Annotated in this window: 206 protein-coding genes, 2 tRNA genes, 2 pseudogenes and 1 riboswitch (1 of these 211 running past the window's edge); of the genes and pseudogenes, 106 read left to right on the top strand and 104 right to left on the bottom strand. The window is 74.5% G+C overall.

What is annotated here, in order from left to right:
* Positions 1–18, bottom strand: partial view of a zinc-binding dehydrogenase gene (locus ABD160_RS08680; RefSeq protein ID WP_344020235.1) — the start only. 948 nt of this gene lie to the left of the window's left edge; 18 of the gene's 966 nt are visible here — the first part of the coding sequence; its start codon is at positions 16–18; its stop codon lies off the left edge, out of view.
* Positions 19–62: 44 nt separating this feature from the next.
* On the opposite strand from ABD160_RS08680, the gene ABD160_RS08675 reads away from it, so the two are divergent.
* Positions 63–269, top strand: a complete 207-nt coding sequence (locus tag ABD160_RS08675) for a hypothetical protein (RefSeq protein WP_344020233.1) — start codon at positions 63–65, stop codon at positions 267–269.
* On the opposite strand, the gene ABD160_RS08670 is transcribed toward ABD160_RS08675, so the two are convergent.
* From ABD160_RS08670 to ABD160_RS08660, 3 genes are all read right to left on the bottom strand, one after another.
* A complete protein-coding gene (locus tag ABD160_RS08670) occupies positions 241–1092 on the bottom strand; it encodes an NAD-dependent protein deacetylase (protein ID WP_344020231.1) in 852 nt (283 codons plus the stop codon). The genes ABD160_RS08675 and ABD160_RS08670 overlap by 29 nt on opposite strands.
* A 28-nt stretch (positions 1093–1120) precedes the next feature.
* Positions 1121–1894, bottom strand: a complete 774-nt coding sequence (locus ABD160_RS08665; protein ID WP_344020900.1) for an enoyl-CoA hydratase-related protein — start codon at positions 1892–1894, stop codon at positions 1121–1123.
* A gap of 82 nt (positions 1895–1976) precedes the next feature.
* Positions 1977–2231 (bottom strand): hypothetical protein, encoded by a 255-nt coding sequence (locus ABD160_RS08660; protein WP_344020229.1) that lies wholly within the window; start codon positions 2229–2231, stop codon positions 1977–1979.
* Positions 2232–2677: 446 nt separating this feature from the next.
* Between ABD160_RS08660 and ABD160_RS08655 the strand changes: the two genes are divergently transcribed.
* The gene (locus ABD160_RS08655; protein WP_344020227.1) at positions 2678–4693 is read left to right on the top strand and encodes an FAD/NAD(P)-binding protein; all 2016 of its coding nucleotides are present in this window, start codon (positions 2678–2680) and stop codon (positions 4691–4693) included.
* A 36-nt stretch (positions 4694–4729) separates the two neighbouring features.
* Here the strand turns inward: ABD160_RS08655 and ABD160_RS08650 are convergent, their stop codons facing one another.
* The 10 genes from ABD160_RS08650 to ABD160_RS08605 all read right to left on the bottom strand — a co-directional run bounded on the left by ABD160_RS08650 (position 4730) and on the right by ABD160_RS08605 (position 12775).
* Positions 4730–5833: a YeiH family protein gene (locus ABD160_RS08650; protein WP_344020225.1), complete on the bottom strand. Its 1104-nt coding sequence runs from the start codon at positions 5831–5833 to the stop codon at positions 4730–4732.
* Entirely contained in the window at positions 5830–6021 is a 192-nt protein-coding gene (locus tag ABD160_RS08645; RefSeq protein ID WP_344020223.1) for a hypothetical protein, read from the bottom strand. Before ABD160_RS08645 ends, ABD160_RS08650 begins: the two co-directional genes overlap by 4 nt.
* Before the next feature lie 82 nt (positions 6022–6103).
* Positions 6104–6244, bottom strand: a complete 141-nt coding sequence (locus ABD160_RS08640; protein WP_344020221.1) for a hypothetical protein — start codon at positions 6242–6244, stop codon at positions 6104–6106.
* An 87-nt stretch (positions 6245–6331) separates the two neighbouring features.
* Positions 6332–7234: a sulfite exporter TauE/SafE family protein gene (locus tag ABD160_RS08635; protein WP_344020219.1), complete on the bottom strand. Its 903-nt coding sequence runs from the start codon at positions 7232–7234 to the stop codon at positions 6332–6334.
* Between the two features lie 105 nt (positions 7235–7339).
* On the bottom strand, positions 7340–7465 hold the full coding sequence (locus tag ABD160_RS08630) for a hypothetical protein (protein ID WP_344020217.1): 126 nt from the start codon (positions 7463–7465) through the stop codon (positions 7340–7342).
* Positions 7466–7904: 439 nt separating this feature from the next.
* Complete coding sequence (locus ABD160_RS08625) at positions 7905–9257, bottom strand: sulfate adenylyltransferase subunit 1 (RefSeq protein WP_344020215.1); 1353 nt, start codon at positions 9255–9257, stop codon at positions 7905–7907.
* The gene (gene cysD, locus ABD160_RS08620; protein ID WP_344020213.1) at positions 9257–10177 is read right to left on the bottom strand and encodes a sulfate adenylyltransferase subunit CysD; all 921 of its coding nucleotides are present in this window, start codon (positions 10175–10177) and stop codon (positions 9257–9259) included. The genes ABD160_RS08625 and cysD overlap by 1 nt, the downstream gene beginning before the upstream one ends.
* Positions 10178–10195: 18 nt before the next feature.
* Positions 10196–10900, bottom strand: coding sequence for a phosphoadenylyl-sulfate reductase (locus ABD160_RS08615; protein WP_344020211.1), 705 nt, complete (start codon positions 10898–10900; stop codon positions 10196–10198).
* On the bottom strand, positions 10897–11091 hold the full coding sequence (locus tag ABD160_RS08610) for an Insertion element protein (protein WP_344020209.1): 195 nt from the start codon (positions 11089–11091) through the stop codon (positions 10897–10899). Before ABD160_RS08610 ends, ABD160_RS08615 begins: the two co-directional genes overlap by 4 nt.
* Before the next feature lie 16 nt (positions 11092–11107).
* Positions 11108–12775 (bottom strand): nitrite/sulfite reductase, encoded by a 1668-nt coding sequence (locus tag ABD160_RS08605; protein ID WP_344020207.1) that lies wholly within the window; start codon positions 12773–12775, stop codon positions 11108–11110.
* A gap of 365 nt (positions 12776–13140) precedes the next feature.
* Here ABD160_RS08605 and ABD160_RS08600 point away from each other — a divergent pair, with 365 nt between their 5' ends.
* The 16 genes from ABD160_RS08600 (at position 13141) to ABD160_RS08525 (ending at position 28371) form a co-directional block, all read left to right on the top strand.
* Entirely contained in the window at positions 13141–14265 is a 1125-nt protein-coding gene (locus tag ABD160_RS08600) for a hypothetical protein (protein ID WP_344020205.1), read from the top strand.
* 43 nt (positions 14266–14308) lie between these two features.
* Positions 14309–15511: a radical SAM family heme chaperone HemW gene (gene hemW, locus ABD160_RS08595; protein ID WP_425563592.1), complete on the top strand. Its 1203-nt coding sequence runs from the start codon at positions 14309–14311 to the stop codon at positions 15509–15511.
* A 51-nt stretch (positions 15512–15562) separates the two neighbouring features.
* A complete protein-coding gene (gene hrcA, locus ABD160_RS08590; protein WP_344020202.1) occupies positions 15563–16582 on the top strand; it encodes a heat-inducible transcriptional repressor HrcA in 1020 nt (339 codons plus the stop codon).
* A gap of 53 nt (positions 16583–16635) precedes the next feature.
* Positions 16636–17808, top strand: a complete 1173-nt coding sequence (gene dnaJ / locus ABD160_RS08585; RefSeq protein ID WP_344020200.1) for a molecular chaperone DnaJ — start codon at positions 16636–16638, stop codon at positions 17806–17808.
* Positions 17809–17909: 101 nt separating this feature from the next.
* Positions 17910–18320, top strand: a complete 411-nt coding sequence (locus ABD160_RS08580) for a hypothetical protein (protein WP_344020198.1) — start codon at positions 17910–17912, stop codon at positions 18318–18320.
* A complete protein-coding gene (locus tag ABD160_RS08575; RefSeq protein ID WP_344020196.1) occupies positions 18317–19081 on the top strand; it encodes a 16S rRNA (uracil(1498)-N(3))-methyltransferase in 765 nt (254 codons plus the stop codon). The genes ABD160_RS08580 and ABD160_RS08575 overlap by 4 nt, the downstream gene beginning before the upstream one ends.
* Positions 19082–19280: 199 nt before the next feature.
* Positions 19281–20192 carry an alpha/beta hydrolase gene (locus tag ABD160_RS08570; protein ID WP_344020194.1) on the top strand — a complete coding sequence of 304 codons (912 nt, stop codon included), beginning with the start codon at positions 19281–19283 and terminating at the stop codon, positions 20190–20192.
* A 124-nt stretch (positions 20193–20316) separates the two neighbouring features.
* Positions 20317–21393: a PhoH family protein gene (locus ABD160_RS08565; protein ID WP_344020898.1), complete on the top strand. Its 1077-nt coding sequence runs from the start codon at positions 20317–20319 to the stop codon at positions 21391–21393.
* 68 nt (positions 21394–21461) lie between these two features.
* Complete coding sequence (ybeY, locus tag ABD160_RS08560) at positions 21462–22007, top strand: rRNA maturation RNase YbeY (protein WP_344020192.1); 546 nt, start codon at positions 21462–21464, stop codon at positions 22005–22007.
* A 40-nt stretch (positions 22008–22047) separates the two neighbouring features.
* Positions 22048–23469 carry a hemolysin family protein gene (locus tag ABD160_RS08555; RefSeq protein ID WP_344020190.1) on the top strand — a complete coding sequence of 474 codons (1422 nt, stop codon included), beginning with the start codon at positions 22048–22050 and terminating at the stop codon, positions 23467–23469.
* A 79-nt stretch (positions 23470–23548) separates the two neighbouring features.
* On the top strand, positions 23549–24829 hold the full coding sequence (gene lhgO / locus ABD160_RS08550) for an L-2-hydroxyglutarate oxidase (protein ID WP_344020188.1): 1281 nt from the start codon (positions 23549–23551) through the stop codon (positions 24827–24829).
* Positions 24826–25731 carry a GTPase Era gene (gene era, locus ABD160_RS08545; protein WP_344020186.1) on the top strand — a complete coding sequence of 302 codons (906 nt, stop codon included), beginning with the start codon at positions 24826–24828 and terminating at the stop codon, positions 25729–25731. The genes lhgO and era overlap by 4 nt, the downstream gene beginning before the upstream one ends.
* Before the next feature lie 46 nt (positions 25732–25777).
* Positions 25778–26659, top strand: coding sequence for a DNA repair protein RecO (recO, locus tag ABD160_RS08540; RefSeq protein ID WP_344020184.1), 882 nt, complete (start codon positions 25778–25780; stop codon positions 26657–26659).
* A gap of 88 nt (positions 26660–26747) precedes the next feature.
* Positions 26748–27143: a hypothetical protein gene (locus tag ABD160_RS08535; protein WP_344020183.1), complete on the top strand. Its 396-nt coding sequence runs from the start codon at positions 26748–26750 to the stop codon at positions 27141–27143.
* 32 nt (positions 27144–27175) lie between these two features.
* Positions 27176–27973 carry an isoprenyl transferase gene (locus tag ABD160_RS08530; RefSeq protein ID WP_344020181.1) on the top strand — a complete coding sequence of 266 codons (798 nt, stop codon included), beginning with the start codon at positions 27176–27178 and terminating at the stop codon, positions 27971–27973.
* Positions 27970–28371 carry a hypothetical protein gene (locus tag ABD160_RS08525; RefSeq protein WP_344020179.1) on the top strand — a complete coding sequence of 134 codons (402 nt, stop codon included), beginning with the start codon at positions 27970–27972 and terminating at the stop codon, positions 28369–28371. Before ABD160_RS08530 ends, ABD160_RS08525 begins: the two co-directional genes overlap by 4 nt.
* A gap of 42 nt (positions 28372–28413) precedes the next feature.
* Here the strand turns inward: ABD160_RS08525 and ABD160_RS08520 are convergent, their stop codons facing one another.
* Together ABD160_RS08520 and ABD160_RS08515 are read right to left on the bottom strand one after the other, a co-directional pair.
* A complete protein-coding gene (locus tag ABD160_RS08520) occupies positions 28414–28749 on the bottom strand; it encodes a DUF2795 domain-containing protein (RefSeq protein WP_344020177.1) in 336 nt (111 codons plus the stop codon).
* Between the two features lie 80 nt (positions 28750–28829).
* Positions 28830–29513, bottom strand: coding sequence for a hypothetical protein (locus ABD160_RS08515; RefSeq protein WP_344020176.1), 684 nt, complete (start codon positions 29511–29513; stop codon positions 28830–28832).
* Between the two features lie 143 nt (positions 29514–29656).
* Positions 29657–29770: riboswitch (SAM riboswitch) on the top strand.
* A 50-nt stretch (positions 29771–29820) separates the two neighbouring features.
* On the opposite strand from ABD160_RS08515, the gene ABD160_RS08510 reads away from it, so the two are divergent.
* The 3 genes from ABD160_RS08510 (at position 29821) to ABD160_RS08500 (ending at position 32088) form a co-directional block, all read left to right on the top strand.
* The gene (locus ABD160_RS08510; protein WP_344020174.1) at positions 29821–31176 is read left to right on the top strand and encodes an aminotransferase class V-fold PLP-dependent enzyme; all 1356 of its coding nucleotides are present in this window, start codon (positions 29821–29823) and stop codon (positions 31174–31176) included.
* Positions 31177–31285: 109 nt separating this feature from the next.
* A complete protein-coding gene (locus ABD160_RS08505; protein ID WP_344020172.1) occupies positions 31286–31750 on the top strand; it encodes a hypothetical protein in 465 nt (154 codons plus the stop codon).
* A gap of 5 nt (positions 31751–31755) precedes the next feature.
* Positions 31756–32088 (top strand): transcriptional regulator, encoded by a 333-nt coding sequence (locus ABD160_RS08500; RefSeq protein ID WP_344020170.1) that lies wholly within the window; start codon positions 31756–31758, stop codon positions 32086–32088.
* A gap of 32 nt (positions 32089–32120) precedes the next feature.
* Here ABD160_RS08500 and ABD160_RS08495 read toward each other — a convergent pair whose 3' ends face one another.
* From ABD160_RS08495 to ABD160_RS08485, 3 genes are read right to left on the bottom strand one after another with little or no spacing between them, the layout of a single operon-like run.
* Positions 32121–33017 (bottom strand): carbohydrate deacetylase, encoded by an 897-nt coding sequence (locus ABD160_RS08495; RefSeq protein WP_344020168.1) that lies wholly within the window; start codon positions 33015–33017, stop codon positions 32121–32123.
* A gap of 10 nt (positions 33018–33027) precedes the next feature.
* Complete coding sequence (locus tag ABD160_RS08490) at positions 33028–33465, bottom strand: Fur family transcriptional regulator (protein WP_344020896.1); 438 nt, start codon at positions 33463–33465, stop codon at positions 33028–33030.
* A gap of 23 nt (positions 33466–33488) precedes the next feature.
* Positions 33489–33863, bottom strand: a complete 375-nt coding sequence (locus ABD160_RS08485; protein WP_344020166.1) for an ArsR/SmtB family transcription factor — start codon at positions 33861–33863, stop codon at positions 33489–33491.
* Between the two features lie 103 nt (positions 33864–33966).
* Between ABD160_RS08485 and ABD160_RS08480 the strand changes: the two genes are divergently transcribed.
* A complete protein-coding gene (locus ABD160_RS08480; protein WP_344020164.1) occupies positions 33967–34296 on the top strand; it encodes an antibiotic biosynthesis monooxygenase in 330 nt (109 codons plus the stop codon).
* Positions 34297–34399: 103 nt separating this feature from the next.
* A complete protein-coding gene (locus ABD160_RS08475; RefSeq protein WP_344020162.1) occupies positions 34400–35806 on the top strand; it encodes a glycine--tRNA ligase in 1407 nt (468 codons plus the stop codon).
* 71 nt (positions 35807–35877) lie between these two features.
* Here the strand turns inward: ABD160_RS08475 and ABD160_RS08470 are convergent, their stop codons facing one another.
* Together ABD160_RS08470 and ABD160_RS08465 are read right to left on the bottom strand one after the other, a co-directional pair.
* The gene (locus ABD160_RS08470; RefSeq protein WP_344020159.1) at positions 35878–36867 is read right to left on the bottom strand and encodes a hemolysin family protein; all 990 of its coding nucleotides are present in this window, start codon (positions 36865–36867) and stop codon (positions 35878–35880) included.
* Positions 36864–38276: a hemolysin family protein gene (locus tag ABD160_RS08465; RefSeq protein WP_344020157.1), complete on the bottom strand. Its 1413-nt coding sequence runs from the start codon at positions 38274–38276 to the stop codon at positions 36864–36866. The genes ABD160_RS08470 and ABD160_RS08465 overlap by 4 nt, the downstream gene beginning before the upstream one ends.
* Before the next feature lie 364 nt (positions 38277–38640).
* Between ABD160_RS08465 and ABD160_RS08460 the strand changes: the two genes are divergently transcribed.
* The 3 genes from ABD160_RS08460 to ABD160_RS08450 all read left to right on the top strand — a co-directional run bounded on the left by ABD160_RS08460 (position 38641) and on the right by ABD160_RS08450 (position 41865).
* Positions 38641–39681: an XdhC family protein gene (locus ABD160_RS08460; RefSeq protein WP_344020155.1), complete on the top strand. Its 1041-nt coding sequence runs from the start codon at positions 38641–38643 to the stop codon at positions 39679–39681.
* A 104-nt stretch (positions 39682–39785) separates the two neighbouring features.
* Complete coding sequence (locus tag ABD160_RS08455) at positions 39786–40403, top strand: YdcF family protein (RefSeq protein ID WP_344020894.1); 618 nt, start codon at positions 39786–39788, stop codon at positions 40401–40403.
* A 166-nt stretch (positions 40404–40569) separates the two neighbouring features.
* Entirely contained in the window at positions 40570–41865 is a 1296-nt protein-coding gene (locus ABD160_RS08450) for a deoxyguanosinetriphosphate triphosphohydrolase (RefSeq protein ID WP_425563596.1), read from the top strand.
* A gap of 57 nt (positions 41866–41922) precedes the next feature.
* Here ABD160_RS08450 and ABD160_RS08445 read toward each other — a convergent pair whose 3' ends face one another.
* Positions 41923–43179, bottom strand: coding sequence for a metal-dependent hydrolase family protein (locus ABD160_RS08445; protein ID WP_344020151.1), 1257 nt, complete (start codon positions 43177–43179; stop codon positions 41923–41925).
* A gap of 77 nt (positions 43180–43256) precedes the next feature.
* Between ABD160_RS08445 and ABD160_RS08440 the strand changes: the two genes are divergently transcribed.
* Positions 43257–44285, top strand: a complete 1029-nt coding sequence (locus ABD160_RS08440; protein WP_344020149.1) for a MurR/RpiR family transcriptional regulator — start codon at positions 43257–43259, stop codon at positions 44283–44285.
* Positions 44286–44329: 44 nt separating this feature from the next.
* The gene (locus ABD160_RS08435; protein WP_344020147.1) at positions 44330–45739 is read left to right on the top strand and encodes a sodium:solute symporter family protein; all 1410 of its coding nucleotides are present in this window, start codon (positions 44330–44332) and stop codon (positions 45737–45739) included.
* A gap of 10 nt (positions 45740–45749) precedes the next feature.
* On the opposite strand, the gene ABD160_RS08430 is transcribed toward ABD160_RS08435, so the two are convergent.
* The gene (locus tag ABD160_RS08430; RefSeq protein WP_344020145.1) at positions 45750–46466 is read right to left on the bottom strand and encodes a YwaF family protein; all 717 of its coding nucleotides are present in this window, start codon (positions 46464–46466) and stop codon (positions 45750–45752) included.
* 47 nt (positions 46467–46513) lie between these two features.
* On the bottom strand, positions 46514–47449 hold the full coding sequence (locus ABD160_RS08425) for an HNH endonuclease family protein (RefSeq protein ID WP_344020143.1): 936 nt from the start codon (positions 47447–47449) through the stop codon (positions 46514–46516).
* A gap of 314 nt (positions 47450–47763) precedes the next feature.
* On the opposite strand from ABD160_RS08425, the gene ABD160_RS08420 reads away from it, so the two are divergent.
* Positions 47764–48354 carry a carboxymuconolactone decarboxylase family protein gene (locus tag ABD160_RS08420; RefSeq protein WP_344020141.1) on the top strand — a complete coding sequence of 197 codons (591 nt, stop codon included), beginning with the start codon at positions 47764–47766 and terminating at the stop codon, positions 48352–48354.
* Here ABD160_RS08420 and sigJ read toward each other — a convergent pair.
* The 3 genes from sigJ to ABD160_RS08405 all read right to left on the bottom strand — a co-directional run bounded on the left by sigJ (position 48321) and on the right by ABD160_RS08405 (position 50564).
* Entirely contained in the window at positions 48321–49577 is a 1257-nt protein-coding gene (sigJ, locus tag ABD160_RS08415) for an RNA polymerase sigma factor SigJ (RefSeq protein ID WP_344020139.1), read from the bottom strand. The two genes, ABD160_RS08420 and sigJ, sit on opposite strands and share 34 nt — an antisense overlap.
* A gap of 25 nt (positions 49578–49602) precedes the next feature.
* On the bottom strand, positions 49603–50049 hold the full coding sequence (locus ABD160_RS08410) for an Hsp20/alpha crystallin family protein (protein WP_344020137.1): 447 nt from the start codon (positions 50047–50049) through the stop codon (positions 49603–49605).
* A gap of 143 nt (positions 50050–50192) precedes the next feature.
* On the bottom strand, positions 50193–50564 hold the full coding sequence (locus tag ABD160_RS08405) for a helix-turn-helix domain-containing protein (protein ID WP_344020135.1): 372 nt from the start codon (positions 50562–50564) through the stop codon (positions 50193–50195).
* Between the two features lie 111 nt (positions 50565–50675).
* Between ABD160_RS08405 and ABD160_RS08400 the strand changes: the two genes are divergently transcribed.
* The 5 genes from ABD160_RS08400 (at position 50676) to ABD160_RS08380 (ending at position 55172) form a co-directional block, all read left to right on the top strand.
* The gene (locus ABD160_RS08400; protein WP_344020133.1) at positions 50676–50939 is read left to right on the top strand and encodes a hypothetical protein; all 264 of its coding nucleotides are present in this window, start codon (positions 50676–50678) and stop codon (positions 50937–50939) included.
* Positions 50940–51064: 125 nt separating this feature from the next.
* On the top strand, positions 51065–52003 hold the full coding sequence (locus ABD160_RS08395; protein WP_344020131.1) for a DMT family transporter: 939 nt from the start codon (positions 51065–51067) through the stop codon (positions 52001–52003).
* A gap of 24 nt (positions 52004–52027) precedes the next feature.
* Positions 52028–53893: a DNA primase gene (dnaG, locus tag ABD160_RS08390; protein WP_344020129.1), complete on the top strand. Its 1866-nt coding sequence runs from the start codon at positions 52028–52030 to the stop codon at positions 53891–53893.
* Entirely contained in the window at positions 53890–54405 is a 516-nt protein-coding gene (locus tag ABD160_RS08385) for a hypothetical protein (protein WP_344020127.1), read from the top strand. The genes dnaG and ABD160_RS08385 overlap by 4 nt, the downstream gene beginning before the upstream one ends.
* Entirely contained in the window at positions 54402–55172 is a 771-nt protein-coding gene (locus ABD160_RS08380; RefSeq protein ID WP_344020126.1) for a trans-aconitate 2-methyltransferase, read from the top strand. Before ABD160_RS08385 ends, ABD160_RS08380 begins: the two co-directional genes overlap by 4 nt.
* A 20-nt stretch (positions 55173–55192) precedes the next feature.
* Here the strand turns inward: ABD160_RS08380 and ABD160_RS08375 are convergent, their stop codons facing one another.
* Positions 55193–55393, bottom strand: a complete 201-nt coding sequence (locus ABD160_RS08375; protein ID WP_344020124.1) for a hypothetical protein — start codon at positions 55391–55393, stop codon at positions 55193–55195.
* A gap of 174 nt (positions 55394–55567) precedes the next feature.
* On the opposite strand from ABD160_RS08375, the gene ABD160_RS08370 reads away from it, so the two are divergent.
* Positions 55568–55639 (top strand) — tRNA-Asn (locus tag ABD160_RS08370).
* Between the two features lie 142 nt (positions 55640–55781).
* Here the strand turns inward: ABD160_RS08370 and ABD160_RS08365 are convergent.
* A complete protein-coding gene (locus tag ABD160_RS08365; protein ID WP_344020122.1) occupies positions 55782–56042 on the bottom strand; it encodes a hypothetical protein in 261 nt (86 codons plus the stop codon).
* 36 nt (positions 56043–56078) lie between these two features.
* On the bottom strand, positions 56079–56306 hold the full coding sequence (locus tag ABD160_RS08360; RefSeq protein ID WP_344020120.1) for a hypothetical protein: 228 nt from the start codon (positions 56304–56306) through the stop codon (positions 56079–56081).
* 374 nt (positions 56307–56680) lie between these two features.
* On the opposite strand from ABD160_RS08360, the gene ABD160_RS08355 reads away from it, so the two are divergent.
* Complete coding sequence (locus tag ABD160_RS08355) at positions 56681–56830, top strand: LPXTG cell wall anchor domain-containing protein (protein ID WP_344020118.1); 150 nt, start codon at positions 56681–56683, stop codon at positions 56828–56830.
* Positions 56831–57095: 265 nt separating this feature from the next.
* On the opposite strand, the gene ABD160_RS08350 is transcribed toward ABD160_RS08355, so the two are convergent.
* From ABD160_RS08350 to ABD160_RS08330, 5 genes are all read right to left on the bottom strand, one after another.
* Positions 57096–57698, bottom strand: coding sequence for an NAD(P)H-dependent oxidoreductase (locus ABD160_RS08350; RefSeq protein ID WP_344020116.1), 603 nt, complete (start codon positions 57696–57698; stop codon positions 57096–57098).
* Between the two features lie 885 nt (positions 57699–58583).
* Positions 58584–59030 carry a hypothetical protein gene (locus tag ABD160_RS08345; RefSeq protein WP_344020114.1) on the bottom strand — a complete coding sequence of 149 codons (447 nt, stop codon included), beginning with the start codon at positions 59028–59030 and terminating at the stop codon, positions 58584–58586.
* Positions 59031–59340: 310 nt separating this feature from the next.
* Positions 59341–60015 (bottom strand): SRPBCC domain-containing protein, encoded by a 675-nt coding sequence (locus ABD160_RS08340; RefSeq protein ID WP_344020113.1) that lies wholly within the window; start codon positions 60013–60015, stop codon positions 59341–59343.
* Positions 60012–60413 carry an ArsR/SmtB family transcription factor gene (locus ABD160_RS08335; RefSeq protein ID WP_344020112.1) on the bottom strand — a complete coding sequence of 134 codons (402 nt, stop codon included), beginning with the start codon at positions 60411–60413 and terminating at the stop codon, positions 60012–60014. The genes ABD160_RS08340 and ABD160_RS08335 overlap by 4 nt, the downstream gene beginning before the upstream one ends.
* Positions 60414–60503: 90 nt before the next feature.
* Positions 60504–61484, bottom strand: a complete 981-nt coding sequence (locus ABD160_RS08330; RefSeq protein ID WP_344020110.1) for an AraC-like ligand-binding domain-containing protein — start codon at positions 61482–61484, stop codon at positions 60504–60506.
* Positions 61485–61612: 128 nt separating this feature from the next.
* On the opposite strand from ABD160_RS08330, the gene ABD160_RS08325 reads away from it, so the two are divergent.
* From ABD160_RS08325 to ABD160_RS08315, 3 genes are all read left to right on the top strand, one after another.
* Positions 61613–62473 (top strand): alpha/beta hydrolase, encoded by an 861-nt coding sequence (locus ABD160_RS08325; protein WP_344020108.1) that lies wholly within the window; start codon positions 61613–61615, stop codon positions 62471–62473.
* A gap of 84 nt (positions 62474–62557) precedes the next feature.
* Positions 62558–63136: a dienelactone hydrolase family protein gene (locus tag ABD160_RS08320; RefSeq protein WP_344020105.1), complete on the top strand. Its 579-nt coding sequence runs from the start codon at positions 62558–62560 to the stop codon at positions 63134–63136.
* A 135-nt stretch (positions 63137–63271) separates the two neighbouring features.
* Entirely contained in the window at positions 63272–64567 is a 1296-nt protein-coding gene (locus ABD160_RS08315) for a P-loop ATPase, Sll1717 family (RefSeq protein ID WP_344020103.1), read from the top strand.
* Between the two features lie 11 nt (positions 64568–64578).
* On the opposite strand, the gene ABD160_RS08310 is transcribed toward ABD160_RS08315, so the two are convergent.
* The 4 genes from ABD160_RS08310 to ABD160_RS08295 form a co-directional block, all read right to left on the bottom strand.
* Entirely contained in the window at positions 64579–64797 is a 219-nt protein-coding gene (locus tag ABD160_RS08310; RefSeq protein ID WP_344020101.1) for a helix-hairpin-helix domain-containing protein, read from the bottom strand.
* A 127-nt stretch (positions 64798–64924) separates the two neighbouring features.
* Positions 64925–66343, bottom strand: a complete 1419-nt coding sequence (locus ABD160_RS08305) for an aldehyde dehydrogenase family protein (protein WP_344020099.1) — start codon at positions 66341–66343, stop codon at positions 64925–64927.
* On the bottom strand, positions 66340–67884 hold the full coding sequence (locus ABD160_RS08300; RefSeq protein ID WP_344020097.1) for a GMC family oxidoreductase: 1545 nt from the start codon (positions 67882–67884) through the stop codon (positions 66340–66342). Before ABD160_RS08300 ends, ABD160_RS08305 begins: the two co-directional genes overlap by 4 nt.
* A 176-nt stretch (positions 67885–68060) precedes the next feature.
* Positions 68061–68639 carry an AAA family ATPase gene (locus tag ABD160_RS08295; RefSeq protein ID WP_344020095.1) on the bottom strand — a complete coding sequence of 193 codons (579 nt, stop codon included), beginning with the start codon at positions 68637–68639 and terminating at the stop codon, positions 68061–68063.
* A gap of 146 nt (positions 68640–68785) precedes the next feature.
* Between ABD160_RS08295 and ABD160_RS08290 the strand changes: the two genes are divergently transcribed.
* From ABD160_RS08290 to ABD160_RS08255, 8 genes are all read left to right on the top strand, one after another.
* Positions 68786–70000, top strand: a complete 1215-nt coding sequence (locus ABD160_RS08290) for an MFS transporter (protein ID WP_344020093.1) — start codon at positions 68786–68788, stop codon at positions 69998–70000.
* A gap of 18 nt (positions 70001–70018) precedes the next feature.
* Positions 70019–70981 (top strand): arsenic resistance protein, encoded by a 963-nt coding sequence (locus ABD160_RS08285; protein WP_344020091.1) that lies wholly within the window; start codon positions 70019–70021, stop codon positions 70979–70981.
* A 121-nt stretch (positions 70982–71102) separates the two neighbouring features.
* Positions 71103–72344: a cytochrome P450 family protein gene (locus ABD160_RS08280; RefSeq protein ID WP_344020089.1), complete on the top strand. Its 1242-nt coding sequence runs from the start codon at positions 71103–71105 to the stop codon at positions 72342–72344.
* 31 nt (positions 72345–72375) lie between these two features.
* Entirely contained in the window at positions 72376–73644 is a 1269-nt protein-coding gene (locus tag ABD160_RS08275) for an alpha-hydroxy-acid oxidizing protein (RefSeq protein WP_344020087.1), read from the top strand.
* 134 nt (positions 73645–73778) lie between these two features.
* On the top strand, positions 73779–74945 hold the full coding sequence (locus tag ABD160_RS08270; protein WP_344020085.1) for an LLM class flavin-dependent oxidoreductase: 1167 nt from the start codon (positions 73779–73781) through the stop codon (positions 74943–74945).
* Between the two features lie 97 nt (positions 74946–75042).
* The gene (locus ABD160_RS08265) at positions 75043–76710 is read left to right on the top strand and encodes a sigma-54-dependent Fis family transcriptional regulator (protein ID WP_344020083.1); all 1668 of its coding nucleotides are present in this window, start codon (positions 75043–75045) and stop codon (positions 76708–76710) included.
* A gap of 8 nt (positions 76711–76718) precedes the next feature.
* Positions 76719–77024 carry a hypothetical protein gene (locus ABD160_RS08260; protein WP_344020081.1) on the top strand — a complete coding sequence of 102 codons (306 nt, stop codon included), beginning with the start codon at positions 76719–76721 and terminating at the stop codon, positions 77022–77024.
* Positions 77025–77163: 139 nt separating this feature from the next.
* Positions 77164–77367: a cold-shock protein gene (locus ABD160_RS08255; protein WP_344020079.1), complete on the top strand. Its 204-nt coding sequence runs from the start codon at positions 77164–77166 to the stop codon at positions 77365–77367.
* A gap of 75 nt (positions 77368–77442) precedes the next feature.
* Here ABD160_RS08255 and ABD160_RS08250 read toward each other — a convergent pair whose 3' ends face one another.
* The 3 genes from ABD160_RS08250 to ABD160_RS08240 all read right to left on the bottom strand — a co-directional run bounded on the left by ABD160_RS08250 (position 77443) and on the right by ABD160_RS08240 (position 80159).
* Positions 77443–78087, bottom strand: a complete 645-nt coding sequence (locus ABD160_RS08250; RefSeq protein WP_344020077.1) for a TetR/AcrR family transcriptional regulator — start codon at positions 78085–78087, stop codon at positions 77443–77445.
* A 160-nt stretch (positions 78088–78247) separates the two neighbouring features.
* Positions 78248–79849, bottom strand: a complete 1602-nt coding sequence (locus ABD160_RS08245) for an alpha/beta hydrolase (protein ID WP_344020075.1) — start codon at positions 79847–79849, stop codon at positions 78248–78250.
* Positions 79850–79853: 4 nt separating this feature from the next.
* Entirely contained in the window at positions 79854–80159 is a 306-nt protein-coding gene (locus tag ABD160_RS08240) for a hypothetical protein (protein ID WP_344020073.1), read from the bottom strand.
* Positions 80160–80372: 213 nt separating this feature from the next.
* Between ABD160_RS08240 and ABD160_RS08235 the strand changes: the two genes are divergently transcribed.
* The gene (locus tag ABD160_RS08235; protein ID WP_344020071.1) at positions 80373–80819 is read left to right on the top strand and encodes an SRPBCC family protein; all 447 of its coding nucleotides are present in this window, start codon (positions 80373–80375) and stop codon (positions 80817–80819) included.
* Here ABD160_RS08235 and ABD160_RS08230 read toward each other — a convergent pair.
* Positions 80816–81577: an IclR family transcriptional regulator gene (locus ABD160_RS08230; protein WP_344020069.1), complete on the bottom strand. Its 762-nt coding sequence runs from the start codon at positions 81575–81577 to the stop codon at positions 80816–80818. The two genes, ABD160_RS08235 and ABD160_RS08230, sit on opposite strands and share 4 nt — an antisense overlap.
* 141 nt (positions 81578–81718) lie before the next feature.
* Between ABD160_RS08230 and ABD160_RS08225 the strand changes: the two genes are divergently transcribed.
* Both ABD160_RS08225 and ABD160_RS08220 read left to right on the top strand, forming a co-directional pair.
* On the top strand, positions 81719–83206 hold the full coding sequence (locus ABD160_RS08225) for an aldehyde dehydrogenase family protein (RefSeq protein WP_344020067.1): 1488 nt from the start codon (positions 81719–81721) through the stop codon (positions 83204–83206).
* Positions 83203–84750 carry a GMC family oxidoreductase gene (locus ABD160_RS08220; RefSeq protein WP_344020065.1) on the top strand — a complete coding sequence of 516 codons (1548 nt, stop codon included), beginning with the start codon at positions 83203–83205 and terminating at the stop codon, positions 84748–84750. Before ABD160_RS08225 ends, ABD160_RS08220 begins: the two co-directional genes overlap by 4 nt.
* Positions 84751–84756: 6 nt before the next feature.
* Here the strand turns inward: ABD160_RS08220 and ABD160_RS08215 are convergent, their stop codons facing one another.
* Positions 84757–87225, bottom strand: coding sequence for a glycoside hydrolase family 3 C-terminal domain-containing protein (locus ABD160_RS08215; protein WP_344020063.1), 2469 nt, complete (start codon positions 87223–87225; stop codon positions 84757–84759).
* Between the two features lie 56 nt (positions 87226–87281).
* On the opposite strand from ABD160_RS08215, the gene ABD160_RS08210 reads away from it, so the two are divergent.
* Positions 87282–87866 (top strand): TetR/AcrR family transcriptional regulator, encoded by a 585-nt coding sequence (locus tag ABD160_RS08210; RefSeq protein WP_344020061.1) that lies wholly within the window; start codon positions 87282–87284, stop codon positions 87864–87866.
* Between the two features lie 3 nt (positions 87867–87869).
* On the opposite strand, the gene ABD160_RS08205 is transcribed toward ABD160_RS08210, so the two are convergent.
* Both ABD160_RS08205 and ABD160_RS08200 read right to left on the bottom strand, forming a co-directional pair.
* A complete protein-coding gene (locus ABD160_RS08205) occupies positions 87870–88634 on the bottom strand; it encodes a helical backbone metal receptor (RefSeq protein WP_344020059.1) in 765 nt (254 codons plus the stop codon).
* Between the two features lie 56 nt (positions 88635–88690).
* Positions 88691–89596, bottom strand: coding sequence for a LysR family transcriptional regulator (locus tag ABD160_RS08200; protein ID WP_344020057.1), 906 nt, complete (start codon positions 89594–89596; stop codon positions 88691–88693).
* Between the two features lie 68 nt (positions 89597–89664).
* On the opposite strand from ABD160_RS08200, the gene ABD160_RS08195 reads away from it, so the two are divergent.
* Both ABD160_RS08195 and ABD160_RS08190 read left to right on the top strand, forming a co-directional pair.
* Positions 89665–90951: an MFS transporter gene (locus tag ABD160_RS08195; protein ID WP_344020055.1), complete on the top strand. Its 1287-nt coding sequence runs from the start codon at positions 89665–89667 to the stop codon at positions 90949–90951.
* A gap of 5 nt (positions 90952–90956) precedes the next feature.
* A complete protein-coding gene (locus ABD160_RS08190) occupies positions 90957–92189 on the top strand; it encodes an alpha/beta fold hydrolase (protein ID WP_344020053.1) in 1233 nt (410 codons plus the stop codon).
* Between the two features lie 48 nt (positions 92190–92237).
* On the opposite strand, the gene ABD160_RS08185 is transcribed toward ABD160_RS08190, so the two are convergent.
* From ABD160_RS08185 to ABD160_RS08165, 5 genes are all read right to left on the bottom strand, one after another.
* The gene (locus tag ABD160_RS08185) at positions 92238–93317 is read right to left on the bottom strand and encodes a serine/threonine-protein kinase (RefSeq protein WP_344020051.1); all 1080 of its coding nucleotides are present in this window, start codon (positions 93315–93317) and stop codon (positions 92238–92240) included.
* Positions 93314–93898 carry a hypothetical protein gene (locus ABD160_RS08180; RefSeq protein ID WP_344020050.1) on the bottom strand — a complete coding sequence of 195 codons (585 nt, stop codon included), beginning with the start codon at positions 93896–93898 and terminating at the stop codon, positions 93314–93316. Before ABD160_RS08180 ends, ABD160_RS08185 begins: the two co-directional genes overlap by 4 nt.
* 513 nt (positions 93899–94411) lie before the next feature.
* A complete protein-coding gene (locus ABD160_RS08175; protein ID WP_344020048.1) occupies positions 94412–95809 on the bottom strand; it encodes an MFS transporter in 1398 nt (465 codons plus the stop codon).
* Between the two features lie 137 nt (positions 95810–95946).
* Positions 95947–99213, bottom strand: a complete 3267-nt coding sequence (gene icmF, locus ABD160_RS08170; protein WP_344020046.1) for a fused isobutyryl-CoA mutase/GTPase IcmF — start codon at positions 99211–99213, stop codon at positions 95947–95949.
* A 190-nt stretch (positions 99214–99403) separates the two neighbouring features.
* Positions 99404–99838 carry a DUF1700 domain-containing protein gene (locus tag ABD160_RS08165; protein ID WP_344020044.1) on the bottom strand — a complete coding sequence of 145 codons (435 nt, stop codon included), beginning with the start codon at positions 99836–99838 and terminating at the stop codon, positions 99404–99406.
* Between ABD160_RS08165 and ABD160_RS08160 the strand changes: the two genes are divergently transcribed.
* Positions 99837–100706: a maleylpyruvate isomerase family mycothiol-dependent enzyme gene (locus ABD160_RS08160; protein ID WP_344020042.1), complete on the top strand. Its 870-nt coding sequence runs from the start codon at positions 99837–99839 to the stop codon at positions 100704–100706. The genes ABD160_RS08165 and ABD160_RS08160 overlap by 2 nt on opposite strands.
* Before the next feature lie 16 nt (positions 100707–100722).
* Here the strand turns inward: ABD160_RS08160 and ABD160_RS08155 are convergent, their stop codons facing one another.
* A complete protein-coding gene (locus ABD160_RS08155; protein ID WP_344020040.1) occupies positions 100723–102444 on the bottom strand; it encodes an alkaline phosphatase D family protein in 1722 nt (573 codons plus the stop codon).
* The gene (locus ABD160_RS08150) at positions 102441–103439 is read right to left on the bottom strand and encodes an ROK family protein (RefSeq protein ID WP_344020038.1); all 999 of its coding nucleotides are present in this window, start codon (positions 103437–103439) and stop codon (positions 102441–102443) included. Before ABD160_RS08150 ends, ABD160_RS08155 begins: the two co-directional genes overlap by 4 nt.
* A 112-nt stretch (positions 103440–103551) precedes the next feature.
* Here ABD160_RS08150 and ABD160_RS08145 point away from each other — a divergent pair, with 112 nt between their 5' ends.
* A complete protein-coding gene (locus tag ABD160_RS08145; protein ID WP_344020036.1) occupies positions 103552–104655 on the top strand; it encodes a DoxX family protein in 1104 nt (367 codons plus the stop codon).
* A gap of 69 nt (positions 104656–104724) precedes the next feature.
* Here the strand turns inward: ABD160_RS08145 and ABD160_RS08140 are convergent, their stop codons facing one another.
* Entirely contained in the window at positions 104725–105885 is a 1161-nt protein-coding gene (locus ABD160_RS08140; RefSeq protein ID WP_344020034.1) for a hypothetical protein, read from the bottom strand.
* A gap of 129 nt (positions 105886–106014) precedes the next feature.
* Here ABD160_RS08140 and ABD160_RS08135 point away from each other — a divergent pair.
* The 4 genes and pseudogenes from ABD160_RS08135 (at position 106015) to ABD160_RS08120 (ending at position 109249) form a co-directional block, all read left to right on the top strand.
* A pseudogene (locus ABD160_RS08135) lies at positions 106015–107207 on the top strand (Tm-1-like ATP-binding domain-containing protein).
* Positions 107204–108037, top strand: a complete 834-nt coding sequence (locus ABD160_RS08130; protein ID WP_344020032.1) for a phosphoenolpyruvate hydrolase family protein — start codon at positions 107204–107206, stop codon at positions 108035–108037. The pseudogene ABD160_RS08135 and the gene ABD160_RS08130 overlap by 4 nt, the downstream one beginning before the upstream one ends.
* Entirely contained in the window at positions 108037–108792 is a 756-nt protein-coding gene (locus ABD160_RS08125) for a hypothetical protein (RefSeq protein WP_344020030.1), read from the top strand. The genes ABD160_RS08130 and ABD160_RS08125 overlap by 1 nt, the downstream gene beginning before the upstream one ends.
* A 22-nt stretch (positions 108793–108814) precedes the next feature.
* Positions 108815–109249: an SRPBCC family protein gene (locus ABD160_RS08120; protein ID WP_344020028.1), complete on the top strand. Its 435-nt coding sequence runs from the start codon at positions 108815–108817 to the stop codon at positions 109247–109249.
* Positions 109250–109992: 743 nt separating this feature from the next.
* Here the strand turns inward: ABD160_RS08120 and ABD160_RS08115 are convergent.
* Both ABD160_RS08115 and ABD160_RS08110 read right to left on the bottom strand, forming a co-directional pair.
* Positions 109993–111015 (bottom strand): alanine racemase, encoded by a 1023-nt coding sequence (locus tag ABD160_RS08115; RefSeq protein WP_344020026.1) that lies wholly within the window; start codon positions 111013–111015, stop codon positions 109993–109995.
* The gene (locus ABD160_RS08110) at positions 110997–112295 is read right to left on the bottom strand and encodes a D-arabinono-1,4-lactone oxidase (protein ID WP_344020025.1); all 1299 of its coding nucleotides are present in this window, start codon (positions 112293–112295) and stop codon (positions 110997–110999) included. The genes ABD160_RS08115 and ABD160_RS08110 overlap by 19 nt, the downstream gene beginning before the upstream one ends.
* 148 nt (positions 112296–112443) lie before the next feature.
* On the opposite strand from ABD160_RS08110, the gene ABD160_RS08105 reads away from it, so the two are divergent.
* Both ABD160_RS08105 and ABD160_RS08100 read left to right on the top strand, forming a co-directional pair.
* The gene (locus ABD160_RS08105; RefSeq protein WP_344020024.1) at positions 112444–113637 is read left to right on the top strand and encodes an acyl-CoA dehydrogenase family protein; all 1194 of its coding nucleotides are present in this window, start codon (positions 112444–112446) and stop codon (positions 113635–113637) included.
* Between the two features lie 88 nt (positions 113638–113725).
* The gene (locus ABD160_RS08100) at positions 113726–114754 is read left to right on the top strand and encodes a 5-methyltetrahydropteroyltriglutamate--homocysteine methyltransferase (protein ID WP_344020023.1); all 1029 of its coding nucleotides are present in this window, start codon (positions 113726–113728) and stop codon (positions 114752–114754) included.
* A 7-nt stretch (positions 114755–114761) separates the two neighbouring features.
* On the opposite strand, the gene ABD160_RS08095 is transcribed toward ABD160_RS08100, so the two are convergent.
* Positions 114762–114986: a DUF2795 domain-containing protein gene (locus ABD160_RS08095; RefSeq protein ID WP_344020021.1), complete on the bottom strand. Its 225-nt coding sequence runs from the start codon at positions 114984–114986 to the stop codon at positions 114762–114764.
* Between the two features lie 272 nt (positions 114987–115258).
* Here ABD160_RS08095 and ABD160_RS08090 point away from each other — a divergent pair, with 272 nt between their 5' ends.
* Entirely contained in the window at positions 115259–115795 is a 537-nt protein-coding gene (locus tag ABD160_RS08090; protein ID WP_344020019.1) for a metal-dependent hydrolase, read from the top strand.
* Positions 115796–115801: 6 nt separating this feature from the next.
* Here the strand turns inward: ABD160_RS08090 and ABD160_RS08085 are convergent, their stop codons facing one another.
* Positions 115802–115999 carry a DUF4177 domain-containing protein gene (locus ABD160_RS08085; RefSeq protein WP_344020017.1) on the bottom strand — a complete coding sequence of 66 codons (198 nt, stop codon included), beginning with the start codon at positions 115997–115999 and terminating at the stop codon, positions 115802–115804.
* Positions 116000–116058: 59 nt separating this feature from the next.
* Positions 116059–116925 carry an LLM class flavin-dependent oxidoreductase gene (locus ABD160_RS08080; protein ID WP_344020015.1) on the bottom strand — a complete coding sequence of 289 codons (867 nt, stop codon included), beginning with the start codon at positions 116923–116925 and terminating at the stop codon, positions 116059–116061.
* A gap of 260 nt (positions 116926–117185) precedes the next feature.
* On the opposite strand from ABD160_RS08080, the gene ABD160_RS08075 reads away from it, so the two are divergent.
* Entirely contained in the window at positions 117186–118940 is a 1755-nt protein-coding gene (locus ABD160_RS08075) for a BCCT family transporter (protein WP_344020013.1), read from the top strand.
* Between the two features lie 52 nt (positions 118941–118992).
* Positions 118993–119067: transfer RNA gene (locus ABD160_RS08070), tRNA-Ile, on the top strand.
* A gap of 93 nt (positions 119068–119160) precedes the next feature.
* Here ABD160_RS08070 and ABD160_RS08065 read toward each other — a convergent pair.
* Together ABD160_RS08065 and ABD160_RS08060 are read right to left on the bottom strand one after the other, a co-directional pair.
* Entirely contained in the window at positions 119161–119790 is a 630-nt protein-coding gene (locus ABD160_RS08065; protein WP_344020011.1) for a hypothetical protein, read from the bottom strand.
* 403 nt (positions 119791–120193) lie between these two features.
* Positions 120194–120904, bottom strand: a complete 711-nt coding sequence (locus ABD160_RS08060; protein WP_344020009.1) for a RibD family protein — start codon at positions 120902–120904, stop codon at positions 120194–120196.
* Positions 120905–121046: 142 nt separating this feature from the next.
* On the opposite strand from ABD160_RS08060, the gene ABD160_RS08055 reads away from it, so the two are divergent.
* Positions 121047–121892: an endonuclease/exonuclease/phosphatase family protein gene (locus ABD160_RS08055; RefSeq protein ID WP_344020007.1), complete on the top strand. Its 846-nt coding sequence runs from the start codon at positions 121047–121049 to the stop codon at positions 121890–121892.
* A 314-nt stretch (positions 121893–122206) separates the two neighbouring features.
* Positions 122207–123049 (top strand): annotated as a pseudogene (locus ABD160_RS08050) (lysylphosphatidylglycerol synthase domain-containing protein); the annotation flags it as partial.
* A 90-nt stretch (positions 123050–123139) separates the two neighbouring features.
* On the opposite strand, the gene ABD160_RS08045 reads toward ABD160_RS08050, so the two are convergent.
* Positions 123140–123850, bottom strand: coding sequence for a creatininase family protein (locus tag ABD160_RS08045; protein ID WP_344020892.1), 711 nt, complete (start codon positions 123848–123850; stop codon positions 123140–123142).
* Between ABD160_RS08045 and ABD160_RS08040 the strand changes: the two genes are divergently transcribed.
* A complete protein-coding gene (locus ABD160_RS08040; RefSeq protein WP_344020889.1) occupies positions 123752–124531 on the top strand; it encodes a GTP cyclohydrolase II in 780 nt (259 codons plus the stop codon). The two genes, ABD160_RS08045 and ABD160_RS08040, sit on opposite strands and share 99 nt — an antisense overlap.
* A 26-nt stretch (positions 124532–124557) precedes the next feature.
* Entirely contained in the window at positions 124558–125211 is a 654-nt protein-coding gene (locus ABD160_RS08035; RefSeq protein WP_344020005.1) for a TetR/AcrR family transcriptional regulator, read from the top strand.
* On the opposite strand, the gene ABD160_RS08030 is transcribed toward ABD160_RS08035, so the two are convergent.
* Together ABD160_RS08030 and ABD160_RS08025 are read right to left on the bottom strand one after the other, a co-directional pair.
* On the bottom strand, positions 125172–125579 hold the full coding sequence (locus ABD160_RS08030) for a RidA family protein (RefSeq protein WP_344020003.1): 408 nt from the start codon (positions 125577–125579) through the stop codon (positions 125172–125174). The two genes, ABD160_RS08035 and ABD160_RS08030, sit on opposite strands and share 40 nt — an antisense overlap.
* A gap of 82 nt (positions 125580–125661) precedes the next feature.
* A complete protein-coding gene (locus ABD160_RS08025) occupies positions 125662–126294 on the bottom strand; it encodes an Atu4866 domain-containing protein (RefSeq protein WP_344020001.1) in 633 nt (210 codons plus the stop codon).
* A gap of 356 nt (positions 126295–126650) precedes the next feature.
* Between ABD160_RS08025 and ABD160_RS08020 the strand changes: the two genes are divergently transcribed.
* The gene (locus tag ABD160_RS08020) at positions 126651–127553 is read left to right on the top strand and encodes a glycosyltransferase family 2 protein (RefSeq protein WP_344019999.1); all 903 of its coding nucleotides are present in this window, start codon (positions 126651–126653) and stop codon (positions 127551–127553) included.
* Between the two features lie 46 nt (positions 127554–127599).
* Complete coding sequence (locus ABD160_RS08015; protein ID WP_344019997.1) at positions 127600–128502, top strand: CPBP family intramembrane glutamic endopeptidase; 903 nt, start codon at positions 127600–127602, stop codon at positions 128500–128502.
* Positions 128503–128513: 11 nt separating this feature from the next.
* Here ABD160_RS08015 and ABD160_RS08010 read toward each other — a convergent pair whose 3' ends face one another.
* Positions 128514–129386, bottom strand: a complete 873-nt coding sequence (locus ABD160_RS08010) for an NAD(P)-dependent oxidoreductase (RefSeq protein ID WP_344019995.1) — start codon at positions 129384–129386, stop codon at positions 128514–128516.
* The gene (locus ABD160_RS08005; protein ID WP_344019993.1) at positions 129383–130267 is read right to left on the bottom strand and encodes an NAD(P)-dependent oxidoreductase; all 885 of its coding nucleotides are present in this window, start codon (positions 130265–130267) and stop codon (positions 129383–129385) included. Before ABD160_RS08005 ends, ABD160_RS08010 begins: the two co-directional genes overlap by 4 nt.
* 118 nt (positions 130268–130385) lie before the next feature.
* Between ABD160_RS08005 and ABD160_RS08000 the strand changes: the two genes are divergently transcribed.
* Together ABD160_RS08000 and ABD160_RS07995 are read left to right on the top strand one after the other, a co-directional pair.
* The gene (locus ABD160_RS08000) at positions 130386–130766 is read left to right on the top strand and encodes a winged helix-turn-helix transcriptional regulator (protein ID WP_344019991.1); all 381 of its coding nucleotides are present in this window, start codon (positions 130386–130388) and stop codon (positions 130764–130766) included.
* 51 nt (positions 130767–130817) lie between these two features.
* Positions 130818–131714, top strand: coding sequence for an LLM class flavin-dependent oxidoreductase (locus ABD160_RS07995; RefSeq protein WP_344019989.1), 897 nt, complete (start codon positions 130818–130820; stop codon positions 131712–131714).
* Between the two features lie 111 nt (positions 131715–131825).
* Here ABD160_RS07995 and ABD160_RS07990 read toward each other — a convergent pair whose 3' ends face one another.
* Genes ABD160_RS07990 through ABD160_RS07980 form a run of 3 tightly spaced genes read right to left on the bottom strand, consistent with a single transcriptional unit; the run spans position 131826 to position 134391 of the window.
* Positions 131826–132422: a histidine phosphatase family protein gene (locus tag ABD160_RS07990; protein ID WP_344019987.1), complete on the bottom strand. Its 597-nt coding sequence runs from the start codon at positions 132420–132422 to the stop codon at positions 131826–131828.
* Positions 132419–133777 carry a PEP/pyruvate-binding domain-containing protein gene (locus ABD160_RS07985; protein ID WP_344019985.1) on the bottom strand — a complete coding sequence of 453 codons (1359 nt, stop codon included), beginning with the start codon at positions 133775–133777 and terminating at the stop codon, positions 132419–132421. The genes ABD160_RS07990 and ABD160_RS07985 overlap by 4 nt, the downstream gene beginning before the upstream one ends.
* Positions 133774–134391, bottom strand: a complete 618-nt coding sequence (locus tag ABD160_RS07980) for a transcriptional regulator (RefSeq protein WP_344019983.1) — start codon at positions 134389–134391, stop codon at positions 133774–133776. The genes ABD160_RS07985 and ABD160_RS07980 overlap by 4 nt, the downstream gene beginning before the upstream one ends.
* 87 nt (positions 134392–134478) lie before the next feature.
* Here ABD160_RS07980 and ABD160_RS07975 point away from each other — a divergent pair, with 87 nt between their 5' ends.
* Entirely contained in the window at positions 134479–135570 is a 1092-nt protein-coding gene (locus tag ABD160_RS07975; RefSeq protein WP_344019981.1) for a TetR family transcriptional regulator, read from the top strand.
* Positions 135571–135579: 9 nt separating this feature from the next.
* Here the strand turns inward: ABD160_RS07975 and ABD160_RS07970 are convergent, their stop codons facing one another.
* The 9 genes from ABD160_RS07970 to ABD160_RS07930 all read right to left on the bottom strand — a co-directional run bounded on the left by ABD160_RS07970 (position 135580) and on the right by ABD160_RS07930 (position 144545).
* Positions 135580–135867, bottom strand: coding sequence for a muconolactone Delta-isomerase family protein (locus tag ABD160_RS07970; RefSeq protein ID WP_344019979.1), 288 nt, complete (start codon positions 135865–135867; stop codon positions 135580–135582).
* A 60-nt stretch (positions 135868–135927) separates the two neighbouring features.
* Entirely contained in the window at positions 135928–137031 is a 1104-nt protein-coding gene (locus ABD160_RS07965) for a mandelate racemase/muconate lactonizing enzyme family protein (RefSeq protein ID WP_344019977.1), read from the bottom strand.
* Positions 137028–137855: a cytidyltransferase gene (locus tag ABD160_RS07960; RefSeq protein WP_344019975.1), complete on the bottom strand. Its 828-nt coding sequence runs from the start codon at positions 137853–137855 to the stop codon at positions 137028–137030. Before ABD160_RS07960 ends, ABD160_RS07965 begins: the two co-directional genes overlap by 4 nt.
* Before the next feature lie 148 nt (positions 137856–138003).
* A complete protein-coding gene (locus ABD160_RS07955; RefSeq protein ID WP_344019973.1) occupies positions 138004–138786 on the bottom strand; it encodes an SDR family NAD(P)-dependent oxidoreductase in 783 nt (260 codons plus the stop codon).
* Between the two features lie 64 nt (positions 138787–138850).
* Positions 138851–139714, bottom strand: coding sequence for a dioxygenase family protein (locus tag ABD160_RS07950; protein WP_344019972.1), 864 nt, complete (start codon positions 139712–139714; stop codon positions 138851–138853).
* Positions 139715–139751: 37 nt separating this feature from the next.
* On the bottom strand, positions 139752–141332 hold the full coding sequence (locus tag ABD160_RS07945; protein ID WP_344019970.1) for a 4-hydroxyphenylacetate 3-hydroxylase family protein: 1581 nt from the start codon (positions 141330–141332) through the stop codon (positions 139752–139754).
* On the bottom strand, positions 141329–141931 hold the full coding sequence (locus tag ABD160_RS07940; RefSeq protein WP_344019968.1) for a flavin reductase family protein: 603 nt from the start codon (positions 141929–141931) through the stop codon (positions 141329–141331). The genes ABD160_RS07945 and ABD160_RS07940 overlap by 4 nt, the downstream gene beginning before the upstream one ends.
* 35 nt (positions 141932–141966) lie before the next feature.
* Positions 141967–142887, bottom strand: a complete 921-nt coding sequence (locus ABD160_RS07935) for an alpha/beta hydrolase (RefSeq protein WP_344019966.1) — start codon at positions 142885–142887, stop codon at positions 141967–141969.
* 14 nt (positions 142888–142901) lie between these two features.
* Positions 142902–144545, bottom strand: a complete 1644-nt coding sequence (locus ABD160_RS07930; protein WP_344019964.1) for a flavin-containing monooxygenase — start codon at positions 144543–144545, stop codon at positions 142902–142904.
* A 249-nt stretch (positions 144546–144794) separates the two neighbouring features.
* Between ABD160_RS07930 and ABD160_RS07925 the strand changes: the two genes are divergently transcribed.
* From ABD160_RS07925 to ABD160_RS07865, 13 genes are all read left to right on the top strand, one after another.
* Positions 144795–147164, top strand: a complete 2370-nt coding sequence (locus ABD160_RS07925) for a LuxR C-terminal-related transcriptional regulator (protein ID WP_344019962.1) — start codon at positions 144795–144797, stop codon at positions 147162–147164.
* A 113-nt stretch (positions 147165–147277) separates the two neighbouring features.
* Complete coding sequence (locus tag ABD160_RS07920) at positions 147278–148075, top strand: glucose 1-dehydrogenase (protein ID WP_344019960.1); 798 nt, start codon at positions 147278–147280, stop codon at positions 148073–148075.
* Positions 148076–148198: 123 nt separating this feature from the next.
* Positions 148199–150790, top strand: coding sequence for a rifamycin-inactivating phosphotransferase (gene rph / locus ABD160_RS07915; protein ID WP_344019958.1), 2592 nt, complete (start codon positions 148199–148201; stop codon positions 150788–150790).
* Positions 150791–150902: 112 nt separating this feature from the next.
* The gene (locus tag ABD160_RS07910; RefSeq protein ID WP_344019956.1) at positions 150903–151895 is read left to right on the top strand and encodes an ABC transporter substrate-binding protein; all 993 of its coding nucleotides are present in this window, start codon (positions 150903–150905) and stop codon (positions 151893–151895) included.
* Between the two features lie 426 nt (positions 151896–152321).
* Positions 152322–153737 (top strand): lysine N(6)-hydroxylase/L-ornithine N(5)-oxygenase family protein, encoded by a 1416-nt coding sequence (locus tag ABD160_RS07905; protein ID WP_344019954.1) that lies wholly within the window; start codon positions 152322–152324, stop codon positions 153735–153737.
* Positions 153738–153774: 37 nt separating this feature from the next.
* Positions 153775–153984: an MbtH family protein gene (locus ABD160_RS07900; protein WP_344019951.1), complete on the top strand. Its 210-nt coding sequence runs from the start codon at positions 153775–153777 to the stop codon at positions 153982–153984.
* A gap of 39 nt (positions 153985–154023) precedes the next feature.
* Positions 154024–154461 (top strand): aspartate 1-decarboxylase, encoded by a 438-nt coding sequence (gene panD, locus ABD160_RS07895; RefSeq protein WP_344019949.1) that lies wholly within the window; start codon positions 154024–154026, stop codon positions 154459–154461.
* Positions 154462–154529: 68 nt separating this feature from the next.
* On the top strand, positions 154530–157970 hold the full coding sequence (locus ABD160_RS07890; protein ID WP_344019947.1) for a non-ribosomal peptide synthetase: 3441 nt from the start codon (positions 154530–154532) through the stop codon (positions 157968–157970).
* A 53-nt stretch (positions 157971–158023) separates the two neighbouring features.
* On the top strand, positions 158024–172153 hold the full coding sequence (locus ABD160_RS07885) for an amino acid adenylation domain-containing protein (RefSeq protein ID WP_344019945.1): 14130 nt from the start codon (positions 158024–158026) through the stop codon (positions 172151–172153).
* Positions 172153–173493, top strand: a complete 1341-nt coding sequence (locus ABD160_RS07880) for an MFS transporter (protein ID WP_344019943.1) — start codon at positions 172153–172155, stop codon at positions 173491–173493. Before ABD160_RS07885 ends, ABD160_RS07880 begins: the two co-directional genes overlap by 1 nt.
* Positions 173490–174176 (top strand): formyltransferase family protein, encoded by a 687-nt coding sequence (locus tag ABD160_RS07875; protein ID WP_344019941.1) that lies wholly within the window; start codon positions 173490–173492, stop codon positions 174174–174176. The genes ABD160_RS07880 and ABD160_RS07875 overlap by 4 nt, the downstream gene beginning before the upstream one ends.
* A gap of 75 nt (positions 174177–174251) precedes the next feature.
* A complete protein-coding gene (locus ABD160_RS07870) occupies positions 174252–175592 on the top strand; it encodes a salicylate synthase (RefSeq protein ID WP_344019939.1) in 1341 nt (446 codons plus the stop codon).
* Positions 175589–177307, top strand: a complete 1719-nt coding sequence (locus ABD160_RS07865) for a (2,3-dihydroxybenzoyl)adenylate synthase (protein WP_344019937.1) — start codon at positions 175589–175591, stop codon at positions 177305–177307. Before ABD160_RS07870 ends, ABD160_RS07865 begins: the two co-directional genes overlap by 4 nt.
* Here ABD160_RS07865 and ABD160_RS07860 read toward each other — a convergent pair.
* From ABD160_RS07860 to ABD160_RS07835, 6 genes are all read right to left on the bottom strand, one after another.
* The gene (locus ABD160_RS07860; RefSeq protein ID WP_344019935.1) at positions 177219–178211 is read right to left on the bottom strand and encodes an ABC transporter substrate-binding protein; all 993 of its coding nucleotides are present in this window, start codon (positions 178209–178211) and stop codon (positions 177219–177221) included. The two genes, ABD160_RS07865 and ABD160_RS07860, sit on opposite strands and share 89 nt — an antisense overlap.
* A gap of 137 nt (positions 178212–178348) precedes the next feature.
* Complete coding sequence (locus tag ABD160_RS07855) at positions 178349–179182, bottom strand: siderophore-interacting protein (protein WP_344019933.1); 834 nt, start codon at positions 179180–179182, stop codon at positions 178349–178351.
* Entirely contained in the window at positions 179179–180045 is an 867-nt protein-coding gene (locus tag ABD160_RS07850) for an ABC transporter ATP-binding protein (RefSeq protein WP_344019931.1), read from the bottom strand. The genes ABD160_RS07855 and ABD160_RS07850 overlap by 4 nt, the downstream gene beginning before the upstream one ends.
* Before the next feature lie 20 nt (positions 180046–180065).
* The gene (locus tag ABD160_RS07845; protein WP_344019929.1) at positions 180066–181181 is read right to left on the bottom strand and encodes a FecCD family ABC transporter permease; all 1116 of its coding nucleotides are present in this window, start codon (positions 181179–181181) and stop codon (positions 180066–180068) included.
* Positions 181178–182260, bottom strand: coding sequence for a FecCD family ABC transporter permease (locus tag ABD160_RS07840; protein WP_344019927.1), 1083 nt, complete (start codon positions 182258–182260; stop codon positions 181178–181180). Before ABD160_RS07840 ends, ABD160_RS07845 begins: the two co-directional genes overlap by 4 nt.
* A gap of 6 nt (positions 182261–182266) precedes the next feature.
* The gene (locus ABD160_RS07835; protein WP_344019925.1) at positions 182267–183316 is read right to left on the bottom strand and encodes an ABC transporter substrate-binding protein; all 1050 of its coding nucleotides are present in this window, start codon (positions 183314–183316) and stop codon (positions 182267–182269) included.
* A 209-nt stretch (positions 183317–183525) separates the two neighbouring features.
* Here ABD160_RS07835 and ABD160_RS07830 point away from each other — a divergent pair, with 209 nt between their 5' ends.
* A complete protein-coding gene (locus ABD160_RS07830) occupies positions 183526–184293 on the top strand; it encodes an AraC family transcriptional regulator (protein WP_344019923.1) in 768 nt (255 codons plus the stop codon).
* A gap of 34 nt (positions 184294–184327) precedes the next feature.
* Here the strand turns inward: ABD160_RS07830 and ABD160_RS07825 are convergent, their stop codons facing one another.
* On the bottom strand, positions 184328–184888 hold the full coding sequence (locus ABD160_RS07825) for an HD domain-containing protein (protein ID WP_344019921.1): 561 nt from the start codon (positions 184886–184888) through the stop codon (positions 184328–184330).
* A gap of 15 nt (positions 184889–184903) precedes the next feature.
* Entirely contained in the window at positions 184904–186022 is a 1119-nt protein-coding gene (locus ABD160_RS07820; RefSeq protein ID WP_344019919.1) for a helix-turn-helix domain-containing protein, read from the bottom strand.
* Between the two features lie 632 nt (positions 186023–186654).
* Between ABD160_RS07820 and ABD160_RS07815 the strand changes: the two genes are divergently transcribed.
* Positions 186655–187983 (top strand): MFS transporter, encoded by a 1329-nt coding sequence (locus tag ABD160_RS07815; protein ID WP_344019917.1) that lies wholly within the window; start codon positions 186655–186657, stop codon positions 187981–187983.
* Positions 187984–187989: 6 nt separating this feature from the next.
* Here the strand turns inward: ABD160_RS07815 and ABD160_RS07810 are convergent, their stop codons facing one another.
* Genes ABD160_RS07810 through ABD160_RS07795 form a run of 4 tightly spaced genes read right to left on the bottom strand, consistent with a single transcriptional unit; the run spans position 187990 to position 193821 of the window.
* The gene (locus tag ABD160_RS07810; protein ID WP_344019915.1) at positions 187990–189357 is read right to left on the bottom strand and encodes an MFS transporter; all 1368 of its coding nucleotides are present in this window, start codon (positions 189355–189357) and stop codon (positions 187990–187992) included.
* A gap of 43 nt (positions 189358–189400) precedes the next feature.
* Positions 189401–190384, bottom strand: coding sequence for a zinc-binding dehydrogenase (locus ABD160_RS07805; protein WP_344019913.1), 984 nt, complete (start codon positions 190382–190384; stop codon positions 189401–189403).
* 19 nt (positions 190385–190403) lie between these two features.
* A complete protein-coding gene (locus ABD160_RS07800; RefSeq protein WP_344020887.1) occupies positions 190404–191573 on the bottom strand; it encodes an acyl-CoA dehydrogenase family protein in 1170 nt (389 codons plus the stop codon).
* Positions 191574–191583: 10 nt separating this feature from the next.
* Complete coding sequence (locus ABD160_RS07795) at positions 191584–193821, bottom strand: thiamine pyrophosphate-dependent enzyme (protein ID WP_344019911.1); 2238 nt, start codon at positions 193819–193821, stop codon at positions 191584–191586.
* A gap of 144 nt (positions 193822–193965) precedes the next feature.
* Here ABD160_RS07795 and ABD160_RS07790 point away from each other — a divergent pair, with 144 nt between their 5' ends.
* Positions 193966–194862 (top strand): LysR family transcriptional regulator, encoded by an 897-nt coding sequence (locus ABD160_RS07790; protein ID WP_344019909.1) that lies wholly within the window; start codon positions 193966–193968, stop codon positions 194860–194862.
* A 6-nt stretch (positions 194863–194868) separates the two neighbouring features.
* Here the strand turns inward: ABD160_RS07790 and ABD160_RS07785 are convergent, their stop codons facing one another.
* Complete coding sequence (locus ABD160_RS07785; RefSeq protein ID WP_344019906.1) at positions 194869–196806, bottom strand: sigma-54-dependent Fis family transcriptional regulator; 1938 nt, start codon at positions 196804–196806, stop codon at positions 194869–194871.
* A gap of 141 nt (positions 196807–196947) precedes the next feature.
* On the opposite strand from ABD160_RS07785, the gene ABD160_RS07780 reads away from it, so the two are divergent.
* Both ABD160_RS07780 and ABD160_RS07775 read left to right on the top strand, forming a co-directional pair.
* The gene (locus ABD160_RS07780; RefSeq protein ID WP_344019904.1) at positions 196948–198462 is read left to right on the top strand and encodes a flavin-containing monooxygenase; all 1515 of its coding nucleotides are present in this window, start codon (positions 196948–196950) and stop codon (positions 198460–198462) included.
* A gap of 49 nt (positions 198463–198511) precedes the next feature.
* Entirely contained in the window at positions 198512–199324 is an 813-nt protein-coding gene (locus ABD160_RS07775) for an alpha/beta fold hydrolase (protein ID WP_344019902.1), read from the top strand.
* Between the two features lie 6 nt (positions 199325–199330).
* On the opposite strand, the gene ABD160_RS07770 is transcribed toward ABD160_RS07775, so the two are convergent.
* Positions 199331–200233 (bottom strand): alpha/beta hydrolase, encoded by a 903-nt coding sequence (locus tag ABD160_RS07770; protein ID WP_344019900.1) that lies wholly within the window; start codon positions 200231–200233, stop codon positions 199331–199333.
* 200 nt (positions 200234–200433) lie between these two features.
* Here ABD160_RS07770 and ABD160_RS07765 point away from each other — a divergent pair, with 200 nt between their 5' ends.
* Both ABD160_RS07765 and ABD160_RS07760 read left to right on the top strand, forming a co-directional pair.
* Entirely contained in the window at positions 200434–201408 is a 975-nt protein-coding gene (locus ABD160_RS07765; protein WP_344019898.1) for a helix-turn-helix domain-containing protein, read from the top strand.
* A gap of 94 nt (positions 201409–201502) precedes the next feature.
* Positions 201503–202483, top strand: a complete 981-nt coding sequence (locus ABD160_RS07760; RefSeq protein ID WP_344019896.1) for a helix-turn-helix domain-containing protein — start codon at positions 201503–201505, stop codon at positions 202481–202483.
* Between the two features lie 42 nt (positions 202484–202525).
* Here the strand turns inward: ABD160_RS07760 and ABD160_RS07755 are convergent, their stop codons facing one another.
* Positions 202526–204280 (bottom strand): peroxidase family protein, encoded by a 1755-nt coding sequence (locus tag ABD160_RS07755; protein WP_344019894.1) that lies wholly within the window; start codon positions 204278–204280, stop codon positions 202526–202528.
* Between the two features lie 194 nt (positions 204281–204474).
* Between ABD160_RS07755 and ABD160_RS07750 the strand changes: the two genes are divergently transcribed.
* The gene (locus ABD160_RS07750; protein WP_344019892.1) at positions 204475–205551 is read left to right on the top strand and encodes a DUF2235 domain-containing protein; all 1077 of its coding nucleotides are present in this window, start codon (positions 204475–204477) and stop codon (positions 205549–205551) included.
* Between the two features lie 7 nt (positions 205552–205558).
* Here the strand turns inward: ABD160_RS07750 and ABD160_RS07745 are convergent, their stop codons facing one another.
* Entirely contained in the window at positions 205559–206338 is a 780-nt protein-coding gene (locus tag ABD160_RS07745) for an SDR family NAD(P)-dependent oxidoreductase (RefSeq protein WP_344019890.1), read from the bottom strand.
* 142 nt (positions 206339–206480) lie between these two features.
* Between ABD160_RS07745 and ABD160_RS07740 the strand changes: the two genes are divergently transcribed.
* Positions 206481–207278: an enoyl-CoA hydratase/isomerase family protein gene (locus tag ABD160_RS07740; protein ID WP_344019888.1), complete on the top strand. Its 798-nt coding sequence runs from the start codon at positions 206481–206483 to the stop codon at positions 207276–207278.
* Between the two features lie 79 nt (positions 207279–207357).
* On the opposite strand, the gene ABD160_RS07735 is transcribed toward ABD160_RS07740, so the two are convergent.
* Together ABD160_RS07735 and ABD160_RS07730 are read right to left on the bottom strand one after the other, a co-directional pair.
* Complete coding sequence (locus ABD160_RS07735; protein ID WP_425563591.1) at positions 207358–208140, bottom strand: 2-keto-4-pentenoate hydratase; 783 nt, start codon at positions 208138–208140, stop codon at positions 207358–207360.
* Complete coding sequence (locus tag ABD160_RS07730; protein ID WP_344019886.1) at positions 208137–208631, bottom strand: hypothetical protein; 495 nt, start codon at positions 208629–208631, stop codon at positions 208137–208139. Before ABD160_RS07730 ends, ABD160_RS07735 begins: the two co-directional genes overlap by 4 nt.
* 153 nt (positions 208632–208784) lie before the next feature.
* Here ABD160_RS07730 and ABD160_RS07725 point away from each other — a divergent pair, with 153 nt between their 5' ends.
* The 6 genes from ABD160_RS07725 to ABD160_RS07700 are packed head-to-tail and all read left to right on the top strand — an operon-like array spanning position 208785 to position 215342.
* Complete coding sequence (locus ABD160_RS07725) at positions 208785–210245, top strand: aldehyde dehydrogenase (protein ID WP_344019884.1); 1461 nt, start codon at positions 208785–208787, stop codon at positions 210243–210245.
* Positions 210242–210670: a RidA family protein gene (locus tag ABD160_RS07720; RefSeq protein WP_344019882.1), complete on the top strand. Its 429-nt coding sequence runs from the start codon at positions 210242–210244 to the stop codon at positions 210668–210670. Before ABD160_RS07725 ends, ABD160_RS07720 begins: the two co-directional genes overlap by 4 nt.
* The gene (locus ABD160_RS07715; RefSeq protein WP_344019880.1) at positions 210636–212225 is read left to right on the top strand and encodes an amidohydrolase; all 1590 of its coding nucleotides are present in this window, start codon (positions 210636–210638) and stop codon (positions 212223–212225) included. Before ABD160_RS07720 ends, ABD160_RS07715 begins: the two co-directional genes overlap by 35 nt.
* 14 nt (positions 212226–212239) lie before the next feature.
* Complete coding sequence (locus ABD160_RS07710; protein ID WP_344019878.1) at positions 212240–212761, top strand: 3-hydroxyanthranilate 3,4-dioxygenase; 522 nt, start codon at positions 212240–212242, stop codon at positions 212759–212761.
* Positions 212758–214317, top strand: coding sequence for a class I adenylate-forming enzyme family protein (locus ABD160_RS07705; RefSeq protein ID WP_344019876.1), 1560 nt, complete (start codon positions 212758–212760; stop codon positions 214315–214317). The genes ABD160_RS07710 and ABD160_RS07705 overlap by 4 nt, the downstream gene beginning before the upstream one ends.
* A complete protein-coding gene (locus tag ABD160_RS07700; RefSeq protein WP_344019874.1) occupies positions 214314–215342 on the top strand; it encodes an amidohydrolase family protein in 1029 nt (342 codons plus the stop codon). Before ABD160_RS07705 ends, ABD160_RS07700 begins: the two co-directional genes overlap by 4 nt.
* Here ABD160_RS07700 and ABD160_RS07695 read toward each other — a convergent pair.
* From ABD160_RS07695 to ABD160_RS07680, 4 genes are all read right to left on the bottom strand, one after another.
* On the bottom strand, positions 215308–216258 hold the full coding sequence (locus ABD160_RS07695; protein WP_344019872.1) for an IclR family transcriptional regulator: 951 nt from the start codon (positions 216256–216258) through the stop codon (positions 215308–215310). The genes ABD160_RS07700 and ABD160_RS07695 overlap by 35 nt on opposite strands.
* Entirely contained in the window at positions 216255–217595 is a 1341-nt protein-coding gene (locus tag ABD160_RS07690) for an MFS transporter (protein WP_344019870.1), read from the bottom strand. Before ABD160_RS07690 ends, ABD160_RS07695 begins: the two co-directional genes overlap by 4 nt.
* A gap of 176 nt (positions 217596–217771) precedes the next feature.
* Positions 217772–218770, bottom strand: a complete 999-nt coding sequence (locus tag ABD160_RS07685; protein ID WP_344019868.1) for an NADPH:quinone oxidoreductase family protein — start codon at positions 218768–218770, stop codon at positions 217772–217774.
* Entirely contained in the window at positions 218767–220182 is a 1416-nt protein-coding gene (locus ABD160_RS07680; RefSeq protein WP_344019866.1) for a CaiB/BaiF CoA transferase family protein, read from the bottom strand. Before ABD160_RS07680 ends, ABD160_RS07685 begins: the two co-directional genes overlap by 4 nt.
* Before the next feature lie 126 nt (positions 220183–220308).
* Between ABD160_RS07680 and ABD160_RS07675 the strand changes: the two genes are divergently transcribed.
* The 4 genes from ABD160_RS07675 to ABD160_RS07660 all read left to right on the top strand — a co-directional run bounded on the left by ABD160_RS07675 (position 220309) and on the right by ABD160_RS07660 (position 223996).
* Positions 220309–221193 carry an alpha/beta fold hydrolase gene (locus ABD160_RS07675; RefSeq protein WP_344019864.1) on the top strand — a complete coding sequence of 295 codons (885 nt, stop codon included), beginning with the start codon at positions 220309–220311 and terminating at the stop codon, positions 221191–221193.
* A complete protein-coding gene (locus ABD160_RS07670; RefSeq protein ID WP_344019862.1) occupies positions 221190–222008 on the top strand; it encodes an alpha/beta fold hydrolase in 819 nt (272 codons plus the stop codon). The genes ABD160_RS07675 and ABD160_RS07670 overlap by 4 nt, the downstream gene beginning before the upstream one ends.
* 126 nt (positions 222009–222134) lie before the next feature.
* A complete protein-coding gene (locus ABD160_RS07665) occupies positions 222135–223790 on the top strand; it encodes an MFS transporter (RefSeq protein WP_344019860.1) in 1656 nt (551 codons plus the stop codon).
* 5 nt (positions 223791–223795) lie between these two features.
* Complete coding sequence (locus ABD160_RS07660) at positions 223796–223996, top strand: tautomerase family protein (RefSeq protein ID WP_344019858.1); 201 nt, start codon at positions 223796–223798, stop codon at positions 223994–223996.
* Between the two features lie 42 nt (positions 223997–224038).
* Here the strand turns inward: ABD160_RS07660 and ABD160_RS07655 are convergent, their stop codons facing one another.
* From ABD160_RS07655 to ABD160_RS07640, 4 genes are read right to left on the bottom strand one after another with little or no spacing between them, the layout of a single operon-like run.
* Entirely contained in the window at positions 224039–224833 is a 795-nt protein-coding gene (locus ABD160_RS07655; RefSeq protein ID WP_344019856.1) for an ABC transporter permease, read from the bottom strand.
* Complete coding sequence (locus ABD160_RS07650; RefSeq protein WP_344019854.1) at positions 224830–225768, bottom strand: ABC transporter permease; 939 nt, start codon at positions 225766–225768, stop codon at positions 224830–224832. The genes ABD160_RS07655 and ABD160_RS07650 overlap by 4 nt, the downstream gene beginning before the upstream one ends.
* A gap of 4 nt (positions 225769–225772) precedes the next feature.
* Positions 225773–227155: a hypothetical protein gene (locus ABD160_RS07645; protein ID WP_344019852.1), complete on the bottom strand. Its 1383-nt coding sequence runs from the start codon at positions 227153–227155 to the stop codon at positions 225773–225775.
* Entirely contained in the window at positions 227152–228732 is a 1581-nt protein-coding gene (locus tag ABD160_RS07640; protein WP_344019850.1) for an ABC transporter substrate-binding protein, read from the bottom strand. Before ABD160_RS07640 ends, ABD160_RS07645 begins: the two co-directional genes overlap by 4 nt.
* A 148-nt stretch (positions 228733–228880) precedes the next feature.
* Here ABD160_RS07640 and ABD160_RS07635 point away from each other — a divergent pair, with 148 nt between their 5' ends.
* Positions 228881–229588, top strand: coding sequence for an IclR family transcriptional regulator (locus tag ABD160_RS07635; RefSeq protein WP_344019848.1), 708 nt, complete (start codon positions 228881–228883; stop codon positions 229586–229588).
* Positions 229589–229667: the final 79 nt, after the last annotated feature.

Below are 229667 nucleotides of genomic sequence, written 5' to 3'. Positions count from 1 at the left end.
GGCGTACACAGCGAACATGGGCCCGAACCTAGCCGCTGCGCGGCCGTACTACCGTGTGGAGTGTGCGCACGATCATCGACGCCTGGGACGCCTTCGAGCTGTGGCTGACCCAGCTCCCGTTCCTCTTCCAGGTCGTGTTCGTGACCGTCGTGGTGCTGCCGCTGTGCGCGGGCGTGGCGATCGGGCTGGACCGGGTCACCGAGCGGTTCGACCGGGCGCCCGACGGCCGGGACCGGGGGATCAGAGCGGACGCGCGGCGAGCGCGGTGAGGGTCTCCGAGCAGCCGGCGTCCACCCGGACGGTGGCGAGCTCGTCGCCCCGGGTCGCCCCCCGGTTGACGATCACCACCGGGACCCCGGCCTTCCACGCCGCCCGGACGAACCGCAGGCCCGACATGACCTGCAGCGACGACCCGGCGACCAGCAGCGCACCGTCGTCGGGGGTCAGCGCGCCGACCGCGGCGTAGCAGCGGGCCACCCGGTCGCGCGGGACGTTCTCGCCGAAGAAGACCACGTGCGGCTTGAGCGTGCCGCCGCAGGCGGCGCACGGCACGATCCGGAACCCCTCGGTGATCTCGACGGCGGCGTCGCCGTCCGGGGCCGTCTCGACCTCGGCGCTGTGCGCCTCGGTGAATCCCGGGTTCGACGCCGTCAACCGGGCCTGGAGCTCCTCGCGCGGGCTGGTCCGGCGGCAGTCCAGGCACACCACCTCGTCGATCCGGCCGTGCAGGTCGATCACCCCGCGGTGCCCGGCGGCGTCGTGCAGGCCGTCGACGTTCTGGGTGATCAGCCGCTCGACCAGGCCGGCCGCCCCGAGCGCGGCGAGCGCGACGTGCCCGGGGTTCGGCTCGGCCCGGCGCATCCGCGCCCAGCCGACGTGGCTGCGTGCCCAGTAGCGGCGCTGCGCGGGCACCCCGGAGACGAACTCGGAGTACGTCATCGGGTTGCGTGGCCGCGAGCCCGGCCCGCGGTAGTCCGGGATCCCGGAGTCGGTGGACAGCCCGGCACCGGTCAGGGCGACCAGCCGGCGTCCGGCCAGGAGTTCGGCCACCGTGTCCGGGTCGGTGCTGATCCCGGGTGCCGGAGCGGTCATGCCCACCAGGGTAGGCCGGTCCGCCCGGTCAGTCCTGCGGAACCCAGGCCGGCCTGCGCTTCTCCCCGAACGCCCTGATCCCCTCCTGGCCCTCGTCCGAGGCGAAGTAGGACGCCGACAGGGTGTTCATCGCGGCGAAGTCCTCCGCCATCGTGGCCGGCCGTTCGCGGCGGAGCATCGCCTTGGTCCCGGCCAGCGCGCCGGGGGCGCCCAGCCGGAACATCCCGGTGTAGCGGGCGACCTCGTCATCGAGCTGCTCGGCCGGCACCGCGCTGTTGATCAGACCGATCGCGGCGGCCCGCCGGGCGTCGAACGTCTCGCCGGTCAGGAACAGCTCGTGCGCGGCCCGGGCGGCCAGCCGGGGCAGCACGGTCACCGAGATGACCGCCGGGACGACGCCGATCCGGACCTCGGAGAACGCGAAGGTGACCGGCTCGGCGGCCACCGCCACGTCGCAGGCGGCGACGATCCCGACCCCGCCCGCCCTGGCCGGTCCGGCGAGCCGGGCGACGACCGGGGTGGGGGAGTCCCACAGCGTGGACAGGATCCGCGGGACCTCGGTGACACCCTGCTGCTGCGCGTCGGCGCCCTTCGACTCCTTGAGGTCCATCCCGGCGCAGAACACCGTGCCGGTGTGGGTCAGCACGATCGCCCGCACCCCGGCGTCGGCGATCGCGGTGTCGAGGTGGGCGAGCAGCTCGCGGCGCAGCTGGGCGGAGAGCGCGTTGCGGTTGTGCGGCGAGTCGAGCGTGATCGTCGCGACGCCTGCGGTCACGTCGAGATGGACGAGCTCGGCCGGCACGGCTGCATCGGGCACAGGGGTTTCGGACACGGTCGAACCCTAGACAACCGCCGGCCCGGGACGCGCGGCTCGGGCCGGCGGCTCAGTGCCCCGGTTGCCGGGGCACCGTCCGGAGCACCGCGAGCTGCTGGTCGAGCTCGGCGGCGATGAGTTCGGCGTGCAGCGAGGCACAGCCGCCGTCGTGCGCGGCGAGCGCCCGGTGCCTGCGGACCAGGTCGTCGAGGGAGTCCAGCAGCCGGTCGACGGCACTGCGTTCGGCGGCGGGCGCCGGGATCGGGTGCCCGCCGCCCGTCGGTGTGCCGCCCGGGGTCTCCGGGCGGATCAGCTCTGCGGTCATGCGACGTTCTCCGTTGAACGTGTCGGGGTCGGGTGTGGCATCGGGTCGATGCATCCGGCTCGATTCAGTGGGTCGATCTCCGTTGTACCCGCGTCCGCCGTCTTTGACGACGTGTAGAACACGGGTGCGACGCAGGACACGGTGGCCGGGGGTGATTCGTCGGTGACCGGTCGTGATCGTCTCTGCGGCGGAGAGTGATCGTGCGCCGGGCGGGTGAGTGGATCCGCCGGTCGTGGGCACCCGCCGTCACCGTCCCGGCCGGTGGCCGGCCGGGGTGCCGGGCCGGGTGCGACGATCCGGTGGGTGGCCCGGCGCGGGGTGGTCGGCCTACCGTGGACCCGTGGACGTCCCCCTGGTCAAGCGCAGGCACGTCGATCTGTGCCGGCTGCGCACGGCGCTGTGAGACCCGGCCCCGCCGCCCGGTCCCACTCTCCCCAGGAGCGTCGATGTCCACCAACCACACCGTGTCCGGCAGCACGAGGTCCGGCAGCACCGGCGCCCGGAGCTCCGCCGCGCGCCCGGCTCCGCGCGCTCCCGCCGTGGTCATCGTGGGAGCCGGCCCGCGCGGCGTCGGTGTGCTGGAACGCATGGTCGCCGGTGCGCCCGGCATGCACGCCGACGTCCTGGCCGGCCCCGGCCTCGACGTGCACCTGGTCGACCCGTACCCGGCCGGCGCCGGGCGGATCTGGCGGCACGCCCAGTCCCCGCTGCTGGCGATGAACTCGATGGCCGCCGACGTCACCATGTGGACCGACGACTCGGTGGTCTGCGAGGGCCCGGTCGCGCCCGGGCCGTCGTTCTGGGAGTGGGCCCGGGAGCTGCGCGAGCACGGCGACCCGCAGGCCGAGCTCGGTCCCGAGGGTGCCGCCGAGCTGGCGACGGTGACGGCGTCGACCTTCCCCACCCGGCGGCTGCAGAGCCACTACCTCGGCGCCGTGCTGCGCGAGGTGCTCGACCGGGCGCCCGCCGGGATGCGCGTGCACGTGCACCGCACGACGGCGGAGTCGGTCACCGAGGACGGCGCCGACCAGGTGGTCCGGCTGGCGTCCGGGGCGACGCTGCGGGCCGACGCCGTCGTGCTGGCCTCCGGGCACCTCGACGCCGCCCCGACCCCGGCCGAGCGCGAGCTGCAGGCGCGCGCCCGCGATCTCGGCCTGCGCTACCTGCCGCCGGAGCAGACCTCCGACTCGGACCTGTCGGTGATCGGGCCGGGGGAGCCGGTGCTCGCCCGCGGGCTGGGGCTGGCGTTCGTCGACCTGGTGGTGCTGCTGTTCGAGGGCCGCGGCGGGCGGTTCGTCCCGGACGACGACGGCGGGCCCGGCCGGCTGCGGTACGTCCCGTCCGGCCGCGAGCCGGTGCTCGTCGCCGGCTCCCCGCGCGGCGCCACCTACCACTCGAAGACGCACTACCAGCTGCGCGGCGGCCGCCCGCCGCTGCCGCGGTTCCTCCCGCCGGAGGTCACCGACCGGCTGGTCGCCGGGGGCGGTCCGGTCGACTTCCGCGAGCAGGTCTGGCCGCTGATGGCCAAGGAGATCGGCTGGGGCTGGTACCACGAGCTGTTCCACGGCCATCCCGACCGGGTCCGCACCGGCTGGGCGGACTTCGCGGCGCGCTTCGCCGCGGCGCCGCACGACTCGGCGGAGGAGGCGGAGCTGATCGCCGCCACCGTCCCGGACCCGCTCGACCGGCTCGACCTGACCGCGCTCGACCGGCCGCTGGAGGGCCTGCACGCCCCCGATCTGGAGTCGCTGCAGGCGGCGGTCCGGGAGCGGATCGCGGAGGACCTGCGCCAGCACGTCGACGAGCGGCACACCCCGCACCTCGGCGCGTTCGTGGCGATGCTGTCGGTCTTCGGCGAGACCACCCGGCTGGCCGGTTCCGGCGTGCTCTCGCCGCGCTCGCGGGCCCGGGACCTGCCGTGGTGGCAGAGCTTCTTCAACTCCGTCGCCTCCGGCCCGCCCGGCTTCCGGGTCCGCGAGATGCTCGCGCTCTCCCGCGGCGGGCACCTGAAGTTCCTGGGTGCCGGGATGGAGGTGACCGCCGACCGGGACGGCTTCCACGCCACCAGCGCGACGCTCGCCGGCGCCGATCCGGTCACCGCGCAGGTGCTGGTGGACGCGCGGCTGCCCGACCCGAGCCTGTCCCGCACCGCCGATCCGCTGCTCCGCGGGCTGCTGGAGCGCGGCGAGGCCGTCGAGGAGATCCTCCACGACGACGACGGCAGCCCGTTGCGCAACACCGGGCTGCTGTCCGTGCGTCCCGCCGACGGCGCGCTGTACACCGCGGACGGCGGGGTGCACGAGCGGCGCTTCGCGGTCGGCCCGCACACCACGGTGAAGGTCGCCGGGGCGTTCACCCGGCCCGGGATGAACGCGCAGAGCCTGCGCTACAACGACGCCGTCGCCCGGGCCGTGCTGGGCGCGCTGCCCGGCCGCAGCGCGGACGCCAGCTCGGCCGCCTGAGCCGGGGCCGCACCGGGTGCGGCCCCGGCCCCGCGGTCAGACCGTGACCCCGGAGAACAGCAGCACCGCCAGCCCGAGGCCGACGGCCAGGTTGACGCCGGTCGCGGCGGCGAACACCCCGACCGGACGCCAGCCGGCGTCGCGCAGCGGCGCCACCCGGAACTCCAGCCCGATCGAGACGAACGCGAGGATCAGGAACGTCGTCCGGAAGGCGTTGACGTCGCTGATCAGCGGCCGGGCCGCGTCCGAGCCGACCACGCCGATGAAGACCGTCGCGATGATCGACGCGGCCAGGAAGCCGAGCACGAACTTCGGGAACCGCTCCCAGAAGTCCCGCACGCCCGGCCGGGCCGATCCGGTCCGCTCGACCTTCAGCGCGAAGTAGGCGGTCAGCGCGACCGCGACCACCCCGAGCAGCGCGTTCTGCGTGGTCTTGACGATCGTGGCGATCTGCAGCGCCTCCTCACCGACGATCGCACCGGCCGCGCTGACCGCGGCCGTGGTGTCGATGTTGCCGCCGATCCAGGCGCCGCCGACGGCGGGGGAGAGCCCGAGGGCGCTCACCGCGGCCGGCAGCAGGAAGATCGACGGCAGCGCGAACAGGATCACCAGGCTGGCGGTGTAGGCGAGCTGTTCCTTCTTCGCCTGCACCGCGCCCGCGGCGGCGATCGCCGCGCTCACCCCGCAGATCGACACGGCCGAGGCGAGCAGTGCCCGCAGCTTGTCGTCCACCCCGAGCTTGCCGCCCAGCCACCAGGTGAAGCCGAACACGGCGGTGATCAGCACCAGCGCCTGCAGCACCGCCGGGCCGGCGGCCCGCACGATCACCGAGAAGTCGATCGAAGCGCCGAGCAGCACCAGGCCGGTCTTGATGAAGAACTCGGTGCGGAACCCGCCGGAGAGCCGCTCGCGCAGCCCGGTGACGGTGAGCAGCACGTTGCCGAGCAGGCCGAGCAGGATCGCGTACACCGGGTACTCGACGGCCTCGGCGATCTCGGCCCATGCGGTGTCCGCGGCGGCGTCCGGGACGGCCTGCTCCAGGAACCGGACGAGAGCCCCGATCGCGACGACGACGGCGACGCCGCCGAGCGCCCAGGCCGTCGTCGAACGGGGGCCGGTGGTGGTCTGCTGATCGGTCACGGGACCAGCCACCCGGGCCAGAGTCCGCTGAGGATCAGGGCGAGCAGCAGCAGGCCGACGACGGTCGCCGCCCAGTCCTCGTTGAGGGCGAGCCGCCGCTGCGCGGGGACGTCACCGCCCGCGGAGGCCGTGGGACCGGCGGAGTCGGTGGGATCGGTGGGATCGGTGGGGTGTCCGGGGGCGCTCACGGGCGGCCTCCGGTGACGGTTCGGGTCACGACGGGTTCCTTCGACGACGGACGGTCCGGGACGCGGCGGGACCGCGCCGCGCTCAGCGGCGCAGGTCCGGACCGGGACAGAACTCGTCGAAGGCGGCCGGCCGGCGGGACGGCCAGAACTGCTCGAGATGCGGCACGAGGTGCCGGGTGAGGGCCGGGTGCGCCGCGCAGCTGCGGGAGGCGGAACCGGTCACCCGACGATCGTGATCCGGCGGAACGATCCGGGCAAGAGGCGTCCGCGGGGCGGGACGAGTGTCCGGACAGCGGGCCCGCCTGCCGGCTCAGGTGCCGGCGCCCACCGGCTCCTGCTCGGCCTCCTCGGCGCGGGTGCGGCGCAGCCGGGCGACCGCCACCGAGATCGCGGCGACCCACAGCGCCACGACCGTCACGTACACGGCGACGGTCGTGGCGGTGCCCGCGTCGAAGGTCCGCAGCACGACCCGCGCGTTGGTGAGGATGATGATGCCGCCGACCGCGGTGCCCAGCACCGGCGCGGGGATCTTGGTGACCAGCCAGGCGGCCAGCGGGGCGGCGAGCACGCCGCCGATCAGCAGTCCGCCGATGGTGGCCGGATCGAGCACCTCGTGCCCCAGCCCGATCAGGAAGCCGACGCTGGCGGCGGCGGCCACCAGGAACTCCGAGGTGTCGACGGACCCGACGACGGTGCGCGGCGCGGTCCGGCCCGCGCCCAGCAGCGCCGGGGTGGCGACCGGGCCCCAGCCGCCGCCACCGGAGGCGTCGACGAAGCCGGCGACCACGCCGAGCGGGGACAGGAAGCGCGCCCCGTGCGGGGAGCGGCGGGCCGCGGACACCCGCGGCGGCCGGATCGAGAAGCGCAGCAGGATGTAGACGCCGAGCGCGAGCAGGATCCCGGCCATGTACGGCGCGGCGCTCTCGGTGGACAGCGCCGACAGCGCCGTCGCGCCGAGGAACGCGCCGACCGCGCCGGGCACGCCCAGCTTGAGCACGAGCTTCCAGTCGACGTTGCCGAACCGCCAGTGCGCGGCGCCGGAGGCGAGCGTGGTGCCCACCTCGGCGAGGTGCACCGACGCGCTCGCGGTGGCCGGGTTGATCCCGGCGACCAGCAGCAGCGAGGTCGAGGTGACGCCGTAGGCCATGCCGAGGGCGCCGTCGACGAGCTGGGCGGCGAAGCCGACGATCGCGAAGACGATGAGCGTGCGCACGATGGGTCCTTCTGGTGGGGGCGGTTCGGGGGCGCGCGGGGACACCGCGGGCCGTGCCGGGGGCAGGGCACGGTCCCGGCCGGGCGCGGGGGCGCTACGGGCCGGTCAGCAGGGACGACAGGACTCGTCGAAGGCGTCCGTGCGGCGCGAGGGCCAGAACCGCTCGAGATCGACCGGCCGGACGCGCGCGACGACGGCTCGGGCGGTGCCCGGGGCGGTGTCGTGGCGCATCGTTCCATGGTGAATCGGCCGGTCGGTGCGGACAAGCCGGCGTCCGGCCGCTGGGAGCGCGGCAAAGGTGTCCGGACACCCTGGTGGGAGCGGAGGAACGTGCGCCGCGTCGGCCGGACCAGCCGGGCCGGCCGGACGGAGCAGGCGGCACCGGACGGACCGGGCCCGACGGGGCCGAGCCGGTCCGGCCGGCCGGGTGCCGGGCGTGCGCTGCGCCGCCGTCCGGAATGCGACCGGCCCGGTCACGCGGTGCTGCGTGACCGGGCCGGTGCGTCGGACGATGCGTCGGTCGGTCTGCCGGTCGGTGTGCCGGTCAGTCTGTCGGTCGGTCGGTGTGCCGGTCGGTGTGTCGCCGCGCGCCGGGTGGCTCCGGTGTCCGGGCTCCCGGTGTCCCGGGCTCCCGGTGCCCCGGCTCCCGGTGTCCCGGGCTCCCGGTGTCTCAGCCCCCGGCGCCCGGCACGGCGGCGAGCGGATCGCCGACCAGCCCGGCGGCCAGCGTGTTCCCGGTCGGCGGGTCGATCAGCAGGAACCCGCCGGTGGTCCGGACCCGGGCGTAGGCGTCGACCGGCAGCGGATCGGCGACCCGCAGCGACACCCGCCCGATGTCGTTGATCTCCAGCCGGTCCGGGGCGTCGGTGTAGGTGACCGCCTCGGTGTCCAGCCGCGCGGCCAGCGCACCGACGATCACCGGGGTGGTCCGGGTGCCGTGCTTGAGCAGCAGCCGGGCGCCGGGCGTCAGCGGCTTCTCGGCGAGCCAGCACAGCGTCGCGTCCAGCTCGGTGGTGACCTCGGGCGGATCGGCCGCGGCGGCGATCATCGCGCCGCGCGGCGCGTCGATGTCGTCGGCGAGCAGCACGGTGACCGACAGTCCGGCGCCGGCCACGGCCAGCGGGCCGTCCGCGGTGCGCACCTCGGAGACCGTCGTCCGGTGCCCCTCCGGCAGGACGACGACCTCGTCGCCGGGCCGCACGGTGCCGGACGCCACCTGCCCGGCGTAGCCGCGGTAGTCGTGCAGGTCCCCGAGCGAGGCGTCGGCGGAGCGGGCCTCGGCACCGTTGCGGGGCCGGATCACGTACTGCACCGGGAGCCGGAACGGGGCGTCGGCCGCCGCGCTCCCGCCCACCCCGCCGACCGGGACGTCCTCCAGGTGCTCGAGCAGGGTCGGACCGGTGTACCAGGGGGTGCGCCCGCTGCGGGTGGCGACGTTGTCCCCGACCAGCGCGGACAGCGGGATCACCTGGACGGCCGCGTCGTCGAACCCGAGCGAGCGGGTGAGCTCGGTGAACTCGCGCTCGATGTCGGCGATCTTGGCCTCGTCGTAGTCGATCAGGTCGATCTTGTTGATGGCCAGCACGAGCCGCGGCACCCGCAGCAGCGACAGCACCGCGGCGTGCCGCCGGGTCTGCGGGACGACGCCGTTGCGGGCGTCGACCAGCAGCACCGCGAGCTCCGCGGTGGAGGCGCCGGTGACGGTGTTGCGGGTGTACTGGACGTGGCCCGGGGTGTCGGCGAGCACGAACTCGCGGGTCGGGGTGCCGAAGTAGCGGTAGGCGACGTCGATCGTGATGCCCTGCTCGCGCTCCGCCCGCAGGCCGTCGACCAGCAGCGACAGGTCCGGCGTCGTCAGTCCCTTGTCGACCGAGGCGCGCTCGACGGCCTCGATCTGGTCGGCCAGCACCGACTTCGTGTCGTAGAGCAGCCGGCCGACCAGGGTGGACTTGCCGTCGTCCACGGAGCCGGCGGTGGCGAACCGCAGCAGGTCGCGCGGCTGTGCCGAGTCTGTGCCGGCCATCAGAAGTAGCCCTCCTTCTTGCGGTCCTCCATGGCGGCCTCGGAGAGCCGGTCGTCGGCCCGGGTGGCGCCCCGTTCGGTGAGCCGGGACGCGGTCACCTCGGCGATCACCTCGTCCAGCGTGGACGCGGTCGACTCGACCGCGCCGGTGCACGACCCGTCGCCGACGGTCCGGTAGCGGACCGTGCGGGTCTCCAGGGTCTCGCCGGCGCGCGGCCCGCCCCACGGGCCCTCGGCCAGCCACATGCCGTCCCGGCGGAACACCGGCCGGGAGTGCGCGAAGTAGATCGGCGGCAGCTCGATCCCCTCGCGGCGGATGTAGCGCCACACGTCGAGCTCGGTCCAGTTCGAGATCGGGAAGACCCGGACGTGCTCGCCGGGCGCGTGCCGGCCATTGTAGAGGTTCCACAGCTCGGGCCGCTGCTTGCGCGGGTCCCAGCGGCCGAACGCGTCGCGCAGCGACATGATGCGTTCCTTGGCCCTGGCCCGCTCCTCGTCCCGGCGGCCGCCGCCGAACACGGCGTCGAAGCGGTGCTCGGCGATGGCGTCCAGCAGCGGCTGGGTCTGCAGCGGGTTGCGGGTGCCGTCGGCCCGCTCCACCAGCCGCCCGTCGGCGAGGTAGTCCTCGACCCGCGCGACCTCCAGCCGCAGGCCCAGCGTCGCGGCGATGCGGTCCCGGAACTCGATGACCTCGGGATAGTTGTGGCCGGTGTCGACGTGCAGCAGCGGGAACGGCACCGGGGCCGGGGCGAACGCCTTCACCGCCAGGTGCACCAGCAGGGTCGAGTCCTTGCCGCCGGAGAACAGGATCACCGGCCGGTCGAACTCGCCGGCCACCTCGCGGAAGACGTGGATCGCCTCCGACTCGAGCGCGTCCAGCGCGTCCAGCTTCGGGCTCGTGACAGCGGTGGTCACACCCATCTCCCTCGTGAGTCCGTGTCAGCCATGCAGGCCGCACTCGGTCTTGGCCCGGCCCGACCAGCGGCCGGAGCGGGGATCGGAGCCCGGGGCGGGCTTCGCGGTGCACGGTGCACAGCCGATGCTCGGGTAGCCGGCGTCGACCAGCGGGTTCACCAGGATCCCGTGGGCGGCGATGTAGGCGTCCATGTCCGCGTCGCTCCACGCCGCGATCGGGTTGATCTTGACGAGGCCGAACCTGTCGTCGTAGGTGATCAGCGGGGTGGCCGCCCGGGTCGGCGCCTCCACCCGGCGCACCCCGGTGACCCAGGCGTCGTACCCGGACAGCGTGCGCTGCAGCGGCACCACCTTGCGCAGCGCGCAGCAGCGGTCCGGCTCGCGGGCGAACAGGTCGCGGCCGTACTCGGCGTCCTGCTCGGCCACCGACTGCTCGGCGGCCGCGTTGACGATCGTCAGCTCCGGGTAGACGGCGTCGACCGCGTCCCGGGTGCCGATCGTCTCGGCGAAGTGGTAGCCGGTCTCCAGGAACAGGACCTCCACGTCGGGCTTCGCCCGGTGGGCCAGGTCGACCAGCACCGCGTCCTGCATGTTGGACGCGACGATCAGCCGGTCGCCGAACGTCTCCGCCGCCCAGCCGAGCAGCTGCTCGGCCGTCGCGTCCGGGCCCAGCTCGGCCGCGCCGCGCTCGGCGGTCGCGCGCAGGTCGGTCTCCAGGGCAACACTCATGATCGATCCGCTCCAGATGTCTCCGGGACGCCGATGCCGACGAAGGTCACGACGAACGTGCGCAGGCAGCCGGCGCACCACCACGCGGCGTTCAGGCTCGCTCCGCCTGCGCTGTTCTGGCTGCGCTCGGCCGGCCGGAGGTCCTCCTCCCCGCAGTACGGGCAGTAGAACGGTGCGGCTCGCTGGCTCATTCCGTGCCTCCCGCGCTCACTTGAGGTCCGCCTCGTCGGCCCGCAGCACCCACTGCGCGAACCGCTCGTCGTCCGCGCGCTGGGCGGCGAAGTTCCGGACGATGCGCTCGACGTAGTCGCCCAGCTCGGCGCTGGTGACCTTGAGCCCGCGCAGCTTGCGGCCGAAGCCGGCGTCCAGGACGAGCCCGCCGCCGAGGTGTACCTGGAAGCCCTCGACCTGGTTGCCGTCGGCGTCGGTGACGATCTGGCCCTTCAGGCCGATGTCGGCGACCTGCGTGCGGGCGCAGGCGTTCGGGCAGCCGTTGAGGTGCAGGCTGATCGGGACGTCCGGCACCACGTCGGCCAGCCGCTTCTCCAGGTCCTCGACCAGCCGGATCGCCCGCTCCTTGGTCTCCACGATCGCGAGCTTGCAGAACTCGATGCCGGTGCAGGCCATCGTCGACCGGCGCCAGGTGGAGGGCCGGGCCGGCAGGCCGAGCCGGTTGAGGTCCTCGATCAGCCCGTCCAGCCGGTCGTCGGCGACGTCCAGCACGACGATCTTCTGGTACGGCGTGAACCGGATCCGGTCCGAGCCGGCCCGCTCGGCGGCCTCGGCGACGGCGATCAGCGTCGTGCCGGACACCCGGCCGGACGGCGGTGCGACGCCGACGTAGTTGCGCCCGTCCTTCTGCTTGTGCACGCCGACGTGGTCGATCGGCCGCTCCGGGACCTCGGGCGCCGGGCCGTCGAGCAGCGGCCGCTCCAGGTACTCGTCCTGCAGCACCTGACGGAACTTCTCCGCGCCCCAGTCCGCGATCAGGAACTTGATCCGGGCGCGGTGCCGCAGCCTGCGGTAGCCGTAGTCCCGGAACAGCTGCACGACGCCGTGCCACACGTCGGGCACCTCGTCGAGCGGGACCCACGTCCCGAGCCGCTGCGCGATCTTCGGGTTGGTGGACAGGCCGCCGCCGACCCACAGATCGAAGCCGGGGCCGTGCTCCGGGTGCTCGACGCCGACGAACGAGATGTCGTTGACCTCGTGCGCCACGTCCTGCTGCCAGGAGATCGCCGACTTGAACTTGCGCGGCAGGTTGGACAGCTCCCGGTCACCGATGAACCGGCGGACGATCTCGTCGATCGCCGGGGTCGGGTCGAGCACCTCCGCGGCGGACACCCCGGCGACCGGGGAGCCGAGCACCACCCGCGGGCAGTCACCGCAGGCCTCGGTGGTCTGCATGCCCAGGCCCTCGAGCTTCGTCCAGATCGCCGGGACGTCCTCGACCCGGATCCAGTGGTACTGGATGTTCTCGCGATCGGTGACGTCGGCGGTGTCCCGGCCGTAGTCCCGGGACACCTCGCCGAGCGCGCGCAGCTGCGCGGCCGAGACGGCGCCGCCGTCGAGCCGGACCCGCATCATGAAGTAGGAGTCGTCGAGCTCCTCGGGCTCCAGCGCCGCGGTGCGGCCGCCGTCGATCCCGGGACGACGCTGGGTGTACAGCCCCCACCAGCGGAAACGCCCGCGCAGGTCGGCCGGGTCGATCGAGTCGAAACCGCGCTTGGCGTAGATGTTCTCGATCCGGGACCGGACGTTGAGCGGATTGTCGTCGCGCTTGCTCCGCTCGTTCGGGTTGAGCGGTTCGCGGTGGCCGAGCTTCCACTGGCCCTGGCCGCGCGCGCGGCCGGGAGCGGTCTTCGAGGGCGCCATGTGGTGGGTGCTCCGGGTGTCGGTGGCGCGGGCACACCCCGGCCCGGGACGGACGCGGAGCGGCCCGGGGTGGGAATACGGGGCCGTCAGGAGGGACGGCGACAGAGCGCGCTGCGTGTCCGGTTCAGGTCCACGTGGCGACGGGCCACGAGGCGGAGACGGAGCGCGTGCACGTTGTCCAGCCTCTCATGGTGTCCGGACGGGAGCCAAAGGGCAGTTCGCATAGTGGGACGGGGCTCACCGGGTTGCCCGCCCCCGATGATTCACCGCGGAACCCGGTCTGTCGATCCGCCCGGGCTTCGCACCTGCGAACGGGGACGGCCGATCCGCCGTGCGACGCCCCTCCGGCAGCCGACGATCCCGTCATGAGCACCCCCGATCCGCCCGCGGTGCCCGAGGGCACCTCCGCCGACGAGCCGCTCCGGCCGCGGCCCTCCGCCGTGTACCTGCCCCCGGTCGTGGCCGGTGGCGCGGCCGTGCTGCTGCTCGTGCCGACGGCGGCGGCCGGAGCCGGACGGCCCGGGGACGGGCTGACCGGCCTGCTCGTCGCGGCCGCGATCGTGGTGGGCGTGCTCGGGCTCGGCGCGGCCCTGGCCGTGCGCTCCGCGCTGCGCGCGCGGGGCAGGCGACTGCACATCGGGGCCGGCGGCATCGTCGCCCACGGCTGGCCGGATCCGGTCCGGCTGACCCCGGCGCAGGTGCTGGGGGCCGGGGTGCGGGAGGTCCGCCGGTGGAACGGGGGCACGCACCGGTACCTGCACGCCGGTCACGTGCTCGAGATCGACGTGCCGGCCGGGCGGCTGCAGCTGGGCCTCGCCGGGTTCGACGCCCGGGCCGTGCGGGACCGGCTGCGCCGGTGCCGGGTGCCGTCCGGTGAGATCGGGACCGGCCCGCTCGACCGGGCCGGGGCGGCGTACGGGTCCGGCTGGACCGCCCGCCCGGCCGCCGGGCCGGAGCCCGTGCCGGGCACCTTCGGGCCGGCGTGGGGAGCGGTGCTGCGGGGTGCCGCCCGGGCCGTGGCCGCGGCCGCGATCGTCGTGGTCTGCGCCGCCGGCATCGTGCTCGACCTGCGCGGCCGTACCGAACTCGGTCTCGTCGGATGGGTGCTGTTCTGCTCGGTCGGCGGCATCTGCCTGCTGGGCATGGTCGGGACGGCCGCCGGGCTGGCCCGGATCCGGCGGCACAGCCGGGTGAGGTTCACCGGCGAGGGGATCGAGCTCGTCGTCCCGACCGAGCGGGACCGGCCGGTGCGCCTCCCGTGGTCCGCCGTCTCCGGGCTGGAGCTCGACGTCGTCGGTCACCGGCGCCCGGGCGCGGAGTGGCTCCTGCCGGCGCGGCTGCTGGTGACGCTGCGGCACCGCCCGGACGACGACGTGCTGCTGGAGCTGCTCGAGACCGGACCCGGCCGGGTGTCCTACCCGGTGCACGGCTTCGACCTGGGTGCCCTCGAGGCCGCGGTGCGGCGGGCCCGCCGGGGGACCGTGCGCTGAGTGCGCTGAGTGCGCTGTGGCGGGGGTGGCACACTCGGAAGGCGTGCCACCCCCCTTCGGGATCTACGTCCACGTGCCGTTCTGCGCGACCCGCTGCGGCTACTGCGACTTCAACACCTACACCGCCTCCGAGCTGGCCGGTGACGCGTCCTCGCCGGACGGCTGGCTCGACGCCGCCCGCCGGGAGATCGCGCTGGCCGCGCGCACGGTCGGCGACCGGACCGTCGAGACCGTGTTCGTCGGCGGTGGCACGCCGTCACTGATCGGCGCCGGGCGGCTGTCCGCGGTGCTCGACGCCGTCCGGTCGGAGTTCCGGACCGCACCGGGCTGGGAGGTCACCACCGAGTCCAACCCGGAGTCGACCTCGCCCGGGTTCTTCGCCGGCATCCGCGACGGCGGCTACACCCGGGTCTCGCTCGGCATGCAGTCCGCCGCCCGGCACGTGCTCGCCGTGCTCGACCGCACGCACACCCCCGGCCGCGCCGTCGCCGCCGCCCGGGAGGCCAGGGCGGCCGGGTTCGGCCACGTCAACCTGGACCTGATCTACGCCACCCCCGGCGAGACCGACGACGACCTCCGGCGCTCCGCCGACGCCGTCCTGGAGGCGGGCGCCGACCACGTCTCGGCCTACGCGCTGATCGTGGAGGACGGGACCGCGCTGCACCGCCGGGTCCGCCGCGGTGAGCTGCCCGCACCGGACGACGACGTCGCGGCCACCCGCTACGAGCTGCTCGACGCGCGACTGCGGGCGGCCGGCCTGGACTGGTACGAGGTGTCGAACTGGTCGCTGCCGGGGGCCGCCTGCCGGCACAACCTCGGCTACTGGCGCGACGGCGACTGGTGGGGCGTCGGGCCCGGCGCGCACTCGCACCTGGCCGGGGTGCGCTGGTGGAACGTCAAGCACCCGGCGCGCTGGGCCGCCCGGCTCGCCGCGGGTGAGTCGCCCGAGGGCGGCCGGGAGCACCTCACCGCCGCCGAGCGCTACACCGAGCGGGTCATGCTGCGGCTGCGGCTGGCCGAGGGGATGGCCCTGGACCTGCTCGATCCGGCGGGCCGGGCCGCCGCCGCCCGGGCGGCGGGCGATGGCCTGCTGGAACCCCTCGCGCACGCGGCGGGCCGGGCGGTGCTGACCGATCGGGGCCGGCTGCTGGCCGACCGGGTGGTGACCGATCTGCTGCTGGCCCCGGAGCGGGACGCCGGTCACGCCGCGGCGACGGCCCGGCCCGCACCGCCCGTCGGCGCATAGAATGGACGGGACAGCCGAAGGGGACCCACCGCCCGGGGAGGTGCGCGGGACATGAATGCCGACGAGCGGCGGTTCGCGGTACTGCGGGCCATCGTCGCCGACTACGTCTCCACCCACGAGCCCGTGGGATCGAAGGCGCTCGTCGACCGGCACAACCTCGGGGTGTCCAGCGCGACCGTGCGCAACGACATGGCCGTCCTCGAGGAGGAGGGGCTGATCGCCCAGCCGCACACCAGTGCCGGGCGGATCCCGACCGACAAGGGCTATCGGCAGTTCGTCGACCGGATCTCGCAGGTCAAGCCGCTGTCCGCGGCCGAGCGGCGGGCCGTGCAGTCGTTCCTGGAGGGGGCGGTCGATCTCGACGACGTGCTCCGTCGCAGCGTCCGGCTGCTCGCCCAGCTGACCCGGCAGGTCGCCGTCGTGCAGTACCCGACGCTGACCCGCTCCACCGTCCGCCATCTCGAGGTGGTCCAGCTGACCCCGGCCCGGCTGATGCTGGTGCTGATCACCGACTCCGGCCGGGTCGACCAGCGGGTGGTCGATCTCGGTGACGTCCTCGACGACGCCGACGTGTCCCGGCTGCGGGAGATGCTCGGCAACGCGCTGAACGGGCGGAAGCTCTCCGAGGCGTCCGCCGCGGTCGCCGAGCTCCCCGAGACCGGCCCGGACGACCTGCGGATGTCGCTGACCCAGGTCGCGACGGTGCTGATCGAGACGCTCGTCGAGCACCCGGAGGAGCGGATGGTGCTCGGTGGCACGGCCAACCTCACCCGCAGCCACGGTGACTTCCCCGGCTCGCTGCGCCAGGTGCTGGAGGCGCTGGAGGAGCAGGTCGTCGTGATGCGGCTGCTCGCGGCCTCCCAGGAGTCCGGGCTGGTCACGGTCCGGATCGGCGAGGAGAACGAGGCCGAGGACCTGCGGACCGCGTCGGTGGTCACCGTCGGGTACGGCTCGGGGACACCGCTGGGCGGGATGGGCGTCGTCGGACCGACCCGGATGGACTACCCGGGCACGATCTCGGCGGTGCATGCGGTCGCCCGCTACGTGGGTGAGATCCTGACCGGGCGGTAATCGGCGGACCTCCCCGCCGCCAGTGAACGAAGGACCTAGAGGAAAAGAGCCAGGTGGCACGCGACTACTACGGGATCCTGGGCGTCGAGCAGGGCGCCGACGCCGCGGAGATCAAGCGGGCGTACCGCAGACTCGCCAGGGAACTGCACCCGGACGTCAATCCCGACGCTGCGGCGCAGGAGCGTTTCCGTGAGGTCAGCGCGGCCTACGAGGTGCTGACCGATCCGGAGAAGCGGCGGATCGTCGACCTCGGCGGGGACCCGCTGGACCCGCGCGGCGGTGGCGGCGGTGCCGGTGGTGGCGATCCGTTCGCCGGCTTCGGCGGGTTCAGCGACATCATGGACGCCTTCTTCGGCGGCACCGCGGCCGGTGGCCGCGGCCGGGGCCCGCGCAGCCGGGTGCAGCCCGGCGCGGACGCGCTGATCCGGATGGAGCTGACCCTGGAGGAGTGCGCCGCGGGCGTGCAGCGCGATCTCACCGTGGACACCGCGGTGATGTGCACCCAGTGCCAGGGATCCGGCTGCGCCGAGGGCACCCACCCGACCGCCTGCGACACCTGCGGCGGTTCCGGGGAGATCCAGAGCGTGCAGCGGTCGTTCCTCGGCCAGGTCGTCACCGCCCGCCCCTGCCCCACCTGCCGCGGGTTCGGTGAGGTCATCCCGGAGCCGTGCCGGCAGTGCGCCGGCGACGGCCGGGTCCGGTCCCGGCGCATCGTCGCGGTGAAGATCCCGGCCGGCGTCGCCGAGGGGATGCGGGTGCGGCTGGCCGGCCAGGGCGAGGTCGGCGCGGGCGGCGGGCCCGCCGGCGACCTGTACGTCGAGGTCGAGGAGGCCCCGCACGAGATCTTCACCCGGGACGGCTCGGACCTGCACTGCACGCTGCCGCTCCCGATGACCGCCGCCGCGCTCGGGACGACGCTGCCGCTGACCCTGCTCGACGGCAGCGTGGAGGAGATCGGGATCGAGGCGGGGACCCAGCACGGCGCGGTCCGGACGCTGCGCGGCAAGGGCATGCCCCGGCTGCGCTCCACCGGCCGGGTGGACGGCTACGGCGATCTCCTCGTGCACATCGAGGTGGCGGTGCCGACCAGGCTGGACAAGGAGCAGACCGAGCTGCTGCGCGAGCTGGCGCGGCTGCGCGGCGAGGAGCAGCCCGATCTGGTCGGCGGCGCGCGCAACGGGCACGGCCTGTTCTCCCGGCTGCGCGACACCTGGGGCGGGCGATGAGACGCCCCGCCGTGGGCGTCCGTGCCGACGTCCGCGGCTGCCGGTTCCCGATCTTCGCGAACCGCCGCGGTGGGACCGGTCCGGCTGTCATGGTGGGCGGCGTGACCCGATCCGAGATCGCCGCGCTGACCCGCCGTGTCGACTCCCAGGACGAGACCCTCCGTGCCGTCGCCGACACCGTCGTGGACGTCCGCGACATCGTCGACGGGCACACCGGCACCCTGGCCGAGCACACGCGGCTGCACGAACAGCACACCGCGACGCTGGCGGAGCACACCGCGACGCTGGCCGAGCACACCGCGACGCTGGCCGAGCACACCGCGACGCTGGCCGAGCACACCCGGCTGCACGAGCAGCACGCGGCGACGCTGGCGGAGCACACCGCGACGCTGGCCGAGCACACCCGGCTGCACGAGCAGCACGCGGCGACGCTGGCCGAGCACACCGCGACGCTGGCCGAGCACACCGGGATGCTCCGCGAGATCCTGCGCCGCCTCCCACCGCCGTCGTGACGACGGCGCCGCTCTTCCTGGTCGACGGCATCGACGCCCCGGCCGGCGCCGAGACGGTCCTCGACGGCCCGGAGGGCAGGCACGCCGCGACGGTCCGGCGGCTCCGGCCCGGCGAGGCGCTGATGCTCTCCGACGGCCGGGGCGCCGTCGCGCACGCCGAGGCGGTCGCCCCGGTCGGCCGTGACGCGCTGGCGGTCCGCCTGCTCGACGTGGTGCACGTTCCCCGGCCGGCGGTCCGCGTCGTCGTCGCGCAGGCACTGGTCAAGGGCGACCGTGGTGAGCTGGCGGTGGAGACCGCGACCGAGGCGGGCGCCGACGGGTTCCTGCCCTGGAAGGCGGCCCGCTGCGTGGCCCGGTGGGACGACGGCCCGCGCGGCGCGAAGGCCCTGGAACGCTGGCGCAGCACGGTCCGCGAGGCCGCGAAGCAGGCCCGCCGGCCCTGGCAGCCCGAGGTGGGCGAGCCGGTCAGCACCCGGCAGCTCGCGCAGCGGGTCGCCGGGGCGGATCTCGCGCTGGTGCTGCACGAGTCCGCCCGGGCCGGCCTGGCCGACGTCGAGCTGCCGCGGTCCGGTGAGGTGCTGCTGGCGGTCGGCCCGGAGGGTGGGGTGGACGAGCACGAGCTCGCCGCGCTGACCGGGGCCGGTGCGGTCCCGGTCCGGATGGGCCCCGAGGTCCTGCGCGCCTCGACCGCCGCCTGCGTGGCACTCGGTGCGATCGCGGTCCGGACCGGGCGCTGGGACGCCGCCGATCCGGGCGGCTGAGCGCCGGCGCGGCCCTGTTCGGCAGCAGGTGGCCGATGATGGTCGGCACGGGCCACGTCCCGGTCCACCGGACGGGCGCAGATGCACCGCCGGCGGGCCGAGACGGGAGGCCGCCGTCCGGTCCGCGCCCTGCATTCGGACGGTCCCGTTCCGGTCGATCTGCTCGTCGTCGTCCCGTTCACGTGCGATGATCCGCCGCGTGCGTGATCCACACCACTCCCCGCGGATCGACCGCCGCACCTTCGGGGTGCTCCTGGGCGGTCTCGCCGCGACGCCGCTGATCGGTGCCTGCGGCGGCGGGGACGACGTCCCCGCCGAGCCGGAGGCCACCGCGACCGCCGCCCCGCCCGAGCCGCAGCGGATCGCCTACGGCGGCCATCCCGACCAGTTCGGCGAGCTCACGGTGCCGGAGGACCGGCCGCTGCCGCGGGCGATCGTCGTCGTCGTGCACGGCGGGTTCTGGCGGGCCGGCAGCGATCTCGGGCTGATGCGCCCGGTGGCGGCCGCGCTGGTCGCGGCCGGGTTCGCCACCTGGAACGTCGAGTACCGCCGGGTCGACGCGGGCGGTGGCTGGACGGCCACCTTCGACGACGTCGCGATGGCCGCCGACCACCTGTCCACCCTGCGCAGCACCCGGTTCGACCTCCGCAAGGTCTACGCGCTCGGGCATTCCGCGGGCGGGCACCTGGCGGCCTGGCTGGCCGCCCGGCCGGGCCAGCAGCCCGGTGACCCGGGTGCCGATCCGGTGGTGCGGATGGCCGGCGTCGTCCCGCTGGCCGGTGTGCTCGACCTGGCCGCGGCCGCCTCCCTGGGCGACAGCGCGGTGGACGCGCTGGTCGGCGGCACCCCACGCTCGGCGCCGGAGCGGTACGCGATCGCGAGCCCCATCCGCAGGGTGCCGCTGGGGGTGCCGTCGGTGTGCGTGCACGGCACCGCCGACGAGACCGTCCCGATCGCGCAGAGCGAGGCGTTCGTCGCCGAGGCGACCGCGGCGGGCGACTCCGCGGAGCTGGTCCGGGTCGAGGGCGCCGACCACGTGCAGCTCATCGATCCCGCGCATCCGGGCTGGGCCGCGGCGCTGGGTGCACTGGAGGGGCTCGTCGACGGGTGAGCCGGAATGGGCGGGTGCCGGGCGGCGTTGCGCGGGTACCATTCCGGCAACCGACCGCGCGAGACAGAGGCAGGCGATCACACCCTTGACCGGCACCGACCCCGGCTCCATCCCCCGGACCGACCTGCGGTCCGACGCGGCACCGGGCGGGACCGTCCGGTCGAAGATCTCCGTACCGGACACCGCGCTGCTCTCGCTGCTCGGCTCGCGCGACGAGAGCCTCCGTACCGCGGAGGACGAGCTGGCCGCCGACGTCCACGTCCGCGGCAACGAGCTGACCCTCTCCGGCGATCCCGGCGACGTCGCGTTCGCCGAGCGGGTCTTCACCGAGCTGATCACCCTCGCCGGGCGTGGCCAGCTGGTGGGGGCGGACACGGTGCGGCGCACCGTGGCGATGCTCGCCGACGCCGACGCCGCCGAGGGCGGCCGGCTGGGCGAGTCCCCGGCGGAGGTGCTGAGCCTGGACATCCTGTCCCGGCGCGGCAAGACGATCCGCCCGAAGACGCTGAACCAGAAGCGCTACGTCGACGCGATCGACGCGCACACCGTCGTGTTCGGGATCGGCCCGGCCGGTACCGGCAAGACCTACCTGGCGATGGCGAAGGCCGTGCAGGCGCTGCAGGCCAAGCAGGTCAACCGGATCATCCTGACCCGGCCGGCGGTCGAGGCGGGGGAGCGGCTCGGCTACCTGCCGGGCACCCTGTTCGAGAAGATCGACCCGTACCTGCGGCCGCTCTACGACGCGCTGCACGACATGATCGACCCGGAGTCGATCCCCAAGCTGATGGCCGCCGGGACGATCGAGGTCGCGCCGCTGGCGTACATGCGGGGGCGCACGCTCAACGACGCGTTCATCATCCTGGACGAGGCGCAGAACACCACGCCCGAGCAGATGAAGATGTTCCTCACCCGGCTCGGCTTCGGCTCGAAGATCGTGGTGACCGGTGACATCACCCAGGTCGACCTGCCCGGCAACGCCCGCTCCGGGCTCGCCGTGGTGCAGGACATCCTGGAGGGTATCGAGGACGTGCACTTCTCCTACCTCGACAGCGCCGACGTCGTCCGGCACCGGCTGGTGTCCGACATCGTCGACGCCTACGCCCGGTTCGACGCGGTGTCCGAGCGCCGCGCGGCGGTGAACGCCGGGAACGGGGCGCCGCGCAACGGTCCGCCGACCCGGCACGGCGGGCGCCGCCGATAGTGTCGGACCACCCGTCTACGCTGGCCGGGAACCAGACGGACGAGACGGGTGGGGACGGGGCGACACGGGTGAGCATCGAGGTCGTCAACGAGTCCGGGATCGCGATCGACGAGGCACAGATCGTGTCGGTCGCCCGGTACGCGTTGGACGCGATGAAGGTGAACCCGGCCGCCGAGCTGGCGGTCACCGCGGTCGGCCTGGACACGATGGAGGAGCTCCACGTCCGCTGGATGGAGGAGCCCGGCCCCACCGACGTGATGGCCTTCCCGATGGACTCGCTCGCCGAGGACGGCCGGCGCCCCGATGCGCCGGATCTCGGCCCCGCCCTGCTCGGCGACGTCGTGCTGTGCCCGGCGTTCGCCAGGGACCAGGCCCGCAAGGCGGGCCACACCCTGGCCGACGAGCTGCACCTGCTGACCGTGCACGGCATCCTGCACCTGCTCGGCTACGACCATCTCGAACCGGAGGACGAGCGCGAGATGTTCGCGCTGCAGAACCGGCTGCTGGTCCGCTGGCGTGACGACCGGGCCCAGCTGCGGGCCCGGGAGGCCCAGCGCCGCAGCGACGACCGGCTGCTCGGCGCCGCCGGTTTCGAGGAGGAAACGGGCCGGTGACCGTACCGTCCGACCCTGATCACGCGGCTCCGGAGGACCAGTGACCACCGTCTGGCTGATCGTCGCCACACTTCTTCTCGTTCTGCTGGCCGGGGTGTTCGCGGCCGCCGACTCGGCCCTGATGTCGATCTCGCGGGCCCGGGTCGAGGCGGTCGTGCGCAGCGGCCGGGCCGGCGGCAACGCGCTGTCGGCGGTCGTCGCGGACCGGCCGCGGCACGTCAACCTGCTGATGCTGTTGCGGGTGACCTGCGAGACCGTCGCCGTCATCCTGCTCGCGGTCGCGCTCGCGCCGCTGTTCTCCGCGCCGTGGATCGGCCTCCTGCTGACCGGGGTGATCATGGTGATCGCGAGCTACGTGCTGGTCGGGGTGGGCCCGCGCACGCTCGGCCGCCAGCATCCGTACCGGATCGGGCTGCTGCTCGCGGCGCCGATCCGGGCGCTCGGCACGGTGCTGTCCCCGCTGGCGAAGCTGCTGATCCTGCTCGGCAACGCGATCACCCCCGGCCCCGGCTTCCGGGACGGGCCGTTCTCCACCGAGGTCGAGCTGCGCGAGCTGGTCGACATGGCCAGCAACCGGGGCGTGGTCGACGAGGGCGAGCGCAAGATGATCCACTCGGTGTTCGAGCTGGGGGAGACCCCGGTCCGGGAGATCATGGTGCCGCGGCCGGACGTGGTCTGGGCCGAGCGCGACACCCCGGTCGACAAGGTGCTCCGGCTGGCCCTCAAGAGCGGCTACTCGCGGATCCCGGTGCTCGGTGAGGGCATCGACGACGTGATCGGCGTCGCGTACCTCAAGGACCTGGTCCGGGCCCGGGACGACGCGCAGTTCCGCGGCGCTCCGCAGAAGTCGCTGCCCGAGATCCTCCGGCCGGCCGCGTTCGTGCCCGACTCCAAGCGCAGCGACGAGCTGATGCGCGAGATGCAGCGCACCCGCAACCACATGGCCGTCGTGGTCGACGAGTACGGCGGCACGGCCGGTGTGGTGACGATCGAGGACATCCTCGAGGAGATCGTCGGGGAGATCACCGACGAGTACGACACCGAGGAGATCCCGGAGGTCGCCGAGGTCGACGACGGCGCGTTCCGGGTGGCCTCCCGGCTGCCGGTCGAGGACCTGGAGGAGCTGTTCGCCGGGCGCTTCCGCGGCACCCCGCGGGAGGAGGAGCTGCGCCGGGCGCTGGAGACGGCCGACGTCGACACCGTCGGCGGCCTGCTCGCCCAGCGCCTGGGCAAGGTGCCGCTGCCCGGCGCGGTCGCCGAGGTGGAGGGCCTGCTCCGCCTGGAGGGCGAGGGCGGCAAGGACGCCCGCGGCCGGATCCGGATCACATCGGTGCTGGTCAGCCCGCTCGAACCGGTGGCAGACGACGACGAGACCACCCCCGCGCGGGCCGACGACGGGCCCGATCCGGCCGCGGGCGACCCGGCGGAGCACAGCGGCGCGGTCCGCGCCGACCGGGCGTAGCACCCCGGCACGGCCCGGACCGGCCGTGCGGACGAGCAGCACAACGGCCCCGCCCGCCGCGGGACCGGAGGAGGAACCGATGGCTGGAAGCGACCGCAACGGCGCCCCGGGGGCGATCCCGGCCGGTGCCGGACTGCCCCCGACACCGTCCTACGACCTTGTGGTCGTCGGCGGCGGCATCGTCGGCCTGGCCACCGCGTTCGCCGCGACCGCCGCCGGGCTGTCGGTCGCCGTCGTCGAGCGGGAGCCCCGGCTGGCGAACCACCAGACCGGCAACAACTCGAACGTCATCCACTCCGGTCTGTACTACGCGCCCGGCGGCTACAAGGCCCGGCTCGCGGTCGCCGGGTGCGCGGAGACGGTCGCGTTCTGCCGGGAGCACGACCTGCCGCACCAGGTGTGCGGGAAGCTGGTCGTGGCGACCGAGCCCGCGGAGCTGCCCCGGCTCGACGAGCTGGCCCGCCGCGGCGACGCGAACGGGGTGGAGAACCACCGGCTCGACGAGCACGGGATGAAGACCTACGAGCCGGACGTCCGCGGCCTCGCCGCGCTGTGGGTGCCCTCCACCGGCATCTGCGACTACCGCGCGATCGCCGAGAAGCTGGGCGAGCTGGTGGAGAAGGCGGGCGGCGAGGTGCACCTGGGCCGGGCCGTCACCGGGTTCGCCCGGCGCCCGTCCGACGTGGTGGTCCGGACCTCGCAGGGCGACCTGCTCGGCAAGCGGGTCGTGGTCTGCGGCGGCCTGCGCTGCGACGAGCTGGCCACCCTGGCCGGCGCCGATCCGGGCGTGCGCATCGTCCCGTTCCGCGGCGAGTACTCCGGGTTCTCCGAGCGGGCCGCGTCGCTGGTCCGCGGCCTGATCTACCCGGTGCCCGATCCGGAGTTCCCGTTCCTCGGGGTGCACGCCACCCGCGGCATCGACGGCCACGTGCACGCCGGGCCGAACGCCGTACTGGCGATGGCCAGGGAGGGCTACGACTGGCGCACGATCCGGCCCGCCGAGCTGCTCGGCACCCTCACCTACCCCGGCATGATCCGGATCGCCCGCAAGCACTGGCGCTACGGCATCGGCGAGGTGCAGCGGTCGCTGTCCCGCCGGGCGATGGTCCGCCAGATCCAGCGGATGCTCCCCGACGTGACCGCGGAGGACCTGCACCCGGCCGGCGCCGGCGTCCGGGCGCAGGCGGTGAAGGCCGACGGCACCCTGGTCGACGACTTCCTGTTCCTCGACCAGCCCGGCCCGGACGGCGCCGGCGCGGCCGGGTCCATCCTGCACGTGCTCAACGCGCCGTCCCCGGCGGCGACCGCGGCCCTGCCGATCGGCCGGGAGATCCTCGGCCGGCTGGGTGCCGCCGCGTGACGCTCCCGACCTCCCCGGAGGGTTTCCGGTCCGGCTTCGCCTGCTTCGTCGGCAGGCCGAACGCCGGCAAGTCGACGCTGACCAACGCGCTGGTCGGCCGGAAGGTCGCGATCACCTCCAGCCGGCCGCAGACCACCCGGCACGCGATCCGCGGCATCGTGCACCGCGAGGACGCGCAGATCGTCCTGGTCGACACGCCCGGTCTGCACCGGCCGCGGACCCTGCTCGGCTCCCGGCTGAACGACGTGGTGCGCGAGACCTGGGCGGAGGTCGACGTCGTCGGGTTCTGCGTCCCGGCGAACGAGAAGGTCGGCCGCGGCGACCGGTTCATCGCCGAGGAGCTGCGCAAGGTCGCCGCGCACACCCCGGTGATCGCCGTCGTCACCAAGACCGACCTGGCACCGCCGGAGCAGGTGGCGGAGCGGCTGGCCGAGGTCTCCGGGCTGATGGACTTCACCGAGGTCGTCCCGACCTCGGCGCAGTCCGGGTTCCAGGTGTCGCTGCTCGCCGATCTGCTGGTCGCGCAGCTGCCGGAGGGCCCGCAGCTCTACCCGGACGGCGACCTCACCGACGAGCCGGAGGAGACCCTGGTCGCCGAGCTCATCCGGGAGGCGGCCCTGGAGGGGGTGCGGGACGAGCTGCCGCACTCGATCGCGGTCACGGTCGAGGAGACCATCGAGAAGACGAACCTGCTGGAGATCCACGCGATCGTCTGGGTCGAGCGGTCCAGCCAGAAGGGGATCGTGATCGGCCGCGGCGGTGCCCGGCTCAAGCAGGTCGGTTCGGACGCCCGGCGGCAGATCGAGCGGCTGCTCGGCACGAAGGTCTATCTCGACCTGCACGTGAAGATCGCGGAGAACTGGCAGCGCGACCCCAAGCAGCTGCGCAAGCTCGGCTTCTGAGCCGAGCCTGCGCGCCGGGCCGCGGGGCAGCGCCTACGCTGGGTGCATGGCCCAGCTGTACCGCGACACCGGGATCGTGTTGCGTGTGCAGAAGCTCGGCGAGGCCGACCGGATCGTCACGATGCTCACCCGGCAGCGCGGGAAGATCCGGGTGGTCGCCAAGGGTGTGCGCCGCACCCGGTCGCGCTGGGGGGCGCGGCTGGAGCCGTTCAACCACGTCGACGTGCAGTGCTACACCGGCCGCACGCTCGACGTCGTCACCCAGGCCCAGACCGTCGACGCGTTCGCCCCGGCGATCGTCGCCGACTGGTCGGCGTACTCGTGCGGCTGCGCGATCCTGGAGACCGCCGACCGGCTGGTCTCCGAGGAGGGGGAGCCGTCGCTGCGGGTGTACCTGCTGCTGCTCGGCGCGACCCGGGCGCTGGCCGACGGCCTGCGTGAACCGGCGCTGGTGCTGGACGCGTTCCTGCTGCGCGCGATGAGCCACGCCGGCTGGGCGCCGTCGCTGTCGGACTGCGCGCGCTGTGCGACACCGGGCCCGCACCGGGCGTTCACCGTCGCCGGCGGCGGGATGGTCTGCCCGCGCTGCCGGCCGCCCGGGTCGGTCACCCCGGCCGCCGAGACGGTCACGCTGCTGGAGGCGCTGCTGCACGGTGACTGGACGGTCGCCGACGCCTCGGCCGACCCGACCCGCCGCGAGGCCAGCGGCCTGGTCGCGGCCCACCTGCAGTGGCACCTGGAGCGGCAGCTCCGTTCGTTGCCGCTGGTGGACCGCAGGCCCCGGACCCGTCCTGGGCCGGATCCGGTTGCGCCGCAGCGCCCGCCGGAAGGCCTCCCGGCGGCGTCGAACGGTCCGGCCGGTGCCCGGCCCGCCGACGGTGGACCGCCGGTCGCGTATCGCGCCACATCCGCCGACTCCACCGGGTGATCCGGGCTTCCGCCGGGCAACCCCGCTCCGCCGCTCGTTACGCTCCCGTGATCGAAGCTGACCGATCGGATCCGACGGAGAGGCGCACGTGACCCCACCACCCCACACCCGGGACGGCCGGGACGGTCGGGACGACGCGGCCGCGACCGAGCGCACCCGCCGGCTCGCCGCTGCGACCCAGCGGCTGCCGGTCGCGCCCACCCAGCTCATCCCGCTGCGGACCGAGCTGCTGCCCGAGTCGCCGCCGGACGGCCCGACGCGGGCGATGCGCCAGGTCCGGGCCCGCACCGAGGACGGCGCCTGGCCGGCGATCCCGATGCTGCCGGTGATCCGCCCGGAGGACAGCGAGCCGCTGTCCGAGGTCGACCGGGCCCGCGGCCACCGCGGGATGCGGGAGCTGCGGGAGACCGTGGAGCGGCTGGAGGACTCGGAGGTGCCGGCCTGGCCGGTGCGCGAGGAACCGGACGAGCAGTTCCGGATCTGAGCCGTCCCGGGGGCCGACGTAGGGTGCAGGACGTGCCGTTCCAGCCTCCCCCACCGCACCCGTCCGGCGCGCGGCCCCCGGCGATCCCGGCGGCGCTGGTGCCGCGCCACGTCGCCCTCGTGATGGACGGCAACGGCCGCTGGGCGAACGCCCGCGGCCTGCCCCGCACGGAGGGCCACAAGCGCGGCGAGGCGTCGCTGATGGACGTCGCCCGCGGCTGCATCGAGATGGGTGTCGGCTGGCTGTCGGCGTACGCGTTCTCCACCGAGAACTGGCGGCGCAGCCCGGACGAGGTCCGCTTCCTGATGGGCTTCAACCGGGACGTGATCCGCCGCCGGGTGGACGAGATGGACGCGATGGGCGTGCGCGTCCGCTGGGCGGGCAGGCGGCCGCGGCTGTGGCGGTCGGTGATCAAGGAACTCGAGGTCGCCGAGCAGCGGACCCGGCACAACGACGTCCTGAACCTCACGATGTGCGTGAACTACGGCGGCCGGGCGGAGATCGTCGACTCGGTCCGGCAGATCGCCCGGCTCGCCGCCGAGGGGCGGATCAACCCGGACAAGATCGACGAACGGATGCTGGCCCGGCACCTGGACGAGCCGGACATGCCCGACGTCGACCTGTTCGTGCGGTCGTCGGGGGAGCAGCGGACGTCGAACTTCCTGCTCTGGCAGAGCGCGTACGCCGAGATGGTCTTCCTGGACACGCTGTTCCCGGACTTCGACCGCCGGCACATCTGGCAGGCCATCGAGATCTACGCCCGCCGGGACCGGCGGTTCGGCGGGGCGCAGGACAACGCCGGCACGGCGGACGGGGTGCGGAGCCAGTGACCGACGCGGTGATCACCGGGATGCTCGGGACGGCCCGGGCGGCCCTCGAACGGTTCCACGACGTCGTCGTCGACGACGACGGTGCGCTGACCTTCGCGCACGGCGGCGTGCTGTGCGTCGTGCAGGGCACCGAGCTGGAGGAGGGCCTGCCGGTCCTCAACATCACCTGCGTGGTGGCGTGGGACCTGGCCGATCCGGACGTGCCGTCGCGGGTCGGTCTCGGCGTGGGGGAGGGCCTGTTCGGGACCCCGCGGGTGGTGCGCGGCGAGCGCGGCTGGGACGTGACGCTGCGCTACGCGTTCCCGGCGTCCGGACTGGCCGAGGCGCCGATGGGCACGCTGCTGATGCTGGTCGTGTCGTCGGCGTCGAGCATGCGCGCAGAACTCGTGGACGACTGAGCTCGTGGACGGCCGGGCCGGTCGCCCGGCCCGGCTCCGTCCTCACCGCTTGCGGTTGGTGCCGAGCTCCTCGGCGATCGGGTTGACCGGGTCGACGTCCTTGGTCGCCTCGGACAGGCCCGGGTGGGTGTGCCGGGCGCGCCGCTGGGCCCGCAGCTGCTCGGTCTCCTCCCGCGACTCGTCGGCGGTGTCGACCGCGGCGACGACGTCCGCGACCGAGCCGTAGTCCGCGGCCGGGACGGCCCGGATCGCCTCGACGGTCGCGGCGTCGGCGCCGTTGCGCTCCGCCCCGGCGGCGAGCTCGTCCTTGCCGGCCGGGAACGTGACGCCGTCCAGCGCGGTGTGGACGGCGTCGGGGGTGGTCGTGCGGGTCGTCATCTGGGGACTGCCTCCTCGTCGGCGATCGTGCTCGTCGACAGGAGGGTTACCGGTGTGCGGCGATCCATGCACCGCGGGCGTCACCCGGTGGCGGGGCTCTCCCCGTCGGCCGGTCCGGCCGCCTCCGCCTCGCCGGCGAGATGGACCAGCGGCAGCGCCGAGAGCTGGGCGGGCGTCATGTCGTGGGCGACGCCGAGCACGTCGTTCTGCGACTTCGTCATCCGGGCGTCGACCAGCCCGGACAGCCCGTAGGCGACCCGGCCGAGCAGGCGGACCGTGGTCTCGTCGACCAGCGGCCGCGGGGTGGAGACGATCGCGACGCCGCGCGGGGTGCCGTCGTTCGACTGGGCGACCCCGATCGAGTACGACTCGCGCGGGTTCACGTGCCGCGACGCGTAGTGGTCGCGCAGCTTGACCACCATCTCGTGGAAGTCGCCGACGTCGCCGTCGAGCTCCAGTTTCTCCAGGTCGGCCTTGGTGAGGGTCTTGGTGCGGCCGGAGAAGCAGCGGACGTAGCCGATCACCGCCCCCGTCCACAGCGCCTCGACCAGGGCCGGATCGGCGTCCACCCGGACCGGGCCGGACTCCGGCCCGCCGAGCGCGGTCACCAGGTGCTCGCAGCAGCGCAGCACGTACTGCAGGTCCTCGAAGACCGCCGCGAGCTGTGCCAGCTCGCCGGACTCCGGGACGTCGATCCGCCGCACCGTGGTCGGTGCCGCGGGGGCACCGTCACCGGGTGCGCCGTCGTCGTGCGTGTCGGTCATCGTCGACCCCACCTCCGGTGGATCACGGTATCGGCGGGTGCCGCGGCACGGTGTCGCGTTATGAGACGTTCTGTGACCTGTGCCTCTCCGGGCGGCCACCGTGCCGCCGATCCGGCGGCCGGTGCTAGCCTCCTGCACCGAAAGGTCACGAGTGCCAGCGCGAAGCCCCGGCTTGCTGGCCGGCAACCCTCCTCCGCGGTGGGGTGCCCCGGGTGATGACCGGGCCGTCGCGACACCCGCGCCGGCAAGCGCGGATCCGGCACCCGCAGCACGGCTGCCCCGGATCCTTGTGATCCGGAGGACGGACATGACCGCTGCCCTGCTTCACGACACCACCCGCCCCGCCGCCGCGCTCCCCGCGGTCACCGGCGCCGATCTCACCGTGCCACTGGTCGACGGCGGGCCGGTCCGGTACTGCGATCTCGACTCGGCCGCCTCGACGCCCGCGCTGGCCGCGGTCACCGCGCACGTCGCGCAGGTGCTGCCCTACCACGGCAGCGTGCACCGGGGCGCCGGCTACACCTCGCGGGTCTGCACGTCGTTGCTGGAGAACGCGCGCGCCGACGTCGCCCGCTTCGTCCGCGCCCGGCCCGGCGACGCCGTGGTGTTCACCCGCAACACCACCGACGCGCTCGGCCTGCTCGCCCGCGCGGTGCCGGGGCCGGTGGTGACGCTGGACCTGGAGCACCATGCGACGCTGCTGGCCTGGCGGCACGGCGAGCACCGGGTCGTCCGGGCCGGACGCACGATCGTCGACACGCTGGACGCGCTGCGCGCCGAGCTCACCGCCCGCCCGGACGCCGCGCTGGTCGCCGTCACCGGGGCGTCGAACGTGACCGGTGAGCTGCTGCCGATCGCCGACGTCGTGGCGATCGCGCACGCCGCCGGTGCCCGGGTCTGCGTGGACGCCGCCCAGCTCGCCCCGCACCGCAGGCTCGACCTGGCCGGCTGGGGCGCCGACTACCTCGCGCTGTCCGGGCACAAGATCTACGCGCCGTTCGGGGCCGGAGTGCTGGTCGGGCGCCGGGACTGGCTGGACGCCGCCGAGCCGCACCTCGCCGGTGGCGGTGCCGTGCGGTCGGTGGCGGTCGCCGGGGACCGCACCGAGGTGGCCTGGCTGCCCGCGCCGCAGCGGCACGAGGGCGGCACGCCGAACGTGCTCGGTGCGGCCGCGCTGGCGGCGGCCTGCCGCGCGCTGGAGCCGGTGATCGACGACGAGCTGCCCGCGCACGAGCGGGCGCTCGCCGCGCGGTTGCACGCCGGGCTCGCCTCGGTGCCCGGCCTGCGCACGCTGTCGATCTTCGACGACGCACCGGACCGGACCGCGACCGTCTCGTTCACCCTCGGCGATCTCCCGGCCGGGCTGGTCGCGGCCGCGCTGTCCGCGGAGCACGGCATCGGCGTGCGGGACGGCCGGTTCTGCGCGCACCCGCTGCTCGCCCGCTGCAACGACGGCGACGACGCGGTCCGCGTCTCGCTCGGCCTGCGCAGCACCGGGTCCGACGTCGACCGGCTGGTGGACGCCCTCGGCCGGCTGGCCCGGCGCGGCCCGCGATGGACCTACGCCGTCGTCGACGGCCGCTGGACGCCCACCCCGGACCCGCGCCCGCTGGACCCGTTCGGGCTGGGGGAGCGGCCCGGGCTGCCGGGCTGCGACCGCTGAACCCGCGTCACCGGCGGATCCGCCGGGCGACGTCACCTCCGGACAGGGGGTTGCCGGGCCGGACGTCCTCGGGGAAACTTGCCGGCACGGAAACGATCGGGGTGCTGCGATGGACGAGAACGAGGCTCGCGCGGCGCTGTCCGAGGTGAACCGGCGGCGTGGCCATGCGACGTGGCTCGCGCTGTGGGCAGGGACGCCACGCTGGTCCGTGCTGGCCGCCGTCGCGATCCTGCTCGCTCACACGCTGACGTCCGACCTGCGCGCCCTGGACCCGGCACCGGACGGCTGGTTCCTGCGATGGGGGACGTGGCTGCTGACGTTGGCCCTGCTCACGGCCGTGGGGTGGGTCGCGCACCGGCGATCGCCGGTGACCGCGCACCGCAGCACCTTCGGTGAGCGGATGGCGGTGTGCGCCGTGCTCCTCGTGGTTCTCTACGTGCTGCTGATGGTGATCGGCGTGCCGATGCGGTACGCCGGGATCCCGTTCGACCAGACGGTGTCGGCGGCCGGGGCGCTGGTGCTGCTGTTCCTCGGCGTCCGGCTGTGGTCGCGGCGACTCGGTCACCGGGCCTGAGCCCGGTGTCACCGGTCCGGCCACCCGGGTTCAGCGAGCTCGTGCACGCCCCGACCCGGCTGTCGCTGCTGTCGTTGCTCTCGGCGACCGACCGGATCGAGTTCGGGCTGCTCCGCGACGCGCTGGACATGTCCGACTCGGCATTGTCCAAGCAGCTGGCCACCCTGGAGGAGGCCGGGCTGGTCGCGCTGGAGCGCGACGGTGTCGGGCGCGGGAAACGGGTGCGCGTGCGGATGACCGAGGACGGCCGGCAGACCTTCGACGGCCACGTCGCCGCGCTGCGGGCCATCGTGCGCCGCGGCGCCGGGATGCCCTGGGGCTCGGCGGCACCGGGCTGATCACCATCCCGGCAGGTCGCGATCCCGACCGGTCACGGCCTCGACTGCGGACGACCGGCTGCGGCTCGGCGCTGCACACCGTCGCGCCGACGCCGCCACACCGGCTGCAGAGCGTCGTAGCCGATCAGTTCGATGCCCTCCTCGTCGATGACCCGTCGAGCGCGGGGCGAGACGAGGAAGTCGTGATCACCGGTCCGCACCCGCGATCCGGATGCCTCGGCGGTGCCGGTGCCGCGGACGGCGGGATGCACCGCCCATTCCGTCAGTCCTGCGGGGAGCTCCCGCAGCAGGCGCTCGTAGTGGTCCGCCTTGCCGCCGGGACGAATGCCGAAGCTGTCGAGGAACGGGTGATCCACCACCGGCAGGCCGGCGGCTCGGGCGCGACCCAGACCAGGTTCCAGCCATATCCGGACCGCGAGACCGTGCTCGGCCGCCAGACCGGTCGCCACGTCGAGGATGTCGTGCCGGCCGCCGTCGGCGAGACAGTGGAAGTCGAGATGCGTCGGACGTACCTCGGTCCGCAGTACCGACGCGAGTTGCGCCCGGAACTCGATCTCGACGTGCTCGATCCGTAAGTCCCGCACCGACCAGGACGGCGAGGTCTGCTCCGGGAACCGACCGGTCGCGTCGACGAGGGACGCGACCCGCTCGACCGGTGCGGTCGGGCGCCAGTCGTCGCCGGGGCGGTCGCGCACCAGGGTCAGGTGCACGCCGGCGGGTGTGTCCGCTCGCCGGCGCAGCATCGCCAGTGCCTGCTCGGTGCCGGGACAGACCGTCATCAGGCTCGTCGAGCGCACGATTCCGTCGGCGAGCCCGGCGAAGACCGCTTCGTTGATCGCCGGGTGCATGCCCAGGTCGTCGGCGTTGACCAGCAGCACCCGATCGGCGGGGCCGAAACCCAACAGCTCCGAGGACAGCCGCCCGGTCACGGTCCGAGGATCAGCCGCGGCCCGCCGAGCAGGCCCGGCACAGCCCGAAGATCTCCAGGGTGTGCGACAGGTCGGTGAAGCCGTGCTGCTCGGCGATCGACTGCGCCCACGACTCCACGGCGGGCCCCTCGATCTCCACCGCGGCGCCGCACCGCCGGCAGACCAGGTGATGGTGGTGGTGCTCGCTGGCACAGCGCCGGTAGACGGCCTCGCCGGAGCCGGTCCGCAGCACGTCGACCTCGCCGCCCTCGGCGAGGGTCTGCAGGGTCCGGTACACCGTCGTCAGTCCGATGCCCTCGCCGGTGCGGCGGAGCTCCTCGTGGATCTCCTGGGCGGACCGGAAGTCCTCGATCCGGTCGAGCAGCGCGATCACCGCCGCCCGCTGCCGGGTCGCCCGGATGCCGCGCGGACCGGCCGTCGAGCGCTCGGCCCGCTCGGCCTGTTCCACCCCGTCCTGCACCGCCTGATCGCTCACGAGTCCTCCTCCACGTGCGCCACCGCGTCCACCACGATGTGGGCGAGATGGTCGTCCACCAGGGAGTAGAGCACCTCCCGGCCCTTGCGCTCACCTTCGACCACACCCGCCGACTTCAGCACCCGCAGGTGCTGGCTGATCAGCGGCTGGGTGACGCCCAGCGCGTCGACCAGGTCGTGCACGCAGCGCGCGTGCTCCAGGAGCTGCAGGACGATCGCGATCCGCACCGGCGCCGCCAGCGCGCGCAGCAGGTCCCCGGCCGCCGCGAGGGTGCGCGGATCGCGGACCGGGCCGGGAGCCGGCGCGGGGTGGTGCTCCCCGGCGTGCTCGTCCGACCCCGGGGTCCGGGTGGTCTCCGCTGCGGCAGACATCGTGGTTCCGTCCCGTCCCCGGAGATGGCGGCCACACCCCCGGCGCTGATCGAGCCCAGCCGGCCGCACCCGACATGGTAGGCGTGTTCGTTATCGTCGCGCCGTGCTGCTGGTCTGCCGGTTCACCGTGTCGCCCGACGAGGCCCCCCGTTTCACCGCGCGCGCCGCCCGCGCCCTGGAGCTGCTCGCCGCCCAGCCGGGCTGCCGGGGCGGCGAGGCGGGCCGGGCGATCGAGGACCGGCAGCAGTGGGTGCTGACGGTCCGTTTCGACTCGGTCGACGCCTACCGGCGGGCGCTCGGGCCGTTCCCGGTCCGCGAGCACGTGCACCCGCTGCTGGCCGAGGCCGACACCACGACCGAGTCGACGCACGAGACCCTGCTGTCGGTGGCTCCCGGCGCGTCCGCCGCCCACCACCCCTCGCTGCTCGGCTGAGCCGGGCGGCCGGAATCGGGTCATGCGGGGCCGGTAATCTGTAGAACCCACCTTGCGAATCCGCGGGTGGGCATTCCCGAATCCCGGACCTGGAGTACCGCCAGTGGCCAGCAAGCCGACCTCCGCCAAGATCGAGACCATCGTCGCGCTGACCAAGCGTCGCGGATTCGTCTTCGCCTCCGGGGAGATCTACGGCGGTACCCGGTCGGCGTGGGACTACGGTCCGCTCGGCGTCGAGCTCAAGGACAACATCAAGCGCCAGTGGTGGAAGACCATGGTCACCGGCCGCGACGACGTCGTCGGCCTGGACTCGTCGGTCATCCTGCCGCGGCAGACCTGGGTCGCCTCCGGGCACGTCAACGCCTTCACCGACCCGCTGGTCGAGTGCACGTCGTGCCACAAGCGCTACCGCGCCGACCAGCTCGCCGAGGAGTTCGCCGAGCGCAAGGGCCGCGACCCGGAGGCCGCCGACCCGAACGACCTGTCCGAGGTGCCCTGCCCGAACTGCGGCACCCGCGGCCAGTTCACCGCGCCGCGCGAGTTCAACATGATGCTGAAGACCTTCCTCGGCCCGGTGGAGTCCGAGGAGGGCATGGCCTACCTGCGCCCGGAGACCGCCCAGGGCATCTTCGTCAACTTCCTGAACGTGCAGACGACCTCGCGCAAGAAGCCGCCGTTCGGCATCGGCCAGATCGGCAAGAGCTTCCGCAACGAGATCACCCCGGGCAACTTCATCTTCCGGACCCGCGAGTTCGAGCAGATGGAGATGGAGTACTTCGTCGAGCCGGGGCAGGACGAGGAGATCCACCAGTACTGGATCGACGAGCGCACCCGCTGGTACACCGACCTGGGCATCGACGGTGCCAACCTGCGGCAGTACGAGCACCCGAAGGAGAAGCTCTCCCACTACTCGAAGCGCACCGTCGACATCGAGTACCGGTTCAACTTCACCGGCCAGGAGTGGGGCGAGCTCGAGGGCATCGCGAACCGCACCGACTTCGACCTGACGACGCACTCGAACCACTCGGGCGTCGACCTGTCGTTCTACGACCAGGCCACCGACACCCGCTACCGGCCGTACGTGATCGAGCCCGCGGCCGGCGTCGGACGGTCGATGATGGCCTTCCTGATCGAGGCATACACCGAGGACGAGGCGCCCAACGCCAAGGGCGGCGTGGACAAGCGCGTCGTGCTGAAGCTGGACCGCAGGCTCGCCCCGGTGAAGGCCGCGGTGCTGCCGCTCTCGCGCAACGCGGAGCTGTCGCCGAAGGCCCGCGATCTCGCGGCGCAGCTGCGGAAGAGCTGGAACGTCGACTTCGACGACGCCGGCGCGATCGGCCGCCGCTACCGCAGGCAGGACGAGATCGGCACGCCGTTCTGCATCACGGTCGACTTCGACACCCTGACCGACCAGGCCGTGACCATCCGGGAGCGGGACTCGATGGCCCAGGAGCGGGTCGCGCTGGACCAGGTCGAGACCTACCTGGCCACCCGCCTGCTCGGCTGCTGACCGGCCCCGCACGACACGGATCGGCCCCCGCCCGTGGGTACGGGCGGGGGCCGATCTGCGTGCCGCGGGTGCTACACCGGCTCGGGCAGCAGCCGCTCCACCAGGTCGGACAGCGTGATGATGCCGATCAGGTCGCCGTCGGACTCCACCAGCGCCAGGTGCGCACGCTGCTCGCGCATCGTGTTCACCGCCGCGTTGTAGCGGGTGTCCGCCGGGAGCGTGAGGACGGGCCGCATCAGCTCGCGGGCCCGGGTGCCGGGCTCGCGGGTCAGCGTGTCCCGCACGTGCACGTAGCCGATCGGGGTGTCCCCGTCCCGGACGATCAGCCGCAGGTGGCCGGTCCGCCGGGCGGTCTCCTGGACGGTGCTGACGTCGTCGTCGGCCGCCACCCCGGAGGGCTCGTGCGCCAGCTCGCTCAGCGGCGTCCGCTCCAGCTCCAGCGCGGTGACCAGCTGGTCGCGCCGCTCCTGGTCCAGCGCACCGGTCTTCGCCGAGTGGTCGACCAGCTCGCGCAGGTCGTCGGCGTTGCGGCCGGAGGCCATCTCGTCGACCGGTTCGACGCCGACCGCCCGCAGGCAGCGGTTCGCCAGGCCGTTGAGCAGCACCAGGATCGGCCGGGTCAGCACCATGAAGCCGCGCATCGGGATCGCCAGCATGATCGCCGAACGCTCCGGGTGCGAGATCGCCCAGGACTTCGGCGCCATCTCACCCACCACCAGGTGGACGAAGGTGACCACGATCAGCGACAGGATGAAGGAGACGACCGCGGCGATGCCGGAGGCCAGCCCCCATCCCTCCAGCACCGGGCGCAGGGCGTAGTCGACGGCCGGTTTCGCGACCGCACCGAGCCCCAGCGTGCACAGCGTGATGCCCAGCTGGGAGCCGGCCAGCAGCAGCGACAGGTCCTTCGCGCTGCGCAGTGCGGCGCGCGCCGACGCCGAGGTCTGCGCGGCCTCCTCCAGCCGGTAGTTCCGGGCGGCGACGAGTGCGAACTCCACCGCCACGAAGAACGCGCTCAGCCCGACCAGGGCGATGGAGACGACGATCGAGGTGACGCTCATGCCCGCACCTCCTGCTCATCGGCCCCGGCGGGCTCGGTCCACACCAGGTGCACCGCGGACGGGACCCGCCGGTCCACCTCCTGGACGCTGATCCGCAGCGCCCGGGGCGGGTCGTCGGGGCTCTCGGCCGGGATCATGACGACGATCTCGTCACCCGGCTCCGGGAGCCGCTGCAGCTCGGCCATCACCAGGCCGCCGACGGTCTGGTAGTCGCCCTCGGGCAGCTCGGCGTCGATCAGCCTGCCGACCTCGTCGACGTGCCGGTCGCCCGGCACCACCCAGCCGTCCTCGGCCTGCCGGGCCTGGTCGGTGCCCGCCTGGTCGTGCTCGTCGGTGATCTCGCCGACCAGCTCCTCGGCCACGTCCTCGACGGTGATGACGCCGGCCAGGCCGCCGTACTCGTCGAGCACGCAGGCGAGCTCCTCGCCCTCCTCCCGCAGCCGGGCCATCACCTGCGGCAGCGGCAGCGAGGACGGCACCAGCACCGGCGCCCGCATCAGCTCCGAGACCAGGACGTCGGCCGCGCCGCGGCCACCCAGGTCGGTGCGCTCGGACAGGGCCAGCACGTCCTTGAGGCAGACGACGCCGACCAGCTCCATCGCGTTGTCCGGGTCGGCCGCGTCGGGCGGCGTCCCGAGCACCGGGTAGCGCGAGTGCTGGACGGCCATCTGGCCGATCAGGCTCTCCACGGTGGCGTCGTCGCGCACCCAGGACACCCGCGGGCGCGGGATCATCGCGGCCCGCGCCGTCCGGTCGGTGAAGTCGACGACCCGGTCCAGCAGGACGGCGAACTCCGGGGCGAGATCGCCCGAGTCGCGCGAGTCGTCGATGATCGCTTCCAGGTCGCGCGGGGTGGCCGAGTGCTCGACGTCGTGCACCGGCTCGATCCGCAGCGCGCGCAGCAGCAGGTTGGACGCGGCGTCGAACAGCTTGATGATCCAGCCGAAGATCGCCAGGTAGGTCTTCGTGGACAGCGCCAGCCAGCGCGCCACGGGCTCCGGCCGGGCGATCGCCAGGTTCTTCGGGAACAGCTCGCCGAAGACCATCTGGACGACGGTGGAGAGCAGCAGCGCGAACGTGATGCCGATCGCGACGCCGATGCCGCTCGGCACGTTGACCACGCCGAGCAGCTCGCCGATGCCGTTGCCGATCAGCGGCTCGGCGACGTAACCGACCAGCAGGGTGGTCACGGTGATGCCGAGCTGGGCGCCGGACAGCATGAACGAGGTGCGCCGGGTGATGTCGAGTGCGCGGATCGCTCCGGTGTCGCCCTCGGCCGCCTTGGCCTTGAGCCGGGAGCGGTCGACGGCCATGTAGCCGAATTCCTGCGCCACGAAGTAGCCGGTGAGTGCGGTGATCGCCAGGACCACCAGGATGCCGAGCAGAATTCCGAGGATCGTGCCGATCACCGGAGCGTCACCGCCCGGCGGTCGGGCCCGTGGGTACGGGCGGGAACGAGGGCGATGCGGGGTCGCCGTCCGGGTGTGTGCCGGACGGCGCCGGGACTGTCGCTGGGGTCCATGACTCCTGACTCGCGATCGGATGTGTCGTCGACGCGTACAACGCGTGCCGGAATAGTACGGTTCCGCGCCGCACTCGTCGTGTCGGCCTCCTCACGTGTCTCCGAACTGTGACTCGGCCCCGTGACCCGGCCCTGTGACCCGGCCCCGTGACCCGGCCCTGTGACCCGGCGGCGGACCCGGAAGGTTCCCCGGCGCCGCCGGCCGCGCTCCCCTCCGGAACATGTCGGTCCCCGTCGCTACCCTGGCGCCCGTGAGCACCGGTCCGTCCCAGCCCCCCGCCGATCCGCGCCGCGCGCTCGGCGCCGCCCTGAGCCGGTGGGCGGCCGGCGGAGCGCCCGGGATCGGCGTGGTCCGGGTGCTGGAGCGGCACGGCTTCGGCTCGGTCGAGTCCGGCCAGCTGCTGGCCGGCACCCCGGCCGGCGAGCTGGCCGGCCTGCTCTACCTCGGCGCGCTGGACGACGCGGCCGGTCCGCTGGCCGCCGAGGCGGCCGCGGGTGCGGCGGCGGTCCGCGACACCCGGGTCGCCGAGTCCTCCGCGCTGGAAGCCGGGCTGGCCTGCGCCGGCGGCGCCACCCTGCTCGGGCACCCGCTGCCGCCCGGCCCGGCCGCGGCACTCGGCGAGGCGCTGGAGGCGGCCCGCCCCGCGGCCCTGCTGTCCACCCTCGACGGCACGTCCGCGCTGGTGCTGACCGGGCCCGACCTGGCGACCGGGCACGGGTCGCTGGGCGCGCCCGCGGTCGACGAGGCGGCCACCGCCGCGGCCCGCGCGCTGCTGCGCCGCGGCGCCACCGCCACCGAGCAGAGCGATGCCGCGGGCACCCCGGTGCTGGTCGACGTGTGGGTGCCGGTGCCGTCGGTGCTGGTGGTCGGCGAGGGTGCGCTGGGCGCCGCGCTGCACGCGCAGGCCGGGCTGCTCGGCTGGTCGGCGCGCACCGTCACCACGGTGGCCGACGCGCAGGCCGCGGTCGCCGCCTTCACCGACGCCGACGTGCTGGTCCTGCTCGACCACTCCCCGGCGTTCGACGCGATCCTGCTCGAGGGACTGGCGCACGGCCGCGGCTTCCTCGGCGCGCTCGGTTCCCGCCGTACCCAGGCCGCCCGCCGGGAGCGGCTGGCCGCGGCCGGTGTCGACGACGCCGGGTTCGCCGCGATCCACGGCCCGGTCGGGCTGGACCTGGGCGCCCGCACCCCGGCCGAGACGGCGGTGTCGATCGTCGCGCAGGTGATCGCGCTGCGGGCCGGCCGGTCGGCGTCGGCGCTGGCGGGCTCGACCGGACGGATCGGCGGATGAGCGCAGCCTCCTCCCGCCGCGGCCTCGGCGGCGCGGCACCGGTGGCGCCCGGCGGCCCGGCCCGCGGCCGCCCGGCCCCGGCCCGCGGCCCGGTCCGGACCGGGATGACCTGGGGGGCCCGGCTGCTGGTCGGCGGGCTGGTGATGCTGATCGCCGTCGTCGGCGTGACCGCGCTGCGGGTCTGGCAGGTCGCCCGGGTCGACGACCAGCGCCCGGTCGACGCGGTCGTCGTGCTGGGGGCCGCCCAGTACAACGGGGAGCCGAGCGCGGTGCTCGCCGCCCGGCTGCGGCACGCCGCCCAGCTCTACGCCGACGGCGTCGCCCCGCGGATCGTCACGGTCGGCGGCGGTCGCACCGGCGACCGCTACACCGAGGCCGAGGCCAGCCGGGACTGGCTGGTCGCCCGCGGGGTCCCGGCGTCGGCGGTGGAGGCGGTGCCGGAGGGCGCGGACACCCTCGGCAGCCTGCAGGCGGTCGCCGCGAGCGCCCGGTCGCAGGGCTGGTCGTCGGCGCTGCTGGTGTCCGACCCGTGGCACAGCCTGCGGGCCCGCACGATGGCGCGGGACGCCGGGCTGGAGGCGTGGACGTCGCCGACCCGCAGCGGGCCGATCGTGCAGACCCGGGAGACCCAGCTGCGCTACATCTACCGGGAGACCGGGGCACTGCTGTTCTACGCGCTGACCCACGCCTCGGTCGACACGGCGAGCTCCGGGCAGGGCTGAGGCCGTGGCCGAGCTGCCGGAGCTGGCCGGTCCGCCCGGGACACCCGGGCCGTCCGTGCTGCCCGGGCGGTCCGGGCAGGCCGGGCCGGCTGAGCGGTCCGGGCAGGCTGGGCAGGCCGGGCCGGCTGAGCGGTCCGGGCCGGCCGAGCCGCCGGGGATCTCGTCGGTGCCCCGGCCCGGTGTCGCGCCGTCCCCCGGGTACACCCCGGCCGACGCCGAGCGGCGCCATCCCGAGCCGCCCAAGGGATCCGGCCTGGGGGAGCGCGGCCGGGTGGAGCGGCGCAGCCCGTTCTCCCGGGACCGCGCCCGGGTGCTGCACTCGGCGGCGCTGCGCCGGCTCGCCGGGAAGACCCAGGTCGTCGGGCCGGGGGAGGGCGCCGAGGTCACCGGCATCCCACGCACCCGGCTGACGCACTCGCTGGAGGTCGCCCAGATCGGCCGCGGCATCGCCGAGGAGCTCGGCCTCGATCCGGACGTCGTCGACGCCGCCGGCCTCGCCCACGACATCGGCCACCCGCCGTTCGGGCACAACGGCGAGCGCGCGCTCGACGAGGCGGGCGCCGCCTGCGGCGGGTTCGAGGGCAACGCGCAGACGCTGCGGATCGTGACCCGGCTGGAGCCCAAGGCCCGCTCGTCGGACGGGCGCGGCCCCGGCGGGCTCAACCTGACCCGGGCGACCCTGGACGCCGCCACGAAGTACCCGTGGGCCCGGCGCGGCGCCGAGCGCAAGTTCGGCGCCTACGCCGACGACCTGCCCGCCCTGGAATGGCTGCGGCTCGGCGCGCGGCCCGGCGCGCGCTGCATGGAGGCGCAGGTCATGGACTGGGCCGACGACGTCGCCTACTCGGTGCACGACGTCGAGGACGCGGTGCTGGCCGGCCGGATGGACCTGGCCGTGCTGTCCTCGCGGTCCGAACGGGAGGCGCTCGCCGCGGAGGCCGCCCGCCGGTTCGGCACCGACGCCGGGGCCTGCGCCGAGGCGGCCGCGCAGCTGAACGCGCTGCCGGTGGTCCGCGCGGTGCACGGCTTCGACGTGCGCACCGCGGGCGGCGACGACCTGGTCGCCATGAAGCGGATGACCAGCGAGCTGGTCGGCCGGTTCGCGCTCGCCGCCACCGACGCCACCCTCGACGCCCACGGCGACGCGCCGCTCGCCCGGCACCGCGCCGACCTGGTCGTGCCGGTCGAGGCGCAGGCCGAGGTGGTGCTGCTCAAGGAGCTCGCCACCCGGTACGTGATGAGCGATCCGCAGCGGCTGGCGATGCAGGCCCGGCAGCGCGAGCTGCTGCACGAGCTGGTCGCCACGCTGGTCGCGCGCGGGCCGGCCGGGCTCGACCCGGTCCGCGCCGAGGACTGGGCCGTCGCGCCGGACGACCGGGCCCGGCTGCGGGTGGTGCTCGACCAGGTCGCGCTGCTCACCGATCAGCAGGCCGTCGCCTGGCATCGGAGGGCATGCCGGTAGGTGCCCCGTGCCGCCGAGCGGCCTGAGCTGCCGGCGCGGTGGTCCGGCCGCCGGTGCTCAGACGTTCCCGACGAGCCCGGCGTCGTCGACGACCGGGCGACCCCCCGTGAGGACCGTGTGCAGGGCGTGCGCCGGATCGGCCAGCACGGTGACGTCGTCGAGCGGGTCCCCGTCGACGACCAGCAGGTCCGCGTGCGCGCCGGGGGCGACCACCCCGAGCTCGCCCTCGGCGCGCAGCAGCCGCGCGGCCGTCGTCGTCGCCGAGCGCAGCACCTCGGCCGAGGACACGACCCGGGCCCGGATGCGGAACTCGGTGGACTGGTGCTGCTGCATCTCGCCGAGCAGGTCGGTGCCGAACACGACGTTCACCCCGCCCTCGGTGGCCAGCCGCAGCGCGTCGAGACCACCCGCGAGCACCTGGCCGATCTTGCGCTGGGACGCGACGGGCAGGCCGTGCCGGGCGCCTTCGGCCTCGAGCCGGTCGTAGGTCACCAGGGTCGGCACGAGGTACGCGTCGTGCTCGCGGAACAGCGCCACGCTGCCCGCGTCGATCAGGTTCCCGTGCTCGATGGACCGGACCCCGAGCCGCAGCCCGCGATCGACGGCGCGGGCGGTGTAGGCGTGACCGAGGACGTAGCGGTCGGCCGCCTCGGCCTCCTCGACGATCGCGCGGATCTCCTCGTCGGAGAACTGGGTGGAGTCGACGCGGTCGGTCGGGGACGCGACCCCACCGGAGAGCATGACCTTGACGTGGTCGGCGCCGGTGCGGAGCTGGTCGCGGGCTGCGCGGCGGACCTCGCTCACGCCGTCGCACACGACGCTCAGGTGCGGGCAGCAGGCGTGCCGGTCGAGCACCTGGGTGCCGGGTCCGCGCACGTCGCCGTGCCCACCGGTCTGGGACAGCGCCTTGCCACCGAAGTACAGCCGGGGACCGACGAACAGGCCCCGGTCCAGCGCCTCGGCGAGCCCGTGGTCGGCCCCGGCGGCGTCGCGCACCGTCGTGAACCCGCGGGCGAGCATGCCGTGCAGCAACCGCTGGGCGTGCGCGGCGACCAGGTACGGGGAGGTGTCCCCGAGCGTGGCGAGATCCGCGGTCGACGCGGTGACGTGCACGTGCGCATCGATCAGGCCCGGCAGGACCATCCGGCCACCGGCGTCCAGCCCGTCCGCGCCGGTTCCGGCCGTGCCCGGCGGTGCGATCCCGGTGATCCGTCCCTCGTGGAGCAGGATGTCGCGCGGCTCGCTGACCGTGGCCGATCCGGGATCGACGACGCGGGCATTGCGGACGGCGGTCAGCACGGGGGACAGGTGCACGATGCCTCCAGCGACACGTTGCGACGACGTGACTGCAGTATATGTTGCAGATGACGACGAAAGCGAGGGGCGACCGGATGGCCGATCTGCGGCGGTGGCTGGACGGCCTGACCGGTGAGCGGTCGCTCGGCCGCGGCGTCCGTGCGGTGCTCGACGCGGCGGTGGCCGATCCCGAGCTGTGCGCCTACGCCTCCACCCACGCGGTCGCCCGGGCGGCGGGGGTGAACCCGGCGACCGTGGTGCGCGCCGCCCAGGCCGTGGGGTTCCGGGGCTGGCCGGACTTCGCGACCGAGCTGCGCAGCCGCTACCTGTCGTCGCTGGCCGTCGACCGGATCTACGACCTGTACGCCGGGCCCGGCGGCGGGACCGGTGGTGACGGTGCGCCGGGCCGGCCGGGCGGCACGGCCGGCGGTGCGCCGGGCCGGCCGGGCGGGCCCGACGGTGGGACCGGTGACGGGGCGGCGGGCGGGTCCGCGGGTGGCGGCGTGCCGGGCGGGCCCGCAGGTGGCACCGGTGGCGGGCCGCCGGGCGACGATCCGGCAGACGTGCTGCACCGGGTGGTCGGGCACGATGTGCACCTGCTGCGCACCATGCTCGCCGGCGTCGATCCGGCGGCCGTGCACCGGGCGGCCGAGGTCATCCGCACCGCCCGCCGGACCGTCGTGTTCGCCACCGGCACCTATGCCGCCCCCGGGATCCAGCTCGCGCACGTCGCGCAGATGATCGGGCACGACGTCACGGTCCAGAACGGCGCCGCGACGGCCATGCTGAACAGCGCGCGGCTGCTCGGTGCCGGCGACTGCTTCCTGACGTTCAGCCTGTGGCGCACCTCGGTGGCGGTCCGTCGGACGGCGGAGGTGGCCCGCCGGGCCGGCGCGACCGTGGTCGCGGTGGTCGACCGGCGCTCGGCGGTCGCCGAGCTCGCCGACGTCGTGATCACGGTGCCGAGCGAGGGGCGCGGGTTCGTGCCGTCGATCGTCTGTGCGGTCAGCGTCACCCAGACGATCCTGCGGCTGCTCGCCGACGCCGACCCGGCCGCCACCCGCGCCCGGCTCGCCGAGATGGACGAGCTGTGGGACGCGATGGGGGTGGTCGAGGACGAGTGACCGCGGGGCTTCTCTGCAACGAATATTGCAATTACGATCCCGCCATGTCCGCGCTGAACGTCACCCTGCTGGTGGTCTATCTCGGTTTCATGGCCGTGGTGGCCCTGCGGTTCTCCCGGGCGTCGGCGATGCGCGACGGCGAGGACTTCGTGCTCGCCGGCCGCTCGCTGTCGACCACGGTGCTGGGCGCGACCATGCTCGCAACGTTCGTCGGCAGCGGCTCGATCATCGGCGGGGCGAACTTCGTCTACACCTACGGCCCGATCCCCGGGGTGTTCTTCTTCGCCGGCACGCTGATCGGGATCCTCTGCCTGCTGGTGCTGGTCACCAGGGTCCGCACCGGCGGCTTCCGGACCGTGCCGGAGCTGTTCCAGGACCGCTACGGGACGGCGGCGCGCTGCATCGGCACGGTCATGATCATCATCGCCTTCGTCGGCATCACGGCGTACCAGTTCACCGGCGCGGGCTACATCATCTCGCTGATGGTGCCGGTCTCGGAGACCCAGGGAGCGGTGGTCGCCGCCGTGCTGGTCACCGTCCTGTCGATGTCCGGCGGTCTGAAGTCGGTCGCCTGGACCGATGCGCTGTCCTCGGCGCTCGTCGTCCTCGGCCTGTTCGTGTGCCTGGTCTACCTGTTCGCCACCGACGTCGGCGGTCTCGGCGGCTACGTCGACCGGCTCGACCCGGCGTTGAGCACGATCACCGGCGGCCTGCCGCCGCTGGCGCTGCTCGGCTACTTCCTGCCGGTGTTCCTGCTGATCCTCGGCGACCAGAACATGCACCAGCGCCTCTCCGCGGCGCGGGACTCGCGGACGGCGGTCCGGGCGACCCTGCTGTTCTTCGGCGGTGCGCTGCTGATGATCACCCCGATCGTGCTGCTGGCCTCGACGTCGAGCTTCCTGCTGCCGGGCATCGAGGCGGACACCGCGGTGCTCGCGCTCGCCGGTGGGGACCTCACGCCACCGGTCGTCGGTGGGCTGCTGCTGGTCGGGGCGTTCGCGCTGATCGTCACGACCGGCTCGTCCTACCTGCTCACCAGCTCGGCGAACATCGTCTACGACCTGGTCTTCCTGGGCAGGCCCGAGCGCGCCGGGGGACGGCTCGGGGTCGCCGTCGGGCGGTCGTCGGTGCTGCTGCTCGCCGTGCTGGCCTTCGTGATGGTCCAGTTCTTCCCGACGGTGCTCGAACTGCAGATGTACGCCTACACGATGTACGGCGCGGCGCTGACCCCGGTGATCCTGGCGGCGTTGTTCTGGCGCCGGGCCGGCACCGTGTCGGCGATCGCGACGATCGTGGTCGGGGGCGCGGTGACCGTCGCGTGGGAGGTGTCCGGCCGGGCGTCGGAGCTGAACTCGGTCGTGGTGTCGCTGCCCGCGGCACTGGCGACCCTGGTGGTCACGGCGCTGCTGTTCCCCCGCCGGGTGGCGCCGGCCGAGGAACCCGCGGCGGCCTGATCCGCCGGGATCAGCCGGCGCGGGTGTCCGCCCGTCGCCGGCTGCGCGTCCACGGCCAGGTGATCAGGCACCACCCGGCCACCACCAGCGTGAACTCCACGAGCAGGTACCACGGCCACGGGCCCAGCAGGTCGAGCAGCGACGGGTTCGACGGCTTGTGGTTGAGGAACCCGTAGTTGGTCCCGAGCGAGGAGTTCACGCTGAACGCCACGGCCGCCCAGCCGACAGTCGCCGCGACCGTCGCGCGCATGCCGCGCCAGGTCGGCCGGATCCCGACGCCCCAGGTCAGGTAGACCGCCGCCCAGGTGACGAACAGGTGCAGCGCCCAGAAGTCCAGGAACTCGATGCGCGGGAAGTCCGGCGAGTCCAGCGCCGGGGTGAGGAGGGCCTGCGGGGTGAGCGTCAGGCCCCAGTAGTAGGTCAGCGCGCAGGCCCACCAGCGGTGCGTCCACAGCGCGTACGCCGCGGCCACCCAGCTGAGGTCGCTGAGCTGCAGCGGCAGCGAGGTGTAGAGGTCCCAGTTCTCCGGGAGCAGCCGCCGGACCTGCATCGACAGCTGGACGCCGACGATCACCAGCGCGAACACCCGGCCGGTGGTGACCTGGGCGGCGGTCCCGCGCATCCGCCGCCCGGCGAGCACCAGCAGCACGGCGACCGCCGCGCCGATCGTCAGCGCCGTCCAGTGCGTCGTGCCGTAGGGCACGAAGACGTCGTCGTCCGGCTGCACGCCTCCGCTTCTACCGGTGTGCGGGCCGGGCCGCCACCCGGCGGCGCTCAGCGCAGGCTGACCGCCGGGAGCATCGCGTCGGCGTCGGTCGGGACCGACCGGGTCGGGCAGCTGCCCAGCACCCGGGCGATCGCGTCGCGTTCGGCGGCGGTCACCCAGAGGTCGTACTTCGCCTTCACCGCGACCTGCCGCGAGACGTAGGCGCACCGGTAGCCGGTGTCCGGCGGGAGCCAGGTGGCGGCGTCGCCGTCGCCCTTGCGGCTGTTCGTGGGGCCGTCGACCGCGATCAGGTTCAGCGGGTCGTTGCCGATGTGCTCGCGGGCGGTGGCGTCCAGCTGCTGGGCGCCCTTCTGCCAGGCGTCCGACAGTGCGACGACGTGGTCGATCTGCACCCGCTCGCTGGTGCCCTGGCCGCGGGTGAAGGAGATCGTCTGCCCGGTGTAGGCGTCGCGCAGGGTGCCGGTCAGCACCACGCAGTCGTTCGTCCCGGCCTTGAACGTCTCCCGGTCCATGTCCCGGGCGAGCACCTGGTTGCGCTGGTCGCAGCCGTCCCGGTCGATGTCGGCCCAGCGGCGGCCGAACTCGGTGCGGGCGTACCCGGTCTTCGGTGCGCGGCCCTTGACCTCGAGGGTCCCGAGCACGGCGAGGGCGTTCCCGGCCGCCTCGGCGCCGTCGGTGCCGTCAGAGACGTCAGCGCCGTCAGAGACGTCAGCGCCGTCGGTGCCGTCAGAGACGTCGGTGCCGCCGGTCCCGCCCGACCCGTCCGCCCGGACCGCGCCACCCGCCGCGTCCGCGTCGCCGGCGGGAGCCCACCGGGCCGTGCCGCGCCGGCCGTGCGGGCCGTCCGGGTCGGTGATCTCGGTGTCCACGGTCGGAGTGCCGGGCCCGGCGGCCCAGACGTCCACGAACGATCCGGGGGCACCACACCCGGCCAGCACCAGAACCGCCGCCAGCACCGCGACGACATCGACCCGAGCACGCACCCGACGATGATCGCGATCGCGAACGCCGGGACCGCGCCGGACACGCCGGGGGATTCGTCACGCCGGCCGCCCGGTCGCACACGGACCGTGCGCGCGGCCGCGCCGGGACCGCTCGCGCAGCCGCGCGCAACCGTGTCGCGCAACCGTGTCGTGCAGGCGTTTCGCGCCGCCGGTCGGGCGGCGCTCGGGCCGCCGGCCGGGTCCGGGCCCGGCGCCGGACCGCGTCGTGACACAGGTCACGTGCGCGGCCGTCACGAATCGCCGGCCCGTCCCGTCCCACCGGTGACCCGTCCGCACGAACCCGGGAGGTTCCCGTGCCCCGCATCCCCGCCGTCACCGACGCCGACGCCGGCCCGCTCGGCCGTCTCGCCTACCGCATCGCCCGCCGCCGCTACGGGTCCGTGCCCGAGCCGTTCGCCGTCGCCCGGCACCATCGCCGGCTGTTCTGGGCGTCGGTGGTCAGCGAGCTCGGCTGGGAGCGGGCGGCGACCCTGCTCCCGGCGGGCGTCCGGGAGATCGCCGTCTACCGGACGGCGACCGTCGTCGGCTGTTCCTGGTGCGTCGACTTCGGCACCATGCTGCAGCGGCTCTCCGGCCTGGACGTGGACCGGCTCAGGCACATCGACGAGTACCCGACCAGCCCGCACTTCAGCCCGGCCGAGCGGCTCGCGATCGGCTACGCCGACGCGATGACCGCCCAGCCGATGACCGTCACCGACGACCAGGTGGCCGAGCTGGAACGGGAGTTCGGCCGGGCCGGGCTCGTCGAGCTGACCCAGATGATCGCGGTCGAGAACATGCGGGCCCGGGCGAACCACGCGCTCGGCATCACCGACCAGGGATTCGACGCGGCGTGTGCGGTCCCGGCCGGTCACCGGAGCTTGGACGGGTCCAGCACGCCGTAGATCGCGACGATCCGGCCGTCCCGCACCGCGACCGCGGCGGCCGCCGCGGGCGGGTCGCCGTCCGGGCCGGGCAGCAGCCAGCCGGGGGCGCCGTTGACCGTCGCCGGGCGCAGCCGGGCGGGCAGGTCGCCGCGGCCGGCCAGCCCGACCAGCAGCCGGGCCACCTTCGCCGGTCCGTGCACCGGGTGCAGGGCGGCCCGGACGGCACCGCCGCCGTCGGAGACGAACACGACGTCCGGGTGCAGCACCTCGGCGACGGCGCGGGCGTCGCCGGTGGCCAGTGCGGCGCCGAAGCGGGCCAGGACGCGGGCGGCCTCGGCGTCCGGGACCGGTGGCGGAACGGGTGCGTCGGCGAGCACCTGACGGGCCCGCGACGCCCGCTGCCGGGCGGTGGCCTCGGTGCAGCCGAGCACCCCGGCGATCTCGGCGAACGGCAGGTCGAGCGCCTCGTGCAGGACGAACGCGACCCGCTGGTCGGGGGAGAGCCGTTCGAGCACCAGCATCGCGGCCATCCGGACGTCGTCGGCCCGCAGCACGGCGTCCAGCGCGGGATCGGCCCTGCCGACGACCGGTTCCGGCAGCCACGGGCCGACGTGCTGCTCGCGGCGGGCGGCGGCCGACCGGAGCCGGTCCAGGCAGAGCCGGGCGACGGCGGTGGTCAGCCAGCCGCGCAGGTCGCGGACCGCGCCGGGATCGGGCAGCCGGGACAGCCGCAGCCACGCCTCCTGGGCGGCGTCCTCGGCGTCGGCGAGGCTCCCGGTGATCCGGTAGCCGACGCCGACCAGGTGCGGCCGGTGCGTCTCGAAGGCCGCGGCGAGATCGGACACCCCGACGACGGTACGAGGGATCGGGCCCGGGCGGGTCGTGGGACGGACCCGCCCGGGCGGTGCCGGTCGGTGCACGCGGGCCGGCGGAGGAGATCGCTGGTCGGGCCGGAGCCGGTGCCGGCCGCCCGCCGGCCGGTGGCGCCCGGCGGGCCGGACGCCGTGCTGCGACCCGTGTGGACGGGGCCGGGTGCCGACCCGGACCGGCCGGCGCCCGCGCCCGCTCGCCCGCCGCGGGGCCGTGCCGGTGGGCCACGGCCCGGAGGCGGCGACGACCGCCAGGAACTCCTCGTCGAAGACCGCGTCGATCCGGGGCCCGATGCCGTCGGCGTCCCCGGGGGCCGGGATCGTCGTGGGCGTCGGTGCGGGATCGGCGGTCACCTCCACCACCTCCCTCACGTCCGGTCGCTGCGGGCGACCGGGATCAGGCGTTGATCTGCGTGCGGTCGGTGGAGTGCCCGGACGCGATCGCGATCGTGCGCGGCTTCGCCGACTCGGCGACCGGGATCCGGATGCGCAGCACCCCGGCCTCGTACGAGGCGTGGATGTTGGCGGTGTCGAGGTTCTCGCCGAGGAACAGCTGGCGCGAGTAGACGCCGTAGGTGCGCTCGGAGGCGACCCACTCGACCTGGTCGGCGTTGGCGGCACCGGCCGGTCGACGCTCGGCCCTGACGGTCAGCGTGTTGCGCTCGACCGACAGCTCCACCGCGTCGGGGTCGATGCCGGGAAGATCGAACTCGACCACGAACTCGTCGCCGTGGCGCCAGGCGTCCATCGGCATCGCGGCCGGTCGGGACCAGGTCCCGCCCGCGTCGAGGGCCTGCGCGGCGAGCCGGTCCAGTGCGCGGAACGGATCAGTCCGCATCAGCATGTCGAACCACCCCTTCCCAGCGGCCGGTCGGGGCCCGCGCCAGCGGAACCGCGGTCCGGCCGACTGTGTCGTGTCTCCTTCTCCGATGGTCAGAGCCGGTGTGCTCTGACGTAACTCAAGTCTGCACTAGAGATTTTCGACTGTCAAGGCTGTCGATCCGATGGTGCCGTCGTCCCGCTCGATCCGCCGAGGTCCTCGATCGCCCGCCGCAGCCGGTCGACCTCCGCGTGCGCCGCGTGGAGCTGTGACTCGCTCGCGGTCAGGTCCGAGCGCAGCTGGTCGATGCAGGACGCCGACTCCAGGGAGTGTCCGTCGTCGAGCAGCTCGCGCAGCCTGGCCGCGTGCTCGAGCTGGCGGCGGGAGTAGCGCCGGTGTCCGCCCGTCGAGCGGTGCGGGCTGACGATGCCCGCGCTGTCGAGACTGCGCAGGAAGGCCGGCTCGACGTCGAGGACGTGGGCGGCCTCGCCCATCGCCATCGACGGGTAGTCGGGGTCGTCGAGCCGGTCCAGTCCCATGCGTCTCCGTTCTCCCGGTGATGTACCGGTGGTGAAGTTGCCGATGAGGTAAATCTACCGCTACAACTATAGATAACGTCCTGTCGGTGACGTGCTGGCGAGGAGGAGGGGATGGCGAGGGTGTTGCGGGCGGTGCTGCCGCTGCTGGTCCTGGCCGCCGCGGCCGCGGTGTTGTGGATGGTGCTCGGTGCGGGGACCCCGGTGGAGTGGATCGACCGGGGCGAGGACGTCGTGTGGGTGGTGGCAGCCCTGGTGCTGATCCCGCTCGCGACCGCCGTGCTGGCCGTGTACGACGAGTGGGCCGCCGCCCGCCGGAACCGTGCGGAGCCGGACCGGCGGGTGGCGCGACCGGGCCGCGACCTGACCGCGGTCTGAGCCGGGTCTGAGTCCGGTCTGAGCGCGGCCGGGCCGCGGTCCGGCCGCGCTCGGCCCCGCCCGTGCGGGTGAGGCCCGGGTCTCCCCGGCTTGCCACCTCGTTAGCAACGCGATGGAGTGGGTCGGTGACCCGTTCCCGCTGGCTGGTGCCCGCACTGAGCGTGCTGTTCGTCCCGCTCTGGGCGTCCGGATTCATCGCGGGCAAGATCGCCACCGGCCATCTGGAGGTCCCCGCGGTCCTGCTGTGGCGGTTCGTGATCGCGCTGGCCGTGATGCTGGCGGCCGCGGCGGTGCTGCGGCCCGCGCTGCCGGTCGGCCGGGCCTGGCTGCATCTCGCCGTCACCGCGCTGCTGCTGCAGGTCGGGCAGTTCTCGTTCGTCTACTCCGGGCTCGCCTCCGGGGTGCCCGCCGGGCTGTCCAGCCTGATCCTCGGCATGGCGCCGCTGCTGGTCGGGCTGCTCACCCCGCTGCTGCTCGCGACCCGGCTCGGCCCCGCCCCGGTGATCGGCCTGCTGATCGGGGCGACCGGCGTGTACGTCGTCCTGGCCGACGACCTCGGCGGCGGCCTGGGCTGGAGCGTCGTGTTCCCGGTGCTCGGCATGCTCGCGCTGACCGCCGGGACGCTCTACCAGAAGCGGTTCAACGACCGCACCCCCGTCGTGACGAGCGTGGTCGTGCAGATGGCGACCTCGCTGGTCGCCACCCTGGCGGTGTTCCCGTTCCTCGGGGTGGCCTGGCTGCCGCCGACGCCCGGCGGCTGGCTGGCGGTGGTCTGGCTCGGGGTGATCAACTCGGCGGGCGCGTTCGTGCTGATGTTCCTGCTGCTGCGCTGGCGGTCGACGGTGTACGTGTCGTCGCTGCTGAACCTGGTGCCCGCGACGACCGCGCTCACCGCGGTCCCGGTGCTGGGGGAGCCGCTCACCGCGCAGGCGGTGCTCGGCCTGGCGATCGCGCTGGTCGGGATGTTCGTCGGCCTGGGCAGGTTCCCCGGGCGGTGGGGCCGGGACCGGCCGGGACGCGACGCCGAGCCGGTACCGGCGGGGGCCGCCGTCCCACCACCCTGACCGGGCGCGCCTAGAATCGCCCCCGTGGCGGGACGGATCCGGGACTCAGACATCACCGAGGTCCGCAACCGCACCCGGATCGAGGAGATCGTCGAGGAGTACGTGGCGCTGCGCCGCGCCGGCGCCGGCTCGCTGAAGGGCCTGTGCCCGTTCCACGACGAGAAGTCGCCGTCGTTCACCGTCCGGCCCTCGCACGGCACCTTCCACTGCTTCGGCTGCGGCGAGCACGGCAGCGTCATCGACTTCATCATGAAGATGGAGATGGTCGGCTTCCCCGAGGCGGTCGAGCGGCTCGCCGACCGGTGCGGCGTCCGGCTCACCTACGAGGGCGGCGGCTCGTCGGTGCAGCGCGACCGCGGGACCCGCAGCCGCCTGCTGGAGATCAACAAGAAGGCCGCCGAGTTCTACGCCGAGCAGCTGCGCACCCCGGCCGGCCGGGCCGCCGTCCAGTTCCTGGCCGAGCGCGGGTTCGACGACGCCGCCGCCGAGACGTTCGGCTGCGGCTACGCCCCGGCCGGCTGGGACACCGTGACCAAGCACCTGCTCGGCCAGGGCTTCCAGCTCGAGGAGCTGATCAAGTCCGGGATCTCCAAGGAGGGCAGGCGCGGCGCGATCGACCGGTTCCACCGGCGGCTGCTGTGGCCGATCCGCGATCTCGGCGGTGACGTCGTCGGGTTCGGGGCGCGGCGGCTGTTCGACGACGACGGCATCGAGGCCAAGTACCTCAACACCTCCGAGACGCCGGTCTACCGCAAGACGCACGTGCTGTTCGGCCTGGACCTGGCCAAGCGGGAGATCGCGAAGTCGCGGCAGGTCGTCGTCGTCGAGGGGTACACCGACGTGATGGCGATGCACCTGGCCGGGGTGCCGACCGCGGTCGCGTCCTGCGGGACGGCGTTCGGCTCCGAGCACGTCTCGGTCATCCGCAGGCTGATCGGCGACGACTCGTTCGACCGCGGCGAGGTCATCTACACCTTCGACGGCGACGCCGCAGGTCAGAGCGCCGCGATGAAGGCGTTCGAGGGGGACCAGAGTTTCGCCGCGCAGACCTTCGTCGCCGTCGCCCCGGACGGGCAGGACCCGTGCGACCTGCGCAACAACCACGGCGACGCCGCCGTCAAGGACCTGGTCGCCCGGCGCGAGCCGCTGTTCGAGTTCGCGATCCGCACCGAGCTCCGCTCGCACGACCTCAGCTCGGCCGAGGGCCGGGTCGCGGCGCTGCAGCGCACCGTCCCGCTGGTCGCCCGGATCAAGCGGGAGGACCTGCGCGACGAGTACGCCCGCCGGCTCGCCGGCTGGGTCGGCTGGGACGACATCGCCGTCGTCGTGCGCCGGGTGCGGGAGACCGCGGGCGCCCCGGTCGAGGGCCGGTCCCGGCGCCGGGCCGCGCCGCCCGCGCCGCCCCGCGGCGACGCCCGGCTGCACCTGCAGCGGGAGGCGCTGAAGGCGGCGCTGCAGATCCCCGGCGTCGTCGGGCCCGGGTTCGACGAGCTGCCCGAGGCCGGGTTCACGCACCCGCAGTTCGCGGCGGTGCACCGGGCGATCATGGCCGCCGGTGGGGTCCAGTCCGGGCTGGACGGCCCGGAGTGGCTCGACGCCGTCGTCGCGCAGGTGGCGACCGAGGACGTGAAGCGGCTGGTCAGCGAGATGGCGGTGGAGGATCTGGAGCTGCCCAAGCGGAACACCGACGAGGTGCGCTACGTCAACGGCGTGCTGGCCGGGGTGCGGCTCGGCCTGGTCGAGCGGGAGATCGCCGACCTGAAGTCGCAGCTGCAGCGGACCAACGCGACCACCGACGTCGAGGAGTACAACGAGCTGTTCGGCGTGCTCGTCCCGCTCGAGCAGTACCGGATCGCGCTCCGCGAACAGGCATCGGGGGTGGCGTCGTGACGGGGCTGTGGAGCCGGTTGTTCGGCCGCGATCCGGTGCCGGACGCGGTCGCGGACAACCTCGCCGACGAGGAGGCCGTCGTCGCGACGGCCGAGGTGTCCGGCGGCGGGATGCTCGTCGTCACCTCCTGGGGGGTGTGGCCGCCGTCCGGTGAGCGGATCGGCTGGCACGAGATCGCCAAGGCTGCCTGGGACAAGACCTCGCTGGTGGTGACGCCGACGGTCGCCGAGCAGGTCGGGCCGGCCGTCGAGCTGCTGACCGACGCCCGCCCGGTCCGGTACCGGCTGACCGAGCCTGGGAAGGTGCCACAGGCGGTGCACGAGCGGGTCACCCAGTCCATCCGCACCCGCAACCGGCGCGAACTGCCCGGGGGAGGGGCCTGGGTGCTGCAGCGCAAGGTGCCCGGCCGGGACGGGCTGGTCCTGCAGGTCCGTCCGGACGCCGGCACCGACCCGGTCGCCGCCCGCCGGCTCGCCGAGGGGCTGGCGGATCGGCTGCCCGGAAGCCCGTGAACCCGACCTGGGAACCGGCGCTCTACCGGGCGTTCGACGACCACCGGTCGCGCCCGTTCGTCGATCTCGTCGCGCGGATCGGGCCGCTCGATCCGGCCCTGCCCCGGGTGGTCGACGCCGGATGCGGGCCCGGCCACCTCACCGGGCTGCTGGCCGCCCGGTTCCCCGGTGCGGCCGTCGAGGCGTTCGACTCCTCGCCGGAGATGGTCCGAGCGGCCCGCGCCGCAGGCGTCGACGCGGTGCCGGCCGACGTCCGCGAGTGGACACCGGGACCGGACACCGGGGCGATCGTGAGCAACGCGGTGCTCCAGTGGGTGCCCGGGCACACCGCGGTGCTGCAACGCTGGCTGGCCGCACTCCGGCCGGGCGCCTGGCTCGCGGTGCAGGTGCCGGGCAACTTCGGCGCACCGTCACACGCGCTGATCCGGGAGCTCGCCGCGCAGCCGCAGTGGCGGGACCGGCTCGCGCTCCGCGCTGCCGGGACGGTGCTCGATCCGGCCGGCTACGCCGAGCTGCTGTCCGCGGCCGGCGCCGACGCCGACGTCTGGGAGACGACCTACCTGCACGTGCTGGACGGCGACGATCCCGTCCTGCGCTGGATCGAGGGCACCGCGCTGCGGCCGGTCCGGGACACCCTCGACGACGCCGGCTACGCCCGCTTCGTCGGTGAGCTCGCGCCCCGCCTGCGGGCGGCCTACCCGCCGGGCCCCGACGGCCGGACCCGGTTCCCGTTCCGCCGGGTGTTCGCGGTGGCCCGGCGCCGCTGACCCGCGCAGCCGGCCCTGCGTCAGCTCTCGCCGTCGCGGCGCTCGCCGCCGATCCTGCCCACCACGTTCTCGACCCCGGCCTGCGCGACGCCCGCGGCGCCCTGGACCGCGGGATGGTCGACGGCGCGATGGTAGGCGCGGACGAGCTGCTCGTAGCGCTCACGCCCGGCTCTGGTGCCGAGGACGTACCCGACGGCAACCCCCACGAGGAACCTGACCATTCCCCTCACCTCCCGACCGCGACCGTACCCGGACCGCCGGGGGCCGTCGTGCGGCACCCGGATCCCGGCTCGACCTGCGGTAACGGCGGCCGAACGGGGGGTTGCCGAGGTGCTCCGGAGCGTGTTGTAGAGTTCTATCCGTCGCCGGGACGAGGGTTCGGGCGGCGTGAACGGTCCTCCGTAGCTCAATGGCAGAGCACCCGACTGTTAATCGGGCGGTTATTGGTTCGAATCCAATCGGAGGAGCGCCTGACCAGGGGAAACCCTGGCCCCACAAGATTACCCCGGCAAGATCAGGGGTCGATAAGGGGCCAGGATCGCTCAGCGTGAGAACCCGCAACGATTTTAGTTTGGGTAGCCGTAACCCCTACTCGAGTACGGGCCCGAGTCAGCCGAGAGCCCATGCCGGTCCGAGGACCGTCAACACGGTCTGCCGGAACACATCGAACGTGCCCCAGGAGAATCCCGCCGCGTCGCGGCACTCCGGCAGTACTCGGCCGAGGTTCGACGGGTCCCGCCACCCGCCGAGCGAGTCGGGGAATACCGGCCACGCCCCGTCGGAGTGGACGCGACGGTCGATCAGCATCGCCGTAGCCCAGCGCGGCAACGCGAGGATGCGGTCGCCGGCCTCGGACTTGGCGCCCGGCATCCGGACCAGACCCTCATCCTTGACCCGGACGATGTGTCAGCAGATCGCGACCGTGCAGGCGTCGAGGTCCACCCCGTCCCAGGTGACTGCCGTCGCCACGCCGATCTGGACACCGGTCGCGAGCATGAACCGCGTCAGGTCCGGGATCGCCCAGCGGGAAGCCCTGTCCGCCAACGCCTTCGCCTCGTCGGCATCGCGACCGCCGTCGATCGGCTGCTCGGTCTCCAACGCCGTGAGCCATGCGACCCGCTCGGCCGGCGTCATCGCCCGGGCCTCCCGCTTGCGCCGCCCCGGATGCTCGACATGTCCCGCACCGGGTTCGTCGACAGCGCGCCGAGCCGGAATCCGGCACCGACCGGGGGAAGGGGACGGTGAGCCGTGGCGTGGGATGACCCGCCGGTCGCTGTGTAACCAGAGGCGGGGTAGAGGCAGGAGAGGAAGGAGGAGGCGGGGTAGGAGGAGGAGAGGCGGCCGGTCCGGTGCGCGGTGTGGTGGCGCGCACCGGACCGCCAACCTCTGCGCCCCTCCACGCGATTGCCTTGGGACGGGGGCGACCGTGGGAGACTGGTCGGGTGGGATCGGACAAACGCCCCAAGCGGCGCACGTCGTCGTGGCTCTGGGTTGGGCAGGCTGTCGCGATGGCGCTGATCCTGGCCAGCCAGCTACTCGCGATCCGAGAGCGTGGCGTGACCGGGGAATCGACCGTGATCGCCTCACTGGCCGGGGTCCTCCTGCTAGTCGCCCTGATCGCGGCCTGGCGAGCGCGGCGGCACGAGAACTCGCCATGACCAGGCCGGACGACGCGGGCGGTCGGGACCGGCGTCGCAGCCAGCGGCGCGGCTACACGGTCATCACCTGGCTGTAACCGATCCTGATCGTCACCCAGCTGCTCCTGATCGTCCGGAATGGGCCCGCCTGGTACACCGTCGCGGTCATCGTGAGCGGCTGCGTCGTACTCGCCCTCGCGCTGGTGGAGTTGTGCCGGCTGCGGCGTCTGGATCGGGCCGAGTCGAGCTGACACCATTACCCTCTCGGGCCGTGGCTTGAGCAGAACTACTCCGCGGCAAGTCGGTAGGCGTCGTCCAGCCAGGCACGACGCTGCTGGGGTGTCGAGCTGGACAGAGGTCCGGCGAGTAGCCGCTGAATCTCGGCCTCGTGGAGGTAGCCGCCGACGCAGCGCCGCCAGATCGCGTCGAGGGGGTCACCGAATACCTCCGCCTCGCGCATTGGTTCGGTGTCGCCAGTGTTGAGGACGACGAGTCTGCGCAGCGGCAACAGAGGTGTGGGTTCACCGGCCGCATCGTCGAGGCTATAGACAACACCGGGCACCAGGACCCGGTCCATCCAGCCCGCCATGATTGCCGGCGGCTTTCCCCACCAGTTCGGATGGACAACGACCAGCGTGTGGGCTGCGGCCAACTCGCGGCGATGCTGCGTGGTCAGCGCGTCAGCTCCTGAGGTGAACGCTGAGCGTCCTTCTGGCCGAGTGGTGTCGAGGCCGTCAGGAACCTGAACCGGGTCGAACTCCTCGCCGTGGAGATCGTGCCAGGTGACTTGGTGCCCAGAGTCGCGAAGGGCGTCTCTGGCGATCTCAGCCAGGGCGTGGGAGAAGCTGCCCTGTCGAGGGTGGGCCAGAACGATCATCGACGTTGGCACCCGACGCAGCCTACGTCGCGTAGGGCAGCCCAGCCGATCGCGAGCCCAGCGAAAAGCGGCCGCGGCACTCGCTGCCGGTGTGAACACGGAACCCGGCACAGGCCGGGGAAGAGGACGGTGAGCCGTGGCGTGGGATGACCCGTTCCTGCTCGGTCCGATCGGTGCGATGCGGGAGCTTTCGAGCGCCCGGCCGGGGACGTCGCAGTCACGCCGGTCCGGATCGGCGGGATATGGGAGTTGCTCGGCGGGTCGACCGTCGTCGACCTGTGGCGTGTCCGGCGGGAGTGGGATTTCGCCTGGCCGGACCGCTACCCGCCCAGGTCGAGTGCATCCTCCGTGCCTGGCACGGGCTCGACCGGCGGCCCCGCCGGCTGCTCGATCCGATGCACGGGCTGAACCTGGCAACGCTGGACCTGTCGACCGGGGGAGGTGAGTCCCGCTCGACGCGGGAGTTCACGTCGGGTCGTTGAGCGGCTCGGCGTCGTTCTCGCCGACGCGGGCCTGCCGGCCGACATGGACGGCGTCACCGGTGCCTGCGTCTGGCAGTTCCCGGAGTCGCCGAGCAACGCCACCCTGCGGGCCGGGACGCGCCGCACGACGCCGGCGCTGGACCGGCCGGTCTGCTTCTCGGCCTACCTGCGCGGTTCCGGCCCGGCCCGGGTCCAGGCGATCGGGCACCGCGCGGACGGCACCACCGAGACCCACCCAGGCGCTCAGATCACGCGGCACGCTCGTCACCGCCGCCGATCGCCCCGCCGAGCTCGAGCGCGAGGCCGCGCTGCCGTGGACGCCCGAGCAGCGCCGCGCGGCCGAGGTTGCGGCGGATCGCGACGCCGCACGGTGGCGGGCGCCGGCCGGCGACGCGTAGGCCTGAGCCTGCAGGCCCTACTTGCTGGTCAGCCGGCTGGCCCGCTGGCGCGATACGCCCAGCACCTTCCCGATCTCACGGACCGACAGCCCGTGGTCCTTCAGGCCGAGGGCGGCCTCTCGCGCCGCGCGAGCCGCGGCGCTGCGGGCGGCGGCTTCCGCTGCGCGCTGCCGGTTCACCTCGGCCAGGCGCTCGGACACGATCGCCGGGAGCGCGAGGTGCACGTCGAGTTCGAGCCCGGCGACGTCCTCGCCGGTCATGATCTCGATGAGGTCGCGGGCCATCACCTCGATCTCGGCGACCGTACGGGCCTGGGTCGCGCGGTCGATCTCGGGGACCTCCACGTGCCAGCCGCGCCAGCCCTCGTCGTCGACGAGGGTGGCGTTCACCGTGTAGCTCACTGCCGCCACCGGCCCTTCCCCAGTCCGAGTCTCGCACTGCTTGTAGATGGCCTGGGTGGTCATTCTCCTTGACCTCGCGGTGCCGGGGGACGGGGATGATGGTCGTCCCGATCCGGTAGACGGTGTGGTTGGCACCCTCGCGGTCGAGGCCGAAGGTCACGCCCTGGCGCTTCGCCTCGCGGCTGATGCGCTTCACGTTGTCCCGCGGCTTCGTCATGAGTGTGGTCAACCCCGCACTAGACAGGTAGAGAGCGGATTCGGCTAGTGCGGGACAGCCACACCGGCCGCTGGGTGCGGCCATCGAACGCGGCCGTCGCGGGTTCGGATCTCGGTGAGGGCGGCGGCTCCCGCGCCTTCACGCGACACACACCGTTCAGCGTGGGCCCGTGCCGGTCGGCGCGTTCGGGTCGGGCAGGTAGAAGGCCGTGGTCGCCTCGACCGCGGCCGCGACCTGGTCCGGATCGCCGCCACCGGCCAGATGGGCCTCGCCCCAGGCCGCGGCGCTGCGCCGGCTGAACTCGCGTCCGTCGGGCGATGCCTGGAACTTCTCGTGGTCGAGGGTCCCGCCGCCGCCCAGGAGGGTGGCGAGGGCGAGCAGGTGCAGGTCCCAGCCGACGCCGCCGGCGCCGGGGCCGTAGGTGGGGAACATCGGCTCCCCGACGGCCGCGGCATGGACCAGCTCGAACGCGGTGCCGCCCGACGGGCCGGGGGACAGGCGCACCTCGACCTCGCTGGTTCCCGGCCACTCGTCGGCCTCGGGGCCGAACATCCAGGACACCCGCAGCAGGTGCGGCGGCTCGCAGCGGAGGATGTCGCCGTGCTCGCCGCCGTCCAGCGCGAACGTCCCGCCGGGGCGGAGATCGCCGGAGACCGGTCCCAGCCAGCGGCTGAGTCGCTCGGGACTGGTGAGGGCGTCCCACACGTCGTCGGGATGCGCGTCGTAGTGACGCCTCAGCTCGATGGTGTAGGCGTCGCCGGCGGGTAGCTCCGCCGTCCCCATCGTGCGGCGTGTGGCGGCCAGCTCGTCGAGTACGTCCTTCATCGTCATGTCCCCTTCGTTGATGGATCGGCGGCCGCATCACCGGGCCCGGCCGGTGCGGCGGGCCCGTCGCCCGCCGGGCGCCGGGCTGCACGCCGGCCCCGGGCCAGCTCGGTTCCCAGGGCGTCCAGGCGTTGGTCCCACAACCGGCGGAACCGGTCCAGCCACGCGTCGACCTCGCTCAGCGGCGCGGACTCGACGGCGTAGAACCGGCGGGTGCCGGCGGCCCGCACGGACGTGAACCCGGCGTCCCGCAGCACGCGCAGATGCTGGGAGACGGCCGGCTGGGAGATCCCGAACTCGGCCCGGATCGCCTCCGTGATCGCGCCGGAGGTCCGCTCGCCGTCGGCGAGGAGCTCCAGGATGCGTCGGCGCACCGGGTCGCCGAGAACGTCGAACGCGTGCACGCGCAGGAGAATGCCAAATGAAACTTATATAAGTCAACGCTGGCTGACTGCGGTGTCGTCCGGCGCCGGGGACGTACGGGCAGTCGTCGGTTACGCGTCCGGGGCGTCGACCGCCCGCGCCCCGCCCCGCCGCCACTCGTTGGGCGTCGTGCCGTAGGCGGCCTTGAACAACCGGCCGAAGTGCGACGGGGCGACGATTCCCCACCGGCTGCCGATCGTCGCGACCGCGAGATGGGCGAGCCGCGGGTCGCGCAGGTCTCGCCGGCATTCCTCGAGGCGTTGCTGCTGGATGCTGGCGTGCAGGCTGACACCTTCCCGCGCCAGCGTCGCGTAGAGGTGCCGCACCGACACGTGCTGCGCGGCGGCGATCCGGGCCGCGGTGAGATCCCGTTCGTGCAGGTGGTCGCGCACGTACTGCTGCACGCGGAGGGTGAGCGAGGCGTCCAGCGGCTCGGCCGCCGGCCCGTCCGCACCGGCGTGCACTGCGAGCAGCGCCCGTACGAGCTGGACACTCGGCACGGCGACCGTGTCCGCGGCGTCCGGCCGGTCGAGGGCCGAGGTGCGGGCGAGGGTCGTGAAGAACGAGCTGACGGCGGCGGCGAGCGGGTTCGTGTCGGCGCCGATCCGCACCCCGAGCAGCGGGTCGAGCCGGCGCTGCGGCAGGGCGAGCGCGTTGCGGGGGACCCGGAAGTAGTGCAGCTCGGTCTCGCCCCGGTTCTGCACGGTGTAGGGGCGGGTGCTGTCGTAGATCGTCATGTCCCCGGGACGCAGCACCGCCTGGCTACCGGCCTGTTCGACGATCGTCGTACCGGCGACCTGGACCGCGAGGAACACCTGCGGGACGTGGTCGCGGCGGACGAGCGCGGGGGTGCGGTGCAGCGCGTTGGCGCTGGAACGGGCGGAGGAGAAGTTCACCGGGCCCGCCTGGCTGACCCGGAGGTCGACCCGGATGTCGGCCGGGTCCGGGGTGAAGGTCATCTCCACCGGCAGGACGTGGTTCCGGACGGCGTCGTGGAGGAACTCGACGCGGTCCCCGGCGGGGATGTCGGCGATGCGCAAGGTCAGTGCCACGTGTTCCACCCTCGGAGCGGTACTGGGGCCGGACGTGCACGTTCAGCACAGCGCTGTGCAGTTCCAGTCCACCGCGCAACGGTGCGGATGTCCAGCATCCTCTGTGCCGCCCGACCCGTGGAGGATCGATGACCGACACTCACCCGACGCCCACGCCTGCCGAGCAGGAGGAGATCGACCGGGCGAACACCTCGGGGAAACAACCGGTGGTGTTCGTGCACGGGCTGTGGCTGCTGGACTCCAGCTGGGACCGGTGGGCGGCCTTCTTCGAGGACGCCGGCTACGTGGCCGTCACCCCCGGCTGGCCGGACGACCCGGCGTCGGTCGAGGAGGCGCACGCGCATCCGGAGGTGTTCGCGGGCAAGAGCGTCGGCGACGTCGCCGGGTACCAGCAGATGATCATCGAGCGGCTGGATCGCACGCCCGCGATCATCGGCCATTCGTTCGGCGGGGTGCTCGCGCAGATCCTCGCCGGGCGGGGATTGTCCGCCGCCACCTGCGCCATCGATCCGGCGCCGTCGCGCGGGGTCCTGCCGCTGCCGGTGGCCGCGCTGAAGGCCGCCTCTCCCGTGCTGGTCAACCCGGCCAACCGGCACCGCGCCGTCACACTCACCTTCGACCAGTTCCGGTACGGCTTCGCCAACGCCGTCGGCGAGGAGGAGGCGCACGAGCTGTACGAGCAGTTCCACGTCGCCGGCTCGGGCGTCCCGCTGTTCCAGGCCGCGTTCGCGAACCTCAACCCGGCCACCGAGGTCAGGGCCGAGAAGACCGGCGCCGATCGCGGCCCGATGCTCGTCGTCTCCGGCGAGCTCGACCACCAGGCCCCGCACGCCATCGCCTGGGCGACCTACAACGCGCAGAAGAAGAACGAACACTTCGTCACCGAGTTCGTCGAGATCCCGGGCCGTGGCCACTCGCTGACCATCGACTCGGGCTGGCAGACCGTCGCACAGACCTGCCTGGATTTCGTCTCCCGGTTCGTGAAGTAGGACCGGGGTCCCGCCGCCGGCGAGCCCGGAACACACCATCCCGTCGTCGGGGACGGGCCGCACCTGGTTCGCTACCGTGCCCCGATGGCCCGTGTCGTCGTGTTCCACCACGCCCAGGGGCTCACCGACGGCATCCGGTCGTTCGCCGACGAGCTGCGCGCCGACGGACACGACGTCACGGTGCCCGACCTCTACGACGGGGCGACGTTCGACAGCCTCGACGCCGGGGTGGCGCACGCCGAGCGGATCGGCTTCGGCACCCTCGTCGGACGCGGTCGCGACGCCGTCGACGGCGGTCCGGCCGAGGTCGTCTACCTCGGGTTCTCCCTCGGGGTGCTGCCGGCGCAGATGCTGGCCCAGACCCGGCCCGGAGCGCAGGGGGCCCTGTTGTGCCATTCCTGCATCCCGACCGCCGAGTTCGACGTCCCGTGGCCGCAGGGCGTCCCGGTCCAGATCCACGCGATGGGCGGCGACGAGCTGTTCCGCTCCGACGGCGACCTCGACGCGGCGCGCGACATCGTCGCGTCGAACGACGACGCCGAGCTGTTCCTGTATCCGGGCGACCGGCACCTGTTCACCGACAGCAGCCTGGCCGCCTACGACCGCGACGCCGCGGCCCTGCTGAACCGGCGCGTCCGGGCCTTCCTCGCCGGCATCGGGTGAATCCCGCCCCGCCCCGGCCCCACCATGCGGTCGGCGGCGCGAGGTACTGCATTCAGGCGACGCGGTCCCGATTCGACTGCGCAACGATTCGTGGCGCACACATGCGACATCCGTCGGGTCGGGGGGCCGGTGACCGTGAGTCGATTCAATAAGCTTGACTTCGGACCGCCGGCGGCGGAGCGCGACTCCTCGCTGGAGGAGGTGTTCATCGAGTCCGATCTCTTCCGGAATCTGTGTGCGGGGCGGACCTCGGTGGTGCTGGGGAACCGGGGCGCCGGAAAGAGCGCGCTGTTCCACATGCTCGCCCGCCGGACCCGGGCGCGCCGGAACCAGGTGATCGAGCTCGTTCCGGAGGACTACTCCTACGAGATGCTGCGGTCCAGCCTCGCGGACGAGGAGCGCGGTTCCTGGGCGAAGCAGGGCGCCTACGCGGCGGCCTGGAAGTACATGCTCTACGTCGAGGTCATGAAGCTGGTCGCCCGTCGGGACGGGCGGAGCGACGAGGCCGGGGCGGCGCGGATCCGGCGCTACGTCCGGGACCGTCACCGGACGTCCGACCTGGGGAAGCTGGACACCCTGATCTCGTACCTGAAACGCCTGGAAGGCATCAAGATCGGCCCGTACGAGGCGGCGGCCAAGACCCGCGAGCTCCATTCGCTGTACAAGCTCGAGGAGATCGCGAGGCTGATCCCGGACATCGAACTGGCGTGCCGGTCGCGTCCGATCGTCATTCTGGTCGACGAGCTGGACAAGAAGATCGCCTGGGGCGAGCGCGAGCTGCTCGCCATGATCGCGGCCCGGATCCGCCGGTCGGTGCCCAAGCTCCGGAACCTGTCCGACGAGCAGGTGTGGGCCCGGTTCTTCGAGTACCGCCTGCCCGACGGGACCAAGTCGTTCGACTACGTCCTCGCCCGGACGTTCCACCGCCCGCGGGAGGTCATCCAGTTCTGCGCGGAGGTGATCCAGGCGGCCCGCCGCAGCGGGACGATGGCCTGCATCGACCGCGAGATGATCGAGCAGGTCGAGCACCGGTACTCGCACGAACGGCTGCAGGACACCGCCGCCGAGTTCCGGTTCTCCTATCCCGGGATCGCGTCGGTCTTCGAGGTCTTCCGGGGCGGGCCGCAGCGGCTGTCACGCGAGGAGCTGGAGTACACCTGCCTCCGGATCGCCGACGGCGACGTCGGTGTCGACCGGCGTGCCGAGGCATGGGTCGAACGCTTCGACGAGCAGGGGATCGTGGAGGTCCTCTGGCACGTCGGCTTCCTGCAGGCCGGGGTGCGTCGCTCGGGCGCGCCGGACCAGGAGTTCATCAGCAGGCACACGTTCCCGCACGCCGGGGTGCGGCGTGCCGAGGAGTTCCGGATCCACCCGATGTTCGCCGCGTACCTCGGGCTCGCCGCGGACACCCCCGCCGCTCTCGGGGGATGACGCGCCCCCGCTCAGGGCGCCCGGAAGTCCAGCCCCCGCCCGGCGAGGGCCTCGGCGAGCACGGCGACCGCCTTCGGTCCCACGCCGTGGATCGCCAGCAGCTCCTTCCGCGAGTGACCGGCCACCAGCTGCAGGCTCGTGATGCCGTGCAGGGCGAGCTCCCGCGCCGCGGTCCGGCCGATCCGGTCGGGCAGATCGCCCACCGGGCGGACGTCGGGTGTGCCGGTCACGAGGTGCTCCCGCCCGCGCCGCCGGTCCCCGGCCGCACCGGCCGGTCCTTCCGTCGCTGTCCGTCGCTGTTCGCACGGGATCGTCGCATCCGCACGGGATCCGATCCCGTGCGAACGCGCCGGGCGCTCAGCCGACGGATCGGTGACCGCTGAAGAACGAGGCGCCCTGCCCGAGCCCCGCGATCCCGATGCCGCTCGACCCCCACATGCTCCCCACCCGGGAGATGTCGGGCGGCCCGGCGAGCACCGAGTTCAGCGTCACCAGCCCGGCGCGCACGCGCCGCCCGACCGCGCGGGCGGCGTCCCGGTCGTCGCCGAAGACGTAGCCGCTCAGGCCGTACGGGTGGTCGTTCGCGATCCGGACCGCCTCGTCGACGTCGCGGTAGGTCCGCACCACGAGCACCGGCCCGAACACCTCCTCGGTCAGCTCCGGCGCGTCGTCGGCGAGCACCACGGCGGCCGCCGCGAAGTGCCCGCCCGCCTCCGGGAGGGTGCCGTAGCGCCGCACCTCGCAGCCGCGGGCGGCGAACGCGTCGAGCTGCTCCTCGATCCGGCGGCGGTGCGGCCCGTGGCCGAGCGGGCCCAGCACGGTGCCCGGGTCGGTGGTCGGGCCGATCGGCAGCGCGTCGAGGGCGGCCGCGAGCGCGGCGAGGTAGTCGTCGAGCCGGGACTGCGGGACGACGAGCCGGCGCGGCCCGGCGCACCACTGCCCGTTCAGCAGCAGCATGCCCGGCACGACGTGCTCGACGACGGTGCCCGGCTGCGTGTCGGGCAGCGCGACGACCGGGTTGTTGCCGGACAGCTCCAGATCGGCCGGCGTGAAGTTCCGGGCGCACGCCTGCCCGACGGCCCGCCCGCCCTCGACGCCGCCGGTGTAGGAGACGGCGGCGATCCGCACGTCCTCGACGATCGAGGCACCGACCACGCGATCGCCGTGCACGATCTGCACGACCCCCGGCGGCAGCGCGGCGAGCACCGCCTCGGCGAACGGGCCGGAGAGGTGCGGCGCCCACTCCGAGGGCTTGAGCACGACCGGGCACCCGGCGACCAGCGCCTCGGCGATCTTCACGATCGCGGTGGCGGTCGGCGCGTTCCACGGCAGGAAGATCGCCGCCGGCCCCCACGGGAGCTGCCAGCGGTCCCAGCCACCGGCCGAGGACGTCAGCTCGACGTGCCCGAAGCCGTCCTCGATCCGGCTCGCGGCGGACTCCAGCAGGCCGGTCACCGCACCGATGAACAGCGGCGTGACCGCCTGCGGCACCCCGGTGTCCAGGCTGTCGGCGAGTCCCAGTTCGGGGGCCCGCGCGGCGAGCTCGGCCTGCAGGGCGCGTACCGCGTCGGCGCGCTCCTTGCGGGGCAGCTCGGACCAGGCGCCGTCGGTGTGCACGGCCCACGCCGTCGCGATCGCCTCCTCGACGCGCTCGGGCGTGCTGGCGCGCTGCGGGTACAGCGACGTGCCGGTGTCCGGATCGGTGAGGACGGTCGCCAGCTCCACGCCCGGCACCGTGATCGTGCCGCCGACGAGCTCGCGGACGGTGCCGGTCATGCGGCGCTCCCGTGGCGGATCGAGTCGGCGATCTTCTCGCCGACGAGGACGGCGGTCAGGTGCGTGTTGGCCCGGGTCACCCACGGGAACACCGACGCGTCGGCGACCCGCAGACCGTCGACGCCGAGCACCCGGCCGTCCGGGTCGACCACGACGGCCGGGTCGTCCGGGGAACCCATCCGGCAGGAGCCGGACGCGTGCACGGTGTCGGTCACGTTGGCCAGGGCGAACCGGGCGAACTCGCTGTCGGACATGACCGTGTCGGGTGCGACGAGCTCGGTCCCGAGCGCGATGAAGCCGGCGATCTTCTGCAGCTCCGGCTGGGCGGCGATGGTCCGCAGCTCGTCGACGACGGCCCGGAACCGGCGCAGGTCGTCCGGATCGGACAGCATGTCGAGAGCGACCGCCGGGTCGACCGCCGGGTCGGTGCCGGTGATCCGGACGCGGCCGGTCGAGGTGACCCGGTTCGCCCAGCCGAGGATCCCGGCCATCGGGAGCCCGATGCCGAGCGCGCCCGGCGTGGCCAGCATCGCGTCGTTGGGCTCGTCGCCGACCCCGGTGGTGAACCGTACGCAGAGCTGGCCGCGCTCGGGCAGTCCCCGGTAGTCGGCCTCCTCGTTCAGTCCGAGCGCCAGCATGATGCCGGGATGGTCCTGCAGGCCGTGCCCGACCGGGAGGTCCGCGACGACGTCGACGCCCAGCTCCCGCAGCTCCGCCGCCGGTCCGATGCCGGAGCGCTGCAGGATCGCGGGGGAGTGGATCGCCCCGGCGGACAGCACGACCTCGGCGGCCCGGAACTCGGCCGGCTCGCCGCCGACGATCGCGCGCACGCCGACCGCGCGACCACCGTCGAACAGCACCCGGTCGACCAGCGCGTCGCCCAGGACGTGCAGGCCGGGCCGGTCGCGGGCCGGTTCGAGGTACCCGTCGTTGGTCGAGACGCGCTCGGTGCCGAAGCTGTTGTAGGCGTACGGGGACACCCCGGTCGAGCCGGGCGCGTTGTGGTCCGGCGCCCACGGATGCCCGAGCCGCTCGGTGATCCGGTCGACGGCGGCCTCCACGGTGGCGAGGTTCTCCCGCTTCGGCCGGACGACCGGGATCGGCCCGTCGCCGCCGTGGTAGCGCTCGCCGGCGAAGTCCTGGTCGTTCTCCAGCCGGTTGAGCAGCGGGAGGACGTCGTCGTAGCCCCAGCCGGTGGCGCCGTGCGCGGCCCAGCCGTCGAAGTCCTCGACGGTGCCGCGGATCGCGAACAGGCCGTTGACAGCGGAGCTCCCGCCCACCCCGCGCCCCCGGATGTAGGGCCGCGGTTCCTGCGCCGACGACCGGGTGGCCGTCAGGTCCGGGAAGGTGTGGGTGGCCGCCAGCTGGACCGTCAGCCCGATCCTGCCCGGTTCGACGCTGCGCAGCTCCGCCGACGCCTCGGCCGACCGGTAGTCCGGGCCCGCCTCCAGCAGCAGCACCCGCCGGTCGGGGTCCTCGGTGAGTCGTGCTGCGACCGCCGCTCCGGCGGATCCCGCACCGACGACGATGATGTCGTACATCTGTCGCTCCTCCGTCGAGCTCGTTGCTCGGCGACAGCAGACAGGATGCCGCTACGGCACGGTCAAGCTCCGCCGCACCGGGACGGGCGGCCCGGATCCTTTCGTCCCGGGAAGTTGCCTCCGGATCGGTGGACGCCCCACCTCACCCGAGGTGGGGCGTCCGCGCATTCACGGGTTCATTCCCGGTGCCCATTCACCGCATTCCGGAGCGGGCCGTCGACCCACCCTTCCACCTGGCCCGCCGAACGCAGGCGGACGACGGTGAGCGACGGCAGCTCCCGGGCCACCCCCGGGACCTGGTCGGTGTATTTCCCCCGGGTCGAGACGGCCCACCGGAGAATGTGCTCGGAATCGGTGAACAGCGTCCGCAACGGCGGCTCGACATTCCCGTTCCACAGCACGGTGCGATGCCGTCGGCGGCGCAGGGTCCGGCGCACGACCCGCGGGAACGTCGTCGTCCAGAACGGCAGGTCGAGCCACACCATCAGGTCCGCGCGCTGTGCGATCAGCGGCCGTGCGGTCCGGTACTGCCACTCCGTGGTCCAGGCGTCACCGGCCAGCAGGGCGCGGACGTCGTCGAGGAACGACTCCCGCGGCGTCCAACCCGGGCCGTGGAAGAGCCCGTCGATGTCGGTGTGCGGTCCACCGGTGAGTGCCGCGATCCGGGCCGCGAGGGTGGTCTTGCCCGATCCCGACACCCCGGCGACGGCGACCCGGCGCGGCCGGTGCGGCAGCGGCGCGTCGTACCCGAGCACCGGCGGAGCCTATCGGCCGCCACTCCGCGACCGCCGAGATGCAGCACACGGGGCGTCGAGGCGCGGAACGGCGCGCTGAGCCGCATCTCGGCGCGGGATCGGTGCCGGTCGTGCGGCCCGTGCGCCACCCGGGCATCGTGACCCGGATGGACGGGCTGTCCCGGCGCGGGCGACGACGCGTGCTGCTGGTCCTGTGCGTCACCGAGATCACCAGCTGGGGGGTGCTGTACTACGCCTTCCCGGTGCTCGCACCGTCGATCGCCGCGGACACCGGCTGGTCGGTCCCGGCGGTCACCGCGGCGTTCTCCGCCGGCCTGCTCGTGTCGGCGGCGGTCGGGATCCCGGTCGGGCGGCTGCTGGACCGGCACGGCCCCCGCTGGGTGATGACCGCCGGCTCGGCCGTCGCCGTCCCCGCGGTGGCGCTGATCGCCACCGCCGGGTCGTACCCGGCCTTTGTCGCCGCCTGGCTGCTCGCCGGGGTCGCCCAGGCCGCGACGCTGTACCCGCCCGCGTTCGCGGCGCTGACCCGCTGGTGGGGCCCGGACCGGGTGCGTGCGCTGACCGGGCTCACCCTGGTCGCCGGGCTGGCCAGCACCGTGTTCGCCCCGCTGTCCGCGGCGCTGCTGGAGCCGTTCGGCTGGCGCGGCAGCTACCTGGTGCTGGCCGCGATCCTGGCCGCGGTGTGCGTCCCGGCGCACCTGTTCGGGCTGCGCGGGCGGTGGCCCGATCCGGTCGCCGATCCCGCGCCGGCCGGCGCCGCCGTCGCCCCGCCCGACGACGACCCGTCCCGGATCCTGCGCAGCAGGGCGTTCGTGCTGACCACGGTCACGGTGACGCTGGGCGCCTTCACCTCGTTCGCGGTCGCGGTCAACCAGGTCCCGCTGCTGCTCGATCGCGACCTGTCCACCGGGCTCGCGGCCTGGGCGCTGGGCCTCGGCGGCCTGGGGCAGGTGCTGGGCCGCCTCGGCTACCCGCTGCTGGCGCGGCGCAGCGGCGTCCGCGGCCGGACGTCCTGGCTGATGGCCGCGCTGGCCGCGACGACCGTCCTGCTCGCCGCCCTGCCCGGCCCGGCCTGGGCGCTCGTCGCCGCGGCGGTGCTCGCCGGCGCCGCCCGCGGGATGTTCACCCTGCTGCAGGCCACCGCGCTGGCGGACCGCTGGCGCCCGCGGGTCTACGGACGGCTCAACGGGATCGCGTCGGCGCCGGTGATGGTCGCCGTCGCGGTCTCGCCGTGGGCCGGCTCGGCGCTCGCCGGACCGCTCGGCGGTTACCCTCAGGTCTTCGTGCTGCTCGGCGCCGCCGCCCTGCTCGCCGCCGGACTGGCCCTCGGGACCGTCCCGCAGCGCCACCCGCCCCGCTGACCAGAGGAGTAGCAACCGGTGTCACTCGCCGAGCGGCTGCAGAGCGTGCTGGTCACGCTCGCCGCGCTGGCCGGGCTCGGGCTGGGCCTGCTGCTCCCGGTCGGCGACGTCGCCGGGCACGTCGTGCTGCCCGCGCTGCTGGTCATGGTCACCGCCGTCTTCGTGCAGATGGACGCCGGCCACGTCGGGGAGGTGCGCCGGGCCGGATCGGTGGTCGCGGTCAGCCTGCTGCTCAACTTCGTGGTCACCCCGCTGCTGGCCTGGGCGCTCGGCGCCGGGCTGCTCGGGGACCAGCCGGACCTGCGGATCGGCCTGCTGCTGCTCCTGGTGACCCCGTGCACCGACTGGTACCTGATCTTCACCGCGATGGCCCGCGGGCACACCGGGATCGCCGCGGCGCTGCTCCCGGTGAACCTGGTGCTGCAGCTCGCGCTGCTGCCGGTGTACGTGCTGCTGCTCGGCGGGCAGGCGGCGATGGTCGACGCCGGCACGCTGGCCGAGTCGGTGCTGCTGGTGCTCGTCGTCCCGCTGCTGCTGGCGACCGGACTGCGGGTGCTCGCCACCCGCCGCCGGGGCGCCGCCTGGCGGGACCGGACGGTGGTCGCGCCGGCGTCCCGGCTGGTGCTGCCGATGCTGTACCTGGCGGTGCTGGCGATGTTCGCCTGGCAGGCGCGCACCGTCGTCGCGCACGCCGGCGACCTGCTCGCCCTGCTCGCGCCGCTGGCGGTCTTCTTCGTGCTGCTTCCGCTGCTCGCGACCGGCGCCGCCCGGCTGCTGCGGCTGCCCGCCGACCAGCGGGTCACCCTCACGATGGTGACCACCGCGCGGAACTCGCCGATCGCGCTGGCGGTCGCGGTCGCCGCGTTCCCGGACCGGCCGCTGATCGCGGTCGCGCTGGTCGTCGGGCCGCTGCTGGAGCTGCCGGTGCTGGCGCTGATCGCCCAGCTGGTCCGGGTGCGCCCGGCCGCCGTCGGTCGCTGAACCCCCGCACGGCCCGCGCCGGACCCGCGCGCCGAACCCGCAGGACGCGCGCCGCGCGCTGTGCCACGCTCGGGGGTGCGGCCCGCGCCGGCGGTCCGCCGCGACAGCCGGGGGGACCGAGATGACACACGCCACCGAGACCGACGCCGGCGAGCCGCTGGTGCTCGACGAGACCTTCTTCGAGGACCCGGACCGGCTCTACCGCGAGCTGCGCGCCGAGCGGCCGGTCGCCCGGGCGGTCGGCCCGAACGGCCTGCCGTTCTGGATGATCACCCGCTACGCCGACGCCCGGGCCGCGCTCAACGACCCGCGGCTGGCCAAGGACGCCCGCCGGATCCCCGAGCTGCTGAGCCGCCAGGAGTCCGGCCCGCCCGCCCGGGCGATCGCCGAGTCGCTGGTCGGGCACATGCTCAACGCCGACCCGCCGGACCACACCCGGCTGCGCCGGCTGGTCGGCCGGGCGTTCACCGGGCGCGCGATCGCCCGGCTGCGGCCGCGGATCGAGCAGATCGCCGCCGGGCTCGCCGACTCGATGGCGGCCGCCGGCCCCGAGGTCGACCTGCTCGACGAGTTCGCCTATCCGCTGCCGATGACCGTCATCTGCGAGATCCTCGGCGTCCCCGAGGACCGCCGGGACGAGTTCCGCGGCTGGTCGAACACCCTGCTCTCCGACGCCGGGGACGACGAGCGCGCCGCCGCGGGCGCGGCGACCGCCGCCTACCTCGCCGAGCTGGTCGCGGACAAGGCGGCGCACCCCGCCGACGACATGCTGTCGGAGATCGTCCGCGCCGCCGAGGACGGCGACTCGCTGAGCCCCGGCGAGACCACGGCGATGGCGTTCCTGCTGCTGGTCGCCGGGCACGAGACGACGGTCAACCTGATCGGCAACGGGGTGCTCGCGCTGCTGCGCGCCCCGGACCAGCTGGCCCTGCTGCGGGCCGAGCCGGACCGGGTGCCCGCCGCCGTCGAGGAGCTGCTGCGCTACGACGGGCCGGTCAACCTGGCGACCTTCCGGTTCACCACCGAGCCGGTCGAGTACTCCGGCACGACGATCCCGGCGGAGGCGTTCGTGCTCGTCTCGCTGATCGGGGCGAACCGCGACCCGGACCGCTGGCCGGACGCCGACCGGCTCGACGTCGGCCGCGACCCGTCCGGCCACCTGGCCTTCGGCTTCGGCATCCACCACTGCCTCGGCGCCCCGCTGGCCCGGCTGGAGGGCGAGATCGCGTTCCGCACCCTGCTGTCCCGCTTCCCGGATCTCGCGCCGGCCGGCGCACCCGGTCCGCACCGGATCAGCACGCTCATCCACGGCCGCACCCGGCTCCCGGTCCGGCTCGGCGCCCCGGCCGCCGCCGGACCGTAACGTGGGCGTCCGGATCAGCGGGAGGGGCCACATGGCGGAGCAGGCACCGGGACGGGCGCGGCAGGAACGGATCTACTCCGACGGCGTCGTCGGCATCCGGTCCCGCGTCCCCACCGGCCCGGACGAGCTGGAACGCCGCGGCCGGCGGGCGATGAGCCGGCGCGCCGACGCCTACGTCACCGGCGGCGCGGGTGGCGGGACGACGGTGCGCGCGAACCGGGAGGCGTTCACCCGCCGGGAGATCGTGCCGCGGGTGCTGCGCGACGTCGGCGACCGGGACCTGTCGGTCGAGCTGTTCGGCCGCACGCTGCCCGCCCCGCTGCTGCTCGCCCCGATCGGCGCGCTCGACCTGGTCCGGCGCGGCGCCGACCGGGCGGTCGCCGCGGGCGCGGCCGCGGCGGGCGTCCCGATGGTGATCAGCAACCAGGCCGGGACGCCGACCGAGGAGATCGTCCGGGCCGGCGGCGGCCCCACCTGGTTCCAGCTGTACTGGTCGACCTCCGACGAGCTCGTCGACAGCTTCCTGGGCCGGGCCGAGGCGGCCGGCTGCGAGGCCGTCGTCGTCACCCTGGACACCACGATGCTCGGCTGGCGGCCGCGCGATCTCGACCTGGGGCACCTGCCGTTCGCCCGCGGGATCGGCATCGCCCAGTACACCTCCGATCCGGTGTTCCGCGGGCTGGTGCAGGAGCGGCTGTCGAGGCCCCGGTCCGGGCCGGCGCCGAAGGTCACCCCGCAGGCCGTGCGGACGCTCCTCGAGATCACCCGCAACGCGCCCGGCCGGTTCTGGGAGAACCTGCGCTCACCGGTCCCGCGGGCGGCGGTCGAGACGTTCCTGCAGGTCTACTCGCGGCCCCGGCTGTCCTGGGACGACCTGGCCGGGCTGCGCGCACGCACCCGGCTGCCGATCCTGGTCAAGGGCGTCCTGCACCCCGACGACGCCCGCCGCGCACTCGACTCCGGCGCCGACGGGGTGATCGTGTCCAACCACGGCGGGCGGCAGGTCGATCACGCGATCGCCTCGCTGGACGCGCTGCCCGGCGTCGTCGGCGCGGTCGCGGACCGCGCGCCGGTGCTGCTCGACAGCGGGGTGCGGACCGGCGCGGACGTCGCGACCGCGGTGCGGCTCGGCGCCCGCGCGGTGCTGCTCGGGCGGCCGTTCGTGCACGGCCTGGCACTCGACGGCGCCCGCGGCGTCGCGCAGGTGATCGCGAACGTGGTCGCCGAGCTGGACCTGGTGTGCGGGCTCGCCGGTGCGACGACACCGGCCGGGATCGAGATCCGCGAGCGCGGCAGGTGACGGCGGCGTCGCGCGCCGTCGCCCCGGTGTCAACTTTTCGTACACCTCGGCGGGAGTGACCGGGGTCATCCTGAGGCTCCGGACAGCGCGGTCGGGATCACGGCCGCACCCGAGAGCTCCTCAGGAGGACCCCCGTGACCCGAATCCGATTCGGCTCGTTCCTGGCCCCGTTCCACCAGCCCGGTCAGAACCCGACGCTCGCCCTGCAGCGCGATCTCGAGCTGGTCGAGCACCTGGACCGGCTCGGCTACGACGAGGCGTGGTTCGGCGAGCACCACTCGGCCGGCTCGGAGATCATCGCGTCGCCGGAGATCTTCATCGCGGCCGCCGCCGAGCGGACCCGCAAAATCAGGCTGGGCACCGGCGTCACCTCGATCTCGTACCACAACCCGCTCTGGGTGGCCGACCGCATGGTGATGCTCGACCACCTCACCCGCGGCCGCGCGATGCTCGGCTGCGGGCCCGGCTCGCTGCCCACCGACTCGGCGATGATCGGGCTGAACCCGACCGACACCCGCGAGCTGCTCGAGGTGAACCTCGACATCATCATGCGGCTGCTGCGCGGCGAGGTCGTCAACGCCGAGACCCGCACGCACACGCTGATCGACGCCCAGCTGCAGCTCGCCCCCTACACCCAGCCGTGCTTCGACGTCGCGGTCGCGGCGGTCGCCTCGCCGACCGGCCCGCGGATGGCCGGGCAGCACGGCGTCGGGCTGCTCTCGATCGGTGCGACCCTCACCCAGGACGGCTTCGACGCGCTCGCCCACCACTGGAGCGTGGTGGAGGAGCGGGCCGCGCACTTCGGGCAGCCGGCCCCGGACCGGTCGAAGTGGCGTCTGGTCGGGCTGATGCACATCGCCGAGACCCGCGAGCAGGCGTACCGGGAGGTCGAGTACGGGATCGAGCACTGGTTCCGGTACTTCCAGAAGGTCGCCGCGTTCCCGCAGATGGCGGTCGAGGGCGGCGACATCAAGGAGATGATCGACTTCATCAACGAGGCCGGGATCGGCGCGATCGGCACGGTCGAGGACGCGAAGGCGCAGGTGCAGAAGCTCGTCGACCAGTCCGGCGGCTTCGGGGCCTTCCTCCTGCTGGGTCACGAGTGGGCGAACCCGGAGGCCACCAAGCGGTCCTACGAGCTGATCGCCCAGCACGTGATGCCGGAGTTCCAGGGCCAGGCCGCCGGCACCCTCGCCGCGAAGGACCGGGCCACCTCGACGCGTGAGCAGCACGCGAAGACCCAGCTCGACGCCGTCGACATCATGACCAAGCGCTACGAGCAGGAGAAGGCCGGGAGCTGACCGGCCTCCCCGCGCCGGGGCCGGGCCCTCCGCCGAGGGGCCCGGCCCTGGCGTCCCGGCGGTGTACGGGTGAGGATCAGCGGTGAAGGGAGGGTCGATGACGACCAGGAGCGTCTGGGAGCTGTTCCAGTCCGGCGAGGAACCGCGGGAGCTGCGCGGCGACCTCCTCACGTCCTGGCGCCGCTCCCGGTTCAGCGGCGTCGATCCGGAGTACGTCGACGTCCCCTACGTCGAGACCGATGCGGACTCGCCGTTCGCCCGGGTCGCCGTCCCGATCATGACCGGGATGGCCGGGCTGCTGGTCGGTGACCGGTCCTGCCTGGCGCTGTCCGACGAGCACGGCAGCGTGATCTGGCGCTGGGTGTCCGAGCCGATGCTGCGCGGCACCCTCGACGAGCTGTCGGTGATCGAGGGCTTCTGCTTCGGCGAGGAGTACGTCGGCACCAACGGCCTCGGCACCGCGCTGGAGACCGGCACGCTCGCCGTCGTGCACGGCACCGAGCACTACGTGCAGCGCTTCCACGACGTCACCTGCGTCGCCGCCCCGGTCCGGCACCCGGTCACCCGGCGCACCGTCGGCGCGGTCAACGTGACCTGCCGGGCGGGCGACGCGAACCACCTGCTCGCCGTGGTGGTGCGCAAGCTGGTCGAGGAGATCCGGGCCGCCCTGCTCGACCAGGCGAGCGTCCGCGAGCGGCTGCTGCTCGACGCCTTCCTGGCCGAGCAGCGCCGGGGGAGCGGCCCGGTCGCGGTGGTCGGCGACGGCGTCCTGATCACCAACTCGGAGGCGGCCGACATCGGCCTGGACCGGCTCGACGTCTGGGACGAGCTCCGCTCACCGCACAGCGACGTGGTGGACGGGACCTCGATCGAGCTGCCCGCCGACCTCACCGCCCGGGTGCGCCTGGTGCGCTCCGGCGGCACCACGGCGGGCGCCCTGCTGACCGTGGCCGGCCGGGAGCCCGACGCCGCGGTCCCCGGGCCGCGCCGCCGCCCCGCACCGGAGGCCGATCCGTGGTCGGCCGCGGCCACCCGCGCCGCCCGGCTGATCGGCACCGGCCCGGTCGTCGTGCGCGGCGGGAGCGGGACCGGGAAGGCGACCGTGCTGGCCGGCGCGCTCGGCCCGCACACCGTGCTGGACGCCGCCACGCACGCCGTCGACGGGACGGCGGCCTGGATCGGGCGGCTGCGGGCCGCGCTCGCCGACGGCGCGGTGCTGCTGCGGCACGTCGAGCTGCTCGACGAGGCCGCGGCACGCGTGGTCGCCGCGGTGCTCGCCGGCCGGTCACCGGTCGGGCTGACCGCCACCGTCGCCGACGGTGAGCCGCCCGGCCCGGCCGCGGCCCTGCTGCTCGACGCGATCGGCGCGGGCACCGTCACGCTGCCGTCGCTGCGCAGCAGGCCCGACGACATCGCCGTACTGGCCCGCACGCTGCTGCGCCGGCACGGCGAGGGCCTGTCGTTCGCGCCGGACGCGCTCGCCGCGCTGCGCCGGCACGACTGGCCCGGCAACCTCGCCGAGCTCGCCAGGGCGGTCCGGGACGCCGTCGCCGAGGATCCCGGGCCGGTGCTGCCCGCCGCCGCGCTGCCGGACGGGATCCGCGCCGCCGCCGCCCGCCGTGCGCTGACCCCGCTCGAACGGGCCGAGGCGCAGGTGATCCGCACCGTGCTCGGCGCGCACGGGGGCAACAAGTCGACCGCCGCCCGCGAGCTGGGGATCTCCCGGACCGCGCTCTACGCCAAGATCCGCAGCTACCGCCTCTGAGGAGTCCCGTGTTCGTAGAAGTCACCGAGTCCGACGTCCGGCTGGCCGAGCCGGAGGTGTTCACCGCCTTCCACGTGGTCCGGCCGGCCGGCATGAGCCCGGACGCGCTGGCCGCGGCGCTGGCCGGGCACGAGGTGGGCCGGCCCGACGGCGACGACGTCCTGGTCCGGGTCGACGCGGTCCGCAGGATGGCCGAGGGCCGGGTCGGCGCGGACTGGGCGGAGGGCTTCGCCGGGATGCTGGCCTACGCCGACCGGAAGGGCTGGCTGACCGACGACGGTGCGATGGTGCGCGCGCACGTGGAGATCGGCTGACATCCAGGTCAAGATCAGGACGAAGCGGACATCGCTCCGCGACGCGCCCGAGTTTGATGCTCTCGCCCGGTGCCCCTCGGGCGTGTTGGCGGCTAGGGTCCACCTCGTAGGTACCGGCAAGACGCGAGGAGACATCCGGATGCCACAGGGAACCGTCAAGTGGTTCAACGCGGAGAAGGGGTACGGGTTCATCACGCCGGACGGAGGCGGGCAGGACCTGTTCGTCCACTTCAGCGCGATCCAGTCCTCCGGATACCGCACCCTCGACGAGGGGCAGGCCGTGACCTTCGAGGTCACGCAGGGGCAGAAGGGTCCGCAGGCGGACCAGGTCGTGCCCACCTGAGCGGGAGAACCTCCCACCGACGGAAACGCCCGGGGTGCATCGCGCACCCCGGGCGTTCCCGTGTCGGAGGGTCGGTCAGTCGGCGAGCCGGGTCTCGAGCCCGGCGATGAACAGCTCGGTCCGGCGCAGCGTCCAGCTGCGGGGCGGGTCGTCGATCTGGTCGCGGAAGACCGCGCGGATCTGCGGGTCGAACGGCTGCGTCGACTCGATCACCTGGTCGCGGCGCCGCACGTCGCCCACGCCCTGACCGTTCGCGCTGAGCCAGGGGTGCATGCCCATCTGGAACACGGTGCTGGCGGCCAGTACCGCGTCCTCCGCGCTGAGCCCGGCGGCGAGCAGCCGGTCGGTGAGCCGCTGCATCACCGACATCAGCGCCTCGGGCGCCTCGGGCAGCCGGACCATCGCCGGTGCGAGGCCGGGATGCGCGGCCATGATGTCGAAGGTCGCCGCGGCGAACGCGAGCAGCTGCTCCTGCCAGCGGCCCTCCGCGTCCGGGAAGACGTCCTCGGTCACGACGTCGTCGACCAGCGCGGCCACCAGCGACTCCAGGCTGGGGAAGTGCCGGTAGAACGTGGAGTACTTGACGCCGACCCGGGCGGTCACCGCGCCGACCGTCAGGTCGGAGAAGCCGAGCTCACGGGCGGCTGCGAGCAGCGTGGCCCGGTCGGTCAACGGGGGGCGTCCGGTGCGCCGCGCCGGTCTGCTCTCGGTCTCGGTCACGTCCGCATGCTACTGCCCGTGCCCGGTCCGGTGGGAGGGTAGTCGCCGTCTATCTGACGACTATCTGTGACCTGCGCCATTACTGGTTCCTTGAGCGGTCGCTCATTCGGCCGGACGGACGGATCGGCGTCCCTGAGAGCGCCGTGTCGATCACTCAGCGTCATCCCCTCGCAGTGCCCGCGACGATCCGCCCGATGGTGTGCAGAGCCGGCGTCCCCGGATCCCAGTAGGCGCTGTGCGCGGACGCCCATTCCGACTCGTCGGTCGGTGTCGCAGGGTCGTCGTGCAGGCTCCGGCCCAGCGGCCCCGGTGCCGACTCGAAGACCGTCGCGCCGAAGCCGGGGCCGGCCGGGTCCGCGCCGTGCACCGACCCGGTCGGTCCGAACCCGCGCGAGGTGCCGAACAGCTCGGGGCCGGGAGCCAGCCGGATCGGGTCGTTGGCCGCGGTCGTCGCCCAGACCCGGCCGTCCGGCACCCCGAGCTCGCCGGCCTTCCCGGCCCCGACCCCGGGGCTGCCGACGAACACCACGTCGTCCACCGCGATCCCGGGCCCGGCGGCCCGGCCCAGCACCAGCGAGCCGTACGAGTGCCCGACGGCGGTCAGGTGCACCGGCCCGTCGTGCCCGGAGCGCAGCCCCTCCTGGAACCGGCGCAGGTCCGCGGCGGCCCGGCCGGCCTCCCGCGGGTCGGTGGCGGCCATCAGGTCGGCCGGGGTGCGGTAGCCGGTCCACAGCACCGCGGCCACCTCGCCGTCCGGTCCGGCGGCGCGGGCCGCGTCCCGGGTGGCGTCGATCCGGCGCAGGTCCTCCCCGGCCGAGGCCCAGCCCGCCCCGGTGCCCGGCACGTGCGTGACGACGTGCGCGGCCCGCTCCGGGTCGCCGACGGCCAGCACCACCTGCCCGTTCCCGGTGCCGCCTGCGAGATCGAGGAGCAGCGCGTCGCCCGCGGCCAGCCTGTGGTGCACCGCCGCCAGCCCGGCCAGGTCGGCCTCCGCGCGGGCCGCCCCGCGGTCGTCGCCGAGCAGCCGCAGCCGGTCGGCGTGCGCCCGGAGCCTGCTGCGCTCGGCGTCCAGCCGGATCCGGTTGGCCCGGTCCCGGGCCGCCGGGGGGATCCCGTCGGTGCCGCCGACCAGCTCCGGCCGGGTCCGGGTGAGCCGGTCGCGCTCGCCGTCGGGCAGGCCGGTCCACCAGGCGCGGGCGGCACCCACCCCGGCGGGCGCGACGGCCGGTGCGCCGCCGGGCGCCGGGCGCAGCGCGTGCAGCGCGGCGGTGGCGACGGCGTCCGAGCGGGCCGCGTCGGCCAGCGCCGCCCGCACCGCGGCGCCGAACCGCAGGCTCTCCACCATGAGCAGCCCGGCCGTCGCGGCCACCCCGGCCGGCAGCGCGGTCGCGGCACCGCGCACCACCGACGGCACCGAGACCGTGCCGGAGCCGAGATCGACGTCGAGCAGCGGATGCACCGCCAGCGCGGCCACCACGATCCGGCGCTGCGCGGCGAGCACCTCGCCGGCGTGCCTGCCCAGCACGTCGCCGGCCCGGGTGGCGACCGCGGAGCCGGCGACCAGCCTGCTGCGCAGCGCGTCCTGCTGCTCGCGGGCGCGATCGGCGTCCGCGCCGGCCCAGCGGCCGGGCAGCGCGGCGGTCCCGGCCCGGCCGAGATCGTCGGCGCGGGCCGCGAGCCGGTCGGCGAGCGCGTCCCAGGAGCGGCTGCGGCGCAGCCAGGCCCCGGGATCGGCGGCCAGCAGTTCGGTGAGCGTCGGCACCGGATCAGCCGGCGAACGACGCGGCGGCGGACTCGTCGGCCTCGCGCCAGCCCGCGGCGGCGGCGCGCACCGCCCCGGCGGTGTGCCGGGCCCGCTCGGCGTGCCCGCGGACGGCGTCGAGCAGGTCGGCCTCCAGCTCGGCGGCCGCGGTGCCGGAGCCGAAACCGGGATCCGCCGGCAGCGCGGGCACCGCGGCGGCGGCGTCGGCCAGCGCGTCGGCGAGCACGGTCAGCCGCTCCGCGGAGGCGATCAGCAGGTCGGGCTCGACGCACACCGTCCCGGTCGTGACGGTCGTGACGGTCGGGTCCATCGGTACCACCGGTCGGCCTCCCGGGCGCGGCGCGGGCGTCCGGTACGACCCGCTGAGGTTCCGCAGTGTGCGCCGGACGGCCCCGTCGGCGCGGCGGAACGCCGGAACCGGGTCGCGCCCGCGATCGCCGAGCAGGCACCGGGCGGCACTCTCGATCAAGGTTCCGCGACGTGAGACCATCTTCGCCGTCCGAGTCGGGGTGAGAGGAGCGACGTGGTCGGCTTCCAGCGGGTGATGACGGTGTCCACCCCAGCCGGTGCCGTGCTCGGTTACCTGGCCGATCTCGGGCACAGCGAGACCTGGAACCCCGGTACCAAGGCGTGCACCCGGTCCGACGACGGCGGCCCGATCGACGTCGGGTCCACCTGGCAGGCGGTCGCGGTGTACAACGGCCGGGAGACCGAGCTGACCTACACGCTGGCCGGCCGCAGCGACTCCCGGCTGGAGTTCGTCGGGGAGAACAGCACGGTCACCGCGACCGTGGACATCGTCGCGGAGCCCACCGATCCGGCACCGGACGGCGGCAGCGTCGTCACCTACACGGCGGACCTGCGCTTCAAGGGCCTGCTCAAGCTGGCCGTGCCGTTCCTGCGCCGGGAGTTCGAGCGGCTCGGCGACGAGATCGAGCGCAACCTCCCGACGGTGCTCGAGCGGCTCTAGACCGGCTCCCAGAACCCCATCCGGCGGCTGATCTCACGCCCGGCGGCGACCACCTCCGGGGTGATCTCCTCGATCCGCTCGACCGGGAGCCGGTACGACGGCCCGGACACCGACAGCGCCGCCACGACGCTCCCGCTGTGGTCGCGCACCGGCGCGGCGACCGCGTTCAGCCCGGTCTCCAGCTCCTCCAGCGACCACGCGTAGCCGGCCGCGGTGACCTCGGCGAGCTCCCGGGACAGCGCGTTCCGGTCGGCCGGCCGGACCTCCTCGGGCAGCGCCGTCGGGTCGTCGGCGACGGCGGCCGCGAGCAGCACCTTGCCGCTGGAGGTGTTGTGCATCGGGGTGATCCGGCCGAGCCAGTTGTAGGTCGTGACCATCGCCGGGCCGCGCGCCTGGTCGACGTTGACCGCGAAGCCGCGGTCCGGGATCGCGATGTTCACCGTCTCGCCGAGCCGGGCCGCCAGCTCGTCGCACACCGGGCGGCCCTGGGTGGTGACCTCCAGCCGTTCGGCGACCCGGCCGGCCAGCGGGATCAGGCCGAATCCCAGGCGGTACTTGCCGCGGTCCCCGATCTGCTCGACCAGGCCGTGCTCCTCCAGCGCCCCGAGCAGCCGGAACGCCGTTGACTTGTGCACCTCGAGCGCAGCGGCGAGCTCGCTGACCCCGGCCTCGCCGAGCCCGGCGATGAGCTCCAGGACGGTGATCGCGCGGTCGACGGACTGCACCCCGGACTCGCGACTCCGCACCGGGTTGCCCATGGCGCAACCCTAACCGCGCGGCCGCCGGGACGCCCGCCCGGACGGCCCGGGAAAGCGTGACCCCCACCCGGCCGGTGAGGATGGTCATCCGGTTCCGACCCCGGCTTGCGTTCGCTCATCCGCAGGTGAACGCTGCCCCCCGTGCCGAGCCTCTACATTGACGGAACCTGGACCGGCGGCTCCGCCGGGACCGCTCCGGTGATCAACCCGTACGACGCGTCCACCGTGACCGAGGTCGACCAGGCCGGGCCGGACGACGTCGACCGGGCGGTCGCCGCCGCCCGCCGCGCGTTCGACACCGGGCCGTGGCGCGCCACGTCCACCGCCGAGCGCGGCGCGATCCTCGCCACGATCGCGGACCTGCTGGTCCGCGACCGGGAGGAGATCGCCCGCACCGAGACCCTGGACACCGGGAAGACGATCGCCGAGGGCAGGCAGGACGTCGACGACGTCACCGCCGTCTTCCGCTACTACGCCGGACTGGCCGACAAGGACGCCGGGCGGATCGTGGACACCGGCAGCGCCACCGTGGTGTCCCGGATCGTGCACGAGCCGGTCGGCGTCTGCGCGCTGATCACGCCGTGGAACTACCCGCTGCTGCAGCTGTCCTGGAAGGTCGCCCCGGCGATCGCCGCCGGGAACACGATGGTGATCAAGCCCAGCGAGGTGACCCCGCTGACGTCGGTGAAGCTGGTCGAGCTGTGCGCCGAGGCCGGGATCCCGCCCGGCGTCGTCAACATCGTGCTCGGCGACGGCCCGTCGGTGGGCGCCCCGCTGACCGAGCACGACGACGTCGACATGGTGTCGTTCACCGGCGGGCTGAACACCGGCCGGGCGATCATCCGGGCGTCGGCGGAGACGGTGAAGCGCACCGCCGTCGAGCTCGGCGGGAAGAACCCGAACATCGTCTTCGCCGACACCGACTTCGAGCTGGCCGTGGACTACGCGATGCTCGCGGTGTTCCTGCACTCCGGGCAGGTCTGCTCGGCCGGAGCCCGGCTGATCATCGAGGACCTGATCGCGGACGCCGTGGTCGACGAGATCGTCCGCCGGGCCCGGCGGATCCGGCTGGGCAACGGGCTCGCCGACGGCGTCGAGGTCGGCCCGCTGGTCTCCGCCGCGCACCTGGCCAAGATCGAGGACTTCGTCGCGGCCGCCCGCGCCGAGGGCGCCACGATCCGCTGCGGCGGCGCCCGGCCGGACGCCCCGGAGCTCAAGGACGGCTACTTCTACCTGCCGACCGTGATCACCGACCTGGCCCCGGGCTCCCGGCTGATCAAGGAGGAGACCTTCGGGCCGCTGCTGACCGTGGAGCGCTTCAGCACCGAGGAGGAGGCGATCCGGCTCGGCAACGACACCGAGTACGGCCTGGCCGGCGCCGTGTTCACCCAGGACATGGGGCGGGCCAACCGGGTCGCGAACGCGCTGCGCCACGGCACCGTCTGGATCAACGACTTCCACCCGTACTTCCCGGGTGCGGAGTGGGGCGGCATGGGCCGCTCCGGCAACGGCCGCGAGCTGGGCCCGACCGGGCTGGCCGAGTACCAGGAGATCAAGCACGTCTGGCACAACACCGCGCCGGAGCCGCAGCGCTGGTTCGCCGGGAGCACCGAGGGGGAGCAGAAGTGAGCGACCGCTTCGACTACGTCGTCGTCGGCGGCGGCTCGGCGGGCTGCGCGGTCGCCGCGCGACTGTCCGAGGACCCGTCGACCCGGGTGCTGCTGCTGGAGGCCGGCCCGTCCGACGTCGGCGACCAGGCCGTCCTGCGGCTCGCCGACTGGATGAACCTGCTCGACTCCGGCTACGACTGGGACTACCCGGTCGAGCCGCAGGAGCGCGGCAACTCGCACATGCGGCACGCCCGCGCGAAGGTGCTCGGCGGCTGCTCGTCGCACAACTCGTGCATCGCGTTCTGGACGCCGCGCGAGGACCTCGACGAGTGGGCCGCGTCCGGGCTCACCGGCTGGTCGGCCGACGAGTGCTGGCCGCTGATCGCCCGCCTCGAGACCAACGACGGCGAGTGGTCGGGCCACGGCCGCTCCGGCCCGGTCAACCTCATGCAGATCCCGCCGCACGATCCCTGCGGCAACGCCGTGCTGGAGGCCGCCGCCGCGGTCGGCATGCCGACGGTGCGGTTCAACGAGGGCAGCACGGTCACCGACGGCGCCGGCTACTTCCAGATCAACTCCTTCCCGGACGGGACGCGGGCCTCGTCGTCGGCGTCCTACCTGCACCCGATCCTGGACTCGCGGCCGAACCTGGAGGTCCGGACCGACTGCTGGGCGTCCCAGGTGCTGTTCGACGGCGACCGGGCGACCGGCGTCGAGTACCAGCGCGGGATCGGGCCCGGCCGGGAGACGGTGCACGCCGATCGCGAGGTGGTCCTCTCGGCGGGCGCGATCGACACCCCGAAGCTGCTCATGCTCTCCGGCATCGGGCCGGCCGGGCACCTGCGCGAGTTCGGCATCGACGTGCGGGTGGACGCGCCGGGCGTCGGGTCCAACCTGGACGACCACGTGGAGGGCCTGGTCTTCTGGGACGCGGCCCGGCCGATGGTCACCGAGTCCACCCAGTGGTGGGAGATCGGCCTGTTCCACCGCACCGACCCGCGGCTGGACCGGCCGGACCTGATGATGCACTACGGCTCGGTGCCGTTCGACATGAACACGCTGCGCTGGGGCTACCCGACCACCGACAACGGGTTCTGCCTGACCCCGAACGTCACCCGCGGCCGGTCCCGCGGCACGGTGCGGCTGCGCACCCGGGACTTCCGGGACCGGGCGCGCGTCGATCCGCGGTACTTCACCGACCCGGACGGCCACGACATGCGGATCATGACCGAGGGCATCCGGCTGGCCCGGCGGATCGCCGAGCAGCCCGTGCTCAAGGAGTGGATCGCCGCGGAGCTGGCACCCGGCCCGGACGCCGTCACCGACGACGAGCTGGCCGACTACATCTCCAAGACCCACAACACCGTCTACCACCCGGCGTGCACGGCGAGGATGGGTGTCGACGGCGACCCGGACGCCGTGCTCGACCCGCAGCTGCGGGTGCGCGGCGTGCGGAACCTGCGGGTCGCGGACGCCTCGGCGATGCCGTTCCTGCCGGCGATCAACCCGAACATCACCACGATGATGATCGGGGAGAAGTGCGCCGACCTGCTCCGGGCGTGAGCCGGGTCAGGCGGGCACCCGCAGCCGGGCGCGCAGGTCGGTGACGGAGAACCCGACGTCCAGCGTGAAGGCACCGGGCTCGGTGACCCAGCGGTCGCCGTCCCGGTGCCGCAGCGCGCCCGGTGCGAGCCGGATCCGGGCGGTCGCCGGGCCGGGACCGGCGTCGACGACGGCCCAGCCGGCCAGCCACCGGACCGGCCGCTCGACGGCGCTGTCCGGGCGGGACAGGTAGGCCTGCACGACCTGCCGGCCGGGCCGGTCACCGGTGTTGGTCAGCGCCACCTCGATCGCGCCGTCGGCGGCGAGCCGCGCGCCGTCCAGCCGCCAGCCGGTGTAGCCCAGGCCGTGCCCGAACGGGTACGCCGGGGTCTCCCCGTGCCGCAGCCAGTTCCGGTGCCCGACGTGGATGCCCTCGGTGTAGTGCAGGGCGCCGTCGGCGGGCGTCACCGGCAGCACCGAGCGTTCGGTCCCGGTCGACGGCCAGGTGGTCGGCAGCCGCCCGCCCGGCTCGCGGACGCCGAGCAGCACGTCGGCCAGCGCCTCGCCGAACCGTTCCCCGCCGAACCAGCCGACGAGCACCGCGGCCACCTCGTCCCGCCAGGGCAGCAGCACCGGGGCGCCGGCGTTCACCACGACGACGGTGCGCGGGTTCGCCGCGGCCACCGCCCGGACCAGCGCGTCCTGGTGCCCGGGCAGGGCGAGCGTGCCGCGGTCGAAGCCCTCGCTCTCGATCCGGTCGCTGGTGCCGACCACCACGACGGCCGCCTCGGACCCCGCGGCGAGCGCGGCCGCCGCGGCGATCTCGGCCGCCGGATCGGCGACGACGATCTCCTCGCCGACGACCAGCGCGGCCAGCGGCAGCCCGGCCTCGAACCCGGACGGCCGGAAGCGCAGCACCAGGTCCACCGGCCCGTCGGTGCCGACCTCCGCGCTCACCGACGGCGCCTCGAAGATCGCGGCGCCCGGGCCGTGGTCGCCGGTCAGCACGCCGTCGGCGTCGAGCACCCGGCGGCCGTCCGCGTCGAGGATGATCCGGCCGACGGCGGCGGCGCCGATCCGGTGCGTCCCGGCGGGGGCCGCCCAGCGCAGCGAGATCTCCAGGTGGTCGGTGCCGTCCGGGATCTCGGCGCCCATCCAGATCAGCGAGGCGCCGGTGCGGTCCTCGGCGCGCAGCGCGGCGCCGCCGGCGTCCCGGAACACCGCGCGCAGCCCGGGACCGCCGGTGACCGGGTTGGTCATCGTCCCCGGTGCGAACGGCTGGACGCCCTCGGCGACGCGCGCGCCCAGCCGGTGGGTCACCCGGTCCGCACCGAGCGCGTCGCGCAGCCCGTCCAGCGGGGTGACGACGCCGGCCGGCCGCACCGTCGCGCTCCCGCCGCCCTGGGTGCGGGCGAGCACCGCGTTGTGCCCGAGCACCGCGACCGACGCCGGCCCGCCGGGGGACCACGGCAGCTCGCCGGTGTTCCGCAGCAGCACGGTGCCCGCCGCGGCCAGCTCGCGGGCCGCGGCGGGATCCGGGGTGCCCGGTCCGGCGTCCGGTGCCGCCGTCGCGCCCGGTGCGCCGGGCGGGCCCCCCGGCGCACCGCAGCCGGCCGGACGGCCGGCCGGGTCGAGCGCGCCGACCCGGGCCGCGAGCCGCAGCAGCCTGCGCACCTTGTCGTCCACGACGGACCCGTCGACCCGTCCGTCGCGTACCGCGTCGACCAGCGCCGCGCCCCACACCCCGGCCGGGCCGGGCATCACCAGGTGCTGCTCGGCGCGCGCCGACGGCTCGGTGGTCCGCACCGCGCCCCAGTCCGACACGACCACGCCGTCGAACCCCCACTCGCCGGTGAGCGGCTCGGCGAGCAGCGGGTTCTCGCTCATCGTCGGGCCGTTGACGGCGTTGTAGGCCGACATCACCAGCCAGGCGCCGGCCCGGACGACGGCCGGCTCGAACGCCGCCAGGTACACCTCGTGCAGGGCGCGGTCGCCGATCCGGTTGTCGACGGTGAACCGCTCGGTCTCGGCGTCGTTGCCGACGTAGTGCTTCGGGGTGGCGGCGACGCCGTGCGCCTGCACCCCCGCCACGTAGGCGGCGGCGAGCTCCCCGGTCAGCAGCGGGTCCTCGGACAGCGCCTCGAAGTGCCGTCCGCCGTACGGGCTGCGGTGCAGGTTGACGGTCGGGCCGAGCAGCACGTCGGCGCCCTTGCGGCGGGCCTCGGCGCCCAGCGCCAGGCCGTAGCGGCGGGCGGCGGCCGGGTCCCAGGTCGCCCCCAGCGCCGACGACGACGGCAGCGACAGCGACGGGTCGCGCTCGTCGAAACTGGTGCCGCGCACGCCGGACGGGCCGTCGGAGAGCACCATGGCGCGCAGCCCGATCAGCGGTTCGGCCCGGGTCGACCAGAAGCCGGCGCCGGTGAGCAGCGCGACCTTGCGTTCCAGGTCGAGCGTGTCGATCAGGGTGGTCAGCAGGTCCTCGTCGACGTCGGCCATGGGATGGACGGTACCGATGAATCCCGAGTGTCACTAGAAATTGGTAGCGTCGCGCCGTGACGACGGCGCGGGGGCGGTACGCCAAGGGCGAGCAGCGGCGGGCGCAGATCCTGGCCACCGCGCTGGAGGTGTTCACCGAGGGCGGCTTCCACGGGTCCTCGACCCGGGAGATCGCGCGCCGCGTCGGCGTCACCGAGCCGACCCTGTTCCACTACTTCGGCTCCAAGCAGGCGCTGCTCGCGGCGGTGCTCGCGGCCCGCGACGAGCGGACGCCCGGCCCCGCCGGTGACCTCGGACGGCTGCTGGAGACGGTGCGGGACAACGCGACGGAGCCCGACCTGGTGCGGCTGTTCGCCGTGACGTCGGCCGAGGCGACCGACCCGGGGCACGCCGCGCACGACTGGTTCACCGCGCGCTACGCCCGGCTGCGGTCCGAGCTGGCGGCCGGGATCGCGGAGCGCGCCGCGGCACCGGAGCGCGCCGGGGCCGAGCTCACCCCGGACCGGGTGGCCCGGCTGCTGGTCGCCGCCGCCGACGGCCTGCAGATCCAGTGGCTGCTCGACCGCGGGCCGGCCGGGGCGGCGGGCATCGACATGGCCGACGACCTGCGGGCACTGGCGCGCGCCCTGCTGGACCGGTGAGCCTCAGGTGCGGGCCTGCGCCCCCAGCGCACCGGGCAGCTCCCGCGCCGCCTCCACCAGGCTGGGCCCGTACCAGGTCAGCAGCCGCCCGCTGACCAGGGCGGACGGCGCGGTGAACGCCTCCGGGCCGTCGTCGGCGGTGAACAGGTACGGCTCGTCGGGCAGCACCACGAGATCGTGCGGGGGCAGCTCGGCCGGGTCGATGCGCGGGTAGCGCTCGGCGGAGCCGGCCAGCACGTTGTCGAACCCGAGCCGGTCCAGCACGGCGCCGGTGAAGGTGTCCGAGCCGACCGCCATCCACGGCCTGCGCCAGATCGGGACGACCACCCGGCGCCGCGGCGAGGCGGGCCGGACCGCGGCCCACAGCTCGCGGGCCTCGCGCAGCCAGGCCGGCTCGGTCAGCCGGCAGGCGTCGAGCATCCGGCCGAGCGAGACCAGCCCGCCGTCCACGTCGCGGATGTCGGTGACGTACACGGCCGCGCCGGCGGCGCGCAGCGCGTCCAGGTCGGGCAGCCGGTTCTCCTCCTGGTTGGCGAGCACCAGATCGGGGGCGAGCGCGAGGACCCGCTCGACGTCCGGGTTCTTCGTGCCGCGCACCCGCTCGGCGGCCAGCCCCTCCGGATGGGTGCACCAGTCGGTCGCACCGACCACCAGGCCGGGGGCGGTGGCCTCCACCGCCTCGGTCAGTGACGGGACCAGCGAGACCACCCGCCGCACCTCGCCGGGGACGGGCACCGTGCGGCCCTCGTCGTCGATCACCGGGGTCATCCTCCGACGGTAGCCTCCGGGGCCCGGTGCCGCCGACGCCGAGGACCCGCTCCGGGTCACCGGGGGTCGGTGTGGCCCAGCAGCCCCGGACCGTGCTCGGCGACGAAGTCGCACAGGTCGCGGACCGGTGCGGTCCGGCGGCCGCCCGCGGCGTGCACCATCCCGAGCGTGCGGACGGTGCGGGGGGCGCGCACCGGCAGCTGGACGACGCCGGGGACGTCCGGCCCGAGCGGCAGCAGCGCCACCCCGAGCCCGGCCCCGACCAGCCCGCGCAGGGTCGCCGTCTCGCCGCCCTCGAACGCCACCCGGGGCCGGAACCCGGCCTGCTCGCACCAGGCGCGGACGATGCCGTGCAGCCCGTAGCCGCGGGCGAACTGCAGGAACGGCTCGCCCGCCACCTCGGCGAGATCGGCGCCCGGCCCGTTCGCCAGGCGGTGCCCGGACGGCACCGCGAGCCGCAGCTCCTCCTCGGCCAGCGCGGTCGCGACCAGGCCCGGCTCGTCCGGCATCGGCGAGGTCAGGGCCAGATCGACGGTGCCGTCGCGGACCCGGTCGAGCAGCGCGGTGTGCAGGGTCTGGACGAGATCGATCCGGATCGCCGGGTGCGCGTCGCGGAAGCCGCGCAGGATCCGGGGCACCACCTCGGGGCCGAGCGTGCCGAGGAAGCCGAAGGTGACCAGCCCGGTGACCGGGTCCGCGTCGCCGGCCAGCTGGGCGGTGGCCGCCGCCAGCTCGGCCAGCGCCGCCTCCGCCCTGGCCTGCAGCGTCCGGCCGGCCGGGGTGAGCCGCAGGCCGCGGCCGACGCGGCGGAACAGCGCGACGCCCAGCTCGTCCTCCAGCCGGGCGATCGAGCGGGACAGCGTCGGCTGCGGCACGCCGATCCGCTCGGCGGCCCGGGTGAGGTGCCCGTCCTGCGCGACGGCGACGAAGCGGTGCAGCGCGGGCGCCAGAGACTCATGCACATCTGCATGCTAATCGGTCGTCACATGCATTGGACGCATGGCAACGGTCGCGCCTACGGTCGTGTGCGATGACAACGACCGAACGTCCCGCCGCGCTCGCCGCCCCGCCGCACGAGCGCGGCTCGCCCGGCTACCGGCGGCTCGGCGCCGCCCTGTGGCTGTCCGGGATGGCGACGTTCGTGCTGGTCTACAGCGTGCAGGGGCTGCTGCCCGCGCTGTCCGCCGAGTTCGGCGTCGGATCGTCCACGGCCAGCCTGGTGCTGTCCGCGACGACCGGGGCGCTGGCGCTCGCCGTGCTCCCGCTGTCCGCCGTCACCGAGGCGTGGGGCCGCGCCCGGGTGATGACCTGGGCGCTCGCGGCGTCGGCCGTGCTCGCGCTGCTGGCTCCGCTGGCACCGACCTTCGAGACCCTCGTCGCGGTCCGGGCGCTGCAGGGGATCGCGCTCGCCGCGCTGCCCGCGCTGTCCATGGCGCACCTGACCCACGAGGTCGCCGGGCGGCACCTCGGCGGCGCGGTCGGGCTGCTGATCGCCGGCAACACGCTCGGCGGGCTGTCCGGGCGGCTGGTCGCGTCCTGGGTGGCCGAGCTCGGCGGCTGGCGGGCCGGGCTCGCCGCCGTCGGCGGGCTGTCGGTGCTGGCGACCGTCGCGTTCCGGCTGCTGCTGCCGGCACCGACCGCGCCCGCCCCGCCGCGGACCCGGCTGCGCGATCTCGGCGGCCCGCTGCGCCGCCATCTCACCGATCCCGGCCTGCTGTGCCTGTTCGGGATGGCGTTCCTGCTGATGGGCGCCTTCGTGACGGTCTACAACTACCTCGGGTTCCGGCTGCTCGCCGCGCCGTTCTCGCTGCCCGGCACGCTGGTCGGCCTGGTGTTCCTCGGCTACCTGGCGGGCAGCTGGGCGTCCACCCGGGCCGGCCGGCTGGGCGACCGGTTCGGCCGCCGTCCGGTGCTGTGGTCGGCCACCCTGCTCGCGCTGGCCGGGGTCTGGGTGACCGTGCCGGACGTCCTCGGCTCCGTCCTCGCCGGGCTGCTGATGATCACGGTCGGCTTCTTCGGCGCGCATTCGGTGGCCAGCAGCTGGGTCGGCCGCCGCTCCCGGCTGCTCCCCGGCGCGGTGCCCGCGCAGGCGTCGTCGCTCTACCTGGTCGGCTACTACGCGGGCTCCAGCGTCGGCGGCGCGATCGGCGGGATCGCCTTCGACCACGGCGGCTGGCCCGCGCTGGCCGGCTACGTCAGCGGCCTGCTGCTCGCCGCGCTCGCGCTGGCACTGGTGCTGCGCCGGATCGGCGCGCCGGGTCACGGCCGGGCCGGGAACCCGCAGGGTCCCCCGTTCGTGGACCGGGCCGGGAGGTGACGACGATGGGGGACCCGGCGGCGGCGTGGACCGCGATGGGCCGCGCCGAGGTGCAGCGGTCCGGTGGCTGGGTGCCGCGCCCGCTGTCCGGCGGCCGCGAGCTGCCGCTGGCCTGGGTGCGGGACGGGCCCGGCGAGCGGACGCCGGTGCTCGCCGTCCCCGGCGGGCCCGGCCTGGCCTCGGTGCTGCCCTACCGCGGCCTGCGCCGGGCGGCGGCCCGCCGTGGCCTCGACGTGATCATGGTGGAGCACCGCGGTGTCGGGCTGTCCCGGCACGACTCGACCGGCGCGGACCTCACCGTCGACGACGTCACCAGCACCTCCGCCGCCGACGACCTGGCCGCGGTGCTGGACGCGGCGGGCGTGCCGCGGGCGATCGTCTACGGCACCTCGTACGGCAGCTACCTGGCCCAGGTGTTCGCGGTCCGGCATCCGGACCGGATCGCGGCGATGGTGCTCGACTCGCCGGGCCTGGACGCCGGCGACGTCGCCGACGTCCGGGCGCACCTGCGCGCGCTGTTCTGGGACGGGCACCATCCGGCGACGGCCCGGTGCGCGGCGCTGGTCCGCGAGCTCGCCGCCGCGGGGGAGGACCCGCTGGAGCTGTCCGGCGTGGTCCAGCACGTGTACGAGTTCGCGGGCAGCGCGCCGCTGGAGCGGCTGCTGACGGCGCGGCTGCGTGGCCGGGGCCGGCGCAGCTGGGCGCGGATCGCCGGGCTCGGCCGGGCCGAGGTCGAGTCGCCGACCGGGCAGCCGCTGGTGTTCGAACCCGACCTGGTCCGGCCGATCGGGCAGGGCGAGCTCGGCTTCGACGCCCCGCCGGACGGGCACCCGCTCGATCCGCAGCAGCTGTTCGCGCTCGCCCCGGCCGCGGAGTCGCGCACCCCGCCCTACGACATCCCGGCCGAGCTGGGCCGCTTCAGCTGGCCGGTGGCGGTGGTGTCCGGCGACCGGGACCTGCGCACGCCACCACCGGTGGCCGAGCGGGTCGCCGAGCTGCTGCCCGACGCCGTGCTGGTCCCGCTCGCGGCGCACGGCCACAGCGCGCTGGACACCCACCGGCTGGCCGCGCTGAACGTCGCGCACATCGTGGAGGCCGGCGCGCACCGGGCCCTGCCCGGGCTGGCGGGGCGGCTCGCCGCGCTGCCCAGGCGCGGCGCACCCGCCCTGCTCGGCCCGGTCCTGCGGGCCGGCATCGCCCTCGACACCCGGCTGCCCGGCGCCCCGCCCACCCCGTGACCGTGCCGCCCGGGCGGGGCCGAGCCGGGCGGGGTCCGAGCGGCAGGGTCAGAGCGGCAGGGCCGCGGCGAGCACCCCGAGGACCAGCAGCGCGGCCAGCACGATCAGCGCCAGGCCGACCCGGCGCCGCCGGTCGGCGGCGGCCACGTCGTCGTGCTCGACGTCGTCGAGCGTGCTGTGCAGCGCGTGCGACGCGACCGGTCCGCCGTCGCCGGGCAGCGCCACCGTCGAGGCCACCGTCGAGCCGGACCCGCGGCGCGGCTGCGGGACCGGGACGGTCGCCCCGGTCCCGGCGGTCAGCGCGGCGGCCAGCGCGGCCGCGTCCGGCGGGCGCCGGTCCGGGTCCTTGGCCAGGGTCCACAGCAGTGTCTCCTCCAGCGCGGGCGGGATCCCCGCGCGCAGCGTGGAGGGGCGCGGCGGGGCGTCGCGCAGGTGTGCCAGCACCACGCTGAACGCGTCCGGGTCGGTGAACGGCGGGCGTCCGGTGAGCGCGGTGAACAGGCAGCAGGCCAGCGCGTAGAGGTCGGCGCGGCCGTCCACCCGGCCGGTCGCGCGGCCCTGCTCGGGGGCCATGTGCAGCGGGGTGCCGATCACGTACCCGGTGCGGGTGCGCCCGGCGCCCTCGCCGAGCCGCGCGATGCCGAAGTCGGTGACGGTCACCCGGCCGTCCGGGCCGAGGACGATGTTGCCGGGCGTCACGTCGCGGTGCACCACCCCGGCCCGGTGCGCGGCACCGAGCGCGTCGCACACCGCGACGCCGATCCGCACCACCTCGGCCGGGTCGAGCGGGCCGTCGCGCTCGATCCGCTGCCCGAGCGTCTCGCCCTCGATCAGCGACATGACCAGGTAGACGCCGTCGGCGGTGCCACCGACGTCGTGCACGGTCACCACGCCCGGATGGTCGACCGCCGCGGCGGCGCGGGCCTCGTCGCCGATCCGGGCGATGTCGTCGGGATCGGTGGAGTGCAGCAGCTTGATTGCGACCGGCCGGTCCAGCTCGCGGTCGTGCCCGAGGTGCACCCGGGACATGCCGCCCTCGCCGAGCACCCCGCGCAGCTCGTAGCGGCCGCCGAGCAGGTCGCCCTCGACGGCCGGGAACCGGGTGGTCGGCTCGCCCGGTCCGGTCACGACGCCCGGAGATCGCGGTGCGTGCTCTCCGGGTGCCCGGCCCCGATGAGCTCGTCGAACAGGTACCGGTAGTCGACCATCGCCTGCCGCAGCTGCTCGGTGTCGGCCTCCTCCTGGGTGTCGGCGACGGCGACCGCGTGCGCGGCCCGGTAGTGCGCGACCAGATCGGGATGGTCGACCGAGACCATCGCCTCGCGCTCGGAGAAGTGCTCGACCGGGAACCCGCGGCTGCGCATCACCTGCTGCACCAGCAGGTCGGTGTCGCGCAGGCCGGTCCGCGGCGTCTCCACGAAGGAGTTCTGGGCCTGCTGGAACCGGGCCACGAACTGCTCCCGCTCGTCGGCGTCGAGCTCGCGCACGTCGAGCTCGTTGCGCCGGGACAGCCTGCGCCGCAGCTCGGCCTCGCCCTGGGTGCGGCTGCCGGAGACCTCGACCACGTGGTCGTACTCCGGGCCGAAGTGCCTGCGCAGCGCCGCGGTGCGGCGTCGCCCCCGCAACCGTGCGCCGATCACCAGCACCGCGCCCAGCACGAGCAGCACGACCGCCGCGATCACGACCCACATCAGTACGTCCGGTGTCACCTGAGCCCCCTCGTTCCGTCGTGCCCGGCGGCGATTCCTGCGTCACTCCGCCGGGTGACCGGGCCGGAGTACCACCGCACGGCACGTGTCACACACGGCGGCGGTGTCACCCGGGCGAGGGTGATCGGCCCCGGCGCGGCCGCAGCGGCTGCTCCGGACGGCGGTCGTCGCGCGGACACGCCGGGGCACGGTGCGGCAGCCGGGTGAGGTGCTTCCGATCCGGAACGAACCGGCCCCGCCGGTGTCACCGAGATGGAGCAATGCCCCCTCGCCAAGTCCGGTCCGGCGCTCTGAGACGGTGGACCCCGCTCCCGAGCACCACCCCGAGCAGTACCGAACCCCCGTGGAGGACACCCGATGAAGAAGGCCGGTCGAAAGCTCTCCAAGGCTGCCGAGTCGTTCGTCGAGGCCATCGGCATCCTGGGCGGCTGGAACCGCGGCCGTCGCGGCAGCAGGTCCCGGTCCCGCCGCTGATCCGCCGGTGCCCGCCCGGGTCGGGGCGGGCGGGCACCCTCACCAGCGGCCGCGCCGGTTGGGCAGGCGGGCCGCGACCAGCGTGATCCCGGCGAGCAGCGCCGCGAGCACGACCAGCGCGACCGCGCCCGCGATCCCGGGCGAGCTCGCCGCGGCGACCGCCGCCGTGGTCGCCGACACCGCGGCGATGCCGCCCACCTGCCGGAACATGATCCGCAGCCCGGACATGGCCGCGACGTCGCCGGGCACCAGGTGCATGCCCGCGTTGTTCGCCGCCGGGGCGGTCAGCCCGGTGCCGATCCCGAGCAGCGTGGCGGCGACGAGCAGCCAGATCTCCGGCGTCGTCCCCACCGGCGGTGCGGCGGCCAGCAGCAGCCCGGTCACCACGATCCCCATCCCGCAGAGCAGCAGCGGCCGGTGCCCGGTGCGGCGCAGCAGCGCGACCGACACGCCGGACGAGACGACCGAGCCGGCCGCGCGCCCGGCCAGCAGCGCACCGGCGGCCAGCGGCGCCATCCCGTACCGGGTCTGGGCGTAGAGCGGCAGCAGCGCGCCGAAACCGATCATCGCGGCGCCCAGCAGCAGGTTCGTCGAGTTCATGATGCCCAGCCCGCGACCGGCGATCAGCCGCCACGGCACCACCGCGTCGGTCCGCCGCCGGGCGTGCCGGACGAACAGGTACCCGGCGGCGACGGCGAGCAGCGCGGCGGGCACCACGACCGCGATCCCGGCCGGCTCGAGCCCGGCCGTGCCGAGCACGGTGATCGCGACCATCCCGGTGACCAGCGTGCCGAGCAGCAGGGCGATGCCGCGCACGTCGAGCCGCCCGGGTGCGGACCGCGGCGGGTCGAGGACCAGGAACGCCCCGGCGACCACGACCACGATCCCGAGCGGGGCGTTCATCAGGAAGATCGCGTGCCAGGACCAGATGGTCAGGACCAGGCCGCCGAGCAGCGGGCCGAGGATCGCGCCGATCGGGAGCACGCTGGTGAACAGTGCGAGCGCGCGGTCGCGGTCGCGGCCGTAGTGGTGGGCGACGATCGCGTTCGCGGCCGGGAGCATCACCCCGCCCGCGACGCCCTGCAGGAACCGGCAGGCGATCAGCGGGCCGATCCCGGGGCTGAGCGCGCACAGGCAGGTCAGGACGGTGAACGCGGCGATCGCCAGCAGGAACACCCGGCGGGCGCCGAACCGGGCGGAGAGCCGCCCGCCCAGCGGCAGCGCCAGGATCTGGCCGACCGCGTACCCGGTGATGATCCAGCCGGTCCAGGCCAGGTCGGTCCGCAGGTCGGCGCTGACCGTGGTCAGCGCGGTCGCGACGGCGGTCTGGTCCTGGGCGGCCATCAGCAGCGCCAGCGCGACGACGGCGAACACGGCGTGCCGGCGGGGGAGCGGCTCGGCGGCGGTGTGCGGCGTGTCGCGGACGCTCTCGGTCACGGTCGGCGTGCCCTTCGTCGGGGTCGCCCACCATGGTAGTTATCTTGAAGCAAGCAAAACGACTGGGGCGCCGGGACGCCCCGGCGCGGCGGACCGGCGCGGCACCGGAACCGGTGCCGCGCCGCCCGGCCGGTCCGTCACATGTTGCGCCGGTACTGCCCGCCGACCTCGAAGAACGCCGTCGTGAGCTGGCCCAGCGAGCACACCCGCGCGGCCTTCATCAGCTCGTCGAACACGTTGCCGTCGCCGGTCGCCACGTCCTGCAGCCGGCGCAGCGCCTGCTCGGCCTCGGTGCGGTGCCGGGACTGGAAGTCGGCCAGGCGCTCCAGCTGCGAGCGCTTCTCCTCCTCGGTGGCGCGGGCGAGCTCGATCTCCTGCGGCTCGTCGTCGCCGTCGGGCTTGAGGAAGGTGTTCACGCCGACGATCGGCAGCTCGCCCGAGTGCTTGCGGTGCTCGTAGAGCATCGACTCGTCCTGGATCTTGCCGCGCTGGTAGCCGGTCTCCATCGCGCCGAGCACGCCGCCGCGCTCGGCGATCGACTCGAACTCGCGCAGCACGGCCTCCTCCACCAGGTCGGTCAGCTCGTCGACGACGAACGAACCCTGCAGCGGGTTCTCGTTCATCGACAGGCCCCACTCCTTGGTGATGATCATCTGGATGGCCATCGCGCGGCGCACCGACTCCTGGCTCGGCGTGGTGATCGCCTCGTCGTAGGCGTTGGTGTGCAGCGAGTTCGCGTTGTCGTAGAGCGCGCACAGCGCCTGCAGCGTGGTCCGGATGTCGTTGAAGTTCATCTCCTGCGCGTGCAGCGAGCGGCCGGAGGTCTGGACGTGGTACTTCAGCTTCTGCGAGCGCTCGTTCGCGCCGTAGCGCTCCTTCATCGCGACCGCCCAGATCCGGCGGGCGACCCGGCCGATCACGGTGTACTCGGCGTCCATCCCGTTGGAGAAGAAGAACGACAGGTTCGGCGCGAAGTCGTCGATGCTCATCCCGCGGGCCAGGTAGCTCTCGACGAAGGTGAAGCCGTTCGCGAGGGTGAACGCGAGCTGCGAGATGGGGTTCGCCCCGGCCTCGGCGATGTGGTAGCCGGAGATCGAGACCGAGTAGAAGTTGCGCACCTGGTGCGCGATGAACCACTCCTGGATGTCGGCCATCATCCGCAGCGAGAACTCGGTGGAGAAGATGCAGGTGTTCTGCCCCTGGTCCTCCTTGAGGATGTCGGCCTGCACCGTGCCGCGCACGTTCGCCAGCGCGTAGGCGGTGATCTGCTCGCGCTCGGCGGCGTCCGGCTCGCGGTCGTGCTCCTCGCGGAAGCGGTCGGTCTGCTGGTCGATCGCGGTGTTCAGGAAGTAGGCCAGGATCGTCGGCGCCGGGCCGTTGATGGTCATCGAGACCGAGGTCGTCGGCGAGCAGAGGTCGAAGCCGTCGTAGAGCGCCTTCAGGTCCTCCAGCGTGGCGATCGAGACGCCCGAGGTGCCGACCTTGCCGTAGATGTCGGGGCGGGTGTCCGGGTCGTGGCCGTAGAGGGTCACCGAGTCGAACGCGGTCGAGAGCCGCTTGGCCTCGGAGTCCTGCGACAGGTATTTGAACCGGCGGTTGGTGCGGAACGGGTCGCCCTCGCCGGCGAACATCCGGGCCGGGTCCTCGCCCTCCCGCTTGAACGGGAACACCCCGGCGGTGAAGGGGAACCGGCCCGGCAGGTTCTCCCGGCGCAGGAAGCGCAGCAGCTGCGCGTCGTCGTCGTAGCGGGGCAGCGAGACCCGGCGGACCTTGTTGCCGGACAGCGTCTCGCGGGTCAGCCTGGTGCGGAACTCCTTGTCCCGCACGGTGTAGACGTACTCGTCGCCGGAGTAGTCCGCGACCACCGACGGCCAGCCGTCCAGCAGCGCGGCGCCCTCGGCGGGCAGCTCCCGCTCGGCCTTCTCCAGCGCCGGCGCGACCTGCTCGCCGACGAGCTCGCGGGCGGTGCGCAGATGCTGGCGGGTGCGCGCGGCGAGCGCCTGCCGCTCGGTGTCGGCGTGGTACCCGCGCACCGTGTCGGCGATGTCGGCCAGGTAGCGGCTGCGCTCCGGCGGGATCACCGCGGCATGGTGCGACGAGGTCTTCGTGTCGACCCGGGGCAGCCTGCCCTCCCCGACGGGCAGCCCGCCGGCCGCGAGCAGGTCGCGCAGGTGCTGGTAGAGGGCGGTGACGCCGTCGTCGTTGAAGGTGGCGGCCGAGGTGCCGAAGACCGGCATGTCCTCCCAGCTCGCGCCGAACTCCTCGCGGTTGCGGACGAGCTGGCGGCCGACGTCGCGCCGGGCGTCCTCGGCGCCGCGGCGCTCGAACTTGTTGATCGCGACGACGTCGGCGAAGTCCAGCATGTCGATCTTCTCGAGCTGGGACGCGGCGCCGAACTCGGGCGTCATGACGTAGAGCGAGTGGTCGACGAACCCGACGATGCCCGCGTCGCCCTGGCCGATGCCGGGCGTCTCGACGATCACCAGGTCGAACCCGGCGCTGCGCAGCACCGCGATCGCGTCGCCGAGCCGCTCGGGCAGCGAGCCGCCGTCGCCGCCGCGGGTGGCGAGCGACCGGAAGTAGACGCTGTCGTGGCCCCCGCCGCCGGCCGGCCCGCGACCGGAGAGCGCGTTCATCCGGATCCGGTCGCCGAGCAGCGCGCCGCCGCCCCGGCGCCGGGTCGGGTCGACCGCGAGGACCGCGATCCGCAGCTTGTCCTCCTGGTCGAGGCGGAAGCGGCGGACCAGCTCGTCGGTCAGCGACGACTTGCCGGAGCCGCCGGTGCCGGTGATGCCGAGCACCGGCACCGTCCGCTCGGGGGCGGCGATGCGCCGGTGGACCTCGGCCGGGAGCCGCCCGGTCTCGGCGAGGGTGAGCGCGCGGGCGAGCGTCGCCGTCTCCCCGGAGAACAGCCCGTCGTACGACGCGGGCGGCTGCTCGCCCAGGTCCGTGTCGCACTCCCGAATCATGATGTTGATCATCCCGGGGAGGCCGAGGCGCTGACCGTCCTCCGGGGAGAAGATCCGGGAGACGCCGCGCGAGTGCAGCAGCTCGATCTCCTCGGGGACGATCACGCCGCCGCCCCCGCCGTAGACCCGGACGTGGCCGGCGCCGCGCTCGCGCAGCAGCTCGACCAGGTAGGAGAAGTACTCCACGTGCCCGCCCTGGTAGGACGAGATGGCGATGCCCTGGACGTCCTCCTGGATCGCCGCGGTGACGACCTCGTCGACGGACCGGTTGTGCCCCAGGTGGATCACCTCGGCGCCCTGCTTCTGCAGGATCCGCCGCATGATGTTGATCGCGGCGTCGTGGCCGTCGAACAGGCTCGCCGCGGTGACGAACCGGACGGGATGGGTGGGGACGTGCAGCTCGGTGTCGGTGCTCGCTCCGCGGCTGTCGGCCATGACCCGCTCCTCCCGCCGGGTGTGCGGACGACGGCCCCGGCCCATTTAGTTTGACATCCTAGTATTGGACGTACAAGAAACGGGTCACGGGTCACATTGCGATCACTCCCGGTGCCGGCCGCACACCCCACGGCCCCGCCGCACACCCGTTGCAGCAGGTGTGCGGCGGGGCCGGGGGGTGTGGCGTCGGTCAGGCGGCGCTCTGTTCGGCCGGCTCCTCGGCGACGGCGGCCGGACGGGCGGGCGCCGGGGTGTGCGGCTGCCGGGTGCGCCGGGCGTGCCGGCCGGTGGGCCAGGCCGCGGGGCAGGGATCCGGGCGGGCCCCGGTCCGGTCGGCGTCGCCGGCCGCGGCATCGGCCTGCTGCCCGGCCGGCTCGTCGGTCCCGGGCGTCACCTGGTCGGCCAGCTCGGCCAGCGCGCGCCGCGCCCTCGCGAGTCGCCTTGCGCGCCAGCGCTTCCCGGCGAAACCGCCGACGAGGCCGAGGAACAGCAGGGCGAACCCGGATACGATGACGAGCGGCACCGCGACGGCAGGGAAGGCCGCCACCAGCAGGAAGGCCACCAGCGGCCAGTACAGCAGCGCGCGCCCGACTCCCCGTCGCGTCCAGTCGCGGTGCGGAGGCATGATCTATACCTACCCGACCGGCAAGATCGTCATGCGCGACTCGCCGGTACGACCTCGTCAGTTCTTCGAGTGGAGGCCCGAGTTCATGCCGGGGACATCCCAGGGCAGCACCATCGACCCCTACGCCGGGCTCCTGATCTCGGAGAACGACCGGCTCGCCGACCTGCTGCAGACGGCCGACCTGACCGTCCCGGTGCCGACCTGCCCGGGATGGAGCCTGCTCCAGCTGGAGCGGCACGTCGGCCGCGGGCACCGCTGGGCGGCGCAGATGATCGCTGCGGGGGCCACCGAGATCCTGGACCCGCGCGCCGTCACCGGCGGCAAGCCCGCCGAGGACGGCCCGGAGGCCGGTGCGCAGTGGCTGCGCGACGGCGTCACCGAGCTGCTCGACGCGGTGACGGCCGCCGGCCGGGACGCTCCGGTGTGGACCTTCACCGGGCCGAGGCCCGCCGCCTGGTGGATCCGGCGCCGGCTGCACGAGGCGACCGTGCACCGGGCCGACGCGGCGATCGCGATCGGCGCGCCGTTCGAGATCGCGCCGGAGGTCGCGGCGGACGGCGTCGCGGAGTGGCTGGACCTGCTGACCGCCCGCCCGCCGGCCGCCGAGCCGCCGCTGCCCGACGGCGTGACGCTGCACCTGCACGCGGTGGACGACGAGCTGGGCGCCGCGGGGGAGTGGATGATCCGGACCGCCGGCGGCCGGGTGGTCTGGGAGAACGGGCACGGCAAGGGCGCGGCCGCCGTCCGCGGGACCGCCGCCGACCTGCTCCAGGGCGTGCTGCGCCGGATCCCCGCCGACGACGACCGGCTGCAGGTGTTCGGCGACCCGGCGGTCTGGACGACCTGGCTGTCCCGCACGGACTTCTGAGCGCGGCGGCCCGGGGCTAGCGGCGCGCGCCCAGCGCGACCTCGGCGGGCGAGCGCTCCGGCGGCGCCTGCGGCGTCAGCGCCACCTCGGCGGCCAGGTCCAGTGTGGACGCCGACCGCGGGCGTTCGAAGCGGACCGCGGCCCGCCGCCCGTCCAGGGTCAGGGTGGCGATCAGGTTCCCGAACAGCGGGCCCGCCGTGCGCTCCCAGGAGACCCCGGCCCGGTCGGTGTCGTGGTCGCGGGCCCACCGGTTGCTGGCCCGGGCGATCAGCCGCGACCAGGTGACGCGGAACAGCACCCGCATGAAGCCGGGCACCACGTTGTGCACCGGTGAGCAGGTCAGCTGGTGCACCCGGGTGCCGTCGACGCCGCGCCCCGGCCGGTCGCCCGGCGCGTCGGCGTGCACGTCGGCGACGGCCGCGTAGGAGTGGTGCACGTCGCCGGACAGCACCGACACGGTCGCCGGCGGCGGGTCCCCGGCGCGCGGCAGGCAGGCGTCGCGGACCAGATCGGCCAGCCGCGCGAAGGAGTGCCCGAACGCCGGCCAGTGCTCCAGGTCGGCCTCCTGGCGGAGGAACTCGGCGGCCCGCCCGATCCGGCCGGGCCGGTTCGCGCTCGTCTCCACGCCGGCCTGCAGGTCGGAGATGACCTGGGGCAGCAGCCACGGGATGGACGACCCCAGCACCAGGTGGTCGATCCGGCCCGGCGCCAGCGCGCGCTCGCGCACCCAGTCGAACTCGGCGTCGGAGACCATCTTGCGGGGCAGCGACTCGACGATCCGGCCGTTCCGGGAGTCGATCACGATCAGCCGGGTGCCGCCGAGCTCCCAGCAGAAGGAGAACCGCTCGTCCTTGTGCCGGTCCCCGCCGTCGCCGACCTCGCGGTCCCAGCGGTCGGCCCGCTCCGCGAGCAGCGGCCACACGTCGCCGCCGGACGCCTGCACCGCCTGCCAGTCCGGATCGGCGGCCAGCTCGGCCGGGGTGAGGTTGCCCAGGTGCTGGTGCACCCAGTACGACGCCAGACCGGCCCGGATCCGCTCGCGCCACCAGGGCAGCTCGGCCATCCGGGCCCGCCAGACGCCGGAGGTGTTCCAGTCATCCCGGACGTCGTGGTCGTCGAAGATCATCGCGGTGGGGACGGTGGACAGCAGCCACCGCACCTCCGGATCGGACCAGGTGTCGCGGTAGAGCCCGGAGTACTCCTCGAAGGACACGATCTCGTCGTCCGGCCACTCGGGACGGCGGTCCCCGCGCCCGGCGATCCGGCGCCGGGTCTGCGGGGTCAGCTCGTCGGCGTACACCTGGTCGCCCAGCATCAGCAGGACGCTCGGCCACTCCTGCGGCGGCAGCCCGGCCATCCGGGCGGCGTAGACGTCGAGCGCGTCCAGCCCGTAGCTGCGGGCGGTCCTCGGGTCGGACAGCTTGACGTAGCGGCAGGAGCCGAACACGATCCGCTGCCGCCGCTCGGTGGACGGCCCGCGGGTCGGGATCACGCTCGCCGGGAACGGGGAGTGCGGCTGCGGCCACACGACGGTCCCGTCCAGGTGCACCTCGTACGGGTACCGGGTGTCCGGCTCCAGACCGGTCACGACGACGACGGCGTAGTGCAGGCCCGCGACCTCGAAGGTGCGCGCGGTGCACCCCAGCACCTCGACCGTGCACGACCGGTCGGTCTGCACCCAGACCAGGGCGGAGGTCTCGTCGACGTGCCGCAGAACCGGCCCGAGCAGGAGGGTCACCCGATCGAGGGTAGACCTGCCCGCTCCGGGCCGACGGTCTCCTCCAGCGCGAGCAGCCCGGCGCCGATCTTCCCGGCGTCGCCCTTGTAGGTGGCGGGCAGCACCTGCGGGATCGGCCGGACGTGCGGCGGGCCGTAGTGGAACTCGCGCGCGGCGCGCCGGGCCGGGCCGAGGAGCAGCTCGCCCGCGTCGACCAGGCCGCCGCCGATCAGCACCACCTCGAACTCGAAGATCGCGTTGAGGCCGGCGATCCCGGTGCCCAGCGCCCGGCCGAGCCGCTGGAACAGCGACTGCGCGGTCGGGTCGCCCGCGGTGGCCGCGGTGGTCACGTGCCGGCCGGTGACCTCGCCGCCGTCCTCGGCGGCGAGGCCGGCGAGCATCCCGTCCGGGTCGTGCGCAGCGGCGGTGCGGCCCATCCGGGTCAGTGCGGTGCCGGACGCGACCGACTCCAGGCAGCCGAAGTTGCCGCAGCCGCACTGCGGGCCGTCCGGGTTGACGTTCATGTGCCCGACCTCGGCGCCCAGGCCGTGCGCGCCCCGGTAGATCCGGCCGCCGAGCACGATCCCGGCGCCCACCCCGGTGCCGACGGTGAGCAGCAGCATGTCGTCGTAGCGGCGCTCGCCGAGGCGGGCCTCGGCGAGCCCGGCGACGTTCCCGTCGTTGTCGACGACGGTCGGCAGCCCGGTCGTCCGCTCCAGGTCGCCGCGGACGTCCCAGTTCTCGTAGTTGTTGTTCGGCGCCCAGCGGATCCGCCCGACCGGCCACTCGACCGTCCCGGCCGCGCCGACGCCGATGGCGCAGACGCCCTCGCCCGCCTCGCCGGAGCGCAGCTCCTCGACCATCCCCTGGAGGAGGACGTTCATCGTGCCCGCGTCGGACGTGTCCGGGGTGTTGCGCCGCAGTTCCGCGTGGACCGTGCCATCCTCGCCCACGATCGCTCCGGCGACCTTCGTTCCTCCGATGTCGAGCCCGATAGCCCGCCGTCCGTTCGTCACCCGGGCATGATTGCGGCACAGCCGCTGTGATGCCAGCGCACCCCGGGGTTTGCGGACGCGGTGAACCGGGGAAAGGTGACCCATGCCAGTCTTGCGACGAGTTGCCCGGCCGATGCTCGCGGCCGTTTTCATCTACGGCGGCGTGACCGCGCTCCGCCAGTCCGAGGGCCACGCGCAAGCCGCCAAGCCCGTGCTGGACCAGGCCGCACCGGCGATCGACAAGGTCGTCGAGAACGCGCCGCTGGACCGCCGACCCGACTACGAGACCCTGGTGAAGGTCGACGCCGGCGTGAAGATCGCCGCCGGATCGCTGCTCGCGCTGGGCAGGTTCCCGCGGCTCGCGTCGACCGCGCTCGCCGCCACCGTGATCCCCACCACGCTCGCCGGGCACCGCTTCTGGGAGGAGACCGACCAGCAGAAGCGCACCGAGCAGCAGATCCACTTCCTGAAGAACGTCGGGCTGCTGGGCGGGCTGCTGATCGCCGCGTCCGACACGCACGGCAAGCCGTCGAACGCCTACCGCGCCCGCCAGGCCGCGGCGAAGGCCCAGGCCCGCCTGTCGTCCGCGTCCGACTCGGACACCGGGGCGCAGCTCGCGGCCGGCCTGGCCGGTGCCGGGACCTCGATCGCGGCCGCCGCCGCGGGCACCCGGGAGAAGCTGCACGACGCCGCCGAGGAGTACGGCCCGGTCGTCCGGGAGCGGGCGAGCGAGTGGAGCGGCAAGGCGTCCGAGCAGGCCGCGCACCTCGGTGAGGTCGCCTCCGAGCGCGCCTCCACCTGGTCCGAGCAGCTGTCGGCGGCCGCCCAGCGGGCCGCGAAGAAGGCGGAGAAGAAGGCCCAGGCCGCCGAGAAGAAGGGCGCCAAGCTCGCCAAGGCCGCCGCGAAGCAGGGCGACAAGCTGGAGAAGGCCGTCGACAAGCGCGGCGCGCAGTACCGCAAGGCGGCCGGCAAGACCGGCGACCGGTGGCTCAAGGAGGCCGAGAAGCGGCGCGCCCGCTGGGAGAAGCAGGCCCAGAAGGCCGTCGCCCGCGCCGAGAAGCGCGCCCCCGAGTACGCCGACCGGCTGAGCACCCTGGCGAGCCAGGCGCAGGCGCAGGCCGCCCGCTTCGGGTCGGACCTGGCCGATCGCGCGTCGAGCGCCGGTGCCGACGCCGCGAAGCAGGCCAAGGGCGCCGCGAAGGACGCCCGCAAGCGGGCCAAGGCCGCCGCGCGCTGAGCCACCCGCACCGGCACGAACGGGCCCTCCGTGGGCCGGACCGCCACGGAGGCCCGTTCGTGCGGGTGCTCAGGCCGGGCGCAGGATCTGCAGCTCGCCGGTCGGCAGCGCCCGGACCTCCACCGCCACCTGGCCGCACCACGACGGCGGGTGCAGCGCGTTCGCCATCCTGGTGAACAGCGCCTGGGTGCGCGCGTTCGTGGTCGCCTGCTCGGCGATCAGGTTCGGCAGCATCCCGCCGGAGCGCTTGCGCACGGTCAGCGGCAGCACCGACAGCGTGGTCAGCAGCCGGTGCAGCCGGGCGATGTCGGACGCGCGCCCGGCCAGGTCCGGCTCGATCAGCGGGCGCAGCGCGGCCAGCGGCCGGCTCGGCGAGCGCAGCAGCTGATCGGCTGCGGAGAGCAGGATCCGCCGCGCGTCGAGGACGAGCGCCTGGTAGGCGCCGTGCACGGCGGCCGGGAAGCCGTCCCAGCCGAGCCTGCCGACCTCGCCGAGCTGCTCGCGCAGCGCGATCCCCGGGGTCCCGGCCGGATCGGCGGCGGCGACCACCCGCTCCCAGCCCGAGAGCCGGGCGTGCGTCTGGTGCCGCAGCACCGACAGGTTCGCGACGGCGGTGTCCAGCCCGGAGCCCGCCCCCACCCCGCCGTGCTCCAGCAGGTCGGTCTGGGCGGCCCGCAGTGCCTCCTCGGCGGCCCGCAGCCGGGAGTCCGGCCCGGTCACGCCGGACCGGGTGAGCGCGGCGGCCGCCGAGGTGATCGCGTCCAGCACCCGGTGCTGGGTGCCGGTGGCGGCGATCTCCGCGGCGACCGAGAGGACCAGCGCCCCGAGCGGGGCGCCCGGGGCGGGCCCGGAGCCGGGCGCGCCGAGCGGCAGCAGCGTGGACGGGCCGGGCCGGGCCGGCCGGGGCTCGGCGCCGACCACCCGCAGCAGCGGTTCCGCGCCGAACGCCTCGGGCAGCGCGAGCCGCACCGCCAGATCGGTCTGGGGCGCGCGCGGGCGCACCAGATGGCGGGCCAGCTCGCTGGACGCGGTGATCCGCTCGCCCCAGGGCCGGGCCTCGTCGGCGCCGTCGGCCGGTACCCAGCTCAGCAGCAGTGCCGGCCCGGGCGGCGGCGCGGCCGGGCCGGGGCGGGGGCCGCCGTTGCGTTCCGGCGGGCCGGGAACGGCGCCGCCGGGCCGCCCCTCGAGCGGGAGCACGATGCCGTGGTGGTCGTCCGGTTGACCGTGCATGTCACTCCAACGACGTCGGGGGCCGCGAGGTCACGAGCCCGGCTTCCGGGGAGAGCCCACCCATACTGCCCTGTGTCGTTCCGGCGTCGGCCCTCGCCCCGGGGCGGTGGGTACCGGTAGAACTCCGGTGTGCGGAGCGCGTATGTGATCGGGACTCGCGACACCAAGCACGCCGAGATCGACTTCGTGGCGGACGCGGTGGCCGCCGCGGGGGTGCCGGTGTGCCGGGTCGACGTGTCCACCGGGCCCGCCCCGGCGCCCGGTGGCGAGGTGTCCGCCGCCGAGGTGGCCGCGCACCACCCGGACGGCGCCGCCGCGGTGTTCACCGGGGACCGGGGAACCGCGGTGGGGGCGATGGCGGTCGCGCTGCGCGCGTTCCTGCTCGCCCGCGCCGGCGACGTCGCCGGGGTGCTCGGGCTCGGCGGGTCCGGTGGGACGGCGCTGGTCACCCCGGCGATGCGGGCGCTGCCGGTCGGCGTGCCGAAGGTGATGGTGTCCACCGTGGCGTCCGGCGACACCGCGCCCTACGTCGGCGCGAGCGACATCGCGATGCTGCACGCCGTCACCGACATCGCCGGGCTGAACCGGATCTCCCGGGCGGTGCTGGGCAACGCCGCGCACATGCTGGCCGGTGCGGCCGCCGCCCCCGCCGCGCCGGCCGGGACGGACCTGCCCGCGGTCGGCCTGACCATGTTCGGGGTGACGACGCCGTGCGTCAGCCGGGCCGCGAGCTGCTCGGCGAGGAGATCGATGCGCTGGTCTTCCACGCCACCGGCGCCGGCGGTGCGTCGCTGGAGAAACTGGTCGACGACGGCCTGGTCGACTCGGTGCTGGACCTGACCACCACCGAGATCGCGGATCTCCTCGTCGGCGGCGTGATGGCGGCCGGCGAGGACCGGCTCGACGCCGTCGCCCGGACCGGGATCCCCTGGGTCGGGTCCTGCGGGGCCCTCGACATGGTCAACTTCGGGGCGGTCGCGACCGTCCCGGAGCGGTTCGCCGGGCGGCTGCGCTACGAGCACAACGCCAACGTCACCCTCGTGCGGACCACCGTGGAGGAGAACCGCGCGATCGGGGAGTGGCTGGCGCGCAAGCTGAACACCTTCACCGGGCGCTGGCTGTTCCTGCTGCCGCTGGGCGGGGTGTCCGCGCTGGACACGCCGGGCCAGGCGTTCCACGATCCGGCGGCGGACGCGGCGCTGTTCGCCGCGATCGAGTCCGGTGTGGCCGACACCGGCCGGGTGCGGCGGATCCCGCACCACGTCAACGACCCCGAGTTCGCCGACGCGGTGCTCACCGCGTGGCGGGAGGTGCACGAATGAGGCGGTTCACCCGCTCCGAGCTGATGGAACGCTTCGCCGGGATGGCGGCGCGCGGCGAGCCGATCGTCGGCGGCGGCGCCGGCACCGGGCTGTCCGCCAAGTGCGAGGAGGCCGGCGGGATCGACCTGATCGTCATCTACAACTCGGGCCGCTACCGGATGGCCGGACGCGGCTCGCTGGCCGGGCTGCTGGCCTACGGCAACGCCAACGAGATCGTCGTCGAGATGGCCGCCGAGGTGCTGCCGGTGGTCCGCCGGACACCGGTGCTCGCCGGCGTCAACGGCACCGACCCGTTCCTGCTCACCGACCGGTTCCTCGACGAGCTGGCCTCGCTCGGGTTCGCCGGCATCCAGAACTTCCCGACCGTCGGGCTGATCGACGGCGTCTTCCGGGCGAACCTGGAGGAGACCGGGATGGGCTTCGGCCTGGAGGTCGACCTGATCGCCGCGGCCCGGGTGAAGGAGCTGCTGACCACGCCGTACGTGTTCTCCGCCGAGCAGGCCCGCGAGATGGCCCGGGCGGGGGCCGACATCGTGGTCTGTCACATGGGACTGACCACCGGTGGCGCGATCGGCGCGGAGACCTCGAAGACCCTCGACGACTGCGTCGAGCTGGTCGACGACTGGGCCACGGCGGCCCGCGAGGTCCGCGACGACGTGCTCGTGCTCTGCCACGGCGGCCCGATCGCGATGCCCGAGGACGCCGCGTACGTGCTGTCCCGGACGAAGTCCTGCCACGGCTTCTACGGGGCGTCGTCGATGGAGCGGCTGCCGACCGAGCAGGCGCTGACCGCGCAGACCCGCGCCTTCAAGAACGCGCTCGAACGGTGATGGCCCCCAGGCGGCCCGCGCCGCCGCCGGGCGGTGACTGGCGGCGCCGGATGCGGGTCCGCGGGCGCTGGCCGCAGCACGCGCTGGCCAGGTTCGGTGCCCTGATCATCGGCGGGTTCGCGGCCCTCGGGTTCGGGGTCCTCGGCATGATCGGGGTGGCGGTGTCGGAGGAGCCCAGCGGCCTGGACGGGGTGCCGGGCATGCTGGCGATCCTCGTGGTGACCGTGCTGTTCGTCGGGATCCCGGTCGGGCTGCTGGTCGGGCTGCCGGTGCAGTTCGCCACCCGCGCCTGGCTGCGCTCGCCCAGCCCGGACGAGCTCGCCGCGATGCGCCTCGCGCAGGGCGAGGCCCGCCCGGTGCTGCCGCCGGGCCTGCGCGCCGGCAGCTGGTGGGCCGGCGCCTACGAGGACTGCGTGCGCGCCGTGACCGCCTATCACGCCGTCGTCCGGACCACCCCGGACGGCCCGGCCCGCAGCTGGTTGGTCGACGTCGGACGCCGGCTGGACTGGCAGCTCGACGAGGCACTGCGGCTGGCCGTGCTGGGGGAGAGCCTCGACTCCGGGCATGCCCCGGGCGGGCCCACCGCCGTCACGATCGCCGAACGGCTCGACGAGGCCCGCACCGCGTTCGGCCAGACCACCGAACAGGCCGCGTCGATCGCGCTCGACCTGCGCTCCGACACCGGGTTCGCCGAGGTGCGCGCCCAGCTCGACACGCTCGCCGCCCAGGCACCCCACCTGCGCACCGAGAACTGACGACTCCCGAGGAGGAGACGCCATGCCCCGTCCCTATTCCAGCGCCGTGATCGGTGCGCCGCTGGCCGAGGTCTGGCCGCACGTGCGCGACTTCGGCGGCATCCACCGCTGGCACCCGGCGATCGAGGGCTGCGAGCTGATCCGCGGCGCGTCCGGCACCGAGATCGGGGCGCAGCGCCGGCTCGTGCTGGGGGACGGCGGCGTCGTCGTCGAGGAGCTGCTCGCCCTCGACGAACGCGGGCACGCCGTCACCTACGAGATCCTGGAGTCGCCGTTCCCGGTGCGCCGCTACATCTCCACCCTGCGGCTGGCCCCGGTCACCACGGCCGGGCACACCTTCGGCGAGTGGTGGACCGAGTTCGACGCCGACGCCGCCGCCGAGGGGGACCTCGTCGAGCTGTTCGCGAACGGGGTGTTCGCCACCGGGTTGACCGCGCTGGCCCAGCGGTACGGCTGACCCGGGCCGGACCGGGAGGTGCGCGCCGCGCGAGGCCGCGCGCCTCGCGGGGCCGCGCGCCTCGCGCCGGGCCCGGCGTCCGCACGGGATCATGGCGTTCGCACGGGTTCGTCGCGTTCGCACGGGATCGGATCCCGTGCGAACGCAGTGAACCCGTGCGAATGCATCGGCGAGCCCGGGTCCGGTGCTGCGCTCGGCGTGGTGCGGTGGCCCGGGTCTGGTGCTGCGCTCGGCCCGGTGCGCCGCCACGAACGCGGGTCCGGCACCGCTCCGGCTCCGGCGCCGGTGCCGGTGGTGCCGGTGTCGGCTCCGGTGTCGGCGTCGGTGTCGGCGTCGGGGTCGCTACCGGGGCGCGACGCCTGCTGGGGTGCATACGCATGACCGGTGTGCCGCGAGGCAGCGGTGCACGCGCATCCCTCAGCCCGACGCAGCGGATCGGTTCCGGGCCCGCGCTCGCGGGCGTGTCCGCGCAGCCGGCACACCCGCACGGGTTCACTGCGTTCGCACGGGATCCGATCCCGTGCGAACGCCACAAAACCGTGCGGACGCCACAAAACCGTGCGGACGTGGCAATCCCGTGCGGGCGTGGCGACCGGTGCGGACGCGCTGGGTCCGCGGCCACGATGAGCAAGTGTGAACGGGGCGGGGCGGTGCGGGACGCGGCCTGATGCGACGCGGCCCGGCGTGGCCCGGTGCGGTGCAGCCCGGCGCGGCCCGGCGGCGGACGTCGGCCGGGGCGCAGCTCACCAGCCTCGGAGATCGACCGCCCAGGTGTCGAGGACCTCGGCGTCCGGGCCGTCGCCGTCCACCACGTGCATCCGCTCGTGCAACGCGACGGTCGGGTCGACGTGCGCGGGCACGATCCTGATCCGGTCCCCGGGCCGGGGCAGCGGGGTCGCGGCGAAGGTCAGGTGCTCGTCGGAGCAGAACCAGACGTCGCCGCCGGGCACGGTCGGGTTGCCGTGGTCCATGCCGAACGCCTTCAGCCCGGCGTCGGCGACGGCCCAGCCGGGCATGTCCCCGGCCGGCGCGGTCGTCGAGAGCACGGTGGACAGCACGGTCAGCGCCTGCCGGAAGGTCAGCCCGGCGGCGGTGTAGGCGGTGTCCATCAGCGCGTACGAGCCGGCCTGGATCTCGGTGCAGGCGGTGTTCATCGTGTGCGTGCCGGTCCCGCCGCCGGAGATCACCTCGCCGCCGACGTCGGCGTGCGCGGCCAGCAGCCGGTCGGTGCACTCGGTGGTGAGCCGGGCGCGTTCGGCCGGGTCGGCGAGCATCTGCAGGTGCCCCTCGTAGCCCATCACGCCGCGCACGGTCAGCCCGGCGGAGCGGGCGGCGTCGGCGAGCTCCCCGGCCCGGTCCGGTGCGATCCCGCAGCGCGGGAGCCCGATGTTGACGTCGACGAGCACCTCGCGCACCCCGCCGTCGACGGCCGCCCGCAGCGTGTCCGCCGAGTCGATCGCCAGGGTCACCCGGGCACCGGTGTCGACGACGGCGCCCAGCCTGCGGGCGTCGAGCACCTCGTTGGCGAGCAGCAGGTCCGCACCCAGGCCGGCCGCCGCCATGCCCTCCACCTCGCGCACGGTGGCGCAGGTGAATCCGTGGTGGCCGTGTGCGGCCTGCCGGGCGGCGAGCGCGGTCGTCTTGTGCGCCTTGACGTGCGGCCGCAACCGCGGTCCGGGCAGGACGGTGGCCATGTCGGTCAGGTTCGCCTCCAGCGCACCCGCCTCGACGAGCAGCGCGGGGGTGGTCAGGTCGGCGACGCGCACGGCACTCCCAGGACCCGGTCCAGGTAGGGGTTGCGGAACCGGCCCTCCGGGTCGAGCCGGTCGCGGACGGCGACGACGTCGTCGTACGCCGGGTAGCGGGACCGCAGGGTCGCCGCGGTCATGGTGTGCAGCTTGCCCCAGTGCGGGCGTCCGTCCAGCGCGGACAGCACCGGTTCGACGGCGCCGAAGTACGTCTCGTGCGGCCGTCCGGCCCGCACGTGCACGGCCAGGTACGCGGTGTCGCGGCCGTACGCGGTGGACAGCGGGACGTCGTCGGCGCCGAGCACCCGGACCTCGACCGGGAAGGTGACGCCGTGACCGTGCCGGTCGGCGGCGGCGCGCAGCCCGGCGAACGCCTCCGGCAGCGCGGCGCGCGGCACGGCGTACTCCATCTCCAGGAACCGGACCCGGCGCGGGCTGCAGAACACCTCGTAGGACCGGCCGACGTAGCCGCCCGCCGGCATCCGGCGGGCGACGAAGCCGTTCAGCCGGGGGACCAGCGGCGGGGCCAGCTCGCCGGCCCGGCACGCGAGGCCGAACCCGCCGTTGCCGAGCAGCTCGTCGCCGATCCAGCCGGCCGCGCGGCCGCGCCGGGGACCCTCGGCGTCGGTGCGGTCGTTGGTCTTGAGCACGGCGAGGTCGGTGTGCGGGAACCAGTAGAACTCGACGTGGTCGTGCGCGGCGGCGAGCGCGTCGAGCCCGTCGAGCACCTCCGGCAGCGGCCGCACCGACTCGACGGCGTGCAGCCGGAACGCGGGCACGGTCCGCAGGCTCACCCCGGTCAGCACGCCGAGCGCGCCCAGCCCGATCCGGGCGGCGGCGAGCTCGTCGCCGGCCGGATGCCGGACGGTGCCGTCGGCGAGCACCAGCTGCACGCCCTCGACCTGCGCGGCGATGCCGCGGTACCCGGCGCCGGTGCCGTGCGTGCCGGTGGAGATCGCCCCGGCGACGGTCTGCGCGTCGATGTCACCCAGGTTCGGCAGGGCCCGGCCCAGCTCCCAGAGCCGCCGGTTCAGCGCGCGCAGGGTGACCCCGGCGGGGACGTGCGCGATCTCGCCGTCCAGCCGGATGCCGGCCGGATCGGACGGCGCCGCGATCGCGACCCCGTCGGCGACCCCGACGCCGGTGAACGAGTGGCCGCTGCCGATCGCCTTGACCCGCAGGCCGTCCTCGGCGGCGGCGCGGACGGCGTCGGCGACCTCGCCGGTGTCCCGGGCGTGCACCGTGCAGACCGGCCGGGTCCGCTGGTTGCCCGCCCAGTTCCGCCACGTGCCGTTCACGCTCACATCCTGGCCGGAGGAGATCGTCCGACACCACCCCGGTACCGCGGACATCTGTCCGTCCGGCGGCTTCCGCCCGGTGGGACGGGTCTCGCGCCGGACCGGTCCCGGCTCCTAGCGTCCGCGTCGACGCGAAACGGGGACGCCGATGACCGGGACCACAGCCACCGCCGACGACCTGCTGCGCACCGTCGTCGACCTGCGGCCGACGCTGCTCGCCGAGCAGGCCGCCACCGAGCGGCGCACCCGTTACGCGCCCGAGCTGCACGAGCGGTTCCGCGCCGCGGGCCTGTACCGGGTGCTGCAGCCGCGCCGGTTCGGCGGGCTGGAGCTGGACCTGCCGACGTTCGTCCGGCTGCAGCGGGAGATGGCCCGCGGCTGCCCGTCGACGGCGTGGTCGTGGGCGCTCGCCACCAGCCACGCGATGCAGCTCGGCTCGTACCTCCCGGAGTCCGCGCAGCAGCGGATCTTCGCCGGCGGCGACGTCCGGTGCGCCTCGTCGGCGTCGGGGGAGGTGCGGGCGGTCCGGACGGACGGCGGGTGGCGGCTCGACGGGACGGTCCGGTACTGCTCCGGGATCGGGTACTCGACCCACTTCATGGGCCAGGCGTTCGCCGACGGGGACCCGGAGCGGCCGCTGGTGTTCGTCGCGCCGCGGTCGGCGTGGACCGTGCTCGACGACTGGGGCGACGTGCTCGGCCTGCGCGGCAGCGGCTCGAACGGGATCGTGCTGGCGGGCGCGGTGATCCCGGCCGACCAGGTCGTCGAGGGTGCCGGGCTGGTCTCGGTCGACGTCGCGGGCGGCACGCCCGGCCTGGAGCTGCACGGCAACCCGCTCTACGCCGGACGGGCACTCGCCCCCTTCACCGTGTCGCTGGCGGCGCTCGCCGTCGGCGCGGGACTCGGCGCGCTCGACGAGTTCGGACGCCTGATGCGCAGCCGGGGCACCGCGGTGCCACCGGTCCGGCCGCGGATCGACGACCCGGACTTCCAGCGCTGGTACGGCACCGCGCTGAGCCGGCTGGCGGTCGCGGACGCCGTCGTCCTGCGCTGCGCCGAGGAGCACGCCGAGCTGAGCGCGCGGGGCGCCGCAGGCGGGAAGCCGTACGGCGAGCACGACGAGCTGCGGCTCACCGTCGTCGCCCGGGAGGCGATCGTCGCCGCGTGGGAGGCGGTCGGCGGCCTGGTCCCGGTCGTCGGGTCCAGCGCGCTGCGGGCCGGCGAGCGTTTCGAACGGGCGTGGCGGGACCTGTCGACGATCGCCGGTCACCGCAACACCGGGTTCCGCGAGCCGATGTACCGCCGGCTCGCGCAGGTGGAGCTGGGCCTGCCGGCGGGTTGACCCGTCCCGGACGGTGCCTGAGGATCGGACAGGTGTCCGATATGCGGCGGGGTGCATGCCTCGCCGCGGCCGTCGCGAAGGAGAACCCGTGCCGCTTCCCGTACTGCCCACGTCGCTGGTCGGGAGCTACGCCCAGCCCGAGTGGCTGATCGACCGTGCCCGGCTGGCCGACCGGTTCCCGCCGCGGGTGCGGGCGAAGGAGCTGTGGCGACCGGCGCCGGAGCACCTCGCGGAGGCGCAGGACGACGCGACCCGATTGGCGATCCGGGCCCAGGAGGAGGCCGGCCTGGACATCCTGACCGACGGGGAGATCCGCCGGGAGAGCTACTCCAACCACTTCGCCACGGCGCTGGAGGGGGTGGACGTGGACAACCCGGGCACCGCGCTGGACCGCAGCGGGCACCCGAACCCGGTGCCGCGGATCACCGGTCCGATCCGGCGCCCGGCGCCGGTGCAGGTGGCGGACGCGCGGTTCCTGCGCGCGCACACCGACCGGACGGTCAAGATCACCGTGCCGGGGCCGTTCACGATGAGCCAGCAGGCGCAGAACGACCACTACCCGGACGCCGAGGCGGCCGCGATGGACTATGCGGCGGCGGTGAACGCGGAGATCCGGGACCTGCACGCGGCGGGTGCGGACGTGGTGCAGATCGACGAGCCGTACATGCAGGCGCGGCCGGATGCGGCGCGTGCGTACGGGCTGGCGGCGTTGAACGCGGCGCTCGAGGGTGTGTCGGGGACGACGGCGGTGCACATCTGTTTCGGGTATGCGGCGATCATCCACGAGCGGCCGGAGGGGTATTCGTTCCTGCCGGAGCTGGCGGACTGTCCGGTGGACCAGGTGTCGATCGAGACGGCGCAGTCCGGGCTGGATCTGGGTGTGCTGGCGGACCTGTCCGGGAAGACGATCATCCTGGGGGTGATCGACCTGTCCGATCCGGAGGTGGAGACGGCCGAGGTCGTCGCCGGGCGGGTGCGGCGGGCATTTCCGCACACCACCCCGGACCTCATCGTGCCCTCCACCGACTGCGGGATGAAGTACCTCCCGCGGGCGACGGCGGAGGGCAAGATGCGCGCGCTCGTCCGGGGCGCCGCCCAGGTCCGCGCGGAGCTCTGAGCCCGGCTCAGCGGTCGGTGCCGCCCGGGCGGTCGCCCTCGGGCTCCTGCGGCACGGCGCGCACGACCTGCGCACCGTTGTCGTAGGTGCCCTCGGGGAGGGCGCGCAGCGCCTCCAGCGTCTTGTCGTCGGCGTCGCGCTCCCGGGCGTAGTCGAGCACCTGCTGCCGGCTGCGCGGGAAGTCGGCGCCCTGCAGGGCCTTGTCGACGCGGAGATCGTCGCGGTAGGTCATCGGAACCCTCCTGTCCGGTTCGGCCGGGTGTCGTTCAGCGGATCCGGCGGGCCGGCCCGTTCCCCGGGACACGGCCGTGGCCCGGTATCGGAAGCCCGTCGGTCACGGCCCCCGGGTACCTCGTCGGCGGCGGTCGAATCATCCCGTCCGCGACGCGTGTCGACGGCCGGGTCCGGGCCCGGCCCGCCGATAGGATCGGCACCGGCCCGGCCGTCCCCGGGACCGCCGTTCGACGACACCGCCGGGGAGCGCGACACCGTGATGACCAGGTGATGGGCCGGACGCACGCGCTGTCCGGGGCCGTGCTGGGGCTCGCCGTCTGCGCGGCGGTGCCGCCGCCGCCCGCGCTGGTCCCGGTCGTCGTGCTGGTGTGCGCGCTGGCCGCGTTCGCACCCGATCTCGACCATCCGAACAGCACGGCGACCCGGGCGCTGCCCCCGGTCACCTGGCTGCTGTGCCGGCTGATCCGGTGGCTGTCGCGGCTGCTCACCGGCGTCTCGCACCGCGGGTTCTCGCACTCGCCGGTGTTCGCCGCCGGGATCGGGCTGCTCGCCTGGTGGGCGACCGGCTTCGTGCTGCCCGGCGACACCGCGGTGTGGACCGGGATCGCCGCAGGCGCCGGATGCTGGATCGGCGCGATCGGCGACGAGCTGACGTCGGCCGGGAACCGGTTCGCGTTCTGGCCGCTGGCCCGGATCCGCTGGCCGGACGTGCTGCGGTTCCGCACCGGCGGGCGCGGCGAGCACGTCGTCGTCGCGCTGCTCGCGGTGACCGGGGTCGGATTGGTGACCGGGTCCTGGGCGTGGTGAGGGGCCTCAGCGCTGCCGCTCGAAGGTGACCAGGATGCCGTCGACGCCGCCCGGGCCGATCCGGCCCTTCACCTCGACCGAGGTGATCGCCTTGAGCTGCCAGCCCTTGGCCGCGTGGTCGTTGAGGATCCGCTCCAGCTTGTCGCCGGACATCTTGCCGCCGATGAGGCCCTCGCGGAGTTCGACCACCGTGTACTCGTACATGCGGGGTGAACGAGTCCGGACCGGACACGGTTCCCGTGCGGCCGGTGGCGACCGGGCCGCTACCGGTGCGACCGCACCACCGGCCGCGGCCGCAGCAGCGGCGCGATCTCCTCGTCCGGCTCGGGGGCCTGCGGCACCGGTGCCGGATGGGCCGGCCCGGCCACCCCGAGGAAGGGCCGCACGTACCGGGCGAAGCGCTGCATGGTCTCCCGGTGCACGTCGGCGGACACCGTCGACGGCTGTGCCTGCACGATCAGCTCCCCGGCCCACGGCAGGGCCGGGTCGGCGAGCAGGTCGTCGATGATCCGGCCCGGCGAGTGCCCGGCCGGGAGCGGCCGGGACAGCGCCACCCGGGCGAGGCCGCGGGCGTAGGTCCAGTAACGGGCGAGATCGGGGACGATGTCCGACCCGGGCCCGGCGGGCTTCCCGGAGATCACCCCGAGGCCGCGGTCCGCGGCGGCGTCCACCGAGGACGACGTCGCCCACCACATCCGCTGTTCGGCGAGCCCGGCGGGCAGCAGCTCCAGCAGGATGTCGAGGGCGGCGACGGTGTCGGCGTGCCGGTCGTCGTGCCGCCGGCCGAACCGCCGCGCCGCGTCGGCGTCGGCCCCGGCGCCGATGCCGAACTCCAGCCGGCCGCCGGCCAGCGCGTCGAGGACGGTCGCGTCCTCGGCCAGCCGGCGCGGCTCCTCCAGCGGCAGCACGACGGTGGCGGTGCCGAGCCGGATCAGCCGGGTCCGCTCGGCGACCGCGGCGAGCAGCACCAGCGGGGACGGCAGCCGCCCGCCCAGGTGGCCGTCGTGGTGCTGGGCGACCCAGAACGAGTCGTAGCCCAGCTCCTCGGCGTGCACGGCCAGTTCGACGGTCTCGCGGTACGCCCGCGCCGGGTCGTCCCCGGTGACGTGGGTGAGGTAGCCGAGCCGCATCCGCAGAGGGTAGGAGGCGGGTCACGGCACCGGACGGGTGATCCCCCGGAGCGGACCGTTGCGGAGCTGAGATGGGCGCAGGTCAGCCGTCCCGTCCGGGGTGGTCGGGGCCGTCCCGCGGCTCACTCAAAGGTGGACACCTGATCTCATATCGGACATTCTTGCGCGACTGCATCGATGCCGTCCCGCCACCCGCCTCCCGACGACCTCGCCCGATGACGCCCGGCGGTGCGGGCATCGGTCGGGGGGAGGAGTTCGACGTGCACGACCTGGCGCGCAGGCTCGGCCTGCGTACGAACCCGCTGATCTTCTTCTGGTCGGCGGGACTGATGCTGCTCATCCTGGCGCTGCTGCTGATGTTCCCGGTGCCGATCGGCGCCGCGTTCACCGCGGGCCGGGAGTGGATCACGTTCAACCTCGGCTGGTTCTTCGTGATCGGCGTGACGGCCTGGCTGGTGTTCCTGGTCTGGGCGGCGTTCTCCCGCTACGGGAACCTCAAGCTCGGCGCCGAGGGCGACAAGCCCGAGTTCACGAACCTGTCCTGGTTCGCGATGCTGTTCGCGGGCGGTATCGGCACGGTCCTGATGTTCTGGGGCGTCGCCGAGCCGATCTCGCACTTCACGAGCCCGCCGTTCGAGGGCGTCGAGCCCTACAGCGGCCAGGCCGCGCAGGACGCGATGGCGTTCTCCATGTACCACCTCAGCCTGCACACCTGGGCGATCTTCACGCTCCCCGGCCTGGCGTTCGGCTTCTTCATCTACCGCTACAAGCTGCCGATGCGGGTGTCGTCGGTGTTCTACCCGCTGCTCGGCCAGAAGATCCACGGCCCGATCGGCCGGACGATCGACATCTTCGCGGTGCTCGGCACCCTGTTCGGGCTCGCGGTCTCGGTCGGCCTGGGCACCTCCCAGATCAGCGCCGGGATCAGCGCCATGACCGGCCTGGCGGACTCGACGGAGCTGCGCGTCGGCGTCGTCCTGATCATCGCCCTGGTTGCGACCTGGTCCGTCGCCTCCGGGCTGGACCGCGGCATCAAGCGCCTGTCGAACATCAACATCCTGGCCGCGATCGGGCTGATGCTGTTCGTGCTCTTCGTCGGCGAGACGGTCTTCCTGCTCCGGCAGATGATCGAGTCGGTCGGGATCTACGCGACGCAGATCATCCCGCTGTCGTTCTGGAACGACGCGCTCTCCACCTACACCGAGGCAGACGGCTGGGGCTGGCAGGCCGGCTGGACCGTCTTCTACTGGGCGTGGACGGTGACCTGGGCGCCCTACATGGGCGTCTTCCTGGCCCGCATCTCGCGCGGCCGGACCGTCCGCGAGTTCGTGGTGGGCGTGCTCGTCGCGCCGGCCGCGTTCACCGTCGTCTGGTTCGTCATCTTCGGCTGGTCGGCGATGGCCGCCGACGGCATCGGCGGCGAGGGCGGCCCGATCTCGGCGGCGGTCGCCGAGAGCGTGCCGCTGGCGATGTTCGCGTTCTTCGAGCAGTTCCCGCTGTCCACCGTGGTGTCCGGGATCGCGATCATCATCGTGATGCTGTTCCTGATCACCTCGGCGGACTCGGCGTCGCTGGTCGTCGACATGCTCTGCACCGGCAAGGGCGAGATGAGCCCGCTGCGCCAGCGGGTGTTCTGGGCGCTGTCGCTCGGCGGTCTCGCCGCGGCCCTGCTGCTGCTCGGCGGGGACACGGCCATCGAGGCGTTGCAGGAGGTCATCACCGTCATCGGGTTGCCGATCTTCATCCTGGTCTGCGGGATGCTGGTCGCGCTGCTCGTCGGGTTCCGCCGGGAGGTCCCGCCGCGCACCGCCGTCGTCTCCGGGCACCTGCGGGAGCAGCCGACCGAGGTCGACGCGCCGTCCCGCGAGGTCGTGAGCGGTGACGCCCCGGAGGGTTCGGGCGATCCCGCGGACGCCCCGGACGAGCCGGCGGTGGCCCAGGTGGGGCCGCCGGCCGACCCGCCGGAGCCGCCGTCCGACGTGCGTGGGCCGGGGAAGCCGCCGCCCTCGGAGTGAGTGAGTTGCCGGGGGAGGGGAGACCCTCCTCCGGTAACCTCCCGCGCACACCGCGGCGGTAGCTCAATTGGTCAGAGCAGCGGACTCATAACCCGTCAGGTTGCCGGTTCGAGCCCGGCCCGCCGCACGAACCCGCTGCTCAGGGCCTCGGCCGAGCGACGACGTCCGCGACGTGCCCGTCCAGGCCCGCCGGCCATTGTCGCGCGGCTGGAGCCTGCGATCACCCGGACCAGCCGCAGGTCTCGCCGGTGGAGGCGTTGCGGGTGGGTTCGTTCGGGTCCGTCGGGATGTCGGTGCCGTAGGGGCAGGGTTTGAGGCCGTGGACTCCGACGGTGCCGTCGTAGTCGACGCCGCGCCCGGTGCCGGGGTCGGTGCACGGGTAGCCCTCGATCGGCTGGTCGAGTGTTCCGGCGGTGCAGCTGGTCGGGACCGGTGGCTCGTCGTCGGCTGTGGCCGGAGTGAGCGGCTCGGGCGGTGCGGATGTGTCGAGGGTGCTGGTGGTGAAGTCCAGCCAGGGGCCGCTGATCGAGTGGAGACCGGGGCCGATGCCGGTGCCCATCGAGGACCATCCGAACGTCGCCGATGTGCCACTGGCTGAGTAGATGTAGGTGTCGGCACCGGGCGCCGGGGGCGTGCGAAGGGCTGCCAGGACGTCCTGGCGGACGATTCCCTGTCCCAGGTGCGGCTCGGTGGTGTGCCAGTCGTCGGAGCCGGTCGCGCTGTAGGCGGCGTGGACGGGGTCGAGGTCCCCGGTGTCGAGCGCGGTGTAGACGGTCCGGACGGATTTGGCGATGTCGGCCGGAAGCGGTGCGCCCGTCGAGTCGACGAGTACCGGTCCGGGCTCGTTCACTGCCGGTTGGAGTGCCGGCACCGGTGGCGGTGGAATGTTGGGGTCGGCTGCGGCTGCCGGGATCTGGGTCGTGCTTCCGCGCCCGGCTTCGTAGGCGAGTGCGGCGGTGCCGGCGAGCAGCACTGCGAGGACGGCGGTGGCCGCGAGCCCGCGCAACCGTGCGCGAGAGCGCCGCTGCCGTGGCGGCAATGGGCGGGCCTTGGACCGGGTGTGGTGGTGCAGAGCGCTCATCGCGGGCTCCCAACGGACGTAGCGGACTGCTCCGTCTGTCGCATCCCGCAGTGGGTGCGTGACCGTTGTTGCGAGTGAGTACGTGAAATTGTGGAGGGCTCCGCCTACCGGCGGGATGCTCCCCGCCGGACACTGATGCGAGTCGCGGCGAGCGACTATCGCGGCTCGCGGCTCAGCGGGGCCGGTAGCGCAGCAGCACCAGGTCGCCGATCGGGCGGGCCTCGACCAGCGTCATCGGACGCTCCGGGCTCTGCGGGAACCTGCCGTCGTGCACGAACCGGGGTGCCCGGGCGTCACCGACGAAGAACGGCGCGACGACGACGTGCAGCTCGTCCACCCGGCCCGCGGTGAGGAACGCCGTGTGCACGGCGCCGCCGCCCTCGACCAGCAACCGGTCCACCTCGCGGGCGGCGAGATCGGCGAGCACCGACGACGGGGTCGGCGGTTCGCCGGCACCGACGACCTCGGCCACGCCGTCGAGCCGGGCGCGTGTCCCGTCGACGGCCCGGTCGGCGGTGTAGACCAGGGGAGGGTCCGACCGCTCGCAGGTGAACACGGCGGCCGTGGGATCGAGGTCCCCGCTCGTGGAGAGGATCACCCGGCGCGGCGACGGCGGACGGCCGGCGGCGATCCGCTCGTCGCGGCGCCGGTCGGAGCGGACCCGCAGCCGGGGATCGTCGGCGCGCACCGTCCCGGCCCCGACCAGGATCGCGTCCACCCCGGCCCGGACCTCGTCGACCCGGTCCAGGTCGTCGGCGTCGGAGAGCACCAGCGTGCCCGGCCCGGCGTCGTCGATGTAGCCGTCCAGCGAGACCGCCACCGAGGCCAGGACGTAGGGCCCGGACGGGCGCCCGGAGCGGTCGGCCGTCACGGTGTTCGTCACGTCCGGCGAGGGTACGCGACCGCCGCGCGGTGGCCCGCGGGGCGGCGAATCGCACCGGATGCGCTCGCCCGTACCGGGCGGGCGTCCGCTGCGGATGATGTAGTCCGTCCCGACGTCGTCCACGATCCGAAGGGCTCACCACATGACCTCGAGCGCCCGCCGTGCGTACCGGCAGGTCGGGATGCTGGCCGTGGCCATGGCGGTCCTCCTCGGGTGCGCGGCCGAAGCCGGCCGGCCGCCGGTGGCGGCCGGGCCGCCGGATCCGGCACCGCCGCTGCGGTTGCTGCAGATGAACCTGTGCAACAGCGGGATCGCCGGGTGCTTCACCGGGCGGGCGGTGGAGGAGGGCGCCGCGGTGATCCGGGCCGAGGTGCCGGACGTGATCACGCTCAACGAGATCTGCGGGGACGACGTCGCCGTGCTCGAACGGGCGCTCGCCGAGGCCGCCCCGGATGCGTCGACCTCCTCGCACTTCCAGCCCGCGCGCGACCGGGGGACCGGTGGGCCCTACCCCTGCCGTGACGGCGGGCAGTTCGGTATCGGCGTGGTGTCGCAGACGTCGTCGGCGGTGGCGAGTGCCGGCATCCATCCGGCGCAGGATCCGCTCGACCCCGAGGAACGGGCGTGGCTGTGCCTGGACACCGGCGCCGGGAGCGCACTCACCGCCTGCACCACCCACCTGGCCTACACCGACCGCTCGGTCGCCGTCGCCCAGTGCCGGTACCTCTTCGACGACGTCGTCGGGGAGCTGCGGGCCCGCGACGGCGCCGGCCCCACGGTGGTCGGCGCGGACCTCAATCTCGGCCCGGGCGACGACCCGGACTTCCTGGGGTGCCTGCCGGACGGCTTCACCGACGTCGGCGACGACGGCCGGCAGCACGTCGTCGCCTCGCCCGATCTGGCCGCCGCGGACTTCCGGCAGATCGACATGCGCGGCACCACCGACCACCCGGCGATGCTCGTCACGCTGGACCCGGTCACCCGCTGACCGACGGTCCCGCGCGCACCATTGCGGCGCAATCCGGTGACAGGCGCGTCGCACACCGACACGCCGGACTTCACGTCGGAAATGAACCGAACAGCCGTCTCCGGCCGAAAACAGGACAAACAGTCGGAGAACAACCGCACGCGCGCGACATCTCGCTGTCGGCCGGGCGGGAGCCGTCTCCGCACAGCAGTCGGCACGCCGGGAGAACCGTTGCTCAGCACCACCGTCCGAGACCTCGTCACGGGGGCGCGACCCGGTGCACGTCGTGGTCCCGGCCGGGATCGACGCGCGCAAGGCCGCCGGAGGCCGGCGGGGTGAGGGTGCGCGGATGGGCGCGCCTGTCACCGCTGCTCCGCGTGTCCGGTGGTATCGCCCTGCTGGTGGTGCTGGTCGTGCAGGTCGGCGCGGGCCCGGTGCTGGAGCGGCTGAGCGGGATCGGGGCCGGCACCCTGCTGGCCGCGCTCGTGCTCGGTGCGCTCGGGATCCTCTGCACGGCGTGGCGCTGGTGCGCGGTGGCCCGGGCGCTGGGCCTGCGCCTGAGCTGGACCGGGGCGGTCGGCGACTGCTACCGGGCGAGCTTCCTCAACTCGGTGCTGCCCTCGGGTGTGCTCGGTGACGTGCACCGCGCGGTCAGCCACGGACGGCGCGCCGGGGACGTCACCGGCGGCGTGCACGCGGTCGTCCTCGAGCGGGTGGCCTGCCAGGTGGTGCTCTACGCGGCCGCGGTCGTCGTCCTGATCGCCCAGCCCGACCTGCTGCGTGCGGCCGGCGACCGGATCCCCGGCGGCGCCGGCTGGGTGGTCGGCGGAGTGCTCGTGCTGGTGGCGGTGGTCTGCCGGCTGCTGTGGACACGATTGCGCCGGCTGCTCGCCGACGTCCGCGCCGTGCTGCGGGCCGGGCCGGCCGCGGTGCTGCTGCTGGCCTCGGCCGGGCAGCTCGGCTGCTACCTGGTGATGTTCGTCCTCGCCGCGCGGGCGGCGGGATCGGTCGCCGGGACCGCCGAGCTGCTGCCGCTGCTGGTGCTGGCGATGGTGGCGATGACCGTGCCGCTGAACGTCGGCGGCTGGGGCCCGCGCGAGGCGGCCGCCGTCGCCGGGTTCGCGGCGGTCGGACTCCCGGCCGCCGAGGGCATGGCGACCGCCGTGATCTACGGGATCCTCGGCCTGGTCGCCTGCGCACCGGGAGCGGTGGTGGTGCTGATGCGGCGCCGGGCCGACGCCGCCCCGGTCACCGCGCCGGGCGCGCGTTCAGCCGGTGCCGAGGGCGTGCAGGTGCCCGGCGAAGCGGGCGACCAGGGCGGCCAGGACGTCGCGGCCCTTGTCGGCGGTCGCCAGGGACGGCCGGCCGACGACCCCGGAGGTGGAGTACCACTGCAGCCCGCGGCTGAGCAGGTACGGCCGCTCGTCGGCGTCGTGGTCGGCGGTGGCGAAGTCCGGCCGGACCTGCTCCGGATGGGTGTGCAGCAGGATCGAGGTCTCCAGCTCGCCGGCGTGCATGTCGGCGGCCGACGACGTGACCAGCCCGGCCTCGGCGCGGGCCGCGCCCCAGTCGTCGCCGCCGGGGAACAGGGCCATCGGCATCGGCCCGACCGACGCCTGCTGCACGACGTTGCGCAGGACGTGGTTGCCGCCGTGCCCGTTGACCAGCACCAGCGCGGGGACCCCGGAGGCGTGCAGCGAGGCGGCGATGTCGGTGACGACCGCGGCGAGGGTGGTGGCCGAGATGCTCACGGTGCCGGCCCACGCGGCGTGCTCGTGCGAGCAGGAGATCGTCACCGGGGGGAGCAGCCGGACCGGGTACGCGTCCGCGATCCGGGCGGCGAGCGATGTCGCGACGAGGGTGTCGGTGGTGAGGGGCAGGTGCGGGCCGTGCTGCTCCAGGCTCCCCACCGGGAGGACGGCGGCCGGGACGGCACGGTCGCGGAGGTCGACCGTGGTGTCGGCCGGAACGGAACACATGTGGGCGAGGCTCTCACGGGCCCGCCCCGGTGCGGAGGAGGAACTGTGGAGGATCCGAGTCGAGGCGGCCCGGCCGAGGTCGCCGAGTCGGAGCTGACGACCCGGCACGGACGGTTCCGGGCGATCGCCTTCCGGGAGCACGCCGGTGGGCCGGAGCATCTCGCCCTGGTGCACGGCGACCCGGCGGCGGCCGGCGCGGCGCTGGTACGGGTGCACTCCGAGTGCCTGACCGGCGACGTGTTCGGTGCGATGCGGTGCGAGTGCGGTGACCAGCTGTCCTCGGCGCTGGACGCCGTCGTCGACGCGGGCTGCGGGGTGATCGTCTACCTGCGTGGTCACGAGGGGCGCGGGATCGGGCTGCTCGCCAAGATCCGCACCCACGTGCTGCAGGACGGGGACGGCCTCGACACGGTCGACTCGGCCGTCGCGCTGGGGCTGCCGGTCGACGTCCGGGACTTCGGTGCCGCGGCGGCCGTGCTCCGGCACATCGGCGTCGACCGGGTGCGGCTGCTGTCCAACAGTCCGGCGAAGGTGGAGGCGCTCACCGGGTACGGGATCGTGGTCACCGAGCTGGTGCCGCTGCTGGAGCCGGTCACCGAGCACAACGAGCGCTACCTGACCGCCAAGCGCGACCGGCTCGGACACCACCTGCCGCAGCTGGACCCGGCCCGCTTTCCATAGCGTCGCGATACTATAGAGTCCGGCGGATGGCGAGGCGGAAGGACCCGGCGGTGCGCACGCTGCTGCTGGAGCGTGCGGCCCGGATGCTCCGGGACCGCGAGCCGATCACGTTGCGGTCGCTGGTCGAGGGGACCGGCGTCTCGACGATGGCGGTCTACACCTACTTCGGCGGGATCGACGGGGTGTGGCGGGCGCTGCGCCAGGAGGGCTTCACCCGGCTGGCGGCCCGCCTGGAGGCGCTCGTCGTCCCGGCCGACCCGGTCGAGGACCTGGTGGCGGGGGTGGCCGCCTACGCCGTCAACGCCCTGGAGCATCCCGACCTGTACCGGGTCATGTTCGACGCGACCGTCGAGCTCGAGGACATCGACGCCGCCGAGGCGACCCTCGGATACCTGGTGCGTGCCGCGCACCGCTGCCGCGACGCGGGCCGGATCGGAGCGGACGTCGATCCGGCCCGGCTCGGCACCGACGTCTGGACGGTCTGCCACGGGATCGTGTCGCTGATCGTGAGCCGGGTGGCCTCGCGCCGGACGCTCGCCTCGGGCGTCCACCTGCTCACCGCGGTGATCGTCGCCGCCGGCGACGATCCCGCGCTGTGCCGGCGCTCGGTCGAGGCGGGCTGGATCGAGCTGCGTCCGCCTCAGGGCAGCACGGCCACCGCGTCCACCTCGACCAGGTAGCCGGGCGCCGCGAGTGCGGTGACCCCGATCCAGGTGCTCGGCTGCTCGAACTCGACGCCCAGCGTCGCGGCGGCGCGCTCGCGTCCGGCGAGGAACCGGCCGGCCCGCTCCTCGGTGAGGTCGACCAGGTAGACGGTGACCTTGGCCAGGTCGGCCGGGGTCGCGCCGACCGCGTCGAGCGCGGCGGCGATGTTGAGGTGGCACTGCTCGGCCTGGGCGGCCAGATCGTCCTTCCCGACCAGGTTGCCCTCGGTGTCCCAGGAGACCTGTCCGGCCAGGTGGACGGTGCGGGTGCCCTGGGTGACGGCGACCTGGTGGTGGACGTCGACCCGGTTGACCCGCTCGGGATGGACCAGCGTGACGCTCATGCTTCCGGTTCCTCTCGTCGTGGACCGCGAAAACATAACACAGCAATGCTATGCCATCGGCTCCCGCCGGAACCGGCGCCGGTCACCGGCGCAGGACGATCCCCGCGTGGTAGATCACGCCGTCGTACCGGACGCCGAACGCCCAGAAACCGGAGTCGTCGCGGTAGACGATCCTGTCCCCGCGGGTCCACCAGGCGCCGGTGTAGGCGTCCACCCGGCCGCCGCGCGTCTCGGTGTACCGGCCGCCGGGGAGCAGGTGCTGGTCGAGCGCGCGCCCCCGGTCGGTCCAGACGCCGACCCACGCGTCCGGGTCCGGCGCCCCGGCGGCGGGGGTGGGCTCCCCGTCCCGGACGAGGATCTCCCCGTCGACGACGACGGCGAGCAGATCGGCCGGCCGGACGACGAGCATGTTCCGCATCTGCGACTCGCCCACCCGGCCGCGGACCACGGCGAACGTGGCCGGGTTCCCCGGGACGAGGTCGTAGGCACCGCGCTCGCCGGCCGGCCGGGCGCGCAGCGCGTTGCCGTCCAGCAGCGGCACGATCGACGTGCCCCGGGCGTCGATCACGCGGCCGTGCCCGTCGTCGCCGGGAGCCGCTGGTCCCGCGTGCGTGATCACGCCGTCGCGGATGGCCAGCTCGCCCGGTACGGCGTGCGACGGCGTCGGGTACACGGTCGCGCCGGTGAACCGGAGGGACGGTGCGGTGCTGGACATTCGGGCCTCCCCGTGGTCGTCGCCGCCGGGACCCGGCGGCCACCGTCCAGGGTCGTGCGGAGCGCCGCTGCCGGGGAGGCCGGGGAGATCCTGGGTGCGGCGCACCCCGGCACGGGGCGCGGTCCGCGCCGCCGCGTCCGCGCACCGGCGATGGCGTGCGTCACACCACCTTGAGTGTGCCGCTGCGGCACGACCTGTACTGGCGTCCACGATCACCAGCGGACGACGACGGGATGACGATGGTCGACGTGCAGCACAGAACCGGCCGGTCGGCGCGGGGCGCCGCCCGGAACGGGCCGGCGCCGGGTGCCCGGTCCGCACAGCGGGCACGTGCGCGGGCCGGGCGGCCGCCCGCGGTGAGCGTCGTCGTCCCGGTCCGGAACGAGGCGCGGAACCTCGAGATCGTCCTGCCCGCGCTCGCCGCGGTGCGCCCCGCGGTGCACGAGATCATCGTCGTGGACGGGCACTCGGCGGACGGCTCGCTCGACGTCGCCCGCCGAGTGCTGCCGTCGGTGCGCACCGTCACCCAGACCCGGCGCGGCAAGGGCAACGCGCTGGCCTGCGGCTTCGCCGAGGTGACCGGCGACGTCGTGGTCATGTTCGACGCCGACGGGTCGGCCGATCCGGCGGAGATCCCGGCCTTCGTCGACGCGCTCGTCGCGGGCGCCGATCTCGCCAAGGGCAGCCGGTTCACCGCGGGCGGCGGCAGCGACGACATCACCGCGCTGCGCCGGGCCGGCAACCTCGGTCTCAACGTCGTTGCCAACGCGTTGTTCGGCACGTCCTTCACCGATCTCTGCTACGGCTACAACGCGTTCTGGGCCGATCTGCTGCCGGTGCTGGATCTGCCCGCGACCGACGCGCCGGCCCCGCCGACGGGTGTGCCGTGGGGTGACGGCTTCGAGATCGAAACGGTGCTCAACTGCCGGTTCGCGGCCGCCGGGCTGGCGATCACCGAGGTCCCCTCGGTGGAGCGGCGGCGGATCTTCGGCGACACCAACCTGCGCACCTTCGCCGACGGCGCCCGGGTGCTCCGCACCCTGCTCGCCGAGCGCCGGCGCAGCTCCCGGACCCTCGCCCCGGTGCTGCCGCTGCCGGTGCCCGCGGTGCCGCCTGCGCCCGCGGTGCCGCCGGCGTCCGCCGTGCCGTCCGCGGTCCCGCTCGCCCGGCAGCCGGAGCCGCGGCCGGCCCCGGACGAGCCGGTCCCGCAGCCGTCGACCGATCCGTGTCCCGGAGGGACTGCCCGTGCACGCGCCTGACCCCCACCGGCCCTACCCGGCCCCGCCGTCGCCGGAGCCCGGTGCGGTGAACCGCACGGCCCGGCCCGGGCCCGCCGTGGTCGACCCCGCCCGCCCGTTCGGCGCGCACCTGCGGATGAGCTGGTGGAAGCCGCTCGTCCTGCTCGTGACGCTGCCGGTGGTGCTGGTGCTCACCCAGTGGTCGGCCTTCCTGTTCGTCGGCGTCCTCGTGGGCAGCGACGATCCGCTGTCCACCGAGTTCACCCCGGAGAAGGCGCTCGCCGCCAACCTGGCCATCGGCGTGACCGGCCTGGTGGCCGTGCTGATGCTGGTGTGGCTCAGCGGGGTGCCCTGGCGCGCCCTGTTCAGCCACCGACGGGCGTTCGACGGCCTGCGGCTGGCCCGCTACTCGGTCGGCGCGGCGCTGGTGGTGGGCGCGGCGATGGCCGTCGTCGCGGTCGTCGCACCGGAGTCCGCCGGCTGGACCGGCTTCGCGATCACCGGCACCACCCTCGCCCTCCTCGCGGTCACCCTGCTCACCACCCCGTTCCAGGCGGCCGGCGAGGAGCTGATGTTCCGCAGCGTCCTGCTCCCGGCGGCGGCGAGCTGGCTGCGCGCGGTCCGGCCGGCCCTGGCACTCGGGCTCGTCGTCTCGTCGCTGGGCTTCGCCGCGGTGCACGGTTCGACCGACCCGTGGCTGGCCGGCTACTTCACCGTGGTCGGGATCAGCACCGGATTGATGGCGATCATCAGCGGCGGGATGGAGGCGCCGATCGCCTTCCACGTCGTCAACAACGTCATCGCCGGCGTCCTCACCAACGTGATGGCCGGCGGCGGGACCAGCACCATCGACCGGGCCACCGACACCGGCGGCCCGTCGCTGCTGATCCTCGCCGTCGCCAACGTCGCGATGGTCGCCGTCGTGTGGTTCCACGAGCGGCGGGCCCGCCCGGCGCGGCTCGCCGGCTGACCGGCCCCCGCTCAGCGCGGGTCGCGGATGCCGTCGACGATGCGGGTCCAGTCGTCCGCGCCGTGCCCGTCGTCGACGGCGCGCCGGTAGTGCGCCTGCACCGCGCGGGGGAGTGCGAGATCGATGCCCGCCTCCGCGCTCGCGGCCACCACGTGGTCGGCGGTCGCGCCCATCATGGTCGCGGTGCTGAGATCGCCCGGGTGCCGGTCGTCGTCGATGTGGGTCCACGGCGGCTCACCGGCGGCGACGATCTCCGGCGTGTCCGCCAGCATCGCGAGCAGCCCGGGCATCACCTCCGAGGCGGACAGGCCGGCCGTGCCGAGCAGCGCCGTCGCGTGCGCGAGGGCGGACAGGCCGGTCAGGAAGACGTCGAGATGGGCCAGGTACATCAGCTGCGCGAGCGCCGGATCGGTGCCGAGCAGGCGCGGCTCGCCGATCGTGGCGAGCACCTGGCGGTGGCGCTCGAACGCGTCGACGTCACCGCTGTAGAACACCGACGCGGCCGGTGTCCCGACCATCGGCGCGGGCACCATCACCCCGCCGACGACGAGCCGCGCGCCGTGCCCGGCGAGCCACCGGGCGGCGTCGCGGGTCCCGGCGGGGGACTCCGAGCTGAGATTGACGACGGTGCGCCCGGGCAGGTCCGCGACGGCGTCGCCGAGGATGTCGTACATCGCCCGGTAGTCGGTGAGGCTGAGGATCACCAGGGGGCCCGCCCGCAGCGCGTCGGACGGGGTCGGCGCGAGCACGGCACCGGCGGCGACGACCGGCTCGGCCCGGGCGGCGGTCCGGTTCCACACGGTCACCGGGTGGCCCGCCGCGAGCAGCGCCCCGGCCATCGCCCGGCCCATCGGGCCGAGCCCGATCACGGTCACCGGGGTCATGCCGCGCTCCGCTCCGCGCGCAGGCCCTCGACGATCCGGCCGAGGTCGTCGGCGCCGTGGCCGGCGTCGATCTGCTGCCGGACGAGTGCCCGCAGCAGGTCGACCGGCGCCGGATCGACGCCCTGCTCGCGGCTGGCCCGGGCGATCGTGTCCAGCGCGGGGGCCGTCCACTCCAGGCTCTGCTCCGGTCCGGAGTGGTCGCCGCTGTCGAGCACCGCCGCGGAGGAGCCGAAGGTCCCGGTCATCGCGGCCAGGAACGGGGCGGCCCGCTCGGCGAACCCGGCGGTGTCCAGGCCCGCGGACCGCACCATGGCCGCGCCGTGCAGGAACCCGGTGAGCATCGTGTACATGGCCGCGAGCAGCGCCAGATCGAGCAGCGACGCCCGGCCGGCGTCGTCGCCGTGGTAGCTGCTCGCCGCCCAGCGGTCGAGCAGGTCCCGGTGGGCGTCGAACACCGCCCGCGGCCCGCTGTAGAGGATCTGCGCACCGGGCCCGCCGATCATCGGCGGGGTGGCCATGATCGCCCCGTCCAGGTACCGGATGCTCCGCTCCGCGCTCCAGGACGCCAGCTCGCGCGCCTCGGCCGGGGTGGTCGTGGTGAGGTTGACGACGGTGCGCCCGCGCAGCGCGCCGGCCGCCGGATCGAGGATCGCGTGCACCGAGGCGTGATCGAGCAGGCAGACGATCACCGGCCCGCCGGCGGCCACCGCCTCCGGCACGGTCGCCGCGCCGGTCGCGCCCCGGGCGAGCAGGCCGGCCGCTCGTCCCGGGGTGCGGTTCCACACCGTCACCGGACGGCCGTCGTCGAGCAGGGCGCCGGCGAGTGCCCGGCCCATCGCGCCCGTCCCGAGCACGGCGACGGGGAGTCGTGTATCCGTCATGGAGGTCCCCTCCTTGAGTTCGTCGGATCTGTTCCTCCATGCTGGGCGGGTACCGCCAATGCCGGAAGTACCCACTATTTTCTGCGGTACTTACCTTTTGGTGAGTGAGGAGCGGGGCGTGACGGGTTCGGACAGGTGCGGTCCCTACATCTGCGGCATCGACGCGGCGCTCGACGTCGTCAGCGGGAAGTGGAAGGGGCTCATCCTGTGGGAGCTCGACGAGCACGGCGTCCGGCGGTTCGGTGAGCTGCGCCGGGCGCTGCCCGGGGTGAGCGAGAAGATGCTGACCCAGCACCTGCGCCAGCTGGAGGAGGACGACCTGGTGCACCGCCGGGTGCACGCGGAGGTCCCGCCGCGGGTCGAGTACTCGCTGACCGAGCACGGCCGGGCGCTCAACACCGCCCTCGGCCCGCTCGGCGAGTGGGGCCGGGACCGGATCGCCCGGGAGCGGCGGGCGATGGTGGACCATCCGGACGCCCCGTCGATGCCCCGGCCCTGACCGGGCGGGGTCGCCGCCCCGACCTCTCCGACGACCCCGAGGACGTGCACAGTGACCGACTACGGCCACGACCTGTGGTTCGGCAGCTTCATCACCCCGGCAGCCCGGCCGCCGGAGGGCCCGGTCGAGACGGCGCTGCTCGCCGAGCGCGCCGGGCTCGATCTCGTCAGCTTCCAGGACCATCCCTACCAGGCCGCGTTCCAGGACACCTGGACCCTGATGTCCTGGGTCGCGGCGCGCACCGAACGCATCCGGATCAGCGGCAACGTGCTCTGCCTGCCGCTGCGTCCGCCGGCGGTGCTGGCCCGGGCCGCCGCGACGCTGGACCGGCTCAGCGGCGGGCGCGTCGAGATGGGGCTGGGCGCCGGCGCGTTCTGGGACGGCATCGTCGCGATGGGCGGCACCCGGCTCGAACCCGGCCAGGCCGTGCGGGCGCTGGAGGAGGCGATCCGGGTGCTCCGCGGGGTGTGGTCGACCGACGAGCCCGGCCGGCTGACCGTCGAGGGGGAGTTCCATCCGGTCGCCGGCGTCCGGCGCGGGCCGGCGCCCGCACACCCGATCCCGATCCACGTCGGGGCGTACAAGCCGCGGATGCTCCGGCTGACCGGCCGGGTCGCCGACGGCTGGCTGCCGTCGCTGGGCTACCTGCCCGACGGGCCGCCGTCGCTGCGGGCGATGAACGAGCAGATCGACGACGCCGCGTCCGCCGCCGGGCGCGATCCGGCCGCGATCAGCCGGATCCTCAACCTCGACGGCGCCTTCGGCAGTGGCGACGGGCTGTTCCGCGGGACGCCCGACGCCTGGGCCGAGCAGGTCGCGGACCTGGCCCTGCAGTACGGCGTGTCCGGGTTCGTCCTCGCCTCCGACGATCCCGCCGACCTGGACCGCTTCGGGCGCGAGGTCGCCCCGCTGGCCCGCGAGCTCGTCGCGTCCGAGCGCACGGGGTGAGGCCGGCCCGCCCTGCGGGCCAGGGGCGGACCACCGCCGAGATGCGCGTCAGGGCGAATTGTCGATCTTCCCCGGACACTGGTGCGCATCTCGACGGAGGACCGGCGGGCGTCAGGGGTGCGGGCCGCCGCCGAAGCCGGTCCAGCGCAGCTCGGGCGGCAGATGCCCCATGTCGTTGTAGAGCACCAGGGTCGGCGCCGTGCCCGGCCGGTACTCGATCACGGTGAGCGAGGCGTTGCCCGGGTTGAGGCCGAGCCAGCGGTCCGGCGGCGCGTCCAGCGCGTGCCGCACCAGCCAGGCGATCGGATAGGAGTGGGTGACGAGGACCTCGTGCGTGTCGGCGCCGGGGGCCCGGGCGAACCGGCCGGTCAGGGCGGCCGCGCGGATCGCGCCGTCGGCGGCCTCGGCGGCGTCGTAGCCGTCGAAGAAGCCGGCCCACCCCGGGGGCGGCTCGGGCGGCACGTGCGGCACGTGGTCGACGAGCTCGGGCGCCTCGTGCAGCGCGGCGCCGGGCAGGTGCGCGGCGAGGATCTGCGCGCACCGGGCGGCCCGGGACAGCGGCGAGTGCCGCACGGTGTCGATCGGCAACCCGGCCAGGCGGGCGCCGAGCAGCTCGGACTGCCGCCGTCCGGTGTCGGTGAGGGTGCCGAACGCGTCGGCGGCGCCGTGCCGGACCAGGTGCAGGCGGCGGGTGCGCGGCGCGGTCATCGCCGGTCCTCGGTCGCCGGGAGGACCGCGTGCGCGTCGCGCAGCCGGTCCGCCGCGGACCGGGGGGAGCGGTCGCCGGAGATGTCGTCGGCCCAGCCGAGGAGCCGGTCGCGGTGCGGATCGGCGTCGTCGACGGTGCTGCCGGCGTGGCCGAGGACGACCCGGCCGGTGGTCCCGTCGATGGTGAGCACGGTGCCCTCGCCGACGGTGCCGGCCCGGGTCGTGACCGTCCCGGCGGCCGGGTCGACGGCGATGTCGGCGGCGCCGACGACCGCGGGCCTGCCGAGTGCCCTGGCGACGACCGCGGCGTGGCAGGCCGGGCCGCCGCGGGTGGTCAGGATGCCGGCGGCGGCCGCGAGGCCGTGCATGTCGTCCGGCGACGTCTCCGGCCGGACCAGGACGACCGGGCCGTCCGCGGCCAGCCGGACCGCCGATCCGGCGGTGGTCGCGATCCGCCCGGAGACGACGCCGGGGCCCGCCCCGGTCCCCTGACCGGCGAGGACGCCGGGATCGGCGAGGATCGGCGTCCGGGCGTGGTCGAGATCGTGGCCGGTGGTCCGGCGGACCGCCTCGCACCGGTCGATCAGCCCCGCGTCGGCGAGGTCCACCGCGATCCGCAGCGCGGCCCGCCCGGTGACCGGGGCGGGCCGGAGCTGGAGGAACCACAGGCGGCCGGACTCGTGGGTGAACTCGACGTAGCAGGGCCGCCGCAGCCGGCGTTCGGCCCGGGCGAGGGCGGCGGTCAGCTCCGGCCACAGCGCGGGCTCGCGCCCGGCCAGCTCGCCCAGCGGGTGGGTCCGGACCCGGCCGGAGACGACGTCGGGACCCCGGTGGCCGAACAGCACGTCGCCGAACGGGACCGGCTCGCCGGTGTTCGGGTCCCGGCTGAAGGCGACGCCGGACCCGCTGTGCCCGTCGCGCGCGCCGTCCACCATGACCTGCACGATCGCCGCGGTGCCCCGGTGGTGCGGGATGTCGTGCAGGGTGCGGTAGGTGCGGGCCCGGGGTGCGTCCCAGGAGGCGAACACCTCCCGCAGCGCCCCGTCGAGCGCCCCGGGCAGGTCGACGCCGAGGACGGTCCGCATCATCCCGGGCATCGACACCGCCGCACCGGAGCGGACCGCGACCGTCGACGCCCGCGGTGCGAGATCGCGCAGGGCGGCCGTCACCTCCTCGACCAGCCCGCCGGGGAGCCGGCCGGTGGCCAGCACACCGCGGCAGACCCCGGTCGTGACGACGACGGCCGGCGGCACCGGCAGCCCGAGCCGGTGCAGCTCGGCCAGTCCGCGGGCCTTCCCGCCGATGCGTGCGGCCGGCTCGTCGAGCTGCGCGGACACGGCGTGCACCCGGGTCACCGCGGGATCCCGAGGGTGGCGAGCAGGTCCTCGTGCAGCTCGGCCCACACGGCGTGGAACGAGGTGACGCTGTCGGTGGCCTCCCGGAGGTCACCGGCCCGGACCCGGCGCAGGGCCAGCGCCAGCCGCGGCCGGTACCGCCCGAACCGGTCGAGCGCCGCGGTCAGCTCCGCGCAGACGGCGGCGGCCCGCCGGTCGAGATCGGTGAACCGGTCGAGCACCCGCGCGTCGTGGGCCGGATCGGTGTGGTCGTTCACGACGGTGCGGCCGCCAGGACCCGGGCGCAGCTGCCACGCCGCGCAGAGGTCGAGCAGCTCGGGATTGAGCTCCAGGAACCGGTCGAGACCCGCGATGACGGCCGGGCGGGTGCCCGCCGCGGCCAGCTCGGCGGCGGTCCGCTCCGCGTCGGCGGCCCGGCCGCGGGTGCTCAGCCCCCAGGCGGCGAACGGGCCGCTGGTGCGGACCACGAGCCCGGCGGCGCCGAGGTCGATCAGCTCCGACTCGATCCCGGCGCACGGCAGCCCGGTCGCGGTCGCGATCCGTTCGACGCCGGTGTGCCCGGTGCAGCGCAGCGTGTGCAGGACCAGCAGATCCGGCGGGGTCGTCGTCGGCACGGCGTCAGCTCCGAATGTCGAGAGTTTTCAAATGTCGTCAACATCTGGATGACAGTTGTAGCATGTCCGCGGCGAGGGGAGGGATCGATGCCGCGACTGACGCGGGCCGAGCAGCAGGAACGCACCCGCGGCGCGGTGCTGGCCGCCGCCCGGGCGGAGTTCGCCGAGCACGGGTTCACCGCCGCGAAGGTGGACCGGGTCGCCGACCGGGCCGAGCTGACCCGGGGGGCGGTGTACTCGAACTTCGCCGGGAAGCGCGCGCTGTACCTGGCGGTGCTGGTCGACGTCGTCGAGCGGGCCCGCGACCGGGCCGGTCCGCCCGCGACGCCGCCGGCGTCCACCGGCGCGGCGCTGGCCGAGTTCGCCCGGGTCTGGCTGGAGCGGCTCCCGTTCGTCGGCGACGCGCCCGGCAGCGGTCACCTGCAGCTGCGGTCGCTGTCCGGCGTCGTCGAGGACGGGCCCGCCCGGGACGCGCTGGCCGCGCTCGTCCGGTTCGAGGCGCTGCTGCTGGGGCTCGCGCTGGAGGCGCGGCGCCCCGGTGCCGGCCGGCGGGTGCGGACGGCCGGGCTCGCACTGACCCTGCTCGCCGGGGCCGCGGCCGTCGCGGAGAACGCACCCGGCGTCGGCGATCCGTTCGACCTGGTCCGGGCCGCGGAGCACCTCGCCGGGATCGCGATCGTCGACGACGACCGCCCGCCGTACCTGGACCACGTCGCGCCCGCCGAGACCGTCGACCAGCCGTGGGCGGCGCCGCGCGGGCTGGTCGACGAGATCAGCGGCCGCCCCGCCGAGCCGGGCCGGGACGGGGTGCTGGTCGCGCTCGGCGTGCACCGCCTGGCGGCCGCCGAGGACACGCTGCGGTCGGCCCGGCTGCGGGACGAGGTGACGGTCGCGATCGTCACCGACGACCCGGCCGAGCTGGGCCGGCTGGCCCGGCTGGCCCGGCTGCGGATCGTCGACATCGCCGGCTGCCTGCGCCGGGTGTTCGCCCCCGCCGACCTGCCCCGGCTGCGCGTCGTGCTGGACGACGGGGCCGTCGCGGCCGCGCTCGGGGTGGACGCGCCGGGGACGCGCACCGAGGTCGCCGTGCGGGTGCGCGGGGGGCGGGTCGTCGCCCGGGCCGAGGGGTTCGGGGCCGGGCACGCGGTGGCCGCCTCGACCGCACTCCCGCGGGCCTGACGGCCCGCGTCACGCCCCGATGTCGGACGGATGGACGGCCAGCGGGGTCACCTGCATCGTCATGTACGGGAACAGCGGCAGCCCCCAGAGGATCTCGTGCAGCTGCTCGTTGTCGCGCACCTCGAAGATCGACAGGTTGGCGTACTCGCCGACGCAGCGCCAGATGCTGACCCACTCGCCGGACCGTTGCCACTGCTGTGACCAGGCCTTCTCCCTGGCGAGCAGGTCGCTGCGCGCCTCCGGATCCATGTCCGGCGGCAGCTCGACGGTCATCCGGACGGCGAACCGCGCGGCCATCAGGCGGCGTCCGCTGTGGGTGTCTCGGTCACGATGTGCACTCCCGGTGTGCTCGGTGGGTCAGAGGTCGGTGCGGTAGCGGGCGAGCTTGTCCGGGTCGATCTCGATGCCGAGGCCGGGGCCGGTGGGCACGCAGAGCTCGCCGCCGGTGATGCGCAGCGGCTCGGTCAGCAGGTCGTCGACCATGTCGAGATAGTTCGACAGCTCACCGGCGCGGGCGCTCGAGCTGCGGTGCGCCGCGCCGAACGCCACCGTGCACACGGTGCCGATCTGGCCGTCGATCTGGTTGCCCATGACGACCTCGGCGCCCAGCCCCTCGCACAGGTGCAGCACCCGCTGCGACCCGGTGAACCCGGTCCGGGCCGTCTTGATGCTGATCATGGTGGCGGCGCCGTCCAGGAGTTCGCGGGTCACCTCGCCGGGCCGGGTGACGGACTCGTCGGCGACGGTCGGGACGCGCGTGTGGGCGGTGAGCCGGCGCCGTCCCAGCACCTGGTCGGCGGGCATGAGCTCCTCGGAGAGCGTCAGCCCGAGATCGGCCATCTCGTCGAGGGCGCGGGTGGCCTCGGACGCGGTCCAGCCGCGGTTGCCGTCGACGTAGAGCTCGACGTCGTCGCCGAGTGCGGTCCGCAGCGCCCGGCAGGCGCCGGTGTCGAGGGACACCGGCCGGCGGCCGACCTTGACCTTGAACGTGCGGACGCCGTGCTCGTCGCGCATCCGCAGCGCCTCGGCGACCATGACGTCGTCGGGGGCGAAGCCGACCATGTGCGACACCCGCATCCGGTCGGTCCATCCGCCGAGCAGCTCCGACACGCCGGTGCCCAGCGCGCGGCCGATCGCGTCCCAGCAGGCCATGTCGAGCGCGGCCTTCGCGGTCGGGTTGGCGACGGTGCGGTCGAGCACGGCATGGATGCGTTCGCGCTCGAACACGCTCAGCCCGATGATCCCGGGGGCGAACAGGGTGTCGATCACGGCGCGGATCGACGTCTGGGTCTCGCCGTAGGTGTAGGGGCGGGGCGGTGCCTCCGCGACGCCGACGATGCCGTCACCGGTGTGCACCCGGACGAGCACGTGCTCGGCGGTGTGCACCTCGCCCGAGGCGAACCGCAGTGGCTTGCGGTAGGGCACGGCGAACGGGATCGCCTCGACGGCGACGATCTTCATCGGGGTCCTCCGGGGGACGGTGGTGGCGACGGGGCGAGGAAGCTGACCGAGACGGGCCCGTCCGGTCCGGCGCCGTCGACGGACAGGCCGCCGGCCGGGTCGACCACGACCGTCCGCGGGTGCCCGCCGACCAGACAGTCGTAGCGGCCGGCCGGGGGCAGCGCGGTGCCCGGGGCGAGGGACACCGCCCCGCCCCGGCAGGTCCCGTCGACGCGGTGCGGGCGGCCGAGGATCCGGTGGGCGGTGCCGAGATCGCCGGCGCGCACGCTCGCCCGCACGGCCGACGAGGAACACGGCGTCCGCGCGGTGTGCAGCAGCGGGACGGCGTCGGTGCCGAACCCGAGATCGCGGCCGAGCGCGGCGAGGGTGTGCACGGTCCCGGCGCCGCCCGCGCCGAAGGTGAAGTTGGTGCCGACGACGACCGCCCGGGCCCGCAGCCCGTGCGCCAGCACGGTACCGGCGAACTCCGCCGGGCTGCGCCGGGCGAGGTCACGGTCGAACCGCAGCACGCACACCGCGTCCACCCCGGCGCGGGCGGCGAGCTCGGCCCGGTGTTCGACGGTGCTGAGGGCCGCGGTGTCCTTGGCGAGCCCAAGCACCCGGGCCGGGTGCGGATCGAAGGTCGCGAGCAGCACCGGCAGGCCCAGCCGGCGGCCTGCCGCGCGGGCGCGGTCGACGATCCGGCGGTGTCCGCGGTGCAGGCCGTCGAACACCCCGAGGCTGACGACGCACGGGCCGAAGCCGGCGGGCACCTCGTCGGGTCCACGCCACAGCGGGACGCCGGTGCCCGGCCGGTCGGGCCGGGAGATCAGCGCGGCGGGCATGGTCGTTCTCCGATCCGGGGTGGACGTGGTGGCCGGGTCCCGCAGGGGCGCGACCCACCTGCGGGACCCGGCCGGTCGGGGTGGCGGCACCGGGCCGCCCGAGGTCCGGTGCGGGCCGCAGGGAGCCGGTCCGCACCGGACGCCGGGATCACTTGGCCAGGCATCCGCCGTCGACGACGAGCATCTGGCCGGTCATGAAGTCCGACGCGGCCGAGGCGAGGAACACGGCGGGGCCACGGATCTCCTCGGCCTCCGCGATCCGGCCCATCGGGGTGAACGCGGTGATCGCGGAGACGAAGTCCGGGTCGTCGTAGGCGCCGCCGGCCAACCGGGTCCGGTAGAAGCCCGGGCACAGCGCGTTCACCTGGATGCCGCTGGTCGCGTACTCCAGGCCGAGCTCGCGCGTCAGGTTGACGACCGCGCCCTTGGCCGCGCTGTAGGCCGGGATCGGGAACACGCTGGACGACCCGGCGAGGCCCCACATCGAGGCCACGTTGATGATCTTGCCGCTGCCCTGCCCGACCATCACCGCGAGCGCGTGCTTGGCGGTGTAGAACACGCCGTGCAGATCGACGTCGATGACCTGGTGCCAGTCCTCGGAGCTGAACCGGTGCACCGGCTCGGGATGCGCGTCGGCGATCCCGGCGTTGTTGACGAGGACGTCGAGCCGCCCGAACTCCGCCGTGGTGGCGGCGACCATCTCGCGGACCTGGTCCTCCCGGGACACGTCCGCGGTGACGGCGAGCGCGCGGCGGCCGTACTTCTCCACCCGCGCGGCGGTCGCGGCGGCGGCGCCGGCGTCGATGTCGGCGCACACGACGTCGGCGCCGGCGTCGGCGAGTGCCTCGGCGAACTCGGTGCCGAGGCCGGAGCCGGCCCCGGTGACGAGGGCGATCCGGCCGGACAGGTCGAACACGGTGGGACGTGACATGGGGACTCTCCGGGGTTCGGGATCGGGGTGGACGGGGGTACGGGCCGCGCGGGCCCGCACCCCGTCACTCCGGTTCGAGGACGAAGTCGTAGTCCGAACGGATCTCGGCGCCGTTGCCGGTCGGCTGCGGATCGAGGACCAGGTCCGGCTTCGTCGCGGACGCCACATCGGAGTCGAGGTACTCGTCACCGGTGAAGAACAGCTGCGTGGTGACGGTCCGGTGGCCGGGCGCGGCGACCAGCAGGTGCAGGTGGGCGGGCCGCCAGGGGCTCCAGCCGGCCGCCAGGGTCAGCTTCCCGGTCGGCCCGTCCAGCGGGATGGTGTACGGGGCGGGCTTGCGGGTGCGGATCTCGAACCGGCCCTCGTCGTCGCAGGTGACGACGCCGCGGAGGTTCCCGGCGGGCGGCTTCTCGGCGAAGCCGGAGTACCAGCCCTCGTCGTCGGTGTGCCAGATGTCGACGGTGGCACCGGCCAGCGGGGTCCCGTCGGTGCCGCGCACCTGACCGGCCAGGACGAACGGGGTGCCCGGCTCGTCGTCGCGCATCGGCAGGGTGGCGGGGGAGGTCAGCTGCGCCTGACCGTCGAGCCAGAACGGTCCGAGGATCGTGCCGGTGGAGCCGCTCTGGCTGTCCGCGGCGACCCGCTCGACCTCGAACTCGAGGTAGACGTCGAGGAACAGCGGCCACTCGCCGGTGTCGGACACGTCGATCAGCCAGCGCTTGAAGGCGTCGAACTCGGCGTAGCCGACCCGGTGGTCGCGGATCGCGGCGCGGATGCCCTCGAGGGCGGCGCCGACCACGGTGGCGATGCGCTCGGAGTCGGCGGCGCCGGTGGCGGCCCGCCGGCTGGACAGGCCCTGGCGGGCCGATTCGGTGGCGTTGGCGCCGGCCAGGCCCGCGCCGGAGCCCGGGTGCTCGGTGGTGGTCATGTGGTGGAGACCTTTCGGGTGCGGACGAGTGCGGGCGTCAGCGGCCGTTGCGGCCGAACAGGCGGACGTCGTCGTTGTTGATCAGGTCGGGCACGGTCCAGCCCGTGAGGTCGTACTCGGACAGGCACTGCTCGGCGAAGCCCTTCATCGCGCCCGCGGCGCCGGACGCCTCGGCGGCGAAGAGCAGCTCGGCGCGCACGCCCTCGTGGTTGCCCGAGTAGTTGCGCTCGTAGAGCTCGTGGCGGCCGCCGAACTCGGTGCCGATCGAGTCCCAGATCAGCTTCATGAGCTTGACCCGGTCGACGGCCTCGTAGCCGTTCGATCCGCGCACGTACTTGTCCAGGTAGGGCCGGACCTCGGGGGACAGGAAGTCCGCGGAGTGGCTGGGCAGGTAGATCAGCGAGGCGCCGAGGTCCTGCATGATGATCTCGCGGACCCGCGGGTAGCCCAGCGTCATGAACCAGCGGTAGGCCAGGCCGTAGTCGAGCTTGGGCAGCTTCGCGCCGTTGACCCACTCGTCGGGATTGGCGCACATCGCGTCCGACAGCGCCCAGAACATGTTGCGCCAGGCGATCACCTCACCGACCCGGGTCTGCACGCCGCGGAAGTCCTTGGAGCCGGTCACCTCCAGGCCCTTCATCAGCAGGCCGGCGATGAAGTCGAGCTTGACCGCGAGCCGGGTGACGCCGTGGAAGGTGAAGCGGTGCAGGAAGCCGGAGCCGGGGAAGAACGTCGACGCCTTCTCCGCGTCGCCGTAGATGAACACGTTCTCCCAGGGGATCAGGACCTTGTCCAGGATGAAGATCGTGTCGTTCTCGTCGAGCCGTGAGGAGAGCGGGTAGTCGAACGGGGAGCCCGTCGCCGCGGCCTGCTGGGCGTAGGACGGGCGGCAGATCAGCTTCATCCCCGGCGCACCCATCGGCACCGTGCAGACCAGCGAGTACTCCCGCTTCTTGATCGGCAGCCCGTAGTGGGCGAGGAAGTTGAAGTGGGTGATCGCCGAACCGGTGGCCACCACCTTCGCCCCGGACACCACGACGCCGTTGTCGTTCTCCTCCTCGACGTGCATGAACACGTCGGAGACCTCGTCCGGCGGGCGGTGCCGGTCGACCGGCGGGTTGATGATCGCGTGGTTCCAGTAGAGGACCTTCTCCTGGGACTCGGTGTACCAGCGGCGCGCGTTGGCGGCGTAGGGGTCGTAGAACTCCGAGTTCGCGCCCAGGGTGCCGAGGAACGCGGCCTTGTAGTCGGGCGAGCGGCCCATGAACCCGTAGGTCATCCGGGCCCACTCGGCGATCGCGTCGCGGTCGCGGCGCAGGTCCTCGACCGAGTGCGGGGTCCGGAAGAACGGGTGCGTGACCCCGGTGCTGCCGGTGTCGGTGGGCACCGTGAGCAGGTCGCGCTTGTCCGGGTCGTGCAGGGCGTCGTAGAGCCGCGCGGTCATCCGGACCGCGTTGCGGAACGCCGGGTGGGTCGTGACGTCGCCGACCTTCTCGCCGTAGAGGTAGACCTCGCGGTCGTCGCGCAGGCTCTCGACGTACTCGTCGCCGGTCATCGGCCGGGTGGCCCGGCCGTCGGCGTCGGTGGGGGTGGTGACGGAATCCTGTTGCAGGGTCATCGTCGACTCCTCGGAGTGGTGGAGGGCACCGTCGGCGCCGGGGTGGACGGGGTGGTGTGCGCCCGGGGGATCCACGACTGGCCGTCCGGGCCGTCGGCGGAGTCGCCCCAGAGCAGCGGTTCGTGGTCGCCGCCGAGATGGTGGAACCGGCCGGTGTGGAACAGCAGCGGCGCGCCCTCGTGGATCAGGAACTCCTGCACCTCGCCCAGGTAGAGGACGTGGTCGCCGCCGTCGTAGGACTGCCACGGGGTGCACGAGATGTGTGCCAGCGCGCCGTCCAGCCGGGGCGCGCCGCAGGCGCTGTCGGGAAGCCAGCCGACGTCCTGGTTGGGGCGGCCCGCGAAGTGCAGCGCGAGGTCCTTCTGCGCGCTCTCCAGCACGTTCACGGTGAACGGCCGGTGCTCGGCCTCGACCAGGCCGCACAGCCGTGAGCGCCGGTCGAGCGAGACGAGGACCAGCGGCGGATCGAGCGACACAGCGGTGAACGCGTTGACCGTCGCCCCGTGCGGGCGGTCGTCGGCGCCGCGGCAGGTGATCACCGTGACGCCGGTGGTGAAGTGCCCCAGGCAGGCGCGGAGCTCGCGCGGATCGATGGCCACCGGTCCTCCTCTCGGGATGGGTGGGGCCGCGTGCCTCAGAGCGAGGCGCGCAGGTGTGCCAGGACGGCGTCGTGGACCTCGCTGCTGCGCGGGACGGCGGCGGACGCCCAGTACACGGCGTGCACGAGGCCGTCGGCCCGGGTCGCGGTGACCGGGGTGCCCGCGGCGTCGAGCGCGGCGGCGAACGACTCGCCCTCGTCCCGGAGCGGGTCGAACTCGGTGCTGAGGACGAGGGTCGGCGGCAGCCCGGCCAGGTCGTTCGCCGGCAGTGCCAGCCGCGGGTCGGCGACGTCGCCGGGTCCGGTGACGTACTGCGCCCCGAACCAGGCGAGCGCCTCCAGGTGGATGAGGTAGCCCTCGGCGTACTCGGTGCGCGAGGCGGTCTCGGCCACCGGGTCGACGAGCGGGTACAGCAGCGCCTGGGAGCGCACGGCCGGCCCGCCCTCGTCCCGGGCCCGGATGACGGCGGCCGCGGCGAGGTTGGCGCCCGCGCTGTCGCCGAGCACGGCGATCCGGTCGGGATCGCCGCCGTGCGCGGCGATCTCCCGGGCGGTCCACCGGAGCGCGGCGAAGGCGTCGTCGTGCGCGGCCGGGAACCGGGCCTCCGGGGCCCGCCGGTAGGTCGCGGTCACGACGAGGGCACCGGCGTCGAGCGCGAGGGCGCGGGCGCGTTCGTCGACGACGTCCAGCCCGCCGCCGACGAAACCGCCGCCGTGCACGTAGAGCACCACCGGGAACGGGCCGTCGCCGTGCGGGACGTGGATCCGCAGCCGCTGCTCGGGATCGGGGCCGTAGCCCGCCTCGACGACGGCGGCGACCTCGCGGGCCGGGAGCTGCAGACCGGTGAAGCTGTCGACGGCGGCGCGGGTGCCGTCCACGCCGAGCTTCTCGAAGGACTGGAAGCCCTGCGCGCCGAGGCCGTCGATCAGCGCCTTGACATCGGGGTCGAGTGGCATGGGTACCGGTCCTCTCAGGCCTGCGCGAGCGCGCGGTCGGAGCTGCTGGAGATCGCGAAGCCCTCGTATCCGGCGGCGACGACCTCGTCGCACCGGGCGCGGTAGCCGGGTGCGCCCCCGAGGTAGACCAGCACCCGTTTCGGCTTGCCGGGCACGTTGTTGCCCATGTACCAGGAGGTGGGGGAGTCGGGCAGCAGGGTCGCCTGGGCGAGCTCGTTGGTGTGCGCGACCCAGTCGCGCTCCGCGTCCGGGGTGGGCTCGATGACCGAGCTGCCGGTGGACTCGACGTACCGGATCGCCTCGACCGAGAAGTCGACGTGGTCCTCGATGGCGAGCGGCATGTTGTAGAGCACCGAGGGGCTCTGCGGGCCGGTGATCATGAACAGGTTCGGGAAGCCGGCCGACATCAGGCCGAGGTAGGTCTGCGGGCCGTCCGCCCAGTGGTCGGCGAGCCGGAGCCCGTTGCGGCCGGTGATGTTCATGGCGAGCAGCGGGCCGGTGCAGGCGTCGAAGCCGGTGGCGAGGACCAGCACGTCGAACCGGTGCTCGGTGCCGTCGGCGAGCCGCACACCGGTCCGGGTGACGGCGTCGATCGGGTTGGACCGCACGTCGACCAGCTCGACGTTGGGCCGGTTGTAGGCCTCGTAGTAGTCCGTCTCCAGCGGCGGCCGCTTGGTGCCGTACGGGTGGTCGCGCGGGGCCAGGAGTTCCGCGGTCGCCGGGTCCTGGACGCGTTCGCGGATGCGGTCCCGGATGTACTGGGCGACGGTGTCGTTCGCCTCGTGGTCGAACAGGATGTCGCCGAAGGAGTCGATGAACAACCGGAACCCGCCGCGGTTCCAGCGGTCGTCGAACACCTCGCGGCGCTCCTCGGGGGTCGCGGCGAGCGCGGAGGGCTGCACCTCGGAGTAGGGGACGCCGAGGAAGTGGTTGCGCGAGGCGTCCCGCAGGGCCCGGTAGTCGGCCTTCTCCGCGGCCTCCTCGGCGGGATCGGTGGGGTAGTTGCCGATCGGGGTGGCGTAGTTCGGGGTGCGCTGCAGCACGGTGAGGTGCCCGGCGGTCTTGGCGATCTCGCTGATCGCCTGGATGCCCGAGGAACCGACACCGACGATCCCGACCCGCTTGCCCTCGAAACCGACCTCGTGCTGCGGCCAGTTGCCGGTCGCGTAGGTCTCGCCGGCGAAGTTCTCGATCCCGCCGAACTCGGGTTCCTTCGGGACGGAGAGGGTGCCGGCGCCCGAGACGACGTAGCGCGCGGTGTGCAGCTCGCCGGTGTCGGTGGTGGCCGTCCAGTGCGCGCTGTCGTCGTCCCAGGTGAGCGCGACGATCCTGGTGCCGAACCGGATGCTGCGCCGGAGGTCGAACCGGTCGGCGACGTGCTCGAGGTAGCGCAGGATCTCCGGCTGCGCCGGGAAGCGCTCGGTCCAGTGCCACTCCTGCTGGAGGGCGTCGTCGAACGAGTACGAGTAGTGGACGCTCTCGATGTCGACGCGCGCCCCGGGGTAACGGTTCCAGTACCAGGTACCGCCCACGTCGTCGGCGGCGTCGAAGGCGATGACGTTCTTGGACTCCTTGTCGCGGAGTGCGTGGATGGCGTACAGGCCGGCGAACCCGGCCCCGATGATGATCGCGTCGTGACTCTCGGCGGTGGGGGACACCACTGGAACCAGCCTCCTTGCGGGTGACGTGGTGACGGCCCCCGGATCGATCCGGCGGGCCGTGTAGTCGCGACAACACCGTGCTGGCGGGGTGCGGACGGCCGACAGCGTGGAAGCACCCCACCGCCGGCCGGGGCGGCACCCGCGGCCGCGGCGGGCGTTACCCGGGTACTTACCGAGCGTCATCAGGTATAGCGTCGGCGGGGTTCTGTGCCACCGTGGGCGGCACTCACGGGATGGGGAGGCGTCATGGTCGACGTCGCCGGGCAGGACCGGCGCGAACGTCAGGTTCCGCGGGGCCGGCACCGCCTGGCAACGGCGCTCGACAGCTTCGTGGGTCGCGAGTCGGACATCGCCCGGCTGCACGAGGAGTTGCGGAGGCACCGCCTCGTGTCGGTGACCGGTCCCGGTGGCGTCGGCAAGACCAGGACCGCGCTGACCGCCGCCGAGCTGTGGGACGACGACGTGTACGTCGTCGAGCTCGCCAGCGTCACCGACCCGTCGCAGATCGCGCCCACCGTGGCCACCGCGATCGGCGTGGCCGACCAGTCGAACCGGGACGCCGTCGACCGGGTGATCGGGCATCTGGCCGCCGCGCCGTCGCTGCTCGTCGTCGACAACTGCGAGCACCTGGTCGAGGGCACCGTGCGGCTGCTGCTGCGGCTGCTCGCCGATCTGCCCGAGCTGACCGTGCTGGCGACCAGCCGGTCCGCGCTCGGGGTGCGCGGCGAGCAGGTGCACCGGCTCGATCCGCTGGCCGTCCCGGAGACCGGTCCCTGTGACGGACGGTCCCTCACCGAGGTGCCGTCGGTCCGGCTGCTGCTCGACCGCGCCCGCGGCGTGCTGCCCGAGTTCCGGATCAACGACGACAACTGCGACGCGGTCGTGGCGCTCTGCCGCAAGCTGGACGGCCTCCCGCTCGCCATCGAGCTCGCCGCGGTCCGGCTGCGCTCCCTGTCCGTCTCGCAGGTCGTCGAGCGGCTGGACGGGCGCCTGCACCTGCTGGCCGCACCCGGCCCCGGCACCGAGCCGCGCCAGCAGTCGCTGCGCGCCCTGATCGCCTGGAGCTACGACCTGTGCAGCCCGGCCGAGCAGCTGCTGTGGGCCCGGATGTCGGTGTTCCCCGCGTCGGTCGGCCTGGAGACCCTGGAGGGGGTCTGCGGGCACGGCGACCTGGCCGGGGATCGGCTGCTCGACGCGCTGGACGGCCTGATCGGGAAGTCGGTCGTGGTGGCCGACCGGGACGGCGAGGAGCTGCGGTACCGGCAGTTCGTCTCGCTCCGGGAGTACGGCGCCGAGCAGCTCGACGCGTCGGGGTGCACCGAGGAGATCCGCCGCCTGCACCGTGACCACTACATCGCGGTCGCCACGACGGTGCTCGACCGCTGGTGCGGCCCGCACCAGGCACGCGACCTCGCCCGGCTGCGGCTGGACCATCCCAACCTGCTCGCCGCGCTCGGGTTCAGCGCGAGCACACCCGGTGAGGCGGTCGCCGGCGCCCGGCTCGCCTCGCTGCTGCGCTACCACTGGATCGCCGGCGGTTTCCTCACCTACGGGCGGCGCTGGCTGGAGCGGCTGCTGCGCCGGCTCGACGCCCGTACCCCGGAGCGCGGCGAGGCGCTGTGGGTGGTGGCGTGGGTCGCACTGATCCAGGGCGACCGCTCGGTGGCCCGCGAGTACCTGGACGAGTGCACGGCGATCGCCGAGGAGCTCGGCGACATCGCCATGCAGGGGCACGCCGCCCACTGGACCGCCCTGATGAACCTGTTCGAGGGCGACCTGCCGGAGGCCGTGGAGCGGTACCGGTACGCGATCGAGCTGCACCGCAAGGTCGGAGACGTTCCCGCAGAGCTCGCGGCCGGCTTCCAGCTCGGGATGGCCGAGCCCTATCACGACCGGCCGCAGCAGGCCCTGTCGACCGTCGCGGCGGTGACAGAGCGGGCGACCGCCGACGGTGAGATGTGGAACCACGGCTACGCCCGCTGGGTGGAGGCGATCGCCAGGTTGCACCTGGGTGAGCTGGAGGCCGCCCGCGACGCGATCCTGAGCACCCTGCTGATCGAGCGGGACTTCCGGGACGGCGTCTGCACCGCGCTGAGCGTCGAGGTCTCCTCGTGGATCATGACCGCGATGGGCCGGGCGGCGGACGGGGCGACCCTGTCCGGGGTCGCCGCGGGGGTCTGGCGGCGCCTCGGCACCTCACTCGCGGCGTTCGGCCCGCACGCCTCGGCCGAGGGGCGCGCCTGCGGCGAGCAGATCGATCATGCGCTCGGCGCCGCGGTCGCCGGGACCCTCCGGAACGAGTACGGGGGTGCCGACGTGGTCGACGCCGTCCGGATCTGCACCGGGATCATCACGGCCGCCGGCTCCGGGCGGCCGGACCGGACACCCCGGATGGCCGGGCGCACCCTGGCCGAGCTGACCGCCCGGGAGGAGGAGGTCGCACTGCTCATCGCCGAGGGGCTCAGCAACAAGACGATCGCGCAACGGCTCGTCATCTCCCGCCGCACCGTCGACGGCCACGTCGAGCGCATCCTGCGCAAGCTCGACGCCGAGTCCCGCACCCAGGTCGCGACGTGGGTGATCGAGCAGAGCCACCGGGCCGGGTCACCCGGGTGACGCTCCGGACGGAGTGGGGTGATCTCACGCTGTCCGTCCGCCCCTGCCGGACGCGACGCTGACCGCCGGATCACCGGAACCGGCCGGGCCGGACGACGTCAGGGAGTGGAGCGATGGGGCTCTTCGAGGGCAGGGCAGGGATCGTGTCGGGTGCCGCGGGCGGCATCGGCCGCGCCGCCGCGGTGGCGTTCGGGCGGGAGGGCGCCGCGGTGCTCGTCGCCGACATCGAGGCCATGCGACCCGGCGGTGAGGAGACGGTCCGGCTGGTCGAGAAGGCCGGCGGGCGGGCCGTGTTCCGGCCGGTCGACGTGGCCCGGGCCGACGACGTGCGAGGGATGGTCGAGGCGACCGTCGAGGAGTTCGGCAGCCTGGACTTCGCGCACAACAACGCGGGTGTCCTGGCCACCGGCTTCACCGCCGACGTCGAGGAGGCCGACTTCGACCGCATCATGGAGATCGACGTCAAGGGCGTCTGGCTCTCGATGAAGTACGAGCTGCTGCACATGATGCGCAACGGCGGCGGCACCATCGTCAACACCGCGTCCGAGGCGGGGCTCGTCGGCACCCCGATGGCCGGGCCCTACGTCGCCGCGAAGCACGCCGTCATCGGCCTGACCAGGACCGCCGCCGGCGAGTACGCCAACATGGGGATCCGGGTCAACGCCGTCGCGCCCGGGGCGATCGCCAGCAGGATGGTGCTCGACCTGCCCGAGGCCGGCCGGGAGATGCTGATGGCGCCGCAGCCGATGCACCGCCTGGGCACCCCGGAGGAGGTGGCCGAGTCGGTCGTGTTCCTGTGCTCGGACCGCGCCTCGTTCATCACCGGGACGGTGCTGTCCATCGACGGCGGGGCCACGTCCAACGCGCAGTCCTACGACCCGGCACTGAGCCCGGCGGCGCCCACCGGCTGAGGCACCGCCCCCGTCCCACTTCAAGCTATAGCGCGGCAGGGGGCTTGCCACAAGCCCCCGATCATGCCGCAGGCTCTCCCGCCGATGCCGCTCCGCCGAGCGGCACGGGCACACGGGGGGACGATGACCGACACCGGCAGCATCACGACCGGTCGCTGGGTACGCGATCTGCGGGAGCTCGACGGGAGCATGATCGCGCTGGTCGGGGGCAAGGCCGCGCACCTGGGGGAGCTGTCCCGGATCGAGGGCGTCGAGGTGCCGGCCGGCTTCTGCGTGACGACCGGGGCGTTCCGGGCGTTCACCGCGCAGGTGCCCGGGTTCGACGAGCTGCTCGACCGGCTCGCCCAGGACGACCCGGCCGGGACCGCCGCGCGGATCCGGTCCGCGATGGAGTCGACCCCGGTCCCCGGCGATCTGGCCGCGGAGATCGCCGGGCCGGTCGACGGGGCCGGCCGGGCGGTCCGGTCCAGTGCGACCGCCGAGGACCTGCCGACGGCGTCGTTCGCCGGCCAGCAGGACACCTACCTCAACGTCGTCGGCGCGGCGGCGGTCGTCGGGCACGTCCGGTCCTGCTGGGCGTCGCTGTTCACCGAGCGGGCCGTGGCGTACCGGGCGCAGCACGGCATCGATCACCGTGCGGCGCGGATGGCGGTCGTCGTGCAGGAGATGATCGACTCGCACGCCTCGGGCGTGCTGTTCACGGCCGACCCGGTGACGTCGAACCGGAGGGTGGTGGCCGTCGAGGCGTGCTTCGGCCTCGGCGAGGCGCTGGTCTCCGGCCAGGTGGACGCCGACCACCACACGGTGCGCGACGGCGTCGTCGGGACCACGGTCGGCACCAAGGACTCGGCCGTCCGCGCGGCACCGGGCGGCGGGACGTGGACCAGGGAGATCGGGCCGGAGCTGCGCCGCCGGCCGGCGCTGACCGACGCGCAGGTGCTGGAGCTGGCGCGGCTCGGCAGGCGGATCGAGGCGCACCTGGGCGGTCCGCAGGACATCGAGTGGTGCCTGGCCGACGGCCGGTTCCGGATCGTGCAGAGCAGGCCGATCACCACGCTGTTCCCGGTCCCGGTGACCACCGACGACCGGTTCCACGTCTACGTGTCGGTCGGGCACCAGCAGATGATGACCGACGCGATGACGCCGCTGGGCCTGTCCGTCTGGCAGCTGACCACGCCGAAGCAGATGGCCGAGGCGGGCGGACGGCTGTTCGTCGACGTCGCCGACCAGTTGGCGTCGCCGGCGACCCGGGAGCTGATCCTGGACGGCCTGGGCAACTCGGACCCGCTGATCCGGGACGCGCTGCAGACCGTCCTCGACCGTGGCGAGATCGTCCCGGCCGAGCCTGCGGTGGCCGCGGCCCCGCCACCGGGGGTCGCCGAGCCGGACCCGATCGACGCCGATCCGGCGCTCGTCGAGGAGCTCGTCGCGCACTGGCGTGCCTCGCTGGCCGGCGTCGAACGGGACATCGCGGAGCTCCGGGGGCCGGAGCTGTTCGACTTCCTGGTGGCGGATCTCGGGGAGCTGCAGCGGCTGCTGGTCGAGCCGCGCAGCCACCAGGTGATCATGGCCGGGATGCAGGCCACCTGGTGGCTCAACGACCGGATGCGCGAGTGGCTGGGGGAGGAGAACGCGGCCGACACGCTGGCCCGGTCCGCACCCGGCAACGTCACCTCGGAGATGGGGCTCGCGCTGCTGGACGTCGCCGACGCGATCCGCCCGCACCCGGCGGTGGTCGCCTTCCTGCGGAACGTCACCGGCGACGGCTTCCTCGACGAGCTGCCGGAGCTGCCCGGCGGCCGGCAGGCGCGGGACGCGATCCGCGGCTATCTCGACCGGTACGGCGCGCGCTGCGTCGGTGAGATCGACATCGCCCGGCCGCGGTGGGCCGAACGCCCGACCGAACTCGTGTCGGTGCTGCTCGGCAACATCGACAACGCCGGACCCGGCGCCGGCCGCGACCGCTTCGAGCAGGGCGGGCAGGAGGCGGCGGCGAAGGAGCGGGACCTGCTGGACCGGTTGCGGCAGCTCCCGGACGGCGACCGGAAGTCCGACCGGGCCGCCGCGATGATCGACCGTCTGCGGACCTTCGCCGGGTACCGCGAGTACCCCAAGTTCGGGATGGTCGGCCGGTACTCCGCCTACCGGCGGGCGCTGCTGCGGGAGGCCGACCGGCTGGTGCGGGCCGGCGTGCTCGACGACCGGGAGGACTGCTTCTTCCTGCGGCTCCAGGAGTTCCACGACGTCGCACGCACCGGCCGGGTCGATCGCGAGCTGGTCCGCCGTCGCCGGTCCGAGTTCGCGGTGTTCCGGGCGCTCACCCCGCCCCGCGTGCTCACCTCGGACGGCGAGACCGTCGCCGGGGCCTACCGGCGCGCCGATCTGCCCGACGGCGCGCTGGCCGGGCTGCCGGCGTCCACCGGGCTCGTCGAGGGGCGCGCCCGGGTCGTGCCCGACCTGGCCGGGGCCGAGTTGCGCACCGGCGACATCCTGGTCACCGCCTTCACCGATCCCAGCTGGTCACCGGCGTTCGTCACGGTCGCCGGGCTGGTGACCGAGGTGGGCGGGCTGATGACGCACGGCGCGGTGATCGCCCGCGAGTACGGGCTGCCCGCCGTCGTCGGGGTGGCGGGCGCGACCGGGCTGATCCGGGACGGGCAGCGGATCCGGGTCGACGGCACGAGCGGGTACGTGGAGATCCTGACCGGCCGCTGACCCGGGGCACGACTCGTTGCCGTTGCGGCACATCCGTTTCCTGGTGGGGCGTGACGCACCGGACGGTGGACCGGCATTCCGCCGAAGATCGTTGCAACGTAGCTTGCGAGGCATGCCTACCATAACCCGCCGCGGGTTCGCCGGCGTCGCAGTCAGCGGCGTGCTGTTCCTCGGGATCGCCGCCTGCGGGACCGACCCCTCGGACGGCGCCGACCCCGAGGGTGGCGCCGTGCAGATCACGCACGCGCTCGGCACCACCTCGGTACCGGACGACGTGCAGCGGATCGTCGCGCTCGGACCGACCGGCTTCGACGTCGCGCTGGCGCTCGACGCCCCGGTCGTCGGCGCGTCGTCGAGCGGCAGCGAGTCCGGCCTGTCGCCGTGGACCGCCGAGGCCGACGGCGTCGCCGACGTCGAGGTGCTCCCGGTCCAGGGCGAGGCCACCGAGGTGAACCTCGAGCAGGTCGCCGCCCTGCAGCCCGACCTGATCTTCGCCCCGGGCTACTTCGCCCTCGCCGACTCCTACCCGCAGCTGAGCGCGATCGCCCCGACGATCGGCTACCAGACCGGGCCCGCCCAGGACACCTGGCAGGAGATGACCACCCAGCTCGCCACCGCGCTCGGCCGCCCGGACGACGCGCAGCGGGTGATCGACGAGGTCGAGACGACGTTGCAGGAGACCCGCACGCAGTTCCCCGAGCTGGAGGGCACCAGCTACACCTTCGGCTTCGTCCAGCCCGGTTCAGTCACCGCGCTGCGCGACCCGGAGGACGCGATGGCATCGGTGCCGGCCGCCATCGGCATGACGCTCTCGCCGCAGATCCTGGCCCTCCCGCAGGGCGAGTCCTTCGGCGTGGAGCTCGGCCCGGAGGAGATCCCGGCGCTCGACGCCGACGTCCTCGTGCTGTTCGACGGCGGTGACGCCGAGGCCCGGACCGCGCTGGAGCAGAACGCGCTCTTCGAGCGGCTGCCCGTCGTCCAGCGGGACGCGATCGTGACCTACGACTACGACGAGTTCATCGGGCTCCGCAACCCCTCTCCGCTGTCCATCCCGTGGATCCTGGACCGGATCGCCCCCCGCCTGTCCGAGGCCGCCCAGAAGTAACCCCTCACCACCCGACCGGCCGATCGCGGCCGGAGCCGCCACGCGGCTCCGGCCGCGTTCCCGTGCGCCGGGCCGGATGGTGCCGGGAGCGGGTCCCCGGTCCGCGAGCCCCGTGCGCGCGCCCGGTGCGCGCCCCATCGCCTGCCCGCGACGGCGGATGGCGCCCGGCACTGCGCCCTCCGGTCGCTCCCCGCATACGCCCGATCACCACGAGATACGGCCCAGGTCACACCTCAACGGCCTAACGCTAACGCTCCGTAGTCTCACTCGATCGGGTGACATGATTGTCACTGCAAGCGTATCGACCTGCAACTTCGTTGATTTGTCGGCCCGCTGCGGCGGGTCACCCTCTAGGCGGGACAGTGATCGCCGTGTTGAAGTTAGCCTCGCCTTAGACCTGCTCCGCTGATCTCAGAGAGGATCGTGATGGCGTTCCCCGCCGATCCGGTAACCCACGTCGACCAGGCAATATCTGATGTGGTCGGGGTCGGGTTCGGGCCGTCGAACCTCGGCGTCGCGATCGCGCTGCGCGAGTTCAACGCGACGGTCGACGCGTCCCGCCGGGTGACCGGTTGCTTCGTGGAACGCCAGGAGGCGTTCGGCTGGCACCGCGGCATGCTCCTCCAGGACGCCACCATGCAGGTGTCCTACCTCAAGGATCTTGTCACGCTGCGTAATCCGGGGAGCGAGTACTCGTTCCTGTCCTACCTGCACGAACGGGGCCGGCTCGCCGATTTCATCAACTACGGCAGCAGCTTCCCGACCCGCCGCGAGTTCCACGACTACCTGGAGTGGGCGGCGTCCCGGGTCGGCCGGGGCGGACCGGAGGTGGCCGTCGACTACGGCACCGAGGTGCTCGAGATCCTCCCCGTGTGCGAGGACGGCGGCGCGGTCGAACTGCTGGACGTGGTGGTCCGCACGGGTGACGACCGGATCCGCAGGCTGCGCACCCGCAACGTCACCCTCGCCTGCGGGATGGCACCGGCGCTGCCGGCCGGGATCGTCCCGAGCGACCGGATCTGGCACAACCGGGACCTGCTGTTCCGTACCGGCGAGCTGGCCGGTTCGGCGCCCGCCCGGTTCGTCGTCGTCGGTGCGGGGCAGAGTGCCGCGGAGACGGTGGAGCACCTGCACCGGACGTTCCCGACGGCCGAGGTGCACGCGGTGTTCGCGCGCTACGGCTACAGCCCGGCCGACGACACCTCGTTCGCGAACCGGATCTTCGATCCGGCCGCGGTCGACGACTTCTTCACCGCGCCGGACGAGGTGAAGGAACGGATCCTCGGCTACCACGCGAACACCAACTACTCGGTCGTCGATCCGGAGCTGATCGAGGGCCTGTACCGGACCCACTACCACGAGCGGGTCGCCGGAACGGAGCGACTGCGGTTCCGCAACGTGTCCCGGGTGGCCGACGTGGTCGAGCTCGCCGATCACGTGGAGATCGCGGTCGAGTCGCTGATCGACGGGTCCCGCGAGGTGATCACCGCCGACGCCGTCGTCTACGCCACCGGGTACCGGGCGACCGATCCGCTGGAGATGCTCGGCGGTGGCCTGTCCGCGGCCTGCATCCGGGACTCCGCGGGCCGGCCGGACGTGCGGCGCGACTACCGGATCGGCATCACCGAGCTCGCCGACGGCACGCCCGTCCGCGCCGGGATCTACCTGCAGGGGCCGACCGAGCACACGCACGGCATCACCTCGACGCTGTTGTCCAACATCGCGGTCCGATCCGGCGAGATCGTCGGTTCGTTCGCCACACCGGAGACCGTCCGCGACCGGACCCCGGCGCCGCGGGCCGGCCGCACCGATCCGCTGCCCGCGGGTCGCAGCGGTCGCTGATCGCCGCCCCCGCACCCCAGTAAACGAGGAGACACCCATGTCCGCGAACCCGTTCGACGACGAGGCCGGAACGTTCCACGCCCTGGTCAACGACGAGGGTCAGTACTCCCTGTGGCCGGAGTTCGCGGCCGTGCCGGACGGCTGGCGGATCGCGCACGGCCCTGCGGACCGGGCGTCCTGCCTGGCCCACATCGAGCAGAACTGGACCGATCTGCGGCCCCGCAGCCTGGTCGAACGCACCGGCTGACCATCCCCCCACGATCCCGGCCCGAACGGAAGGACCCCCATGCCCGGCGTTGCCGATGCCGCCCCCCAGGTCTACCGCACGCTGCTCAGCGGCAAGATCCACCGAGCCACGGTCACCCAGGCCGATCTGCACTACGTCGGTTCGCTGACCGTCGACGAGGACCTCATGGACGCGGCCGGTCTGGTCGAGGGCGAGAAGGTCCAGGTTCTCGACATCGACAACGGCAACCGCCTGGAGACCTACGTCATCACCGGCGACCGGGGCAGCGGGGTGATCGGGGTGAACGGCGCCGCCGCGCATCTGGTGCATCCCGGCGATCTCACGATCATCGTCGCCTACCAGCAGGTCCCGGAGAGCGTCGTGCCCGATCACGTGCCGCGGGTCGTGCACGTCGACGCCGCCAACCGGATCGTCGAGCTGGACACCGATCCGGCCGCCCCCGTCCCCGGATCCGTCGACCAGCTCGCCGGCCGCTGATCCCGCCGGCCGACACAGCACACGCAGCAGACACGCCAGACCCAGCAGGACCGCAGGAGGACCACCCGATGACCCCCGTGTCGATCGACGCGCTCCGAGAGCTGATCGCCGATCTCGTGGACGAGGACCCGCAGGACGTCGGCGAGCACGACGACCTGTTCGAGCTCGGTCTGCAGTCGATCGCGTTGATGCGGCTGATCTCCCGCTGGCGCGACGACGGGCACGAGATCGGGTTCGGCGACCTCGCGTCCCGGCCGACCGTCGCCGCCTGGGCCGAGCTGCTCTCGCGGGCCGCGGCCCCCGCCCCGGAGGCCGCGACCCCGGAGACCGCGACCGGGGAGCCGGCCGCCGCGGAACCCGGCGGCGCCGAGTTCCCGCTGGCACTGCTCCAGCACGCGTACTGGGCCGGTCGCGACCCGGCCCAGCCGCTGGGCGGGGTCGCGCCCCACCTCTATCTCGAGTTCGACGGCCCCGGCCTGGACCCGGACCGGCTGGCGGCGGCGCTGCGCAGGCTGGTCGACCGGCACCCGATGCTGCGTGCCCGGATCACCGACAACGGCCGTCAGGAGATCCTGCCCGCCGACGGCCGGGACACCCTCGTCGTGCACGACCTGCGCGATCTCGACGACGCCGCGCGCGACGCCCGGCTCGCCGCGACCCGGGACGCGATGTCGCACGAGATGCTGGCGATCGAGCGCGGCGAGGTGCTGCGGGTGGCGCTCAGCCTGCTCCCCGGCGGGGCCCGGCTGCACGTCGACGTCGACATGGTCGCCGCCGACGCGGTGAGCTACCGGGTGCTGCTCGCCGATCTCGCCCGCTTCCACGACGAGGGCGCCGACGCCCCGGAGACCAGCCCGCCCGGTGTGACCTACCGCGAGTACCTCGAGGCCCGCCCCGCCGCCCGCCGGGCCGCGACCGCGGCGGCCCGCGGGTACTGGGCGGACCGGCTCCCGGAGCTGCCCGGCGCACCCGAGCTGCCCGCCGCCGATCCGGTGGCCGCCCGCCCGCGGGCCCAGCGCCTCGCCTTCACCCTGGACGGCGCCGAACGGGACGCCGTGTTCGCCGCCTGCCGCCGGCACGGGCTCACCGCGGCGGCCGTCGTCGCCACCGCCTACGCCGAGGTGATCGGCGCCTGGAGCGCGCAGCCGCGGTTCCTGGTGAACGTGCCGCTGTTCGACCGCGACCCGGTGCATCCCGACATCGACCTCGTGGTCGGCGACTTCACCGGCTCGGTACTGCTGGAGATCGACCTGTCCGAGCCGGCGAGCTTCGCGGACCGGGCCCGCGCCGTGCAGCGCAGGCTGCACGCCGACGCCGAGCACGCCGCCTACTCCGGTGTGGAGGTGCTGCGCGACCTGGGCCGCCGGGCCGGCGAGCAGGTGCTCGCCCCGGTCGTGTTCACCAGCGGCCTGAACCTGGGCGAGCTGTTCGACGAGCGCGCCCGGACGCTGTTCGGCGACCCGGTGTGGATGATCTCGCAGGGCCCGCAGGTGCTGCTCGACGCCCAGATCACCGAGGTCGGCGGGCAGATCCTGGTCAACTGGGACGTCCGGGCCGATCTGCTGCCCGACGGCGTCGGCGAGGCGATGTTCGCCGCCTTCACCGGACTGGTGCGCGGGCTGGCCGACGAGCGGACCTGGGCCGAGCCGGTCCCGGCGCTGCTGCCCGCCGGTCAGCGCGCGGTGCGCGACCGGGCCAACAGCACCGCCGAGCTGCCCCCGGCGCGGACCCTGCACGGGCGGTTCTTCGCCGAGGCCGCGGCCCGCGGCGACGCGCCCGCCGTGCTGTCCGGTTCCGGTGCGCTCGGGCACGCCGAGCTGGCGGACCGCGCGCTGCGGGTCGCCGCGGGACTGCGCGAGCGCGGCGTCGCCCCCGGCGACCCGGTCGCGGTGACCCTGCCCCGCGGGCCGGAACAGGTCGTCGCGGTGCTGGGGGTGCTCGCCGCGGGCGGCAGCTACGTGCCGCTCGGCGTGGAGCAGCCGCCGGCGCGGGTGCAGCGCATCACCGCCGTCTCCGGGCACCGGTGGGCGATCACCGCCGAGCCGGGGGACGGCCGGGTGACCCCGGCCGAGCTGCTGGCCAACGACCCACTCGACGGGCCCGCCGATCCCGACCCGGAACAGGCCGCCTACCTGCTGTTCACCTCCGGCTCGACCGGCGAGCCCAAGGGCGTCGAGGTGCCGCACCGGGCCGCCGCCGCCACCATCGACGACCTGGTCCGCCGCTACCGGCTCGGCCCGGCCGACCGCACGCTCGCGGTGTCCGCACTCGACTTCGACCTGTCGGTGTTCGACGTGTTCGCGATGCTGGGGGCGGGCGGCGCGGTCGCCGTGCTCGCCGAGGGTGAGCAGCGCGATCCGGACCGGTGGGCCGGGGCGGTCCGGGAACACGGCGTCACCGTCCTGAACTGCGTCCCGGCGCTGCTCGACTCGCTTCTGTCCACCGGGCACGATCTCGGCGGCACGCTCCGCCAGGTGCTGCTCGGCGGCGACCGGGTGGGCACCGACCTGCCCGGCCGGCTGCGCGAGCGGGTCCCCGGCTGCGGCGTGGCCGGGCTCGGCGGGACCACCGAGACCGCGATCCACTCGACCGTCACCGAGGTCGGCGACGTCGTGCCCGGGCACTGGCGGTGCGTCCCCTACGGCACCCCGCTGGACGGGGTCCGGCTGCGCGTCGTCGACCATCTCGGCCGCGACGTGCCCGATCACGTGCCGGGGGAGCTGTGGATCGGCGGTGCCGGGGTGGCGCACGGCTACCGCGGCGACCCGGAACGCACCGCGGACCGCTTCGTCACGCTGGACGGCGTGCGCTGGTACCGGACCGGCGACCTCGCCCGGTACGCCCCGGACGGCACCGTGGAGTTCCTCGGCCGCAGCGACGACCAGGTCAAGATCAACGGCTTCCGGATCGAGCTCGGCGAGATCGAGGCCGCCGCTGCGCGGCTGGACGGCGTCGACCTGGCCGTCGCGGTCGTCGTCGGCGATTCCCTGCCGGCACTGGCCGTGCACGGCACCGCCGATCCGGACGCCGTCGCGGCCGCGCTGCCCCGCGACCTGCCGCCGCACATGGTGCCGCGCGCCGTCGTCGCACTGGACCGGGTGCCGCTCACCGTGAACGGCAAGATCGACCGCCGGGCCGTCCGGGAGACGGTCGCCGAGCGGGTCAGCGTCGGCTCCGGCACGGTCACCGCCGGCACCGCCCTGGAACGGGTGGTCGCCCGGGTCTGGGGCGAGGTGCTCGAGCACGACGGCCCGGTCGGCGTCGAGACGCCGCTGTTCGCGCTGGGCGGCGACTCGGTGCTGGTCACCGTGATCGTGTCGCGGCTGCGCGAGCTGCTCGACACCGACGCCGTGTCCGCCCGCACGGTGTTCGCACACCCGACGGTGCGCGAGCTGTGCCGCGCGCTGCGCGAACAGGAACCAGACCGGATCGACGCCGTCGCCGAGGTCGTGGACGAGATCGAGTCCCTGGCCGAGGACGACGTCGACCGCGCACTGGCCGACCACTGAGCACTCCCGACCGCACCCACCCGTCCCGCGAGGGGACACCGGAGGCCCGCACGATGACCAGTCTCGACGAGCGCAAGCGCGCACTGATCGCCCGGCGCCTGGCCGAGGCGGGCCTGCGCCGCGACGAACCCGGCGACGGGGCGCGCCGTGCTGGTCGGACCGAGTTCCCGCTGTCGTTCGCGCAGCGCCGGATGTGGCTGCACCACCAGATCGTGCCCGGCAGCACCGCGTTCAACCTGTGCATCGAGCTGACCTTCGACGGCGAGCTCGACCGGCAGGCGCTGCGGATCGCGTTCGACGCGCTGGTGGCCCGGCACGAGGTGCTGCGCACGACCTACCACGCCGGCGACGACGGCGAGCCGTTCCAACGGGTGCACAGCGCGCTCGGCTTCCCGTGGGAGGTCGTCGATCTCACCGGTGGGGAGCCCGCCGCGGTGCGGGACCGGGTGCGGGCGCTGGCCCGCGACCGGGCGTCGCAGCCCTACGACCTGGCCGCGGACTCCGCGCTGCGGGTGGTCGTCGTCGTGGAGGGCCCGGAGCGCACGACGGTGCTGCTGCAGGTGCACCACATCGCCTGGGACGGGCTCACCTTCGCCGCGATCTCCCGGGACCTCGAGACCTTCTACCGGCAGGCGTCGGCCGGTCCGGTGACCCCGCCGGTCCCGCCCCGCCAGGTCGCCGATCTCGCCGACGCCGAGCAGCGGGCCTGGACGGCCGACGACCGGCCCGCCGACGCCGCGTTCTGGCGGGAGCGGCTGGCCGAGCCGGTGCCTGCGCTGTTCGACCGGCTGCCCGCCGAGGACGTCGCGGCGGGCGTCGAGCAGGGCGCCCGGGTGGACCGCCGGTTCTCCGCGGCGGCCGCCCGGGCGGTCCGGGAGCTGGCCGCCGGGCTGCGGACGACGCCGTACACCGTGCTGCTCGCCTGCTACACCGCCGTGCTGAGCCGGATCGGCGACACCGGCGACGTGGCCGTCGGGACGGCCGTGGTGAACCGGGAGGACGGCGGCAGCACCGAGCTGGTCGGCAACTTCGGCAACCTGGTGGTGCTGCGCTCCGCGGTGCACCGCGACGACACGGTGCGGACCCTCACCGCGCGGGTCGCGGAGGTCGCGGCCGAGGGCTTCGCGCACCAGAACCACCCCTACGACCGGCTCGTCGAGCAGCTGAACCCGTCGGCGTCCGGCCGGGACCGCTCGCTGTTCGAGGCGCAGCTGCTGTTCCTCACCCAGAAGCTGCACGGGCCGCGGCTGCCCGGGACCACGACCAGCTGGCTGCGCACCGACAACGGCACCGCCCAGCACCCGCTGGCGCTGGAGGTGTTCCTCACCGACGACGGCTTCGACGTGGAGGCCACCTACGCCGCGGCGAGCCTGACGGCCCCGGTCGTCGGCACCCTGCTGGCCGAGCTGGAGGCGCTGATCGAGGCCGCCGCGGCCGATCCGGACCGGCGGCTGGCCGAGGTCTTCGCGGCCCGCCCCGCGCAGCGGCCGGCGACGGCCGTCGACGGGGAGCCCCGGTGGAGCCCCGCTCGGGCGCTCGGCCCGGCCGGCCGGGACGGGGAGGTCGCGCTGGTCGGGGCACCGGCGCCCGGCCGGGAGCCGGTGCAGCTGACCGTCGCCGAGCTGGACGGTCTCGCCGACCGGGTCGCCGCCGGCCTGCGCGCCCGCGGCGTCGGGGCGGAGGACCGGGTCGCCGTGCTGCTGCCGCGCACCACCGATCTCGTGGTCGCCGTGCTCGGCGTGCTGCGTTCCGGCGCGGTGCTGGTCCCGGTCGATCCGGGCTACCCGGCGGCGCGGATCCGGTACGTGCTCGACGACGCCGCGCCCGCCCTGGTGATCACCGGTGCGCCGGGCGAGGTCCCCGGCACGGCCGAGGTGACCGACCTGGCCGGGCTGACCGGCGCGGAGCCGGACCGCCCGCTGCCGCCGCCGCACCCCGGCCAGGCCGCCTACCTGATCCACACCTCCGGATCTACCGGCGCCCCGAAGGGCGTGCTCGGCACGCACCGGGGCCTGGCCCGCCGCCTGGACTGGGCGGCCCGCGCCTGGCCGGTCGAGCCCGGCGACGTCCGCCCGGCGAAGAGCTCGATCGCGTTCATCGACGGCCTCACCGAGCTGCTCGCAGCACTGGCCGGCGGGGCCCGCGTGCTGCTCGCCGACGACGCCACCGCGACCGATCCCGGCGCGCTGGCCCGGCTGCTGCGCGACCAGCCGGTCGCCCAGGTCACCGCGGTGCCCTCGCTGGTGTCGGCGCTCGCCGAGACCCCGGGGCCGGTCGCGGTGCGACGCTGGATCTGCTCCGGCGAGCCGCTGTCCGCCGCGGTCGTCGCGGCCGCCAGGGCGTGGGCGCCGGGCTCGGTCGTCGTGAACTCCTACGGCTCGTCCGAGGTCGCCGGGGACGTGCTCGCGGGTGAGATCGCCGGCGCCGAGCCGGTCACCGCGGGGCACGTCGTGCCCGGCAGCTCGGCCGTCCTGCTGGACCGGTTCCTCGCCCCCGTCCCGGACGGGGTGACCGGCGAGCTGTACGTCGGCGGCGAGCAGGTGGCCCGCGGGTACGCCGGGCGCCCCGCCGAGACCGCCGCCCGGTTCGTCGCCGACCCGGCCCGGCCCGGCGCGCGGCTCTACCGCACCGGGGACCTGGCCCGCCGCACCCCGGACGGCCGGTTCGAGCTGCTCGGCAGGGCCGACGACCAGGTCACCGTCCGCGGCGTCCGGGTCGAGCCCGGCGAGGTGGAGGCGGTGCTCGTCGCGCAGCCCGGTGTCCGGTCGGCGGTGGTCGTCGCCCGCGATCTCGCCGACGGCCCGTCGCTGGTCGCCTACCTGGTCACCGGCCCGGACGCGGCCGCACCGCAGGACCTGCGCGCGGCCGTCGCGCAGCTGCTGCCCGGCCAGTTCGTGCCGGCCGCAATGGTCGTCCTCCCGGAGCTGCCGCGCACCCCCGGCGGCAAGATCGACAAGCGGGCGCTGCCCGCACCCGGTCCCGCGCAGGCGCCGTCCCGGCCGCCGCGCGACGACCGCGAGCGCGCCCTGTGCGGGCTGTTCGCCGAGCTGCTCGACCGCCCCACCGTCGGGGTGGACGACGACTTCTTCGCGCTCGGCGGGCACTCGCTGTCCGCGCTGCGCCTGGCCAACCGGATCCAGCAGCGGCTCGGCGCCCCGGTCACCGTGCCCGACGTGTTCGCGCACCCGACCGTCGCCGGGCTCGCGGCGGTGCTGTCCGGCCGGAGCCGGGCGGCGGGCGGACCGGTGCGCCGCCCGGCCGGGGCGGCGCCGGTCATCTCGCCCGCGCAGCGGCAGATGTGGACGCTGTACCGGATGCAGGGCCCCGGCGCGGCCTACAACGTGCCCCGCGGGTGGACGGTCGAGGGCCCGTTCGACGTCGAGGCGTTCCGGTCCGCGCTGGCCGACGTGGTCGGCAGGCACGAGGCGCTGCGCACCACCTACGGCGAGGACACCGACGGCGCGGTGACCGCGCGCGTCCACCCGCCCGGTGCGCTCGAACCGCACGTCGGGTTCACCTCCGGCACCGGCGGCGACGCCACGCCCGGCGCCGGGATCGACGCCCTCGCCCGGCACCGCTTCGATCTGGAGCGGGAGCTGCCGATCCGCGCCGAGGTGCTGCGGACCGGGCCGGACCGGCACCGGATCGGGCTGGTCTGCCACCACATCGCCGTCGACGAGTGGTCGGTGCGGGTGCTGCTCGCCGATCTCGGCACCGCCTACCGGGCCCGCCGCGCCGGTACCGAGCCGGAGCTGCCCGAACCGGAGCTGCGCTGGTCCGACGTCGCGGCCTGGCAGGACGAGCTGGTCGGCCCGCCCGGCGCGCCCACCGCCGAAGCGACCCGCCTGCTGGACTTCTGGGCGGACACCCTCGCCGGGGCGCCGCCGGTGACGACGCTGCCCGCCGACCGGCCGCGCCCGGAGCTCCCGAGCGGCCGCGGCGCCGAGACCCGGATCGAGCTCGGTCCGGAGCTGGCCGGGGCGCTGACCGCGGCCGCCGAACGGCACCGGGTCAGCATGTTCATGCTGCTGCACGCCGCGCTCGCGGTGCTGCTGGACGCGCACGCCGACGCCGACCGCGATCCCGGCGACGGGTCCCCGGACACCGTCGTGATCGGCACCCCGTCCTCCGCGCGCCGGCACGCCGGCGCGGAGGACGTCGTCGGGTTCGCGCTGAGCACCCTCGCGCTGCGGCTGGACCTGCACGGCGACCCGACCCTGGCACAGGTGCTGGAGCGGGCCCGGACCGCCGACCTGGCCGCGCTGGAACACGCCGACATCGCCTTCGACCGCGTCGTCGAGCGGATCGCACCGGAGCGGTCCGCGGCGTCGCCGCTGTTCCAGGTGGAGCTGCTCTACCTGCGCACCGACCCGGACCGCAGCGAGCTGGAGCTCGACGGCGCCCGCACCCTGGTCCGGCCCACCGGCACCGGCTCGGCCAAGTTCGACGCCACCTTCGCGTTCCACGAGTCCGGCACCGACGACGGCGCCGTGCGCCTCGGTGCGATCGTGGAGTACGCCACCGACCTGTTCGACGCCGCGACGATCGACGCGGTCCTGGACCGGCTGGTCCGGGTGCTGGAGCTGGTCGCCTCGTCGCCCGGCGTGCGGCTGTCCCAGCTGCGGCTGGGCGAGCCCGGTCCGGAGCTCCCGGAGCCGGTCACCGGCACCGGCACCCTCCCGGCGCTGTTCGCGGCGACCGCGGCGGCCCGCCCGGACCACCCGGCGCTGGTCGCCGGGACCGACCGGCTCACCTGGGCCGAGCTCGACGACCGCGCCGGGCGGCTCGCCGCGACGCTGGTCGCCGAGGGCGTCCGCCCCGGCGACCGGGTGGCCGTCGGCGTCCCGCGCAGCGCGGACATGGTCGTCGCGGTTCTGGGCGCGCTGCGCGCCGGCGCCACCTACGTACCGCTCGACGTCGACGCCCCGGCACACCGGCTCGCCATGATCGTCGGCGACGCCGCGCCGCGCTGCCTGCTGGCCACCGCCGCCACCCCGGACACGGTGACCGGGCTGGGGGCGCCGGTGGTGGCGGTGGACCGGTCCGCGCCGGTGCCGCCGCTGCGCACCCCGGTGGACGTGCCGCCGGCACAGCCCGCCTACGTCGTCTACACCTCCGGATCGACCGGGCGCCCCAAGGGCGTCGAGGTCCCGCACGCCGCGGTGCTGTCGCTGCTCGCGGCCACCGTCGGCCCTGTCGGCGGGATGGACGTCACCGGTGACGACGTGTTCTCGCTGTTCCACTCGGTCGCGTTCGACGTGTCGGTGTTCGAGCTGTGGGCCGCGGTCGCGACCGGCGCGACGGTGGTCGTCGTCGACGGCGACACCGCCCGCGCCCCGGAGCGGATGTGGGAGCTGATCCGGTCCGAGCGGATCAGCGTGCTCAGCCAGACCCCGTCGGCGTTCGGGCCGCTGGCCGTCGCCGAGCCCGCCGATCCGGCCGCCGCCGCCGGCCTGCGCTACGTCGTGTTCGCCGGGGAGGCGCTGGAGCCGCGGCTGCTGCGCGACTGGTGCGCCCGGCACGCGCCGGGCACGCCGGTGCTGGCCAACCTCTACGGCATCACCGAGACGACCGTGCACACCACCTACCGGGAGATCGGCGCCGCCGATCTCGATCGCCCGTCGAGCCCGGTCGGCGGCCCGCTCGCCGGGCTCGCGGTGCGGCTGCTCGACCGGCGGCTGCGCCCGGTACCGGCCGGCGTCGTCGGCGAGATCCACGTGGCCGGGGCGCAGCTCGCGCAGGGCTATGCCGACCGGCCCGATCTGACCGCGGCCCGGTTCCTCGCGGACCCGTACGGGCCGCCCGGCACCCGGCTCTACCGCTCCGGTGATCTCGCCCGGTTCGACCGGGCCGGCGAGCTGGCGTTCGCCGGTCGCGCCGACGAGCAGGTCAAGATCCGCGGCTACCGGGTGGAGCTGGGCGAGATCGACACCGCGCTGCGTGCGCTGCCCGGGATCGCCCAGGCGGTCACCCGGGTGCACACCGGCGCCGATCCGGCGGACCGCAGGCTCGTCGGGTACGTGGTGCCCGGCGGCGCCGGGCCGGACACCGAACCGGCCGCGCTGCGTGAGGCACTCGGGGCGACGCTGCCCGGCTACATGGTGCCGGCCGCGATCGTCGTGCTGGACCGGCTGCCGCTGACCGTCAACGGCAAGCTCGACCGGCGCGCGCTGCCGGAGCCGGACTTCGGGGGCGGCGCCGCCGTCGCGGGCCGGGCTCCCGACGGTCCGGCCGAGCAGCTGCTGTGCGAGGTGTTCGCGCAGGTCCTGGGCTCGGGAACGGTCGGGCCGGACGACGACTTCTTCGCGCTCGGCGGCGACAGCATCCTCGCGACCCGGGTGGTGCGCGCCGTCCGCGACGCCGGGCTCGACGTGCTGACCGCGCACCTCTTCGCGCACCGGACGCCCGCCGGGATCGCCCGGGTCTCCGGTCCGGTCACCGCCGCACCGGCGGACGGGGCCGCGCACGGCACCGGTGGTCCGCTGCGCGACCTGCTCGGCCTCGGCCCCGCCGACGTCGCCGCGCTCGGCGACCGGGTCGGCGGCACCGCGACCGACGTGTGGCCGCTGTCGCCGCTGCAGGAGGGCCTGTACTTCCAGTCGGTCTACGACACCGGCGCGACCGGCGTCTACATCCTGCAGACCATGTTCACCCTGGACCGGGTGCTCGACCGGGACCGGCTGACCGACGCGCTGACCCGGCTGACCGCGGGCACACCGCTGCTGCGCGTCGGGTTCACCGTCGACGACCGGGGCCGCCCGGTCCAGGTGGTCCGCGACGAGGTGGAGCACCCGGCGATCCGCGAGCACATCGCCGCTTCCGCCGAGGAGGCCCGCACCCTGGTCGAGGCCGAGCGGGCCCGTCCGATCGGGCTGGATGCGCCGCCACTGTTCCGGCTGCTGCTGGTGCACCTGCCCGGCGGCCGCGACCAGCTGGTGCTGACCAACCACTTCCAGCTGTTCGACGGCGCGTCCGCGATGCGGGTGGCCGACCGGCTCCTCACCCTGTACGACGGCGGCGAGCCCCCGGCCGCCCCCGGCTACGACGACTTCCTGCGCTGGACGTCCGAACAGGACGAGAAGGAATCCAGCGCGGCGTGGGCCGCGGCCTACGCGGACCTGGCCGGTCCGACCCTGGTCGCCGGGGACGGGCAGCCCGCCTTCACCGAGCCGTCGCGCCGGATCGGGACCCGCCTCGGCCGCGCGCTGTCGGACCGGGTCCGGGCGGTCGCCGCCGGGCACGGGGTCACCGTCAACACCGTCCTGATCGGTGCGCTCGGGGTGGTGCTCGGGCACGCCACCGGCGGGGACGACGTGGTGATCGGCACCCCGATGGCCCTCGCCCCGGACGAGCTCCCGGGCGTCGAGCACGCCGTCGGGCTGTTCCTCAACACGGTCCCGGTGCGGGTCCGGCTCGCCCCGGCCGACACCGGCGCCGACGTGCTGCGCCGGCTGGGCCGCGAGCGCGCCGGGCTGATCGGGCACGAGTACCTCGGCCTCGGCCGGATCCAGCAGGCCACCGAGCGGCCGCGGTTGTTCGACACGCTGTTCACCCTGCGCAACGCCTGGGACGCGTTCGCCGAGGCCGCCGGGCGGCACGGCATGGCCGACGTCGAGACCCTCGACGACTCGCACTTCCCGCTGTCGTTCGCGGTCAACCCGTTCGACGACATGGAGCTGACCGTCGACCACCGCCCGGAGGCGATCGACACCGGCACCGCCCGGTCCCTGATGGAGCGCTTCGTGCAGGTGCTCGACGCGTTCACCGCCGCACCGGACCGGCCGCTCGCCGCGATCGACCTGGGCACCCCGGCGCCGGCCGACGCCACCGCGGCCCCGGTCCCGGACGCCACGGTCGCGGAGTTGTTGTCGGAGCGGGCGGTGTTGTGTCCGGATCGGACGGCACTCGTCGCGGGGGAGTCCCGCCTGACCTTCGCCGAGCTGGATGCGCAGATCTCGCGTTTGGCGCGGGTGTTGCGTTCGCGGGGTGTAGGGCCGGAGTCGGTGGTCGCGCTGGGGTTGCCGCGGTCGGTGGGCAATGTGGTGGCGTTGTTCGCGGTGTTGCGGGTGGGGGCGGCGTACGTGCCGTTGGAGCTGGATCACCCGGACGGGCGGTTGGCGGAGATCCTGGTGGCGTCGGGTGCGGTGTTGCTGGTGACGGAGTCGTCGGTGGCGTCGCGGTTCGGTGGGGCGGCGGTGGAGCAGGTCGTGCTCGACGAGCCGGGTCTGTTCGACGGGGTCCCGGGCTCTCCGCTGACGGCGGGGGAGCTGGGTGGGTTCGTGCCGGGGACGCCGGGGCGGTTGGACCATCCCGCGTATGTGATCTTCACGTCGGGGTCGACGGGGCGGCCGAAGGGTGTGGTGACTGCGTTCGGTGGGTTGACGAACATGCAGGTCAACCATCGTCGGGAGATCTTCGCGCCGACGGTCGAGGCTGCGGGTGGTCGGGTGTTGCGTGTGGCGCACACGGTGTCGTTCGCGTTCGACATGTCGTGGGAGGAGCTGCTCTGGCTGGTGGAGGGTCATGAGGTGCACGTGTGTGACGAGCAGCTGCGCCGGGACGCCGAACGGCTGGTCGGGTACTGCGCCGAGCACGTGATCGACGTCGTGAACGTGACCCCCACCTACGCTCACCACCTGTTCGCCGCGGGTCTGCTCGACGGCCCGCACGTCCCGCCGCTGGTGTTGCTCGGGGGCGAGGCCGTGCCGGAGTCGGTGTGGTCGCGGCTGCGGGACACCGAGGGCACGTGGGGTTACAACCTGTACGGTCCGACCGAGTACACGATCAACACCCTGGGTGCCGGGACGAACGGGAGCGATACCTCCACCGTCGGCACCGCGATCACGAACACGACGGCGCACGTCCTGGACGGCTGGCTGCGGCCGGTGCCCGACGGTGTGGTCGGTGAGCTGTACATCGCGGGTGACGGTCTCGCCCGCGGCTATCTGGGTCGGCCGGGCCTGACCGCGGAGCGGTTCGTGGCCGACCCGTGGTCGGCGGGTGGTCGGATGTATCGCACGGGTGATCTGGTGCGTCGTCGGGCGGACGGGAATCTGGACTTCCTGGGCCGTGGTGATGACCAGCTGAAGATCCGGGGTTACCGGGTGGAGCCCGCCGAGATCGAGACCGCCCTGGCCGGGGCCGACGGGATCGAGCAGGCCGCCGTCGTCGCCCGCCCGCATCCGGAGGTCCCCGGACAGCGCCGGCTCGCCGCCTACCTGGTCGGCACCGCCACCCCCGAGGCCGCCCGCGACGTCGTCGCCCGGGCACTGCCCGACTACATGGTCCCGACCCTGTGGGCGGTGGTCGACGAGCTGCCGCTGACCGTCAACGGCAAGCTCGACGTCGCCGCCCTGCCCGAGCCGTCGGCGCTGCGCCGCTCCGGCGGGCGCGCCCCGCGCACCCCGCTGGAGGAGACCCTCTGCTCGATCGTCGCGGAGGTCGTCGGTGCCGACGCCGTCGATCCCGACGACGACTTCTTCGATCTCGGCGGCGACAGCATCTCGGCGCTGGCCCTGGCGAACCGGGCCCGCAGAGCCGGGATCAGGATCCGGCCCCGGCACGTCTTCGAGGCCCGCACCGTCAGCCGGCTCGCCCCCTACGGCAGCCGGTCCGCCGCGGCCCGCCCCGCCCTGCAACCGCTGCGGCGCGACGGCGCCGGGCGGGAGATCTCGGCCGGTCAGCGCCAGATGCTGGCCCTGTCGAGGGTCGGCGGCCCGAGCCCGGTCTACAACGTGCCCGGGGTGCTGCGCCTGCGCGGCCCGCTCGACACCGACGCGCTGCGCGCCGCCTGGCTCGACGTCCTCGAGCGGCACGAGGTGCTGCGGACCGTCTACCCGGACGACACCGCGAGGGTGGTCGACACCGCCCCGGCGTCGGTCGTCACGGTCGAACCGGTCGGCCGTGACGAGCTCGACGCACGCATCGACGCCGAGGTGCGGCGCCCGTTCGATCTCGGCACCGAGATCCCGGCCCGGGTCACCCTGTTCGAGCTCGGCGCCGAGGAGCACGTCCTGGTCGCGGTGCTGCACCACATCGCCGTCGACGAGTGGTCCTGGCGGCCACTGATCGACGACCTGCAGCACGCCTACCGGGCCCGGCTGCGGACCGGGCCGGACGCCCCGTCCTCGCTGCCCGCACCGCAGATCCGGTACGCCGACTTCGCGGCCTGGCAGCGCGAGTGCCTCGCCGACGGCTCCGACACCTCCGCGGCGGCCCAGCTGGAGTTCTGGCGGACCACCCTGGACGGCGCCCCGGTACAGACCACACTGCCCACCGACCGTCCGCGGCCCACCGTCCCGAGCGGCGCCGGTGACGCCGTCCCGATCGAGATCGGCCCCGAGCTGACCACCGAGCTGCACCGGCTCGCCCGGTCGCACGACATCACGGTGTTCATGCTGCTGCACGCCGCGCTGGCGGTGCTGCTGTCCCGGCACACGGGTTCCTCCGACGTCGTCGTCGGCACCCCGATCTCGACCCGGTTCGATCCGGCCCTCGACGACGCCGTGGGCTACTTCCTCAACACCCTCGCGCTGCGCGCCGACGTGCGACCGGACCACACCGTCGGCGAGCTCCTGCGTGCGGTCCGCGGCACCGACCTCGACGCCTACGACCGCGCCGACGTGCCGTTCTCCGACGTCGTCGCGGCGCTGGCACCCGAGCGGGCACCCGGCCGCAGCCCGCTGTTCCAGGTCATGCTGGTCTGCCTGGGCGGCGACGCGAACGCGCTGACCCCGCAGCTGGACGGCGTGCGCGCGAGCGCCGACGTCGTCCGCACCGGCACCGCGAAGTTCGACGCCTCGTTCAACTTCCAGGACACCCCGGAGCTGCTCTCCGGGGTCGTCGAGTACTCCACCGACCTGTTCGACGCGGACACCGTGGCCCGGTTCGCCGACCGGATGGTCGCCGTGCTGCGGGCCTTCGCCGACGACCCGGCCCGCCCGGTCGGGTCGATCGACGTGCTCGGCCCGGCCGACCACGCCGACTCGGCGGCCCGGATCGCCGCCGGCATCACCGACGTCCCGGACGTGACGGTGGCGGAGTTGTTGTCGGAGCGGGCGGCGTTGTGTCCGGATCGGGTTGCGTTGGTGTCGGGGGAGTCGCGGCTGACTTTTGCTGAGTTGGATGCGCAGATTTCGCGGTTGGCGCGGGTGTTGCGTGTGCGGGGTGTGGGGCCGGAGTCGGTGGTGGCGTTGGGGTTGCCGCGTTCTGTGGAGAATGTGGTGGCGTTGTTTGCGGTGTTGCGGGCGGGGGCGGCGTATGTGCCGTTGGAGTTGGATCATCCAAATGAGCGGTTGGCGGAGATTCTGGCGGCGTCGGGTGCTGTGTTGTTGGTGACGGAGTCGTCGGTGGTGTCGCGTTTCGGTGGGGCTGCTGGGGCTGCGGTGGAGTGTGTTGTGCTCGACGAGCCGGGTGTGTTCGACGGTGTGTCGGGTGGGCCGTTGTCGGCTGCGGAGTTGGGTGGGTTCGTGCCGGGCGCGGCGGGGCGTTTGGGGCATCCGGCGTATGTGATTTTCACGTCGGGGTCGACGGGGCGGCCGAAGGGTGTGGTGACGCCTTTTGGTGGTTTGACGAATATGCAGGTGAATCATCGGCGGGAGATTTTTGCGCCGACGGTGGCGGCTGCGGGTGGTCGGGTGTTGCGGGTGGCGCACACGGTGTCTTTTGCGTTCGATATGTCGTGGGAGGAGCTCCTGTGGCTGGTCGAGGGGCATGAGGTGCATGTGTGTGATGAGCAGTTGCGGCGGGATGCGGAGCGGCTGGTCGGGTATTGCGCTGAGCATGCGGTGGATGTGGTGAATGTGACGCCGACGTATGCGCATCATTTGTTTGCTGCGGGTTTGTTGGACGGGGCGCATGTGCCGCCGTTGGTGTTGTTGGGTGGGGAGGCGGTGCCGGAGTCGGTGTGGTCGCGGCTGCGGGACGCGGAGGGGACGTGGGGGTACAACCTGTACGGCCCGACGGAGTACACGATCAACACGTTGGGTGCGGGGACGAGTGAGAGTGTGACGTCGACGGTGGGTTCGGCGATCACGAACACGGTGGCGCATGTGTTGGACGGCTGGCTGCGGCCGGTGCCCGACGGTGTGGTGGGTGAGTTGTATGTGTCGGGTGCGGGTCTGGCGCGGGGTTATCTGGGCCGGGCGGCGTTGACGGCGGAGCGGTTCGTGGCTGATCCGTGGTCGGCGGGTGGTCGGATGTATCGCACGGGTGATCTGGTGCGTCGTCGGGCGGACGGGAATCTGGACTTCCTGGGCCGTGGTGATGACCAGCTGAAGATCCGGGGTTACCGGGTGGAGCCCGCCGAGATCGAGACCGCGCTCGACTCGGCGCCCGGCGTCGCCCGGTCCGCCGTCGTCACCCGCACCGCCGGGACGACCAAGCGGCTGGCCGCCTACCTGGTCGGCACCGCGGCGCCGGAGAGCGTGCGGGACACCGTGGCCCGGGTGCTGCCCGACTACATGGTCCCGACCCTGTGGGCGGTGGTCGACGAGCTGCCGCTGACCGTCAACGGCAAGCTGGACACCGCCGCACTGCCGGAACCGGCGCCGCTCGCCGGACGGGTCTCCCGCCCGCCGGGCACCCCGCTGGAGACCCGGCTCTGCGCGATCGTCGCCGAGGTGCTGGGCCTGGACACCGTCGGCGTCGACGACGACTTCTTCGCCATCGGCGGGGACAGCCTCAGCGCCATCGAGATCACCAACAGCGCCCGGCGGGCCGGCATCGAGCTGCGGGTGCGGGACCTGCTGGCCACCGGCACCGTCGCCGCGCTCGCCGCCGGGCTCGACGACGCAGCGACCCCGGCTCCGGTCGCCGGGACCGGTGTCCCGGCGGCCGCGCCCGGGCTCGCCGCACCGACACCGGTCATGTCCTGGCTGGAGTCGCTCGGCGGCCCGGTCGCCGGACGCGGTCAGGCCGTGCTCCTCAGCACGCCGCCCGGGTTCGGCCCGGACGACCTGACCGCACTCGCCGGGTCCCTCACCCGCCGGCACCCGACGCTGCGCTCGGAGCTGGTGACCGCCGCGGACGGGAGCTGGACCGGGCTGCGCACCGCACCGCCCGGCGCGACCGGCCCGGAAGCGCAGGTCCGCCGGATCGACGCGACCGGCGCCAGCGGCGGCGCGCTCACCCGGCTGCTCACCGACGCGACCACGGCCGCGGTCGCGGAGCTCGACGCCGGACCCGCCGGGATGCTCCGGCTCGTCTGGTTCGACCGCGGGACCGAGCCCGGGCGGCTGGCCGTCGTCGCGCACCATCTCGCCGTCGACGGAACGTCCTGGCGGGTCCTGGCCGAGGACATCTCGAGCCACGGCACAGCGGGCCACGGCACAGCGGGCAACGGCACCGGACCGGCACCCGAGTCGACCGGCTTCGCCGAGTTCGCCGACCGGCTGCGCGAGCACGGCGCGAGCCCGCAGGTCCGGGCCGAGGCCGGGTTCTGGCGGGACACGCTCGCCGCGGCGGCACCGCTGCCGGTGCGCCGTCCCCGGGACGCCCGGGACACCCACGGCACGGTCGCGCGCACCACGGTGACCTGCCCGGGCGACGCCGTCACCGGGACCGCCCGGCGGGCCGGCGCAGGCGCCGAGGCGGTGCTGCTGGCCGCGCTCGGCGAGGCGCTCACCGTGACCGGTCCGGCCGGGCCGCTGCTGGTCGATCTCGAACACCACGGCCGCGCCGAGCAGCTCGGCGACGACATCGACCTGGCCCGCACGGTCGGCTGCTTCACCGTGCTCGCACCGGTCGCCGTGCGCGGCACCCCCGGCGCCGCGATCCCCGAGCCGGGCGCCGCGATCGGTCGGGCCCGGGACGCCGTGACCGCGCTCCCCGGGCACGGTCTGGGCTGGGGCCTGCTGCGCCACCCGGCCGACGGCCCGTCGCAGCTCACCGGCCCCGGGGCCGAGGTCTCGCTGAACTGGCTCGGCCGCGCGCCCCGGCCCGCGGCGGACGGTGACGGCGGCTGGGAGCTCGCCCCGGAGCAGGACGCGGTGCGGATCGGCCCGGCGCCGGACGTGCGCGCCGGGCACAGCCTGGTCGTCGACGCGACCCTGCGGGACACCCCGGACGGGCCGGTCCTGGAGACCACCTTCAGCCACCCCGGCGGCGTGCTGGACGGCGGCACCGTCGCCCGGATCGCCGACCGCTGGGTCGAGGTCCTCACCGGCTGGGCGGGGGAGCACTGATGGCGTCGCTGCTCGTCGACGTCAGCCCGCTGCGCGACGACCGCACCTTCCGCAACCTGTTCGTCGCCCGCACGATCCTGCTGTTCGGGGTCGGCATCGTGGCCGTCACCGTGCCGCTGGAGGTGTACGCGCGCACCGGATCCACCCCGGTCGTCGGCCTGGTGACGGCCATCGAGTCGATCGCCTTCGTCGCCGGCTACCTGGGCGGCGGGGTGCTCGCCGACCGGATCGACCGCTGGCTGCTGGTCCGGGTCACCTGGATCATCAGCGGCAGCACGTTCGCCGGGCTCGCGGTCAACGCCGCCTGGATCGGGTCCACCCCGCTGACCGCCGCGCTGGTCGCCGCGAACGGGTTGTCCGGGGCCACCTGCATCACCGCGATGCTGGCGGTCACACCGTCCATCGTGGACCGGTCGAAGCTGCACGCGGTCGGCGCGCTGAACACGGTCTCGCTGCGGCTGGGCGCGGTGATCGCGCCGGCGGTCGGCGGCATCGTGTTCGCGCTCGCCTCGGCCGCCTGGAACTACGCGGCAGGCGCGCTCGCCGCGCTGCTCACCTGGGTGCTGCTGATGGTGGCGCCGCCACCCGGGCAGGGTCGCGCGGCTCCGGCCGAGCCGGCACACCCGGGCGCGGCACCCGCCCCGGAGCCGGCCGGCACCGGGGACACCGGGCCGGCCGGTGACGGAGCGGGCGACACCGGGCCGGCGCCGGCGGAGAGCCCGCTGCGGGCGCTGCGCACCGGCGCCCGGTTCGCGGTCCGCGAGCCGGTGGTGCTCGGCGTGATGGTCGCCGGCCTGGTCGGGATGTTCGGCGGCGGCTCGTTCGTCCTGGTCCCGGCGTTCGTCGAGGCGCGGTTCGGCGGGTCGTCGACGGTCGTCGGCCTGATGTACTCGGCACTCGCCGCCGGTGTCGTGCTCGGCTCGCTCGGCAGCGGCTGGGTCCGCCGCAGTCCGCGGCCCGGCCGGCTGCTGCTGGTCCTGATGGTCGCCTGCTACGCCTGCTACGCGCTGGCCGGAGCGGCACCCACGGTCGCGCTGGTGCTCGCGGCGCTGGTCGCCGCCGGTGCGACCAACGCGATCGAGGAGGTGCTGCGCTACACGCTGCTGCAGCTCCGCACCCCGGACGCGCTGCTGGGCCGGGTGAACAGCCTGTTCGCCGCCCAGGCCATGACCGGTGCCGCGATCGGCGCGGTCGTCGCCGGCTTCGTCGGCGCGCTGGTCGGCGACGGCGACGCGCTCTGGTTCTACAACACCGTGACGGGGCTGCTCGCGGCGGTGACCGGGCTGCTGCTCGGGCCGCTGCGCCGGGTCACCCGCGCATCCATCGAGGAGGAACGATGATCTTCGTCGGCGACGGCGCGCTGCTGTGGCGCGCGGTCCGGCACGCCCAGGACGGCGGGCACCCGGTGGACCTGGTCTGCCACGGCCCGCGGACCACCCCGCCCGCCGGGTTCGATCCGGACCGGGCCCGCCGGATCCGCAGCGGCCGCGAGCTCGACGAGCTCGCCGGTGAGCTCGCGCAGCGCTGCACCGACGGGCTGCTGTGGTCGATCGACAACCCGTTCCTGCTCCGGGAGAAGATGCTGGCCTCGGGCCTGCGGCTGCTCAACGTGCACGGCGGCCCGCTGCCGTCCTACCGCGGGCTCCCGCCGGTCACCGCCGCCTACGCGGTGCTGCACGGCGAGACCTCGTTCGCCGCGACCCTGCACGAGATCGACGACGGCATCGACACCGGGCCCGTGCTGGCGCAGGTGGAGTTCCCGGTCGAGCCGGACGCCGTCCTGGAGGACGTGCTCACCGATCTCGTCGAGGCCGCGCACCGCGCCTTCACCGAGAACCTCGGCCCGGTCGTCGACGGGACCGCCGGACCGGCCCGCCGGCCCGGCGGCGAACCCGGCTACTACGGCCTGGAGCAGGGCATCGCACTGGCCGGGATGCGCGCGCACCCGCGCTACGAACAGGCCACCGACCTGGGCATGTTCTCCGACTACTACCCCGACGCGGCGACCGCCTGGGGCAGCTGAGGCGGACCGGCGACACCCCTCACCATCCGTCCACCGCATGCCCGGGGCGCGACCGCCCGCCGAAGGAGATCCCCGATGTCCACAGCCACCGACCCGGCCCCCGCCGTCGTCGCGGAACGCGCGAGCGACCGCATCGCCGCCGCCACCGCGATCGCCCGCCAGGTGCCACCCGACGATCCCTACGTGCTCTACGAACGCGGCGACGACGTGTTCCTCGCCGCCGGGACCGCCGCCGAGCTGGTCCTCACCGCGGACGGCCTCACCGTCACCTCCGACGCCGGCACCCGGCACGAGCCGCTCGGGGACCGTCCGCTCGACCAGGTCGCGGCCGCACTGGCCGCGCTCGGCGACGCCCGGTGGCAGGCGTTCGGCTGGGCGTCGTTCGAGCTCTCGCACCTGCTGCACGGGGTGCCGCTGCCGGAGGGCACCGGCACCCTGCTGCACCTGCTGCTGCCCCGGCACCGGGCACATCTGCACCCCGGCGGCACCGAGATCGACACGGCCGACCCGGGTGTCGCCGGTGCCTGGCGGGCCGCGCTGCTCGGCGCCCCCGCCGGCCGGCCGGATCCCACGCCCGGACGGACGGCGACCGTCGACGAGTCCGCCGGCGCCGACGCCTACACCCGGTCCGTCGCCGAGGCCGTCGCCGAGATCGGCCGGGACCGCTTCCGCAAGGTCATCCTGTCCCGCACGGTGCCCGTCACCGATGCCATCGACCTGCCCTCGACCTACCGGTTCGGCCGGGCGCACAACACGCCCGCCCGCTCGTTCCTGCTGCGTCTGGGCGGTCTCGAGGCGGCCGGGTTCAGCCCGGAGACGGTGGTCGAGGTCGCCGCGGACGGCACCTTCTCGACCCAGCCGCTGGCCGGTACCCGGGCCCGGTCCGGGGAGCCGGGACACGACGCCGCGCTGTCCGACGAGCTGCTCAGCGACCCCAAGGAGATCTACGAGCACGCCGTCTCGGTGCAGATCGCCCAGGACGAGGTGACCGCGGTGAGCGACCCGGCCGACGTCGTCGTCGAGGAGTTCATGCGGGTCGTCGAGCGGGGCAGCGTGCAGCACCTCGCGTCCCGGGTGCGCGGCCGGCTGCGGCCCGGCGCCACCGGCTGGGACGCGCTGGCCCGGCTGTTCCCCGCGGTCACCGCGTCCGGCCTGCCGAAGGCACCGGCCTGCGCGGCGATCAGCAGGCACGAGGGGCCGCGCGGGCTCTACAGCGGGGCGGTGCTCACCGTCGACCACACCGGCGCGCTCGACGCGGCCCTGGTGCTGCGGGCCGTCTACCGGGGCGGCGGCCGCACCTGGCTGCGGGCCGGCGCCGGGATCGTCGGGGCGTCCACACCGGAACGCGAGCTGGAGGAGACCCGGGAGAAGCTGCGCAGCGTCAGCCGCTTCCTGGTGGGGGAGGAGTCGCCGTGACCGACCTGATCGACGGTGCGATCGGCTGGCCCGCCGAGGCGGAGCAGCGCTACCGGCGTGCGGGCCACTGGGGCGACGACACCCTGGGCGACCTGCTCGCCCGGTGGGCCGCCCGGTACGGCGACGCCGTCGCCGTCGTCGCCGGACCGACCCGGCTCACCTACGCCGGTCTCGATCGCGCCGCCGGCGACCGGGCCCGGTCGCTGCGGGCACTCGGGATCGGCGTGGGCGACCGCGTCGTGGTGCACCTGCCCAACGTCGCCGAATTCGCGGTCACCCTGTTCGGGCTGCTGCGGGCCGGCGCCGTACCGGTGCTGACCCTGCCCGCGCACCGGCAGGCCGAGATCGAGCACCTCGCCGCGTTGTCCGGCGCCGTCGGCTACGTCGGCCCGGACGTCGTCGACGGGTTCGACCACCGGGAGCTCGCGCTCGCCGTGGCGGGCGCCGTCCCGTCGCTGCGGCATCTGCTCGTCGACGGCGAACCGGTCCCGGGCACCACCGCGCTCGCCGGGCTGCCCGCCGGGACCGCCGAGCCGCTGCCGGAGCCCGATCCCGGGCAGGTCGCGGTGCTGCTCGTGTCCGGCGGCACCACCGGCAAGCCGAAGCTGATCCCGCGCACCCACCGCGACTACGCCTACAACGCGCGGGCCTCCGCCGAGGTCTGCGGGCTGACCGCCGACGACGTCTACCTCGCCTGCCTGCCGCTCGCGCACAACTTCCCGCTGGCCTGCCCGGGCCTGCTGGGCACCCTCGGGGTGGGCGGCACCGTGGTGCTCGCCCCCGCACCCAGCCCGGACGTCACGCTCGACCTGGTCGACGCCGAAGGGGTCACCGTCACCGCGATGGTCCCGCCGCTGCTGCGGCTGTGGACCGATCTCGCCGGCGGCGGCCGCGGCCGGTGGGGCCTGTCCACGCTGCGGCTGGTCCAGGTCGGTGGCGCGAAGTGCGACGAGACGCTCGCCCGCCGGGTCCGTCCCGAGCTGGACGCCACCGTGCAGCAGGTCTTCGGGATGGCCGAGGGGCTGCTCAACTTCACCCGGCTCGACGATCCCGACGACGTCGTCGCGGTCAGCCAGGGCCGGCCGCTCAGCCCGGCCGACGAGATCCGGGTGGTCGACGACCGGACCGGCGACGACGTGCCGGACGGCGCCGTCGGCGAGCTGTGGACCCGCGGCCCCTACACGCTGCGCGGCTACTACCGGGCCCGCGAGCACGACGCGACGTCGTTCACCCCGGACGGCTACTACCGCACCGGCGACCTGGTGCGGCTGCTCCCGACCGGGCACCTGGTCGTCGAGGGCCGGATTAAGGACGTCATCAACCGCGGCGGCGAGAACGTGGCCGCCACCGAGCTGGAGGAGCACCTCCTGGCGCATCCGGACATCGCGGGCGCCGCCGTGCTCGCGATCCCGGACGACGACCTCGGCGAGGCGGTATGCGCCGCGATCGTCCCGGCCCGCGGCGCGGTCGCACCGAAGCGGCGCGCGATCCGGGAGTTCCTGACCGCCCGCGGACTCGCCCGGTTCATGTCACCGGACAAGGTCGTGGTCCGCGACGAGCTGCCGCTCACCGCCGTCGGGAAGATCGACAAACGGGCGCTGGGGGAGCAGCTCGCCGGGGCGCCGGTCACCAGGTGCGCGCGCCTAGCGTGTCCAGCAGCCAGCCGACCGACACCACGCTCGGGGCCTGCAGCGCGATCGCCTGGTCCAGGGTGATCGGCAGGTAGGTCACCCCGGACAGGGCCTGCGCGACGACCGGGCTGGCCTCGAACCGGGCCCGGTCGGCCGCCGTCGGGAAGCTCATGATCACCAGATCGGCCTCGGCCAGCCGGCCCGCCTCCTCGTAGGACAGCCCGACCGTGCCGGGGGCGATCTCGGCACCCGACGGCGGCCGTTCGGTGAACGACGCGGGCGGCTCCAGGCCGAGCGCGCCCAGCAGCGTCGTCGCCTGGTTGGGCTCGCCGACGATCACCGGCAGCACGTCGCCCCGGGCCTGCCCGACGAGGACCGTGCGGCCGGGCAGCCCGGGCGCCTCGGCGCGCACCGCCGCGACGGCCTCGTCGGCCCGGGCGATCAGCTCCTCGACCCGCTCCGTCTCGCCGAGTGCGACGCCGATCTGCCGGGCGTCGTCCTGCATCGGGGAACCGAACAGCGACGTCCGGTACATGACGGTCGGCGCGATCGCGCTCAGCTGCTCGTACGCGGCGCGGTCGGTGACCAGGTACGACGAGACGGCCAGGATCACGTCCGGCCGGAACGCCGCGATCCGCTCCAGCGGCAACGGCTCCAGCTCGCTGATCGTCAGCACGCCGTCCGGGAACGGCTCCAGGTACGGGGCCTGCGGGCGGGACTCGCCGGCATTCTCCAGGCCACCCACGACGTCCGCCCCGACGGCCCGGGCGACGGCGACGTCGTTGGTGCCCAGCGCGACCACCCGCTGCGGTCGCGCCGGGAGCGTCGTCGCGCCGTAGGCGTGTTCCACGGTCACCGGGAACGCCGCGTCGCCGGACGGCTCCGCCGGAGCCGGCGCGCCGGCGCACCCGGCGAGCAGAAGGAGCACGACGGCCACCAGGACGGCGGGGAGCGGGAGGCGGCGGAGCGGATCGGTGCGGGTCGACACGCCCAGTGGTCGTCGGGGCGGATGCCGGGGTTCCCGCCGGTGACGCGACCGCCGTCACGGTCGGCCGCTCCCCGGCGCAGCGGTCCACCCCCGGACGGCACGCCGGCGCCCACCCCCGGTGCGCACCGGCGCCGGCGTCAGACCTGGCCGATCGGCTCGCGCTTCTCGGACTGGAACGCGTCCTCGCCGCGGCCGTGCGCCCAGTACGCCGACAGCGACAGCCGGGACCGGTCGATCCCGCACTCGTCGGTCAGGTACGGCCGCAGCGCCTTCATCGCCCCGCGCTCGCCGTGCGCGAAGACCTGCACGTCCCCGGCCGGCCGGTCCAGCGCGCGGACCGCGTCGACGAGCACCGTGCTCGTGCCGGCCCCGGCGCCGCCGCGGTGCAGCCACCGCACCTCGATCCCGTCCGGCGCGACCAGGTCGAGCTCGTCGGCCGCGGTGCCGACCTCGATCAGCGCCGTCCCGCGCGCGTCGGCGGGCATCGCCTCCAGCGCCGACGCGATCGCCGGCAGCGCCGCCTCGTCCCCGGCCAGCAGGTGCCGGTCGGCGCCCGGGTCGGGGGCGTAGCCGCTGCCGATCCCGCCGAGGACCACCGGATCGCCCGGCTGCGCGGATGCCGCCCACGGCCCGGCGATCCCGGCGTCGCCGTGCACGACGAAGTCGATCCAGATCCGCTCGGCCGCGAGGTCGAAGCGCCGGATCGTGTAGGTCCGGGTCGAGGGGAGCTGCTCGACCGGCAGCCGCTCGCGCAGCGCGGCCAGGTCGTAGGGCGGGACGAGATCCGAGCCGGCCGGCCGGAACAGCATCTTGGTGTAGGTGTCGGTGTGTCCCTTCGCGGCACTCTCGGCGGCGTCGGCCAGGGCCGGCCCGCCTGCCACGATGCGCACCAGGTGCGGCGAGAGCTGCACGCGCTCGAGCACCTCCAGCACGATCTGGGGCCTGCGGGTCCGGCGTCCGGGAGCGGTCATCGGGTTCCTCCGGTGGTCGGGGTGCGGGGATCGAGCGGCACCACGGTGGGGGTGCCGGTGACCGGATCGGGGACGACGAGGCAGCGGAGCCCGAAGACCTCCTCGATCAGCTCGGCGGTGATCACCGCCTGCGGCGGGCCGGTGGTCACGACCCGGCCGCCCCGCATGACGATCAGGTGGTCGGCGTAGCGGGCGGCCTGGTTGAGATCGTGCAGCACCGCCACGATCGTCCGGCCGTCGGCGTGCAGGGTGCGGAACAACTCCATCAGCTCGTACTGGTGGGCGATGTCGAGGAACGTGGTCGGCTCGTCCAGCAGCATGATCGGGGTGTCCTGGGCCAGCAGCATCGCCACCCGGACCCGCTGCCGCTGACCGCCGGACAGCTCGCCGATCAGTCGGCCGGACAGCTCGGTGAGCCGGGTCGCGGCGAGCGCGTCACGCACCGCGGCCTCGTCGGAGGGACGCCACTGGTGGAACAGGTTCTGGTAGGGCGCGCGGCCGCGGGCGACCAGGTCGGCGACCCGGATGCCGTCCGGGGCCGGCGAGCTCTGCGGCAGCAGGCCGAGCAGGCGGGCGGCCTCCTTGGCCGGGTACCCGGCGATCGCCCGGCCGTCGAGGAGCACCTCGCCCGAGATCGGCGGCAGGATCCGGGACAGCGCCCGCAGCACGGTGGACTTGCCGCAGCCGTTGGGGCCGATGATCGCGGTGAACGACCGGTCGGGTACCTCGACGGAGAGATGTTCGGCGACGACGCGGCGCCGGTAGCCGATCGTGGCGTCCCGGGTGACGATCCGTGCCGCGCCGGGCCCGGCAGGCGCGCCGGCCCCGGCGGTGTCGGTGTTCCCGGAGGTCGTGCTGGTCATCGGGGGTCTCCCGTTCCCGCTCATGGATGGGTGCCGTACTGCCGGCGGGCCTCGTGCACCAGCAGCCAGATCAGGTAGATGCCGCCCAGGCAGACCGTGAGGAGCCCGACCGGGACGACCCGGTACACCGCGGCGATCACCAGGGAGAGCAGGTGCGCGCCGGCCAGCAGGGCCGCGCCGGTGCAGGCGGCGGACAGCGTGCTGACGCCCGCGGTGCGGCTCAGCCGGCGGGCGATCTGCGGTGCGGCCAGCGCGATGAACGCGATCGGGCCGGCCGCCGCGGTCACCAGCGCCGTCGTCGCCACCCCGACGACCAGCAGCGACAGCCTGGCCGTGCCGACCCGGGTGCCCTGGGTGACGGCGGCGTCGTCACCCAGCTCGAGGCGTCGCAGCGACGGCGACAGCACGACGGCGGCGGCCACGATCACCGCGGCGATGCCCAGCGAGGGCAGCATCGACGACCAGGTGATGTTCGCGATCGAGCCGGCGGCCCAGAAGCCGACGGTCAGCGCCTCCTCGACGTCGGCGCGGGTGATGAGGTAGGCGTTGGCGGAGTGCAGCATGGCCGCGATCGCGATCCCGACGACGATCAGCCGGAACCCGGCGATGCCGCCCCGGTAGGCCAGCAGGTACACCGCCAGCGCGGTGACCAGCCCGCCGGCCAGCGCGGCGGCCGCGACGTTCCAGTAGCCGCCGGCGCCGAACACCAGGACGGTCAGCGCCACGCCGGTGTAGGAGCCGGCGTCGAAGCCGATCACGTCCGGCGAGCCGAGCGGATTGCGGGTGAGCGACTGGAAGATCGCCCCGCCGACGCCCAGCAGCGCGCCGAACACGAGCGCGGCCGTGACCACCGGCAACCGCCACTCGAGCACGATCGTGCGGTGGAAGCGCTCCCCGCCGCCGACCAGGGCGCGGGCGACCTCGCCGACGCCGAGCCGGTAGTCGCCCAGGCCGAGCGCGAGCACCGAGGTCCCGAGTGCGAGGGTGAGCAGCGCCGCCGAGACCCCGACCAGCCGCAGTCCGATCCGGCCGGAGAACAGCGGGGTGCGGACGGTGCGCAGCGGATAGCCGAAGTCGACCGGCTCGCCGGTGCCTGCGGTCCCGGGGTCCGGGACGTCGGGCCGGGTGCGGGTCACAGGCCGCTCGCCTCCCTCCGGCGGACCAGCGCGATCAGCACCGGCGCGCCGATGATCGCGGTGACGATGCCGACCTCGATCTCGCCGGGGCGGGCGATCACCCGGCCCAGCACGTCGGCGACGAGCACCAGCACCGGGGCGGCGAGCGCCGAGTAGGCGATGATCCACCGCTGGTCCGGCCCGACGAACCAGCGCACCACGTGCGGCACCATCAGCCCGACGAACGCGATCCCGCCGGTCAGCGCGGTCGCACCGCCGGCGAGCAGGGTGATCACGACGATGCCGAGCACCCGGGCCCTGGCCACCTTCGTCCCGAGCGACGTGGCCAGGTCGTCGCCGAGCGCGATCGAGTTCAGCGCACCGGCCAGCGCCACGGCACCGATCAGACCGGCGATCAGGAAGGGGGCGACGAGCAGCGTGTCGGCCAGCCCGGTGCGGTCGATCGAGCCCAGCCCCCAGTTGCGGAACGCGCGGAAGGTCTCCGGGTCGATCAGGGTGAGGAAGGTCGAGAAGCCGTTGAGCACCGCGCCGAGCGCCACCCCGGCGAGCACCAGGGTGACCGGCGAGGCGGTCCCGCCGCCTGCCGAGCCGATGACGAACACGACGACCGTGGTCACCGCGGCGCCGAGGAAGGCGAACCACAGGTACCCGGTGATGCTCGTCAGGCCGAACACCCCGGCGCCGAGGGTGACGGCGAACCCGGCGCCCGCGTTGACGCCGAGGATGCCGGGCTCGGCCAGCGGGTTGCGGGTGAGCGCCTGGATCAGTGCGCCGGCGACGCCGAGCGCGGCACCCACGAACAGCGCGACGACCGTGCGGGGCCACCGCTCGGTCCACACGATGATCGACGCCTCGGAGCCGTCCCGGGACCACAGCGCCGACCACACCTGGTCGTAGCCGACCGGGTTCGCGCCGTGCGCCAGCGACAGCAGCACGGTGAGCGCGAGCGCGACGACGATGGCGCCGAGCCCGACGGCCCGGCGCCGGTACAGCGACACCCCGGCGGACGCCCCGGCGGACGGCCGGGCGGGGTCGTCGTCCCGCCCGGCCGTCCACCGGAACCTGGAGCTGATGGTCACTGCCGATCAGCCGAGGTCGAGCCCGTCGATCCGCGTCGTCAGCTCGTCGGCCGCCCACGGGAGGCTCGTCGCGCTGGCCCCGCGGCGCAGCACCCAGGTCAGCTCGCTGCCCGGCTCGTCGATGGTGACGCCGACGTAGCGGCCCCCGGCGACCGCCGGTAGGGCCTGGAACAGCGGCGCGCTCTCGCGCGCCTCCCGGCCGGGCGCGTCGTTGTAGAACATGACCAGCACGTCGCCGTCGAGCTGCCCGACCTGTTCGTCGGCCACGCTCGCGTCGGCGACGAACTGCTCGGCCAGCGGGTTCGGGGCGAAGCCCATCGCGGTCACGATGCGCTCCGCGGTGCCACCGGCGACGGTGTAGTAGTCGATGCCGGACTGGGTGTAGTCGGTGGCGATCGTGATCGTCCGCCCGGCGTACTCCGGGTGCTCCTCGGCCGCGGCGGTGACGGCCTGCTCGGCCTCGGTGATCACCGTGTCGGCGGCTGCCGGGAGGTCCAGCGCGCGGCCGATCATGCGCTGCGTCTCCTGCCAGGAGATCTGGTCACCGGCGACCTGCTCGGGGTTCTCCAGCACCGGGGCGATCGAGCTGAGCCGCTCGAAGGCCACCTCGTCCTGGACGAAGTTGGTGGCGATGATCAGGTCGGGCTCGGTCGCGGCGATGCCCTCGAAGTTGATCGGGTCGCGGCGGGTGGCGGTGTCCCGCGTCTCGATCCCGGAGAACCACTCCTGGCTGCGCCACGGCCACTCGGTCTCCTCGGCCATCGTGTAGACCGGGGTGACCCCGAGCGCCTCGAGCGCGTCCAGGTTGGGGGAGAACCCGATCACGGCGACGCGCTCCGGGCGTTCCTGCAGCGTCGTCTCGCCGGCCCAGGTCGTGAGCGTGAGCGGGTACTGCGTGGTGCCCTCGGCCGCGGGGAGCGCCGATCCGCCGGCGGCGGTGTCGCCGCCCGCGTCCTCGTTGCCGGTGCTCGCGCAGCCGGCCAGCGCCACCAGCAGGGCGACTGCGAGTGCGGGCACGGCGTTCCGCCGCCCGCGGCGGAACATGGGGATGGCCATGACCGTCCTTTCCTGAGTGAGTGATGCCCGGGGAACGGGGTGATCCGGGGTGCCCGGACAACAGCAGTCAGGTTAGGCAACGCTACATGGGGTGGGGTGCAGATTCCGACACGATGTGTGCAGTTGCCGCCAAGATCCAGCGCTGGAGGGTGTCGCTGCCGGACACTGGTGAGGTGTCCCACGCTGTGCGGTCGCCCGACGACGGGGTGATGAGCGACCAGGATCACGCCGATCCCGGCGGGGCCGGGCTGCCGTGGCGCATCCACGTGCCGCCGGTGTCGATCGACGAACGCATCGAGACCGACAAGCACGTCCTGCTGTGGCAGGTGCGGGGCCGCTCCGACTTCACCGTCGACGGCGCGCCCCGGGGACTCCGGGTCGGCCAGGCCCTCTGGCTGCCGGTCGGTACCCGGCACGCGTTCACCACGTGCGTGAACTCGGTCCTGCTCCCGATGTTCTTCGAGGTCGCGGAGACCGCCACGACCCTACATCAGCCGACCACCATCGATGCCGACCGTGACCTGCGGACGCTGTTCCTGGCCTTCATCCAGTCGACCTACAGCATCATCCGGCCCAGCACGGACATCGCGCGCCAGATCCTCGCCCTGATCGAGGAGCGGCCGGTGCTGGCGACGTCGCTGCCGATGCCGACGACGGACGCGGCGCTCGTCGTCGCCGAGGCGCTGCGGTTCAACCCGGGCGACGAGCGCTCCGTCGACGAGCTCGCCGAGTCCGCACACACCTCCACCAGGACGATCGAGCGCGCCTTCCTCGCCGAGACCGGCATGACGCTGCGCCGCTGGCGGATCGGCAACCGGATGGAGGCGGCGGCGATCCTGCTCCGCTCGCAGACGACGCCGGACGCGGTGGCCCGCCGGGTGGGGTACGCGAACACCAGCGCGTTCCGGCGGGTGTTCAAGGGGCACTTCGGCGAGACGCCGAGCCAGTACATCGAGCGGTTCCGGGTCGAGCGGTGACCCGGCCGGTCCGGGCGGGCGGACCGCGGCGCCGCTACCGGTCCCGCCAGCTCAGCGGCGACAGGTTCACTGCCGCCTCGGCGACCCGGCGGGCGGTGTCGGTACTCAGCGCCTTCCGGCCCGAGTCGATCCAGCCGTCGACCCGGCCGACACCGACGTCCCGGTACTCCACGGCCTGCAGGATCATCTCCAGCTTGTCCGCGTCCCGCGCGCAGCGGGACTCCGGCGACTCCCCGCTCTCGTACTCGTCGACGGCGGCCCGCACCATGGTCCTCGAGCCCGGCGGAAGGGACGCGGTCTGGTCCGCGGTGATGGCACGTGCATCCGGCTTCACCAGGTACTGCCCGGCGGTCGGGGGCAGGTCCCCGGTGCGCACCTCCTGGCTGTCGTGGAAGATCGCGAGAAGCGACGCCCGCCCGGGATCGGCGCCCTCCTCGGCCGCGAGCAGCGCGGCCAGCTGGGCGACGCGCGCGGTGTGCTCGGCGACGGACTCGGGATCGCGCACTCCTGCATGCCACCAGCCGGCGCGGCGGATGCGCTTCAGCACTCCGAGCTCGTAGCCGAATGCTGCGATGCTCGCCGATTCGTCTGGCATCGAATCAGATCTCCCTCACGAATCCGCAAGGCGGACGGCATAGAGTAGTCCCACCACTTGATCGCGCTCGGCGCGCGTCAATAACGGGCTTGATTCCAACACGTCGAGTGTATCACCGAGTTTCTGCACCGAATCCTTCGGCAAGTTTCGGAAGAGCTCGCTCTTGTACGACACCAGGGTGTGCAGTGACCGGAGGTTCAACGGCCGGTGCGCGGCGCGTTCGTCCAGGCGGTCGACGAGGTGAGCGAGGAGTCGGCTGCCACTCCAGTCGGAACGGGAGTCCTTAAGCATGAACGAGTCGTCGGCATGTTCGCCGCTCGTCTCGCCGATCCAGTGTGCCCAGAAGTTGAGGTTCACCAGTTGGGCACGTTCTCCACTGAGGTTGTCGACGAATTCCTGAATTCGATCCGAATCGCCGCCTGTTGCCAGCGAGACGGCCGCGGAGCGCGATGTGAGGTGTCCGTGCAGGTCATCTGACATCTCGATCGATTTCGGGGTCGTTCGGCGATGCAGCGTGCGGATCCAGTCCATGGTGGATGGTCGTGAGTCGAACCCGAGAAAATAGATGGCCTGCCTGCGCAGGAGCCATTCGCCGGTGTCCGCCGCTCTCTCGGTGATGACCATGAGATGGTCGAAGAAGCGCAGCCGATCTCCTAACGGCAGCTGCGGGGGCGAGGCAACCGGCTTTCCCTGTGCGTTGACGACGTGCGCGATACCCCGCGGCCACGACGAGATGAGCGGTAGCGCGACGAGGTTGGCCGCCGTTCGCCGGAGCACGGTACTCGCCAGCGGGTGCTGATCGAGTTCGGCGAGCTCGCCGGAAATCCGTACCCCGCATGTAAGGATGAGGTCCGCAGCGATTGCCTGATGAATGTGTCCCGCGATGGTGACAGGCGCGGCGGCGCGGGCGAGTAGTCGGCACACGCCCATCACATCCCCGGCGGCGGCTGCGGCGAGCGGACGTCGGCCCGACTCCCAGCCCTGGATCGTCGAGACGTCGACGCGGAGCATTTCAGCCAGTTGCTCCTGGGTCATCGACGCAGTGCGACGCGCGGTCTTGAGCGCGAAGCCTGCGACGATCCCCACGGGGCGTGCACCGTGACCGCCGGTCAGGGTGTCGTCGCGCCGAACCATGATGAACCTGCCCTCGCGGAGTATGCGATGACCGGAACCCGTACTGCCGGTCAGTGGTGTTCGAAACCGTGGACCATATCATGGTGACATCGTTCAGCACGGCGCAATAGTTCGATTCACAGATCCAGCACCGACTCACTGTAGCGGAGGCAGGTCGTGTCGCACGCACGCGGAAATAATCCCTATCACGTGTCGTTGAACTGCGGACGGGATGGGCGCACGCACATGGTGTCGCACCGCGATTTTGTCGACGGAGTTTCGAATAACCGCGGTACCTACCGCGCTGAATGCGGTACTCATATTCTTGCCAGATCGCTCACTCGGGGTGGCGCTGACTGTCTGGCGTGTACACGGGTCGGCGCGGCGAATATGGCAGAACTCGCCGAGGGCAACCGAAACGGCGGGAACCGGATTGGAAAATCTGTACTCATGCAGCGCGGGCCGGGACGGATGCGGGGCGGCATCTCGGTGTTACGTCGCCTTGTTCGACGGTGCGGGGTTCCGGAACTGCTGCTGACCGGGTCTGCCAGTAAGGAATGACTCGTCGATGCACATCACTGGCAATTGCGGCATTGGGGACATCGGTTTCGCAACATATGCTCCGGCCCGAACCGGAATCCAGGGGAGACGACATGCGATCGCTGTTCGCCGACGTGCGTTTCCGTCGGCTGTTCGCCGCGCAGGTGGTCGCGCTCACCGGTACCGGCCTCGCCACCGTCGCGCTCGGGCTGCTGGCCTACGACCTGGCGGGCGAGCGGGCCGCGCTGGTGCTCGGATCGGCGCTGACCGTGAAGATGGTCGCCTACGTGCTCGTCGGTCCGGTGGTGGGCGCGGTCGCCGACCGGGTGCCGCGGCGGCGGCTGATGCTGGCCGCGAACCTGGTCCGTGCCGCGGTGGTCCTGGCGCTGCCCGGCGTCACCGCGCTCTGGCAGGTGTTCGTGCTGATCGGCGTGCTGCAGGTCGCCTCGGCGACCTTCACCCCGGTGTTCCAGTCGGTGCTGCCCGACATCGTCACCGGCGAGCAGGACTACACCCGGGCGCTGTCGGCCGCACAGCTGGCGAACAGCCTGGAGACGGTGCTGAGCCCGCTGCTGGCCGCCGCGGCGCTGCTGGTGCTGAGCTACTCGTCGCTGTTCGTCGGGACGGCCGCCGGGTTCGCCGTCTCGGCGGTGCTGGTCGCCGCGACCGTGGTCCCGCCGGTCGCGCAGCGCGCACCCGGCGGGTTCGGCAGCCGCCTGCTGCTGGGTGTGCGGCTGTTCCGGGCGGTCCCGCAGCTGCGCGGCCTGCTCGCGCTGAACGCGGTGGTCGCGACGGTCGGGGTGATCTCGCTGGTCACCACGGTGAACGTGGTCCGCGACCTGCTCGGCGGCACCGACGCCGAGGTGGGGCTGCTGCTGGCGGTGTCCGGGGCGGGCACCGCGGCCGCGGCGGCCTGCTCGCCGTGGCTCGCGCGGCGCGCGTCGGTGCGCACGGTGATGCTGGCCGGCGCCGGTGTCTCGCTCGGCGCGGCGGCCGCCACGGTGTTGCTCGGGCTGTACCCGTCGTGGACGGCCGCCGTGCTCGCCTGGGCGCTGGTCGGTCTCGGCCCGGGCTGGATCATGGTCAACACCGGGCGGCTGCTGCGGACCTCGTCCGGGCCGGGGCAGCGGCCCGCACTGTTCAGCGCGCAGTTCTCGCTGTCGCACGCCTGCTGGCTGGTGACCTACCCGCTGACCGGCTGGCTGACCGTGACCCTCGGGTTCGCCGGGACCTGGATCGTCCTCGCCGTGCTGACTGTGGCCGGCACCGGGGTGGCGGTCGCGTTGTGGCCGCGGACGGGTGCCGACCTGGTCCGGCACCGGCACGACGACGACGTCGACCACGACCACGTGGCGCGGGCGCGGTGGACCCGGCGGGGCTGGACCCACTCGCACCGGCTGGTGGTCGACGAGCGGCACCCGCACGGACCGGTCCCGGTCTGAGCCCCCTCATCCCCGGTCGGCACCGGCCGGTGTCGAGGGGAGCCCGGTCGCGGCCTCGTAGGCGGCGGTCTCCCGCCGGCTCATCGCGGTGCCGAGCAGGATCCCGATCAGGGAGAACGCGATCAGGGCGCCGTAGAGCAGCTGGACCGGCAGGATCCGGGTGCCGTCCACGCCGACCAGCGCGGCCGCGACCAGGGGTACGAAGCCCGACACCAGCGAACCGGAGAGCTGGTAGCCGAAGGAGATCCCGGTGTACCGCAGCTCGGTCGGGAACAGCGTGGTGAGGAACCCGGACAGCGTCGCGTAGTACACGGCGTGCCCGATGTAGGACAGCACGATCGCCAGGTAGACCGAGCCGGTGTTGCCGGTGCTGATCAGCGCGAGCATCGGTATCGGGGCCACCACCAGGTAGACGACCGTGAAGATGATCTGGGCCCGCCGGACGCCGATCCGGTCGGCCGCGATCGCCGCCAGCGGGGTCGCGATCACCTGGATGAGGGCGCCGATCAGCAGCGCGTTGAGGAAGACGTCCCGCGCGACGCCCTGGGTCTCGGTGGCCCAGTTCAGCGCGAACACGTTGCGGAAGTAGACGCCGGACACGGCGAAGCTGGCGACGAAGACGCAGATGTTGGTCAGCGGGAACCGGCGCAGCAGCTCCAGCACCGGCACCTTCGACGACTCGGCGGCCGCCTCCTTGCGCTCCCGGGCGGCGACGAACTCCTCGTTCTCCTCCAGCTTGATCCGGATGACCAGACCCACCACCAGCAGCGTGCCGCTGAGCAGGAACGGCACCCGCCACCAGAAGTCGAACAGCGCGTCACCGGAGGGCAGCAGCAGGAACACACCGGTGGACAGGATCGATCCGACCGGCGCACCGACCTGGGCCATCGAGGCGGCCAACACCTTGCGGTGCGCCGGTGCGGCCTCGGAGGCGATCAGCACCGCGCCGCCCCACTCACCGCCGACCGACAGGCCCTGGATCATCCGCAGGACCAGCAGCATGATCGGTGCCGCGACACCGATCGACTCGTAGGTGGGCAGGCAGCCGATCGCCACCGTCGCGCCGCCCATCATCACCAGGGTGATCAGCAGCGACGTCTTGCGGCTGACCCGGTCGCCGATGTAGCCGAACAGCACCGCGCCGACCGGTCGCAGCACGAAGCCGATGGCGAAGGTGGCGAGCGCCGACAGGGTCTGGGCGAGCGGATCGGCGTCGGGGAAGAACAGCCGCCCGATGACGAGGGCGGCCGCGGTGCCGTAGACGTAGAAGTCGTACCACTCGATCGCGGTGCCGGCGAAGGCTCCCCAGGCGGCCCTGCGTGCCTTGACCGACTGCTCGTCCGTGTTCGTGCCGGGTTGTGGTGGTGGGGTCATGACTCGATCCGATCGTCGTCGACGGTGGGGGAGAGGGTGCGGATCAGCCGGTGATGGCGAAGCCGACCTTGGCCACGCCGCGGCCGAGGTCCCGGGCGCGCTGCAGCGCCTCGGGTGCCCGATCCAGGTCGTACATGCAGGTGAGACAGTGATCGACGGCGATCGCCCCGCTCCGGATGGCGCCCACCGCCTCGCGGAACGAGCGGAGCCCCGGCTCCTGCTGGGTGCCGCTGATCCACTCCAGGGTCAGCGACCTGCGGAACGCCCGTTCGACCGGGAAGGGCGACCGGCCGTGCCGCTCGGGGTAGCCGAACAGCCCGACCGTGCCGTGCTCGCGGGCGGCCTCCACGGCGTCGGCCCGGGTGCGGTCGTAGCCGGCGGCCTCGATCACCAGGTCGGCGCCGGCACCGGCGGTGCAGTCCCGGACCGCCGCCACCAGGTCGTGCTGCGGGGCGAGCACGGTGGCGCTCGCCCCGAGCGTGGCGGCGAGCGCGAGCCGCTCCTCGCTGAGATCGGACACCACGACCGATCGGCAACCGGCCTGCCGGGCCAGCTGCACGAAGAACAGCCCGGCGGCGCCGGCGCCGAGCACGGCCACGTGCTCCGGCGGCTCCACCAGCGCCCGGGTGAACTTGCGCATCGCGTAGATCGTGGTGCCGAGCTGCTGGGCGAGCAGCAGGCGGCGCAGGTCGGCGCCGTCGGGCAGCGGGACGACCTGGGTGTCGTCGACCTGCTGGTACTCGGCGAAGCAGCCGCCACTGCGCCCCAGCGGGACGGTCAGCACCGCGGTGCCCACGGGGACGTGCCCGGACCGGCTCTCGGTCACCACACCGATCCCCTCGTGCCCGGGGTAGCCGGGCGTGCCGATCCGCGCCGGATCGTGCATCCGGTCGTAGACCATGTGCACGTCCGAGCCACAGATCGCTGCGTAGTGCATCCGGACCAGGAGCTGTCCGGGACCGATCTCGTGGATCGGGAAGTCGGCTACCTCCACCACACCGGGTGCGGCAAGCGTCGCGGCGCGCACGTCACAGTCCTCCGGGGATTCAGAATGCCGGGATGCCGGTGATGGCCCGGCCGATGATGAGGGCGTGGATCTCGTCGGTGCCCTCGTAGGTGCGGACACCCTCGAGATTGGCCGCGTGCCGCATCGGGGAGTGGTCGAGCACGATCCCGTTCCCGCCGAGGATCGTGCGGGCACTGCGGCAGACGTCGATCGCGGCCCGGGTGTTGGCGAGCTTGCCGAACGAGATCTGCTCCGGGCGGAGCAGCCCGGCGTCCTTGAGCCGGCCGGTGCGTTCGGCGACCAGGAGCCCCTTCTGGATCTCCAGCACCATCTCGACCAGCTTCTGCTGGGTGAGCTGGCGGGAGGCGATCGGCGAGCCGAACTGCTCGCGGTCCAGCGCGTAGCGCAGGGCCGTCTCGTAGGCGTCCCGGGCGGCACCGAGGACACCCCACATGATCCCGTAGCGGGCCTCGTTCAGGCAGGTGAAGGGCCCGCGCAGGCCGGTGCACCCGGGCAGCAGCGCGTCCGCGGGCAGGTGCACGTCGGTCAGCGTGACGTCGCACTGCACCGAGGCGCGCATCGCCAGCTTCCCGCCGATCGGGGTCGCGGTGAACCCGGGGGTGTCGGTGGGGACGGCGAACCCGAGGATCTTCCCGGGTTCGCCGTCGTCGCGGGCCCAGACGACCGCGACGTCCGCGAGTGATGCGAGCCCGATCCACCGCTTCGCACCGTCGAGCACCCAGCCGTCGCCGCGCCGGACGGCCCGGGTGGTGATCCGGGCCGGATCGCTGCCGGCGGTCGGCTCGGTCAGGCAGAAGCATCCGATGAGGTCCCCGCCGGCCATCCCGGGGAGCCAGCGCCGCTTCTGCTCCTCGGAGCCGAACCGGGAGATCGCGGTCATCGCGAGCGATCCCTGCACCGAGACGAAGGTGCGGATGCCGGAGTCCCCGGCCTCCAGCTCCATCGCGGCCAGCCCGTACTCCACGGAGCTGCGGCCGGGACAGCCGTATCCCTTCAGGTGCATGCCGAGCAGCCCGAGCGAACCGAGCTCCTTCACCAGCTCGACCGGGAAGGTCGCCGACTCGTACCAGGCCGCGATGTTCGGCCGGATCCGGTCGTCGACGAATGCCCGGACGTCGTCGCGCACACCGAGCTCGTCGGGGGTGAACAGGCCGTCCAGGTCGAGGTAGTCCCGAGCCGGACCGGGGATCGGGGCAGGGTCACGTGGTCCTCCGCACTGTGGTGTCGGCCGGTTCGGCCAGGCAGCCGGTGGCGGCCTTCTCGACGTCCTCCTCGGCGAGCAGCACGCAGTCCGCCGCGGGCCCGAGCGGGATGAAGCTGTTGGCGCTCGCCACCCGCCGGATCGGGCCGCGGAACCCGCCCTGGACCAGGGCGGCGATCACGGCCTCGCCGACCCCGCCCTGCTCCCGGGTCTCGTCGGCGACCAGCACCCGGCCGGTCGCCCGGGCCTGCGCGAGCAGGTCGTCCACCGGGAGCGGGGCGAGCCAGCGCAGGTCCACCACCCGGACGCCGTACCCGCTCGCGGCCAGCCGGTGCGCCACCCGCAGGCTCATCCGCACGCCGTTGCCGAAGGTCAGGACGGTCAGGTCGGTCCCGTCGCCGTACACCCGGGCCCGGCCGAGGGGCACGTGCGCCCGGTGCCACCGGGCCGGCTCCGGGTAGCCGGCGAGCCAGCCGCGGTCGCCCTCCTCGTACAGGTCCCTGGTGTGGTAAAGCGCGATCGGCTCCAGGAACAGGGAGATCCGGCCGTGCACCCGGGCGGCCGCCGCGCAGGTGCGCAGCATCGCGGCGGCGTCGTCCGGGCGGGCCGGGGACGCGACGATCACCCCGGGGATGTCCCGGAGCGCGGCGACGCTGTTGTCGTTGTGGAAGTGGCCGCCGAAGCCCTTCTGGTAGGCGTACCCGGCCACCCGGACGATCATCGGGTTGCGGTACTGGCCGTTGGAGAAGAACGGCAGCGTGGCCCCCTCGCCGCGGATCTGGTCGGCGGCGTTGTGCAGGTAGGCCAGGTACTCGATCTCCGGGATCGGCAGGAACCCGGCGAGCCCGGTCCCGAGCGCGGTCCCGAGGATGCTCTGCTCGTCGAGCAGGGTGTCGAAGACCCGGGCGGCGCCGAAGCGTTTCCGCAGGCCACGGGTGATCCCGTAGACCCCGCCCTTGACCGCGACGTCCTCGCCGAACACCAGCGCGGCCTCGTCCCGGGCCAGCAGGTCGGTCAGCGCCCGGTTGATCGCCAGCGCGACGGTCAGGCCGCCCTCGCCCTCCGGGAGCCGGCCGCCGAACGCGGCGGCCCGCCGGTCCGCCGGCGCCGCGACCGACGCGTGCCCGGCGATCCGCTCCGGATCGGCCGGTGCGATCGGGGCGGTGACCGTGGCCGCCGAGACCAGGGTGGGCGCCCGGACGGCCTCCGCCGCCAGCGCGGCGACCTCGTCGCGGACCTCCTCGTACCGCTCGACGATCTCGTCGGGCTCGGCCACCCGCAGCTCGGCGAGCAGCCGGGCGGTCGCCACCACCGGGTCCCGGGCGAGATCGGCCGCGATCTCGTCGGGGGAGCGGTACGCCTGCTCGACGTCGGACCCGGCGTGGCCCATCAGCCGGACCGTGCGGAGCCGGAGGAACAGCGGTGCCCGGTGCCTGCGGACCCAGGACGCGGCCTCGGTGGCGACCGACAACGCCTGCAGCAGGTCGGTCCCGTCGGCCTCGAGATAGCGCAGCCCGGGCCGGGTGCCGTAGCAGTGCCGGATCCAGTCCGCCGGGGTGCGGACGCTGATCCCGATGCCGTTGTCCTCGCACACGAACAGCACCGGCATCGGCAGCCCGCTGTAGGCGCAGTGCAGTGCCGTGTTGATCGCCCCGACGGCGGTCGAGTGGTTGGCCGAGGCGTCGCCGAAGCTGCACACGACGACCGCGTCGGACGGCCACTCCCGGTCCAGCCCGAGCTTGGCCGCCCGCTCCACCGCGAAGGCCAGGCCGACCGCCCGGGGCAGGTGCGAGGCGATCGTCGAGGTCTGCGGGATCACCCCGAGTGCCCGGTTGCCGAAGACCTTGTGCCGGCCGCCGGAGATCGGCTCGTCGACCGCGGCCGTGATGCCGAGCAGCACGTCCCGCAGCGGGTTCTGGCCGGGGACCTGGCGGGCGCGCTCCAGGTAGAAGCCGCCGGAGCGGTAGTGCAGCAGGGCCGGATCGGTCGGCCGCAGCGCGGCCGCGACCGCGACGTTCCCCTCGTGCCCCGCCGATCCGATGCTGTAGAAGCCCCGGCCGGTCCGGCCGAGCTCGCGCGCGGCGTAGTCCAGGTGCCGGCTGCCGATCTGGGAGTCGAACAGTTCCAGCAGGCGGGCCCCGCTCACCCCGGGCGCGACCTCGGACGCGCGGGAGTGCGGCCGGGCCCCGGGCAGCCCGGTGAGGGTGTCGAGGAAGTGCTGGTCCGGTGCCTCCACCGTGGTGCCCTCCGATCAGGGGCGACAATGCCCGCTGCAACGATGAGGCCTGCCCGGGCGGACTCCAAGCCCCAGCAGGCCGATGGTTCATGGCGGCTAGCACCAGCGATACTTATGCTGAGGACTCCCCTGCCGGAGGTGGGCGTGTACAAGCTGCATCACCTGGTGACCTTCCAGGCGGTCCACCGCACCGGCTCCTTCGCCCTCGCCGCGCGCGAGCTCGACTACACGCCGTCCGCGGTGTCGCAGCAGATCGCCGCGCTCGAACGGGAGTGCGGGCTGGTCCTGTTCGAGCGGCAGGCGCAGGGCGTGCGGGCGACGGCCGCCGCCGATCAGGTGGCCGAGCTGAGCAGGCCGCTGCTGGCCGGCGCCGAGGAGTTCGGCCGCAGGGTCCGGGCGCTGGCGGCCGGCCGGGGCTCGCGGCTGGTGCTGGGCAGCTTCCCCACCGCGAGCGTCCAGCTGGTACCCGCCGCGCTGACCGCGTTCGGCAGCCGGTGCCCGCACAGCGAGATCACCCTCGAGGAGGGCGAACCCGAGGAGCTGATCGAGGGCGTCGCCGACGGCGGGCTGGACCTGGCACTGGTCTACGAGTACGGGCTGTGCCCCCGCACGTGGTCGCCGAACCTCACCGTGCGGGCGCTGACCAGGGAGGGCCTGTTCCTGCTCGAGGCCCCGGGCGGCGGGCCGGGGCAGGACCGGATCGAACGCCTGCGCGACCGGCACTGGATCACCAGCCGGGAGGGCACCGCGGGCGCGCTGTCGCTGACCCGGCTGTGCGCCTCGGCCGGGTTCGAGCCCCGGGTGCTGCACCGCAGCAACGACTACGACGTCGTCCGCGAGCTGGTCATCGCGACCGGCGCGGTGGCCGTCGTGCCCGAGCTCGGGCACACCGCGGACGACCGGATCGCCGCCACCCGGATCACCCGGCACCGGGCGCACCGGACGGTGCTGGTCGCGTACCGGACCGGCAACGTGAACCCGCTGATCGGGGAGTTCCTCGACGCCCTGCAGCAGGTCGTGCCCGGGTGGGCCGATCGCTGAGGCGGCTCAGCCGCTGATCCGGTACTGGGCGATCTTGCGGTAGAGCGTGGACCGGGCCAGCCCCAGCGCCGCCGCGGCGGCGACCCGGTTGCCGCCGCTGTCGCGCAGCGCCGCGACGATCGCGTCCCGCTCGGCCTGGTCGACCGGGCGCAGCGCGGTGCGCGGCGCGCTCTGGCAGAACTCGGGCAGGTCCGCCGCGGTCAGCTCGCCGACCGGCCGCCTGCCGAGTGCGGTCTCCAGCGCCGCCCGCAGCTCGCGCACGTTGCCGGGCCAGTCGTAGCGGGCGAGCGTGCGCAGCGCGTCCGGTGACGGGCGGACGTCGCGGCCCGGGGCGAGTTCGGCGAGCAGCTCGCCGACCAGGGCGGGGAGGTCGCCGAGCCGGCTGCGCAGCGGCGGGACCGTCACCGACTGCCGGAACCGGGCGAGCAGCGCGTCGTGGGACGGCCCGCGCGGGCTGCTGCCCGGGCCGGCCGTCGCGGTCGTCGTCGCTGCTGCCGTCGTCGTTGCTGCCGTTGCTGTCGCTGTCGCTGCTGCCGTGGCTGTCGCTGCTGCCGTGGCCGTCGCTGTCCCTGTCGCTGTCCCTGTCCCTGTCGCTGTCGTCGTTGCCGCTGTCGCTGCCGTCGTTGTCGCCGTCGCTGTCGCGGCGAACCGGGCGTCCGGCCGGTCGAGCAGGGCGAGCGCGCGCCGGGCGCCGTCGTCGTCGAGCCGGTCGATGTCGTGCAGCACGACCAGCGGCGCCGATCCACCGCCGGGGGTACCGGCCGTGTCCGCCGGGCCGGCGGAGGCTGCCGGGCCGGCGGTGCCGTCAGGGACGTCAGGGCCGTCCGGGCCGCGCAGAGCACGGTCCAGGTCGGCCAGGAGCCGGCGCCGCCCGCTCCCCGGCTCCCCGACGACGAGCACCGGGACGCCGGTGCGCAACGCCTCCGCCACGACCGCCCTGGCCGCCCGCAGCGCCGGGCTGCGGACCGATCCCGCGGCGATCGCCGCGCGATCGTCCCCGGCCGCCCGCGGCGCCGGGACACCGCCCGCCTCCCGGAGCACTGCGACCTCGCCGGCCAGCCCGGCGACCGTCCCGCCGACCGAGACGGTGCTCCCGCGCAGCCGCACCCGGGCACCCGACGGCAGGTCGATCCGGTCGTCCACCCCCGGCCCGCCGATCATCAGGAACCGCGCGTGGTCCTGTAGCGCCACCAGGTCACCCGGCTCCAGCAGGGTCCGCATCTCGGCGTTCGCGAGCACCGTGCGGCGGCCGACCGCCAGCACCGCCCGCCGGGTGCGCGCGTCGACCCGGGTGTACAGGTCGAACAGCGCCTGCTGGTCGGGATCCCGGTCGCGGAGCAGGTGGTCCCGGATCCGGGCGGCCGCCGAGCGGACCAGCGAGTGCAGCACCGGCGAGGAGTGCTCGGCCCGGCAGCTGATGTCGATCACGCCCTCGATCCGCCCGCTGAACGGATCGTGCACCGGGGCACCCGCGCAGGCGTAGTCGTGCAGCCGTTCGACGAAGTGCTCGGCCCCCACGATGTGCACCGAGTCGCCGCTCTCCAGCACCGTGCCGACACCGTTCGTGCCGACCGCGTCCTCGGCGTAGCCGAACCGCTCCGCGAAGTTGTGCACGTCGGCGTCGCGGCCGATCCGGGACGTGGTGTCCCGGCGGACCAGCAGCCGGGCCCGGTCGTCGGTGAGCGCGATGCACACCGGGATGTCGGCGACCTGCTCGGCGAGCTGTTCCACGACCGGGCGGGCGCACCGGACCAGCCGGGACTGCACATCCAGGTCGGGGTGGTACTGGTTCGCGATCACACCCGGGTCGACGCCGCGGGCGGCGCTGCGCCGCCAGGACGCCACCACGTGCCGCGGCACGTCCGGGAGGTCGGCGTCGGGCCGCTCCAGCAACGCCGAGCGGGCCGCGTCGAGCAGCCTGCGCCGGCGGACGAGGTCACCCAACGCCGCACCTCCTTGTGCTTCCCATCACATCATGCGGTGCTCGTCAAGGAACCTGCCTGTCCGAGATTGGGACATCGCCCCGGCCGGACACCCGGCCTAGCGTCGGGCCGTCCCGTCACCGCCGATCCGGGAGGTCCCGACATGACCGACGCCGCCACCCTCGAGCGCGACCGGGCGGGGGACGACGACCCGGCCGGGCCGGAGCACGTCGACGTCCTGATCGTCGGGGCCGGCGTGTCCGGCATCGGTGCCGCGCACCGGCTGCGCGAGCAGTACCCGGACCGCAGCTTCACCATCGTGGAGGCGCAGGACGCCCGCGGCGGGACCTGGTGGACCCACCGGTTCCCCGGCGCCCGCTCGGACAGCGACCTGTTCACCTACGGCTACCGGCACAAGCCGTGGCGCGGCCCGTCGATCGCCGCGGGCGAGGAGATCCTCGGCTACCTCGACGAGGTCATCAAGGAGGACGACCTCGCCGGGCACATCCGCTACCGGCACCGGGTGACCGGGCTGGACTGGTCGTCGGCGGACCGGCGGTGGACCGCGCAGGTCACCCGCACCGACACCGGTGAGCAGCTGCGGCTGACCGCCGGGTTCCTCTGGATGTGCCAGGGCTACTACAACCACGACGAGCCCTACACCCCGCAGTGGCCCGGCACGGAGCGCTTCGAGGGCCGGATCGTGCACCCGCAGGCGTGGCCGGACGACCTCGACCACGAGGGCGCCCGGGTGCTCGTCATCGGATCGGGCGCCACGGCGGCGACCGTCGTCCCCGCCATGGCCGGCACCGCCGAGCACGTCACGATGCTGCAGCGCTCGCCGTCGTACTGGTTCCCGGCGCCGCGGGTGCACGAGCTCGCCACCCTGCTGGAGCCGCTGGACCTCCCGGCGGACTGGACGCACGAGATCCTCCGCCGCCAGTACGTCCAGCAGCTCGACTGGCTGGCGACCACCGGGCGCGACGATCCCGACCAGCTGCACGAGTTCCTCGTCGAGTCGATCCGGCCGCTGCTGCCCGAGGGCACCGACGTCGAGAAGCACTTCATCCCGCGCTACCGGCCGTGGCAGCAGCGGATCGCGTTCGTGCCCGACGGCGACTTCTTCGAGCGGATGCGCGCCGGGCGCGTCTCGGTCGCCACCGACACGATCGACGAGTTCACCGAGAAGGGCGTGCGGCTGTCCTCCGGCGAGGTGATCGAGGCCGACATCGTGGTCACCGCGACCGGGTTCGACCTGTCGGTGTTCGGCGACATCCCGTTCCGGGTGGACGGCGAGCCGGTCGACTTCACCCGCCGGGTCACCTGGCGCGGGATCATGATCAGCGGCGTGCCGAACATGGCCTACGCCTTCGGCTACTTCCGGCACAGCTGGACGTTGCGCCTGGACCTGGTCAACGACGTCATCGGGCGGATCTTCGACCGGATGGCCGAGCGCGGCGCGAGCACCGTCGTCCCGCAGCTGCGCCCGCAGGACGCCGGCATGGAGCTGCGGCCCTGGGTCGAGCTGGACAACTTCGGCCCCGGCTACGTGCAGCGCTGCCGCGACCGGATGTTCCGGCAGGGCGACCGGGACCCGTGGACGCACATGCACGAGCACGACCACGAGCGCGTCGCACTGCCCGGGGCCGACGTCGACGACGGCCTGCAGTACCGCTGACCGGACCCGCCCGACCCCACCCGCCCGACCCGTGTCCCAGGGAGGACCCGTGCCCCGCATCCCCGTCCGCACCGGCGTCACGCTCAACCACGAGATCAGCGGCGACGGCGAGCCGCTGCTGCTGATCATGGGAACCTCCGGCTCGATCCCGCTGTGGGGCGAGCTGGTCGGCCGCCTGGAACAGACCCACCGGGTCATCGCCTTCGACAACCGCGGGCTGGGCGGCAGCGACCGCGGGGCCGGCCCGATCAGCGTCGGCGCGCTCGCCGAGGACGCCTCCGCGCTGCTGGAGGCGCTCGACGTGCCGTCGGCGCACGTGCTCGGCTGGTCGCTCGGATCGGCGGTCGCCCAGGAGCTCGCGCTCGCCCGCCCGGACCAGGTCCGCTCCGCCGTGCTGTACGCGACCTGGGCCCTCGCCGACGGGTTCCAGCGCGCGGTGCTCAGTGCGCTGCGTGCCCCCTACGTGCACCGGGACATGGACGCGGCGCTGGCCGCGTCCGGGATCGCGTTCTCGCCGCAGCTGCTCGACCATCCCGACTTCGGCGCGCTGCTGGAGCCGATGCTGCCCGCGTTCCCGCAGAACGAGGCGCAGATGCAGGTGACCGTCGAGCAGTGGGACGCCGACCTGGCGCACGACACCCTGGACCGGCTCGGCGCGGTCACCGCGCCGAGCCTGGTCGTGGTGGGGGAGCAGGACCTGCTGACCCCGCCGTGGCAGGCCCGCGCGGTCGCCGACGCGATCCCCGGGGCCCGCTTCGAGCTGGTGACCGGCCCCGGGTCCAGCCACGGCCTGCACATCGAGCGCCCCGAGGACCTGACGAAGATCGTCACCGGGTTCCTGGGCGAGCACGCCGGGGGCTGACCGCGCTCACCCCAGGTGGGTGCGGAAGAAGTCGAGCTGCGCGGCGCTGGAGACGGCGAAGTTGTCGCCGGTGTAGGCCTCGAAGTGCCCGCCGGGCAGGATCGTGAGCTGCTTCGGCTCGCGCGCCTGCTGGTAGCCGGCGAGTGCCAGGTCGGCCGGGGTCAGGTGGTCCCCGGCGGCGACGGTCAGCAGCAGCGGGGTCGGGCTGATCAGCGGCAGGTAGGCGCCCGGCTCGTAGTTGGTGAACATCTCCACGCTGCGCAGCGTCACCTCGTTCTCCCAGGTCTTCGCGCGCTCCCGGATCGGGCCGAGGAAGAAGTCGTGGGTGTCGGCGGTCGGCAGCGCGCACGGCTCGCCGGGATCGTCGACCCAGGTGACCGGGATGGTCGCCGGAGCGGCACCCTGGTAGCGAGCGACCCGGTCGGCGTCGAACGCGGCGCGCAGCCCGGCGATGTGGTCGGCCCGGACCAGCCGGCGCGCGTTCTCGTTCCCGCTGATCAGCGGCACCTGCGAGGACACCGCCCGGACCCGCCGGTCGGTCGCCGCGACCACCAGGACGTGCGCGCCCGAGTAGCTGGAACCCCAGATGCCGATCCGGTCGGCGTCGACGTCCCCGAGGCCGGAGGCGAAGGTGACGGCCGAGCGGTAGTCCTCGATCTGCCGCCACGGGTCGATCTCGCCGCGCGGCTCGCCGTCGCTCTCGCCGAGGTTGCGGTTGTCGTAGACCAGCACCCCCAGCCCGCCGGCGGCGAAGACCTCGGCGAAGTCGTCCAGGTACATCTCCTTCGTCGCCGAGAACCCGTGCGCCATCACCACCAGCGGGTACGGGCGCGGGCCACCGTCGGGTTCGTAGAGCCACCCGCGCAGGGTGGTGCCGTCGGCCTGGAACTCCACGTCGCGTCGGGACATCGTCGTCATCTCCTCGCGTACCGAACTCACCGGACACCCCCCGGGGAGCACAGTGTCGGCGGCCGCCGGGCGGTGCGGCGTGTACCCGGGCGACCGGTCGTTGTACGGGCCCGCCAGGCGCTTCCGCGCGGGCCGCGCCGGTGCCACAGTTGCCTGTGTCATCCCGGGGCGCCGCCGCACCGGCGATGGGGAGGTCGGCAGTGACAGGAACCGGACCGGACCGGTGGAGCGTGCACGGCCGCGCCGACGACGACATGTCGGACCGCTGGCGCGAGATCGTCACCGCGACGCACCTGCCGTGGAGCGTGCAGGCCGGGACCGCCCGGCCCGGCGGCACGTTCCGGGCGCGCGTCCGGCGCTGGTGGGTCGACGATCTCGCACTGGTCGACACCGAGTGCGAGCGGACCCGCGGCGTGCGGTCCCGCGCGCAGATCGCCGACACCGACGGCGAGTTCGTGGTGGTGCTGTTCGTCCGGGACGGCGCGGAGACCGTCCGGCAGGGCGACCGGACCACCCGGCTCGGCCCGGGCGACGCCGTCGTGTGGGACAGCACCGGCAGCGCGCGGTTCGCGGTGGCGCAGCGGCTGGTCAAGCGCAGCCTGCTGATCCCGCGCGCCGCGCTGACCGAGGTCGGCGGCCGGGCGTGGGCGACGCCGGGCATCACCCTGGACCGGTCCGCGCCCGCGGTCCGGCTGCTGTCGCACTACCTGGACGCGCTCACCGGCACGCTCCCGGCGCTCGGTCCGGCGGCGACCGTCGCCGCCCGCAACGCCACCCTCGAACTGTTCGCCGGGGCGGTCCGGGCGGCCGAGGACCGGGGGACGGCGCCCGGGCTCGTCGGCGACCCGGTGCTGCGCGCCGCCATGGTGCGCTACATCGACCGGCACCTCGCCGGGCCGGCGATCACCCCGGCCGGGGTCGCCCGCGCGCACGGCGTGTCGGAACGGACGGTGAACCGCGTCTTCAGCGCCGCCGGACAGACCCTCGGCGGGGTGGTGCGCAGCCGCCGGCTGGCCCGCGCCCGCGACGACCTGACCGCCGGCGACGAGCCGATCGCGACGATCGCCCACCGCTGGGGGTTCTTCGACAGCAGCCACTTCCACCGCGCCTTCACCGCGCAGTACGGGCTGTCCCCGCGCGGCTACCGGTCCGCGAACGGCGCGGCACGGCACTGACCGGTCCTCCCGCCCGGGCCGGACGTTGTGGATACTGAGTCGGAAACCCGGCGTACGACCGGGACGGTCGCCCCCTCCCGGAGGAACGTCGGACGTGCCGGAGCCACCCGGATCGCCGCTGACCAGGTTCGACCTGCGCTCCACCGACCCGGAGTGGTCGAACCAGGTGCTGCGCGACGCCTACGCCGACTTCACCGTGACCCTCTCCGGTGACGCCGACGGGTTCCGGTTCGCCCACACCGGCACCGCCGGGCCCGGGTTCGCGGTGGCGCACGTCGCGTACAGCATGGTCGCGGAGTTCGAGGTCGCGGCGCCGGTGGGCACCCTGCACGTGATCTCCGGCTGGTCCGGCGGCCGGCTCGGGGTCCGGTCGGGGCGGGAGACCGCCGGGGCCGAGCAGGGGCAGCCGCTGCTGATGCCCCCGGAGCGCGGCTGGTGGAACCGGCTCGAGGACATGGCCGTCGACACCGTCTCGATCGACGCGGCGCTGCTGGAACGGGCGGCCCGCTCGCTGTTCGGGCCCGGGCCGGTGCGGTTCAGCTCGATGCTGCCGCTCAGCGGGGCCGCCGCCCGCTACTGGCAGGGCGCCGTCGCGCACGTGCGGCGCGACGTGCTGGGCGACGACGGCGCCGCGCTGCACCCGCTGGTGCTGGCCGAGGCCGGCCGGTCGCTGGCCGCCGCCGCGCTGCTGACCTTCCCCAACAGCGGGCTCGCCGGCACCGGGCGGGCACCGCGGACCGGCCGGACCGAGCCCGCGGTGGTCCGGCGGGCGCTGGCCTACATCGAGGAGCACGCCGCGTCCGACATCGGGGTCGACGACGTCGCCGCGGCCGCCCGGGTCGGCGTCCGCGGGCTCCAGCACGCCTTCCGCCGGCACCGTGGCCGCACCCCGATCGAGGAGCTGCGCCGGGCCCGGCTGGCCCGTGCGCACGCCGAGCTGGTCGCCGGTGACCCGGCCGGGGGCGAGTCGGTCGCCGCGGTCGCGGCACGCTGGGGCTTCACCCATCCCGGGCGCTTCGCCGCGCGGTACCGCGCGGAGTACGGCTGCCCGCCCAGCGCGACCCTGCGCTCCTGAACGCCCGGCCCGGAACCGGCGCGCCGCACGCCCCGGCGCCGCTCACAGCACCCCGGCGAACCGGAGGAACGCGGCGATCGAGGTGACGGCCCCGCCGTCGGGCAGCAGCACGCCGTCGTCGGGCGTCCAGCCGTCGCGGTTGAGGTAGGACCGCGGGTCCTTCCGGAGCTGCCCGACGATGGTCTCGGCGACGATCCGGCTGCCGACCGGCCCGAGCGCGGCGCCGCCGTTGCGGACCTCGGACTCGCGCAGCACGTAGAACCACAGCGGCGTCCGGTCGACGAGACCGCCGGACTCCAGCGCGGTGCGGATCGCCGGGTCCAGCCCGTCGGTCAGCTCGGCGACGGTGAGCGGCGTGATCCCGAGCGCGGTCGCGATGGCCTGCCCGGTGGGGATGCCGAGCCGGAACCCGCGCAGGAGGTTGCGCCGGGCCAGGTGCACGAGCAGCTTGCCGAGGTCGCTGTCCGGGGGCACGCTCGTGCCGTCGAGCTGGTTGACCATCTCCTCCAGCGGGCTAGCGAGGAAGGTGTCGATCGGGCGGGTGGCCCGGATCGGGAACAGATCGTCGAGCTCGACGAACCGCTGCCACTCGATCGGCCAGTTGTCGGGCAGCGTGGTGGCGCCCCCGATGAAGCCGCCGGTGCCGGTGAACTGGAACAGCTGCTGCAGGGTCGCGCGCTCCTGGAAGCCGCCGGGGAAGCCGAAGTTGCGGTTCCAGTCGTAGGCGCCGCGCACCATGCTGTGGCCGAACCGGAAGGCGGCCACCGAGAACTCCAGCGGCATGTAGGTCCGTTCCCGGCCGAGGAGCCCGAGCGGGTCGTCCTCACCGGCGATCGCCCGGTCGACGGCGCCGACGTCCAGCACGGTGTCCAGGTAGTCGTGCACGGTCAGCCACTGGTACGCCCAGCGGGTGAGGTCGCGGGCCCTGGCGAACACCGCACCGGTCCCGGCGTGGCCGGGCTCGTTCGCGCGCACCCAGTCGACGGCGTTGTTGTGGAAGCGCAGGAACGCCACGTGCAGCTGCGCGACGACCAGGTTCTCGTCGTTGCGGCCGTCGCCGATCAGGGCGACCCGGTCCTGGCGGGGCAGGTCGCGCTCGTTGTCGTTCACCGGCGGGATGAGCGCCCCGGCCGCCCCACCGGTCACCGCCAGGGTGCCGAGCACGAACTTGGCCGGGTCGTCGGCGCGGTACGGCACGGCGATCCCGCCCGGCACCGGCGTCGCGAACGGCCCGTCGCCGTAGAGCGAATCGAGGTTCAGCGCCGGGTTGCGCTTGTTGACCAGCAGCGAGACGACGTCGGCCGGGGGCATCGGGGTGAGCGGGGTGACGTCGATGCCGATGACGCTGTCGTTGTCGGTCGCGGCCGTCAGGTCGTGGTCGACGAACTGGCCCCAGTAGGTGTGCACCGGCGGGATCGGCGCGTCCGGACCGGACGGCGGGGCCTGCTCGATCATGGCCGTGCCGAGCGCGTTCAGCGCGGCGACGGTGGTCTCCGCGATCTGCGGCGTCTCCGCGGGCAGCAGCTTGGCGGGGTCGTTCGCGAGCGCCGGGAACAGGTAGTCGAAGTCGCTCACCCCGGCCAGCGCCAGCGCGCCCGCGATGCCGTCGGTCTTCGCGATCTCGGCGTCCTGGGTGATCTCGCTGAGCCGCACCGACCCGTGCTCGACGGCCCGGTCGGCACCCGGTGCCTTGTCCACGATGGCGTGTCCGCCGTGTCGCATCCCGGTGATCACCCGGCGTCCGTCGGCGTTCTCGTTCATCGTCTGCACTCCCCGCATCGTCGTGGTGGTGGGCACGGTGGGAATGACGATAGAAGTGCCGTTACCGGAAATTCCATACGCACATGTGCGTAGCGAACTATCTTTCCGGGTTCCGGATACCGAATCCGGACGATGACCGGGAGAGTCCGCTGTGACCTGGCGGAACGTGCGCCGGAAATTGATCAGGAATGCGTATTGCGGGGGCCGGTCACCGGTCGCGACGGTGGTGCATGCGATTCGCGGTGTTCATGGACGGAACGTGGAACGACCCGGCCGACGGGACGCATGTCGCGCTGCTGCACGACCGCACCGCCGAGAGCGGGCGCGAGGACCCCGGCGGCGGGCAGCAGCGGTGCTACGTGGAGGGCGTCGGGAACGGGCCGTGGGACCGGATCCGGGGCGGCGCGTTCGGCCACGGCGTCGACGACACCATCCGCCGCGGCTACCGCTTCCTCGCCGAGCGGCACCGGCCCGGCGACGAGATCTACCTGTTCGGCTACAGCCGGGGCGCGTTCACCGCCCGCAGCCTGGCCGGGATGATCACCCGGTGCGGCCTCGTCGCACCGGACGTGCTCACCGATCGCGAGGTCTTCGACCGGTACCGCGACCTGCGCAGGCCCGGGCTGCGGGAGATGACCGAGGGCGAGGACGACCCGGGCCGCCGGACGGCGCAGGACCGGACCGTCCTCGCCCGGTCCCGGCTGGAGCGCATCCGCTTCATCGGCGTCTTCGACACCGTCGGCAGCCTCGGCATCCCGGGGGACATCGGCAAGGTGTTCGCCCACCGGTACCGGTTCCACGACACCGCGCTGAGCGGGTACGTCGACGTCGCCCGGCACGCGGTCGCCCTCGACGAGGACCGCCCCGAGTTCACCCCGACGCTCTGGACGGCCGTGCCCGTCCCGGTCCCGGACCACCCGACGTCGGTCGAGCAGCGCTGGTTCGTCGGGGCGCACTCCGACGTCGGCGGCGGCGGCGAGCGGTCCCGCGGCCCCGCCCCGCTCTCCGCGCTGCCCCGCGAGTGGATCGCCGACGAGGCCCGTGCGGCCGGCCTGGACATCGGGCCGCCCGCCGTCCCGCTCACCGGCGACGAGTGGCGCTCCGCCTTCGGCGACCCGTACCCCGGCTGGCTCGCCGGGCTCGCGTCGCTGGTGCCTGGCCGTCGCCCGTACCTGCGGCCGGTGAACACCACCGAGCGGGAGACGCTCGCGCCGTCGCTGCGCGAGCGCTGGGAACGGCTGCCCGGCTACCGCCCGCGCAACCCGAACCTCGCGCCGTGGCTGCGCAGGTCGCGGGTGCCGGCCTGAACCGGCGTCACTCGCGGAACCGGGTGGTGCTCCAGCCGCCGCACACCGGCAGCGTCACGCCGGTGACGAACGCGGCGTCGTCGGAGGCGAGGAACGCGACGGCGCCGGCGACGTCGTCCGGCCGCCCGACCCGGGGCAGCGGACGGGACCGGGTCACCACGTCCTCGAAGATCCCGGAGTCGATCTTCGCCGCGGTCGCCGGGGTGCGGACCAGGCCGGGCGCGACGGCGTTCACTCGGATGTCGCGGCGGCCCAGGTCGGCGGCGAGTTGGCGGGTCAGGCTGGTGACGGCGCCCTTGGCCGCCGAGTAGGGCGCCGACCCGCGCACCCCCACCAGCGCGAACGTCGACGAGGTGTTGACGACGGCGCCGCCGCCCTCGCAGGCGGCCGCGAACGCGCGGGTCAGCCGGAACGCGGTGCCCAGGTTGAGCTGCAGGTAGCGGTCGAGGTCGTCGTCGGTGGTGGCGTCGATCGGGCCGTCGCCCGCCTTGCCGGCGATGTTGGCGAGCACGTCGGGCGTGCCGAACTCGGTGCGGGCGCGGTCGATCACGGTGTCCGGGGCGCCGGGTGCGGTCAGGTCCGCGGTGAGGGTGCCGAGCGCGGCATCGGGGCCGAGCTCGGCGGCGAGCCCGGCCAGGCCGGCGGCGTCCAGGTCGACGGCGAGCACCCGGGCGCCGCGCCGGACGAACAGTGCGGCGGTGGCCCGGCCGATGCCGGACGCGGCGCCGGTGACGACGGCGGTCCGGCCGGCCAGCTGGGACGGGTGCGTGGCGGGGGAGTCGGGCATGGGGCGTGGTGCTCCGTTCGGCAGGCGGGGTGCGCGGACCCGGGCAGGATCGGCCCCGGTCCCGGCGCCGGGCCACCGGTCGCTCCCACCCAGCGGAAACCGCGTCTGGCCGGTCCGGCGGGACCGCGCCGACGATCGGACGGTGACCGACCACGACCGTTCCCGCGCCGTGCCCGACGGCGCCGTCCTCGACGTCGGCGACGACGGCGTCGCCGTGCTGACCCTGGACCGCCCGCAGCGGCGCAACGCGCTGCACCGGCCGCTGCTCGACGGGCTGCCCGGCCTGGTCGCCGCGCTGGACGCCGATCCCGCGGTGCGGGTGATCGTGCTGACCGGGCGCGGCGGCGCGTTCTGCGCCGGCGGCGATCTCGACGTGATCGGCGCGCTCGGCGACGAGCCGCCGGAGCGGGCCCGGGCCCGGATGGCGCGCGAGTTCTCGACGACCGTCCGGCTGGTCCGCGCGACGACGCCGACCCTGGCCGCGGTGGACGGCGCCGCCGTCGGCGCCGGGGCCGCCCTGGCGCTGGCCTGCGACCTGCGGATCGGGTCGCCGTCGGCGTTCCTCGCGGTGCCGTTCGTGCGGATGGCGCTGGTCCCGGACTGGGGGATCAGCCGGCTGCTGAGCCGGGCGGTCGGGCCGGGCCGGGCCACCGAGATCGCGCTGTCCGCGCGCCGGGTCGGCGCCGCCGAGGCGCTGCGGATCGGGCTGCTCGACGAGATCGCCGACGACCCGCTGGCCGCGGCGCTCGAGCGGGCGGCGGTGCTCGCCGCGACCCCGCCGGAGGCCGCCCGGCGGACGGTGGCGCTGATCCACGACGCCGCCGACGCGACCGTCGAGGAGGCGGTGCAGCGGGAGATCACCGAGCAGATCGCGCAGCTGGCGTCCCCCGAGTCCACCCGGATGCGCGCCGAATGGTCCGCCGAGGTCCGCCGCCGCTGACCACCGCACACCCGTTGCCTGCGCCGCACACCTGGTGCAACGGGTGTGCGGCGCAGGCAACGGGTGTGCGGCGCGGGGTCTACGCGGCGCCCAGGACCAGGGTGCCGAGGGTGGTGAAGGTGGCGACGACGTGCGAGCCGGGGGCGATCGGCACCGCGTCGGTCATCCCGCCGGTGAACACCAGCCAGCCCGGCTCCAGCGGGATCCCGCGCGCGCCGAGCGTGTTCGCGGCCAGCGCGAGCGCCTGCGCCGGATCGCCCTGCACGGCGGCCCCGGTGGCGGTGTGCACGATCTCGCCGTCGACCTCCAGCACGCACGCCTCCAGCGCGAGGTCCAGGTCGGCCGGCGCGATCCCGGTCGAACCGGTCACCACCAGCCCGGACGAGGCGTTGTCGGCGACCACGTCGGGCAGCCGGAACCGGAAGTCCCGGAACCGGCTGTCGATGATCTCCAGCCCGGCGTGCACGCTGCGCACCGCGCCGAGCGCGCGGGCCGCGGTCACGCCCGGCCCGGCGAGCCGCTCGCCGAGCACGAACACGATCTCCGGCTCGACCCGGGGATGGATCAGCGTGTGGGTCGGGACCGGCTCGCCCGCGCCGTGCGCCATCGCGTCGGTCAGCCAGGCGGTGAGCGGGGTGTCGATGCCCATCCGGACCTGCTTGGCCCGCGAGGTGAGGCCCAGCTTGATCCCGGTGACGGTCTCCCGGCGCATGATCCGCCGGGCCAGGGTCTCCTCCTGCACCCGGTAGGCGGTGTCCAGGTCGAGCCCGGACCAGGTGTCGGTGATCGGCTCGACGGCGCTGGCCCGCTGCTCGGCGTCCAGCAGCAGGTGCGCGGCACCGGCGACGGTCTGGTCGTTCACGAGTCCCCCTCGGGGTGCAGGCGCACGGTGACCGGGCCGAGCCCGCGGCCGAACACGGCGGTCGCGGTCGTCCGGCCCGTGGCCGGCGCGGGTGCGGTGATCGGTCCGAACAGGACGGTGACGCCCGGGTCGTGCCCGGCGGTGACCGCCCACGGCCCGGACGCCGGGACCGCGGCGGCCCCGGCACCGGTGCCGGCGGGCAGCCCGCCGACGTGCACGGTGCAGCCGACCAGTCGCAGGTCCGGCCCGGCGAGCGGCGCCACCACCGGGCCGAGGACGACCGCGCGGGGGCCGTCGGCGCCGGAGATCAGCAGGGCGCCCCGGACGGCCGGGTCCGGGCCGGCGGTGACGGCCAGCGCGGCCGCCACCTGCACCGGCCCCGGGCCGCGGTAGGGCGCGCCGGCGTCGTGCACCGGCACCGGCCGGCCGGGCGGGTCGCCGGTGTGCCGCGGGCGGACGAGCAGCGCGCCCGTCGGGACTGCTGGGTTCACGGGGATCTCCTGCCGGTCGGGGTCGCCGCCCATCCTTCGAACCGGCGCAGCCGATCGCGACCCGGCGTTTCCGCTGGGTGGTAACGAGCCGTTGGCCGCCCGGCCGGCCCGCCGCACGATCTGCCCCAGCAGTCCGCGAGTGAAGGAGCACAGGTGGAGTCCTACGGTCACGTCATCGCCGGCGAGGAGGTCGCCTCGGCCGACGCGGCCACGTTCGACTCGGTCGACCCGTGGGAACGGGCGCCGTGGGCGACGGTGGCGTCCGGTTCCGCGCAGGACGCCCGGCGGGCCGTCGAGGCGGCCCGCACCGCGTTCGACGACGGTCCGTGGCCGCGGATGAGCGCCGAGGAGCGCGGCGGGATCCTGCACCGGTTCGCCGATCTCGTCGTCGAGCGGACCGCCGAGCTGGCCCTCGCCGACACCGTCGACATGGGCAAGCCGATCACCGAGTCGTCCGGGCACGACGTGCCGCGCGCGGCCCGCAACATCCGGTTCTTCGCCGACCACGCCCGGCTGGCGCCGGCCGAGGCGTTCCCGATGCCCGGCGGGCAGCACGCGTTCACCAGCTACGACCCGGTCGGCGTGGTCGCGGCGATCTCGCCGTGGAACTTCCCGCTGATGATGGCGAGCTGGAAGATCGCCCCCGCGCTGGCCTGGGGGAACACCGTGGTGCTGAAACCGGCCGAGCAGTCCCCGGCGTCGGCGACGATCCTGGCCCGGCTCGCCCTGGAGGCCGGTGTGCCGCCCGGCGTGCTGAACGTCGTGCACGGCTTCGGGCCGGACGCCGCGGGCCAGGCGCTCACCGAGTCCCCCGAGGTGGACCGGATCACCTTCACCGGTGAGTCGGCCACCGGCCGGACCATCGGCCGGGCCGCGGCCACGAACCTGACCCCGGTCAGCATGGAGCTCGGCGGCAAGGGCGCGAACATCGTGTTCGCCGACGCCGATCTGGACCGGGCCGTCGAGTGGGCGGTCCGCGCCGTCTACACCAACAGCGGCCAGGTGTGCCTGGCCGGCAGCCGGCTGTACGTGCAGCGGGAGGTGCTCGACGAGTTCGTCGACCGGCTCACCCGCGCCGCGCAGGCGCTGCCGGTCGGCGACCCGAAGGACCCGGCGACCCGGATCGGGCCGCTGTCGTCGCAGGAGCACCACGGGAAGGTCATGTCCTATCTGGACGTCGCCACCGCGGCGGGCGCCACTCTGCACACCGGCGGTCCGGGCGAGGGCTGGACGGTGCTGCCGACCATCGTGCTCGGGGCAGGCCAGCGGGACCGGGTGACCCAGGAGGAGATCTTCGGCCCGGTCGTCGTCGTGCTCCCGTTCGACGACGAGCAGGACGCGGTCGCGCTGGCCAACGACACCCGCTACGGCCTCAACGCGATGGTGTTCACCCGCGACCTGTCCCGCGCGCACCGGGTGTCCCGGGCCCTGCGGGTCGGCACCGTGTGGACCAACTGCTTCTTCGTCCGCGACCTGCGGGCCCCGTTCGGCGGCGCCGGTGACTCCGGGGTGGGCCGCGAGGGCGGGCTCTACAGCCGCGACTTCTTCACCGAACCCAAGGCCGTCGTCATGCAGATCGATCCCGACCCCGCAACGCAGGAGGCAGCGCGATGACCGCGATCAGCACCGTGACCACCCGATCCGCACCGGTGGTGGGCTTCTCCACCGGCACCGCCGCGCCGCTCTCGCAGGCCGTCGTGCACGGCGGCACGATCTACTGCTCGGGCACCGGACCGCTGGACCCGCAGACCCGCACGATCGTCTCCGACGACTTCGCCGCCCAGGTCCGGCAGACGCTCACCAACCTGCTCGCCGTCGTCGAGGCGGCGGGCGGCTCGCGGGACACCGTCCTCAAGTGCACCTGCTACGTCGCCGACGTCGCCGACTTCGGCACGTTCAACGAGGAGTACCGGCGGTTCTTCGACGGCGCCGCGCACTTCCCGGCCCGCACGACGATCATCGCCACGCCGCACCGCACCGGGGTCCGGGTGGAGGTGGAGTGCGTTGCAGCAGTCGCCGACACCGTCCCCACGGTCTGACGGGCTGGTCCTGACCGGCGGCCGGGTGCTCGGCCCGGACGGCTGGGCCGGCGCGGTCGGGGTGCGCGGCGGCGTCGTGACCGCGATCGGCGACGCCGAGGGCGTGCGGGCCGCGACCGGTCCGGACGCCCGGGTCGTCGACGTCTCCGGCCGCTGGGTGATCCCCGGGCTGGCCGACGGGCACTGCCACTTCGAGGACGCCGCGATGGACGCGCACGCCGTGCCGCTGCGCGACGCGCGGACCGTCGCCGACGCGCTGGACCGGATCGCCGCGTTCGCCGCCGGCCGCCCGGACGGCGAGTGGATCCGCGGGCAGACCTGGAACCCGGTCCTGCAGCTGGCGCAGCAGCGCCCGCCGACCCGCACCGAGCTCGACGCCGCCGCCGCGGGCCGCCCCGTCCTGCTGCACGAGGGGCACGGCGGCACCGCGAGCTCCGCCGCCCTGCGGCGGGCCGGGATCGACCCGGCCGGGCACGGCGGGCACCTGGACCGGGCCGACGCCGACCGGGTCGCCGCGGTGGTCCCGCCGTGGACGCCGGCGCAGCGCCGGGCGCAGATCCGGGACGCGATGCGGCTGCTCAACGCCCACGGCATCACCTCGGTCGTCGCCGGCGCGATGACCCCGGCCGATCTGGCGGTCGTGCGGGCCCTCGCCGACGACGGCGGGGCCACCGTGCGGGTCGCCGCGATGGTCGTCCCCACCGGGGCGGCGCTGAACCCGGACGTCGACCGGGACCGGTGGCGGGAGCTGCTTGCCGGCGGCCCACCCGGCCCGACCCCGTGGACGTCGGTGCGCGGGGTGAAACTGCAGATCGACGGCGGGATGACGCTCGGCACCGCACACACCCGCGACGACTACCCGGGCCGCAGCGGCTACCGCGGCAGCACCGTGGTCGACGCCGCCCGGCTGCGCACCCTGGTACGGATCGCGCACGACTGCGGCTGGCCGGTCGGCGTGCACGTCGTCGGGGACGCCGCGGTCGATCTCGCCCTGGACGTGCTCGGCGGCGGCGCCCCCGGCAGGCTCCCCGACGTCCTGATCCACGCCAGCCTGATGACCCGCGACCAGATGCTGCGGGCCCGCGGGAGCGGCGTCGTCGTCGCGGCGCAGGCACCGTTCCTGTGGCGCAACGGGCGGGCGATCGCCGGGCACCTCGGCGAGGACGCGCTGCGCCGGGCGGTGCCGTTCCGGGACTGGCTCGACGTGCTCGGCCCGGACCGGGTCTGCGCGGGCACCGACCATCCGATCAACGCGCTCGATCCGTTCCCGAACATGTACCTGATGCGCACCCGCCGGGACGTGACCGGCGCGGACGTCGGCGCCGGGCAGCGGATCACCGCGGCCGAGGCGCTGGGCCTCTACACCGCGTCCGTCGCGGCGCACACCGGCCGGCCGGACCGCGGCCGGATCACCGTCGGCGCCGACGCCGATCTCACCGTCGTCGACCGGGACCCGCTCGACGACGATCCCGCGGCCCTGCTCGGCACCTCGGTCGAGCTGACCGTCGTCGCCGGCCGGATGGTGCACGAGCGCACACCGGCCGCCACCGCCTGAAAGGGAGGCACCCCATGCATCCGAGCCAGATGCCGATCGTCGAGCTGGACCGCACCGCCCAGGAGCTGGCTGACTCCGGGCGCCGGGTCGCCGTGCTGTGGCAGGACAGCGAGTCGCTCGCCTTCCTCGCCCGCGGCCGCGAGTACCGCAGCGAGTTCCACCTCAACCCCAGCGACGAGGTCATGTTCATGGTCCGCGGGACGATGGACCTGCACTACCGCCGCCCGGAGGGCGGGTCCGACATCGCCGTCGTCCCGCCGGGGCGGTGCATCTTCACCCCGACCGGCATCGCGCACTCGCCCCGGTTCGCGCCGGACTCGTTCGTGCTGGTCATCGAGCGGTTGCGCCGGCCCGGCGAGCTGGACCGGTTCCGCTGGTTCTGCCCGTCGTGCGACCACTTCCTGCACGAGGAGGCGGTGCACGTCGGCGACTACAGCGTCGACCCGGTCGCCGGGGCCTACCGATCCTTCTACGACGACCTCGACGCCCGGACCTGCGACGGGTGCGGCACCGTGCTGCCGGACGAGCGGCTGTGACCGGCATCGGCCCGCTGCTGCTCGACGCGCTCGACCGGCACCCGGAGCGGGTGGCGCTGCGGCAGGGCGGCACCGGGCTGACCTACGCCGCGACCGCGCGCGCTGTGCACGACCTGGCGGACCGGCTCGCGGCGGCCGGCCTGGGGCCGGGCGACACGCTGGTGCAACTACGCGGCAACGACCCGGCGCAGTGGATCACCGCGGCGGCCTGCTACGTCGCCGGGGTGCGGGCCTGCTCGGTCGCCCCCGGGTCGCTGCCGCCCGCCGAGCTCGCCCGGCGGCTGGAGCTGATCGGCCCCTCCGTGGTGGTGACGGCGCCGGAGCCGGTCGCCGGGGCGGGCTGCGGCGCGGTCCGGCGCTGGGTCGTCGACGGCTCCGGCGTCCCGGCGCGCCCGGCGCGCCCGGCGCGCCCGGCCGATCGGGCCGGTCACGCCCGGCCGGACCCGGTCGGTGTGCCCGCGGGCGGAGCGGGTGCGCCCGCGGGCGGATCGGGCGTGCCCGCGGGCGGATCGGCGGACCTGGCGGCCGCCGGGCCGGTGGGTGCGCCCGCCGCCGGGGCGGACCGGATCGCGGCGCGGCTGGCCTTCACCTCCGGGACCGGCGGCACGGTCAAGGGTGTCGACCTGTCCGGGGCGGCGCTCGGTGCGGTCGCCACCATGTGCGCCGAGCAGCTGCCGTGGCCGCAGCGGCCGGTGGTGGTCTGCCCGGAGGCGGTCTCCGGTGGCTTCGGGAACATGGTGCTGCCGGTGTTGCTGCACGGCGGCACGTTCGTGCTGCCCGCCCGGTCCGGCGTCGACGGCCTGGTGCAGACGCTGGCGGCCGAGCCCGGCGCGGTCCTCGCGCTGATGCCGCCGCTGCTGCGGTCGCTGCTCGCCGATCCCCGGACCGGCGGGCTGCCGGTGCCGCGACTGGTCCTCTACAGCGGCGACGATCTGACCGCCGCCGACACCGCGGCCCTGCGCGCCTGGGGCGATCCCGACCTGTGCGGGGTGTTCGGGCAGGTCGAGGTGCCGAAGACGATCGCGCTGGCGCTGCCCGCGGCGCACCGCACCGGCACCGCACCCGGGCTGGGGACGCCGTTCGCGGGCACCCGCACCCGGCTGGTCGACCTGGCCGGGCGCGACGTCACCGGCGACGGCCCGGGGGAGCTGTGGGTGAGCGGCCCGACCGTGCTGACCGGGTACGCGTTCGGCGCGCCCGATCCGTTCGACGGCGGATGGGTGCGCACCGGTGACGTCTGCCGGCGCGACGACGACGGGCGGCTGCAGCACACCGGCCGCGTCGAGGACGTGCTGACCGACGGCCCCGCCCCGCTCTGCCCGCCCGCGGTCGAGGCCGCGCTGCGCACCGCGACCGGGGTGCCCGCGGCGGTGCTGCGCGGCCGCGACGGCGGGACCGTCGTGGTCGCCGCCGGCCGGATCGAGCCGCGCACCGCGGCCGCCGTGCTGGACGGCTTCGGGCTGGTCGCCGACCGCGTCGTCGGCCGCGACGGCGGGCTGCCCCGCACCCCGATGGGCCGGTTCGACCGGCGGGCGCTGGAGAGGGAGCACCGATGACGGAGCAGACCGGACCGACCGGGCGCGGCGCGCTGGACGTGCACGCGCACGCGGTGCCGCGCACGCTGCTGGACCGGCTGGCCGCCGACGGCCTGGCCGACCTCACCGGGCTGGACGAGGGCGTCGTCCGGTTCGACCCGCGGGTGTCCGGGGTCGGTCCCGGCGCCCCGATCCCGATCGCCCGCGCGCAGTGGGACCCGTCGGGCCGGCCCGCCGAGATGGCCCGCTCCGGGGTGGAGCGGCAGCTGGTCTCGCTGCCGCCGTTCGTCACCTGCGCGGGCGCCGACGACGAGGACCTCGTCCGGTCGGTCGCCCGCTGCGGCAACGACGGCCTGGTCGCCGTGCTCGCGCCGTGGGCGGGCACGATGGACCCGCTCGGCTTCGTCCCGCTCGGCACCCCGTGGGCGGTGTCCGAGGCCCGCCGCTGCATCGAGGAGCTGGGCTGCGCGGGCATCGCCATCGGCACCCGCGGGCTGGGCCGCGAGCTCGACGACCCGGTGCACGAACCGCTGTGGTCCTACCTCGCCGACGCCGGGGTGTTCGCCTTCGTGCACCCCAACGGCGTCCCGGACGGTGCCCGGCTGCACGACTTCTGGCTGCCCCAGCTCGTCGGGTTCCCGATGGAGACCGCGATCGCCGCGGCCCGGCTGGTGTTCGGCGGTGTGCTGGAACGCCACGACGTCGCGCTGGTGCTCGCGCACGGCGGCGGCTGCCTGCCGATCCTGCGGGGCCGGATGGACATGGGCTGGCAGCGCAAGGACGTCGCCCGGACGACGCCGCAGCCGCCCGGCGCCTACCTGGACCGGCTGTACTACGACAGCGCCACCTTCTCCCCGCAGGCGCTGCGCCGGCTGGTCGACGACGTCGGCGCCGGACGGGTGATGGTCGGCACCGACTACCCGTTCGAGCTGGCCGAGCACGACCCGGTGGGCGCGGTCGGCGCGGCCGGGTTGTCCGCGCGGCAGCGGGCGCAGGTCCTGCACGGCACCCTCAGCGCGCTGCTCGCCGCCCGGGCCGGTTCCTGAGCCCGCTCAGCACCGGGACGGTCTCGGTCGCCAGCTCCCGGGAGATCGACGCGGCGGCCAGCCGCAGTGCCGGCTCCACCCCGTGCAGCGCCCGGGTGCGGGTGTGCAGCACCACCGACAGCGCCGCGATCACCTTCGGCTGCGCGTCCACGATCGGGACGGCGACCGAGACCGTGCCCAGCGACAGCTCCTCCACGCAGCGGGCGATGCCGGTGTTGCGCACCTGCTGCAGGCTGCGCATGAGCAGGCCGGGCATCACCACGGTGTGCGGGGTGAAGCGTTGCAGGCCCGCCGACAGCACCCGTTCCTGCAGCTCGCGCGGGGCGTGGCCGAGCAGGACCTTGCCGACGCCGGTGGCGTGCAGCGGGGACCGCTCCCCGACGTGGGTGACCACCTCGACCGACCGTCGGCCCCACACCCGTTCCAGGTAGAGCGCCTCGTCGCCGTCGAGCACGGCGAGATGGACGTTCTCCCCGGTCGCCTCGTAGAGGTCCTGCATGTAGGGCAGCGAGACGTCGCGCAGCGTCCGCGGGCGTGGGCACAGCGAGCCCAGCTCCCACAGCCGCATCCCGATCCGGTAGAGCCCGTCCGGGCTGCGGTCGAGCGCGCCCAGGGCGACCAGCTCGGCGGCGATCCGGTGCACGGTCGCGACCGGCAGACCGGTCGCGTCGCGCAGGTCGACCAGCCGCAGCGCGGTGCGTTCCGGACCGAACGCGCCGAGCACCGCGAACACCCGCGACGACACCGAGCGGCCGGACGCCGGCGCGGCGGGATCGGCAGGACCGGCGGGATGGCCGGGGTCGACAGGGTCGGCGGGACCGGCAGGACCGGTGGAACCGGCGGGGCCGGCGGGGTGGCCGGGGTCGGCGGGACCGGCGGGACCGGCGGGGTGGCCGGGGTCGTGCGGCCGGCTCACCGGGGCGTCCCGGGGCCGGCCGGGTGGCGGCGCGCGGTCGTCCCCAGCACGATCGCGCCGAGGACGGCGATCACGGCCATCGCGACGCCCAGCCCGGTCACGTCCGGGGCGGCGTCGTCGCCGGCGGCGGCGGGCGTCAGGGTGCCGAGCGCCCCGACGGCGAGGATCGCGCCGACGTAGCGGGCCGACTGGAACAGCCCGCCGGACAGCCCGGCCAGGTGCGCCGGGGAGCGGTCGTACATCAGCTGCTGCATGCCCAGGTTGCCCAGGCCGTAGGGGACGCCCAGCAGCGCCGCGACCGTCGCCACCAGCCAGATCGGGCTGCCCGGGCGCAGCAGCGCCACCGCGACCGAGCCGACCAGTAGCAGACCCAGCGCGAGCAGCCCGAGCCGGTGCGGGGTGAGCGGGCCGAGCAGCCGGGCCCCGCCGACGGTGGCCAGCACACTGCTCGCGGCCAGCGGGAACAGCAGCAGCCCGGCCTGCGCCGGGCCGAGCCCGAGCGGCCCCTGGAACCACTGCGGCAGCCCGTAGAAGGCGGCGTAGTACCCCAGGTTGAACAGCACGAACCCGGCCAGCACGGCGAGCATCCCGGGCGCGGCGCGCAGTGCGCGGACGTCCACGAACGGGGCGGCCACCCGCAGCTCCCACGCCACGAACGCGGTGAGCACGCCGAGCGCGGCGAGCCCGGAGGGCACGTCGAACGGGTGCACCAGCACCGCCCGCAGCAGCAGCGCCAGTCCTCCCGCGAACAGCAGGCCGCCCAGCAGGTCCGACCCCCGGCGCGGTCCGCGCCCGGCCGACGGCGGCCGTCCCGGCAGCAGCACCAGTGCCACGACCAGCGCCGCGCAGGTCAGCGGCAGGTTCACCCAGAACACCGCGGGCCAGCCCAACCAGGCCACCGCGGGCCCGCCGACGACCGGGCCGACCGCGCCCGCGGTGGTGTTCACCAGGGCGACCGCGGAGAGCCTGCCCGGTGTACCGAGCCGGCGCAGCGTCACCATCAGGCACGGGAACGACGCCGACACGCCCAGCGCGAGCAGGCAGCGGCACGCGACCAGCAGCTCGATGGTCGGCGCGAACGGCGCCGCCGCCGACGCGGCGGACGCCACCGCCATCCCGGCGGCGAACACCGACCGCGGCCCGTACACGTCGGCCAGCCGCCCGGCGACCGGCATCGCGACGCAGGCGGTCAGGTAGAAGCCGGTCACCAGCCAGGAGACCTCGGCGAAGCCGATCGCGAAGTCTCGGCGGACGGCGTCCAGCCCGACCGCGACGATCGACGAGTTCAGCGGGGCCAGCAGCGTCCCGGCGAGCAGCGCCGCCGTCACCGCTGTCACACGGCCCCGGCCGAGCGGCACCTCCGCCGGGTCCGCCGTCCCGGCCGTCACCGCCGGCTCTGTCGGCCCGGCCTGCTCCGCCGGTTGTGTCGGCCTGGCCTGCTCCGCCGGTTGTGTCGGCCCGGCCTGCTCCGCCGGTTGTGTCGGCCTGGCCTGCTCCGCCGGCTGTGCCCGCCTCATCCGGCCACCGACAGCACGACCTTGCCGACGGCCGCCCGGTCGGCGAGCAACCGGTAGGCCCGCGCCGCGTCGGTCAGCGGGAGCACGTCGTGCACCAGCGGTCGCAGCCGTCCCGCCGCGGCCCAGCCGAAGACCGTCGCCATGTTGCGTTCGTGCAGCGCGCGCCGCCGCCGGACGAACTCGCCGAAGAAGACCCCGACCACCGACGAGCCCTTCACCAGCGGGATGTTCAGCCGGACCGACGGGATCTCGCCGCCGGCGAACCCGACGACCAGGTACCGGCCGCCCCAGGCGACCGACCGCAGCGCGGCACCGGCGACCGTCCCACCGACCGGATCGACGACGACGTCGGCACCGGCCCCACCGGTGTGCTCGCGCACGGCGGCGCGCAGGTCCGCGTCGCCGCCGTAGCCGAACGCGCTGCGGGCGCCCCGATCCAGCGCGAGCGCCGCCCGGTCCGGATCGGACGCCGCCGCGACGACGTGCGCGCCGACCAGATCGGCGAGATCGACCGCCGCCGACCCGACCCCGCCGGACGAGCCGAGCACCAGCACCGTCTCACCCGGCCGCACCGCGGCGCGCTGGACGAGCGCGTGGAAGGCGGTCCCGTAGGCGACCAGGATCGCGACCGCGTCCCGGGTGGACACGGCGTCGGGCAGCGGGGTGATCCGGTCGGCCGACACGGTCAGCGCCGACCGGGCGCAGCCGTACTCCTCGTTGCCCGCGACCCGATCGCCGATCGCGACCGCGTGCACGCCCGGGCCGACCGCGGTGACCGTCCCGGCGTACTCGCTGCCGGGGGAGAACGGCGGCTCCGGGCGCACCACGTGCTCGCCGGAGAGCACCAGCAGATCGTGGAAATTGAGCCCGACGTGCTCCACCGCGACGACCACCTCGCCCGGGCCGGGCGCCGCCGGTCCCGGCAGCTCGACGATCTCCAGCAGCTCGGGGCCGCCGAGGGTCCGGCAGAGGACCGCGGTGGTCGGGCTGCTCACTGCGCCACCGGGCCGGCGGCGCGCGCCCGGTCACCGGCAACACCGGCCGCACCGTCACCGGCGGCACCGGCGGCACCGGCGGCACCGGTCGCACCGGTCGCACCGGTCGCACGGTCGCCGGGAGCACCGGTCGCACGATCACGGGGAGCCCCGGCCGCACCGTCACCGGCGGCACCGGAACCGCTCGCACCGCCGGACCGGCCCGCAGCACCGGCACCGGCACCGGCACCGCCGTCGACAACCGCGCCGGACGCGACGAACCCGGCGATCACAGCCGGGTCCAGGCCCGCCTCGGCGAGCACCTCGACCGAATGCTCACCCAGTCCCGCGGGCGACCGCCGCACCGCGGGCAGCTCGCCGTCGTAGCGCACCGGATGGCGCAGCACGGTCGCCCGCTCCGGGCCCGCGTCGACCTCGGTGAACAGCCCCTCGGCGACGATCTGCGGATCGGCGGCGAGATCGTCGTAGCCGGCGACCCGCTCGAACCAGAACCCGCCGGGCCCGAGCCGCGCGGCGACCTCGTCGAAGCTCAGCGCGGCCAGCACCGGCCGCAGCAGCGCCACGTACTCGTCGCGGCGCTCCCGCCGCGCGACCGGATCGAACGCGTCCAGCGCCGGCTCGCCGAGCGCCGCACCGAACCCGTCCATCGGCCCGCTGATCGCGATCGCGACGGACCCGCCGTCGCGCAGCGGGTAGATCCCGTACGGCGCGTCGATCGCCCAGCAGGCCAGCTCGGCGGGCCGGTCCAGGTCGGCGGCGGTGCGCCGCCCGGAGTGGAACAGCGCCAGCGACTCGGCCTGCAGGTCCAGCCCGGCGCCGAGCAGGCTCGCCTCGACCCGGGTGCCCTCGCCGGTGACGAGCCTGCGCGCGTAAGCCGCGAGCACCCCCATCGCGAGCAGCGCGGCCCCGTGGTGGTCGACCACCGGGGTGCCCGCCGCGCCCGGCCGCCCGGCCGATCCGGTGGCCGCGGCCAGCCCGGACCGGGCCTGCACCAGCAGGTCCACCCCGGGCCGGCCGGCCATCGGGCCGCGTGAGCCCCAGCCGGTCGCCGAGGCGTAGACGATGTCCGGCTTGATCGCCCGCACCGCGTCGTAGCCGAAACCGAGCCGGTCCAGCGCGCCGCCGCGGTAGTTCTCCATCAGCACGTCGGCCCGCTCGATCAGCGGCCGGAGCACCGCCTGCGCGTCCGGATGCTTCAGGTCCACCGCGAGCGACCGCTTGTTCCGGTTCACCGACAGGTGCGTCACGCTGTGCCCGGCCACCCGGATCCCCGCGCTGCCCGCCCGCCGCTCCCACGAACCCGCGGGCGGCTCCACCTTGACCACATCGGCGCCCAGATCGGCCAGGTACTGCGACGCGGCCGGGCCCTGCACGAAGTGCGACAGCGCCAGCACCCGCATGCCCTCGATCATTTCTACCTCGCCTTCGAAGGGGTCCGGCGAACGGTAGGAACGCGCGGCCGGGCACTGAAGGCGGCGCTTCCGGTGGATGGAAACGGCTCGCTGCCGGTCGCCGGCGCAGCGGCCACTGTTCCGGCCATGAACCTCATGGGCGTCGACGACGAGCGGGACACCCACCGGACGACGGTGGACGGAACGGTGATCGCGTACCGGACGACCGGGACCGGGCCGCCGGTGCTGCTGCTGCACGGCTGGCCGCAGACCGGCACGGCGTGGCGGAAGGTGGTGCCGCTGATCGCCGACCGGCACACCGTCGTCGTCCCCGACCTGCCCGGGTTCGGCGCCAGCTCGCGCCCCGCGGACGGCTACCGCAAGACCGAGGTCGCCGACCGGCTGCACGCGTTGATGACCCGGCTCGGGCACCCGCGCTACGACGTCGCCGGGCACGATGTCGGCGGTCAGGTCTGCTACCCGCTGGCCGCCCGCCGTCCCGCCGCGGTGCGCAGCGTCGCGCTGGTCGAGGCCGGCGTGCCCGGGCTCGGCGACAGCCTGGCCGCGGCGAACCCGCTGACCGGCGGATCGTGGCACTTCGGCTTCAACATGGTCCCCGACCTGCCGGAGCTGCTGATCACCGGACGGGAACGCGACTACCTGCGGGCCATCCTGCTGCGCGACTCGATCGGGCTCGCCGTGCCCGGCGCGATCGACGACGGCGTCCTGGACCACTACGCCGACGCGCTCGCCGCACCCGGCGGGATCCGCGGCGCGATGGGCCACTACCGGGCGCTGCCCGACGACATCGCCGACAACCGGGAGCTGGCGGCCCGGGGCCGGGTCACCGCGCCGGTGCTGCTGGTCGGCGCCCGGGAGGGCGTCGGCCTGGGTTGGCGGGACACCGTCGACGAGGCGTTCGAGCAGGTCAGCACCCGGGAGATCGCCGGCTGCGGGCACTACCTGCCCGAGGAACGCCCGGCCGAGCTGGCCGCGCTGCTGCTCGCACACTGGTCGGCGGTGGCGGCGTGAGGACCTTCGTGCTCGTGCACGGCGCCTGGCACGGCGCCGGGCACCTCTGCGGACTGGCCCGCGAGCTCACCTGCCGCGGGCACCGCGCGATCGCGGTGGACCTGCCCGGGCACGGCACCCGGGCCCGGTTCCCGAGCGGCTACCCGGACCGGCCCGGCTGGCCCGACGCGCCGTCCCCGCTCGCCGGGCTGACCCTCGACGACCTGGCGGGTGACCTGCTCGGACTGCTGCGCGGGCTCGACCGCCCGGGGGAGGAGCGGCCGGTCGTGGTGGCGCACAGCATCGGCGGCGTCGTCGCCACCCGGGCCGCGGAGCTCGCCCCCGGTCTGGTCGGCGAGCTCGTCTACCTGGCCGCGTTCGTGCCGACCGTTCTCGGCGCCGCGGGCGCCTACCTGGCGACGCCGGAGGCCGCCGCGGCCTCCGGCGCGAGCCTCTACCTGGGCGACCCGGCGGCGACCGGGGCGGTCCGGATCGATCCCCGGCGCACCGATCCCGGCTACCGGCGCGAGCTGCGCGAGACCTACCTGACCGGGCTGGACGACGCCGACGCACTCGCCCACGCGCTCACCCCGGACCAGCCGCTCTGCCTGCTCGGCACCGACCCGGCCGCGACCGCCGGCCGGTGGGGCTCGGTGCCGCGCCGCTACCTGCGGGCGGCCCGCGACCGGGCGCTGCCGCCCGGGCTGCAGGACCTGATGATCTCCCACGCCGACGCGACCGCCCCGGCGACGGCGTTCCGCACCGACACCCTCGACGCCGGGCACGCCCTGTTCGCCTCCCATCCGGCCGCGATCGCCGACCTGCTCGGCGGGTGACCCGCCGAATTCCGCGCGCATTCCGGTGGCCGGAAACGGAACGGATCCTCGCAACGGTCCGCGCTCCTACCTTCCTCGCACCCACTCTCCGTCGGTTCGCGACGAGGCACTGGTGAAGGGACACCGATGAACAAGGAACAACGCAAGGTCGTGGCCGCGTCCTCGGCCGGGACGGCGTTCGAGTACTACGACTTCTTCCTCTACGGAGCGCTGGTGCCGATCATCGGCAGCCGGTTCTTCGGTGACTACGGGCCCGCGACGCAGACGGTGTTCGCGCTGCTCACCTTCGCCGCCGGATTCATCGTCCGGCCGATCGGCGCGGTGATCTTCGCGCGGCTCACCGACGTCGTCGGACGCAAGGTCGTCTTCCTGATCACGCTGGTCATGATGGGTGTCGCCACGGTCGCCGTCGGCCTGCTGCCCACCTCCGAACAGATCGGCGTGCTCGCCCCGATCCTGCTCGTCACCTGCCGGATCATCCAGGGCCTCGCGGTCAGCGGCGAGTTCGGCGCGGCCGTCACCTACGTCGCCGAGCACGCCCCCGGGAACCGCCGCGGCTTCTTCCTCGGCTGGCTCATCGGGACCACCGCACTCGCCCTGAGCCTGTCCGTCGGCGTGCAGCTGGCCGTCGAGGGAATCATCGGCCGGGACGCGTTCGAGGAATGGGGATGGCGCATCCCGTTCCTGATCTCGGTCATTCCGCTGGCGCTCTCGGTGTGGATCCGGTCCAAGCTCCACGAGAGCCCGCTGTTCACCCGGATGAAGGAGGAGGGCACCACCGCGAAGGCGCCGCTGCGGGAGGCGTTCGGCACCCGCCCGCGTCGTCGCATGATCGCGATCGTGTTCGTGATGGCCGCCTCCCAGGCGTTCATCGGCTACCTGTCGACCGTCTACATGCTCACCGCGATGCGCACGAACCTGTCGGTGGACTCGTTCACCGTCAACACGATCTTCCTGATCGTCATGCTCGCCGGGTTCTTCCTCTGCGTCGCCGCCTGCCGGCTGTCGGACAAGGTCGGCCGCCGGCCGGTGCTGTTCGCCGGGCTCGGCCTCGCCGTGGTCCTGCTGTTCCCGATCACCAGCGCGCTCACCTCGGTCGCCAACCCGCAGCTCGCGACCGCACAGAGTGAGGTGTCGGTGCTGCTGCGCGCCGATCCCGACGAGTGCGCGTTCCAGTTCAACCCGGCCGGGACGGCGTCGTTCGACTCCGACTGCGACCGCGCCCGCGAGGTGCTGCAGGCCAACGCGGTCCGCTTCGACCGGGTCGACACCGGCGGCCCGACCGTGGTCACCGTGAACGACGTCCCGGTGGCCGGCGGACCCACCCTCACCGACGACCTGACCCGCGCACTCGGCGACGCCGGCTACCCGGTCGACGGCGCCACCGACGTCATCGCCATCGAGGGCTTCGGGGACCTGTTCGACGCCCGGGTGCTGGGTGTGATGGGGCTGCTGCTCACCGTCGTGCTGTTCGCCCAGCTGGCTCAGGGACCGGCCGCCACCACGATGACCGAGGTCTTCCCGACCCGGATCCGGGCCACCGCGCTCGCCCTGCCCTACCAGCTCGGCGTCGGGGTGTTCGGCGGGCTGCTCCCGGCGACGATGGTCGCGATCGGCGCCGAGGTGGGGAGCACCTCGACGGCGCTGTGGTACCCGGTGATCGCGATGGCGCTCGGCCTGGCCGTGCTCGTCGTGACGCTGCCCGAGACCCGCGGCACCGACCTGACGACGGTCCGCATCCCGGGCGAGGAACCCGTCACCGAGTCCGATCCGGTGCGGTGACCGCGATGCCCGTCATCGACGTCTCGCTGCTGGCCGGGCGCCCGCCCGAGGTGCTGCACGCCCTCCAGGTCGCCCTGCACGACGCCGCCGTCGCCGCCCTCGACGTGCCGCCCGGTTCGGTCCGGGTGCTGCTCAGGGAGGTCCCGCCGACGCACTGGACGGTCGGCGGGGTGACCGTCGCGCAGCGGCGCGCCGGGCAGGACTGACCCCCCGTGGCGCGGGGCCCGGCCCACCGGCCGGGCCCCGCGTCACCGTTCCCGCAGGTGGTGCCCGATGTGGTTGGCCGCCAGCACCACCGCGACGACGGCCAGCCCCGGCAGCACGGTCAGCCACCAGGCGCTCGCCAGGTAGTCCTGGCCGGCCGCGATCAGCGACCCCCACTCCGGGGTCGGCGGCGGGTTGCCGTAGCCGAGATAGCCCAGCGCCGCCACCGTCAGCACCGCGTTGCCGAGCTCGACGGTCGCCAGCGCCAGCACCGGGCGGACCGAGTTCGGCAGCACGTGCCGGGTGATCACCGCGGCCCGCCGGGTGCCGGACGAGCGGGCCGCGTCCACGTAGTCCAGCCGCCGGACCCGCACCGCCTCGGTCCGCATCACCCGGGCGAACCCGGCCGCCGAGGTCAGCCCGACCGCCAGCGCGATGTTCACCGTGCCCGGCCCGAGCACCGCCACCAGCGACAGCACCAGCAGCAGCGACGGGACGGCCAGCACCACCTCGACGCCGCGCATCAGCACGTCGTCGAGCCGGCGCGGGCCCGACCCGGCGACCACCCCGACCAGCACGCCGACGACCAGCGCCGTCCCGACCGCGATCACCACCGCGGTCAGCGAGAGTCCGGCCCCGTGCAGCACCCGGGCCAGCACGTCGCGGCCCAGCTCGTCGGTGCCGAACGGATGCCGCAGGTCCGGCGGGCGCAGCCGGTCGGCGAGCTCGCCGTGCAGCGGGTCCCGGGAGGTGAACAGGCCCGGCGCGACGGCCACCGTCGCGGCCAGCGCCAGTGTCGCCACCGCGACCGCGAACCCGGTCCCGCGTCCCGCGCTCACCGGGCGGAGCGCGGATCGAGGGCCCGGTGCAGCAGGTCCACCGCCAGCGTGACCGCGACGAACACCAGCGTCGCGACCACCAGCAGCCCCAGCAGCATCGGCAGGTCCTGGGCGGCGACCGAGGCGTGCACGAGCCGGCCGATCCCGTTGCGCGCGAACACCGTCTCCACCACCACCGAACCGGACAGCAGCCAGCCGACCAGCAGCGCGAGCACCGTCAGCGCCGGCATCACCGCGTTCGGCAGGGCGTGCACGGTCAGCGCCCGCGGCCGGGAGATGCCCTTCGCCCTGGCCGTCGTCACGTACGGGTCCCGCCACGACTCGGACAGCCGGGCGAGCAGCACCTGCGCCAGCAGCGCGCCCGCCGGGACGGCGAGCGTCGCGGCGGGCAGCACCATCGACTCCCAGCCGTGCTCCCCGCGCGCGGGCAGCAGCGGCCACCGGAACGAGAACAGCTGCAGCAGCACCAGCCCGAGCCAGAACGTCGGCACCGACAGCGCCAGCCCCGGCAGGCCCGCCAGCACGGCCCGCACCCGGCCGCTGCGGGTGAGCACCGCGCACCAGGCGAGCAGCACCCCGACGACGACCGCGGGCACCAGCGCCGCACCGGCCAGGGCCAGGGTGCGCGGCAGCGCCTCGCCGATCGCCTCGGCCACCGGGCGGCCGGTGCGGAACGACGTGCCCAGGTCCCCGTGCAGCGCCGACCACATCCCGTCCAGGTAGCGCAGGCCGACCGGCCGGTCCAGCCCCAGCTCGGCGCGCAACGCCTCGATCCGCGCCTCGTCGACCGCCGTCTCCGGCCCGATCATGATCCGCACCGGGTCCGAGGGCAGCAGATGGAACAGGGCGAAACCGACCGTGTAGGCAGCCCAGACCACACCCGCCGCCTGCCCGAGTCGGCCGCCGACGAACGGCGCCCAGCCCGACCGTGCCACCGCGTCAGGTCCGCAGGTCGAGCAGCACGGCGTCCGGCACCGACGACACGTCCTGGCCCTGCCAGAGCACCACCGAGCCCGGGGTCAGCCGGCCGAGCAGGGCCAGGGTCAGCGCCCACTGGCCGCCGGTCGGGACGACGCCGCCACCGGTGGGCAGGTCCACCGCGCCGTCGCGGCGCAGCACCGCACAGCCCGACCAGGCCGCCGTCCCGGCTGTGTCGCTGGTGGCCGGCCCGGCCGTGCTGTTGGTGGCCGGCCCGGCTGTGTCGCTGGTGGCCGGCCCGGCCGTGCTGTTGGTGGCCGGCCCGGCTGTGTCGCTGGTGGCCGGCCCGGTCGTGCTGCTGGTGGCCGTCCCCGCCGTGCCGGCGCCGGCATCCGTGGCCGCTGCGGCTGCATCGCCACCGGCCGGCCGGATCGCGTAGCGATGCCCGGCCAGCGCCCGGCCCAGGTCGGCCCGCCACTCGTGCTCGTCGAACCCGACGACCAGGTCCAGGCTGTACCCGCCGGCCGGACCGGGCGCACCGGCGACCAGCCGCCCGTGGATCGGCACCACCGTGACGTCACCGAGGTCGCGCGGATCGGCGTCCGGGCCGGACCGGTCGCCGGCGGCGTCCGCGGGCACGAAGAAGACGGTGTCCCCGTCCGGCAATCCGTCGATCCCGCCGGTGCGCCACTCCAGCAGGTGCGCCGGGCCGAGCACCGGCCCGCCCAGCGCGACCGGCGGCAGCACCAGCGCGTCCCCGGTCCGGAAGCCGAACGCGGACCCGGGGACCGCGGCGTCCGGCACGCCCACCCGCGCGGCGAACCGGACCAGCTCGGCGTGCGCGACCCGACGGGTCATCAGCTGCACGACGAACCGGTCCCGGTCGTCCTGCAGCCGGGTGAGCCCGTCGGCGTCGGCGTGCACCCGGGCCCGCTCCGGGGTGTTGAACGGGATCAGCGCGTCGCGCAACAGCACGAGCTGCCACAGCCACTCGTTGTAGAGGTTGCGGGCGGCGTGCCGGCCAGGGCGCTCCAGCAGCAGCGCGACGACGGCGGGGGTCCAGGCGTAGCCGACGCACGAGCTGTGGATGTCGTCGATCCGTGCCGGCGCCTCCGGCACGGCCCGGCCGACCAGGTCGAGCACCAGCTCGGACGCCGCCGCGGCCGAGAGCGCCAGCTCGGCGCGGGCGGGCTGCCCGGCCGGTCCGGTGTCCAGCCGCAGCGTCGCGTACGGGCCGTCCAGCCGGAGCACCGCGGCCAGGCCGTCGACGAGATCGGCGCGGGCGCCCGGCCCGTCGTCCTCGCCCAGCGCCGCCAGTGCCGCACCGAGCAGGTTCCCGGCGGCGGCGACGAACTCCGCGGCGCCGACCGGGCGGCCGGGGCCGAAGTCGTTCCAGACGCTCATCGCTGCACCTGCGCGTCCGCGAAGCGGGGCCGGCCCGCGGAGTCCAGCCACACGCCGTCGACGCCCGGGGCGATGCCCAGCGACGCGGCCTGCTCGAACAGCGGGACGCCGTGTCCCGCATCGATGATCGTGCCCACCGCCGCGTCGACGGCGGCCGCGCGCCGGGCGTCGTCCAGCGTGCTGGAGATGGCGGCGACCTGCGCGTCCAGCTCGTCGGGGGTGGTGCGCCGCTGCGGGTTCGCGCTCTGCACCGGATAGACGCTGGCCAGCACCGACGGATCGGCGCGGGTCACCGCCCAGGAGACGAGATCGTAGTCGCCCGCGGACTGGCGGGCGTTGTTCGTCGCGTCGTCGAGCGGGCTCAGCCGCAGCGCGATCCCCACCCCGGCGAGCTGCTGGGCGACCAGCTCGTACACCGAGCCGTAGCGCTCGGTCGCCGAGTAGACCAGCTCCAGCTCCAGACGCTCGCCGTCGCGTTCCCGGATGCCGTCCGCGCCCGGCCGCCAGCCGGCGTCGTCGAGCAGCCGCGCGGCCGCCGCCGGATCGTGCTGCAGCAGGTCGGAGCGGTCCGTCCAGCCCGGCGTCGTCGACGCGATCGCACTCGTCGCGGGCCGCTCACCGGCCGACAGCAGCGGGCTCAGCGCGGCCCGGTCGACGGCAGCGCCGATCGCGCCGCGCACCGCCGGATCGGCCAGTACCGGCCGGGACTCGTTGGGCAGCAGGGTGTAGACGATCCCGGCGCGCGGCGCGGACAGCAGGGTGGGCCGCCCGTCGCCGGTCAGCGCCGGCTCGTCCTGCGGGAGCACCTGCAGGTCGACGTCGAGCTGCCCGGACACCAGGCTGCCGTGCCGGGCCCCGGCGTCGGTGGTCACGGCGAAGACGAGCGAGCCCACCCGGGGCGGCCCGCTGTGCGTCGACACCGCCGACGGCCACGCGTAGTCCGCCCGGGCGGCGAGCCGGATCTCCTCGTTCAGCACGACCGTGTCCAGTGTGTACGGTCCGGAACCGGTCAGCTCGCCGGCACAGCGGCCGTCCGGGTCCGCGTCGAGCGTGGCCGGCGCGAGCAAGCCGAGCGTGACCGTGGACGTGGCCTGCAGGAACTGGGCGCTCGGTGCGGAGAACCGCACCTGCACCTCGCGCTCGCCGGTGGCCGTCGCACCCTCGTACCCGGCCAGGTAGGTCGCACCGAGCGGGGAGCGGGCACCCAGCTCCGCGACGTCGTCGAGGTTCGCGACGACCGCCGCCGCGTCCACCGGGGTGCCGTCGGCGAAGGTGGCGCCGGGGCGCAGCGTGAAGGTGAAGACGGTCGCGTCGTCGTCGACGGTCCAGGACTCGGCGAGCCACGGCACGATCTCGCCGGTCGCCGGGTCCTGGTCGGTGAGGCTCGCGACGAGCTGCTGGGAGACCTGCAGGTTCGGGGTGCGCGGCGTCTGGTGCGGGTCGAGGCAGTCGACCGGGGCACTGAGCCCGGCGGTGAGGACGTCGGCGCGGGCCGGGTCCGCGGCGGCGCCGCCACCGCAGCCGGCCAGCACGGCACCGCAGGCCAGCACGGCTGCGGTGCGGGAGAGGATCTGCATCGGCGTTCCTGTTGTCGTCGGGGATCGGGGCCGCTAGCGTCACCCGGTCGGGCTGCCGCGACGGGCGCCCGCTTCCAGCCATCGGAAAGCTCGCGGGTGACGCGGATCGCTGCACGACGGCGAGTCACGGCAGGGGAGGGGAGCGCGGATGGCCGAGCCACGGAGCAGCGTCGCCTCCCGGGTGCTGTCGGTGCTCGGGGCGATCGAACGGGCCCGCGGGCCGCTGCAGGTCAGCCAGATCGCCGAGAGCACCGGACTGCCGCTGGCCACCGCCTGGCGGATGGTCCGCGAGCTGGTCGAATGGGGCGGTGTCGAGCAGCTCGACGACGGCCGTTACCGGATCGCCACCCGGGTGTGGGCGGTCGGCAGCTCCGCGCCGTGCGTGCGGCGGATCCAGCGGGACAGCTCCCGGCTGCTGCGTGACCTCGCCGCCGAGACCGGGCGCGGCGTGCACCTCTCGGTGCTCGACCAGGACAGCGCACTCGTGGTGAGCACCGCCGCGCCCGGCGGACGGGTGCCGCCCGGCGCCGTCCAGGAGGGCGACCGGCTCACCGGCGACGATCCCGCCGCCCGGCTGCTCGCCGCCTTCGGCGGATCCGCGGACGATCTGCCCGAGCCGCTGCGCGAGATCCGCAGGCACGGCCTGTCCGTCGGCCGCACCGGTCCGGCCGGCACGACGTCGATGTCGGTGGGGATCGCGAACCCGGCCGGCGCCGTCGTCTCGGCGCTGACCCTGACCGGGCCGGCCGGGGTGGCCTGGCAGCGGCTCGTCCCGGCGCTGCGTGAGGCGGGGGCCGCGGTCCGCTACAGCATCTACCGCGAGGAGCTCCCGGCTGCGGAGCGTCGGGCGCGCTGAGCTGCGCCTGGGGTGTCGTGCCCGCGCCGTGCCGCGCCGTGCCGCGCCGCGCCGCGCCGTGCCGCGCCGTGCCGCGCCG

The sequence above is a fragment of the Pseudonocardia kongjuensis genome, assembly GCF_039526905.1.
Lineage (GTDB): Bacteria > Actinomycetota > Actinomycetes > Mycobacteriales > Pseudonocardiaceae > Pseudonocardia > Pseudonocardia kongjuensis.
This window is presented reverse-complemented; position numbering and strand designations above follow the sequence as displayed.

Bases quoted from the DNA above. Each gene is read 5' to 3' on its own strand.
- ABD160_RS08670 (WP_344020231.1), bottom strand. From the start codon at position 1,092: ATGACCGCTCCGGCACCCGGGATCAGCACCGACCCGGACACGGTGGCC.
- ABD160_RS08660 (WP_344020229.1), bottom strand. From the start codon at position 2,231: ATGACCGCAGAGCTGATCCGCCCGGAGACCCCGGGCGGCACACCGACG.
- ABD160_RS08655 (WP_344020227.1), top strand. From the start codon at position 2,678: ATGTCCACCAACCACACCGTGTCCGGCAGCACGAGGTCCGGCAGCACC.
- ABD160_RS08630 (WP_344020217.1), bottom strand. From the start codon at position 7,465: ATGCGCCACGACACCGCCCCGGGCACCGCCCGAGCCGTCGTCGCGCGC.
- ABD160_RS08625 (WP_344020215.1), bottom strand. From the start codon at position 9,257: ATGGCCGGCACAGACTCGGCACAGCCGCGCGACCTGCTGCGGTTCGCC.
- cysD (WP_344020213.1), bottom strand. From the start codon at position 10,177: ATGGGTGTGACCACCGCTGTCACGAGCCCGAAGCTGGACGCGCTGGAC.
- ABD160_RS08615 (WP_344020211.1), bottom strand. From the start codon at position 10,900: ATGAGTGTTGCCCTGGAGACCGACCTGCGCGCGACCGCCGAGCGCGGC.
- ABD160_RS08610 (WP_344020209.1), bottom strand. From the start codon at position 11,091: ATGAGCCAGCGAGCCGCACCGTTCTACTGCCCGTACTGCGGGGAGGAG.
- ABD160_RS08605 (WP_344020207.1), bottom strand. From the start codon at position 12,775: ATGGCGCCCTCGAAGACCGCTCCCGGCCGCGCGCGCGGCCAGGGCCAG.
- ABD160_RS08600 (WP_344020205.1), top strand. From the start codon at position 13,141: ATGAGCACCCCCGATCCGCCCGCGGTGCCCGAGGGCACCTCCGCCGAC.
- hrcA (WP_344020202.1), top strand. From the start codon at position 15,563: ATGAATGCCGACGAGCGGCGGTTCGCGGTACTGCGGGCCATCGTCGCC.
- lhgO (WP_344020188.1), top strand. From the start codon at position 23,549: ATGGCTGGAAGCGACCGCAACGGCGCCCCGGGGGCGATCCCGGCCGGT.
- recO (WP_344020184.1), top strand. From the start codon at position 25,778: ATGGCCCAGCTGTACCGCGACACCGGGATCGTGTTGCGTGTGCAGAAG.
- ABD160_RS08520 (WP_344020177.1), bottom strand. From the start codon at position 28,749: ATGACGACCCGCACGACCACCCCCGACGCCGTCCACACCGCGCTGGAC.
- ABD160_RS08515 (WP_344020176.1), bottom strand. From the start codon at position 29,513: ATGACCGACACGCACGACGACGGCGCACCCGGTGACGGTGCCCCCGCG.
- ABD160_RS08510 (WP_344020174.1), top strand. From the start codon at position 29,821: ATGACCGCTGCCCTGCTTCACGACACCACCCGCCCCGCCGCCGCGCTC.
- ABD160_RS08505 (WP_344020172.1), top strand. From the start codon at position 31,286: ATGGACGAGAACGAGGCTCGCGCGGCGCTGTCCGAGGTGAACCGGCGG.
- ABD160_RS08485 (WP_344020166.1), bottom strand. From the start codon at position 33,863: ATGTCTGCCGCAGCGGAGACCACCCGGACCCCGGGGTCGGACGAGCAC.
- ABD160_RS08470 (WP_344020159.1), bottom strand. From the start codon at position 36,867: ATGAGCGTCACCTCGATCGTCGTCTCCATCGCCCTGGTCGGGCTGAGC.
- ABD160_RS08455 (WP_344020894.1), top strand. From the start codon at position 39,786: ATGACCTGGGGGGCCCGGCTGCTGGTCGGCGGGCTGGTGATGCTGATC.
- ABD160_RS08440 (WP_344020149.1), top strand. From the start codon at position 43,257: ATGGCCGATCTGCGGCGGTGGCTGGACGGCCTGACCGGTGAGCGGTCG.
- ABD160_RS08435 (WP_344020147.1), top strand. From the start codon at position 44,330: ATGTCCGCGCTGAACGTCACCCTGCTGGTGGTCTATCTCGGTTTCATG.
- ABD160_RS08410 (WP_344020137.1), bottom strand. From the start codon at position 50,049: ATGCTGATGCGGACTGATCCGTTCCGCGCACTGGACCGGCTCGCCGCG.
- ABD160_RS08405 (WP_344020135.1), bottom strand. From the start codon at position 50,564: ATGGGACTGGACCGGCTCGACGACCCCGACTACCCGTCGATGGCGATG.
- ABD160_RS08400 (WP_344020133.1), top strand. From the start codon at position 50,676: ATGGCGAGGGTGTTGCGGGCGGTGCTGCCGCTGCTGGTCCTGGCCGCC.
- ABD160_RS08375 (WP_344020124.1), bottom strand. From the start codon at position 55,393: ATGGTCAGGTTCCTCGTGGGGGTTGCCGTCGGGTACGTCCTCGGCACC.
- ABD160_RS08365 (WP_344020122.1), bottom strand. From the start codon at position 56,042: ATGCCGGGCGCCAAGTCCGAGGCCGGCGACCGCATCCTCGCGTTGCCG.
- ABD160_RS08360 (WP_344020120.1), bottom strand. From the start codon at position 56,306: ATGACGCCGGCCGAGCGGGTCGCATGGCTCACGGCGTTGGAGACCGAG.
- ABD160_RS08355 (WP_344020118.1), top strand. From the start codon at position 56,681: ATGGCGCTGATCCTGGCCAGCCAGCTACTCGCGATCCGAGAGCGTGGC.
- ABD160_RS08345 (WP_344020114.1), bottom strand. From the start codon at position 59,030: ATGACCACCCAGGCCATCTACAAGCAGTGCGAGACTCGGACTGGGGAA.
- ABD160_RS08340 (WP_344020113.1), bottom strand. From the start codon at position 60,015: ATGACGATGAAGGACGTACTCGACGAGCTGGCCGCCACACGCCGCACG.
- ABD160_RS08325 (WP_344020108.1), top strand. From the start codon at position 61,613: ATGACCGACACTCACCCGACGCCCACGCCTGCCGAGCAGGAGGAGATC.
- ABD160_RS08320 (WP_344020105.1), top strand. From the start codon at position 62,558: ATGGCCCGTGTCGTCGTGTTCCACCACGCCCAGGGGCTCACCGACGGC.
- ABD160_RS08305 (WP_344020099.1), bottom strand. From the start codon at position 66,343: ATGACCGGCACCGTCCGCGAGCTCGTCGGCGGCACGATCACGGTGCCG.
- ABD160_RS08300 (WP_344020097.1), bottom strand. From the start codon at position 67,884: ATGTACGACATCATCGTCGTCGGTGCGGGATCCGCCGGAGCGGCGGTC.
- ABD160_RS08290 (WP_344020093.1), top strand. From the start codon at position 68,786: ATGGACGGGCTGTCCCGGCGCGGGCGACGACGCGTGCTGCTGGTCCTG.
- ABD160_RS08280 (WP_344020089.1), top strand. From the start codon at position 71,103: ATGACACACGCCACCGAGACCGACGCCGGCGAGCCGCTGGTGCTCGAC.
- ABD160_RS08275 (WP_344020087.1), top strand. From the start codon at position 72,376: ATGGCGGAGCAGGCACCGGGACGGGCGCGGCAGGAACGGATCTACTCC.
- ABD160_RS08265 (WP_344020083.1), top strand. From the start codon at position 75,043: ATGACGACCAGGAGCGTCTGGGAGCTGTTCCAGTCCGGCGAGGAACCG.
- ABD160_RS08255 (WP_344020079.1), top strand. From the start codon at position 77,164: ATGCCACAGGGAACCGTCAAGTGGTTCAACGCGGAGAAGGGGTACGGG.
- ABD160_RS08240 (WP_344020073.1), bottom strand. From the start codon at position 80,159: ATGGACCCGACCGTCACGACCGTCACGACCGGGACGGTGTGCGTCGAG.
- ABD160_RS08230 (WP_344020069.1), bottom strand. From the start codon at position 81,577: ATGGGCAACCCGGTGCGGAGTCGCGAGTCCGGGGTGCAGTCCGTCGAC.
- ABD160_RS08215 (WP_344020063.1), bottom strand. From the start codon at position 87,225: ATGGCCGACGTCGACGAGGACCTGCTGACCACCCTGATCGACACGCTC.
- ABD160_RS08205 (WP_344020059.1), bottom strand. From the start codon at position 88,634: ATGACCCCGGTGATCGACGACGAGGGCCGCACGGTGCCCGTCCCCGGC.
- ABD160_RS08195 (WP_344020055.1), top strand. From the start codon at position 89,665: ATGACAACGACCGAACGTCCCGCCGCGCTCGCCGCCCCGCCGCACGAG.
- ABD160_RS08190 (WP_344020053.1), top strand. From the start codon at position 90,957: ATGGGGGACCCGGCGGCGGCGTGGACCGCGATGGGCCGCGCCGAGGTG.
- icmF (WP_344020046.1), bottom strand. From the start codon at position 99,213: ATGGCCGACAGCCGCGGAGCGAGCACCGACACCGAGCTGCACGTCCCC.
- ABD160_RS08160 (WP_344020042.1), top strand. From the start codon at position 99,837: ATGATCTATACCTACCCGACCGGCAAGATCGTCATGCGCGACTCGCCG.
- ABD160_RS08165 (WP_344020044.1), bottom strand. From the start codon at position 99,838: ATGCCTCCGCACCGCGACTGGACGCGACGGGGAGTCGGGCGCGCGCTG.
- ABD160_RS08145 (WP_344020036.1), top strand. From the start codon at position 103,552: ATGCTCGCGGCCGTTTTCATCTACGGCGGCGTGACCGCGCTCCGCCAG.
- ABD160_RS08140 (WP_344020034.1), bottom strand. From the start codon at position 105,885: ATGCACGGTCAACCGGACGACCACCACGGCATCGTGCTCCCGCTCGAG.
- ABD160_RS08130 (WP_344020032.1), top strand. From the start codon at position 107,204: ATGAGGCGGTTCACCCGCTCCGAGCTGATGGAACGCTTCGCCGGGATG.
- ABD160_RS08125 (WP_344020030.1), top strand. From the start codon at position 108,037: ATGGCCCCCAGGCGGCCCGCGCCGCCGCCGGGCGGTGACTGGCGGCGC.
- ABD160_RS08120 (WP_344020028.1), top strand. From the start codon at position 108,815: ATGCCCCGTCCCTATTCCAGCGCCGTGATCGGTGCGCCGCTGGCCGAG.
- ABD160_RS08105 (WP_344020024.1), top strand. From the start codon at position 112,444: ATGACCGGGACCACAGCCACCGCCGACGACCTGCTGCGCACCGTCGTC.
- ABD160_RS08095 (WP_344020021.1), bottom strand. From the start codon at position 114,986: ATGACCTACCGCGACGATCTCCGCGTCGACAAGGCCCTGCAGGGCGCC.
- ABD160_RS08090 (WP_344020019.1), top strand. From the start codon at position 115,259: ATGGGCCGGACGCACGCGCTGTCCGGGGCCGTGCTGGGGCTCGCCGTC.
- ABD160_RS08085 (WP_344020017.1), bottom strand. From the start codon at position 115,999: ATGTACGAGTACACGGTGGTCGAACTCCGCGAGGGCCTCATCGGCGGC.
- ABD160_RS08080 (WP_344020015.1), bottom strand. From the start codon at position 116,925: ATGCGGCTCGGCTACCTCACCCACGTCACCGGGGACGACCCGGCGCGG.
- ABD160_RS08055 (WP_344020007.1), top strand. From the start codon at position 121,047: ATGACCTCGAGCGCCCGCCGTGCGTACCGGCAGGTCGGGATGCTGGCC.
- ABD160_RS08045 (WP_344020892.1), bottom strand. From the start codon at position 123,850: ATGTGTTCCGTTCCGGCCGACACCACGGTCGACCTCCGCGACCGTGCC.
- ABD160_RS08035 (WP_344020005.1), top strand. From the start codon at position 124,558: ATGGCGAGGCGGAAGGACCCGGCGGTGCGCACGCTGCTGCTGGAGCGT.
- ABD160_RS08030 (WP_344020003.1), bottom strand. From the start codon at position 125,579: ATGAGCGTCACGCTGGTCCATCCCGAGCGGGTCAACCGGGTCGACGTC.
- ABD160_RS08025 (WP_344020001.1), bottom strand. From the start codon at position 126,294: ATGTCCAGCACCGCACCGTCCCTCCGGTTCACCGGCGCGACCGTGTAC.
- ABD160_RS08010 (WP_344019995.1), bottom strand. From the start codon at position 129,386: ATGACCCCGGTGACCGTGATCGGGCTCGGCCCGATGGGCCGGGCGATG.
- ABD160_RS08005 (WP_344019993.1), bottom strand. From the start codon at position 130,267: ATGACGGATACACGACTCCCCGTCGCCGTGCTCGGGACGGGCGCGATG.
- ABD160_RS07990 (WP_344019987.1), bottom strand. From the start codon at position 132,422: ATGACCGCGCCGCGCACCCGCCGCCTGCACCTGGTCCGGCACGGCGCC.
- ABD160_RS07975 (WP_344019981.1), top strand. From the start codon at position 134,479: ATGCCGCGACTGACGCGGGCCGAGCAGCAGGAACGCACCCGCGGCGCG.
- ABD160_RS07970 (WP_344019979.1), bottom strand. From the start codon at position 135,867: ATGGCCGCGCGGTTCGCCGTCCGGATGACCGTCGAGCTGCCGCCGGAC.
- ABD160_RS07965 (WP_344019977.1), bottom strand. From the start codon at position 137,031: ATGAAGATCGTCGCCGTCGAGGCGATCCCGTTCGCCGTGCCCTACCGC.
- ABD160_RS07960 (WP_344019975.1), bottom strand. From the start codon at position 137,855: ATGCCCGCCGCGCTGATCTCCCGGCCCGACCGGCCGGGCACCGGCGTC.
- ABD160_RS07955 (WP_344019973.1), bottom strand. From the start codon at position 138,786: ATGTCACGTCCCACCGTGTTCGACCTGTCCGGCCGGATCGCCCTCGTC.
- ABD160_RS07950 (WP_344019972.1), bottom strand. From the start codon at position 139,714: ATGACCACCACCGAGCACCCGGGCTCCGGCGCGGGCCTGGCCGGCGCC.
- ABD160_RS07945 (WP_344019970.1), bottom strand. From the start codon at position 141,332: ATGACCCTGCAACAGGATTCCGTCACCACCCCCACCGACGCCGACGGC.
- ABD160_RS07935 (WP_344019966.1), bottom strand. From the start codon at position 142,887: ATGCCACTCGACCCCGATGTCAAGGCGCTGATCGACGGCCTCGGCGCG.
- ABD160_RS07925 (WP_344019962.1), top strand. From the start codon at position 144,795: ATGGTCGACGTCGCCGGGCAGGACCGGCGCGAACGTCAGGTTCCGCGG.
- ABD160_RS07920 (WP_344019960.1), top strand. From the start codon at position 147,278: ATGGGGCTCTTCGAGGGCAGGGCAGGGATCGTGTCGGGTGCCGCGGGC.
- rph (WP_344019958.1), top strand. From the start codon at position 148,199: ATGACCGACACCGGCAGCATCACGACCGGTCGCTGGGTACGCGATCTG.
- ABD160_RS07910 (WP_344019956.1), top strand. From the start codon at position 150,903: ATGCCTACCATAACCCGCCGCGGGTTCGCCGGCGTCGCAGTCAGCGGC.
- ABD160_RS07905 (WP_344019954.1), top strand. From the start codon at position 152,322: ATGGCGTTCCCCGCCGATCCGGTAACCCACGTCGACCAGGCAATATCT.
- ABD160_RS07900 (WP_344019951.1), top strand. From the start codon at position 153,775: ATGTCCGCGAACCCGTTCGACGACGAGGCCGGAACGTTCCACGCCCTG.
- panD (WP_344019949.1), top strand. From the start codon at position 154,024: ATGCCCGGCGTTGCCGATGCCGCCCCCCAGGTCTACCGCACGCTGCTC.
- ABD160_RS07890 (WP_344019947.1), top strand. From the start codon at position 154,530: ATGACCCCCGTGTCGATCGACGCGCTCCGAGAGCTGATCGCCGATCTC.
- ABD160_RS07885 (WP_344019945.1), top strand. From the start codon at position 158,024: ATGACCAGTCTCGACGAGCGCAAGCGCGCACTGATCGCCCGGCGCCTG.
- ABD160_RS07880 (WP_344019943.1), top strand. From the start codon at position 172,153: ATGGCGTCGCTGCTCGTCGACGTCAGCCCGCTGCGCGACGACCGCACC.
- ABD160_RS07875 (WP_344019941.1), top strand. From the start codon at position 173,490: ATGATCTTCGTCGGCGACGGCGCGCTGCTGTGGCGCGCGGTCCGGCAC.
- ABD160_RS07870 (WP_344019939.1), top strand. From the start codon at position 174,252: ATGTCCACAGCCACCGACCCGGCCCCCGCCGTCGTCGCGGAACGCGCG.
- ABD160_RS07855 (WP_344019933.1), bottom strand. From the start codon at position 179,182: ATGACCGCTCCCGGACGCCGGACCCGCAGGCCCCAGATCGTGCTGGAG.
- ABD160_RS07850 (WP_344019931.1), bottom strand. From the start codon at position 180,045: ATGACCAGCACGACCTCCGGGAACACCGACACCGCCGGGGCCGGCGCG.
- ABD160_RS07835 (WP_344019925.1), bottom strand. From the start codon at position 183,316: ATGGCCATCCCCATGTTCCGCCGCGGGCGGCGGAACGCCGTGCCCGCA.
- ABD160_RS07830 (WP_344019923.1), top strand. From the start codon at position 183,526: ATGAGCGACCAGGATCACGCCGATCCCGGCGGGGCCGGGCTGCCGTGG.
- ABD160_RS07825 (WP_344019921.1), bottom strand. From the start codon at position 184,888: ATGCCAGACGAATCGGCGAGCATCGCAGCATTCGGCTACGAGCTCGGA.
- ABD160_RS07820 (WP_344019919.1), bottom strand. From the start codon at position 186,022: ATGGTTCGGCGCGACGACACCCTGACCGGCGGTCACGGTGCACGCCCC.
- ABD160_RS07815 (WP_344019917.1), top strand. From the start codon at position 186,655: ATGCGATCGCTGTTCGCCGACGTGCGTTTCCGTCGGCTGTTCGCCGCG.
- ABD160_RS07810 (WP_344019915.1), bottom strand. From the start codon at position 189,357: ATGACCCCACCACCACAACCCGGCACGAACACGGACGAGCAGTCGGTC.
- ABD160_RS07780 (WP_344019904.1), top strand. From the start codon at position 196,948: ATGACCGACGCCGCCACCCTCGAGCGCGACCGGGCGGGGGACGACGAC.
- ABD160_RS07770 (WP_344019900.1), bottom strand. From the start codon at position 200,233: ATGTCCCGACGCGACGTGGAGTTCCAGGCCGACGGCACCACCCTGCGC.
- ABD160_RS07750 (WP_344019892.1), top strand. From the start codon at position 204,475: ATGCGATTCGCGGTGTTCATGGACGGAACGTGGAACGACCCGGCCGAC.
- ABD160_RS07745 (WP_344019890.1), bottom strand. From the start codon at position 206,338: ATGCCCGACTCCCCCGCCACGCACCCGTCCCAGCTGGCCGGCCGGACC.
- ABD160_RS07720 (WP_344019882.1), top strand. From the start codon at position 210,242: ATGACCGCGATCAGCACCGTGACCACCCGATCCGCACCGGTGGTGGGC.
- ABD160_RS07710 (WP_344019878.1), top strand. From the start codon at position 212,240: ATGCATCCGAGCCAGATGCCGATCGTCGAGCTGGACCGCACCGCCCAG.
- ABD160_RS07700 (WP_344019874.1), top strand. From the start codon at position 214,314: ATGACGGAGCAGACCGGACCGACCGGGCGCGGCGCGCTGGACGTGCAC.
- ABD160_RS07680 (WP_344019866.1), bottom strand. From the start codon at position 220,182: ATGATCGAGGGCATGCGGGTGCTGGCGCTGTCGCACTTCGTGCAGGGC.
- ABD160_RS07675 (WP_344019864.1), top strand. From the start codon at position 220,309: ATGAACCTCATGGGCGTCGACGACGAGCGGGACACCCACCGGACGACG.
- ABD160_RS07665 (WP_344019860.1), top strand. From the start codon at position 222,135: ATGAACAAGGAACAACGCAAGGTCGTGGCCGCGTCCTCGGCCGGGACG.
- ABD160_RS07660 (WP_344019858.1), top strand. From the start codon at position 223,796: ATGCCCGTCATCGACGTCTCGCTGCTGGCCGGGCGCCCGCCCGAGGTG.
- ABD160_RS07645 (WP_344019852.1), bottom strand. From the start codon at position 227,155: ATGAGCGTCTGGAACGACTTCGGCCCCGGCCGCCCGGTCGGCGCCGCG.
- ABD160_RS07640 (WP_344019850.1), bottom strand. From the start codon at position 228,732: ATGCAGATCCTCTCCCGCACCGCAGCCGTGCTGGCCTGCGGTGCCGTG.
- ABD160_RS07635 (WP_344019848.1), top strand. From the start codon at position 228,881: ATGGCCGAGCCACGGAGCAGCGTCGCCTCCCGGGTGCTGTCGGTGCTC.